Origin of the sequence: Pantoea sp. BJFS-204 (genome assembly GCF_049310725.1) — a bacterium.
GTDB classification, from domain to species: domain Bacteria; phylum Pseudomonadota; class Gammaproteobacteria; order Enterobacterales; family Enterobacteriaceae; genus Pantoea; species Pantoea agglomerans.
Window position 1 is genome coordinate 455673 of sequence record NZ_JBMOWE010000002.1, and the last position, 228025, is coordinate 683697.

The window sequence follows — 228025 nt, forward strand, 5'->3', positions numbered from 1 at the left end:
GAAAGCGGGTGTTATCCCGGGTTGAGCAGACGTTTGAAAATTTGTGTAAAAGGCTGGATTGATGCAGCGCAATTTACGCCCTTAGCGTTGCGCTTTGCCAGAGATATAGTTGGATATAAGTCGCGATTAATTGATCTGGATTAACGCAATAAGTTTCCAGATAGAGTCAGGTAGGTTTCTTGTTAATGAGATGTCAGTAATGAAATAAAGCGCGAAGGAATAATTTACCTTTGACACTTTTTCTTAACGTGATGAGCCGCAGACCGGTTATTTAACCGCGCACTCTTCTCTTTAGCTTCCTGCGTTATAGCTCTCATTTACAGGCATAAAAAAAGCCACCCGAAGGTGGCTTAGTCTCAGATGACGCTGACTTATTTAGCAGGCAATACGGCTTTAACTGCGTCACCGATATCCGCCAGGCTGCGGACGGTTTTCACGCCTGCCGCTTCCAGCGCAGCAAATTTCTCATCTGCTGTACCTTTACCACCGGCAATGATGGCGCCAGCATGGCCCATACGCTTGCCTTTCGGCGCGGTGACGCCAGCAATGTAGCCTACAACCGGCTTGGTCACGTGCTCTTTAATGAAGGCTGCAGCTTCTTCTTCTGCGCTACCGCCGATCTCACCGATCATCACGATAACTTCAGTCTGTGGATCATCCTGGAACATTTTCAGGATGTCGATGAAGTTAGAGCCTGGGATCGGGTCACCACCGATGCCAACGCAGGTTGACTGGCCGTAGCCGATATCCGTGGTCTGCTTAACCGCTTCATAGGTCAGGGTGCCTGAACGTGACACGATACCGACGCGGCCCGGCTGGTGAATGTGGCCCGGCATGATGCCGATTTTACATTCGCCTGGGGTGATAACGCCTGGGCAGTTTGGACCGATCATCCGCACGCCTGCTTCATCCAGCTTCACTTTCACGGTCAGCATATCCAGGGTCGGGATGCCTTCGGTGATGGTGATGATCAGTTTGATGCCCGCGTCGATCGCTTCCAGGATGCCATCTTTACAGAAAGGAGCCGGAACGTAGATCACAGTGGCGGTCGCGCCTGTTGCTTCTACCGCTTCGCGAACGGTGTTGAACACCGGCAGGCCGAGATGGGTCGTGCCACCTTTGCCTGGCGTCACGCCGCCAACCAGTTGGGTGCCGTATGCCAGCGCCTGCTCAGAATGGAAAGTCCCCTGGCCACCGGTGAAACCCTGGCAAATGACTTTGGTGTTTTTGTCGATCAGAATGGACATTATTTACCCTCCGCGGCAGCAACAACACGCTGTGCGGCGTCTGTCAGGCTGGTTGCTGCAATGATGTTCAGACCGCTGTCCGCCAGTTTCTGGGCGCCCAGCTCGGCGTTGTTACCTTCCAAACGTACCACAACTGGTACGTTCACACCCACTTCAGCGACTGCGCCGATGATGCCGTCGGCAATCAGGTCGCAGCGTACGATACCGCCGAAGATGTTAACGAATACGGCTTTAACCGCATCGTCAGACAGGATGATTTTGAAGGCTTCGGTCACGCGCTCTTTGGTTGCGCCGCCGCCGACATCAAGGAAGTTGGCCGGTTGACCGCCGTGGTGTTTAACGATGTCCATGGTGCCCATCGCCAGACCTGCGCCGTTAACCATACAACCGATGTTGCCTTCCAGCGCAACATAGTTCAGTTCCCACTGTGTCGCATGGGCTTCACGCGGATCTTCCTGGCTTGGATCGCGCATTTCGCGCAGCTCTGGCTGACGGAACAGGGCATTGCCATCGGCACCCAGTTTGCCATCCAGGCAGATCAGGTCGCCCTGTTTGGTGATCACCAGCGGGTTGATCTCAACCATCGCCAGATCGCGCTCCAGGAACAGTGTCGCCAGACCCATGAAGATCTTGGTGAACTGGCCAACCAGCTTGCCAGTCAGGCCAAGTTTGAACGCCAGCTCACGACCCTGATAAGGCTGCGGGCCGGTCAGTGGATCCAGCGCCATTTTGTGGATCAGGTGCGGGGTCTCTTCCGCCACTTTTTCAATTTCCACGCCGCCTTCAGTGGAGGCCATGAAAATTACGCGACGCGTTGCGCGATCGACCACAGCGCCCAGATAGAGCTCCTGATCGATATCGGTCGCCGCTTCAACCAGAATCTGGTTTACCGGCTGGCCGTTTGCGTCTGTCTGATAGGTAACCAGGCGTTTGCCCAGCCAGTTTTCAGCAAAAGCGCGAATCTCTTCTTTGCTGTTAACCACTTTCACACCGCCCGCTTTACCGCGGCCACCGGCATGAACCTGACATTTAACTACCCACGGGCCTGCGCCAATTTTAGAGGCTGCTTCTTCCGCTTCACGTGGTGTAGTACAGGCGTAACCCGTTGGTGCCGGCATGCCATACCGTGCAAACAGTTGTTTCGCCTGGTATTCGTGTAAGTTCATGATGTTCTATCCATTCAGGTCTGAAAAGAGTAATGAGGTTGGGCGCGCGGCAAGGCGCGCCCGGTGAAAATCAGACATCCAGCAGCAGGCGCGCCGGATCTTCCAGCATCTCTTTCACTGCAACCAGATAACCAACTGATTCACGGCCATCGATCAGACGGTGGTCGTAGGAGAGCGCCAGATACATCATCGGCAGCACCACAACCTGACCATTGACCGCCATCGGGCGATCTTTGATGGCGTGCATGCCCAGGATGGCGCTCTGCGGTGGGTTGATGATCGGGGTGGACATCAGTGAACCAAAGACGCCGCCGTTGGTGATGGTAAAGTTACCGCCGGTCAGATCCTCAACTGTCAGTTTGCCGTCACGGCCTTTCACTGCCAGCTCTTTGATTTTCTTCTCGATGTCCGCCATGCTCAGCGCATCCACGTCACGCAGGACTGGTGTAACCAGACCACGTGGCGTAGAGACCGCAATGCTGACGTCGAAGTAGTTGTGGTAAACCACATCTTCACCATCGATAGAAGCATTCACTTCCGGATAGCGTTTCAGCGCTTCAACAACCGCTTTGATGTAGAAGGACATAAAGCCCAGACGTACACCGTGACGCTTCTCGAAGGCCTCACCATACTGCTTACGCAGATCCATGATGGGCTTCATGTTGATTTCGTTGAAGGTGGTCAGCATCGCGGTGCTGTTCTTCGCTTCCAGCAGACGCTCGGCAACACGCTTACGCAGACGGGTCATCGGCACGCGTTTTTCGCTGCGGTTAGCCACTGGCTGCTGCGCGGCGGCCGCATCAGCAGCTGGCGCAGCGGCTTTGGCAGCCTGCGGTTTGTTGGCCAGATGTTTTTCAACATCTTCACGGGTCAGACGACCGCCAACACCGCTGCCTTTGATCTGTGAGGCATCAAGATTGTGCTCTGCAATCAGACGGCGGATAGCCGGGCTGAGCGCATCGTTGCTCTCTTCTTCCAGTGACGCAGTCTGACGCTGAGCCGGGGTAGACTCTTTGCTTTCAGACTTCGCGCTGCTCTCTTTACCGGCGCTGTTGCCCTCTTTCAGACGACCCAGGATCTGGCGGGAAGTGACGGTGGCGCCCTCTTCTTCCAGAACGGCTTCCAGGATACCGTCCGCAGAGGCTGGCACTTCCAGCACAACTTTGTCAGTTTCGATTTCGACCAGCACTTCATCGCGAGTGACTGCATCGCCTGGTTTTTTATGCCAGGTTGCCACAGAGGCATCGGCAACCGATTCAGGCAGGTCGGGAACGAGAATATCTACGCTACTCATTATCTTTCCTTTTAATTAATTAACGTTCAGCGCGTCATTAACCAGGTCTTGCTGCTGTTGTTGGTGTACGGACATGTAACCCACGGCCGGTGAGGCGGATGCCGGGCGGCCTGCATAACGTAAGGTGGCACCAAACGGCACAACTTCACGGAAATGATGCTGGCTGCAATACCAGGCGCCCTGATTCAGTGGCTCTTCCTGACACCAGACAAAATCCTGCACGTGAGCATACGCTTTTAATGCTTCCTGTACCGCGTGATGCGGGAACGGATAGAGCTGCTCGATGCGCACGATAGCCACATCGGTCTGCTCATTTTTACGACGCTGCTCCAGCAGGTCGTAATAGACTTTACCGGAGCACAGCACGACGCGTTTCACGCCCTGCGGATCCAGATCATCGACTTCGCCAATCGCAGGCTGGAAGCTGCCGTTAGCCAGTTCATCCAGCGTGGAGATCGCCAGCGGATGACGCAGCAGTGATTTCGGCGACATCACAATCAGCGGACGGCGCATACCGCGCAGCGCCTGACGACGCAGCATATGGTAAACCTGCGCAGGGGTAGACGGCACGCAGACCTGCATGTTCTGCTCAGCGCAGAGTTGCAGATAACGTTCCAGGCGCGCAGAGGAGTGCTCTGGCCCCTGACCTTCATAACCGTGCGGCAGCAGCATCACCAGGCCACACATCCGGCCCCATTTCTGCTCACCGGAGCTGATGAACTGGTCGATAACAACCTGTGCGCCGTTGGCGAAGTCACCAAACTGCGCTTCCCAGATGGTCAGGATGCGCGGCTCTGCGGTGGCATAACCATATTCAAAGGCCAGTACCGCCTCTTCTGACAGCACGGAGTCCCACACCTTGAACTGACCCTGTCCGCTGTGCACGTGGTGCAGAGGGGTATAGGTTGAGCCGTTCGCCTGGTTATGGACTACCGCGTGACGATGGAAGAAGGTTCCGCGACCGGTATCTTCACCCGACAGACGTACCGGAATGCCTTCATCAACCAGCGTGGCGTATGCCAGGTTTTCCGCGCCGCCCCAGTCAAAGGCTTTCTCGCCTTCAGCCATCAGACGACGGTCGTTGTAAATCTTGGCAACACGTGACTGCACTTCCACCTCTTCAGGCACCTGGCTGATACGCAGCGCCAGCTCCTTCAGACGTTTCATGTCGACCTGAGCCGGGTAAGGTTCATCCCACTCATGATTCAGGTAAGGTGACCAGGTAAAGGAGTGCAGGCTCATTGGACGCCATTCCGGCACCACACACTCACCCGCATCCAGCGCGTCACGGTAGAGATTGACCATTTCGGTCGCATCTTCCTGCGTGGCAATGGCCTCACCTTCCAGACGGTCGGCATAGATTTTACGCGGCGTTGGGTGTTTTTTGATTTTCTGGTACATCAGCGGCTGGGTCGCACTTGGCTCATCCGCCTCGTTGTGACCATGACGGCGATAGCAGACCAGATCGATAAACACATCACGCTTAAAGGTGTTGCGATAGTCGAGCGCCAGTCGGGTCACAAACGCGACCGCTTCCGGATCGTCAGCATTGACGTGGAAAATCGGTGCCAGCACCATTTTGCCGATATCGGTGCAGTAAGGGGTCGAACGCGCATCTTTCGGGTTGGAGGTGGTGAAGCCAACCTGGTTGTTGATGACGATGCGAACGGTACCGCCCACTTCATAACCGCGCGCCTGTGACATGTTCAGGGTTTCCTGAACCACGCCCTGGCCAATCACGGCCGCATCACCATGAATGGTGATCGGTAAAACTTTATTGCTGGCTGGCTCATCCAGACGATCCAGACGCGCACGCACTGAACCCATGACCACCGGGCTGACGATCTCCAGGTGCGACGGGTTAAACGCCAGCGCCAGGTGAACCAGGCCGCCTTCGGTTTCCACGTCAGACGAGAAGCCCATGTGGTACTTCACGTCACCGGTGCCCAGATGCTCTTTGTGCTTACCGGCGAACTCGTCGAACAGATCCTGTGGCTTTTTACCCAGCACGTTGATCAGCACGTTGAGACGGCCACGGTGTGCCATACCCAGTACGACTTCACGGGTTCCGCTCTTACCGGCATGACGGATCATTTCGCGCAGCATCGGAACCAGTGCATCGCCGCCTTCCAGCGAGAAGCGTTTGGCACCCGGGAATTTCGCTCCGAGATATTTTTCCAGCCCTTCGGCCGCGGTCAGCTCTTTCAGGAAACCTTTTTTCTCTTCATTGCTGAAGGCTGCACGGCCCGCGACTGACTCAAGGCGCTGCTGAATCCAGCGTTTCTCATCAGTGTTGTTGATGTGCATATATTCTGCACCGATCGAGCCGCAGTAAGTCTGAGTCAGCGCCTCGAACAGTTCGGCCAGCTTCATGGTCTCTTTGCCAATGGCAAAAGAGCCGACGTTAAAGCTTTCCTGAAAATCGGCCTCGGTCAGATCGTGAAAAGCGGGATCGAGATCGGCTACCCGGTCCTGTTTCCACAGACCAAGCGGGTCAAGATTGGCGTGCTGATGACCGCGGAAACGAAACGCGTTAATCAGCTGCAGCACTTTTACTTGCTTGGAGTTGGTTTCAGGATCGGAGACAGATGAGGTGTAACGAGATGCGTCTTTCGCCAGGCGACGGAAGTACTCACGTGTGGTGGAGTGAAACTGCTCAGGTTTCATTCCGGTGCCCGGTAACTGCTGGAACATCGAGCGCCACACTGCATCGACAGAGTCAGGATCGGTCAGGAAATCCTCATAGAGCTGCTCTATGTAAGACTGATTCGCGCCGGCCAGCCAGGAAGAGTCCAGCCAGGGCTTCATCGCGCTGTTCTGCATTGTGATCCCTTAAGCATTGCTATGCTTTTTTGAGGTTTCATTTGTTGCCGCTTTCGCGGTTTGCCGTAGTGAGTTCAGCGATACGAGCACTTTGCGCAGCGCGCGTGGCCCGTAAGGGAACCTTTGTAAACGTGGTAATCACCGCGCTTACAGAGGCTTCCGTAAAACACCGGGAACCTGAGGTTCCCGGCAGAAACTGCTTATGCGCCGCGCTGCAGCAGCATCGACTTGATATGGCCGATGGCGCGCGTCGGGTTCAGCCCTTTCGGACATACGCTCACACAGTTCATGATGCTATGGCAGCGGAATACGCTGAAAGCATCATTCAGATTGTCGAGACGCGCCTCGGTTTCGGTGTCGCGGCTGTCAATCAGGAAGCGGTACGCGGCCAGCAGGCCAGCAGGACCGATGAACTTCTCAGGATTCCACCAGAATGATGGGCATGAGGTTGAGCAGCAGGCACAGAGTATACATTCGTACAGGCCATCCAGGTGTTCACGCTCATCCGGCGACTGCAGATGTTCACGAGCTGGTGGATTTTCCCCATTATTCAACAGGAAAGGCTTAATTTTCTCATACTGTGCATAAAACTGGCTCATGTCTACAACCAGGTCACGCACCACCGGTAAACCTGGCAGCGGACGGATAACAATTTTCTGTTTGCCGTTGCCCAGCGCTGAGACTGGCGTAATGCAGGCCAGTCCGTTTTTACCGTTCATGTTCAGGCCATCGGAACCGCAGACGCCTTCACGACAGGAGCGACGAAACGCCAGGGTCGGATCTTTCTCTTTCAGGCGAATCAGCGCGTCCAGCAGCATCATGTCGCGACCATCTTCCGCTTCCAGGGTGTAATCCTGCATGCGCGGTTTGTCATCGACGTCCGGATTGTAGCGATAAATTGAAAACTCGAGTCTCATGATCGTCTCCGAAATTAGTAGGTACGCACTTTCGGCGGGAAGGCCGCGCGCAGTTTCGGCTGCATGTTCACCTCACGGCGCGTCATGCTTTCGGTTTCCGGGACATAAAGACTGTGGCACAGCCAGTTTTCATCATCACGATCCGGGAAGTCGAAGCGACTGTGCGCACCGCGGCTTTCGGTGCGATAGTTGGCCGCTACCGCCGTGGCAAAGGCCGTCTCCATCAGGTTATCCAGCTCCAGGCACTCAATACGCTGGGTGTTGAAATCCGGTGAGCGGTCATCCAGACGCGCTGACTTCAGGCGCTGGCGAATCTCTTTCAGCTCTTCCAGACCCTGTGCCATCGCTTCGCCTTCACGGAATACCGAGAAGTTATTCTGCATGCAGCGTTGCAGCGCTTTACGAATCTCAACCGGATCTTCACCCGTGGTGTTATTTTCCCAGCGGTTGAAACGCGCCATCGCCCCGGCGATCTCATCTTCTGTGGCATCACGCAGGTCGCCCTGCTCCTGAATACTCGCAAGCAGATGCAGACCCGCTGCACGGCCAAAGACCACCAGGTCGAGCAGTGAGTTACCGCCCAGACGGTTGGCACCATGCACCGATACGCAGGCGATTTCACCGACGGCGAACAGGCCAGGAATCACTACATCTTCGCCCTGCTCATTGACGCGCAGTGCCTGGCCGGTCACTTTGGTCGGAATACCGCCCATCATGTAGTGGCAGGTCGGAATGACCGGAATCGGCTCTTTAATCGGATCGGCGTGCGCAAAGGTGCGTGACAGCTCAAGGATGCCAGGCAGACGTGACTCAAGCACCTCTTTACCCAGATGATCCAGTTTCAGTTTGAGATGTGGACCCCACGGGCCATCACAGCCGCGACCTTCACGGATTTCAATCATCATCGAGCGCGCAACCACGTCGCGGCCCGCCAGATCTTTGGCGTTCGGCGCATAACGCTCCATGAAGCGTTCGCCATGTTTGTTCAGCAGATAGCCGCCTTCACCACGGCAGCCTTCGGTGACCAGCACGCCCGCACCGGCGATACCGGTTGGGTGGAACTGCCACATCTCCATATCCTGCACCGGTACGCCCGCACGCAGTGCCATACCTACGCCGTCACCGGTGTTGATGTGTGCATTGGTGGTGGACTGGTAGATACGGCCCGCGCCGCCGGTGGCCAGAATGGTCGCTTTCGCTTTGAAATAAACGGTTTCGCCGGTTTCGATGCAGATAGCGGTACAACCCACGACTGCGCCATCGGCGTTTTTCACCAGATCCAGTGCATACCACTCAGAGAAGATAGTGGTTTTGTTTTTCAGGTTCTGCTGATAAAGGGTGTGCAGCAACGCGTGACCGGTACGGTCAGCCGCAGCCGCCGTACGTGCCGCCTGCTCGCCACCGAAATTCTTTGACTGGCCACCAAACGGACGCTGATAGACACGACCATCTTCCAGACGCGAGAAAGGTAAACCCATGTGTTCCAGTTCCAGAATCGCTTCCGGGCCGGTTTTACACATATATTCAATCGCGTCCTGGTCACCGATATAGTCGGAACCTTTGACGGTGTCGTACATGTGCCATTCCCAGTTATCTTCATGGGTATTACCCAGCGCAACAGTAATACCGCCCTGCGCAGATACGGTGTGTGAACGGGTCGGGAAAACTTTAGATAACAGGGCACAGCTCTGGCCGCCCTGGGAGATTTGCAGTGCGGCTCGCATTCCTGCGCCACCTGCGCCGATTACCACGGCATCGAACTCTCTGATTGGCAAACTCATTTACACACCCCACACCACAACAAATCCATAAATCGCATACCACAACAGCGCCACGACAATCACAAACTGCAACAACAAGCGGGTTGGCAGTGATTTAACGTAGTCTGTTAACACCTGCCACATGCCAATCCAGCCGTGGATCAGAATTGAGAACAGCGTCAGCAGCGTGAACACTTTGGTGAATGCGGAAGCGAAGAAGCCACGCCACAGGTCATAAGTCAGCGTGTCTGTCATCACCACGAAACCGAGGATGTAGACGATGTAGAGCGTAATGAGAATTGCAGTTGCCCGCAGCAGCAGCCAGTCCTGAATGCCGTTGCGACCCAATGCGGATGCATTGCTTACCATACGAGGACTCCCGCCAGAATTGCCAGCACGACAGTGATCACAAAAGTCATATGAGCGGAACGCTTACCAACCTGCAGCGTTTCGGCCAGATAACCAAAATCCATCAACATATGACGAATCCCGCTCACCGCGTGATAGGCCAGCGCCGTTAAGATGCCCCACATAATGAACTTCGCGAAGAAGCCATCCATGATGGACGCAGCGTGCTGGAAACCTTCAGGAGAGGAGAGAGAGAGACCGAGCAGCCACAGCAGGATGCCAATGGCAACCAATGTGATTACGCCGGAGACGCGGTGAAGAATGGACGATATTGCAGTAACGGGAAACCGGATCGTCGAGAGATCCAAGTTGACAGGTCTTTGTTTTTTCACGGTTTTGCCCACACAGCTCTTTTTTATTTTGCTTCCTCCGGACCTGAGGCGGAGTCTAATCACAACGCGTGGCAGACTTTAACCGTCACCAAAAAAGCAACATCCAGTGTTAATTGACGCGGTAGTAAACGCTGGGTGGCTCCTGGTGTCAGGGTGTTCCGGAGACCTGCCTGGAGTATAGGAGGATCACATTCTGATTACAATTCCCCTACAAACTCTTTGGTATATTTTAGGTGGAACAGTGATCCTACTCACGATTTTCACAATTGATACAATTTTAATTATCTGATTTGACAATAGTTCAACAATTCAGTTACAAACTAAGCCTGTAAATTCCTATGATGCGCAAAAGTTATGGGGATACACTTTCCCCTAAGCGCAAGTTATGTAACATTGCGATAATGAGCATTAAAAAGCATCAGGTTATTGGTTACCAAGAAGTTATGTCCTGACCGGATCTTTAACAACCGCGATATGCAGCATGTCCATGGCTCACCGGTTCCCGCTGGGAACGCGCCGCTCACTCTGTACCCTGCACCCGTTTTATCCCCGCAGAGTGATACTGTGTAGTTTTGCCAACCGCAACATGAACGCGTTTCAGGTGTCTAAAGATCCTTACCCACATAAGGCGCTATGGAGACGAAAATGACAGATAAAAAAGTAACGCTAACCCTGCAAGATGGAACATCTATTGAACTGGACGTGCTGAAAGGTACGCTGGGCCAGGATGTCGTTGATGTCCGCACTCTGGGTTCAAGTGGCCTGTTCACCTTCGATCCCGGTTTTACGTCTACCGCGTCCTGCGAATCTGCAATCACCTTTATCGATGGGGATGAAGGTATCCTGCTGCACCGTGGTTTCCCTATTTCTGAGCTGGCGACCCACTCTAACTATCTGGAAGTCTGCTACATCCTGCTGAACGGCGAAGCACCAAACCAGAAACAGTTTGATGAGTTCCGTACCACGGTTACCCGCCACACCATGATTCATGAGCAGATTACCCGCCTGTTCCACGGCTTCCGTCGCGACTCTCATCCGATGGCGGTAATGTGCGGTGTCACTGGCGCACTGGCTGCGTTTTACCACGATTCGCTGGATGTAAACATTGAGCGCCACCGCGAAATCGCAGCATTCCGTCTGCTTTCTAAAATGCCGACCATGGCAGCGATGTGTTACAAATATTCTATCGGCCAGCCGTTTGTCTATCCGCGCAACGATCTCTCCTATGCGGGTAACTTCCTGCACATGATGTTTGCCACGCCGTGCGAAGAGTACAAAGTGAATCCGGTGCTGGAACGCGCCATGGACCGCATCCTGATCCTGCATGCTGACCATGAGCAGAACGCCTCAACCTCTACCGTTCGTACCGCCGGTTCAAGCGGCGCGAATCCGTTTGCCTGTATCGCCGCCGGGATCGCCTCCCTGTGGGGACCGGCGCACGGTGGTGCCAACGAAGCGACCCTGCGTATGCTGGAAGAGATCAGCACCGTTGAGCATATTCCGGAATTTGTTAAACGCGCCAAAGACAAAAATGACTCCTTCCGTCTGATGGGCTTTGGTCACCGCGTTTACAAAAACTACGATCCACGCGCGACCGTGATGCGCGATACCTGCCATGAAGTCCTGAATGAGCTGGGTATGAAGGATGACCTTCTGGAAGTGGCGATGGAGCTGGAACACATTGCGCTGAACGACCCGTACTTCATCGAGCGTAAACTCTATCCAAACGTGGACTTCTACTCCGGTATCATTCTGAAAGCGATGGGTATTCCATCCTCCATGTTTACGGTGATCTTCGCGATGGCCCGTACTGTTGGCTGGATTGCACACTGGAAAGAGATGCACGACGAAGGCATGAAGATTGCCCGTCCACGTCAGCTCTACACCGGTTATACCGAGCGCGAATTCAGCTCACAGCTGAAAAAGTAAGGTTCAGTTAATAGCGGAGAGGGATCTCCGCCTGATGTTGCTTTAAAGCCGGGGGCGGTTGGCTGTGATACCGCGCCTGCGTAGAGAACATGGTCAGATCGGAAAGACGCAAAAGCCGTCATCCATGACACGCTCGGCCCGCGCGATTACGCACCTCATCCCTGAGGTGCGCCCGTAGCCGGGCCAACGCGTTGCGTTGTTCAAAAACGCTCCCGGCGTTTTTGTCCATGCCGCGGGACGCTTTCCTCTTCTGACCGTGTTCTCTGCGCGTTAAGCTATTTTATTGCTGTAAGATTCACACGGGTTTGACTCTGTCAGCCGTAAGAGCATTTTACCCTTTTGACTTTACTGTCTATCTCTGACAACCCGGACACCAGTAAAAAGGCCGTGATGAGAGCGTGCCCTTCTCAATTACCGTGCCGCAGCGCCGGCATTTTTTGCCCTGCCGATGAAAAACCTCAAACTGAAACGCCGCTTCCTCATGATATTTCTTCATGGTTCCACGCATCCGATAGGCATGGCGCGGCACTGAAAGCAGCGCTTCGCTGAAAGCAGTCAGCTGATCGTTACTGAGATCCTGCGCCCGATGATTTGGCAGCAGCTGTGCCAGCCAGAGAATTTCGGCACGCAGGTAGTTTCCCAGCCCGGCCAGAAAAGCCTGATCCAGCAGCAGACCACTGAACTGCCGCCGCCGGAAGCGGGGTGACAGCAGTCGCTCTTTCACCTCTTCCACTGTCAGCGCGCTGTTCAGCACATCCGGCCCGATACGATTAAGAAACGGATGCGCCGCCAGCGTATCTGCGTTGAGCAGCTCAATATCTGAGGCGCTGTAGAGCAGAATCGCTTTGCCCGCCGTCGCCAGTCGCACCCGCAACTGACGGGTGGAATTCAGTTCGGTGTCAGGTTTTACAATGCGCCAGACACCATAAAGCTGGTTATGGCTGTAGAGCGTCAGGCCATTGCTGAAATGAGTCAGCAGCGCTTTGCCCCGCGTCTCAATCGCCTGAACCTGCTCACCAATCAATGCCGGTTCATAGGTTTTGAGCTGAGGAAACGCGAACCACGCTTCCGTTAACGGCTGACCCACAATGGCGTCTTCAAGTTTATCCGCCACGCGGCGAATTTCCGGTCCTTCAGGCATCGTTCATCCTCTTAATGGGTGGCGCCGCCAGCCTGTCTGATATCCTCGCCGGTCTCCAGCGTGACCTTTACCGCAATTTCCAGCGCCTGAATAATGGACGCCAGCGCCATGCTCGGTGCGCCCGGATGCTGCGCTGCCTGTTCTGGCAGATAAGGAATATGGATAAAACCTCCCCGCACCGGACTGTCATGCTGCTCAAGCCAGTGCAGCAGGCCGTACATTACGCGGTTGCAGGTAAAGGTGCCCGCCGTTTGCGACACTGAAGCAGGGATCCCCGCTTCCCGCACCGCCGCCACAATCGCTTTGATGGGCAGACGGGAAAAATAGGCTGCCGGGCCACCTGCTACGACGGGCTCATCCACCGGCTGATGACCGGCGTTGTCCGGGATACGGGCGTCATCGACATTAATACCAATACGTTCAACGGTAATGTCGCTACGGCCGCCCGCCTGCCCCACCGACAGAATCGCATCCGGTTTCACCTCTTCCAGCGCCTGATTCAGCACCCTAAGTACGTCGCTGAATACCACCGGCAACTGGCGGATCACTATCGTCGCCCCGCTAATCTGTTTGCCTTCCAGTGCGCGCACCGCTTCCCATGAAGGGTTAATCGTTTCACCGCCAAAAGGTTCAAAGGCGGTCATCAGGACAGTTTTCATGCAACCTCACAGGAACATCAGGAAATAGAGCAGGAAAATATTAACGATTAACAGTAGCACACCGGTCGGAATCTGAGCCTTGATCACCGCGTTACGATCGGGCAGTTCCAGCAGCGCAGCCGGGACGATATTGAAGTTGGCCGCCATCGGCGTCATCAGCGTACCGCAGTAGCCGGAGAACATACCAATTGCCGCCATCACTGCCGGATTTCCGCCGTGCTGCAACACCAGAATCGGGATGCCGACGCCTGCGGTGATAATCGGAAACGCCGCAAAAGCATTACCCATGATCATGGTTAACAGCGCCATCCCGACGGCATAGACGGTGACCGCGACAAAGCGATTATCTACCGCCAGCCAGGTTTCTGTCAGATGCGAAATCGCACTGCCCACGCCTGCGCTGGTAAACAGCAGCCCCAGGGTGGCGAGGATCTGCGGCAGGATAAAGGCCCAGCCAATCGAATCCAGCAGGCGACGGGTCTCCTGCATCGACTGCACCGGTTTCTCGTGGGTCAGTTTTAACGCCACCAGCCAGCCAATCACACAGCCGACCATCATTGAAAACAGCGTCACCAGCGTAGCGTGGTTACCGGGGCCGAACACCGCATCCTGCAAACCGGGAATATGGTTAAACGCCAGCACACCGACCACGGTCACGACCGGAATCGACAGTGCAGGCAGAAACAGTTTATTGCGCAGACGCAGCGCACTGGCCTGTTTCTCTTCATCGCTGCGCTGATGATAGCGACCCAGCCTGACACCGCCAAACCCGGCAATCAGCGCCATCACCACCACAATGACACCGATGCCAATGTGCAGCATACGGGTGCCCGCCGCATCTGAACCCATCCAGGCGCTCATCAGTTGCGTCGTCCAGTCACCGATCAGAAAAACCAGGCCATACAGCGCCCAGAACAGCCCGGTGGTAAAGCGACGCGGATTCGCGCTGTCACGCCAGGAAAGTAACGCCACCACCAGCAGGATAATGCCCGCCAGCCACATCAGATATTGTTGCTGGAACATTACTCATCTCCTTTGGCTTTCAGCGCCTGACGGTTCAGCTGCTGCAGCTCTCGCGCCAGTTGCCGATCCAGCCGCACCAGACGTGCCGAGTGGATCAGGAACGCGGCGACGGCAGTTGGAATGCCCCATAAGGCGATGTGCAGCGGTTCGGTCTGAATCCCGGCTGACTCCTGCATAAAGTTGTGCATAAAGATAATCGCGCCAAACGCCACGAAGATATCCTCACCAAAGAAGAGGCCGACATTATCGGTCGCCGCTGACATCGCGCGCAGCCGATGGCGCAACTCAGGTGAGATCTCGCCATAGCGGCTTTCAGTTGCTCCTTCCGCCATCGGTGCCAGCAACGGACGCACCATCTGCGGATGTCCGCCGAGACTGGTTAACCCCAGCGCGGCGGTGATTTCGCGCACAAACAGGTAGACGATCAGCAGCCGTCCGGCGGTTGCCGTTTTGATCTGTGCAATCCACGCCTGCGCCCGCTCTTTCAGTCCGTGACGCTCCAGCAGGCCAATGACCGCCAGCGGCAGCAGCAGGATCAGTGGCAGGTTGCGGGTGTTAAGAAAACCCGCCCCGAGCTTTTCCAGAATGTCCGCCAGCGGCATCATCGCGGCCAGACCGGTTACAAACCCGGCGACAATCACCACCAGCACCGGATTGAACCGTAACAGGAAGCCGACGACGATGGCGGCGATGCCCAGTAATGGCCAGAGATTTACTGCACTATCCATGGATTTCCCTCAGAGTTGAAAAACCCGGCATGCGCCGGGCTAAGTGTGGTTATTCAGTTGCTGGTCACACGAATCTGCTGATCGGCAAACGCATCACGCAACCGCTGTGCAAATTGCAGGGCGTGCGCGCCGTCGCCATGTAAGCAGACGGTCTGTGCATTCACCGCTACCCATTCTCCGGTGATACTTTTGACTTTGCCCTGCTGCACCATCGTCAGCGTCTGACTGATAGCCTGCTGTTCATCTTCAATCAGCGCGCCCGGCTCGCTGCGCGGCACCAGCGCACCGCTGCTGAGATAGCCACGGTCGGCGAACACCTCTTCCCGCGTGCGTAAGCCGTAGTGCGCCGCCGCACGAATCGATTCGCTGTTAGCCAGTCCCACCACAATCAGCTGGCTGTCGACCGCCCTGATGGCGCGGGCAATGGCGTCCGCCAGCACCGGATCGGCCGCAGCCTGGTTGTAGAGCATGCCGTGCGGTTTAACATGAAGCAGCCGCGCACCTTCGCTTTCCGCCAGACTTTTCAGCGCACCAATCTGGTAGATCATCTGGGCGTAGACCGTTTCCGGCGGCAGCTGCATGGCGCTGCGGCCAAAGTTCTCCCGATCGGGAAAAGCGGGATGTGCACCAATCGCGACGCCGGATGCCTGTGCCCAGCGCACCGACTGCAGCATGGTCTGCGCATCACCTGCGTGAAAGCCACAGGCGATGTTGGCGGAACTCACCAGTTGCAGCAGCGCCTGATCGCTGGCGCAGCCCTCGCCCAGGTCGGCGTTTAAATCAATTTTCATTGAGTCCCCACTTCATCTGGTCCAGTGCGCGTTGCTGATGCTGACGTGCCAGCATCGCTTCTGGCAGGGTGCAGTGAATAAAGTGAATCGGCTCACCCAGCCGGATTTGCGCCAGGTGATAGAGATCGGCTTCGATAACCGAGGCGATGCGCGGATAGCCGCCGGTGGTCTGGGCATCCGCCATCAGCACGATAGGCTGTCCGTTCGGCGGCACCTGAATCACACCCGGCATCACGCCGTGTGACAGCAGCTCGCGCGGACTTTCGCGCTCAAGCTTGCGTCCCTCAAGCCGGTATCCCATCCGGTTACTTTGCGGGCTGAGTTTCCATGCGGTACGCCAGAACGCCTGCTGCGCTTCGCGGCTGAACTCGTGATACTCCGGGCCAGGTAGTGCGCGGATGCGGTTGCCCCACAGCAGTTGCCGCACCCCGACTTTACAGTCAAACGTGCGGGTCGGTTTACCCAGCGGAAGCTGATCGCCATCCTGCAAGGCTCGCCCCTGAAATCCGCCAAATTTTGCTTTTAGATCGGTGCTGGCGGAGCCGAGCATCGCGGGGATATCAAAACCGCCCTGCACTGCCAGATAGCTGCGCATACCGCGCTGCGGCATCGCCAGTGACAGGAGCTGCCCCCGTTTCACCGGCGTGCGCCAGCCCGTCCAGACCGGCTGGCCGTCAAGCTCCGCATGGCAGCCTGCGCCGGTCAGCGCAAACCAGCCATCGCGGGTAAACTCCGCTTTGAACTGGCCGAGCACCATCTCCAGCACCGCGCTGTCGGGATCATTGCCCACCAGCACATTGGCGGTGAACATCGCGGGATGATCCAGCACACCACCAGGGCTGATGCCATACTGACGCCAGCCGTAACGGCCCGCATCCTGAATAGTCGCGGCCAGGCCGGCTCGCAGAATGTTTAACATACGCCCTCCTGTTGCGGCACAAAGCGAACCCTGTCACCGGGACGGAGCAGCGTGGGCGGTTGCTGCAGGGGATCAAACAGCGCGGTGCGCGTCTGGCCAATCAACTGCCAGCCGCCGGGCGAAGCCAGCGGATAGACGCCGGTCTGGCTGCCGCCGATGCCCACCGAGCCGGCGGGCACCGCAACCCTGGGCTCAGCACGCCGCGGAATGTGCAGGCGCGGATTCAGTCCGCCCAGATAGGGAAAACCGGGCTGAAAGCCGATAAAAAAGACCACATAGTCACTGCTGCTGTGCAGCTCAACCACCTGACGGGGCGTCAGCGCGGCGTGTTCCGCCACCACCGTCAGATCGGGGCCAGACTCGCCGCCATAGATCACCGGGATCTCCACCTGACGCGACTCCGGCAACTGCGCTTCACTCTCTTCCCACCAGCGCTGGAGCCGCTCTATCGCGTCCAGCGCGCTCTGCTGGGGATCACGCAGAATCAGGGTGATGTTGTTCATGCCGGGGATCACCTCCAGCACGCTGGCATAGTCGTGCAGGCGCTGATTCAGTCCCCAGATTCGTTGCTGGCTCTCCAGTGAGACCGGCGGTTCCAGCTCCAGCACGACAGCGCGTTCACCCAATAAATAACACCGTGCTCGTTGCAACAGCTACCTCCCGCTCAGTTGAGATCGCGCCTGGCCGACCTGACCGGATGCCCGGTGCAGCCCATTGCTTATCTACGTAAAGCAAACAGTTATGCGAAAGTGACAGGGATGTGTCAACAGATTTAGGTCCTGCGCAGGCGCGCAGGACAAGGGAGAGTGTCAGGCAGGATTAGGGATATCGATGAAGGTCACATCAAGATCGTGGTGTTGCGCCAGCCAGTCGCCCAGCGCTTTTACGCCGCCGCGCTCGGTGGCGTGATGGCCTGCGGCAAAGAAATGCAGCCCCTGCTCACGCGCGCTGTGAATGGTCTGTTCAGAGACTTCACCAGTGATAAAGGCATCGACGCCCGCCGCCGCCGCCTGGTCGATAAAGCCCTGCCCGCCCCCGCTGCACCAGGCAATGCGACGGATCAGCGCTGGCGCGTTGTCACCACAATGCAGGGGTTCACGTCCCAGCCTCTCACCGATTCGGCGGGCCAGCTGTTCGCCGGACTGGGGCTCAGCCAGCTCACCCCAGAACACCAGCGGCATCACTTCGCCGCGCACTTCGATATCCAGCAGTTTCGCCAGCTGGGCGTTGTTGCCTAATTCAGGATGCGCGTCGAGCGGCAGATGCCAGCCATAAAGATTGATATCGTTGGCCAGCAGGGTCCGCAGACGACGGCGCTTCATGCCCTTAATCGTGGCCGGTTCACTTTTCCAGAAATAGCCATGATGGACAATAATCGCATCGGCCTGACGCGCCACCGCCTCATCCAGCAGCGCCTGACAGGCAGTGACGCCGGTGATAATCGTTTTGATCTCGCTGCGTCCCTCAACCTGCAAACCGTTGGGGGCGTAATCGCTGAAACTGTGGCTATCGAGTTGCTGATTGATCAGCGTCTCTAATTCGTAATGGTTCATTCAGGCTCCTTCGAGGCCTCAGGCTGCGCTCTTGGCGCGCTCAAAGGCGTCTAATGTCTTTTTACGTGCCACCTTATGATCCACGATTGGTGCCGGATAATCGAGTTTCTTATGATGCTTCTCCGCCCAGACATGGGGCTGGTGAATATCACTGTCAGGGACCCCGGCCAGTTCAGGCAGATAGTGACGGATAAAATCCCCCTTCTCATCGAAGCGCTCGCCCTGCGTGGTCGGGTTAAAGATGCGGAAATAGGGCGCCGCGTCCGTGCCGGTCGAGGCCGCCCACTGCCAGCCGCCGTTGTTCGCGGCCAGGTCACCATCAATCAGTTGCTGCATGAAATAGCGTTCACCTTCACGCCAGTCGATCAGCAGATCTTTGACCAGGAAACTGGCGGTGATCATCCGTAAGCGGTTGTGCATCCAGCCCAGCGCCTTCATCTGACGCATTGCGGCATCGACAATCGGATAGCCGGTTTTACCCGCTTTCCAGGCGTCGAAATGTGCGTCGTTACGCTGCCATTCAACGTTTCGCGTCCAGTCGATAAACGGCTTGTGTCGGCACAGCGCCGGCCAGGCAACCAGCAGATGACGGTAGAATTCACGCCAGATCAGCTCGTTCAGCCAGGTGAACGCGCGGCTGTTGTCCAGCGCATCGGGATGTTCATGCAGCACGCGATGCAGGCACTGACGTGGCGACAGTACGCCGGTCGCCAGATAAACCGACAGACGGCTGGTGGCGTCCAGCGCCGGAAGGTCGCGCTTAGCGGGATAGTCGATAACCGGTTGCGTGGCGAAATGGCGCAACCGCTTCAGCGCCGCCGCTTCGCCTGGCGGAAACAGATCCTGATCAAAGTCTTCGGTTGGATAGTCAAAGGCGGGAATCGGGGAGGCTTTCAGCGGTGCGCCTTCGCGCGCTTTCGGCGCAGGCACGCATTCAGGCAGACCCTGCTGCAAGCGGCGGACAAAGGCTTTGCTGAACGGGGTAAACACCTTATACATCGAGCGATCGCCGCTCTGCACACTGCCGGGCGGCAGCAACAGGCTGTCATCAAAGCCCTGGCAAATCACGCCCGCGTCGTCGAGACGCTTTTCAGCCTCCGCATCGCGCTGGCGTTCATTAACTTCATACTGGTAATTGTAGAAGAGCTGATCGACCTGCTGCTTAGCGCAGAACTGCACCAGCGCATCAACACTGTCGCTGAAGGCGTGACACGCCTGATAGTGCAGTTCAATGCCCCGCTCTGCCAGCGCACGCTGCACCTGCAACAGACTGGCGTGGATAAACGCCGCCTGCTTCGGTGACATGTCATGCTGCTTCCACTGTGCTGGCGTGGCAAGGTAGAGCGCAATCACTTTTGCATCGCTGTCGCGGCAGGCGGCGTGCAGCGCCAGATTGTCGTTGACGCGTAAATCGTTACGCAGCCAGACCAGATGGGTGGTCATACTCCTCCTGTATTACTGTCCGTAGCGTAAGCACAAGGCTTCGGGATAGGGATCGAAATAGCGTTGCTGGGCCAGCCACGGGTGCGGGTACTCCGCCATGTAGTGTTTGAGAATGGTAATCGGCACCAGCAGCGGTTGTGTGCCCTGACGATAGCGGTCAATCAGCGTTGCCAGTTCCTGGCGCTGCGGTGAACTCAGGTGCGTGCGGAAGTAGCCCTGCACATGCATCAGCACATTGGTGTGATTGCGACGTGAGGCGGGACGTGACATCAGTTCCATCATGCGATTGCGGTACTCAAAGGCAAAGGCGTCCAGCGACTCCCACTGGCTCATGGAGGCGACAAAGGGTCCCAGCTCGCGGTATTTCTCCTGCGAATGCGCCAGCATCATCAGCTTGTAACGGCTGTGGAAGGCGATCAGTCCCTGCCGGGTCAGACCGCTTTCCCACATCTGATTAAATTCATGCAGCGCGCAGACACGACCGATAAAGTTCTCACGCAGGGCGGGATCGTGCAGACGACCATCTTCTTCCAGCGGCAGCCAGGGCATCTCGCGCTGCAGAAATTCAGTAAAAATACCGGTGCCTGCTTTGCGGTTATTGTTGTTATCGGGCTCATAGACCCGCACCCGCTCCATGCCACAACTGGGTGATTTGGCGCAGAGGATATAGCCACAGAGGTGATGCAGCGATTTTACCCGCTCAGCAGACCAGTCACGCATCTGCGTCGTAACCTCTTCTCCGCCATCTTTGCTGAAGCAGAGATGCAGCTCATCATCGCCCTGCTTCACCAGACGCAATGCCGGGCGCGGCGTTGGCAGACCAATCGCCATCTCAGGGCAGATGGGCTCAAAACGGACAAATGGGGTGAGATCGTCGGTCGCAAAAGTAAGACGCTTATGCCCACCATCAAATCTGACGCGGTCGCCGAGCAGGCATGCACTGATTCCAACGGGGATTTTTTTGCTCATACTTGTACAACCTCCGAAATCTTGTAGAGGTTTAAGTGTAGCGTAAAATGGTCAGGAATAAAGGGTTAAAACGGGATTCCGGATCGCTTATTCTCAGAAAAAACGCAAAAAAAAGCCCGGTCAGTTGACCAGGCCTGTTTTGCGGCAGGGGAAATCACCAGAACGCGCCACCACCCGCTTCAGCCTGCGCCAGCCAGACCGGCTTGGCGCTGGTCTTACACCAGACGCGGTGCAGATAGCTGTAGAAACGTGCCCGATCCTGTCGAAACAGCATAACAGGAAGCGCCAGTACGCCGAGAAGAACCACCAGCGTACGTCGCGCAATAATTTTATAACGTGGATAAGCCCGATACATGGTTTCTCCTCCCGGTAAGTGAAATAGTGTGAATGTGATCTGTGTTCAACTTTACGCCAGGTTGTGTAATTTTACTACTCATCTGACCACTTATTTGCTGCTATTTTTGCTGTTTAAGAATCAACCTGTAATTAAGTTACAAAAAGGTTACCGCCTGGTTGCGTTAGCGTTGAAAGGGCCGACAGGTTATGGTCGCGGACGCCAGCATAAAATGTTGATAAAGTAGCGCTTCGGTCCCCACTCAAGGCAGGTATTGCGTGACCACGGTTTTGATCGTTGAAGATGAAAAAGAGATCCGGCGCTTTGTCCGGCTGGCGCTGGAAAATGAAGCCCTTAAGGTGTTTGATGCCGATACACTGCAACGCGGACTGATTGAAGCGGCGACCCGCAAGCCGGACTTAGTGATCCTGGATCTGGGTCTGCCGGATGGAGATGGCACCGATTTCATTCGTGACCTGCGACAGTGGAGCGCCATACCGGTGATTGTGCTGTCAGCGCGCAGCGATGAGCAGGATAAGATCGCCGCACTGGATGCGGGGGCAGATGACTATCTGACTAAACCCTTTGGCATTGGCGAACTGCTGGCGCGCGTCCGGGTTGCGCTGCGTCGTCATAGTGGCCAGCAGCCGGATGCCAGGGTGACGTTCGCCGACGTCAGCGTCGATTTCGCCGCACGACGGGTACAGCGCGGCAGCAGCGAGATTCACCTTACCCCGATTGAATTTCGTCTGTTGAGTATTCTGCTTAACAATGCCGGCAAGGTGCTGACGCAGCGGCAGTTGCTGAGCCAGGTCTGGGGACCCAATGCGGTTGAGCACAGCCACTATCTGCGCATCTATATGGGACATCTGCGCCAGAAGCTGGAAGCCAATCCGACACAACCGGCTCATCTGCTGACGGAAACCGGGATCGGCTATCGCTTTATGCCATAAAAAAAGGCGCCAGAGGCGCCTTTCATGACTGCAAACAAACTCAAATCTGAGCAAATACTGACCGCAACGGATAAACCCCGAGGCGCAGGAAACAGGGTCAGAGGAGGAAAGCGTCCCGCGCCATGGATGGCGCGGGCCGAGCTGTCATGGATGACATCTTTTGCGTCTTTCCGATCTGATCCTGTTTCCTGTGCTGGCACGATCCAACAGCTAGCCGGGTTGGACTTTACCAGCAACCTTAATGGTACCGAGCGTATCTTTCATCTGCCCGACTAATCAGGCGTTTTTCAGCACTTCGCTGACAATCTCAACGGCTTCTTTCTCAATCTGCGCGCGGTGTTCAGCGCCCAGGAAGCTTTCACAGTAGATTTTGTAAGCGTCTTCGGTGCCTGAAGGACGAGCAGCAAACCAGCCATTCTCCGTCATCACTTTCAGACCGCCGATAGATGCACCATTGCCTGGCGCGGCAGTCAGACGAGCGGTGATAGGATCACCCGCCAGCGTATCAGCGCTGACCATCTCCGGTGACAGCTTCGACAGCGCGGCTTTCTGCGCTGAGGTGGCTGATGCCTGCAGACGGTTGTAGCTTGGTGCGCCAAAGCGTGCTGCCAGTTCGTCATAGTGCTGCTGCGGGTTTTTACCGGTCACTGCAGTAATTTCAGCGGCCAGCAGACACATGATGATGCCATCTTTGTCCGTAGACCACGGCGTACCGTCGAAACGCAGGAATGAAGCGCCTGCGCTCTCTTCGCCACCGAAACCGAGGCTGCCGTCATACAGACCATCAACAAACCATTTGAAACCCACCGGCACTTCCACCAGCTTGCGACCAATGTCGTTGACCACACGGTCAATCATGGCGCTGGAGACCAGGGTTTTACCCACGGCAACATCCTGACCCCACTGTGGGCGGTGCTGGAACAGATAGTTGATCGCCACCGCCAGATAGTGGTTTGGATTCATCAGACCCGCCGGGGTCACAATGCCGTGACGGTCATAATCGGGATCGTTGCCGAACGCCAGATCGAACTTGTCACGGTAAGCCAGCAGGCCTGCCATTGCGCTTTCAGACGAGCAGTCCATGCGGACCACGCCATCTTTATCCAGATGCATAAAGCGGAAGGTCTGATCGACCGCGTCATTTACCAGCGTCAGATCCAGCTTGTAGTGCTCAGCAATACGCTGCCAGTAAGCAATACCGGAACCACCCAGTGGATCCACACCCAGCTTCAGGCCCGCTTTCTGAATCGCCGGGAAGTCGATAATCTCTGCCAGACCTTCAACATAAGGCTGGATCAGATCTTTCTCGACCACATGACCGCTGGCCATCGCCTGCTCCAGCGGCAGACGTTTCACCTCTTTCAGGCCATCTTTGATCAGCTGATTGGCACGATCTTCAACCACTTTGGTGACGTTGGTATCAGCAGGTCCGCCGTTAGGTGGGTTGTACTTGATGCCGCCATCTTCTGGTGGGTTATGCGACGGCGTAATCACGATGCCGTCAGCCAGCGCGCCACCCGCTTTGTTGTGCTCAAGAATCGCATTCGAGATCGCAGGGGTCGGCGTATAGCCATTATCCTGCTGCACAATCACATCAACGCCGTTCGCCGCCAGCACTTCCAGAACAGACAGGATGGCGGGTTCTGACAGCGCATGGGTGTCTTTACCGACGTAGCAAGGCCCGGTGATACCATTCTTTTTACGCTCTTCGGCAATCGCCTGAGCGATCGCCAGAATGTGCATCTCGTTGAAGCTTTGACGCCCTGCACTGCCGCGATGGCCGGAAGTGCCAAATTTCACCGCATGTTCCGGGTTCGCCACATCGGGCTGCAGGACATAATATTGTGACGTTAATTGTGCAACGTTAATCAAATCGCTCTGCTGGGCGGGTTGCCCGGCACGTGGGTGATTGGCCATTGGCGCTGCTCCCTGACGCTTAAGTTTTAAATGGTGCCGCAAACTTTCTCGGTCAGTTCCGCAGGGAACTGCATCGAGAGCATGATGTGTTCGATCATGCTGCATTTACGACCAGTATTGGTGTTGGTGATCACCCAGTACGGCGTGCCGGGCACATGCTTCGGCTTAGTATGGGTGCCATTCTGCAACAGCGTATGCTCATCACCTGCAAAATAGACGCGGGTGCGGCCCTGCAGAGATGCAGTAGCTTCAGCAAAGGCTGCGGTATCAAGACGATAGAGCGTTGACAAGATAAGCATAAAGCGATTCACCGCCCGCTTCTGCTCCGCATATTCATCGGAAAGCAGCAGCTCGCGCACCGCGCGGACACGATCCTGCGGGCGCGAACCCACAGACGCAGGCTGGGACTCTTTCGCTGCATCTTTTGAGGCTGGCTGTGCAGGCGAAGCGGGTGCAGTCTGACCGGCCGTGAACTTCAGCATACGACGCAGAATGTCGGATGCGCTTTCACCAATGTGTTGCGTGTGGCTGGCAATATAACGGTAGAGCTCTTCGTCAACTTCGATCGTTTTCATCTTATTCCGTACGGTTCTTTCTCATGACAGAACCACCTGTTTCCTGAAAAGCTCTGAGTATAGTCAGGCAATTCAAAGGGTGTGTGGGTTCTAACATCAGGATTATAAAGTTAAAGTCAGGCGGGTTGTTAGCAATCAAACGGTTTACGGGCAAAAGTCAGAATATGTCCTAATGCCGCCGGAACCGGCGCGCCTGAAAAGGTGAAACCATGATAACCTAAGCTCAGGTCTCAAACTTAAGAACTTTGCTATGATTTTGAACGCCCGTCTGCAAACTGAACAATCCCCTGCTGATTCTCTGCCCATCCTGCTTATTCACGGTCTGTTTGGCAGTCTCGATAACCTTGGCGTGCTGGCGCGCGGGCTGAAAGATGCCGGTCCGTTGCTGCAGGTAGATGTCCGCAACCACGGACTTTCACCACGATCTGACGAGATGAACTACGCTGTAATGGCGCAGGATATGGTCGAAACACTGGATGCACATGGCATTGATCGCGTCGCGGTGATCGGACATTCGATGGGCGGTAAAATAGCCATGACCATGAGCGCGCTGGTGCCGGAACGCATTGAGCGCCTGGTGATGATCGATATCGCCCCGGTTGATTACCAGACGCGCCGTCATGACCAGATATTTGCCGGCATTCGTGCCGTCACCGATGCGGGCGTCTCATCCCGCAGCGAGGCGGCGAAGGTCATGCGAACGCTGATCGAGGAAGAAGGGGTGATCCAGTTCCTGCTGAAATCCTTCCAGGAGGGGGAGTGGCGCTTCAACGTTCCGGTGCTGTGGGATAACTACACCACGATCTCTGGCTGGCAGCCGGTTCCCGCCTGGAATCACCCGGCGCTGTTTATTCGCGGCGGCGACTCCAGCTACCTGGATAACAGCTATCGCGATGCGTTGCTGCAGCAGTTCCCGGCCGCTCAGGCGCATGTGATCGGTGGCGCAGGACACTGGGTTCATGCAGAGAAACCCGATGCCGTTTTGCGCAGTGTCCGTCGCTTTTTTGCGCTTTAAAAGCAAATAGATGGCGGTAAAGGTTTAGGATTGGCGTCCGGCGTAAGCGTGAAGTATGATGGCGCGCTAAAATTTTGCCGCGGGTCAGTTTTGCTGCGGCAATGGCCAATAATTTATAATCTGCGCGGTGAGTGTCTGGCGCCCGCCCCCATTCAGTTTTACTAAGCCATGGCAAAAGAACAGACTGACCGCACGACGCTCGATCTCTTTGCTGATGAGCGCCGCCCTGGTCGACCCAAAACCAGTCCGCTTTCGCGTGATGAACAGCTGCGCATTAACAAGCGCAATCAACTGAAACGTGACAAAGGACGCGGGCTTCGTCGTGTCGAACTGAAAATGAACAGTGACGCCGTCGATGCACTCAATACGCTGGCAGAACAGCGCAATCTCAGCCGTAGCGAACTGATTGAACAGATGCTACTGGCACAGCTCAAACTGGATTAATGCGGGCAAATCGCACGCAGAGGCAAATGTCGGGGCTTTAACCGTTCACCGGTTTTCTCTCGTCTGCTATTATTCGCTGAAATGTGCTGCGGCACACATCTCATCATCAGGATTTAAGAGGTTATTTTACTCATGGCACTCGTAGGCATCTTCTTCGGCAGCGATACCGGCAATACCGAAAACATTGCAAAAATGATCCAGAAACAGCTGGGTACAGATGTTGCAGAAGTCCATGACATCGCAAAAAGCACAAAAGAAGATCTGGAAGCGTTTGATATCCTGCTGCTGGGTATTCCGACCTGGTACTACGGCGAAGCGCAGTGCGACTGGGATGACTTTTTCCCGACGCTGGAAGAGATCGATTTTAACGGCAAGCTGGTTGCGCTGTTTGGCTGTGGCGACCAGGAAGATTACGCAGAGTATTTCTGTGATGCCATGGGCACGATTCGCGACATTATCGAACCGCACGGTGCCGTGATTGTCGGACACTGGCCAACTGAAGGCTATCACTTCGAAGCTTCGAAAGGCCTGGCCGATGATACCCACTTCCTGGGCCTGGCCATTGACGAAGATCGCCAGCCTGAGCTGACCAGCCAGCGTGTTGACCAGTGGGTTAAGCAGATTTTTGATGAACTGCAGCTGAAAGAGATCATCGAAGCCTGATCCTGCCCGACTCAATGTGAGCGCCAGCTCACATTGAGGCAATGAAAATGCCTATAGAAATAATAGCCACATTTTTTTAACTTTCTCCGTTTAATCTGTAGAATACCCGCATCGATCTTCCGCTTATTTTCTCAGGCGGCAAGACTAAGTGATGTGCTAACAGACCTCTGTCAGAATCTTCCCCGGCCCGGTGACGAATCCCCAATAGCCCATGATGATTCAGACACGCCCTCTGGTTTTCATTTCATCGCTTCAGTTCTATAATGAGACGCAAATGAGAATGAGCATAGATCGACATTCAAGGCGATAAGCCACAAAAGTGAATATTAGTAACAGGACAAAATCCGCATGACTGACAACAACACCGCATTAAAGAAGGCTGGCCTGAAAGTAACGCTGCCCAGACTGAAAATTCTGGAAGTGCTTCAGGAACCTGAGTGCCATCACGTCAGTGCGGAAGATTTGTATAAACGCCTGATCGACATTGGCGAAGAGATTGGCCTGGCGACCGTTTACCGTGTTCTGAACCAGTTTGATGATGCCGGTATTGTGACTCGTCACAACTTTGAAGGCGGCAAGTCTGTCTTCGAACTGACGCAGCAGCATCACCACGATCACCTGATCTGCCTGGATTGCGGCAAGGTTATCGAGTTCAGCGACGAATCGATTGAAACGCGTCAGCGTGAAATCGCGACCCGCCATGGCATCAAGCTGACCAACCACAGCCTCTATCTCTATGGACACTGTACGCTGGGCGATTGCCGTGAAGACGAAACGCTGCACGACCAGTAACGCTGGCGCGGCCTGAAATAAAAAAACCGGTGAATTCACCGGTTTTTTTTCGTCTGTTTTCTGCCCTCACCTCAGGCGACCAGCGTCTCCTGCAGATAGCGCCAGCGTGGAATAGAGCTGCTGCAATCCAGAATGGCCAGCGAAATGCGGCTCTGGTTATTGCCGTTCATCATCTGCATTTCGCGATACTGTACGACGATCTCTTTTTCATGATGAGAGAGAATGACATGTTCACAGGTGGCAATGCGCATCCCTTCCCGCTGCCCTTGTAACTGCTGGAAAAGATCCTCGACCTCGTTCAGATTGTACTCTTTGCCCTTTGGGGTCACCATGCGAAATTCAGGATGAAAATAGGACATCAGCAGCTGGAAACTGTCGTCAGATCCGGCTGGCTGATTAAAAATACGTTCAATGAGCTGATGTAAAACGACGACACTGTGTTTGGCTTCCTGGGCGAGAACTGTCATTTTTTTTCCTTCTGTAACCCGCTTTGCAACCTCTGAGAGCGGATAGCCTACCTGAAAGCTGACAATTCACATCCTGAAATTGATTAATTTTTTTAAACTCAGATTACTCCCACAAGGCGGTATTGAACCGGTTGTGGTTAGTGCAGAATAAACGTCGGAGATGGTAAAAATCGGGGCAATAAAAAAGGGCGATAAATCGCCCTTTTGTCATTTTATGAGGTCAGCCCCAAAAAATTTATTCGCCCGTTTTGGTCCAGGTATCACGAAGACCGACGGTGCGGTTAAACACCAGTTGCGTCGGTTTCGAGTAAACGCTGTCGGCGCAGAAATAACCTTCACGTTCAAACTGAAACGGTGTTGTTGGTTCCACATCGCGCAGGCTGGGTTCAACAAAGCCGTTTTTGATGGTCAGTGACTCAGGATTAATGACCGCCAGGAAATCCTCTGCAGCAGCCGGATTTGGCACACTGAACAGACGATCATACAGACGGAACTCAGCTGGCTGCGCGTGATCCGCAGAAACCCAGTGAATCACGCCTTTGACTTTGCGGCCATCGGCTGGATCTTTGCTCAGCGTATCAACATCGCTGGTGCAGTAGATGCAGGTAATGTTGCCCGCTTCATCTTTGGCGACCCGCTCAGCACGAATCACATAGGCGTTACGCAGGCGAACTTCTTTGCCCAGCACCAGACGCTTATATTGTTTGTTCGCCTCTTCACGGAAATCCGCGCGATCGATCCAGATCTCGCGGCTGAACGGCACTTCACGCGTGCCCATCTCCGGTTTACCCGGATGATTTGGCATGGTGACGATTTCGCTATGGCCTGCTGGCAGGTTTTCGATCACCACTTTAAGCGGATCTAAAACCGCCATGGCGCGGGGCGCATTCTCGTTAAGATCATCACGGATACAGGACTCCAGCGAAGCCATCTCCACGATGTTATCTTGCTTAGTCACGCCAATACGACGGCAGAACTCACGGATAGAAGCGGCGGTGTAACCACGACGACGCAGACCTGAAACGGTCAGCATGCGCGGATCGTCCCACCCTTCTACGTGCTTCTCGGTCACCAGCTGAGTGAGTTTACGTTTCGACATCACCGCATACTCCAGATTCAGGCGCGAGAATTCATACTGACGCGGATGAACCGGAATTGTGATGTTGTCCAGCACCCAGTCATAGAGACGGCGGTTGTCCTGAAACTCCAGCGTACAGAGCGAGTGCGTAATGCCTTCCAGCGCATCGGAGATGCAGTGGGTAAAGTCATACATCGGGTAGATGCACCACTTATTGCCGGTCTGGTGGTGTTCCGCGAACTTGATGCGGTAAAGCACCGGATCGCGCATCACGATGAAATTAGAGGCCATGTCGATTTTGGCGCGCAGACAGGCGGTGCCTTCGGCAAACTCACCGTTTCGCATCTTCTCAAACAGCGCCAGATTCTCTTCCACGCTGCGATCGCGATAAGGGCTGTTTTTACCCGGCTCTTTCAGGGTGCCGCGATATTCACGAATCGCATCCGGACTCAGTTCATCAACGTAGGCCAGTCCTTTGGAAATCAGCTCGATGGCATAGTTGTAGAGCTGATCGAAATAGTTTGATGAGTAACAGACCTCACCGCTCCACTCAAAACCCAGCCACTGAACGTCACGCTTGATGGATTCAACGAATTCCATATCCTCTTTAACCGGATTGGTATCGTCGAAACGCAGGTTGCATTGCCCCTGATAGTCCTGGGCGATGCCAAAATTCAGACAGATCGATTTCGCATGACCAATATGCAGATAGCCATTGGGCTCCGGCGGAAAACGGGTATGCACGCTGCTGTGCTTACCGCTCGCCAAATCTTCGTCAATGATCTGACGAATAAAGTTAGTTGGGCGGGCTTCAGCCTCACTCATCTCAAAAATCCTCAATACGAATAACGGGTGATTTGTACCACGAAGTAACGGAGTATGATCCACAAAGCGTCTGAGGGAAACAACCGTTTGTTAAGCCTTTAAAACAAAAAAGGCAGGAATCGCTTCCTGCCTGTGGGGTTCTGTTGCGGGGATTAGCCTTTCACTTCATACAGCGGGGTTTCCCCTGCTATTACCTGACCCTGTGCCAGTAAAGTCAGACCGGCGAAATCGTCGCTGTTGCTGACCACGACCGGACTCACCATTGAGCGGGCATTGGCGTTAAGGAATTCAAGGTCCATCTCCAGTACTCGCTGACCGGCGACCACGCTGGCCCCCTCTTCAACCAGACGGGTAAAGCCTTTACCTTCCAGCGCCACGGTATCCAGCCCCATGTGCACCACAATCTCCACGCCATTGTCGGTTTCCAGACAGAAGGCATGATTGGTGTTAAAGATTTTCACCAGCGTACCGGCAATCGGTGCCACTACCCATTTGTCGCTGGGCTTGATCGCCAGACCGTCACCCACCGCTTTGCTGGCAAAGGCTTCATCCGGCACATCATCCAGCGCCACGACTTCACCGCTGACCGGCGCCAGCAGCGTGGCGATGACCTGCTTCTCACTGTTCAGCACCGCCTGCGGTTTAACGTCCGGCTCGGCCGGCGCACTGCTGGTAGCCGCTGCAGCGACCGGACCTTTGGTCAGCACTTTTTTCATGGCCGAGGCGATGCTTTCTGCCTGGGTACCTACGATGATCTGCACGCTCTGTTTGTTAAGACGGATCACGCCGGACGCGCCAAGGCGCTTAGCAACCGCCTCATTCACCTGCGCCGAGTCATTCACGTTAAGACGCAGACGGGTGATACAGGCATCGATACTGGTTAAGTTAGCTGAACCACCAATCGCCCCAATGTAGCGGCGCGCCAGTGACTCTGTGGCACTTTCACCGCTATCCGTTTTATCAACGTTAACGTCATAACCATCAGTTTCATCACCATCAACCGCCAGCTCGCGGCCCGGCGTCATCAGGTTGAATTTTTTGATGGTAAAGCGGAACACCACATAATAGATAACGAAGAAGACCAGACCCTGCGGGATCAGCATGTACCAGTGTGTCGCCAGCGGATTACGGGTCGACAGCACCATATCCACCAGCCCGGCGCTGAAACCAAATCCGGCAATCCAGTGCATGCTGGCAGCGATGAAGACAGAAATACCAGTCAGGACGGCGTGGATCAGATAAAGCACGGGTGCCACGAACATGAAGGAGAACTCCAGCGGTTCTGTAATACCCGTAAAGAAGGCAGCAAACGCCGCGGCCAGCATGATACTACCCACTTTGACGCGGTTCTCAGGACGCGCACAGTGGTAGATAGCCAGCGCAGCACCCGGCAGACCAAACATCATGATCGGGAAGAAGCCCGCCTGATAACGACCGGTGATGCCGACGGTTGCCGATCCGTCAGCCAGTGACTGTGCACCGCCAAGGAATTTAGGAATGTCATTAATGCCCGCAACATCGAACCAGAACACCGAGTTCAGGGCGTGATGCAGACCGACCGGAATCAGCAGGCGGTTAAAGAAGGCGTAGATACCGGCACCGGCAGAGCCGAGCTTCTGGATATGTTCACCAAAGCCCACCAGACCGTTAAAGATAACCGGCCAGATATACATCAGGATAAAGGCGACCAGGATCATCAGGAACGAGACCAGTATCGGCACCAGTCGCCGTCCGCTGAAGAAGGAGAGTGCTTTCGGCAGCTCGACGTGGCTGAAGCGGTTATAGACTTCCGCCGACAGGATACCGACCAGAATACCGACAAACTGGTTATTAATTTTACCAAACGCCACAGGCACCTGGTCAACCGGCATCTTCTGTATCATTGCCACCGCGGCCGGTGAGCAGAGCGTGGTGACTACCAGGAATCCGACAAAGCCGGTAAGGGCTGCCGCACCATCTTTATCTTTCGACATGCCATACGCGACACCAATCGCAAACAGCACTGACATATTTTCAATGATGGCAGCACCAGATTTGATCAGTAACGCCGCCAGCGCATTACCTGCGCCCCAGCTGTCTGGATCGATCCAGTAGCCCACGCCCATTAATATCGCTGCTGCTGGCAGGGTTGCTACCGGCACCATCAGTGCGCGCCCCACCTTTTGTAAGTAACCTAACATATCCCCTTCCCCCTATGAGCCTGACTTGTCGCTTTGCGCTGCTTAATGTTGTTATGTCAGCTGCAAAGATCGTTAATACACTTCATATCACGCAGCGAAGTGTAATGATAAATTAATTCGCCTCGCAAATTAAAAGCCTGGTAAATGTGATTTTTATCACTAAAAAACATCGTTTCATACGGCAACATCTGGCTTTGACCGTAAACTTATTTTATGATCCGAAATATTGAATTATGCGCTGGCCATGGCGACAATGAATCATCTGTTCAGATTGGTGACTCACGCAACGGCTTAGCCATCCCCTTTCTATTTTCAATTGAGGTGAAACATGAGACTGATTCCTTTAGCGACACCAACCCAGGTGGGAAAATGGGCCGCCCGACATATTGTTAATCGTATCAATGCGTTTAACCCGACGGCGGATAAACCTTTTGTCCTGGGTCTGCCAACCGGCGGTACGCCACTGGAAGCGTACAAACACCTGATTGATATGCACAAAGCGGGCCAGGTCAGTTTTAAAAACGTCGTGACATTCAATATGGATGAATATGTTGGCCTGCCAAAAGAGCATCCTGAGAGCTATCACAGCTTCATGTATCGCAATTTCTTCGATCACGTTGATATTCAACCGGAAAATATCAACCTGCTGAATGGTAATGCCCCCGATATTGACGCAGAATGTCGTCAGTACGAAGAGAAAATTCGCGCGCTGGGTAAAATTCACCTGTTCATGGGCGGCGTTGGCAACGACGGTCATATCGCCTTTAACGAACCGGCTTCCTCTCTCGCTTCCCGTACCCGCATTAAAACCCTGACCCATGACACCCGCGTGGCGAACTCCCGCTTCTTTAACGGTGACGTTGATCAGGTGCCTAAATATGCGCTGACGGTCGGCGTCGGTACGCTGCTGGATGCAGAGGAAGTGATGATTCTGGTTACCGGCCATGTTAAAGCGCAGGCATTACAGGCGGCGGTTGAAGGCAACGTTAATCATATGTGGACCATCAGCTGCCTGCAGCTGCACGCGAAATCGGTGGTAGTGTGCGATGAGCCGGCCACCATGGAACTGAAAGTGAAAACCGTGAAATATTTCCGCGAAATGGAAGCGGAAAATATGAAAGGCGTGTAACAGAACATTGTCATGCCCTGCTGTTACGCTGAGTGACAGCAGGCCAGGACGGGAGAAGAGAGATGTACGCATTAGTTAACGGTCGAATCTACAGTGGCCATGAGGTTCTGGATAATCACGCGGTGGTAGTTGCCGATGGGCGTATAGCGCGCGTCTGTCCGCGTGAAGCACTCCCGGCGGATATTGAGCAGCGGGATATGGCAGGGGCAAATATTGCGCCAGGCTTTATCGATCTCCAGCTCAATGGCTGCGGTGGCGTGCAGTTCAATGACAGCCTTGAGGCGCTCAGCATTGAAACGCTGGAAACGATGCAGCGCGCCAATGAAAAGTCTGGCTGCACCAGCTTTTTACCGACGCTGATAACCAGCAGCGACGCCCTGATGAAACGGGCGATTGAAACCATGCGCGCTTACCTGCAGAAACATCAGAATCAGGCGCTGGGTCTGCATCTGGAAGGGCCCTGGCTGAGCAAAGCGAAAAAAGGCACCCACGATCCGGCGCTGATTCGCCTGCCGGATGCGGCAATGGTGCAGTACCTGTGCGACAACGCGGACGTCATCACCAAAGTCACGCTTGCCCCTGAAAATGCGGGTAGCGATGTGATTCGTCAATTGACTGATGCCGGGATTATTGTCTCAGCCGGTCACTCGAATGCGACCTATGAAGAAGCTAAAGCGGGCTTTTCTGCTGGTGTGAGTTTCGCGACGCACCTCTACAACGCCATGCCCACCTTTGCCGGACGTGAACCCGGGCTTATCGGTGCGCTGTTTGATTCGCCTGATGTATACTGCGGCATTATTGCGGACGGTTTACATGTACATTACGCTAACGTGCGCAATGCAAAACGCATCAAAGGCGACAAACTGGTGCTGGTCACGGATGCCACTGCACCGGCTGGCGCGGACATAAGCGAGTTTATTTTTGCAGGCAAAACAATCTATTATCGCGATGGGCTCTGTGTCGACGAAAACGGCACATTAAGTGGTTCTGCCCTGACGATGATTGAAGCGGTACAAAATAGCGTTGAGCATGCAGGGATCGCACTGGACGAAGCGTTGCGCATGGCAACACTCTACCCGGCACGGGCGATGGGCGTGGAAAGGCAGTCAGGCTCGATCGAAGCAGGAAAAATCGCGAACCTGACTGTGTTTACGCGCGACTTTAAAATCATAAAGACGTTTGTCAACGGAGACGACGTCCTGAGCGAGTAAGCACTGAATGACCACTGGCGGCCAGTCACAAATAGGAAATGTCGATCTTGTTAAGCAACTCAATAGCGCAGCGGTTTACCGGCTGATTGATCAACAGGGGCCGATATCGCGCATTCAGATTGCCGAACTTAGCCAGCTCGCGCCCGCCAGCGTCACCAAAATTACCCGTCAGTTGATTGAGCGCGGCCTGATCAAAGAGGTAGACCAGCAGGCGTCTACCGGTGGTCGCCGCGCCATCTCCATTATCACTGAAACCCGCCATTTCCATACCATCGGCGTCCGCCTCGGACGCAACGACGCCACCCTGACTCTGTTTGACCTCAGCGGTAAATCGCTGGCGCAGGAAGATTATGCGCTGCCGGAACGCACTCAGGAGACGCTGGAACATGCGCTGTTTAACGCCATCAGCAGCTTCATTGAGCAGCACCAGCGTAAAATTCGCGAGCTGATCGCGATTTCAGTGATCCTGCCTGGGCTGGTCGATCCGATTAACGGCGTGATCCGCTATATGCCACACATCTCTGTCAGCCGCTGGCCGCTGGTCGCCAGCCTGAAAAAACGTTTTAACGTTACCAGTTTTGTGGGTCATGATATTCGCAGCCTGGCGCTGGCTGAGCACTATTTCGGTGCAAGCCGCGACTGTGCTGACTCAATTCTGGTGCGTTTACACCGTGGCACGGGCGCCGGCATTATTGCCAACGGCCATATTTTTCTCGGCAGCAACGGCAACGTTGGCGAGATCGGCCATATTCAGGTCGATCCGCTTGGCGAGCGCTGTCACTGCGGCAACTTTGGCTGCCTTGAAACCATTGCCGCCAACGGCGCCATTGAAAATCGGGTACGCCATCTGCTGAATCAGGGCTATCCCAGCGTACTGACGCTGGAGGCGTGCCAGATATCCCACATCTGCAAAGCGGCCAATCAGGGTGATGCACTGGCCTGCGAAGTGGTTGAGCACGTTGGCCGTTATCTTGGCAAAGCTATTGCGATTGCGATCAACCTGTTTAATCCGCAAAAAGTGGTGCTGGCGGGTGAGATCACTGAAGCAGAAAAAGTGCTGCTGCCCGCGATTGAGGGCTGCATTAATACTCAGGCATTAGAGGCCTTCCGTAAAAATCTGCCGGTCGTGCGTTCCACCCTGGATCATCGTTCCGCTATTGGCGCCTTTGCGCTCGCTAAACGTGCCATGCTTAACGGCATTCTGCTGCAACATCTTCTGGAAGACTAAGCTAACCCGCTGCTGTGGCGGGCCATATCGGATCTGACTATGACCATTAAAAGCGTAATTTGTGATATCGATGGCGTGCTGATGCACGACAACACGGCCGTTCCCGGCGCACAGGAGTTTTTACAGCGCATTCTGGCCAAAGAGATGCCGCTGGTGGTGCTGACGAACTATCCCTCGCAAACCGAGCAGGATCTGGCTAACCGCTTTGCCTCGGCCGGTGTCGAGGTGCCCGACTCCGTTTTCTATACCTCCGCAATGGCAACCGCCGACTTCCTGCGCCGTCAGGAGGGCAAAAAGGCGTATGTGATTGGTGAGGGCGCACTGATTCATGAACTCTACAAAGCGGGCTTTACCATTACCGATGTGAATCCCGATTTTGTCATTGTCGGAGAGACGCGCTCGTTTAACTGGGACATGATGCATAAAGCGGCTTTCTTCGTGGCTAATGGCGCCCGCTTTATTGCCACCAACCCGGATACTCATGCGCGCGGTTTTATTCCTGCCTGTGGCGCACTCTGTGCGGGTATTGAGAAGATATCAGGCCGTCGCCCGTTTGTTGTCGGCAAGCCCAGCCCCTACATTATGCGCGCCGCGCTGAACAAAATGCAGGCCCACTCGGAAGAGACCGTGATTGTCGGTGACAATCTGCGAACCGATATTCTGGCCGGTTTTCAGGCGGGTCTGGAGACGGTGCTGGTGCTCTCCGGCGTCTCGACGCTGAGTGATATCGATGCCATGCCGTTCCGTCCGGACTGGATCTACCCTTCTGTGGCCGATATCGACCTGTTCTGATTCATTTCTCTTATGACGCATCCGGCTAATCTGTGATGCGTCCCCCCTTTTTGCGCTATATCTCCCACTTTTACTGTCTGCTTTCTGCTCTAAAAAGCTATTTTATTGCTGATCCATCAATGAATCGGCTTTAAAATTATCGTTTATTCAATTTTATTGCCATGCAAGCAATCTTTTTATCAGTAAATCACGATTCCTCTTGCATTGAATGCACCAAATAGCGCATTTTCTTATGTATCACGCAGCATCAGGCTGCCGGACAAACGCAAAAGATAACATCGCCGTAAGGTGAGCTCAGGAGTCAGTTATGTGTTCAATTTTTGGTGTGCTGGATCTGAAAACCGATCCTGTTGAGCTGCGCAAAAAAGCGCTGGAATGTTCACGCTTAATGCGTCATCGCGGCCCGGACTGGTCAGGCGTCTACGCCGATGACCATGCTATTCTGGCGCATGAACGTCTCTCAATTGTTGACGTTAACAATGGCGCACAGCCGCTATACAACGCCGATCACACCCACGTACTGGCAGTTAACGGCGAAATTTATAACCACCAGGCACTGCGCGCTGAACTCAGCGATCGCTACGCGTTTCAGACCGGTTCTGACTGTGAAGTGATTCTGGCGCTCTATCAGGAGAAAGGTGTCGATTTCCTCGATGAGCTGGAAGGCATGTTCGCCTTTATCCTCTATGACACCGTTAAAAAAACGTACCTGATTGGTCGCGACCACATCGGCATCATCCCGCTCTATATGGGTAACGATGAGCATGGCAACCTGTTTGTTGCTTCAGAAATGAAAGCGCTGGTGCCAGCCTGCCGTTCAATCAAAGAGTTCCCGCCGGGAAGCTACCTCTCCAGCACCGATGGCGAGATCCGCCGTTACTGGCAGCGCGACTGGATGGAATATAAAAACGTTGAGCACAACACCACCGACGCCGCTGGCCTGAAACATGCGCTGGAAGAGTCCGTGAAAAGCCACCTGATGTCAGATGTGCCTTACGGCGTGCTGCTGTCAGGCGGTCTGGACTCTTCCATCATTTCAGCCGTGACCAAGCGTTACGCGGCGAAGCGGGTTGAAGATCAGGATAAAAGTGATGCATGGTGGCCACAGCTGCACTCCTTCGCGGTAGGGCTGGAAGGTTCACCCGACTTAAAAGCGGCGAAATCGGTGGCGGAGCATCTGGGCACCGTACACCATGAAATTCATTTCACCGTGCAGGAAGGTCTGGATGCCATTCGCGATGTGATTTATCACATTGAAACCTATGACGTCACCACCATTCGTGCCTCTACGCCAATGTACTTAATGTCGCGTAAAATTAAAGCGATGGGCATTAAGATGGTGCTGTCGGGCGAAGGCGCAGATGAAGTCTTCGGCGGCTATCTCTATTTCCACAAGGCGCCAAACGCCAAAGAGTTCCACGAAGAAAACGTACGTAAACTGCAGGCGCTGCATATGTTCGACTGCGCCCGTGCCAACAAAGCGATGTCCGCCTGGGGCGTTGAAGCCCGCGTACCGTTCCTGGATAAAAAATTCCTGGATGTGGCGATGCGTATTAACCCGGCCGATAAAATGTGTGGCAGCAACGGTAAAATGGAGAAGCACATTCTGCGTGAATGTTTCTCCTCTTACCTGCCGGAGAGCGTGGCGTGGCGTCAGAAAGAGCAGTTCTCGGATGGCGTGGGTTACAGCTGGATCGACTCACTGAAAGAAGTGGCTGCGAAGCAAATCAGCGATCAGCAGCTGGCTACCGCTCACTTCCGCTTCCCGTTCAACACGCCGGGTTCGAAAGAAGCCTATCTCTATCGTGAGATCTTTGAAGAGCTGTTCCCGTTGGCGAGCGCGGCAGAGTGTGTGCCTGGAGGTCCATCGGTCGCCTGTTCTTCTGCCAAAGCGATTGAATGGGATGAAGCGTTTAAAAATATGGACGATCCCTCTGGTCGTGCCGTGGGTGTGCATCAGTCAGCCTATAAATAAGCCGGCTGAAAGCAGCCAGGATGGGCCCATTGAGGCCCATTTTTTTTACGATTAGCGTTGTATTCACTGAAAAATTGCCGAATAAACATCCAGGCTGGTTATAAGCCAGTCAAACAGCGATTATCTGGCAAAAAACGGTAAAAAAATTGTTGACGCTGTCTGGTCAACTCCGCATAATGCGCCCCGCAACGCCGATGAAGGTAACGCGAAAAAAAGATGGCTACGTAGCTCAGCTGGTTAGAGCACAGCACTCATAATGCTGGGGTCACAGGTTCGATTCCCGTCGTAGCCACCATCTTTTTTTGCGGGAGTGGCGAAATTGGTAGACGCACCAGATTTAGGTTCTGGCGCCGCAAGGTGTGCGAGTTCAAGTCTCGCCTCCCGCACCATTTCATTATTCGGCAGCGTGGATGGGATATCGCCAAGCGGTAAGGCACCGGTTTTTGATACCGGCATTCCCTGGTTCGAATCCAGGTATCCCAGCCAATTTCGATGATTCTCGAGGCTGAGAACGGACGAATGGGATATCGCCAAGCGGTAAGGCACCGGTTTTTGATACCGGCATTCCCTGGTTCGAATCCAGGTATCCCAGCCATCATTGAAATGCAGTACAATTTGGCTACGTAGCTCAGCTGGTTAGAGCACAGCACTCATAATGCTGGGGTCACAGGTTCGATTCCCGTCGTAGCCACCATATAATTGGGGTGTCGCCAAGCGGTAAGGCACTGGTTTCTGATACCAGCATTCCGGGGTTCGAATCCCTGCACCCCAGCCATACAAAAGACAATTTGAAAAACACCATTATTGGGGTGTCGCCAAGCGGTAAGGCACTGGTTTCTGATACCAGCATTCCGGGGTTCGAATCCCTGCACCCCAGCCAAATTGCACAACCTGGCCCGCTTTTGCGGGCTTTGTTGTTTTTGTCGTTCCCCTTCCTGATTGCAGGCCCGCCGTGCGGCGAGCCAACATGCGCAATCTGCTATAACCCCAGCGCGTAGCGCAATACCTGCCGCTTCAGTACCCCGGAATGTTCGGCGGCAATCAATCCGAGATTACGTGCAAACCGCAGCGGTGCCAGCTGATTGCTGAAGGCAAAATAGAACAGATCCATACCGCCCTGCATCAGCATATTGTCTTTACGACGTTGCCGGTGATAGCGCTGCAATACGCGCTCGGATGCCCAATCTTCCGCCGCACCGCGTGCGCTGACCAGCACATTAATCAACGCATCAATATCGCGATAGCCCAGATTCACGCCCTGCCCGGCCAGCGGATTAATGGTATGCGCGGCATCACCGACCAGCGCCAGCCCTGGCAGGACATACCGTGAAGCGTGACGCCGTACCAGCGGGAAGCCGCCCGCCGCGTGGGCTTTAAAACGTCCCAGCCGCGCCGGGAAGTGGCTGGCTATCTCTTTTTCCAGCTGGGCCATCGGCATCGCCTGTAGCTGGCGGACTCTTGCGGGCGCGTCATACCAGACCAGCGAGGCCCGGTTGCCATACAGCGGTAAAAAGGCGCGCGGTCCCTGAGGCGTAAAGTGCTGCCAGGTCGCATCGCCTGCCGGATGTTCGCAGGTCACGCTGATCAGTAAACAGGATTGCGCATAGCTCCAGCCATGAATACCGATCCCGGCCATCTGTCGCACCTGAGAGTTCGCGCCATCAGCCCCAACCACCAGGCGGGTGTGTAAGGCTACGTCGTCGTTGAGGTCGATGCGCCAGCCGCCATTTTCTGGCTGCAGGTTCTCCAGTGTGGCCGGGCAATAGCAGGTCACGCCCAGCGACTGCATCTCCTCCCATAGCGCCCGCTGAAGCACGCTGTTCTCGACCATAAAGCCCAGCTCGGGCAGCCCCAGCGAGGCCGCATCAAAACTCACCTGCGCCGTCTGCCACTCCCAGGTTTCCAGCCTGCGATATGGGGCGCTGCGCATCGCCTCTACCCGTGGCCAGACGTTGAGTTGCTTCAGCAACCCCACCGAGGATGACCCAATCGCCGAAATTCGCAGATCGGGATCGCTGTCGGCATCAAAAGGCGCGGGTTCGGCACGCTCAATCACCGCAACGCGAAAATGTTGCTGCGTCAGTCCACAGGCCAGCGCCGCACCGACCATGCCACCGCCAACAATCACTACATCAAACTGATTATCCTGCATTGCTTATGTCCCTCTCTTATTCCCGCCAGCCTGCGCAACACGGGTCTGAATAAAGCAAAGTGTACCGGAAAACCGGATTGCTGGCAGAAAAGCCCTGAGGCTGGTCACAACAGCATCAAAGCATTACAATACGCGCCCCGCACTTCACTGCACTGAATCAATGGTTAGCGCGATGACAAAAAAACTGCATATCAAAACCTGGGGATGTCAGATGAATGAGTATGATTCATCCAAGATGTCTGATCTGCTGAACAGTACGCACGGCTATACGCTGACCGAGGTTCCTGAAGAGGCGGATATTCTGCTGCTTAACACCTGTTCTATTCGCGAGAAAGCGCAGGAGAAAGTATTCCACCTGCTGGGACGCTGGAGAAAACTCAAAGAGCGCAACCCGGATGTGATTATCGGCGTGGGCGGCTGCGTGGCGTCGCAGGAAGGGGATCATATCCGCCAGCGTGCGCCCTGCGTGGATATCGTTTTTGGTCCGCAGACACTGCACCGCCTGCCAGAGATGATCAACACCGTGCGCGGCACCAAAAGCCCGGTGGTCGACATCAGCTTCCCGGAAATCGAGAAATTTGATCGCCTGCCGGAACCGCGCGCAGACGGCCCGACTGCCTTTGTCTCCATCATGGAAGGCTGCAACAAATATTGTACTTTCTGTGTGGTGCCTTACACCCGTGGCGAGGAAGTGAGCCGTCCCAGCGATGACATTCTGCTGGAGATCGCTCAGCTGGCGGCGCAGGGCGTGCGTGAAGTTAACCTGCTTGGCCAGAACGTTAACGCCTATCGTGGTGCCACCTTTGATGGTGAAATCTGTACCTTCGCTGAGCTTCTGCGCCTGGTCGCCGCCATCGACGGTATCGACCGCATTCGCTTCACCACCAGCCACCCGATTGAGTTCACCGATGACATCATCGAGGTCTACCGCGATACGCCGGAACTGGTGAGCTTCCTGCACCTGCCGGTTCAGAGTGGATCAGACCGTATTCTGACGCTGATGAAGCGTGCTCATACCGCGCTGGAGTATAAGGCGATTATCCGCAAGCTGCGCGCGGCGCGCCCGGATATTGAAATCAGCTCTGACTTCATCATTGGTTTCCCCGGTGAAACTCAGCAGGATTTCGAGCAGACCATGAAGCTTATCGCCGAGATCAATTTCGACGTCAGCTTCAGCTTTATCTACTCTGCCCGTCCCGGCACGCCCGCCGCTGACCTGCCGGATGATGTCAGCGAAGAGGAGAAAAAGCAACGTCTGTGGATCCTGCAGGACCGCATTAACCAGCAGGCGCAGGCGATCAGTCGCCGCATGGTAGGCACAGTGCAGCGTATTCTGGTGGAAGGCATCTCCCGCAAGAACGTGATGGAAGTCTCTGGCCGCACCGAAAATAACCGCGTGGTGAATTTCGAAGGCTCGCCTGAAATGATCGGCCGCTTTGTGGATGTTGAAATTGTCGATGTCTACACCAACTCGCTGCGCGGCAAACTGGTGCGTACTGAAGAAGAGATGGGGCTGCGCATGTCGGAAAGCCCGGCGTCCGTGATCGCCCGTACGCGTAAAGAAAATGAAATCGGCGTGAGTCTGTTCCAGCCGTGATGCCTGCTTTACTGTGCGGCAGCGCGCATCGCGTTGCCGCCAATTTCACTTTGCACCACTTGCTTTCTGAAAGTGTCGCCCAAATATCTCTCCATAAGCTTGCGCCCAGGCGTTACGGCATAAATAATTTCGTTATGGTGCATCCGGTTAAGCTTAACGGTGCGTCAGACACATCCCATAACTGGCCCTGAGTGACCCAAAGGATTCGTTTGAATATCGAAACTCGTGAAATCGCCCTTGAACCGGCTGATAACCGTCGTCTGATGAGCCTGTGTGGGCCTTTCGACGATAATGTAAAACAGCTTGAGCGTCGTCTGGGCATTGAGATCAATCGTCGCGACAACGTTTTTAAGCTGTCAGGACGTCCACTTTGCGTCAATGCGGCAGCAGATATTCTGAAAACCCTCTATGTCGATACCGCGCCTGTGCGTGGCGACATCCCGGATATCGAGCCTGATCAGATTCACCTGGCGATCAAAGAGAGCCGGGTACTGGAGCAAACCGCTGAGAGCGTGCCGGAGTATGGTAAAGCGGTCAATATCAAGACCAAACGCGGTGTGATCAAGCCGCGCACCCCAAACCAGGCCCAGTACATCGCTAATGTGCTCGACCACGATATCACCTTTGGTGTCGGTCCGGCTGGTACCGGTAAAACCTATCTGGCGGTAGCCGCGGCAGTGGATGCGCTGGAGCGTCAGGAGATTCGCCGCATCATGCTGACCCGCCCTGCCGTCGAAGCGGGTGAAAAGCTGGGCTTTCTGCCAGGCGATCTGAGCCAGAAAGTCGACCCTTATCTGCGTCCGCTCTACGATGCGCTGTTCGAAATGCTCGGCTTCGAGCGGGTGGAAAAGCTGATGGAGCGCAACGTCATTGAAGTCGCCCCGCTGGCCTACATGCGTGGTCGTACCCTGAACGATGCGTTTATCATTCTTGATGAGAGCCAGAACACCACCATCGAGCAGATGAAAATGTTCCTGACGCGTATCGGCTTTAACTCTAAAGCGGTGATTACCGGCGACGTTACCCAGATTGACCTGCCGCGTCACGTTAAGTCAGGCCTGCGTCATGCCATTGAGGTGCTGGCGGACGTTGAAGAGATCAGCTTCAACTTCTTCCACAGCGAAGATGTGGTGCGCCATCCGGTAGTTGCCCGCATTGTCACCGCCTATGAAGCCTGGGAAGCGGCCGATCAGACCCGTCGTGACCAGCAGGCCGAAGAGCGTAAACGTGAAGCACTGGCTGCACAGAGCGCCACGCAGGAGAGCAAATGAGCGAGGTGATTCTCGACCTGCAGGTCGCCTGTGACAGCACCGCTGACCTGCCTGCTGAAAGCCAGTTTCATCGCTGGCTGTCAGCAGCTGTCACCCCTTTTCAGCCGGAAAGCGAAGTTACGGTGCGTCTGGTTGATGAAGCGGAGAGTCATGAGCTTAATCTGACTTATCGCGGCAAAGACAAGCCGACCAACGTCCTCTCTTTCCCGTTTGAAGCACCGCCGGGCATTGAGCTGCCGCTGCTGGGCGATCTGATCATCTGCCGCCAGGTCGTTGAGCAGGAAGCCGCTGAACAGGGTAAAAGCGCTGAAGCCCACTGGGCACATATGGTGGTACACGGCACGCTGCATCTGCTGGGTTACGACCATATTGAAGACGACGAAGCGGACGAGATGGAAGGGCTGGAGACCGAGATAATGCTTGCTCTTGGGTATCCTGATCCGTACATTTCGGAGAAAGAAGACGCCTGAATCCTGAATTCAGTCAATCCTGCTGTCAGTACAGGCTACTGACAGCACCTATTCCTCACCAGAGAGATCTTTAAAAACCGCCATGAGCGACGACCATTCTCAAAACAGCGATGCACCCAGTAGTAAAAAGGGATTTTTCTCCCTGTTGATCAACCAACTCTTTCACGGTGAACCAAAAAGCCGTGATGAGCTACTGGAGCTGATCCGCGACTCGAATAACAAAGAGCTGATTGACCAGGACACCCGCGACATGCTCGAAGGGGTACTGGATATTGCGGAGCAGCGCGTGCGTGACATCATGATCCCGCGCTCGCAAATGATCACCCTGAAACGTAATCAGAGCCTCGAAGAGTGTCTGGATGTCATCATCGAATCCGCCCATTCTCGTTTCCCGGTGATCAGCGAAGATAAAGATCATGTGGAAGGGATTCTGATGGCGAAAGATCTGCTGCCGTTTATGAGCAGCGAATCTGAGCCTTTCAGCATTGAGAAAGTGCTGCGTCCTGCGGTGGTTGTGCCTGAAAGTAAGCGTGTCGACCGGATGCTGAAAGAGTTCCGCTCCCAGCGTTACCATATGGCGATCGTCATTGATGAGTTTGGCGGTGTCTCCGGTCTGGTGACCATTGAAGACATCCTGGAGCTGATCGTCGGTGAAATTGAAGATGAGTATGACGACGAAGAAGATCGTGATATCCGTCAGCTCAACCGTCACACCTTTACCGTGCGCGCACTGACCGCCATTGAAGATTTCAACGAGGTGTTTGGCACCCAGTTCAGCGACGATGAAGTCGACACCATCGGTGGTCTGGTGATGCAGGGCTTCGGTCATCTGCCCGCTCGCGGTGAAAGCATCGAGATTGAGGGTTACCAGTTCAAGGTGGCGATGGCTGACAGCCGCCGCATCATCCAGGTTCACGTGACTATTCCGGAAAATTCGCCACAACCTCAACTGGAAGACGAATAAGTCTATGGCTTTAGCCTCACTCTACCCGCGTCAGCGGGTTCGCCTGCTGCTGGCTTTAATAACGGGTGCACTTGGCACCCTCGCCTTTTCTCCCTACGATTTCTGGCCCGCCGCACTGCTCTCGCTGTGCGGCTTACAGCTGCTGACTCTTAACCGCTCCAGCCCGCAGGCCAGCGCCATTGGGTTTGTCTGGGGTTTAGGTCTGTTCGGCAGTGGCATCAACTGGGTTTATGTCAGTGTCGCCACCTTTGGCGGCATGCCTGGCCCGGTCAATGTCTTTATCGTGGCGCTGCTGGCGGCTTATCTGGCGATCTACCCGGCGCTGTTTGCCGGCGTACTGAATCGCATCTGGCCGCGAACGACGCTGTGGCGCCTGGCGCTGGCGGCACCGGCATTGTGGCAGATCACCGAGTTCCTGCGCGGCTGGGTGCTGACCGGCTTTCCGTGGCTGCAGTTTGGTTACAGCCAGATCGATGGCCCGTTAAAAGGCCTGGCCCCACTGGCGGGCGTAGAGACGCTGACCTTCCTGCTGATGGTGGTGGCTGGCCTGCTGGCTTATGCCCTGCAACAGCGCAACGTCAGAAGTCTGGTAGCAGCGCTGCTGCTGCTGGCATTGCCATGGCCGTTGCGCTACATCCAGTGGGTTCAGCCGATGCCCGAGCGGGCCGTCGAGGTGGCGCTGGTGCAGGGAAACATCCCGCAATCGATGAAGTGGGATCCGCAGCAGCTGCTCACTACCCTGCGCATTTACAACGGTCTGAGTCAGCCGCTGATGGGCAAAGCGCCGATTATTATCTGGCCTGAATCGGCAATTACCGATCTGGAGAGTAATCAGCAGCCGTTCCTGCGTTCGCTGGATGACGAACTGCGTGAGCGCGGCAGCTCGCTGATCACCGGCATTGTGGACTCCCGGCTGGAGCAGAACCGATATCACGATTACAACACCGTGATCGTGCTGGGCGGTAAAGCGCCGTACAACTACTTCAGCGGCAATCGTTACCAGAAGAATCACCTGGTGCCATTTGGCGAATTTGTGCCGCTGGCCGATCTGCTGCGTCCGCTGGCCCCGTTCTTCGATCTGCCGATGTCGGCCTTCAGTCGTGGCAACTACCTCCAGCCGCAACTTAGCGTGGCGGGCTATAACCTGACCAGCGCCATCTGTTATGAGATCGTGCTGGGAGAACAGGTGCGGGCCAACTTCCATCCTGACACCAACTTCCTGCTCACCGTTTCGAACGATGCCTGGTTTGGTCACTCTATCGGCCCATGGCAGCACTTCCAGATGGCGAGGATGCGTGCGCTGGAACTGGGACGTCCGCTATTGCGCAGCACCAATAACGGTGTGACGGCGGTGGTCAATGCCAGTGGTGATGTGGAAGCCATGCTGCCGCAGTTTACCCGCGATGTGCTGACCAGCAAGGTTACGCCAACGCAGGGAGAAACCCCATATGCGCGGGCTGGCATCTGGCCAGTGTGGTCACTGACGCTGCTGGCGGCGGTGATAGCACTCCTGCGCCGTCGTCGATAACCTCCCCTCCTGTGCTCACTGAAGGCGAAGCACGTGCTTCGCCTTTTTCATGGTGACTCTCCGGTTTTTTTCACTCCCCACGCCGCACACTCTGCTGTCTTTCTAACCCATTACCTCTTTCTGGCACGATGATTGCAAAATGTTTCACTGCTTTTCGCAAACAGGCTGATTGCAGGCGCTGATGCCGGGCGGGTTGCACCAAAACAATTGACGCTGCTGCACCATTAACGCGCAGGGTGAAAAAATTGCCTTTTTTTGGTGCGTATCACCTCGCAAAAAAGAAACTTTTTTGTTTCATTGCGTTAACAATCCGCTATGTTAATGACTCTTCTGCGCCCGTTTAAACCGCAGAATGAGCAGAAACGCAGCAGAAAACAGACACAACATCATAATCAGCGCAGGTTATATCCTGTGCCTTTTTCATACGAAGGAGTTGGAACATGCAACTACGCAAAGTGGCATTATCTCTTCTGCTGATCAGCGCAGCGGCGGGAGCGGCCCAGGCGGAAGATCTCAGCGGCACCCTGAAGAAGATCAATGACAATGGCGTCATTGTGGTCGGGCATCGCGAATCATCAGTTCCCTTTTCTTATTATGACAACCAGCAAAAAGTCGTCGGCTACTCACAGGCTTACTCAAACGCCATCGTTGAAGCGATTAAAGCAAAGCTGAACAAGCCTGATCTGCAGGTCAAAATGATCCCGATCACCTCACAAAACCGTATTCCGCTGCTGCAAAACGGCACCTACGATTATGAGTGTGGCTCGACCACCAATAACCTTGAGCGCCAGAAACAGGCCGCCTTCTCAGACACTATTTTTGTTATCGGCACCCGTCTGCTGGTGAAGAAAGATGGCCCGATCAAAGATTTCGCTGACCTGAAAGGCAAAACCGTAGTGGTGACCTCAGGTACCACCTCTGAAGTGCTGCTGCACAAACTCAACGACGAACAGAAACTGGATCTGCGCATCATCAGCGCAAAAGATCACGGTGACTCCTTCCGTACGCTGGAAACCGGTCGTGCCGTGGCCTTTATGATGGATGATGCCCTGCTGGCAGGCGAACGCGCCAAAGCCAAAAAGCCGGACAACTGGGAAATTCTGGGCACGCCACAGTCAAAAGAAGCCTATGGCTGCATGCTGCGTAAAGATGATCCGCAGTTCAAAGCCCTGGTGGATGAAACCATTGCCAAAGCCCAGACCTCTGGCCAGGCAGAAAAATGGTTCGACACCTGGTTCAAACAGCCGATTCCACCAAAGAACCTGAACATGAACTTTGAGCTCTCTGATGACATGAAAGCGCTGTTCAAAACACCAAATGATAAAGCACTGAATTAACAACAAAATACCCAATGGATTTCAGATTGCATTGAGGCAGCAGAAAAATGACTCCCGATGAGCCTGCTCCGGTAAGTGATTCGGGTGAGTGAATGTAGCCAACAAAAATGCAGCCTGAAAGACGACGGGTATAACAAGGGCGGCCTGGCTGCCCTCTCGATTGCTGAAACCGCGGCATGGACAGACAGACTGATACGGGTCGTTCCCCTGAGTCAGGAAATAAAACGCCGTTCATCAATCTTCAGGGTAGCTTAGCTACCCTTTTTTTCCGGAGCTCGTTATGGGTATCGATTGGAACTGGGGCATATTCCTCGAACAGGCCCCGTTCGGTAACACGACCTACCTCGGCTGGCTGTGGTCCGGTTTTCAGGTGACGATTGCCGTCTCCTGCTGCGCCTGGATTATCGCCTTCTGCGTGGGTTCATTTTTCGGCATTCTGCGCACCGTGCCTAATCGCCTGCTGTCGACCATTGGCACCTGCTATGTCGAACTGTTTCGTAACATCCCACTGATCGTCCAGTTCTTCTTCTGGTATCTGGTGGCGCCCGAGCTGGTGGGCGAAAAGCTTGGCATGTGGTTTAAGTCTGAGCTGGATCCCAACATTCAGTTCTTCCTCTCCTCGATGATCTGTCTTGGCCTGTTTACCGCCGCCCGCGTCTGCGAGCAGGTGCGCGCAGCGATTCAGTCACTGCCGAGTGGACAGAAGAATGCCGGTCTGGCGATGGGATTAACCCTGCCGCAGACCTATCGCTATGTGCTGCTGCCGAATGCGTATCGCGTGATTGTGCCGCCGATGACCTCGGAAATGCTGAACCTGGTGAAGAACTCCGCTATCGCCTCCACCATTGGTCTGGTCGATATGGCGGCGCAGGCGGGCAAACTGCTCGACTATTCTGCCCACGCCTATGAATCCTTTACCGCCATTACGCTGGCCTACGTTGCGATTAACCTGGTGATTATGTTGTTGATGAGTCTGGTCGAGCGCAAAGTCCGGCTGCCAGGCAATGCGGGAGGCAAGTAATGTACGAGTTTGACTGGAGTTCGATTACACCCAGCCTGCCCTATCTGCTTAATGGCTTAGTGATCACCTTTAAGATCACGATTACCGCCGTGGTCTTCGGCATCCTGTGGGGCACTCTGCTGGCGGTGATGCGCCTGTCGACGTTTAAGCCTATCAGCTGGTTCGCTAAAATTTACGTCAACCTGTTCCGCTCGGTGCCGCTGGTTATGGTGCTGCTGTGGTTCTATCTGGTCGTGCCGAGTTTTCTGCAGCAGGTGCTGGGGCTGTCGCCCAAAACGGATATCCGACTGATTTCAGCCATGGTCGCCTTTTCGCTGTTCGAAGCGGCGTACTACTCTGAAATTATTCGCGCCGGCATCATCAGTATCTCGCGTGGACAGGGCAGTGCGGCTCTGGCGCTGGGCATGACGCAGTGGCAGGCAATGCGACTGATCATCCTGCCACAGGCGTTTCGCGCCATGGTTCCGCTGTTACTGACGCAGGGTATCGTGCTGTTCCAGGATACCTCGCTGGTTTATGTCTTAAGCCTGGCGGACTTCTTCCGTACCGCGTCCACCATTGGTGAGCGTGATGGCACCCAGGTTGAAATGGTTCTGTTTGCAGGTCTGGTCTACTTCGTTATCAGCCTGAGCGCATCGCTGTTGGTCAGCTATCTAAAAAGAAAAAGGACGGTTTAAATGATTAGCCTGAAAAATGTTTCTAAGTGGTATGGTCACTTTCAGGTGCTGACCGACTGCTCAACCGACGTCAAAACCGGTGAAGTGGTGGTGGTGTGCGGCCCGTCCGGCTCCGGTAAATCAACGCTGATCAAAACGGTGAACGGCCTTGAGCCGATTCAGCAGGGCGTGATTGCGGTGAACGGCACCGAGGTGAATAACAAAAAGACTAATCTTGCGCAGCTTCGCAGCCAGGTCGGGATGGTGTTCCAGCACTTCGAGCTGTTTCCGCATCTGAGCATTATCAACAACCTGGTTCTGGCGCAGGTGAAAGTGCTGAAGCGCGACAAAGCGGCAGCCCGCGATAAAGGGCTGAAGCTGCTGAAGCGTGTGGGTCTTTCCGCCCATGCTGAGAAGTTTCCCGGCCAGCTCTCAGGTGGTCAGCAGCAGCGTGTGGCGATTGCGCGAGCGCTCTGCATGGACCCTATCGCGATGCTGTTTGATGAACCCACCTCCGCGCTGGATCCGGAAATGATCAACGAAGTGCTGGATGTGATGGTTGAACTGGCACAGGAAGGGATGACGATGATGGTGGTGACCCATGAGATGGGCTTCGCCCGTAAGGTTGCCAATCGCGTGATCTTTATGGATGAAGGGAAAATTATCGAAGACACCAACAAAGATGACTTCTTTAATAACCCACAGTCTGAGCGCGCTAAAGATTTCCTCGCTAAAATTCTGCACTAAACCTGACGAACAGGCGGGTCACCCAGGGTGGCCCGCTTCATTTAGCTACGCCGCACTATCAGGGTTCAAACGGCTGACGCTGGAACTGATCGTTGCCGCATTCCGGACAACGTGACAGCGTTTCAGGCGTGTAGATTGCCCGGGTGAACTGGCATTTCTCACAGACCAGATTGCCCAGCCCCACCACTTCCCCACTCTGATAAACCCCGTGATGATGCAGATCCTGGAAGACCTCTCGCCACTCCAGCTGACTTTTATCGGTGATATCCGCCAGCTCTTTCCAGACGCTCTCACGGATGATGCGCATAAACAGTGAGTCCGCCAGCGGTTCTTCCACATCGGTGTAGCTGCGTGCAAACTCGCCCAGATCACGGCGCACTGAGCTGAGCGCCTGGTCAATCTCCTGTTCCGTCATATCATCGCGCACCAGCAACTGGCTTCGTCGCCCGGCAATCAGCTCATCAAGGTTACGATCGCCCTGACGAAGACGTTCAGTCAATACGGCTAACGACTCGCGATATTCCTGAGCCACTTTATTCATTTTGTTCTCCTTTATGCAGACCCTCGCTGAACTAAGTTTAGTCGTAATGTTGCTTTTGCCGTGTCGTCTGTACAGTGAATTACAAAAGGGTGAAGGCTCTGACGCTTTCGGCAGAAATCGTGCCGGCAAAAGTGGGAAGTGTTGTTGATACGCGGCCTTATGGGTATGCTATGCGGATCTTAGAGCCAGAAAAATGTTTTTCATAAAGGACCACAGGCAGCCATGCAAGAGCAATACCGCCCGGAAGAAATTGAATCCCGTGTGCAGCAGCACTGGGATGAAAACGAAACGTTTAAAGTGACTGAGCAGGAAGGTAAAGAGAAATACTATTGCCTCTCCATGTTGCCCTATCCTTCTGGCCGCCTGCACATGGGCCACGTTCGTAACTACACCATCGGCGACGTAATCGCGCGTTATCAGCGTATGCTCGGCAAAAACGTACTACAGCCGATTGGCTGGGATGCTTTCGGCCTGCCTGCGGAAGGCGCTGCGGTGAAAAACAACACCGCTCCGGCCCCGTGGACTTACGACAACATCGCCTACATGAAAAACCAGCTCAAACTGCTGGGCTTTGGCTATGACTGGAGTCGTGAACTGGCAACCTGCCAGCCAGAGTACTATCGCTGGGAACAGTGGTTCTTTACCAAACTGTATGAAAAAGGCCTGGTCTATAAAAAGACCTCTGCCGTGAACTGGTGCCCGAACGATCAGACGGTGCTGGCGAACGAGCAGGTGATCGACGGCTGCTGCTGGCGCTGCGACACCAAAGTTGAGCGTAAAGAGATCCCGCAGTGGTTTATCAAAATCACCGATTATGCGGAGGAGCTGCTGAACGATCTGGATACGCTGGAAGAGTGGCCTGAGCAGGTCAAAACCATGCAGCGTAACTGGATTGGCCGCTCTGAAGGTGTCGAAATCACCTTCGATGTGGCTGACAGCGAAGAGAAGGTCACTGTCTACACCACCCGCCCGGATACCTTTATCGGCGCAACCTATGTTGCCGTTGCCGCAGGCCATCCGCTGGCGACCCAGGCGTCGGTCAATAATCCGGCGCTGGCTGACTTTATCGCTGAATGTCGCAATACCAAAGTGGCTGAAGCCGATATGGCGACCATGGAGAAGAAAGGCATGGCGACCGGCCTGTCTGTTGTTCATCCGCTGACCGGCGAGCTTATCCCGGTCTGGGTTGCCAACTTCGTACTGATGGAATATGGCACCGGCGCTGTGATGGCGGTTCCGGCGCACGATCAGCGCGACTGGGAGTTTGCCACTAAATATGATCTGCCGATTAAGCCGGTCATCCTGAATCTGGATGGTTCCATTCCTGATGTCAGCATTGCGGCGATGACTGACAAAGGTGCGCTGTTCAACTCAGGTGAGTTTAACGGCATGGATCACGCCACCGGTTTTAACGCCATCGCGGATTCGCTGGCGGCAAAAGGCGTGGGCGTGCGTAAAGTGAACTACCGCCTGCGCGACTGGGGTGTCTCCCGTCAGCGCTACTGGGGTGCCCCTATCCCGATGGTGACGCTGGAAGATGGCACCGTTATGCCTGCACCAGAAGACCAGCTGCCGGTGATCCTGCCGGAAGATGTGGTGATGGATGGCATTACCAGCCCAATCAAAGCGGATCCGGAGTGGGCTAAAACCACGGTAAACGGCCAGCCTGCCCTGCGTGAAACCGACACCTTTGACACCTTCATGGAGTCTTCCTGGTACTACGCGCGTTATACCTGCGCCAGCTACAAGGAAGGCATGCTGGATCCGGCAGCGGCAAACTACTGGCTGCCGGTCGATCAGTATGTGGGCGGTATTGAACACGCCATCATGCACCTGATGTATTTCCGCTTCTTCCACAAGCTGCTGCGTGACGCGGGCCTGGTGAACTCCAATGAGCCAGCCAAACGTCTGCTGTGCCAGGGCATGGTGCTGGCTGACGCCTTCTACTACCTTGGTGCCAACGGCGAGCGTAACTGGGTTTCACCGGTTGACGTTGAGGTTGAGCGGGATGAGAAAGGCCGCATTGTTAAAGCCACAGACACGCAGGGCCGCGAAGTGATCTACGCGGGCATGAGCAAAATGTCGAAGTCGAAAAACAACGGCATCGACCCACAGCTGATGGTTGAGCGTTACGGCGCGGATACCGTGCGTCTGTTTATGATGTTTGCTTCACCGGCGGATATGACGCTGGAGTGGCAGGAGTCGGGCGTTGAAGGGGCGAACCGCTTCCTGAAACGTGTCTGGAAGCTGGTCTTCGAGCACACACAGAAAGGTGCGACCGTGGCACTGGATGTGGAGAGCCTGAATGACGAGCAGAAATCGCTGCGTCGCGATCTGCACAAAACCATCGCCAAAGTGGCAGATGATATTGGCCGTCGTCAGACTTTCAACACCGCCATTGCGGCGATCATGGAGCTGATGAACAAACTGGCACGCGCCCCGCAGGAAAGCGAGCAGGATCGCGCCCTGATGCAGGAAGCGCTGCTGGCCATCGTCCGTCTGCTCTATCCGTTTACCCCGCACGCCTGCTATGTTCTGTGGCAGACGCTGGGTGGCGAAGGCACTATCGATGAAGCGAGCTGGCCGGTTGCGGATGAAGCCGCTATGGTTGAAGATTCGCTGCTGGTAGTGGTTCAGGTTAACGGTAAAGTGCGCGGTAAAATCACCGTGCCAGCCGATGCAACACAGGAACAGGTTCAGGCACGCGCTGCGCAGGAGCATCTGGTAGCGAAGTATCTGGACGGCGTGACTATCCGTAAAGTCATTTATGTACCGGGCAAACTGCTTAACCTGGTCGTAGGTTAAGTTCAGGAGGAACTGTGCGACATCCGATTATCAGGCTGTTTGTCATGCTGGCGGTGGTGATCACCGCTGGCTGTGGTTTTCATCCGCGCGGCACCACTCAGGTGCCCAGCGAACTGAAAACCCTGATTGTTTCAACCGGCGATCCTTATGGGCCGCTGGCGCGTACTGTGCGTCAGCAGCTGCGTATCAACGATGTCAAAATTGTTGAAGACAGCAAACAGAATCGCACCGATATTCCAACGCTGCGCCTGGGGCCTGAATCCTCGGGCCGTAACACGGCTTCGGTCTTTATCAGCGGCACCACTGCCGAGTATCAGCTGGTGATGACCCTCACCGCACAGGTGCTGCTGCCGGGCAAAGGTATCTATCCTATCAGCACCACGGTTTATCGCTCGTTCTTCGATAACCCTAACGCTGCGCTGGCAAAAGATGCCGAGCAGGATCTGATTACGCAGGAGATGCGTCAGCGTGCTGCTGAGCAGCTGGTACGTAAACTGCTGACGGTACACGCCGCGCAGATCAACAGCAAAGAGACCTTACCGGCGTCAGTGATTCCGGTGCCGGGTCAGGGTTCACAGGAAGCGCCCACTTCCTCTGCTACCAGCCTGCAATGATCAGGATTTATCCTGAGCAACTCAGCGCGCAGCTCCGTGAGGGGCTGCGCGCCTGTTATTTGTTAGCCGGTAACGAACCGCTGCTGCTGCAGGAAAGTTCAGATGCGATTCGCGTCGCCGCAACCGCGCAGGGATTCGAAGAACATTTTAGTTTTACGCTGGATGCACAGACTGACTGGGAGAGCCTGTTTGTCAGTTGCCAGTCACTGAGTCTGTTTGCTCAGCGTCAGACCATGACGCTGCAATTCCCCGATAATGGCCCCAACGCCGCGATGGCAGAACAGCTGGTTAAGCTGTCACAGTTGCTGCACGCCGATATTCTGCTGATCTGCCGGATGGCGAAGCTGACCAAAGCGCAGGAAAACAGCGCCTGGTTTAAAGCGTTGTCCACCTCTGCGGTATTAGTGCCCTGTCAGACGCCTGAACAGGCGCAACTGCCACGCTGGGTCGTTAATCGCGCTAAGGCGCTGAAATTATCGGTGGATGACGCGGCCGTGCAGCTGTTGTGTTACTGCTATGAAGGTAATCTGCTGGCGCTGGCGCAGGCGCTGGAGCGGCTTTCGCTGCAGTGGCCCGATGGCAAGCTGACCCTGCCCCGGGTTGAAGAGGCGGTCAGTGATGCCGCGCATTTTACTCCTTTCCACTGGGTGGATGCCCTGCTGGCGGGAAAAAGCCGCCGCGCCCTGCATATTCTGCATCAGCTGGAGAAAGAAGAGAGCGAAGTGGTGATACTGCTGCGTACGCTGCAGCGCGATCTGCTGACGCTGCTGCATCTGCAACGCCACCAGACAGCGCAGCCGCTGCGTACGCTGATGGATCAGCAGCGTATCTGGCAGAACCGCCGCGCGCTGTTTACCGACGCGCTGCAACGGCTGGATGCCACGCGTCTGCAACGCGCCATTCATCTGCTGAGTCAGATTGAGATCACCCTGAAGCAGGATTATGGACAGCCGGTGTGGCCGCAGTTACAGACCCTGACGCTGCTGCTCAGCAGTCGTGCTTTTCCGACGAGCTTTGCCCATGTCTGAGTTACACGCACTGTTTGGCGGCACCTTTGATCCGATTCATTTTGGCCATCTGCGCCCGGTCGAAGCGCTGGCGCAACAGACCGGCCTGCAGCGTGTGACGCTGCTGCCCAACAATGTGCCGCCGCATCGTCCGCAACCGGAAGCCAGCGCTGCCCAGCGGGTTGCTATGCTGCGCTGCGCTATCCGCGACCTGCCGCTGTTTGAGATCGATACCCGGGAGCTGGAACGCGACACGCCGTCCTGGACCGTGACCACCCTGGAAGCCTGGCGCACCGAGCGCGGTGCAGAGCAGCCGCTGGGATTTATTATTGGTCAGGATTCATTGCTGAGCTTATCAAAATGGCATCGCTGGCAGGATCTGCTGTCACTCTGCCATCTGCTGGTGTGCCAGCGCCCCGGCTATCCGACCCGGTTCGACTCGCCTGACATGCAGCGCTGGCTTGAGCAACACCTCGCTCAGGATATCCGGCAGCTGCATCAGCAGCCCGCAGGCCATATCTGGCTGGCGGACACTCCTCTCTATGACATTTCGGCCACTGAAATTCGCCGTCGTCGCCACCAGAATCAGCCCTGCGACGATCTGTTGCCCGCTGCGGTTATCGATTATATCGACCGCGAAGGCTTATATCGCGACTGATCCGGGCATGCTATACTACGCCGCTTAATTTTTTGGCTGCACTCTCCGGGCTTACAGCCGGCTCGTTACCACCAGATTCCAAGGGGAACCTTTTGCAAGGTAAAGCACTCCAAGAGTTCGTTATTGATAAGATTGATGATCTCAAAGGCCAGGACATTGTCACCATCGACGTTCAGGGCAAATCCAGCATCACCGATTTCATGATCATCTGCACCGGCACCTCCACGCGTCATGTGACTTCGATCGCAGAACACGTAGAGCAGGAGTCGCGTTTAGCAGGCCTGATGCCATTAGGCATTGAAGGTAAAAGCGCGGCAGACTGGGTCGTGGTCGATCTGGGTGATGTCATCGTGCATGTGATGCAGGAAGAGAGTCGCCAGCTGTATGAGCTGGAAAAACTCTGGGGCTAATCGGTGAAACTGCAACTTGTTGCCGTCGGCACGAAAATGCCTGACTGGGTGCAGACCGGTTTTATGGAATATCTGCGCCGCTTCCCGAAAGATATGCCGCTTGAGCTGACCGAAGTGACCGCAGGTAAACGCGGTAAAAATGCTGATATCAAACGCATTCTTGAAAAAGAGGGTGAAGCGATGTTAGCGGCGGTCGGCAAAGGCAATCGCATCGTCACGCTGGATATTCCTGGTCATCCGTGGGAAACCCCGCAGCTGGCACAGCAGATTGAACGCTGGAAGCTGGATGGTCGCGATGTCAGCCTGCTGATTGGCGGGCCTGAAGGCCTGGCCCCCGCCTGTAAAGCGGCGGCAGAGCAGAGCTGGTCACTGTCAGCATTGACGTTGCCCCATCCGCTGGTGCGCGTGCTGGTAGCCGAAAGTCTGTATCGGGCCTGGAGCATAACGACAAATCATCCTTATCATCGTGAATGACCGATCAGCCCACATCAGACATGACAAGTAGCGGATGAAATTACAAAGCAACGCCTTTCGCGATTACAGCGCCGAACAGAAACTCTTTGTCCGTCGGGCCTTTATCGCCTTCGTCGGTATCTTACTGCTCTCTTCAGTACTGGTGGTTAACCTTTACCACCTGCAGATCCTTCGCTTTGATGATTACAGCACCCGCTCCAACCAGAACCGTATCAAACTGGTGCCTGTGGCCCCCAGCCGCGGCATAATTTACGATCGTACCGGCACGCCGCTGGCGCTGAACCGCACCATCTATCAGGCAGAACTGGTTCCGGAAAAAGTTGATAATCTGCAACAGACCCTGGAAAACTTACGCCCGATTCTTGAGCTGACTGACGACGACCTCGAAAACTTCCAGAAAGAGCGTAAACGCTCGCGTCGGTTCACCTCTATCCCGGTTAAAACCGGTCTGAATGACGTGCAGGTCGCGCGCTTTGCGGTCAATCAGTACCGCTTCCCCGGCGTGGAAGTTAAAGGTTACCAGCGCCGCTACTACCCTTACGGTGCCACGCTGACGCATGTGGTCGGCTACGTCTCAAAAATCAACGATCGTGACGTTGCACGCCTCGACAAAGAGGGCATATGGCCTAACTACGCCGCGACGCACGACATCGGTAAGCTGGGCATTGAAGCCTATTACGAAAATTTGCTGCACGGCAAAACCGGCTTTGAAGAGGTTGAGGTCAACAACCGTGGCCGGGTCATTCGCCAGCTGCATGAGGAGTCCCCTCAGGCAGGCCGTGATATCTATCTGACTATCGATCTCAAACTGCAGCAATATGTCGAGACCCTGCTGGCGGGCAGTCGCGCGGCCGTCGTGGTCAGCGATCCGCGCACCGGCGAAATCCTCGCCATGGTCTCAACGCCCAGCTATGACGCCAACATGTTTGTCGACGGTATTTCCAGTAAGGATTACCGCGGCCTGCTGGAAGATGAAAACCGCCCGCTCTATAACCGTGCGATTCAGGCTGCATATCCACCGGCTTCGACGGTTAAACCTTATGTGGCGGTCTCTGCCCTGAGTGCTGGCGTGATTAACCGTAATACCAGCCTGTTTGATCCCGGCTGGTGGCAACTTCCTGGTTCAGAAAAACGCTTCCGCGACTGGAAAAAATGGGGCCACGGGCGTCTGAACGTCACCAAAGCGCTGGAAGAGTCTGCCGATACCTTCTTCTATCAGGTTGCCTATGACATGGGTATCGACCGGCTGTCGGAGTGGATGAATAAATTTGGTTACGGCAGCCGTACCGGCATCGATTTACCGCAGGAGAGCGCCGGTAACATGCCGACCCGTGACTGGAAACAGAGACGCTTTAAAAAGCCGTGGTATCAGGGCGATACCATTCCGGTGGGGATCGGACAGGGTTACTGGACCGCTACGCCGTTGCAGATGAACAAAGCGATGATGATTCTGATCAACGACGGCGTCGTCAAAGTGCCGCATATGCTGCGCGCCACCCGCGAAGGCCGTACCCTGGTACCTTATCGCCAGCCGCCTGAAGCCCCGATTGGTGATATCCATTCCGGCTACTGGGAAATTGCTAAAGATGGCATGTATGGCGTGGCGAACCGGCCCAACGGCACCGCGCACAAGAGCTTCGCCGATGCGCCCTATAAAATCGCCGCCAAGTCCGGTACGGCGCAGGTCTTTGGCCTGAAAGAGAACGAAACTTATAACGCCCATAAAATTGCTGAACGATTACGCGACCATAAATTAATGACCGCGTTTGCCCCTTATGACAAACCTCGGGTCGCCGTGACCATTATCCTGGAAAACGGTGGCGCCGGTCCGGCTGTCGGCACCGTCATGCGCCAGATTCTGGATCACATTATGTTGGGTGATAACAATACAGTCCTGCCGGACGCCGCTCCTGTGCCGCCCGGTTATGAAGGTGAATAAACATGTCGATGCAAGATAGTCCGCAGAAACGTTCGATCTGGATGCGCATCCACATCGATCCGCTGTTTATGCTGATCATTCTCGGCCTGCTGACCTACAGCGCTGTGGTGATCTGGAGCGCCAGTGGTCAGGACCCCGGCATGATGGAGCGTAAACTCGGTCAGATCGCGATGGGGCTGGTCATCATGATTGTGCTGGCGCAGGTACCGCCGCGCGTCTATGAAGGCTGGGCGCCCTATCTCTATATTGTCTGTGTCATTCTGCTGGTGGCGGTGGATGCCTTTGGGCAGATCAGTAAAGGCGCTCAACGCTGGCTCGATCTCGGCTTTGTGCGTTTTCAGCCCTCTGAGATTGCCAAGATAGCAGTGCCTTTGATGGTGGCGCGCTTTATCAATCGCGATGTCTGTCCGCCGACGCTGAAAAATACCGGCATTGCGCTGATTCTGATCTTCCTGCCCACCCTGCTGGTGGCGGCACAGCCCGATCTCGGCACCTCGATTCTGATTGCCGCCTCCGGCTTGTTTGTGCTGTTCCTCTCGGGTATGAGCTGGAAACTGATTGGCGTAGCCGTGTTGCTGGTCGCCGCCTTTATCCCGATTTTGTGGTTTTTCCTGATGCACGATTATCAGCGTGACCGCGTGATGATGCTGCTCGACCCGGAAACAGATCCGCTGGGAGCGGGTTATCACATTATCCAGTCGAAAATTGCTATTGGCTCAGGAGGTCTGCGCGGTAAAGGCTGGCTGCAGGGCACCCAGTCTCAGCTGGAGTTTTTACCGGAACGTCATACCGACTTTATCTTTGCGGTTCTGGCCGAAGAGTTAGGCCTGGTTGGCGTGCTGCTGCTGCTGGCCCTTTATCTGCTGCTGATCATGCGGGGATTGGTGGTGGCAGCCCGGGCGCAGACCACCTTTGGCCGGGTAATGGCGGGCGGTTTAATGCTGATTTTATTCGTTTATGTTTTCGTTAACATTGGCATGGTTAGTGGTATCTTACCGGTAGTTGGCGTGCCGCTGCCGCTGGTCAGTTATGGCGGCTCCGCGCTTATCGTGCTTATGGCGGGATTTGGCATTGTGATGTCGATCCACACTCACCGAAAAATGTTATCTAAAAGTGTCTAAGAGGCTGCAGATGCGTAAGGAATGGCTTGGCGTTGCACTGGCATCACTGGTTCTGGCGGCCTGTACCACGCCGGAACCCCAAAATACGGCGCCGCCGCAACCGGCTTACAATGGACCGGTGGTGGAGATTCCAGGCGTTGAGCCACGTTATGAGCCGATCAATCCGGGCACCAGCCAGGATTACAGCGTGAACGGCAAAAATTATCGCGTCATCAAAGATCCGTCGAACTACAGTGAAGTCGGCCTGGCCACCTGGTACGGTGAAGAGGCGCAGGGCAACCGCACCGCCACCGGCGAAGCCTACGATCCCGATGCACTGACCGCGGCCCACCCTACTCTGCCGCTGCCGAGCTATGTGCGCGTGACCAATATCGCGAATGGCCGTCAGATTGTGGTGCGCGTTAACGATCGCGGCCCTTACACGCCAGGACGCATTATCGACCTGTCGCGGGCTGCCGGTGACCGCCTGAATATCTCCAACAATTCGCGCGTGCGGGTTGATTACATCAAGGTCGCCCCAGACGGCTCGCTCTCTGGCCCCGGCACCATCGGGACCGTCGTGGCAAAACAGAGCTACTCTCTGCCTGCCCGTCCGGACCTGAGTGGTGGCGCGGTGATGAACGGCGGCAGCGCAGCCCCCTCAGAGCCGCCTGCGCAAAATGTTGAGGCCATCAGCAACAGTACGCTGCAAAGCGGTGACAACATGGGCGCGCCGGTGCAGAGCAGCGGCTTTCTTGGTGCACCCCAGCCATTAGCAACCGGCGTACTGGAAGGTAATGAACCGCCAGCCGCCGCACCCGCCAGTTCCGCACCGGCAGTCAGCAATGCTGCTCCCGCAGCAGCCAGCGCCGCGCCTGCAGCCAGCAGTGGTGGTGCCGATGGATATGTGGTGCAGGTCGGTGCGCTGAATGACCCGGCGCGTGCCCAGCAGATGATGAAAAGCCTGAGCCAGCGTTATGGCGTGCCCGGTAAGGTAGAAGACGCGGGCAACAATGTGTATCGCGTTCAGCTCGGCGGTTACGCCTCCCGCGCCGAAGCGGCAGCGCTGCAACAGCGTCTGAGCAGTGAAGGCCAGGCCGCCTCATTTATTACTAACACGCGTCGCTGAACCGTTTATCAGACAGCTGCACGTTACGTCTGCTAACAACCCAATCATCACGCCCGGTGCCAGTTAATCTGGCATTGGGTATGATGAGTGACATTTTCAACCTCAAACTCACGGATGTTGTAGTCCTACACATGAACACGCTGAAATCATCTCGTTTGCTGAAACGCCTGACAGTGGGATCACTGATCGCTTTCTCTCTCAGCCATGCTGCTATTGCTGATGACGTCAATCTCAAGACCATGATTCCGGGCGTGCCGGACATTGATGCCGAAGCGTATGTCCTTATCGACTACAACTCAGGCAAAGTGCTGGCAGAGAAAAATGCCGATGCACGCCGCGATCCTGCCAGTCTGACCAAGATGATGACCAGCTATGTCATTGGTCAGGCCGTTAAAGCGGGTAAAATTCATCAGGACGATATGGTCACCGTCGGCCCGGATGCCTGGGCGACCGGCAACCCGGTGTTCAAAGGCTCCTCGCTGATGTTCCTCAAGCCAGGCGACCGCGTGCCGGTCTCTCAGCTGACCCGTGGGATTGTGCTGCAGTCCGGTAACGACGCCTGTGTTGCAATGGCTGACTATGTCGCTGGCAGCCAGGATGCGTTCGTTAATCTGATGAACAACTACGTCAAAGCGATTGGTCTGCAGAATACCCACTTCCAGACTGTTCATGGTCTGGACGCGGAAGGTCAGTACAGCTCCGCGCGCGATATGGCGTTGATCGGTCAGGCGCTGATCCGTGACGTGCCGGAAGAGTATGCTGTCTATAAAGAGAAAGAGTTCACCTTCAACAATATCCGTCAGATGAACCGTAACGGTCTGCTGTGGGATACCAACCTGAATGTGGACGGCATCAAAACAGGTCACACTAACTCAGCCGGCTATAACCTGGTAGCGTCTGCGACTGAAGGCCAGATGCGCCTGATCTCCGCAGTCATGGGCGGTCATACCTACAAAGGCCGTGAAACTGAGAGTAAGAAACTGCTCACCTGGGGCTTCCGTTTCTTTGAAACCGTGGCGCCACTGAAAGCGGGCAAAGAGTTCGCCTCTGAGCCAGTCTGGTTCGGCGATAACGACCGTGTGCAGCTGGGCGTGGAAAAAGATGCTTACCTGACCATCCCACGTGGCCGCATGAAAGATCTGAAAGCCAGCTATGTGCTGACCAACACGGAACTGCATGCACCACTGAAGAAAAATCAGGTGGTCGGCAGCATCAACTTCCAGCTGGATGGCAAGACTATCGAACAGCGTCCGCTGGTGGTGCTGAACGAGATCTCTGAAGGAGGTTTCTTTGGCCGTATCGTTGATTACATCAAGCTGATGTTCCATCACTGGTTCGGTTAAGCGTGGCGGGTGATTGAAAAATCACCCCTTCGCCCCCATTACACGATATTATGTTGCTCCCGCTCAGGCGGGAGCCTGTTTTTTATGCACCGGAGTTAATATGAAAACCAAACTGAATGAGCTGCTCGAATTTCCTACCCCATTTACGTACAAAGTAATGGGTCTGGCACAACCGGAGCTGGTTGATCAAGTGGTTGAAGTGGTGCAACGCCATGCGCCAGGCGACTACAGCCCTGAAGTTAAGCCGAGCAGCAAAGGCAACTATCACTCCGTCAACATCACTATCACCGCTACCCACATCGAGCAGGTAGAACGCCTGTACGAAGAGCTTGGCAACATCGAAATTGTGCGGATGGTACTGTAATTTACGGGTCGGCAAGGCGCCTCTGCCTGACGGTTTGCCGACGTTATCCTCAGCGTTATTTCCTTTAGCGGGCTTTCGTTTTGTCAGTTGAAACTCTTCTTGTCCGCCAGTCAGGTCTGCGCGACTGGCAATCTGTCTCCGACGCCATGCATCACTATACCGACCAGCGCAACGACCAGAGTCGTGATGAAATCTGGCTGGTTGAACATCCTCCGGTCTTTACTCAGGGTCAGGCGGGCAAAGCAGAGCATCTGCTGATGCCAGGCGAGATCCCGGTGGTGCAGAGTGACCGTGGGGGTCAGGTCACCTATCACGGGCCAGGACAGCAGGTGATGTACGTCCTGATCGATGTAAAACGCCGTAAGCTCGGCGTACGCCAGCTGGTGACCATTCTGGAAGAGACGGTTATCGCCACCCTGGCAGAGTTTGGCGTCAGCGCCCGCGCCCGTGCTGATGCACCTGGCGTCTACGTCGGGGAAGAGAAGATCTGTTCACTGGGATTACGCATCCGTAAAGGCTGCTCGTTTCACGGTCTGGCGCTGAATGTTGCTATGGATTTGTCGCCCTTCCTGCGCATCAATCCCTGTGGTTACGCCGGCATGAGCATGACCCAGTTGAAAAATTTCCAGCCAGAGGTGACGACGGAGCAGGTACACTCTCCGCTGGTCAGCGCGTTTGCGCGGCTGTCAGGTTATGAAAATGTTGAATGGATTTCAGGGGATCTCCCTGTTAAACCTTAACGCAGAATGCGAATTTACAAATATGTAACTTATCCGCGCTGACTGTGGCTGCTTCGCAGGCGATGTGATGATATAATTTTTGCACTTTTTTCAAATAAAGTTGAAAGCAGCCTTCCCGGTTTGAGTGGGAACGCTTTCAAATCGCAATCCGACCGGAACCTGCTGATTTATGAGTAAACCAATTCAGATGGAACGCGGCGTCAAATATCGTGACGCAGACAAAATGGCGCTGATCCCGGTGAAAACCGTGGCTGTTGAACGGCAGGAGATGTTGCGTAAGCCGGAATGGATGAAAATCAAGCTGCCAGCTGACTCCAGTCGTATTCAGGGCATTAAGGCCGCGATGCGCAAAAACGGGCTGCACTCAGTCTGTGAAGAGGCATCCTGTCCTAACCTCGCCGAATGCTTCAACCACGGCACCGCCACCTTTATGATCCTTGGCGCAATCTGTACCCGTCGTTGTCCGTTCTGCGATGTGGCACATGGCCGCCCCAATGCCCCTGACGCTAACGAACCCGCTAAACTGGCGCAGACGATTGCCGATATGGGCCTGCGCTACGTGGTGATCACCTCGGTTGACCGCGATGATTTGCGTGATGGTGGCGCACAGCACTTTGCCGACTGCATCAGCGCGATTCGCGAAAAAAATCCGACGATCAAAATCGAAACGCTGGTGCCGGACTTCCGTGGCCGTATGGATCGCGCGCTGGAGATTCTTACCGCGACGCCACCGGATGTGTTTAACCACAATCTGGAAAACGTACCGCGAGTCTACCGCCAGGTGCGTCCGGGCGCGAACTACGAGTGGTCACTGAAGCTGCTTGAACGATTCAAAGAGGCGCATCCTCACATCCCGACAAAATCGGGTCTGATGGTGGGCCTGGGCGAAACCAATGCCGAAATCGTTGAAGTGATGCGCGATCTGCGTCGCCATGGTGTCACCATGCTGACGCTGGGCCAGTATCTGCAGCCGAGCCGCCACCACCTGCCGGTTCAGCGCTACGTCAGCCCGGCTGAGTTCGATGAGATGAAAGAAGAAGCGATGGCGATGGGCTTTACCCATGCCGCGTGCGGTCCGTTTGTCCGCTCTTCCTATCATGCGGATATGCAGGCCAAAGGCGAAGAAGTGAAATAAGCACGCTTTTGCGGTCGGACGCCCGAAAAACAAAAAACCAGACTGGAGACAGTCTGGTTTTTTTATCTGTGCCTGAAATAAAAAGTAACAGTTATTTGCAGCAAATAACCGATTAATCTTTATGAACGACGCGTTCTGCCGGCACGTCTTCAGCCGCAGTTCGGGTTGCGCTGGTATCTTCATCTTTCATGGCTTTTTTAAAGCCCTTGATTGCGGAGCCCAGATCGCCACCCAGTGAGCGCAACTTGTTGGTACCAAAAAGCAGTACGATAAGCGCACCGATAATCAGCAGCTTGGCAATACTGATACCTTCCATATTTAACCTTTCAACTTTGTCGAATCACGGTGACTGATATTTACGCGCAGTTTGCCTGCGGCGACAACTGGAATCTGTAACAGAGTAAGATCTCAGATGAAGCGACTCAGGAACGCCTGGGTGCGCGGATGCTGTGGATTCGCGATCACCTCTTCAGGCGTGCCCTGCTCCACCACCACCCCCCCATCCATAAAGACCACGCGATCGGCGGCTTCCCGCGCAAAGCTAATCTCATGAGTCACCACGATCATCGTTAATCCCTGGTCGGCAAGGGTACGCATGGTCGCCAGCACTTCGCCCACCAGTTCCGGATCGAGCGCGGAGGTCGGCTCATCAAACAGCATCAGCTGCGGCTTGATCGCCAGCGCCCGCGCAATCGCCACACGCTGTTGCTGTCCGCCCGAGAGGTGACGTGGCCAGGCGTCCGCTTTATCGCTTAACCCCACCGTCGCCAGCAGCGATCGGGCATGGGCCATAGCCTCCTGACGCGGGAATTTATGCACGCCGATGGGCGCTTCAGTGATGTTCTGCAGCACGGTCATATGGGGGTAGAGATTGAACTGCTGAAACACCATGCCAATTTTCTGGCGCTGACGGGCGATCTGGCGTGGCGACAACCGGTGCAGCACATGCCCTTTAAGTACATACCCGATCTGCTCATCGCCGACCCGAATCGATCCGGCGTTCATCTCTTCAAGATGATTGATGCAGCGCAGAAACGTGGATTTACCGGAACCAGATGGCCCGAGGATCACCACTACTTCACCGGGCCAGACATCCAGATCGATCCCTTTCAGAACCTGATTGTCGCCGTAATTCTTCTGCACGTTGCGGGCGCAGACCAGGGGTTCACGCTGACTCATTGCTCCTCCTGCTGGGGTTGCACGTTAGCCGCGATGGTGGCGCGTCTGGGGGCGCTGGCCACCCGACGAGTGCCACGCGCGTAGTAACGCTCGATGGCGGACTGGCCCAGATTGAGGATCGAGGTGATCAGCAGATACCAGATCACCGCCACCATCAGCATCGGGATGATCTCGAAGGTACGGTTGTAGATCGCCTGCACCGAATAGAGCAGATCGCCCATTGCGATCACGCTGACCAGCGACGTCGCCTTGATCATGCTGATCAACTGGTTGCCGGTAGGCGGAATAATCGATCGCATCGCCTGCGGAATGATGATGCGCCGCAGCGCCCGTGAACGACTCATGCCAAAGGCCTGGGTAGTCTCTACCTGACCGTTATCCACCGACAGCAGACCGGCGCGAATAATTTCCGCCATATAGGCCGCTTCATTCAGCGCCAGCCCGGCAATAGCGGCCGTCAGCGGGGTGATCAGATCGTTGGTATTCCAGCTAGCCAGCGTGATATCGGTCCACGGCAGCGTCAGCGACAGCGCCGGAAACAGCGTAGAAAGGTTGTACCAGAAGATCAGCTGTACCAGCAGCGGCGTGCCACGAAAGAACCAGATATAGAGTCCGGCAACGCCGCGCAGCAACCGGTTCTCAGAGAGCCGCCAGACGCCCAGCAGCAGACCGAGCAGCGTGCCGAGCACCATCGACACCACTGTCAGCCCCAGGGTGACCTGCAACCCTTTGAGCACGGATCCTTCGGTAAACCACTTAAGCACCACCTGCCATTCAAAGTTAGGGTTGGTCGCCACCAGCCACAACAGATTGGTGCCGATCACCAGCACTAAAATCCAGCTGATCCAGCGTCCGTAAGTGGGCGCGCTGCGAGCGAACGCCACGTCGCGCAGCTGTGCCTCGCCTCTGTCACCGCTGTGGAGATGGCGCGGCGGGCTCATTTGCTGGCCTCTTTCGCCAGATTCAGTCCGGGTGCTGTGGTCATGTTGCCCTCAAGCTGCCACTTTTTCATGATGGCCGCATACGTCCCGTTCTGATACAGCTCTTTGTAGGCATCCAGCACCACCTGACCCAGCGGCGAGCCTTTCGGCACCACCGTGCCCTGGAAAATGTCGCCAAAGCCGTTTTTCTGCCCTTTGCCCGCCAGCTCAAGTTGCCCCTTCGCCTGATTAACAAAGTAAGTCAGCGGCGCCTGTGATGAGAAGAACGCATCGGAGCGTTTAGAACGTACCGCCAGAATTGATGAAGGCTGATCGGTAAAGGCCTGCACTGTCACGGCCGGCTTCCCGTCGGCCACACACCGGGCTGACTGCTTACGGATAACCTGTTCCGCAGAGCCAGCGGCCATGACGGCAATGCGCTTGCCGCAGGTGTCGTCCAGCTGATTGATTCTGGCCGGATTGCCCTTCTGCACGCCGAACACCACGAACTCCTGCACAAAATCGATGAAATCCACTTTCTGCTGACGGTCCGGATAATCACCAATCGGCCCAATCGCCAGCTGATAACGACCCGCATTGATGCCGGTGAGTACGCCTGATAAACCACTCACCGTTGCATGCTCGATCTTCACACCCAGCAGTTGTGCCAGTGCAGTCGTTAATTCGGCCGACGCGCCCTCCATTGAGTGCGGGCCATTCACAATTTCATAGGGCGGAAATGAACCGTTATTCACTGAAATCATTTTGCCCGATTTTTTGATCTCATCCGGCAACCTGTCATGCAGCGCCTGGTCAACTTTTTGCACCGGAATAGCGTCGGCAGCCTGCGCCAGGGATGCAGTCAGCCCCAGCGCCACGATTAAGGCGGTTGCTCTCTTCGTCATAATGGATTCCTGGTTCAGCGGATCAGTTGAGTTCGGGACGGGCAAAGCGCCGGTTTTCCAGTACCGGTAGCACCCGGCGGGCATAGGCGACGCGCTCAGGATCGAGATCGGCAAACAGCAGCGCCGGTGATTCCGCCGCATTTGCCACCGCCACGCCCAGCGGATCGACCACCAGACTGTTGCCGATATTGCGCGGGCCGCACTCCCCCACCGCCACCATATAGCAGGTGTTCTCCAGCGCGCGGGCGCGGGTCAGCAGTTCCCAGTGCATCTCTTTCAGCGGACCTTTAACCCAGGCGGCAGGCAGCACCAGCACCTCTGCACCATCCAGCACCAGCCGACGCGCCAGCTCCGGGAAGCGCACGTCATAGCAGGTCATTAATCCGACTTTCATACCCGCGACCTCAATCAGCGGCGGAATGACGTGGCCGGGATTGACCCGCTGCGACTCCTGCATCGCAAAGGCATCGTACAGATGCAGCTTTTCATAGGCGGCGATGATCTCACCGTTGCGGATCGCTACCAGCACGTTAAGCGCTTTTTGCTCGCCGGTGGGAACGTGAATGCTCATCATGGTGGTCAGCGCAGTGTGCTTGCTGGCGGCCAGCAGCTGGCTCAGAAAAGGGCCATCCAGCGGCTGCGCCGCCTTCAGCACTAAATCGGGGTCGGCTATATCACGTGCCAGCACCCCTTCCGGCAGTACCAGCAGATCGGCGCCACCTTCTGCCGCCCGCTGCATTAAGTCCAGACAGATACTGGCGTTCTCCTGCCATTCGCGGCTCACCGCAAATTGTCCCAGTGCTACTTTCATCATTTCTCTTCTCCCGCAGCGGCCGGAAACATTGCTTCCGGCGTCAGTACCTGGTGAGTCAGCCCTTGCTCATAGAGCTCGCGACCAAAGTCCGCAATCATCTTTCTGTTAACGCTAAAACCATTCTGATTCCAGTCAGCGGGCAATTCCTGCGCAGTGCGTCGCAAATCGTCCAGCAGCCACGGCGTGGTGTCGGCATATTTCTCTCTTTTCTGCATCCATAGCCGGTAAGAGCGATCGATGACCTCACTTAACGCCGCAGGCAGCCACGGATGCGCCGCCGCCAGTGCCGGTTTCAGCGCCAGAATGTGGATGCCCGGCACATAGCCGACACGATTAAAGTAGTCCCGCTCCGCCTGATAAAAATCGGTCTGCAGCTGCCGTAATCCTGAACCCGGCAGGAAAAAGTCCTCCGGCATAAATGGCGTGAAGATGGCATCCAGCTCACCCGCCTGCAGCATCTCTATCAGCGGTCGCTCGTCGGGCGCGGGTTCAATGCGGCCCGGGCGGCCAAATCCCGCCAGCCGATCGACAATTGGATGATCGGCAGTAAGACGACCGGCATACCAGAACACATCATCGATTTCGACGCCTGCTTCACGCAGCACCGTGCGTGTCCAGGTATTGCCCGAATCCTGCCAGCCGGTGACGCCGATTCTCTTACCTTTCAGCTGCGCAGGCGTGGTGATGGGGCTGCTGCTGGTGGTGATAATGCAGCGCTGGCGGAAGCCGCGCATCAGGAAGTGCGGCAGGCCAAGCAGTGTTTCGTCTCCTCTGGCCCGGCCCTGAGCATAGCGGCTGAAGGAGACTTCGCCCGCGTCATAGTCGGGGCTGGTCGCCAGATCATTCACCAGCGTGCCGACGCGGTCGATCTGCAGTTCAAAACCTTCTGGTCTGATATCACCCAGCGCCAGCGGGGTGAAGTAGTCCCAGTCGCGTACCGCCAGTCTGATGAGTAGCCTTGCCATGATCTCTCCGTTTACGCTGCACCGTCGGGACGGGGCATAAAATAGTGCTTGAATTTGATACTAGATCCGGAATACTTACCTGAACAATCATTAATTTGTTACTGAACAAAGTATTTTCTTATGACAGAGAGCGTTGACCTCAACTGGTTTTGCAGCCAGATAAAATCGCCTTCAGTGAAAGGCATTGCCCAGGCAGCCTCCGCGCTGATTCGTGACGGACAGATCGCGACAGGTATGCAGATGCCTGCGGTGCGGGAGATAGCGGAGCAGCTGGGTGTCAGCCCGGCAACCGTTTCTGCTGCCTGGGCGCAACTCAGAAAGCAGAAAGTGCTGGCGGGCAAGGGGCGCAGTGGTGTCTGGGTCAGTAGTAATACGGTGATGCCGCGTCCGATTCGCTTTGAGAAGATCGGCAACTACGGTGATAACATCCGCGCCGATCTGACCCTCGCCGCGCCCGACCCCGCCCTGCTGCCTGACCTGCAGCGTGCGCTGCAGGCGGCCCTGCACTCACCGCAGCTCAACAGCTACACCCGTGAGGCGATTTCCGCGCCGCTGCTACAGGCGATCGCGCCGCGCTGGCCCTATGCTGCAGAGGCGTTTCTGGCGACAGATGGCGGTTTTGACGCGATGAATCTGCTGGTGCAAACCCTGGTCTCGCCGGGAGACCGCGTGATTATTGAAGATCCGACCGCGACCCGGCTGCTCGATATACTGGATAACGTCGGCGCAGAGATTCTGCCGCTGGCGTGTGATGATCAAGGCCCGCTGCCAGAGGTTCTTTCTCTTCTGCTGGAGCAGGCACCGGTAATGTTGATCTATCAGCCCCGCACCCACTCGGCCACCGGGAACAGCATCAGCCCGGCGCGACGTCAGGCAATGGCGCAGGTTCTGCAACAGAGCAACACACTAATCGTTGAGGATGATGGTATTGGCGATCTCTCCGCGGAGGCGAGCTGGAGCCTGGGTTCAATCTTTCCTGAACGCACGCTGCACGTCCGTTCGTTTTCCAAAGCCTATGGACCGGACCTGCGGCTGGCAGTGCTCTCTGCCACCTCGGAGATGGTCAGGCGCATTCAGTCATGGCGAAATTTTGGCGTCAGCTGGACCAGCCGCATTCTGCAGGATGCGGTGGCGTGGCTGCTGGAGGATGAGGAAACGCAACGGCAGATCGCCACCGCACGCGCGACCTACCGGCAACGGCGTGAAGCGTTGCTCACGGCGCTGGCACAGCGTGGACTTGATCTGCCGCTTCGCGACGGATTAAGCCTCTATATTCCGGTGACTTCAGAGCAGTTTGCCATGATCACGCTGGCTGCCCGCGGTATTGCGGTCGTGCCAGGCGAGCGCTGTCGGCTCGGCCCAACCCAATTTATTCGCGTCAGTATCGCCAGCCTCAGGGATGAACAGCGGGAGATGATTGCCGGGGCGCTGGTCATCGCCAGCGGACGGGAATTTAACTCGCTTGCAGATCTTTGATGAGATAACAGGGGGATTCAACATAGCCTTCACGGGCGTAGAACTGGTTCGCCTTGAGACGTGACTGATGGCAATGGACTTCCATGCGATCGCAGCCACGACGAGCCGCCAGCATTTCGGCATGCTGAATCAGCTGCTGGCCGACGCCTTTACTGCGCTCACCTTCTGCAATGCAGAAATAGCTGATGCGGGCGAAATCACCGGCCAGCGCCAGCTGAGGAATAAAATGTAAGGAGAGAAACCCCAGCACCTGACTGCCATGTTCAGCCACCAACAGCGCTTCACTGGGATCGCTGCATAACTGCGCCAGGCGCTGTTCAATAAAGCTTTCAGTGCCGCCGTAGCCTAACTCGCTCAGTAATGCACTCAAAGCAAAACTGTCTTTCAACTCTGCCTGACGTATGTTCATCCTGCCTCCTCACTCACCGGGTTCTGTCGCACAGTTATATAGCGTCGCAAGCCAAAAAGCTGCATATCGGGTTGTTATAAATATGTTACGGTTATTTAGTGTGAACCGCCGCGCAGTTTGTGCGGCAACGCGCCGAGAGTGAGAGTACGACAGGGGGGATGAAGCGCAGATTACAGCCATAAAAAAACCCGCCATAAGGCGGGTTTTTAGAATTCTGACTGTTAACTTACAGACTGATAACGTTAGCAGCAGATGGGCCTTTAGCGCCGTCGGTGATTTCAAACTCTACGCGCTGACCTTCAGCCAGAGTTTTGAAGCCGTTGCTCTGGATTGCAGAGAAATGTACGAATACATCTTTGCTGCCATCTTCAGGAGTAATGAAACCGAATCCTTTAGATTCATTAAACCACTTAACGTTACCTTTGATCTTAGACATCTATATTACCTTTACATGAAAAATGGACACTAAACTGTGTCGGGGTCTAGTACAGCAATTGCTGAGGGATTTGTCCAGCATGATTTGATGAAAAAGTGATAAATATCGACATTCTGTACATCCATCACACTTTCCTGCTTTTCGACTTGCGAAACATCGCTCAACGCGTATCAGGCGCAGAGCAGGTATCGGTCGCTAACCTGCTGGAAACGAAACCCTTTTTAATTTTAAGCGGTTACGTTACTGACGTTAAAAAGAAAAATCTGATTAAGATATATTCCTGTTCTTAATGACGTTTACGCCGGTAAAAGGTCAATTTTTTTCTATCATCCGGTCGGTAAGTCCCATGACCTTAAACCCGTTTTTCTGCTTTTTCAGGCCTGCGTCCTGCCAGTGGCTATTTATTGTACGATAAATCTTAAATTCACTGGCGCAGATCCCGCTCCCTCGCCAAAAAAAATGAGTCGGCTGTGCCATTATCATCAGTCATGGCAGGCTATTCGCGGATATTTTAGCCAACAACTAATAAACACTGATCTGGATCAATGAAATGCTTTTTAGTGGCCGAATGCGCATTTGGCAACAAACAATCAAAAGCATAAGAAACTACTTTTCTTATCGCAGTGCGAAATAATATTGCCGCGCAATAGATAAAGTCCGCTTAACCTGTCAGGCACAGGCATCCGTTAATGCTGATTAAAAGGAGGGTGAGACACAGGATGGTGATGAAGATACGTTGCGGTCAATGTGGAAGCGCCCGATTCGTTTTTACTGATTACCGCGAGGGCCAGCGAAACTTTCATGGTGCCTGCTGCGCATACTGTAAGAAACCTCTGGGCTCACAGGATCTGCTGCCCAATACGCCGATGGATCCCATTACAGACGCTCTGTTGGCCAGCCAGAAAACATTGCGGGCACCTGATTAGGTGCCCGCTGTTGCTGAAGCGTTAACAGATATCAGAAAATCAGTTTGAACACCCCTGTCAGGGTCAGTAAGCCAACGATAAAAATGATCGCAATAATCCACAGAATAATTTTCATTTCCTTTCCCCTCACCAATTAAACACTTTTCCTGTAAGCATTATAGACAGGAAAATGCGCCCTGCCGCTTCACTTAAGGCTCAACTGGTCATAAGTTCATCAACCCTGAGCTTTATTTAAATTCTGAGATAACGATCGCAACACCACTTTTTAACGGCTCTCTTTCTTCGTTTTACAGAACACTCCTGGCTAAAATTTAGGCGGCAAGGCAGGCCTCAAGAGTGATGAGATTGAAAATGAGTCGCGAGGAGATCTTATGAGCACGATTAATACCAGCATGGGCCGCTACAGCCTCAAGGCAAAAAACAGCGGTAACCACATCAAAGGGACTTTCGCCATCAACGATGAAGGCGGCACGCAGCTCTCTCTGCAGGAGTTTGACGAGCACTACCTTGATGATGTGGTGAATAACGTTATCTACCCCGTTACCGGTGGCAACCGTGACATTGCACACGCGCTGCGGGAACAGATGGTGAAAGCCGGTTTTTAACCGCCTCATTAACGTGGCAGATTCAGACTGAATCTTCTCTGTCAGGCCGCACCTTGCGGCCTTTTTTATGCTGTCTGTCCCGCACATCCCGGTTTAACCGGCAACAGGGGCAGCAAGCGCGACGGGATGTTCAAAGCTCAAAGAGGCAGCGGGAGAGACGCGAAAGCAGAGAGCCGCTGGCAGGCTTGCCAGCGGCCAGAGGTTAAATCGCCCAGGAGAGCAGCAGGCAACCCACCAGACCACAGACCGAAATAATGGTTTCCAGCGCCGACCAGGAGCGGATGGTTTCGCCAATCGTCAGGTTGAAATACTCTTTGAACAGCCAGAAGCCCGGGTCATTAACGTGCGAGAAGATCACGCTACCGGACCCTACGGCGATGACCATCAGTTCCGGGCTGGCGCCGCTGGTAACAATCAGCGGTGCCACAATTCCCCCGGCGGTAATGGCCGCTACCGTGGCAGAACCCAGAGCAATACGCAGCACCGCGGCAATCGACCAGGCCATAAAGATTGGCGACAGCTGAGTAGAATGCATCATGCTGGCAATGTATTTATCCACGCCGCTATCCACCAGCACCTGTTTGAAGGCACCACCACCGCCGATGATCAACAACATCATGGCGATGATTTTGATCGAATCGGTCAGGGTATCCATGACCTGTTCCATCGTGCGGCCGCGATTCAGTCCAAAGGTGAAGATTGCAATCAGCACCGCAATCAGTGTCGCCATCACCGGGTCGCCAAAGAACTCCGCATAGGGCAGCAGCACATGGCCTTTAGGCAGCAGCATCTCTGCCACCGCACGCAGCGCCATCAGCACCACAGGTACCAGTGCCGTCCAGACGCTGACGCCAAACCCAGGCATTTCCGCCTCGGTAAAGGTTTTCGGGTTATAGAGACCCTCAGGAATCGGTTTGTCGATGCCTTTCAGGAAGCGGGCATAGACCGGACCCGCCAGAATCACCGTAGGAATACCCAGCAGCGTACCAAACAGCAGCGTTTTACCCATGTCAGCGTTAAACAGCGTCGCGATTGCGGTCGGGCCAGGATGCGGCGGAAGAAAGCCGTGCGTCACTGACAGGGCAGCCGCCATCGGCACCCCGACATAGAGCAGCGGCACACGTGCCGACGCCGCAACGCTGAACACTAGTGGCAGCATCAGTACAAAGCCGACTTCATAGAACAGCGCAAATCCGACGATAAAACCGGTCAGCACCAGCGCCCACTGAATATGCTTAGTGCCGAATTTTTCAATCAGGGTGGTGGCAATACGCTGCGCACCGCCGCAGTCGGCCAGCAATTTACCGAGCATGGCACCAAAGCCCATGATCAGCGCCAGGCTGCCCAGTGTGCCACCCACGCCCGCTTTGATTGAGGTAATCACTTTATTAACCGGCATGCCCTGCATCACACCGACCGCCAGCGCCACCAGGATCAGCGCGATAAATCCATTAAGCTTAAAGCGAATCATCAGCAGCAGCAGTAACGCGACGCCAATCGCCACATAGAGTAATGGCATAGCTTTTCTCCACCTTGTGCACTGAACATCATTCAGTGTCGGTTTATTATCATGATCCCCTGAGGGCTACAAAACAGTGCGCTGTAAGATGTTTACACATCCCGACAAACGCTGTTACCGATAACATGTTAAGGGTAACATCAGCAGGAAAGCACCACCCCGCCGGGGGTGAATTTCTGTTTTGCGAAGGTGATCAACTTTTTGCCAATGCGTTATCAGAAAGTTTGCCAGTCCCGGCGCCTTGCTTTTCGTTACACTCAGATTTTAGCGAAATGTAAAAAGGATGCGCTGGTGAGTGAGAACCTGAGTGAGCTGTACAGTAATCAACGAACCCTCTTTGGCCGGGGCAGCCTGGATAAACTGGTGCCGCTGCTGGCCGCCCGGTCACAGCCTACTCTGCTGTTTTGTGGACAATCTTTTCTGCAAGGCCCCGCATATGCCCGGCTAAAAGCCGGACTCAACGATCATATTATTGGCTATGAAATTGTCAGTCATGAAGCCTCACCCGCCGAGATTGATGGCTGGGTTGCGCGCTGGCGCGGTCATGTCGATCGGGTCGTCGCGATTGGCGGCGGGAGCGTGCTGGATGCGGCGAAAGCATTTAGCGCGATGGTACAACACCCGTTGCCAACCGCCCGCTATCTGGAAAAAGTGGGTGACACCGCGGTTCAGCCCATCACGTTGCCGCTGATTGCTATCCCGACTACCGCCGGTACCGGCAGTGAAGTGACGCAAAATGCGGTGGTGACTGATCAGCGTGACATTCAGATAAAAGCGTCACTGCGCCACCCGGTCTTTGTACCGGAGGTGGCAATTCTCGATGCCGATCTGCTGAAAGGTGCGCCTGACCGGGTGCTGGCAACCTGCGGTATTGATGCGTTTACCCACCTGTTCGAAGCGTATCTCTCCGGCAAAGGCAACCTCTTTACCCGACAGCTGGCGCTGACCGGCCTGCGTCAGTTTGTTCATGCCTGGCCTGCACTTAATCGTGAGGATGCTGCTGGCGACGCGGCACGGGAAGCGATGATGATGGCGTCGTGGCTGGGCGGTGTCAGTCTCAGCAGTGCGGGTCTGGGGGTGATCCACGGTATTGCAGGGGAACTGGGCGCAATTAAGCCGTTCCATCACGGTGAAGTGTGCGGACGTCTGCTGTTTCCGTTCCTGGATCTGTTGTCCGACAGCGAACAGCCACTGCAGCGTAAGCTGATGGCGGAACTGCACCCGCAGCTCTTCAGCGAAACTACGGACTCACCGGCGCAGTTTCTGAAACAGTGGCTGCAGCAGCAGGCGATCACCCCATTCTGGCAGGATGGCCCTTCACTGAGCCGCGCCGAGGTGGAGTGGATTCTGGCGCGAGCCAACAGCAAAAATTCGCTGGTGAATTACAGCCGCGAACAGATGCAGATGATGATCGCGCAGGCCTGGCCAATCACGGCGTGATCAGGAGCCGCGTTGCCCGCATTCGCTGATCAGGCACAACCCGGGCCTGCCAGCCTCGCCCGGCTTTGCTGCTCCTCAGCGCTATCCTGTTGCACCCGCTCTCTGAGCCAGGCGGCTGGCTGAATCACGGCGCTAACCGCCCTAGCTTAATCGCAGCGCCAGACGGCTAAGCCTGCATGGCGCTAAAAGGCCCCTCACCTGCCAGCATCTGCTCAATCACCTGCAGCACGCCCTGCTCGTTGTTAGAAGGCGCGGCATAGCGTGCCGCCTGTTTCACCCGCTGTGGCGCGTTGTCCATGGCAAAACTGAAGCCAGACTGTCTGAGCATCTCCAGATCGTTCCCGCCATCACCAAAGGCCAGCACCTGGTCATGCGCGATCCCCCAGCGTTGTGCCAGCAGATCCAGACCGTGCGCTTTATGATTCCCCGGCACGATCAAATCCACCGAGCCGTGACCGCTTGAGGTCGCTGCCACACGCCCCTGATGCAGACGTTCAATATCCGCCATCAGTGGCTCGATATAGTCATCAGAGAGATTCAGCGCGAACTTAAACAGCCGGTCATGCTGCAACTCATCCAGATGATGAATCGGCTTCAGCCGGTGACAGTAATGGCGCATCTTCTTCAGCCAGTTCTCTTCCATGCCGTCGAAGTACCAGGCGCTCTCCCGGCCACACAGCAGGTAACGCAGACCCGGATAGTCGCCGTTTTGCAGGGTATCGATCACCGCGTCAACATCGCGGCGTTCAAAGGCACCGCAAAACAGTTCCTCATCACGATCGATAATCCATGCGCCGTTTTCGGCTACAAAGGCGATATCGCTGGCGATCTCCGGGAAGAATGATTTGAGCTGGTAATACTGATTGCCGCTGGCCACCACAAATTTGATGTCACGGGCGGTGAGTTGCTGATAGCAGTCGAGAAAGCGGGATCGATTGTACTGCTTGTTATCGTCCAGAAAGGTGCCATCCATATCTACCGCAACCATCTTAACCGTCGTCATCATGACTCCTTACACAGGGAATATTCAGCGTGGAGTGTCAGGATAGCCGCTGGCGCAGCAAAACGGAAAGAAAGAGGGATGGCCGCAGCCATCCCCTGGGGATCAGTTCAGGGCGCTGTTCAGCACCAGCGCGGTAATTACTCCGGTTGCGGCAGCAATCAGCACATAGTTGCCGTCGATGTTTGCCCAGTGATAACCGCGCGGCGGTTCACGCAGACCGCGTTCATGCCAGTCGGCTACGCGGTAATGGTCGCCGCGGTACGCCTGCGGGACAGGATGCCCGCGACGGAAGTCGTGCCCCTGCCAGGCGAAATGGTCGCGATCATTACGTGCCTCTCTGCCCCGACCGTTCTTGTCCTGATCCGGGCGATGATTGACGCTGTCATGACGGTTGTTGCCACGCTCCTGATTCTGGTCAGAACCGCGATTGTCAGCACGATGGTCACCGTTCTGATGCGGCACAGGCTTGCGGTGCGCGTCATCACGATCGTCTGCCCGTGAGGCCTGAGAAAAGAGTGTGCTGCATGTCAAAAGTGAAGCGATAAGCGTTAATGTTGTTTTTTTCATGATACTGCCTCCGAAAATAACGGCTGTTCAGGCACCGTTGATCGGCATCATGGCAATAATTGTGGCGGGAGACATCTGTAAAAGTCTTAAAATCCGGTAACTTACACACTATTACGCTTGCTTATCGCTTTCTTAACACAGGACATGCGATGACAACGTTGCTGACGCAATCCAGAGGTTAACCGGGCAACCTGCGCTGTCTGATAATCACGCTCTGGTTGACGGATGATGGCCGATGAAAAGTCAGGATGCTGAAACGCACCCTGACATTTTTGCGGTTATGGCGTGCTGAGGATCACTGGCGCATCCGGTAACCCGGTAAAGTGCGTCACGATGTGGTGGTAATCAGCCGTCGGGTCCAGATCGCGGAACACTTCCGGATAGAGATCTTTTGCCAGAATTTCCATGCCGATAATGTTGTAAGGGTGATTATAAAAATGGTGATAAACGCCATAGACCCGTTTCTGTTTCACCGGTTCGATCTGCTCCAGACCGGTGCGGCTCTGCAGGCGGTTAAAGGTGGCGGTCACGTCGGTCTGACTGGCACCGTAACCAAACGGCAGCACGTTACTGTTCGGGCGTTTGGAGCCGGTCATGATATAGACGTCCGGCTTCATGGCGATAATCTTCTCCAGCGACACAAATCCTGAGCTGCCGGGCAGCAGTGCAGAACCGATATTCTTGCCACCGACCGCTTCCACCAGCGCGCCCCAGCCGTTATGACCGTGGGTAAAGCAGCAGTTGTCGCTGTTACCGGCAATCGGTTCAATAAACACGGTTGGCTTGTGCGGCACCTGCGCAATCTTCTGCTGAAGCATCTGCCAGCGCTGCTGGTAAAAATCGGCGTAATCTTTCGCCTCGGCTTCGCGATTCAGAACGGTGCCCAGCACTTTCACGCTCTTCAGGGTGTTCTCTTTCGGATGGAGTTCATCATCGAGGAACAGCACCGGGATATGGAGATTTTTCAGGGTGGCGAGCACGCCTGACTACGTCAGGGCCGGTTTGGCGCGCAGTTGCGCAATCATCAGATCGGGCTGCTTCGCCAGCACGCTCTCCAGATTGACCTGCCCCTGATCGTTAAAGCCCATATCAACAACCGATGCCGCCTGCGGCCAGCGCTGCTTCAGCAGGTCCCAGGTCTGGGTATCCTGCTTTTTCGGCAGGTTGTTCCAGGCAACGACACGCTGAAACGGGTTCTGGCGATCCAGTAATGCCAGCGCCATCACGTCACGCCCATCCTGTAAAATCACATGCTGCGGCTCTTTTTGCAGCGTAATTTTCTGACCATCCATATCGGTCACCGTGACCGGATAGGTGGTAGCCGCACAGGCGGTTGACAGTAAAAGTGTGGTGGCAGCAATTATCCCGATTTTCATTTTTCTCCTGTCCTTTTAGGGAATAATAATTATTCGCGTTAACTCTACCATGCTGATAAGTACCAAATGTAACTATTGCTAACCAGATGCGTCTGAAAGGCGGCATTAACTACGCGACAGCGGGCTTAAATCAGGGGGCGATATCGCTGAATGCGTGGAGGTGCACGGAGAGAATGGCGAAGGGCGGGCATAATGGCAGGCGCATCCCAGGGGGATTGAGATGCGCCTGTTGCGCTAAGTGTTACTTCACCAGCGAATAGAAGATTGCGGAGATGGCAATCAGTCCGATCAGCACCACAAACAGGTTGCTGATGTGACCGCTGTACTTCCGCATCGCGGGGACCTTCTGGATAGCGTACATCGGCATCAGGAACAGAATCATCGCAATGACCGGCCCGCCAAGCGTCTCAATCATGCCGAGAATATTGGGATCCAGCGTTGCCACCAGCCAGGTCGTCAGCAGCATAAAGAGTCCGGTCAGGCGATTCAGTCTGGCGGGCGCGATGGTTTTGCCGCGACTGCGCAGCGCCTTATTAACCATACCGTTAAATCCTTCGCGCGCACCAAGATAGTGACCGAGAAACGATTTCGTGATCGCCACAATGGCAATCAGCGGTCCCAGCCAGGCGATCATCGGCACCTTAAAATGGTTCGCCAGATAGGAAAGAATGGTGATGTTCTGCGCCTTGGCGGCGTGTAAATCTTCAGGCGACAGGCTCAGCACGCAGCTGAAGACAAAGAACATCACCGTCACCACCATCATCAGGTGCGAGCAGGCCAGAATGCGCGAACACTTTTTCTCTGCGGCATCGCCATACTCTTCCCGCTTTGCCAGCGCGAATGAGGAGATAATCGGCGAGTGATTAAATGAGAAGACCATCACCGGAATCGCCAGCCACAGCGTCATCCACAGGCTGCTGCCCGCGGGCTGAACGTTCAGGGTCGAAAGCACAGCGCCGTGCCAGTGCGGGATCAGATAGCAGGCCATCAGCATCAGCACCGCCACAAAGGGATAAACCAGCACGCTCATCGCTTTGACAATCATCTTCTCGCCGAAACGCACAATGGTCATCAGTCCGACAATCAGCAGCAGCGACAGCAGCACACGCGGTGGCGGCACCAGGCCGAGCTGATTCACCATCAGGCTCTCAACCGTGTTGGTGATCGCTACGCTGTACATCAGCAGAATCGGGTAGATAGCGAAGAAATAGAGCAGCGTAATCAGCTTGCCCGCACCAACACCAAAATGCTCCTCGACCACCTCGGTGATATCCCCGGCCGGATTTTTACCGGAGAGAACGAATCGGGTCAGGGCGCGGTGCGCAAAAAAGGTCAGCGGAAACGCCAGTATCGCCATGATGATCAGCGGGATCAGCCCGCCGACGCCAGCATTGATAGGCAGGAACAGCACACCCGCCCCAATCGCCGTGCCGTATAAACCCAGCATCCACATGGTGTCGGTTTTACGCCATCCTGTATCGACGTCACTCTCAAGCGCGCCCAGCGTGCCAGTTTGCGTGGTTTTCATCAGATCTTCCGTTTTAAAAGCCGCCAGTAACCTGAGCCGTCAGGCAGGCAAATGTCCGCCCCACTCTGCGCCTCAGCTGCAACCGGATCAGTCAACGTGATGCTGACCCGCCCGTGCATAGGTAATCGATTGCGTGCGCCACTTTTTACACTACCTGACGATAAAAGTTCAAGCCGTGCAGATAAACACGCATGGATTGCTGAAAAAACCGTCAGGTTGTGCAAAGTGACTGCGCGGCGATCATGCCATCTTTGTGGCAGTTTTACCGCCCCTAAAAAGGTGATCCCTGTAACGGTTCAGCGCAACGGGCTACGCTTAAACAGATTCTGTCGCGATCACGCCGACAGGTGCACTGGAGAAGAGAATGAAAATTGCCTGCCTCGGATGGGGATCGTTAATCTGGAAAGCTGGCGCACTGCCGGTGGCCAGTCAGTGGCATCATGATGGTCCTGAGCTACCGATTGAGTTTGTGCGCATCGCTGACGGCGGCGAGCTGTCGACCGCGATCTGCCTTAACGCCAGCCCGGTGGCGGTGTACTGGGCCTGGCTGAATACCGCCTCACTTGAGAGCGCCTGCCGCGCATTGCGCCTGCGTGAGGCCATTCCGGACAGCCGTATCGATGGCATCGGGATGATGACGGTGACAGCGACCTCAGCGGGACCACTGGCAGAGTGGGCTAAGACCAAAGGCATAGAAGGTCTGATCTGGACCGGTCTGCCTGCCCGCATGGCGGGTGTTGAAGGCCAGATCCCGACGCTGGACGACGCGCGGCACTATCTGCAGCAGCTCACCGGTGAAACGCGTGAGCATGCCTGGCACTACATCGAACAGGTTCCGGCACAAATCGACACGGTTTATCGTCGTGCGTTTGCCGACCTCGCTCTCTGGCAACCCGACACCCGAGCCGTGACGGTCGCCACAACGCAGGTTCAGCCGCCCTGTCAGCCCGGCTGAAACTGACCAGCCTGCTGCACCGCTCTGCTTACTCCTTAAAGGATTACTACACTTCAGGCAGGTTTCGATTTCAGGTTTCCTGAGTCTTTCCCGTGCGTGGCCACGCCTTCTGGTCTGGCCGCCGTCCCCTAATCATCAGGAGATGAACAGATGAAAGCATTAACTTATCACGGCCCCCATAAAGTCAGCGTCGATAACGTTCCCGATCCCGGTCTGGAAGCCGCAGATGACATTATTCTGCGTGTGACCGCCACCGCTATTTGCGGTTCAGACCTGCACCTTTACCGCGGCAAAATCCCCGGTACCGGGCACGGAGATATCTTTGGTCATGAGTTTATGGGCGAAGTGGTTGAGACAGGCAGCGCAGTGACCGCCGTGGCCAAAGGCGATCGGGTGGTGATCCCGTTTGTTATCGCCTGTGGCGACTGTTTTTTCTGCCTGATGAGCCAGTATGCTGCCTGTGAAAATACCAACAGCGGACGGGGTGCCATCCTGAACCGGAAAAACATCACGCCGCCCGCAGCCCTGTTTGGTTTCAGCAAACTCTATGGCGGTGTGCCTGGTGGACAGGCGGAATATGTCCGGGTGCCGAAAGCCAATACCGGCCCGTTTAAAGTGCCGTCGGTGCTGTCAGATGAGAAAGTGCTGTTCCTGTCAGACATTCTGCCCACCGCGTGGCAGGCGGTGAAAAACGCCGAGGTGAAACCCGGCTCCAGCCTGGCGATTTTCGGTGCCGGACCGGTTGGCCTGCTCAGTGCCGCCTGCGCCCGACAGCAGGGTGCCGAACAGATCTACATGATCGACCACAACAATTACCGCTTAAACTTTGCCCGCGAGCGCTACGGTGTTATCCCGATTAACTTCGATGAGATCGATGACCCGGCCGGCTGGATTATCGAACACAGCACAGGCAATCGCGGTGTGGATGCGGTAATTGATGCAGTAGGATTCGAGGCAAAAGGCAGCATGACCGAAACCGTGCTCACCAATCTCAAACTGGAAGGCAGCAGCGGTAAAGCGTTGCGTCAGTGTATTGCCGCAGTAAGGCGTGGCGGTATCGTCAGCGTGCCGGGCGTCTATGCCGGATTCATTCACGGCTTCCTGTTTGGTGACGCCTTTGATAAAGGGCTGACCTTTAAGATGGGACAGACCCACGTACACGCTTATCTGCCCGACCTGCTGAAGCTGATCGAACAGGGTCATCTGACGCCGGAAGAGATTGTGACCCACCATCTGCCGCTGGAAGATGCTGCGCGTGGCTACGATATTTTCGCCAAACGCGAAGAGGAGTGCCGCAAGGTGATTCTGGTGCCTGGCATGGCAGCGACACAGGCCACAATATAATTTCACAATGGGTCTGAAACGCTTAACCCCTGGCTCCCCGGCTATTCTCCGCCGGGGATCTCATCTCAGAACGGCTTGCGTTGCAGGCTGCTTCGCCACTCCCGCCTCTCCAGCAGATGTTCATCCGGCGAATCCGCCGTATCAACCTGACTGCCCTGCTCCAGCCATCGCGCACTGCGTGAATGGGGATGACTTTCGCTGATCACCTGTTGTGAAAACGCGCCAAACGATAACAGCAAAAACAGTAATGCACTGGGCAGCCTCACTTTCATACGCACACCTCTTTGGTAACGGTGCCGCTATGCTGCCCGAAGGGTTTTCATTTTCTGTCAGTAACAGGCAAAGTTATGTGGTAAGCGGGAACAAGCTGCGACGGGTTTAACCGCGGTTCAGGATAGTCCGTCAGCCCGGCATCATAAGTTTCCCGGCTAACCGTCCGTTTTCTTTCAGGAGAATGCTATTGAACCTCAATCAGTTTGATCAGCCGGTCGGTGAGGCTCTGCCCGACTGGCAACCGGTCACCAGACCACCCTGTATGCCACTCACGGGTCAGCACTGCCTTCTCCTGCCGCTAAGCATCGATCATGCAGAACCGCTATTGCAGGCATTTATGCTGGCACCGGATGATCGCGACTGGACCTGGCTGAGCGCAGAGCGGCCCGCCTCTCTGCCGCAGATGCAGCACTGGATTGCGGATAAAGTGGCGGATGCGGCCCTGGTGTCCTTCACGGTCTGCTCGCCAAATCAGCAGCCCTGCGGCGTGGTCTGCTTCGCCAGCATTGAGCCGGGACACGGCACTGTTGAAATCGGTCACGTCACCTGGTCGCCGCTGATGCAGCGCAGTGTCATTGGCAGCGAGGCGATTTATCTGCTGCTGCAACAGGCTTTCTCGCTCGGCTATCGGCGAGTGGCGTGGCGCTGTGATTCAACCAATATCGCATCACGACGCGCAGCAGAACGGCTGGGGTTCCGCTTTGAGGGCCGTTTTCGTCAGGTGATGACGCGTAAACAGCGTAATCGCGATACCGACTGGCTATCAATTATTGACCGTGAATGGCCGGATGTTCAGCGCGCCCTGAGTGCCTGGCTAAGTGCGGATAATTTCGCTGCCGGGGGACAGCAAAAGCGCCCGCTCAGCGCCTGCTTCGCCGACGTTAACCCGGCTGATGCAAACGCGACAAGTCCTGAACGCGGAGCGGATGCTGGCGATTAATGCAGCCGACGCGCGGTCAGTGCCGCGGACCAGCGCTGTCGCTGACAGCGCGGGCAGACAGCCTGCTGCTCAGCCTCAATGATCTGCGTCTGGCCGCAATGGGTGCAGGCATAGAGCGCGCTGACCGGCACAGTGCTGTAATCCTGCCGGTGCTCTGGGGGCAGTACGCTTAACCCGGCGCGCATCTCATCGTCATCGTAGAAATAGAGGCTGAGCTGACCATCGACCTCCACCAGCGCCAGCCGGATCTGCCCCAGATGCTCTACACCACTCTGCCGTAACTCCATATAAAACTCATCTTCGGAAATATTCAGTCGATCCAGACTCTCCAGCACATACAATCCCTCTTTAATCAGGGTAATCACGTCGCCCTGAATAAGCCGTGAAAAGCGCGGGCTGTGCGCCGTCAGCCAGGTCGTGAAGCGGTAGAGCGCCAGCAGGACTACAAACACCATAATGACCGGAAGCACCGGCACATCATCGTAAAATGTCACATCACCGGACGCGGAACCCAGCGTCAGGATCACCACCAGTTCGAACAGCGACAGCTGGCGCACGCCGCGTCGTCCTGAGACTTTCAGAAAGGTGAACACCACCAGATAAGCGATCATGACCCGTACCACCACCTCAAACAAAAAGGTGGCCGGTTGATCGTTAAGTAAGAAACGGTGCCAGTCGAATGAGAACATAGTCTGTAAAACATCCTGTTTTAGGGGGCGCGCATCGTCGCATCACCCGTTGATGACCCGCTGATTCAGGCCAGTGATAAGTAAATCTTGTCGCCAGCCCGCCAAAAGGCAAGCGAAGCTGTAACGCGAAAGTGGGCGAGTCTGACCTCTCTGCATGTTGAGGAAAAGGTTAACAAAGCTGAAAATGGCGCTGACACTATTCACGCTACGCTTATCGGGCCGTTCGCAAAACCGCATGCTAAAACTTCCTGTTGCTGGCTGGATAATTTTTACCGCTGCGCTTTTTTCTTTTACTTCAATAAATTGCGAACCAAACCTTACTGCCTATACTTTCCAGTAAGGCTTCCGCAAATCCTTTCAACATCCAGAGAAGCCAGCCTTTTTCTGCCGATAGCGTCACTGGCCTATACCTGCTATCTCACTCGTCCACACCGCGACAGGCCCTGATGCCTGCAACTCAGTGTCTGTGGCTTATGGCATGGATCGCCCGTCCGTTCAGAGTGGTCAGATCGATCAGTCTGCAATGCATACCCTGACGCCCTGACCCGTTTCACGACGGCTCGTCAGCGGGAAGCGTGTTGCTTTTTTTCGGGAGATGCCATGACGCCCTTTTCCAGTTTCTGGCAGGCCGGCTACGAAGGTGCCGATCATATCAATCCTGCCGGCCTTGCGCTGTCGATGAACGATCTTAACCAGCATCAGGCGCGTGCAGCAGAAGATTATGCCGCGCTGGCCCCCTTTTCCATTCGCACAGTGCGCGAAAGCGTCGGCTGGCGGTTATGTGAGCACGATGGCCGCTATGACTTCTCGACGGTCGCGGCCCGGATGCAGGCCGCAGAGCAGCAGGGCATTCAGCTGAGCTGGACAATCTGCCACTACGGCTGGCCCGCTGGCGTCAGCCTGTTTGACCACGACTTTGTCAGCCGTTTCGCCGCCTTCTGTGGCGCACTGGCCCGCTTCCTGGCCCCCTGGTATCAGCAGGCGCCGGTCTACTCTCCGATGAATGAGATCTCCTTTGTCAGCTGGGGCATCTCGGTAGGGCTGTTCACCTGTGAGGCGATCCCTGAAGCGGATCGGGCGGATGCCGCCAAGCAGCAGCTGGTGCGCGCTACGCTGGCAGCCTGTGATGCCATCTGGCTGGCCGATCCGCGAGCCCGTCTGCTGCACTGTGATCCACTGATCCATATCGTGCCCGATCCCGCCGATCCGGCCAGCGACGTGCTGGCACGTGAGATGTGTGACACCCAGTATCAGGCATGGGACATGCTGAGCGGCAGGCGCAACCCGGAACTGGGCGGCGCCCCACGCTATCTCGATCTGATTGGCGTGAATTACTACCACGACAATCAGTGGGAGCAGGGATCAAACCGGCGGCTTTACTGGCATCTGGGCGACAGCCGACGCCTGCCGCTGCATCGGATGCTGCAGCAGGTCTGGCAGCGTTATCAGCGGCCACTGCTGCTGGCGGAAACCAGCCACGTCGGCAGCGGACGCGGAAGCTGGATCCTTGAGATCGCCGCGCAGGTTGCGCAGGCGCAACTGGCAGGCGTTGAGCTGCACGGCATCTGCCTCTATCCGATCCTCGATCGTCCCTTATGGGAGGAGACGACTTTCTGGACCCGCAGCGGTTTGTGGGATCTCGATCTGCTGGGGGCCGATCCCTATGCCCGCCAGCTACAGCAGCCTTATGCCGACGCATTACGTCAGGCGCAGCGCTTTTTGCAGCACATCCACTCCTCAAAACACCCCTGTCAGGAGCACACTATGAAACCACCTGTTCTCATCGTTTTCAGCCATTTACGCTGGGGATTTGTTTTTCAGCGTCCGCAGCAGCTACTGACACGACTGGCACAGCACTATCGCGTGCTGTTTGTCGAAGAGCCGGTCTGGCAGGCGGGGCCACAGGGCCTGCATCAGAGCTCGCCTGCCGCTAACATCACGGTGATCCAGCCGCATACCGACAGCGACGCGCCTGGTTTCCACGACAGCCAGATCGCCCCGCTGCTGCTGTTGCTGACGCCGCTGCTGGAGGAAGATGAACAGCCGCTGATCTGGTTCTATACGCCGATGGCGCTGCCGTTGCTGACCCCTTTTGATCCGTCACTGGTGATTTACGACTGCATGGATGAGCTTTCCGCTTTTCAGAATGCACCGCGCCAGCTGCAGCAGCGCGAATCCGCGCTGATGACCCGCGCCGATCTGGTCTTTACCGGCGGCACCAGCCTCTATGAAGCGAAGCGTGACAAACATCCTCAGGTTTACTGCTTTCCCAGCAGCGTCGATGCTATTCATTTTGAGCAGGCGCGCGATCGCAGCAATCGACATCCGATGCAGGATGCGATTCCGGCACAGCGTCTTGGCTATTACGGCGTGCTGGATGAGCGCATAGACCTGCCGCTGATTGCGGCGCTGGCGGATAGCCACCCCGAGTGGCAGATCATTATGGTCGGCCCGGTGGTAAAAATCGATCCCGCCAGCCTGCCGCAGCGCGACAATATTCACTGGCTCGGACAGCAGCCCTATCAGGCGCTGCCGCAGTTTCTGGCAGGCTGGGATGTCTGTCTGATGCCGTTTGCCATCAATGCCTCGACGCGCTACATCTCACCGACCAAGGTGCTGGAGTATATGGCGGCGCAGCTGCCGATTGTCAGTACCGCGATTATTGACGTAGCGCGGCATTACGCAGAGGAAGTGGCGGTGGCAGAGAGCCACGCGGAATTTATTGCCGCCTGTGAACAGGCAATGGCGATTGGTGCCGCAGAACGGCTGGCGCTGGCGGGACGGATGCAGGCAAAGGTCGATGCCACCTCATGGGATCGCACCGCTGAACAGATTCATGGACTGATCCAGCAGGCGCTGACGCAGCGTCAGCCCGCACTAAGGTCGGCCAGCCAGGGCAGCGCGCAGGCGAATATCACGCCGTTAACCCCATTGATGCTGGAGAGTGAAGCCGTGCCCTGCCTGATTATCGGAGCCGGGCCAACCGGGCTGAGCGCCGGTTATCACTATGGCGAAGGCGCAGTATTGCTGGAGAAAAATAGCACCCCTGGCGGCTGGTGCCGCTCGATTGACGATCAGGGTTTTACCTTCGACTATGCCGGTCACATTATGTTCTCGCAGGATCCCTACGTCTTGCAGCTGTATGAGATGTTGCTGGGCGACAACCTGCACTGGCAGGCGCGTGAAGCCTGGGTCTACAGCGACGGCGTTTATACCCGCTATCCCTTCCAGTCCGCGCTGCACGGCTTGCCGGTCGAGGTGGTAAAAGAGTGTGTGCTGGGCGCTATCGAGGCGCGTTATGGCGAAACGGCCGCCGCCGCTGTGCCACTGGATCGGGCGCGGGCACGGCGGGACTGCTGCGCAGATGGCGCGATCCCCGATGAGGGCAGCAGCACAGGCGTGGTGGAAGGCGAAGAGGATTTCCAGCACTTCATTATGCGCACCTGGGGCAAAGGCATCGCGCGTCACTTTGCCCTGCCCTACAACCAGAAACTGTGGAAGGTGCCGCTGACCGACATGGAAACTTCATGGCTGGGCGGACGCGTACCGCTGCCCGATCTGGCGCAGATCATTGATGGCGCGCTGCAACCGCTGGCGAAACCGGTTGGCCCCAACGCCCGTTTCGGCTATCCGCTGCGCGGTGGCTTCCAGGCGCTGATGTCCGGCTTTTTGCCGCACCTGAAATGTACGCTGGAAACGGACGCCACCCTGACCCGCCTCTACCCGCAGGCGCACGTCGCGCTGCTGGCGGATGGTCGCCACTACCGTTATGAGCAATTAATCAGCACCATGCCGCTGCCGGAGCTGATTAAACTGATGGGCGATGAGGTGCCGGAGAGTGTGCAACGGGCGGCGCAGCAGCTGCAGTTTGTCTCGGTGCGCTGCGTTAATCTGGGAATTGGCCGCGCTGACCTGACCGAAAAGCACTGGATTTACTATCCTGGCGATACGCTGTTTCACCGCATCTTTGTGCAGGGCAATGCGAGTCCGCACTGCAACCCGCCGGGCGGCTTCGGCTTAACCTGCGAAATCACCTATAACGCGGCCAATCCGCTGCCGCTGGCGGGGGATGCGCTGATTGAGCGCTGCCGTCAGGATTGCATCAGAGTTGGCATGATCACCGCGGACGATCCGCTGCTCTGCGCCTCAGAGGTCGATATGCCCTACGCCTACGTGGTCTATGACCATGCGCGCAGCGCTAACGTGGCGCTGATCCGCCAGTGGCTGCTGACCCAGGACATTCATCTGTCAGGCCGCTACAGCGAGTGGGAATATTACAACTCGGATCACGCCTTCCTTGCCGGTAAACGCGCCGCCGAAAATGTCCGGCTGCAGCATGTCAGCGAACGGACGCTCGGCTGACCCGGCGCAGTCGCTACGAAAGCCGCTGGCTGCACTTCGCGGCTTTCAGCGACTGCAACTGCGTCAGTCGCCGCTCCGCCTTCTGGCTGGCATTGTATTTCGCAATGCCATTGCCCAGCCCGAAATCCCCGACAAAGCCCAGCACGGTCAGTGCATCGAACTGGCCGGTCTGCTCAATATCACTCTGCACGCTGTGCGCTTTCACCAGCTCCTGATCCAGCGCGCTGCAATTCAGCATCGCCGTCTCTTCCGGGGTGACCGCGGATGCCTGCGGATACTGCTTGGTGGCGCAGCCGGTTAATACCAGCGTCAGCAGCACGATTAAGACGCTCTGTTTACTCATTTTTCATTGCCTGTTTTTTATCCAGTTAATACTGTTATCGGCAGCATCCCCCGGGATCATGAGTCTCTGACCTACCAATAATGGTCGAAACCGCTACGCTAATGTAGGATTCAGCGCGCTGCTGTCAGTTGCAGCGTGTTACCTATAGGAAGTCACGCAGCGAACGCACATTGCCCGTTCATCACTTCTGCCAGACCTTTCAAAGTGTTAGCCAGCATGATGCTGTCATCAGCAGCGTTTAAAAAGCAAAGCCTGACCGATAATCAGTGACGAGGCAGCCGCATAAGCAAAGCCAGACACAGAAAATTCGCGCGTCGGGTTTATCAGAGTTGTTCGAGATGAGGTTTTTCCATGCGTTTTAAAGGATTGAACATCGGGTTTTTCATTTTGATTCTGGCTATTGCCACCCTCGGTTTTTTCGAGGTGCTTTCGCCCTATTTCTCGCCGATTTTATGGGCGGCGATTCTGGCGGTGATTTTCCATCCGCTGAAAACGTATCTGCGGGTCCGAATGGGCGAACGCAATGGCCTGGCCGCGTTGATTACCCTGCTCTGTATCTGTCTGATTGTATTCACGCCGCTGGCCATTATCGCCTCATCGCTGGTGGTCGAAACCAATGCGGTCTATCACAAACTGCAGACCAACTCGGCGCAGTTCCCGGCGGTCTTCGCCGATCTGTTGCAGCATCTGCCGCGCTGGGCAAAACATTATCTGGCTGAAAATAACCTGGATAACGCCGAACAGATTCAGCAGAAGCTCTCCTCGTTTGCCCTCAAGGGCGGTCAGTATGTGGCAGGCAGCGCCTTTATCATCGGTAAAGGGACGTTCAGCTTCACCGTCGGCTTTGGCGTGATGCTTTATCTGCTGTTCTTCCTGCTGAAAGATGGCTCCTATCTGGTGCATCTGATCCTGGAAGCGCTGCCGCTCTCAACCTACGTAAAGCATCACCTGATGGTGAAGTTTGCGGCCGTGGCGCGCGCGACGGTGAAAGGCACGGTGGTGGTCGGTATTGTTCAGGGTATTCTTGGTGGGCTGGCATTCTGGTTTACCGGTATAGACGGCAGCCTGCTGTGGGGCGCGCTGATGGCCTTCCTCTCCCTTATTCCGGCAGTCGGTTCCGCCATTATCTGGGTGCCTGCGGCGATCTTCTTCTTCGCCACCGGTGCACTGTGGAAAGGGCTGTTCCTGGTGGGCTTCTTCGTAGTGATCGTCGGACTGGTGGATAACATCCTGCGTCCGCTGCTGGTCGGCAAAGACACCAAAATGCCTGACTATCTGATTCTGATCGCCACGCTGGGCGGCATGGAAATCTACGGCATCAACGGTTTTGTTATCGGTCCGGTGATTGCCGCTCTGTTTATCGCCTGCTGGAACCTGCTCTCCGGACGCGATAACCGCGAAAACATCGAAGCCATCGACGAAGAGTTTATCGAAGAAGGCAAGAAACAGTCCGATACCGCGGCAGAGGCTGCGGCTGAAGCGGCGGCGGCCTCCGCCGATGCGGCTGCAGAGACGGAAAGGAAAGTCTCTGCGTTAGCCGCCTCGGAGAAAGAAACAGCGGAAAAGAAAGCGTAATCTGAGTCAACCATAAAAAACCTACTTTTCAGTGGGTTACAGACAGCTTACTTGGTTGAATCAGTTTTACTCTGACAGCAATGAATAAGCTCACAACGCGCAGGGTTCTGGGTCAGAAGAGGAAAGCGTCCCGCGCCAGGACGGCGCGGGCCGAGCATGTCATGGACGACGGCCTTTGCGTCTTTCCGATCTGACCCAGTACCCTGAGCAGGCTCGATCCAGCAGCAATCCAAAGCCAGAATTTCCCAACCATAAAAAAACCCACCTTTCGGTGGGTTTTTTTTAACCTCAAAACAGCCGCGAATTAATTAGTCGCTTTGTTTTTCAGATCTTCAGCACCCTGCTTGGTTTTATCCCAGCCTTTCTCAGTGCCTTCTTTGGTTTTGTGCCAGCCTTTCTGCGTACCTTCGGTGATTTTACTGCCGGTGGTATCGCTTTTGCCTTCAGCGGCGTGCTCAGACTTCAGCTTCAGCTCTTTGCCTTCGTTCTGGGTCTGATGCAGTTTTTCCTTCGCGGTATCGGCGCCTTTATGCGCTTCCGCAACGGTGTTGTCTGTGGTGGTAGCAGCAAATACCGGCGAGGCCAGCAAAATAGCAGACAGTGCAATAATTGATTTCTTCATAATTCCCTCTGTATGAATCGTTGCCGTGTAGGTTTTAATCCTGGCATAGTGTTCCCAGGAAAGATTTAAGAATAAACCAGGAATGAAAAAGGGCCAGTTTTCACCAGAAAAAGCCGCCGGTTGTAGCTTTTTCGTCCATTACCAAAGTGCGAGTTGCGGATCATCATCCGGTTTCGGCTGGCTTCGGCTGACGCGAGCAGGCGGTGCAGGCTGCTGCATCTGATGAGTGATCCACTGCAGCAACACCGTCACTATATAGGCCTGCTGCTCAGCGCTCAGCGGCTGGTGCTGTCCGATATTGTGCCACTTACTCAGACAGCCACGACAGCAGGTTGCGGTGGCGTGCTGAGCGATAAACACCGGGTGGCCGCGCATCGGCGTCTGCTTGCCATCATTTTCAGGCTGCGCAGGCGCCAGCCGCTGTGCCACAAACTCAGCGGCGTGCTGGCGCAATACCGGCTCGCCTTTGCTGCTCGCATAATCATATTCCGCGCGTCCCAGACGAAAGCGCTGGCGGAACGGCGAGCGTGACAGCCGGGTAAAAAGATCGTCAGAAACCTTCATGCTGATTGCCAGTCACTCATATTTACGTCCCGCCAGATAGCGTACGCCCTGCGACCCGAACGCCTCACGATGGAGTTCATTGGGCTGCAGATGAAATGTCTCACCGGGATGATAGGTGGTATCGCCCTGTTCGGTACTGATGGTGATGTCACCACTCAGAATCAGTGCCAGTGCTTCAAAGGGATGTACATGATTATCAAGCTGGGCGGCGGCTGCACGCTCAATCAACAGAGGCTCGTCAAAACCCTGTTCGGCTAACAATTTTCTGAATTCGTGTTCTGTCATCGCAACTCCTCAGTGTGGATCTGACCCTTAGCAGTGTAGACGATCTTTATCGCCGCTTATGGCACTCAACAGGTTACGTAAAGTAGCGCAAGCAGGGTTGTTCACCGGTCAGGCCAGTGCTGTACTTGCCGTCTCGTTACAGCCATTTTGACATCGGGATAACGCAAAAGTATGTCTCAACAGGAGAAAACTGCCCTGCTTCTGATTAATCAGCGCTCACGCAAAGGACGCGCCGAGGCCAGCCGCGCACAGTCGCTGCTGGCTCAGGCCGGGTTCACCCTGCTGCAACCGGCCGGAGATGATACCCGCAGCTACAGCGAATTAATCGCGGCGTATGCCCATCGCGTTGATGCGGTGATCGTCGGCGGTGGCGACGGCACGCTTAATGCGGCCGCGCCGGGGCTGATGCAGACCGGCCTGCCGCTGGGCATTTTACCGCTGGGCACCGCCAATGATTTTGCCCGCACGCTGGGCATTCCTGCCAGCCTGGAGTCCGCGATAAAGATTATCGCTGACGGGCAGCTGCGCGCAGTGGACCTGGGTGAAGTGAATCAGCACCTGTTTCTGAACGTCTCCAGCATCGGCTTTTCGGTGGAACTGGCGCGCAACCTCACGGCGGAATCGAAAAAACGCTGGGGAGTGGGCGGTTATGCCCTGGCGGCTTTGCGGGTGCTGCGGCAGAGCCGTCCCTTCAGCGCTACGCTGGTGCATCAGGGCCATCGGACGCCGATCAAAACGGTTCAGGTGTCGGTGGGCAATGGACGCTTTTATGGGGGCGGCATGACAGTGGAACAGCGTGCCGCTCCGGACGATGGGTTACTGGATGTCTACAGTCTGGAGCTGCAGCATAGCTGGCAGCTCATTGCGCTGCTGCCCTTTCTGCGGCGCGGCACTCACGGTCGCTGGCGTAACGTGCGGGCATTCAGCGCCACGGAGCTGACGATTGAGACGCGCCGTCCCCATTACATCAATGCAGATGGTGAGATTATCGGTCAGACACCCGCGCATTTTCGCCTGATAGCCAGTGCACTGCGGGTTTATGCACCGGGCGACAGCGCAGCAAAATAGCCCGACGGTGGGCGTGGTAACCGATCGCGGTGAGAAACTAGTGCTGGGTGCTCTTTTTTTCAGCGTAGTCGATGTGTTCGGAAAGATTGGCGACCAGCTTTTTCGCCATGTCGAGGGTCAGACCCAGAAACAGGGTCTCCTGCGGGCCCTTTTCACGCGGGGCATCGGGATCGATATAACCGAATTTCACTACCAGTGCCTGATGGGTATTCAGGGGACCAATATGCCAGCCGGTAACCGGGTAGAAGGTAAATCGCGTAAATTCATTCATTTAATCCTGACTGTAAAAGCATAACGCTGATTGATAGTCAGGCCAGCTCTGATGATAAAGCATGAGTGGAATACTCAGTCTGAACGAAATCGACAGGATTACAAGGGAAGCGGCATAACAAGCGCAGCGTGACGCGATGAGGATCTGTAATGCATTCAGGGCCTGCTGCAGCAAGGGGATGAGGATATTTCAGGCGTGTGTAACCTGCGCGGCTCCGGCACGGGCGCTCTCCTGTCACGCCAGGGCGAACGCCCCTCAGGACTGTTTATCGGCTCGGGGAATAATCGAGATATGGCCGTTAACCTCCAGCACCGCATATTTAATCTGATCAAATCGCTCCAGCCCCTGCCCGGAGCGCGCCGCTTCCAGCACATCATCAGGACTGATGCCGGTCATCTTCATGCGGTCAGTCAGCAGATTACCATTCTCGACCAGGATCACCGGGCCACCATCGATCACCTGTTCCACCACCGGAAAGCGGCTTTTCAGTTTGCCCAGCACGATATCAATCGTGACCAGCGTGATAATGGTTAGCGCCGCGCCGGTCACCGAAAAATCGTCGCCCAGCAGCGCCTGCTGAGTTGCTTCACTGATGATCAACAGCAGAATCAGATCGAAAGAGGTCATCTGCAACAGAGTGCGTCTGCCGGCAATTTTAAACACGACCATCAGCACCAGGTAGATCGCTGCGGCACGTAATACCGTTTCCATAAAGCGCCTCTGTCAGGGATAAATCCATTGGGTAAAACGGGCCGGAGCATGGCCGTCACCGTGAATAGTGACGTGAATGCGGCCCGCATTGCGTGGCTGCAGGCCAAGCCAGATCGCGTGATCCGGTCCGGTGTTGCGGGCCGAAAAGGTCAGCCGCAGATCGCTGCCAATCGTCACCGCCTCCAGCGGTTGAGGCTGCAGCGTCTGGATTTGCAGGTTATCCAGGGCACCACCGCCAATCGTAACGGTAAAGCGATCGGTTACCGGTGCGTTGTAGCGAATGCGCATATCCATATTGCTCTCAACCCGGCCAAACCGTTCATACTCCACCTGGATGGTCCCGTCCGGCGAGCGGGCGCTGCCGTTACTCAGCACGCCTTTGGAAAAGAGTCCGCACGCACCCAGAATCACCAGCGCAATCAGGACGTATTCACCGATACGCTGAATCAGCCATTCACGGCGTACCCAGCGGAGGTTTTCCTGAATCGGTACCGCCTGGCCGCTGCTATCCTCTTTTTTCACCGTGACCTCACACACTGTTGGCTCAGGAACAAAAACTGCACGCTGCGTTAAGCATAGCCAGACAGTATCGGTTCACTATCTGGCGGGTCGTGACCTTTTCAGCGGGACAATCTGGCACCGCATCCTGCCGTTTACAGCCAGCCGGAGCGACGCAGTTTGGCCCACAGCCCGCCGCAGGCCAGCAGGGTCAGCCCCACCGCCAGCGGATAGCCATACAGCGACTTCAGCTCCGGCATATGCTCGAAGTTCATGCCATACATACTGAAGACCACGGTCGGGATCACCAGGATCGCACCCCAGCCTGCCAGCTTTTTCACCACTTCATTCTGCTGCACCGTCACCAGCGCCAGATTGACCTGCATGGCGCTGGTCAGCATTTCGCGCATATCTTCCGCGTCAGTGACGACATGGCGGGCGTGATCCTGCACGTCGCGGATATAGGCGCGCAGCGGGCGCGGAATCAGATCTTCATGCAGGTGGATCAGCTGATTACAGATCTCCTCTACGGGCAGCGCCGCATTGCGTAGTTTCAGCAGATGACGCCGCACGGTGTAGACCGACTGCACCGACTTGCGATCAAATTCACTGGTGAAGAGATCGTTCTCCATCTGCCCGACCCGTTCATTCAGCGAGGTAGAGAGCTCGGCATAGCGATCAACAATAAAATCGAGCAGGCAGTAGAGCGGATAAGCGGGACCAAACTTCAGCAGCGCCGGGTTTTCAGCCGCCCGCTGCCGCACCGGGGTGTAGCTTTCAGAGGCGCCGTGACGGATGCTGATCAGGAAGTTTTTTCCGACAAAAAGATGCGTTTCGCCCAGTTCGCAGCTGTCATCCTTAGCGCACACCGTTTTCACCACGATAAACAGCGATTCGCCATAATGTTCAATTTTAGGTCGCTGATGGGCATTGAGTGCATCCTCAACCGCCAGTTCATGAAGGCCGAACTCCTCTTTAATCTTTGCCATAAACTCAGCGTCTGGCTGCCACAACCCGAGCCAGATAAACGCCTCCGGCTCTTTAATCACTTCACTGATATCATCGACTTCGACCTCTTCGCCCGCGCATCCCGGACGATACACCCTGCTGCTTACGATCATCTTCTGCTTTCCCGTTGTGACAATACATGCAGCTTAGCCAATCCCGCGCCTGTAACCGGATAAAAACCGTAAGGATTTGCTGCGGCGCTGTTCGATCAGCGGCTTACCACTTCAGCCCCAATCCGGTGGAGAAAATGCCTTCGTTCAGGGTGTCGGGTATGCCGCTGACCAGATTACGGTGATAGCCAACGTGCAGCGTTGACCACGAAGTCAGGCTGTAGCGCAGGCCGACTTCGGCATCCAGCATAAATACGCCGTCATCATCCAGCGAATGGCCAACATCGCCATTGCTGTAAAGTGTGACCGACTTGCCCAGCAGATAGCGCTGATAGTTCCAGCGCAGCGAGCCGCCAAAGTGCCGCTCTTCCCGGTCATCGCTGTAGCCATACTCAAAGGCACCACCCAGTACCGAGAGTGAGAACGCGCTGAGTTCGGTATCCCACAACTGATAACCCGGACCGGTGCCGATCAGCGCCTGACGTGACAGATTCTCCACCCAGTCGCGCTTGTAGGTGGCGCGGGTCTGCCAGAAGAACTGCTCTCTGACCAGATAGTCAAAGGCGTAGCGCAGGCTGTAGTTATCGGTATTGATGTTCTCGTTTTCCTGCTCGCGATTGTAGGTCGCACCGATATCGTGACGCCATTTTCCCTGGTTCAGTTTGGTGTTGAGCGCGAAGCTGTAGTCGTCAGTTTTGGTCGAGGCTTTTTTGACCTTCACGCCCGCATCGATGTTGCCGGTCCAGGCGAGCTGATCGCTGCGGACTTTGGCTTTCATAAACTCATCAATGCGTCGCAGCGAAACCTGCTGCTCCTGCTCGTTGCGTTCCACCCAGACATAGCCGGGATCGGATGAGGAGAGCCGCACCTGATAATGTTCGCCGGTCTTTTTGTTTTCGACATTCACCGGATTCTCGCTGGCGAGCGTACTGACCGCACTCCAGTCCAGCGTGACGGTACCGGCGTAGTGTGTCTCTATCCCCAGCTTGCCGTCGCTGAGATAACGAATCGTGCCGGTCAGCCGATCGCCATTATTCAGCCAGACGGTATCGGCAGTGGCCTGCTGTGCCCATCCGGCGCAGCAACTGATGACCAGCAGCGGGATAAACGAGGTGGCGCAACGCATAGCTTTCCCTGTAAAGGCGTCGTCTTGCACGGGCGACGCGTCACCGCAAATTCTGACCTGACAATTAAGCCGATTCTGCGACGATATGCAATGCGCCGCCTGGCTCAGGAGAGATCGTGCAGTGCTTTGCCGAGCGGTGGAGTAATAGCGAAGTCCGTAAAACTCATCGCCAGCCCTTCACGTTCAGGCGAGCAGCCCATTACTCCGACAAACCGCCGCGCCTGACCGGGCCACGGGCAGAGCCGTAACAGCGGCCAGCTCACGCCGTCGGTAGAGTACTGAATTCTTAAGGCCGCGTTTTCCAGCGTGGCGCGCAGCCAGAACTGGCGCGCATCGCCGGGAAACACACCGGTAGACCAGTCGGAAAACTCGCGCGTCACCACGCTGCCAATTGCGGGCTGGTCATCGTTAAACTCAATGCCCGCCTTAACCCAGTGCGTTTCGTTATCCTGAATAAACAGCCCGGCCTGATCGTAGAGCTGACTGAAATCCGCCCTCACCTGCACCTGAACGGTAAAGTCGTTTTCCACCCAGAAGCCAAAAGCGTGGCCGCTGTGCCGTTCGAACCCGTACCAGGTACGCTGCCAGAAATCGCTGTTCAGCGCGGTTTCGAACCTCAGCGTATCGCCATCCAGACTGTGTACCGGCGGCTGATTAATCCAGACGCCACCTTCAGTGGTAATTGAACTGACTGCTGTCATAGGCACTCCTTTGGGTAAGTTAAACCGCCCGCGTGCTGGCCGATCTGCGGCGTGGCGATTGACCTGATTATCATAGCGTTGATTGTTGAACGTGCGGCAGACGATTGCGGCAAATCTGATGATGCCGATGTGGCAGGCAGTGAGGTCAGCAGACCCATGGCTGCAGATACTCCGACTCTGTTTGCGGTTTCGCTTATATACCCTTTATTCTCCTGCCGGAAATAAATAACTGCGACCAGGTCCAGTTCACTGAACTATTTCATTTTGTTAATCCCCTGGCGAAAACAGCATTTAACAACCAGGCTTGTTTTGTCTGAGGGCAACTGAACTCATTAAATATAAGGATTAAGCCACCATGGTAGATAAATCAGAAATTTTAGATCACGCGCAGGTTGTTGATGTGAATGGCGAACATGTCGGGATTGTCGACCACTTCGAAGGCGACGACAAAATTAAGCTGTCGAAAAGCGATCCTGAAGCGGGCGGCAAACACCACATTATTCCATTCAGCTGGGTGAAAGAGGTTGATGATAATAAAGTCATCCTTTCTAAAGCCAAAGCGGATGTTGAAAGTGAGTGGCAGTCTGCATAAAACATTAGCCGTGGCGCCCGCCACGGCTTATTTTATTTATTCCGCAATGTAATTTCTGCGTCCTGCCCTGCCCATCTTTAATTTATTACTGCTTTATATTTCACACCGCCTGAAACGTCTTCAGCAATATCTGTCAGATTTTTACTTTCCATGACGCGGTGCTCCCTGTTTTTATGCCCGGTGGCGGGTGGTCGTAAGCGGAGGGTTTGGAGCGGTCATCATGGCATTGCGGCGGGAGGGGAAAAAACCACCAGAATGGCGCAGCACTTTGCCGGATCTCTGTCGGTATCCGGCGGGCGTAAGAAACGGCGGGTGAAGTAAAACCTGAGATCCTCACCCGCTGCGGGTTATTCCTGTTTTGCTGCGCGATCCCGCAGCACTTCACCCAACACCGGAACCGCTGAAAAGGCATTTGGCCAGCCAGCATAGAACGCGGCCTGAGTGATAATCTCGCCCGCTTCTTCAGCCGTCAATCCGTTGTCCATCGCCCGGTTGAGATGGTAGCTAATTTGCGCACTTTGTCCCGAAGCAATCAGTGCGCTGACCGTCACCAGACTTCTGTCACGAGGCTGTAGCGCTGGCCGCTGCCACAGATTGAGAAACAGCGGATCGGCGGTGAATCTGACCAGACCGGGCGAGATCGGCCCCACATTTTTCTCCACCGTTGCAGAACGCTGCTGTTCGGCTGCCTGATTCAGTGGCAGCAGTGCCGGAGAGGCTTCGGCCAGTTGATCGGCTCCAATACCTCGCGCCTGAAACACATTTTTGGTCACCGCAATTGCGGACATCGCATTGGGCCAGCCGGAATAGAACGCCAGGTGAGTGATAATTTCGGAGACTTCGGCAGGCGTCACGCCACTATCGAGCGCCACACCGGCGTAATGTTGTAACTCAGCAGGCTGGTTGCGGGCGATGAGAATGGCAAGCGTGACGATACTGCGGTCACGGATCGAAAGTGCGTCGCGTTTCCAGAGATCGCCGGTTATCGCTTCACGTCCGAAACGAGCCAGTGCGGGAGAGACGGACTCAATGTCGGCAACCGAAAGGCTGGATGGATTAACGTTCAACATAGTTTCACCTCTTTTGGGTTCAGCAGCGGCCAGGTCGGCCAGCATCATGGAGATCGCGGCGGCGGCAATCACTTTTTTCATCCTCTGATCAGCTCCCTGGTAAAGGTCAGTTAACAAAAGAATTGAGAGCGCCGCGGTTTTTCAGCAGAGCTGGCACCACGGGGATCGCCTCTTTGCGGTCGGTCATCTCAGCTGTCAGCCGGATATAGTCGCGAAAATGGGGCGTTTCGCGGTGTTGCTGATAGGCGGCGTCACTGGCGTAGATTTCATAGAAGAACCAGCGATATCTGTTTTTTGCATCGGTCGCGGCATACATCGCCAGTACGCCCGGTTCCACCTTCAGTGACTCTGCCATTTCAGGCAGCACAATATCGCGGAATGCCTGCTGATCGGCCGGTTTCACGTCAACAATCACCAGGTTATTGATGGTTTCTTTATTCTGTACGAAGGGTTTATCACCCAGAAACTGCGGCTCCAGCACAGTGCTCTTTTTCTGGCCGATAAGATCAGGTGCGCGTGTAATAAAAGACCGGTATGGCTCAGAACTGAGATGTTGCTGGTATGCCTCTTCACTCGCATAAATTTCAATCATATAAGCCTGATGAGCATTTTCTTTATGTTTCAGTGAATACATCGCCAGCGTACCTGGTTGCTCTGCCAGCGAACGGGTAATATTATCTCTGGCAACTTCATCGTACTGTCCGTTTTTCCCGGCCTTAATTTCCATTTCATGCAGATTAATGACACGATTTGTGGGTTCTGTTAAAGCGGCTGCCGATGCCGGGCCGGCCATCAGCAGAGTCAGAGTCAGAGCGGTAATATTGTTCACGGTCTGCCTTAATTATCGGATGAGGTGATTTGCGATTCATTCGGTGCATTAACCGGCGCGATTTCTGTTTCATCTGGCTATTAAGCCGTCGTGAGTTCCGCATTAAGTTGAGCAATTAATCGCGACGCGTGTTGCTTTGCTGCAGCAATTTGCTGCGTGATAATAGTTTCATTACGACTGGCATAGCTTATCCCGCAGGTATAAACCGGTTTCTGCATCTCCAGATTGCAGAGTCGGGCGGTGGTTTCAAACTGAATCAGATAATCCTCCAGCTGATGACCAAAGACGCCATCTGCCGCGTATAACGCCTGCGGTGCGCCAGTGGTGAAGGAGAGGATCAGTTTTTTACCGCCGAGTCTGGCCGTTGATCCGTGCGCAAACCCATGAACAAATACGTCATCCAGCCATAACTTCATGAGGCCTGGCAGCGAATACCAGGAGAAGGGAAATTGCCAGACGATAATATCTGCCTTCAGCAGTGCATCCTGTTCGGCGCTGACATTGATATTGTTGTCCGGATAAAGTGCATCCAGACGACGGATTTCAGCATCAGGCAGCGCAGAAGCGACTTCATTAAGAATGGTAGCATTACCGACCGAATGGCTCAGGTCAGGATGACCGGAAATAATTAATATATTTTTCATTTTCAGTTTTTAATCATCTTTTTTTAACAGATGGCAAGGCGTTGGCGATGCCATCACGCGCTGGGTACTTTTTGCCGTCCGGCACCGTTTAATCAAATCCACTCGCTACTGCATCCGCCTTTCCTGCCGTTAGCGCTTCACGCGGCGTTTTTACTGCGCCGCCTGCCTGACACCTGTCGGATGACTGGTGATAACACACGGTGGCGGTTTGCGACTGATCATTGGGTGGCGCCCTCTTGCTGAGGCTTATACTCTGCAGCGAACAGGCTTTCCCAGTTGGTGAATGCACCTAACGGGATGCAGTCAAAACTCAGCAGACCGGATTTTGCCAGCGGAAAGTCAGCCAGCAGGCTTTGAGCCTGTTCCACCGAGTCGCATTCAAGGAAGATCGCGACACCGGGTCGATCCTGTCGGTAGTAAATATCGCGTAGCGCACCGGATTTAAACAGACTCCAGGCATGGAAAGCTTCGGCAGCCAGATGAGGATGATACTTTTCCAGCGTGGCATCGGGGGCGGGTTTATCCAGACACAAAATTCGCATATCAATCTCCTGAGATTCACGGCCAGGGGGAACTGATAAGGAGTATATGCTCGCGATTTAGTGAAGATTAGGCCACTATTGACTCAAAGATATTTAGCCTGCGGCTAATAATAAGCAGCCCGATTGTGTCAGGATTATCCCGTGAACAACGCCATCTATAATCAGATACGCATCTTCCAGAGCATTGCCCGCGAAGGAAATATTTCATCGGCTGCTCGCAAACTGGAGATTACTCCCCCCTCTGTCAGTAAGGCGCTGAAGCTGCTTGAAGCGCACATCGGTCATCCGCTATTTGTGCGAACCACGCGCCGGATTGAGCTGACCGATGCCGGACAGCAGCTGCTGGAACAAACCTCAGCAGCGGTAGCCTCGCTGGTAAAATCGCTGGAAAGCATCCGTGACCAGAATCAGGAACCGTCGGGACTGGTCAGAATCACCCTTTCGCGCTTTGCTTATCTGCTGGTGCTGAAACCTGCGATGGCCGCTTTCTGCCAGCAATATCCCGGTATTCAGCTGGAAATTTCGGTATACGATGGCACCGTGAACATCATTGATGAACGTTTTGATCTGGGGATCCGGTTTGGCGACATTCTGGAAGGTGGCGTGGTGGCGCGACCGCTGATGAAGCCGTTTCGCGAAGGTTTGTATGCCTCTTGTGCCTATCTGGCAGCGTTCGGCATTCCAGCGTCTCCGTCTGACCTGCATCAGCACCGGCTTATCGGTTACCGGTTTATCACCAATAATCGTATTCTGCCGCTGATTCTGGATCATCATGGCGAACAGCTGACCGTTGAGATGCCGGGTCAGTTGATGAGTAATGATATTGAGGTGATGGCTGATGGCATTCGCAACGGGCTGGGTATCGGGCGACTGTTTGAACCGGTTCATAATTTACAGCCGGATAAAGAGGCATTTATTCCGGTGATGGAGCGTTACTGGAAAACTTATCCGCCGGTTTATCTCTATTATCCTAAAAGCGCGGGTAAAACGAAAAGAGTAAAAACGTTAATCGACTTTCTGCTTAAGCACACTGCGGGTTAAGCACCTGTTACTAATAGCGGGCTTACTGGATGCGGCTAATGGCAGATATTTATGACGAGATCTCGCCTGTTTTCTTTCGTATATTCCGAACGGCGATTGCTTTCAGTTAATTGCATTTTTTTGAGATCGTTATCGTAAAACTCGCTGTTTATCAGATGATTAAAGTCACTGATTTACATCGATTTTCAGCTGGACTTTTCCTGCGATAGTTGATTATATGTACAGGTATTTAGCGCGATACAGAGGTGTTGGAGCACTCCTGTATCGCTAATCACAATCACTATTGAAAAGGAATAGAGATCATGACTGAGTCAGAGTGTAATGCAGTTGGTTTAAATTCAGAAGCCCCTTCCGTTTCCCAGCGCAAATTAACGGTGAGTTACGCCAGCCGGTATCCCAGTTACGCGCGTATTCCGTCGATTATCATGAAAGGCCAGTGGCTGGCTGCCGCCGGATTTACCACCGGCACCGAAGTAGAAGTAAAAGTCACGGCGGGCCGTATTGTGCTGACCGTGAAACCACCAGAGCCGGTCGATGAGCAGCTGGTTAACGCGTTAGCGCAGCTGAATAAGCTGCCTGCAAGAAAACAGAAGCAGGTTCTGGCTTTGTCGGGTGTGGTTGCGGGCCAGGTTTAATTTCTGCTGAAGGGATGCCGCTTCTGGCTGGGGAGCGGCAGACTTAAGTTGGGTGGTTTAACGAATGATGATGAGGTCTGCAGGTTAATAATCCATTATCAAAACATTTTTCCCAGAAAATATCCTGGATTTCATCCAGTATCAACACACCTTACAGTTAATATATATTTTCAGGTGAATATCAGCTTTTAGAAAAGTGTGTTTGAGGGATTAACCAGATTATTAACAGGGCGCACCTAAACTTATTAAAATAAATATTATGAAGAACCATCACCCTATAAAAAACAGAAGCCTATGATAAACTCCCAAACGTAATTACTGGGATTATAACTTTCAAACACCCCCCAGACCAAATAAATCTGCCTCACCGAAATTTCTAAAAACACCCTTCGATATGCAAGGCGTTTTGATCTTCTCGTCAATGAAACGGATTTAAACCCATTACGACTACCTATGGAAATGGAATATGCAAATGGCATAACTCGCGCCCCAAAACCTTATGATTCTGGCACCCTGCCATCCTGCATTTTTCTGAACCAAATCCACCATGTGCAAGTATGCAAAGATACTGTTTGGCCGCCTGAAGCTCGTTCTCTGAAGGTGGCCGCACTAATCCATTTAGCTTTAAGGCAAACTCTGGATACGGTGTCTGTTCCGGGGAACATTCGATGTACCATTCCTGACCGCATTCCATGCAGCGATACATGGATTGAGAGTAATCAAGCCGCGGTTCGAAATGTTCACTTTCCGGTGTTTCGAAATAGTAATTATGAATAAAGCCCCCTGAGAACTCAAAGCCCCGCTCCAGGGATTCAATTTCAGCCACACAAGCTGGCAACTGTCTGCAATTACACATAGGCCTACCTTTCATTTAACCGCATAACTGGGGTTACTATTTTAAGCCGGGAACGCTAATACGGGCAAGGTTATTAGCGTCGATCTGAATGATACAGAGTGAAAAGAGCTTAAGAGGCAGATACGAAAAAATTCACGCTAAGTGTTCGCACACATTAGGACGAAGCGGTGTGGTTTTGCAGGTCGATTTTAAGGGGCTCTGCAAATCTGAACAGGGGTGTTCAACATTAACACCGACATCAGCATGAATGATTAAGTTATGTTTTAGCCATAATTTAAAAGTGGTTCGAAGAAGCAGATGTCTGGCTTATAAATGATGTGTACAGGGTGGCTGGTCCGGCTTCTGCAATCATCCTAAGTGGAAACGATGCATATATAAATCCACACTTACATAATGGATTGAGTCCAGGTTATGATCTGATTACAATAACTACTCCGGATCACATTAAGCGTTTAATTAAACAGAAAAACCAGCGCGAGATGAAGCAGCGTGGATATAACGATTAACCCTCATCAATCTCTTCAGATAAGGTTAAAAATGAAAACAATTACAATCGCAGCGACCATTTTATTACTCACAGCCTGTGTACCCCATAATGACAGACAACACGCTGTGGGCATGGCTAACCCAGCCTCTGTGTATTGTGAAAAGATGGGCGGCAAGCTGGACATAGTGAAGGGCGCGGATGGTGAATCAGGTTACTGTACTCTGCCAGGCGGAGAGCGCATCGAGGAGTGGGCGCTGTACAGAAGGGATAACCAATAGACTCGTTGGTCGGAAGGGATATCAGGGCAGCTATCAAGGAGCCGTAAGAATGGGACGTGGCTTTATGAAAGGAGGATTACCAGCATACGGCCGCATTGATGTTCCTGATTTCACAAAGTGTGTAGTGCGATGAAAATACTGATATTTATTATAATCTTCTCCGCAACCTGGTTTCTCAAACCTGAAAGCATCATCAGATCCCTGGTAGAAGGCCACATTAGCGGTGATGGTGAAGGCGCTATGGATAGTTTCGAATTCACAGTGATTGCACTTAAGGCGGTGCTTTCTGCTCTGCTGGCCTTTATCGGTGTCTGGCTATATCGCAAAGCTAACCAACGATAACGAAGCGACATTCAAGAAGCTGTTCATCGACGGTATCCACAAGTACCTCAAGGGGCTGAACCCGCGGTGGCCTATGGTGCCGGTTAGAGGGGAGCAGATCAGAACGGGATTGCACACCAGATGAGTGTGACTTTCAATAGATGCTAATAGACATCCGAAAAAATTAACCTGGCTGAACGCCTTGATATTCAAGGTTCATCACTGCATGATTATGTGGGCGTAAATGACTCTGAACATAGTAAATATTAATAAAATTCTTAATTTACCTCACAAATAGAAAATGTATAATACTTAATCATTTGACTGAAAGGGATTGATTTTGAATGAAAGGAATCGACAAAAAACTTATCATCTTCACTACAAAAAAAAGATTCAATGACAGAAATGCTGATGACATGCAAAGTGGCGACATGGATGCTGATATACTGAAAAAACATTATCATCTCGGGCAAGTATCAACTTTCATCGACTGGACTACTTTTGGTCCCTCCTATCAGCATCCTGCTACTAATTCTATACAGCCAGTTAGTAGAGAAAAAGCCATTGCGTTGTTATATGATGAGCTACGCTCTCAGTCCTATGCCTTTTCTTTCCGAGGACCATACCAGGGCTTGATCATAAATCTTTTCAATCACATGCAACGTAGTAATGGAAATGATTTTCAGCATCCGTTTATGGATAATGCCTACAGAAATCTCATTTTGAGTGACAACTCTATCGATAGCACATTATCCATAATTAAAAACACTATCGAGCAATTTGATTTTAATAAGTCACAATTGACGAAAGAACATTTTTCAAATGTATTATCTAAAAGTCGTTTACCAAAATACACAAGATGGAAAGATTTTGTCAATGGCATGGGCATTACCGTCCATGACATAAACAGCACAGAAATTTCTATAGAAAGCCTGACCTTCCAGGGCAATAAATATACTGCGACTATCAAATACAGAGCACAAGACCATTTTGGCTTAGATAAAGAAGATATCTTAAAAGCTAAATTCAACTCAATTAGTTTCTTTAGAATATGGTTCGTTCTACAGAGGGCTAAGCATTTAGCTCAAAAGCCATTTTTCACAAATTTCGGAGCAACTATAACATTGACAGGAGAAACCAATGTTTAAATACAAAAGGATTGGAGCAGTTCTGATTTTGTTAATATCAGTATATTGCATATGGATTGCTGTAAGACCAGCAAAAATAGTCAGAGTTGATAATGGTGCAGTTTTTGTAGAACATTTACCGATGACTACAGAAGGAAAACTAAAATGGTGGTTAGAAAACAAAGATTCGCTTCAGAATAAATATCATATTATCAATACCCGAGATAACTTCACTGTTATCATCATGAACTTCGATGGTTATGAAAAGTTACCAACAGGAACCAGAGATGGTTCAATTGATGACTATACCTGCTTTGATGATACTAATGGCGGGCATAAGAAATGTGTATACAACAGCATAGCATTAGTTATAAGAGGGAGCCTTGATAGAAAAGCATTTATAAATATAGGCGATAAAACATATATACAGAGTTCTGATGGTAGGGTAACATTAAAATAAAAAAGATATTTTTTACTAAATCGCTTCAAAATTTAAATAGTCTGACCAGGTAAATCAGGCTATTTCAAAATCTTTTTGACTAAATTCTTTTTTAATAACCACATCATCTTCTTTAACAAAAACAGAATTTATTTTGCTTTTCTCTTCTTCAACCATTTTTGTTTGAATTATGCTTGTAATCTTATTAGTATCAACATCAGATGCTAAGACTGAAAAAACCACCAGTCAACACTATTGCATTCAACAATTTAGGTTAATTCAAAATATTCAACTATGCTCACGATTTTTAAGCAATCCTGAGAGGCGTAATACTCTCTAAACATAATATAAACAATATATTCAGCAGGATACATTCTATAGCTTTCAGTAATTTTATTTTTTTCTAAAAAATCTACCAAATCATCATGCACTTTGTTAACAAACTCTTTTGCCTCAGTAAATGATATTTGTTCATCTTTCATTTTATCTTTACTCATAACCCCCCCCATTCTTATTTATAATTCCTTTAACGCAGATTTATTTTTATCAATATAATTCACATAAAACCTAATGGAGATTTTTGGAAGAACTAATTGTCAGAGTGAATTATGTCTTCACTAATCGCCGTGTAAGCAAGTCCCAGCACATGGGAAAAGACACTCTTAACAGGGCCATAGCGAAGCTTTGCGGTATTGAGCCTGGCAGGAAGAAGCAACCGCCCAATGTTGAAGAAGCAACCGCCCAATGTTGAAGAAGCAACCGCCCAATGTTATGGGTGATATTGAATATTTTACTGTTCATGATCTGCTAAGAACGAGCCGGAGCTTACTATGCCACTACACCCGCTTCTCTTTACCAGCTATACGGTATTTGAGTCTCCAGCTTTTGGCTCCGTTTGGAAATATTTCAAGATACATACCACCACTATCGGCAAGTTTGTATGACTTTTCTTTTGGCTTAGCAGAGTCAATTTGTCGGGCTGTCAGCTTCATTTGGGGGCATCCAGTTGATTGAACCTGGCAATGCCCCCTATCCTGCCCTCAATCGAAACAAGAACGCAATAGGTGACCCTGGACCAAACTGGACCACAGAGAATTGTTATATTCTGATTTTAAAGGAAAAAGTAGACCAGAAAGGATGTTAACAGAAGAAAATATGGTACGCCCTACAGGATTCGAACCTGTGACCTACGGCTTAGAAGGCCGGTGCTCTATCCAACTGAGCTAAGGGCGCATGGAGATGGCACGGATTATACGTCGGGAAGCGGGTACGTCAACGTTTTTGCCGTTTCTCCGCAGCGAAGTGCTGCGGTAATGACCAATTGACGTCAGTGGCGCCTGCGCCATTCGCTGAGCGACACGAGTTTACCGTTGTCGGTAAATTCTCCTTCCAGCTCAATCCCTTGTGTTGTGAAACGCGCATTGTATTGCTCACGAAGTGCATGCAGCTCCTGGATGTCCGGTTCCAGCTGGCGCAGAAAGCCCAGCGCGAGCAGTAGCTGCTGGCGGCTAATAAGCGGTGGAAAACCGGCTCGACTGAGAATCGCATGCCAGCGCTGGCTGTTCTCCTCGCTGCCGTCAACAATGAACACCTGCCAGATCAGCAGTACCGCTGCGCCATTATGCAGGTGCGTTTCATTATCCTTGCTGAGATAGTCGGTAAATTCTTTCGCCGCCTCTTTCCCCATCATAGAGATCATTGATTCCACCTGTACCGGTGGCAGCTGCAGCCGTTTGCTGAGCCGCTGAGCGGCGTGGCGTGAGCCAGCGGTGAGCAGCTGAAATCCAGCGACAAACACCACCGCCAGAGTAGCAAGCATTATCCAAATCATTACATCGTCCCCGGATTGTCCTGCAGATATCATACGCATGCAGGCTGGCACTCGTCGCGACGAAAAAGCCGGAAAGCACATACGCGGCTGAAACTGTAACTGACAGCGCGCCGCGCTTCTGACAAAATAGCCCCCTTCCCCGATTCAACACAACACAGTGGATTTCCTCTCTGATGGCAGCAAAAATTATTGACGGTAAAACGATTGCGCAGCAGGTGCGCGTTGAGGTTGCGGAAAAAGTGAAGCAGCGTCTGGCCGCCGGAAAACGCGCGCCGGGTCTGGCAGTGGTTCTGGTGGGTGAAAACCCGGCATCACAGATCTACGTGGCCAGCAAACGCCGTGCCTGTGAAGAGGTCGGTTTCCACTCCCGCTCTTACGATCTGCCTGCCACGACCCGCGAAGCTGAGCTGCTGGAGCTGATTGATGCGCTCAATCAGGACGACGAAATCGATGGCATCCTGGTGCAGCTGCCACTGCCAGCCGGCATTGATAATGTCAAAGTGCTGGAGCGCATCACGCCTGATAAAGATGTCGATGGATTCCACCCTTATAACGTTGGTCGCCTCTGTCAGCGCGCGCCAACCCTGCGTCCCTGCACGCCACGCGGTATCGTGACGCTGCTGGAGCGCTACAACATTGACACCTACGGCCTGAATGCCGTGGTGGTTGGCGCATCCAACATTGTTGGTCGTCCGATGAGCATGGAACTGCTGCTGGCGGGCTGCACCACGACCGTCACCCATCGCTTTACCAAAGATCTGCGCCATCACGTTGAGCATGCCGATCTGCTGGTCGTTGCAGTGGGTAAGCCCGGGTTTATTCCGGGTGACTGGATCAAACCGGGCGCCATCGTCATCGACGTGGGCATTAACCGGCTGGAGAGCGGCAAAGTGGTGGGCGATGTTGATTTTGATAGTGCATCCGAGCGCGCCTCCTACATTACCCCGGTGCCGGGCGGTGTTGGTCCGATGACAGTAGCTACACTGATTCAAAACACGCTGCAGGCGTGCGAAGAGTTTCATGATAAAGAGGTGGTTTAAATGACAAGTTTTTCACTGGGTAAATTCCCGCACGTCGATCTGTGTGACCTGCTGAAACTGGAAGGCTGGGTTCAGAGCGGCGCACAGGCGAAAGTCGTGATTGCCGAGGGTGAAGTGAAGGTCAACGGTGCGGTAGAAACCCGCAAGCGCTGCAAAATCGTAGCCGGTCAGACCGTAGAATTCGCGGGTTTCCGCATTACTGTGGTCGAGTAATTTCCGGGCGTCCCTGCGGGGACGCTGTTACACCCGCTCATCCCCCTTTACGCATGTCTCCCCTTCCCGCTGTTCCAGTGCAATATGATTCACCGCCGTATGCTGCGCTATCAACGTCGCGAGCCGGGGTGAATGGCTGGTGATCCAGAGCTGACTGAACTCGCTGGCTTCGGCGATTAAGCGCGCCAGCGCAGGCAACAGATCTTCATGCAGGCTGTTTTCCGGCTCATTCAGTGCCATAAAGGCAGGCGGACGCGGGCTGAGCAGTGCGACAACCAGACAGAGAAACCGCAGCGTGCCATCAGAAAACTCGGCGCTCTCCAGCGGACGCAGAATGCCCTGGCGCGACATCAGCATCTGGAAACGGCCATTCTGCACATCGACATCAAACTGGCTGTCGGGAAACGCCTGTTCCATCACCTCAGACAGGAGTTCGGAATGACCACGCTCAACAATGGTCGCCCAGGCCGCCGCCAGATTGCTGCCATCATGGCTCAGCACCGGCGCACGCACGCCAATCTGCGGTGCCCGTATCGGTGAGCCAGGCCAGACCGCAAACTCATGGTAAAAGCGCCACTGCTGCAGACGTTCGCGCAACTGCGAAAGCTCCGGATAGCGATGCGGTTCGCCAAGCTGACCAAACAGCGACTCTTCGGGATGCAGCACCGCCGGATAGGCGACGCGCTCGCCCTCAACGTTGTGCAGAAAGGCAGTCTGATTTTCGCGCTGCATAATACAGGCGGAAGGACGGCGCTGCTGACCGCTCAGCCAGAGTCGCTCCTGCTTCACCAGCGGATCGAGATTAAACAGGCTGGTCACCAGCGGCTCGGGAAAGCCAATCTCCAGCTGGTAATCCATGTCATCCATCACCACGGCCAGCTCCAGGCGCTTTGGATCGTGTCGGCGATCGCCCCGGCGTAAGCCGCCCGCCCACATCGCTTTCTGAATACCGCCTTCTTCAGCCAGCGCCAGTGCCAGGCGACCGCTGGCCGCCTCATGCAGCAGCCGCACCGCTTTGTAGAGGTTGGATTTACCGCAGCCGTTAGGACCGCTCACCACATTCAGCTGCTGCAGCGACAGCGTCAGGTTACGTATCGAGCGGAAGCCGCGGATCTGAATCTGTTCAATCGCCATAATAAAAAAGGGCGATTGCTCGCCCTCTCCGGTTTATTTTCGACGCCAGCTGGAGCCCTGCGGCCCATCCTCGACGATGACACCCAGCGCGTTAAGCTTGTCGCGCGCGATGTCCGCTTCCGCCCAGGCTTTGGCGGCGCGCGCATCGGCACGGGCTTTAACCCAGTGCTCAATCTCGGCAACCTCTTCGTCATTGACCTGCGCGCCGCTTTGCAGGAACAACTCAGGGTCCTGCTGCAGAATGCCCAGCACGTTGGCCATCTCGCGCAGCTTCGACGCCAGCCCGTGCGCTGAAGCGCCATCTTCACTTTTCAGGCGGTTCACTTCACGCGCCATATCGAACAGCACCGAATAGGCTTCCGGGGTGTTGAAATCATCATCCATCGCGCTGCGGAACCGCGCTTCAAACGCTTCGCCGCCGTGGGCAGGCACGCTGCTGTCGGTGTGACGCAGTGCCGTATAGAGTCGCTCCAGCGCCGCACGCGCCTGATTCAGGTTATCTTCGCCGTAGTTAAGCTGGCTGCGATAGTGACCGGACATCAGGAAGTAACGCACCGTCTCCGCATCATAATGTTGCAGCACGTCACGCACGGTGAAGAAGTTACCGAGCGATTTGGACATCTTCTCGCGATCAACCATCACCATGCCGGAGTGCATCCAGTAGTTGACGTAAGGACCGTCATGGGCGCAGCTCGACTGAGCGATTTCGTTTTCATGGTGCGGGAACATCAGATCGGAGCCGCCGCCGTGGATATCGAAATGGGTGCCCAGCTGTTTGCAGTTCATTGCCGAGCACTCGATGTGCCAGCCGGGACGACCGTTGCCCCACGGCGATGACCAGGCTGGCTCATCCGCTTTGGACATTTTCCACAGCACGAAGTCCATCGGGTTGCGTTTCACGTCGGCGACTTCAACGCGCGCGCCCGCCTGCAACTGCTCCAGATCCTGACGCGACAGTGCGCCGTAATCGGTGTCGCTAAGCACATCGAACATCACATCGCCATTGTCCGCCACATAAGCGTGACCGCGAGCGATAAGTGTTTCCACCAGCTCGATAATCTCAGCGATGTGACGGGTAGCGCGCGGCTCCTCATCGGGCGGCAGAATCCCCAGCGCGGCGAAGTCATTGTGCATCTCGCCAATCATGCGGTTAGTCAGGGTTTCGATGCTCTCGCCGTTTTCGTTGGCGCGCCTGATGATTTTGTCATCAATGTCGGTGATGTTACGTACATAATTAAGCTGATAACCGAGGTAACGCAGGTAGCGCGCCACCACGTCAAACGCCACGAACGTCCGCCCATGACCAATGTGACAGAGGTCATACACCGTGATGCCGCAAACATACATCCCGATTTTACCGGCATGAATGGGTTTGAATTCCTCTTTCTGTCGACTCAGGGTGTTATAAATCTTAAGCATTGAACGGTTCCGTTTTCGCGTGTGGTTGGCACTTTTAAGTATCCAGACATTGTGCCGTATTTTTATCGCTCGCGCGACGCAAAGCAAGCCAACTGCGCCGCGCTGCTGACGCGTCATTGGAAATTATGATATAAGAACGGTCGACAAAAAGGGGGACGCCCATCGACAGAGCGACCTCAGCAACTGATGACAACCTTTACAGGACGACAAAAATGGTAACTTTCCAGACGAACCATGGCGATATCGTAATCAAAACTTTCGATGATAAAGCGCCGGCAACCGTACAGAACTTCCTGGATTACTGCCGTGAAGGTTTTTACGACAACACCATTTTTCACCGCGTAATCAACGGCTTTATGATTCAGGGCGGCGGCTTCGAGCCGGGCATGAAGCAGAAAGAAACTAAAGCCGAAATTCAGAACGAAGCCAGTAATGGCCTGAAAAACACCAAAGGTACGCTGGCAATGGCACGTACCTCTGCGCCGCACTCTGCGACCGCACAGTTTTTCATCAACGTAGCTGACAACGACTTCCTGAACTTCCGTGACGAAAGCGTTCAGGGCTGGGGCTACTGCGTATTCGCTGAAGTGGTTGAAGGTATGGATGTGGTCGAGAAGATCAAAGCGGTCTCTACCGGCCGCAGCGGCATGCACCAGGATGTGCCAAAAGACGACGTCGTTATCCAGAAAGTGACCGTCAGCGAGTAATGTCGCGCACGCTGTTTATCGCAGATCTCCATCTGTGTCAGGAAGAACCGGCGATTACCGCCGGTTTTCTGCATTTTTTACAGCGCGAAGCGCCCCACTGCGACGCGCTCTATATTCTCGGCGATCTGTTTGAAGCCTGGATTGGCGACGACGATCCCAATCCACTGCATCAGCAGGTTGCCCGCGCCCTGCGCGCCCTGCCGGTTCCGGTTTACTTTATCCATGGCAATCGCGACTTCCTGATTGGCCGACGCTTCGCGCAGGCCTGCGGCATGACGCTGCTGCCGGAAGAGCAGGTGCTGACGCTCTACGGCCATCGGTTGCTGATCATGCACGGCGATACGCTCTGTACCGACGATGCGGGTTACCTGCGTTTTCGGGCCAAAGTGCATAATCCCTGGATCCAGCGGCTGTTTCTCGCGTTGCCGTTGTGGATCCGTAAACGCATTGCTGCCCGGATGCGCGCCGACAGTAAACAGGCCAACCAGCATAAATCCCAGACCATCATGGATGTGAATCAGGAAGCAGTCGTCGCCACTATGCTGCGCCAGCAGGTGCCGCTGTTAATCCACGGTCACACTCATCGCCCGGCGATTCATACGCTGAGCCTGCAGGGTGAACCGGCGCAACGCGCGGTGCTGGGTGCCTGGCACTGCCGGGGTTCCATGATCCAGCTCGACGCCAGTGGCATTCAGCTTATCCATTTCGACTTTTAATCTGCGGTTAAATCCACGACCTTAAGCCCGACGCAACCGTTTTCCTTGCGTGCTTCTCATGCTATTCTCGGTGCCCTTCAAAACCTGTCCGCCCGGCCAGGTCTGTTTGTTCATTCACAGGAGTTGACCCCATGTCATCCAACGCCCCGGCCCGCATCGCCATTGTTATGGGTTCCAGAAGTGACTGGGCCACCATGCAGTTCGCCGCTGAAATCCTCTCCAGCCTGGACGTCCCTTTTGATGTTGAAGTGGTCTCTGCGCACCGCACCCCGGATAAACTGTTCAGCTTCGCCGAAACGGCAGCCGACAAGGGTCTTCAGGTGATTATTGCTGGCGCAGGTGGCGCGGCACATCTGCCGGGTATGCTGGCGGCAAAAACGCTGGTGCCGGTGCTGGGTGTGCCGGTGCAGAGCGCAGCACTGAGCGGCGTCGATAGCCTCTATTCAATTGTGCAGATGCCGCGCGGTATTCCGGTAGGTACGCTGGCGATTGGCAAGGCGGGCGCAGCCAATGCCGCGCTGCTGGCGGCGCAGATTCTGGCGCTGCATGACAGTGCGCTGGCGTTACGCCTGACCACCTGGCGTCAGAGCCAGACCGATGAGGTGCTGAACCATCCCGATCCGCGGGTGGATGCATGAAGCCGGTTTGCGTACTGGGCAACGGCCAGTTAGGTCGTATGCTGCGTCAGGCGGGTGAACCCCTGGGCATCGCGGTGTATCCGGTGGGCCTGGATGCCGATCCCACCGCGCTCCCTATCGCCGACAGCGTGATCACCGCCGAAATCGAACGCTGGCCGGAGACGGCGCTGACGCGTGAACTGGCCAGCCATCCAGCCTTTGTTAATCGCGATATCTTTCCGCGTCTGGCGGATCGTCTCACGCAGAAACAGCTGCTGGATCAGCTGGGACTGGCCACCGCGCCGTGGCAGTTGCTGGCGGATAAAAGCGAATGGCCAGCGGTGTTCGACTCGCTGGGCGAGTTAGCGATTGTGAAAAGCCGCACCGGCGGTTACGACGGCCGGGGTCAGTGGCGTCTGCGTGCCGATGAGACTCACACCCTGCCGGAGGCGTGCTACGGCGAATGCATCGTTGAGCAGGGCATCAACTTTTCCGGTGAAGTCTCACTGGTGGGGGCGCGCGGTCACGATGGCCAGGTGGTGTTCTATCCGCTGACGCATAACCTGCATCAGGATGGCATTCTGCGCACCAGCGTTGCGCTGCCGCAGGCGGATCAGGCACAGCAGCAGCAGGCCGAAGCGATGCTGAGTGCGATCATGCAGGAACTGAATTACGTCGGCGTAATGGCGATGGAGTGTTTCATTACGCCAGAGGGATTGCTGATCAATGAGCTGGCGCCGCGCGTCCATAACAGTGGGCACTGGACGCAGAACGGTGCGTCGATCAGCCAGTTTGAGCTGCATCTGCGCGCCATTCTTGGCCTGGCATTACCGCAGCCGGTGGTGTTTGCGCCGTCGGCGATGGTCAATCTGATTGGCACCGACGTGAATCTGAGCTGGCTGCAGCAGCCGCTGGTGCATCTGCACTGGTATGACAAAGAGGTGCGTCCGGGTCGTAAAGTGGGCCATCTGAATCTTACCGACAGCGATACAGAACGGCTCAGGGCTGCCCTTAATGCGCTGGTGCCGCAGCTACCGGAAGCGTACGCCAGCGGCATCGCCTGGGCGGTTGAAAAACTGTAATCCTCCGCACCTGAGTCTGGAAATGGCTTTACCAGGCAGCTCAGAAGCTTAATGCGATGGGAGCATACGCCTGGAGCAAAGCATCGCGCCGCCCGGCTAAAAACGCCGGGAGCGTTTTTGAACAACGCAAAGCGTTGGCCCGGCTACGGGCGCACCTCAGGGATGAGCAGCGTAATCGCCCGCGCTGAGCCTGCCATGGATGGCGTTTTTGCGGAGGGCGTATGCTCCCTGAGCCAGCACCTTACCGTCGAGCGCTACGGGTGCTAACTCACGCCGCATCAAACTTCCTGAACAACGCTTTCCCTTTGAGTAATCGGATCCCCAGCCAGCCACCGCACAGCGATAACAGCAGCGCGCCACACAACGGCAGCGCCAGCCACAGGGTCCAGTCAGGCTGCCACGGGAAGTCGAAAATCTTAGTCTGTAATCCCCACAATGCCGCTTCTGCCCCCATCGCCGCCGCCACGCCGGAGACCACGCCGAGCAGGGCAAACTCACACCACAGCGTCGTGCGCAGCAGGCGTTTACCGGCACCCAGCGTGCGATAGACCACCAGCTCCTGACGCCGCTGGCGCATACCGACCTGAATCTGCGCCAGCAGCAGCAACACGCCGCAGGCGGTTACCAGCACCACCATGATCTCCAGCGCCTGGCTGACCTGCGCCAGCACCTGGCCGATCTGCCGCATAATGCTGCCGATATCCAGCAGACTCAGCGCCGGAAAAGCACGGTTAAGCTGCGCCAGCAGAACAGGATTCGCCTCCATGCGGAAGCTGGTGAGCCAGGTCTGCGGCTGGCTGTCGAGCGCGCCCGGCGGGAAGATAAAGAAGAAGTTCGGCTTCAGGCTTTCCCAGTCCACTTTACGCAAACTGGTAATGCGCGCGCTGAAGGTCTGCGTATCGCCGTCGAACGTCAGGGTATCGCCGAGCTTCAGCCCCAGCCGATCGGCCAGCTCCACTTCCATCGACACTTCACCCGCTTTGGGTGGCCAGTTGCCTGCCACCAGCGGATTATGATCCGGGCGATCGGCCAGTTCCGTCAGGTTGAGCTCACGGTTCAGGGCATTATCCAGCTTCGGATCGGCCGGTTTGCCGTTGAGTTCACTGAGCCGCACCCGCGCAATCGGGTAAAAGGTCCCGGGCGTGATCTGATGCGACTGCAGGAAATCACGCACCTGCGGCACCTGATCTGCCGTCATGTTCAGCAGGAAGAAGTTCGGGCTATCCGCCGGTAACTGCTGCTGCCAGCGATCCAGCAGATCGCCACGCATTACCAGCAGCAGCGCCAGCAGCATGAACGACAGCGAAAAGGCCGCGAGCTGGCTCAGCGTCATGCCGGGCTGGCGCAGCAGCCGATTGATCGCCAGTCGTAACGCCAGATTGCGCACTACCAGCCGACGCAGCAGCAGCAGGGTTCCCCAGCCGAGTAGGGCCAGCAATCCGGCCAGCACCACCACACCCGCCAGCAGCGCCCAGAGCATTTTACTGCCGCCAACCAGCAGCGCTAACAGCGTCACCACGACAGCAATCATCACCGGAATATAGATCTTCAGCGGCCAGAGGTTCGCCACCGCATCGCGCCGCAACACCCGCAGCGGCTGTGTCGCCAGCAGCAGACGATAGGGACGCAGACCCACCAGCAGCGAAATCACAAACAACGATCCCACCGCCCAGATCCACGGCCAGACGCTCGCCGCCGGTAAGCTGGCAGGCAGCACGGGTTTCAGCATCGCCATCAGGATCGCTTCAACGCCCTGCCCCACCAGACCACCGGCAATCGCCGCCAGCAGCAGAACCGCCAGCCACTGACCGATGATCAGCCGCTGCAACGCGCCGTGCGTCGCACCCAGGGTTTTCAGCACCGCCACCAGATCGTAGCGGCTGCGGCAATAGTGGCTCATGGCAACCGCCACGGCCGCAATCGCCAGCATCAGCGTCAGCAAGGCCGAGAGCAGCAGGAACTGCTGCGCGCGCTGCATCGAACGGCCCAGTGCATCTTCCGAGTTCTCCACGCTAATCCAGCGCTGGTCCGCCTTCAGCTGCGGTTCAATCCAGCGGTCATAGCTGTCCAGCTGATCGGGATTACCGGAAAACTTATAGCGCCAGGTGATGCGGCTGCCTGGCTGAATCGCACCGGTTTTGGCGGCATCCGCCAGATTGATCAGCAGACGCGGCGCCATCTCAAACGGGTTAAAGCCGCCATCCGGCTCCTGGATCACCTCGCCGCTGATGCGCAGCTGGGTGTCACCCACTTCCAGCGTGTCGCCCACTTTCAGGTTCAGCAGCGCCATCAGCGCGGTACCCGCCTGCGCCCTCAGCCCTGGCGGCTGCGTCTGCAGCGTGCCAAACATCGGGTAGCGATCGTCCACCGCTTTTACTGAGGCAAGCTGCGGTAACTGATCGGCAAAGGTCATGGTCATAAAGGTCAGCTGACGGCTGACCGTCAGACCGCTTTCAGCTGCTTTTGCCAGCCAGGCTTCTGGCGCTGCATCACTGCTGCGCAGCGTACGGTCGCCGGCCATAAAATCACGGCTCTGCTGATTCAGCCCTTTTTCCATGCGATCGCTGATCGACCCCAGCGCCAGCACGCAGGCCACCGCCAGCGTCAGCGCAAGCCAGACAATCAGCAGCGAGGGCGAACGCCACTCGCGCCAGAACCAGCGCCAGATCATTGCTCCTCCCACAATTTACCGTCGCGCAGCCGCAGGCGACGATCGAAGCGCGCCGCCAGTTGCTCGTCATGCGTCACCAGAATCAGCGTGGTGGCGAAATCGCGGTTAAGGGAAAACAGCAGATCGGCAATGCGGTCACCGGTTTTACGATCGAGATTGCCGGTCGGCTCATCGGCAAACAGCAGACCAGGACGGCCACTGAAGGCGCGGGCCAGCGCCACCCGCTGCTGCTCGCCGCCTGAAAGCTGGGCGGGCAGATGATGCAGACGTTCACCCAGTCCGAGCAGCGTCAGAAGCTCTCTCGCCTGTTCACGGCTCTGGCGATCGCTGTCGCCGCGCAGCAGCGATGGCAGCTGCACATTCTCCTGGGCATTCAGGGTTGGCACCAGCATAAATGACTGGAATACAAAGCCGACCTGCCGGGCACGCAGGGCCGCACGCTGCTCTTCGTTCATCTGGTGCAGCGGCTGCCCCAGCAGATGGACTTCGCCACTGCTGCCATCGTCCAGCCCGGCCAGAATTCCGAGCAGGGTTGACTTGCCGGAACCGGACTCGCCAATCAGCGCAATGGTCTCAGCTGGTTTGACAACCAACTCAACTCCGGTAAGGATGGTTAACTGATGCTCTCCCTGACCGACGGACTTAGTAAGATGATGAACTTCAACAATGTTTTCCGCTGGCATTATCCCTTCCTGTTATTGATTCTTCTGCTGGTGTCGCGTCTTGCTGCTGCAGATACGCTGATGGTGCTGGGCGACAGCCTGAGTGCGGGCTATCGCATGTCTGCCACTGCGGCCTGGCCCAGCCTGCTTGATAAGCAGTGGCAGCAAAAACCTAAAGTGATCAACGCCAGTATCAGCGGTGATACGGCTGCACAGGGGCTGGCGCGCCTGCCCGCACTATTAAAACAGCATCAGCCGCAATGGGTGTTAATCGAATTGGGCGGTAACGATGGTTTGCGCGGTTTCCCGCCCGACGCTATCGCGCAGAATCTGAGTAAAGTTATCGACGATGTTAAAGCCGCCAATGCGAAGCCGCTGCTGATGCAGATTCGTCTGCCTGCCAACTATGGCCGCCGCTACACCGAAGCGTTCAGCGGCATCTATCCCGGATTAGCGCAGCAGCATAACATTCCTCTGGTGCCCTTTTTCATGGAACAGGTTTATCTGAAACCCGAGTGGATGCAGCAGGATGGCATTCATCCTAATCCTGATGCCCAGCCTTTTATCGCCCAGTTAATGGCAAAAGACCTGGCCCCCTTAGTTAAGCAGCCGTAGCGCGCCGGGATGCGCAAAAAGGGTAAAGAAATGCAAAAAACCATTCTGATTACAGGTTGTTCGAGCGGTATTGGCCTGGTTGCCGCTCACGATTTACTGGCGCGGGGCTACCGGGTGATCGCCGCCTGCCGTAAAGCAGAGGATGTCGCCCGCATGGAAACACTGGGCTTTACCGGGCTACAACTGGATCTCGACGATCCGCAAAGTGTGGATCGGGCCGCCGATACTGTGCTCGCGCTCTGCGATAACCGTCTGACGGCGCTGTTTAACAACGCCGGATTTGGACTCTATGGCCCGCTGCACACCCTCTCCCGCCAGCAGCTGGAACAGCAGTTTTCCAGCAACTTTTTCGGCGTCCATCAGCTGACACTGCGTCTGTTACCGGCATTGCAGGCCAGCGGCGATGGCCGCATTATTAATACCAGCTCGGTGCTGGGGCTGATCTCCACGCCAGGCCGGGGTGCCTATGCCGCCAGTAAATATGCGCTGGAAGCCTGGAGCGATGCATTGCGGCTTGAAGTGCGCAGCCGCGGCATCCGGGTCAGCCTGATTGAACCGGGTCCGATTCAGACCCGTTTTACCGACAATGTGACGCAGGGCGAACAGCATAACCCGGTGCGTAACCCCGGCATCGCGGCACGTTTTACTCTGCCACCAGAAGCCATTCTGCCTAAACTTCGTCATGCACTCGAGAGTAAACATCCGCGTTTACGCTATCCGGTGACACTGGTCGCACACATAATGAGCCTGCTGAAACGGTTACTGCCCGGCTGGATGCTGGATCGCATTTTGCGCAGCCATTAAGCAGCCATGCGCAATAGCGCTTGAAGCCGGGCCAGTTGGCCCCATATTCTTAGAACACTTTTTGCAAAGAGACTTATCCATGTCACCACAAGCTTCGATCATCGACATCAACGAATCTAACCTGCAGCAGACCCTTGAGCAGTCGATGCAGCTGCCGGTGCTGTTCTACTTCTGGTCTGAGCGCAGCCAGCACTGTCAGGAGCTGACGCCCGTGCTGGAGCGCCTGGCGCAGGAGTACGCGGGTCAGTTTATTCTTGCAAAACTGGATTGCGACAAAGAGCAAAGGGTGGCGTCGCAGTTTGGTCTGCGTTCAATCCCGACCGTCTATCTGTTCCAGGATGGTCAGCCGGTTGATGGCTTCCAGGGACCGCAGCCGGAAGAAGCGATCCGCGCCCTGCTGGAAAAAGTCCTGCCGCGCGAAGAAGAGCTGAAAGCGCAGCAGGCGATGGCGCTGATGCAGGAAGGTAAACCGCTGGAGGCGCTGCCGTTGTTAAAAGATGCGTGGCAGCTGAGCAATCAGTCCAGCGAGATCGGTTTCCTGCTGGCTGACGTACTGATTACCCTGAACCGCAGCGATGAAGCGGAAGCGGTGCTGAAAGTGGTGCCATTGCAGGATCAGGATACCCGCTATCAGAGCCTGATGGCGCAGATCGATCTGCTGAAACAGGCAGCGGATACGCCGGAGATTCAGCAGCTGCAATCACAGCTGGAGGCTGACCCGACTAACGCCGGGCTGGCTGCTAAACTCTCGTTACAGCTGCATCAGGTGGGTCGTAATGAAGAAGCGCTGGAACTGCTGTTCAGCTTCCTGAAATCCGATCTCAATGCCGCTGATGGCCAGGCGCGTAAAATGCTGCAGGAGATTCTGGCGGCGCTGGGTACCGGCGATGCACTTGCCGCGCGTTATCGTCGTCAGCTCTATTCCCTGCTCTACTAAGCGGCAGCACCCCGGGCCGAAGCGACTCGGCCCGTTAATCTGACAACGCGGAGGTTGTATGATAACTGTAATTCCTGCCCTGATTATTCTGGCGCTGGTGGCGGTCTGGGCCACCGTCAAGATCGTGCCACAAGGTTTTCAATGGACGGTTGAGCGCTTTGGCCGTTATACCCGCACCCTGCAGCCAGGATTAAGCCTGGTGGTGCCGTTCATGGATCGTGTCGGTCGTAAGATCAACATGATGGAACAGGTACTCGATATTCCCTCGCAGGAGATCATCTCCAAAGACAATGCCAACGTCACTATCGATGCAGTCTGCTTTATTCAGGTCGTTGACCCGGCGCGTGCCGCGTATGAAGTCAGCAATCTTGAGCAGGCGATTCTTAACCTCACCATGACCAATATGCGTACCGTGCTTGGCAGCATGGAGCTGGACGAAATGCTGTCACAGCGCGACAGCATCAACACCCGCCTGCTGCATATCGTGGATGAAGCGACCAATCCGTGGGGCGTCAAAATCACCCGCATCGAGATCCGCGATGTGCGTCCGCCGCAGGAGCTGATTGGCGCGATGAATGCGCAGATGAAAGCGGAGCGAACTAAACGCGCCGATATTCTGACAGCCGAAGGGGTGCGACAGGCGGCGATCCTGCGCGCTGAAGGGGATAAGCAGTCGCAAATCCTTAAAGCAGAAGGTGAACGGACCTCGGCGTTCCTGCAGGCAGAAGCGCGCGAACGTCAGGCGGAAGCGGAAGCTAACGCCACTAAGATGGTCTCGGAAGCGATCGCATCAGGTGATATTCAGGCCATTAACTACTTTGTGGCACAGAAATATACCGATGCGCTGCAAAAAATCGGTGAAGCTAATAACAGCAAAGTGGTGATGATGCCGCTGGAGGCGAGCAGTCTGCTGGGTTCGATTGCGGGCATCGGTGAACTGCTGAAGGAATCACGCACTGAGTCGAAACGCTGATGCTGGTCGATATTATCGCGCATCCGCACTGGTTCTGGCTGACGCTGGGTGGGTTACTGCTGGCGGCTGAGATGCTGGGCACCAGCGGTTACCTGCTCTGGAGCGGGCTGGCGGCGGTCATCGTCGGCCTCATTGAGTGGTTTGTGCCGGTAAGCTGGACGGCGCAGGGCTCTCTGTTTGCCGTGCTGACGCTGATCTGCGTCTTTTTATGGTATCGCTGGATGCGCCACCGTGAAGCGCGTCAGAAACCCAATGCCCTGAACCAGCGCGGCAGTCAGATGATCGGGTTGCAGCTGACGCTGGATACCGCGCTGCATAACCGCACCGGCCATGTGCGGATCGGGGACAGCAGCTGGCGGGTCGAGGCGGAGCAGGATCTGCCTGCGGGCACAGCAGTGGTCGTAACCGGCATTGAGGGGATTACGCTGCGTATTCAGCCACGCTGACCGCAGCATCCAGCCAGATTGTTGATAATCGGACATTCGGCGCCGTCATCGCCGGGACAGGCCTCTGCCAGCGCCAGCAGGCGAGCGCGCATGACGTGCAGCTCTTCAATATGCGCCGCAATTTCATCCGCTTTCTGCAGAGTACGGGCTTTTACATCGGCACTGTGGCGCGACGGATTGTTAAACAGCGCCACCAGCTCACGACACTCATCCAGCGTGAAGCCAACCTGTCGCGCCTGACGTAACAGGTTCAGCTCCTCAAGATGGTGTCCGTTGTAGCTGCGGTAGCCATTTTCACTGCGCAACGGCGGTGTCACCACTCCCTTCTCTTCGTAAAAACGTATCGCCTTGCTGGTCAGTCCGGTCTTTTTTGCCACATCGCTGATGTTCATTTTCGTCCCCTTGACCTTCCCCTTGATGGAAGGTTTATGCTTAAGCATGAATCGAAAATGACCAATCGGTCAAATGGGATTACAGAAGGAGTTGATTATGTCACACACTATTTCTCTGGCACTGGACGGCTTGTCCTGCGGCCACTGTGTCAAACGTGTCAAAGAGGCACTGGAACAACGTGATGATGTTGACCAGGCCAACGTGACCCAACAGGAAGCGCAGGTTTCCGGTCACGCAGATGCGGCCGCGCTGATCGCCACCGTGGAGCAGGCGGGTTATCACGCGACGCTGAAAACCGCGGACGCTTCCCCAAAGTCTGAACCGTTGACAGCATCAGAGCCGCCGCCGGAGGCGCTGACAACGGAGACTGCTTCCCGTCCGGCAGAAACAACCCTCCCCACCCATATGCTGCTGATTGAGGGCATGACCTGCGCCAGTTGCGTGAGCCGGGTGGAAAAAGCACTGCAGCAGGTCGCAGGCGTCAGCCAGGCGCGCGTCAATCTCGGCGAACGCAGTGCGCTGGTGCTGGGCGACGCTGATCCGCAGCAGCTGGTAGCGGCCGTCGATGCCGCGGGTTATGGCGCGCAGGTGGTGGATGACGAGCAGGAGCGACGTGAGAAGCAGCAGCTCAGCGCCCGCAGCGCGATGCGGCGTTTCAGCTGGCAGGCTGCTGTCGCCTTAGCATTTGGTGTGCCGCTGATGATCTGGGGCATGGTGGGCGACAACATGATGCTCACCGACCACAACCACGGCGTCTGGCTGACGCTGGGCATCGTGACTCTGCTGATCATGATCGTCACCGGCAGCCATTTTTATCGCAGTGCCTGGCGCAGTTTACGCAATGGCAGCGCCACCATGGATACGCTGGTGGCACTCGGCACAGGCGCCGCCTGGATTTACTCCTTTAGCGTGGTGTTGTGGCCCGACTTTTTCCCGCCGCAGGCGCGCCATCTCTATTTCGAAGCCAGCGTCATGATCCTGGGCCTGATCAATCTGGGGCATGCCCTGGAGCAGCGGGCGCGTCAGCGATCTTCTAAAGCGCTGGAAAGATTGCTGGATCTGACGCCAGCCCAGGCGCGGCAGGTCGATCAACAGGGCGACAGGCTGATTCCGGTCAGCGAAGTGCAGCCCGGCATGACGCTGCGGCTGGTCACCGGCGATCGGGTGCCGGTCGATGGCGAGATCGCTACCGGTGAAGCCTGGTTTGATGAAGCGATGCTGACCGGCGAAGCGGTGCCGCAAAGCAAGACACCGGGCGCAGCCATTTTTGCCGGTACCCTGGTGCAGGATGGCTCGGTAGAATTTATTGCCCGGGCGACGGGTAATCACACCACCCTGTCGCGCATTATCCGGCTGGTGCGTCAGGCACAGAGCAGTAAACCGGATGTGGGCCGTCTGGCGGATCGCATCTCCGCCGTTTTTGTCCCGGTGGTGGTATTGATCGCACTGCTCAGCGGCGCAGTGTGGTATCTGTTCGGACCGCAGCCACAAATTGCCTATATGCTGGTGATCGCGACAACCGTGCTGATTATCGCCTGTCCTTGTGCGCTGGGCCTGGCGACGCCGATGTCGATTATTGCTGGTGTTGGCCGCGCCGCCGAGCTGGGGGTGCTGGTGCGCGACGCCGATGCCTTGCAGCGCGCCAGCCAAATCGACACCCTGGTGTTTGATAAAACCGGCACACTTACTGCCGGCAAGCCGCAGGTGAGTGACGTGCAGGTCTGGGGTGATGCCACCCGTGAATCAGTGTTAGCGACCGCGGCAGCGCTGGAGTCCGCCTCGGGCCATCCGCTGGCAAAAGCGATTGTCGCCGAAGCGAAACTGACCCAGCCGCCTCTGTTAGCGCAATTTCGTACAATACGCGGCAAAGGGGTCAGCGGTAGTCTGGATGGCAGAACGCTGCTGCTGGGTAATGCCGCGCTGATGCAGGATAACGGCGTCGATTACCAGGCGGCGGAAGCAGAGATTGCGCGGCTGACGCAACAGGGTGCAACGCCGGTGTTACTGGCTGAGCAGGGCCAGCTAACCGGGCTTATCGCGCTGCGCGATCAGCTTCGACCGGAAAGCGGCGCAGCTCTGAAGCGACTGCATCAGCAGGGTTATCGCCTGATTATGCTGACCGGCGATCATGAAAATACCGCGCGCGCCATTGCTGCCGAGGTCGGTATTGATGAAGTGATTGCGGGCGTGATGCCGGAAGGTAAAGCAGCTGCAATTGAACACTTACAGCAGCAGGGCCGTCGCGTCGCGATGGTGGGTGATGGCATCAATGACGCGCCCGCACTGGCGCAGGCCGATGTGGGCATTGCCATGGGTGGCGGCAGCGATGTGGCGGTGGAAACCGCGGGCATTACGTTGATGCGTGCCGACCTGAACAGCGTGGCAGACGCATTAGCGCTCTCTTCCGCAACGCTGCGCAATATCCGGCAGAACCTGTTTGGGGCATTTATCTATAACAGCATCGGCATTCCGGTGGCAGCGGGTGTGCTCTATCCGCTGACCGGTACCCTGCTCAGCCCGATTGTGGCGGGTGCAGCGATGGCGCTCTCCTCCATTACCGTGGTCAGCAATGCTAACCGCCTGCTGCGTTACCGGCCACCGCGCGAGTAATCGCCGTTTCAGCGCTGTTTTTCGCGCGCTGAAGTCGCTAGCATGGGGTTTTGAATCGCAAAGGACCGGGAATGACAGGCAACATCTGGCGCTCACTGCGCGGCTTTATCAGCCAACTTTTTCCCGCCAGTTACCACTGGCCTGCGATGGATGTCCGGCTTGGCGATCGTCAGCTGCATCTGGTCGGCAGCATCCACATGGGGACGCGCGACATGCAGCCGTTGCCCGCCCGTCTGCTGCGTCAGTTGCAGCAGGCGGATGCACTGATTGTGGAAGCGGATATTACTCAGGGTGGTTCACCCTTTGATCACCACGGCGATCGTCCTGCGCTCTCCACCCGGCTGGATAGTCACGCGATGCAAACGCTCACCGCACTCTGTCAGGAGATGAGCCTCAATCTGAGCCTGTTTGATAATCTGCCCGCCTGGCAGGTGGCGCTGATGTTACAGGCGCAGCAGGCACAAAGGCTGGGATTACGACCTGACTACGGCATCGATTATCAGCTGTTGCAGGCCGCGAAAGGTCTGAACAAACCGGTGATTGAACTGGAAGGCGCAGAGGCGCAGATCGCCCTGCTGACTGCGCTGCCGGATGACGGCATGGCGTTGTTGCAGGATACGCTGCTGCACTGGCACACCAATGCGCGCCTGCTGCAGATGATGGTGAGCTGGTGGCTCGATACGCCGCCACGCCAGCCGGAAATCACCCTGCCCGCCACCTTCAGCCAGGCGCTGAATGATACGTTGATCGGTCAGCGAAATGCGCAGTGGTGTGACCGGCTTCAGGGGTTATCGGCGGGAAACTATGTGGTAGCGGTCGGTGCTCTGCATCTCTATGGCGAAGATAACCTGCCTGAGATGCTGAAGAAGCCCTGAAAAAAAGAGAGCCGATAATATTATCGGCCCGTCAAAGAGGAATTTGTTTATGATTTTGGTTATCGCTCAGCAATCGGATTGCTGGCGCGCGGCTAATTTTCACTCAAAGAACAAAGTTTCGCCACCTTTTTCCACGATTCTGCGTAATAAGATTATTCTTAGTAAGGAACCTGTATGACGCCCGCCGTAAAATTGCTGGAAAAACAAAAAGTCAGCTTCACCCTGCATCCCTATGAGCATGACAGCAGCGAAACCCATTTTGGTGACGAAGCGGTACGTAAACTCAATCTGGATGCGCGCCAGGTCTATAAGACGCTGCTGGTGGCGCTGAATGGCGAGGCGAAACAGCTGGCAGTGGCGATTACGCCGGTATCTACGCAACTGGATCTCAAGAAAGTGGCAAAAGCGCTGGGCGCGAAGAAAGCGGATATGGCCGACCCACAGCTGGCGCAGAGGGTCACGGGCTATCTGGTGGGCGGCATCAGTCCGCTGGGCCAGAAAAAACGGCTGCCTACGGTGATCGACCACTCAGCCAGCGCGTTTGACGCCATGTTTATCTCAGGCGGCAAGCGTGGGCTGGATATCGAACTGGCTCCCCGGGATCTTTCACGACTGCTGGACGCTCCGTTTGCGGATATCGCCCGCCACGACTAAACCCGTGGCTGTGCGCAGAGCTGATCGATCATCCAGCGACCCGCCGGACCGGGTGGCGTACGGCGTGACCAGACCACCTCAATGGCGATATGCTGCGGCCAGCCCGGCATCGACAACTCTTTCAGAACGCCATGACCAAACTGTTTCACCAGCCAGCGCGGCAGAATCGTCCAGCCAAATCCCTGCTCCGCCATCTCCAGCAGTAACAGATAGGTCGGTGCCGACCAGATGCGCCCCATTGGCGCGGGTTCAGATGCCTCAACCCAGGTATTTAACCGCAGGTGACGAACCCCTTCCAGCTCGCTTTCGCTCAGGGTCTTAAGCTGGGCCAGCGGATGATCGCGATGTAAAAAGACCGCCATCTGCGCTTCAACCTGCAGTCGCGCCACGGCAATATCCACCGGCAGATTGGGCTGTGCCCGCACCACGCCCAGATGTACCCGTCCGGCCTGCAACAGATCCAGCACATCACCATCCTCGGCAATCATGACCTCCAGTTCAATCTCCGGATAACGGGCATCAAATTGCCTGAGCAGATGCTCGTGATGATCGGTTTGCCAGAAGTCTGACATGGCAAAACTGAGCCGGGGTTCAACGCCCTGCGACAACCGTATTGCCAGCGCATCCAGCCGCTCGCTGGCCGCCAGGATCTGCTGAACCTGAGGAATAACGCGGCGTCCCTGCTCGGTGAGGACCGGCTGCCGACCTGCCCGTTCAAACAGCGCAAAGCCGAGATCGTCTTCAAGACTGGCTACCGCCGCGCTGATGGTCGACTGACTTTTACCCAGCGCGCGTGCAGCGGCAGAGAAAGAGCCGCTCGCCACAGTCTGCATAAAAGCCTCAAGGGATTCCGGGGAGTAACGCATCTGAACCATCGCTTTTTTCGATAGGTGTTCATTTTATCTTAGCATTCCGACGTGTGAAAATGCGCCGCATTATTGAAGGAGAACTCACAATGCGTACCCGCTCACTTAAAGAACGTATTCTTCATGCTGTCTGCTTTGAAACGCTGGCGATTCTGACCGTTTCGCCGCTGGCGGCATGGGCAATGAATAAACCGCTGTTTCAGATGGGATCGCTGGCGATTATGCTCTCTACGGTCGCGATGCTATGGAACATGATTTACAACAGCGGATTTGATCGCCTCTATGCGCCAGGCCAGAAACGTGGCCCGGGCGTGCGTGTATTACATGCGCTGGGATTTGAAGGCGGATTTATCCTGATTGGTCTGCCCATTGCCGCCTGGATGCTGGATATCTCTCTGGGTCAGGCTTTCCTGGTCGAAGTGGCTTTTTTCCTCTTCTTCCTGCCCTACACCATGTCCTACAACTGGGTGTGGGACAAACTGCGCGAGCGCTGGATCAGACGTCACGCCTGCCGGGCGTAAGAAAAACGGGAGGCGCAAGCGCCTCCCGGTCAGTTCAATGCGCGGCGGCTGTTTCATTCCCCCACGGCCAGATCCACGCCAGGATCATTTTTGGATAGTTACGCTTGCGCGCTTTTTCCGCAGCTTCATCCCGCGCCCGGATCTGCTCATCGGTCAGATGCACAATCTGCCCTTTCGGCTGATAGTCGCTGGCTTTGACCGGCGAGTGCGTCTTGATCCAGTCACGCAACACCTGCGCATCGACTGCCCCGCTGTTGAGATAACCCGCATGATTATCCAGACGCGGATAACCGTCGCCGCCAGCCGCATTGAAGCTGTTGGTTGCCATGCGATAATGCAGCGCATCCTGCAGCGGTTTACCGTTAATGCTGACGTCGCTGACATGTTTACCGTCTGCGGTCAGGCTGATACCGGCAAACTGGGCGTAGCCGCCTGAGTCAGGCTGAATATTAGCGACCACATCCAGATATTTTTTGATCTCCGCCCCGGTCAGGCTGACCGAGACCACCTGATTGCCAAACGGCTGGACCTGCAGCAGGTCACGCCAGCTCAGCTTGCCCGATTTCAGCGAGGTGCGAATACCGCCACCGCTCATCACCGCAAAATCGGCTTTGGTGTGCGCCATCTGGGCGCGCAGAATCAGCTGGCCGAGATTCGTCTGCTCAAAGCGAACCTGCTCTTTTTCACCGCTGAAGTTGCCGTCGGCGCTGCCGATATTCACGGTTAACTTCGCCTCAGCCCGTTTCTGGAATGGCATCAGCAGTTTCATCATGGCGGTGTTTTTCGGGATCTCTTCCTGCCAGGTGAGCCAGGTTTCGCTGCCATCCGCGTTCTTTATCTGATGTTTAAGGTTGACCGGCACCAGCTGATAAGCCTCCAGCGTCACCTGCCCGTTACGGAAGGTGAAGTCACCACGTCCGACATATTTGCCCCATTTATCCGCCTGCATAATCCAGATCCCGTTCTGCTGATCGGGTTTGCAGGGCTGGCCCGGCTGATAATTTTTGACGCTGACGTTCTCTTTTTCCATGCAGACCGCATCATGCGAATGACCACCCACAATCAGATCGATGGTGCCGGCAGGCAGGCTGCGCGCCAGGGTTACGTCATCAATGCCATTGCTGCCATGCTTACCGTCGTCATAGTGACCAAGGTGGGTCAGCGCGACAATCACGTCCGGCTTCTCTGTGGCGCGCAGTTCGGCAACCGCCTTCTCCGCCTCCGCAATCGGATCGCGGAATTCGGTATCTGTCAGACCCGCCGGATTGGCCAGTTTCGCCGTATCCGGGGTGATCAGCCCGACCACCGCAATTTTCAGCCCGAGACGATTGAATACCGCCCAGGGCTTAAACAGGCGCTGACCGGTACTTTTCTGATAAACGTTAGCGGCGAGCAGCGGGAATCGTGCCCACTTCTCCTGCTTGCGCAGGACCGCGATGGGCTTGTCGAACTCATGGTTGCCCAGCGCCATGGCATCATAGCCAATCAGGTTCATCGCGCGAAAATCGGGTTCAGCGTCCAGCTCATCGGACTCCGGTACGCCCGTGTTCACATCACCGGCAGAGAGAATCAATGCGCCGCCGCCTCTGGACTGCACATCGTAGCGCATCGTATCCATTAAGGTTTTCTGCGCCGCCAGACCATATTCACCCTGCTCAGTAAACCAGAAATGACCATGCTCATCGTTGGTGTGCAGCAGGCTGAAACGATAGGTGCGATCGGCCTGGGCGGCCTGTGAAAACAGCGGCATCAGGGCCACCAGTAGTGCCACGCCCGCCCCTGTCCATTTAGATAACAACACTGTGATTCTCCTTAATTTGCCGTCTGGCCCGATTTTCTGCCGGTTTGCCCCACTGTGTCGCACATTCCCCCGGCGAACTCAAGGCCAACGCACATTCGCCTGTCTCTGTATGCCGCTCTTTTTATCTCCGGACCGCTTTTGCTGAGCATGACAACAGCCGTAAGGCCGTGCCAGCGTCAGGCTGGTTTCTTCCGGATAAGCCAGAACGGGTAGCCAGACCTGATGTTAACCAGTTGTTTACCCCTGCAAAAGTGCCGCTGACGGGCTTTACCCTGTCTGTGCGCGCATTTAACCCTTATTTGTGTCATACCCACGGCATTTAGGGATGCTAATTTTTATTTACCCGGACCGCTTTAAACCGTCAAATCAGCCAATATTATGGATAATGAACAAAAACACCCTTTCGATTGTGCATTTGACTTTTTTTCCTGCTTTTTTAGGGTATTCCCGCAAATTGCTCAGCGAAAGAATAGATTTTGTTTTAAACTCATTTGTTACAAGCGGATACATTTGTATACAAGGAGACAGGCATGCATCACACCACACCGTTGATCACTACCATTGTCGGAGCACTGGTTCTGGCATTTCTCCTTGGGATGCTGGCAAACCGCCTGCGTATTTCGCCCCTGGTTGGCTACCTGATGGCAGGCGTGCTGGCTGGCCCTTTTACCCCCGGCTTTGTTGCCGATACCAATCTGGCCCCTGAACTGGCAGAACTCGGCGTGATTCTGCTGATGTTTGGTGTCGGCCTGCACTTCTCAATGAAAGATCTCATGTCGGTAAAGTCGATAGCCATTCCCGGTGCCATCGCACAGATCGCGGTCGCGACGTTACTGGGAATGGGCTTGTCGTGGACGCTGGGATGGTCGTGGATGACCGGCCTGGTGTTTGGTCTCTGCCTCTCTACCGCCAGTACCGTGGTGTTACTGCGCGCGCTTGAAGAGCGGCAACTGATCGATAGCCAGCGCGGGCAGATTGCGATTGGCTGGCTGATTGTTGAAGATCTGGTGATGGTGCTGACACTGGTGCTGCTGCCTGCGATTGCCGGCATGATGGAACAGGGCAACGCCAGCGCCGGACTGCTGGCCTGGGACCTGCTGTGGACCATCGGCAAAGTCGCCGCCTTTATGGTGCTGATGATGGTGGTGGGACGGCGTGCCGTCCCCTGGATCCTCGCCCGCAGCGCCGCCACCGGCTCGCGTGAGCTGTTTACTCTGGCGGTATTAGCGCTGGCGCTGGGCATCGCCTTTGGTGCTGTTGAATTCTTTGATGTTTCGTTTGCGCTGGGCGCTTTCTTTGCCGGTATGGTGCTGAACGAGTCGGAACTGAGCCACCGCGCCGCGCGCGATACGCTGCCGCTGCGTGATGCCTTTGCCGTGCTGTTCTTTGTCTCGGTCGGCATGCTGTTTGACCCGTCGATTCTGGTGACGCAGCCGCTGGCAGTGCTGGGCGCGCTGGTGATTATTGTGGTGGGTAAATCGGTCGCCGCCTGGCTGCTGGTATCACTGCTCGGCCATTCACGTCGTACAGCGTTGACCATTTCGGTCAGTCTGGCGCAGATTGGTGAATTCGCCTTTATTCTGGCCGGTCTGGGTATCTCGCTGGGCCTGCTGAATGATGAGGGCCGCAACCTGGTGCTGGCCGCCGCCATCCTGTCGATTATGCTTAATCCGATCCTGTTTACCCTGCTGGAGCGTTTCCTGGCGAAAACGGAGACGATGGAAGAGCAGACGCTGGAAGAGGCGATTGAAGAAGAGAAGCAGATCCCGGTGGATTTCTGCAATCACGCGGTGATTGTGGGTTACGGCCGGGTGGGCAGTCTGATTGGTCAGAAGCTGCTTGAAGCCAATGTTCCGCTGGTGGTAGTTGAAAACTCCCGCGCCCGTGTTGAAGCGCTGCGCGAGCGCGGTATTAAGGCGGTGCTGGGTAATGCAGCCCGCGCTGACACGATGGAACTGGCCCGACTCGACTGCGCCCGCTGGTTGTTACTGACTATTCCGAATGGCTATGAAGCGGGTGAAGTAGTCACAGCCGCGCGTGAAAAACATCAGAATATCGAGATTATCGCCCGCGCCCACTATGACGATGAAGTCGAGTACATCATGGAACGGGGTGCCACCCGTGTGGTGATGGGTGAACGTGAGATTGCCAGCAGTATGCTGCAAATACTGCAGGATGAGATGACCCAGGGCGAAGATTTACAGCCCTGCGATGTCGTGCGCTGATTCGTGTTAAGCAAAACCAGGCAGCCTACTGATCTATCAAAATCAGGGTGAATTTTACCGCAACGAATAAACTCAACACGCAGGGAACCCGGGCAGAAGAGGAAAGCGTCCCGCCGCCCGGACAAAAACGCCGGGAGCGTTTTTGAACAACGCGAAGCGTTGGCCCGGCTACGGGCGCACCTCAGGGATGAGGTGCGTACTAAAAACGTCGGGAGCGTTTTTGAACAACGCAATGCGTTGGCCCGGCTACGGGCGCACCTCAGGGATGAGGTGCGTAGTCGTGCGGGACGAGCGGCCCGGGATGGCTTAAGCGACTTTCCGATCTGACCGTGTTCCCTGAGCAGGCTCGATCTCATCGCTAACCGAGCCAGACATTGCCAGTCTTCTAAGGCCCTTCTCTTCAGAAGGGCTTTTTTATGCGCGGCAGCTGCCAGCTTTACCGATCCCAGTAGGACTCTTCCAGACTGTCTTCCCGCTCCGGCAGACCGCGGGTCAGACGCGGCGAATGCTGATTCAGCACCTGGTAGCTGACGCGGTTGGCATATTTACATACCTGCGCCAGCGATGAGTAGGTCAGGTAAGGACGCGCATGTTTGCTGGAGTTTGGCACATTCAGGCTGTGATAGTTGTTGGCGGTGATGTCATGCAGTAACGCCGCCAGCGCACCATCTCCGGCGCCGTTGGTGTTCATGATCTTTTCCGGTCCGCCCATATAAGGCGCGATGTGCGAGAAAATGCGCAGCGGCTGCTGGCAATCCTGCTGGCGCATCACCCGGCTGAACTCATACTGGTTGAATTCAGCAATCGCGCCAGGCAGCAGTGGATGGTTGGTTTTGCGTTTGAACTCTTCTTCGGTGTAACCCGCCATATAGAGCCCAATCGGGCCAGCAGTACACAGCACCAAATCGACCCAGTCCAGCGCCATATTGGCGGCGAGCAGCGGATCGCTTTCGCCGGTCAGCGCCAGCGCTTCCTCTTCATTCATCGCCACGATGCTGACATGCTCGCGCAGGAAATCGCGCCAGAACTGAGGGTTGTCGCCAATCACATGTTTGGTGCCCAGCGTCAGCACCACCGGCACGTTGTGGCGTTTGGCATACTCAATCGCCCGCAACGTTGCCTGTGGCATCGGTTCACCTTCGGCACAGCGCACCAGATAGGAGGTCAGTACCAGCGCAGAGGCTCCGGCGATCACCTCTTCCGGTACGTTATCCGGATGCAGCTGGTTCATCTGGCCGGGGCTGATAGCAAAGGTTCGCTCGCCATGTTCGCCAATCAGCGTAAAGCAGCGTCCAATGGCGCCATCCACGCCCTGCAGATAGTTAAGATCGACCCGGCTTGAGGTGTTACAGAGATAGCGATAGGCGTAGCCGCCAATCTGGATGTTATTGCACATGACGCCCAGCAGCACGGAGCGGTCATCGGCCAGCACCGAGAAATTATGCAGCGTGTTACCGATGGTGCCACCAGCAAACTGATGGGTGATCAGCGCTTCCTGCATCAGTTCGTTGTACAACGCTTCCGCGACGGCATTATCGATAACCAGCGAGTGCCCGGCACTCAGGCCATAACGTGCGAGAAAAGCGTCATCGACTTTGGCTTCGATATCCACCAGCGTCTGGTCGATACCCACCACCCAGCTGCCTGCATCAACATCGTGCTGGGCGGGCTGTAACAGGGGATCGCGTGCGCTGACAGGAAAGTAGTGTTTGGATTTGCGTTTGCCGGGAAATTTCATCGGGAGGTGCCGTCTGGAAAAACAGGCAGAGAATGATATCACACTCTCCGCCTGCGCTTTAACGGCGTGCGTCGACCAGTTGCACCATCATGTCGATATGCGCCTCATCGGCGTTCAGCGCAGGGATATACTCAAACTTCTCACCCCCGGCATGCATAAAGATTTCGCAGTTTTCACCACTGATCTCTTCCAGCGTCTCCAGGCAGTCTGACGAGAAGCCCGGGCTCATCACCTGAACATGTTTGATCCCTTTAGCGGGCAGGCTTTCCATGGTTTTATCGGTGTAGGGCATCAGCCACGGCTCACGACCAAAACGCGACTGAAAGGTCATCATGTACTGATCGTCACGCAGGCCCAGCGCTTTGACCAGGGCCGCCGTGGTATCCGCACAGCGCTGCGGGTAGTCATCGCCTTCGTTAGCAAAACGCTGCGGAATGCCGTGGAAGGATAATACCAGCAGATCGGGCTGACCGTGCCGCTCAAAGGATCGCTCCACCGTCGCTTTCAGCGCGGCGATATAGGCCGGATGTTCGGCGTAGTCGCGGATAAACTGCACATCAGGCAGCGAGCGGTAATCTTTGAATACCGCGGTCAGGCCATCCCACACTGCCGCCACGGTGGAGCAGGAGAATTGTGGATAGAGCGGCAGCACAATCAGGCGGGTCACGCCCTGCGCCATTAGCTTATCAACCGCGCTTTTCAGGCTGGGATTACCGTAGCTCATGCCCACCTCGACGGGCATATTGACCCGTGCCGCCAGCGCATCGCGCTGACGCATGCTGTAAACCAGCAGCGGTGAACCGCCTTCCATCCAGACCGATGAGTAGAGCTTAGAGACGCGCGGCGAGCGAAACGGCAGAATAACGGCATTGAGAACCGGCCACCAGAGCCAGCGCGGCGCATCGACCACGCGCGGATCGCTTAAAAACTGTTTCAGATAGCGTTTAACTGCAGGTGTGGTGGGCGCGTCTGGCGTACCTAAATTAACCAATAACACGCCGGCCTTATCTTGCCTCATTTGAGTTCCTTGATAACAACGGGGATGCGTGAAAACGGGGAAATTGTAGCGGAATTAGTGGGAGGTAAAAGCGATTACTGCAAAAGGGGCCAGTAATACCGGCCCCTGTGAACTTAGCCCAGGATCTTAGCCAGCTCGGCACTGACTTCGGTCACCTTACGGGTGCCGTCGATTTTGTGATAGGCAGTGTTGCCCGCTTCCGCTTCTTTGCTGTAGTAAGCAATCAGCGGCGCGGTCATCTGATGATATTCCACCAGGCGCTTACGCACGGTCTCTTCCTGATCGTCTTTACGCATGGTCAGCTCTTCGCCGGTCACATCATCTTTGCCTTCCACTTTCGGTGGATTAAAAGTGACGTGATAAACGCGGCCTGATGGCGTGTGAACGCGACGGCCCACGATACGCTCAACGATCAGTTCATCCGGTACGGCGAACTCCAGCACGTGATCAACGGTGATCCCGGCCTCTTTCATTGCATCTGCCTGAGGAATGGTGCGCGGGAAACCGTCCAGCAGGAAACCGTTTTTGCAGTCTTCCTGGGTGATACGCTCTTTGACCAGCGCAATCACCAGCTCATCGGTCACCAGTTTGCCAGCATCCATAATGGCTTTCGCCTGGTTGCCCAGCTCGCTGCCTGCTTTTACTGCTGCACGCAACATGTCGCCGGTGGAGATTTGCGGAATGCCATACTTCTCCATGATGAATTGGGCCTGAGTCCCCTTACCTGCGCCCGGAGCTCCGAGCAGAATAATACGCATTGCGTAAATCCCCTTGCGAATCGCATTGATCTATCTTAGAAGCGAAAGAACATACCATTATGACCCGCTCATCACAAGGAAGGGCGCGGATCGCGCAGGGCGACCTGAGCTGCTTTTTGGCCCTGCCCCCTACCCGCCTGGCCTGCCGGACGCTTTTTCAGATTTACCGCCTGAGCCGAGCAGGAATTGCAGTCGTCGGCTCAGATGATGGGTCATATTCACGCTTTTTTTGCCGCTGCCGCGCACGTTAGCATTCAGCAGCAGCCGCGCCTGCTGCGGCCATTTCACCACATCTTCCGCATCTGAAAGCGATGTGATCACGGAGGCCGGGACATTAAAGCTGGCAAACGGCAAACCGGGCTGATGGCAGGAGTTCAGCGGCAGCGGGTCTGACAGGGAGAGCGCATCGACGGTGGCGGCATTGTAAGGTCGCCAGTGCGGATCGTCGAAGCGGCGCAGTGCCTCATGCGTGGCGGTCAGGGTCAGCCCCTGTTCGAAAAGCCGCAGTTCGCTGCGCACCAGCGTACTGAAGTCATGGGTCCGCAACGCCACCAGCACCAGATCGCTGCAGATCTCAGCGTGGCGATCCAGTCGGGTGACAAACAGATGGGCTTCGTCGATCAGTTTCTGATGCAGCACGCTGGCAAAACTCTCGCTCGCCTCCGTCACACCCTGGTTCTGGCAATCCCGCAGCGGACGCACGCGGCCATTGGGCAATTCGACATGCGGTACCAGCATGATGCTGCCCGCGATCAGCGGAACTGCTGGCAGGATGTTGAGTTCGGTTACCGGAAAGTGCGAGGCGTAACGGTGCTGATTGCGCGCCTGCTCCTGCCGCAGAAAGAGCTGAGAAAGAAGGACCTGCGCCACATGCAGCGAGGGCGCGAAGAAGAGATCGAACTGCTCCAGCCGGTAAAAACGTGAGAGCGCCAGGCGTAACCGATGGCGCGCCTCTGCTGAAGTTTCAGAGGATAAAGAGCGGTGTGCCATGGTTGTCTCGCTTCGGGGAGTGTGCGGCGTGAACGCTGGTTAAGCGAGGCGGAATACCCTGAAAAATCACAGATATAAGGCTGAGTCAACCCGCCAGAATTTGCCCTACAGAGTAGGTCAATGCGGCTGGACTTTAAAATGATATAAATTGACAATCCCTGTTAGATTTTTGCACAGGGGAAGAGGATGAACGGACTGCCGCCACTGAGAGCGCTCCACTATTTTCACCAGGCAGCCTTACACAGCAGTTTTAGCGTGGCGGCTGAACATCTGCATGTTACGCACAGCGCCATCAGCCATCAGATTCGCCAGCTGGAGAGCTGGATGGGCAAACCACTTTTTGTCCGCAGCCATGGCCGCGTGAAACTGACCTCACACGGTGAACGTCTGCTGCTGAGCTGTCAGCAGGCGTTCAGTGAGTTGCGCAGCAGCTGCGAAAGCATTCGTACCGGGCTGCTTCAGCAGATTCGGGTCTCCTGCGCCCCCAGCTTTTTGTCGCAATGGCTGATCCCCCGTATCGCCAGCTTTTATCAACGCTATCCGGAGATTGAAGTTCACTTCCAGCCGCTGACGCAGATCTCGCAACTGCGCAGCGAACATGTGGATGTGCTGATCCTCAGTCACGGCGAGCCACCTGAATCTGACATAGACGCCACGCTGGTCAGCGAGGATGAGATTGGACCGCTCTGCGCACCTCACTTTGCTTCGCAACTGCGGGTCGGCGAGGATCTGGCCGCGATGCCCCTGCTGCATGCGGATACCCGGCTGCACGCCTGGTCAGAGTGGGCGGACAAAGCAGGGGTCAGCGGCCGCTTTAACGGCGGAAAGCATTTTGAGAGTCTGACACTGGGGATTCAGGCTGCACGAAGTGGTCTTGGCGTCCTGATGGCACCGCGTTTGCTGGTACGCAAAGAGCTGGAGGATGGCACGCTGCTTGCGCCGCTTGGCTTTGTACGCGTCGAGCGGGCCACATGGATGATGACAAAACAGAGCCGTCGGCACGATACGGAGATCAGCCTGTTTCGCGACTGGCTGCAGGATGCCGCAAAACCATAAAAAAAGCCGGTGAGGGTCACCGGCTTGATGCTGTGGCTTTATCAGCCGTCTGAGGCCGGTGAAAACCACCGGCCTGTTGCCGTTATGCGGTCAGCAACTGGTTCATGCGGCGGATAAACTGGTTAGGATCGTCCAGCGTGCCGCGCTCGGCCAGCAAGGCCTGATCCAGCAGCAGCTCAATCCACTCACCGAAGCGTGCTTCATCCTGCGTATCCGCAACACGTTTCACCAGCGGATGATCCGGGTTGATTTCGAACAGGTACTTCACTTCCGGCACTTCCTGTCCGGCCGCGGCAAACAGCTTCGCCATCTGCGTGGTCATCTCGTTGGCGTCGGTGGTGACAATCGCCGGAGTATCGGTCAGGCGATGCGTCAGACGCACCTCTTTCACACGTTCGCCCAGCAGAGTTTTCACCCGCTCAACAAAAGGCTCCAGCGCTTTTTCCGCCTCTTTCTGCTCTTCGGTCTCTTCATCCGCCAGCTTGCTCAGCGATTCATCCGCTTTGCTGACTGACTGGAAGGTTTTACCATCGAACTCAGTGAGATAGCTCATCATCCATTCGTCGATGCGATCGGAGAGCAGCAGCACCTCAATGCCTTTTTTGCGGAACAGTTCCAGATGCGGGCTGCTCTTCGCGGCGGCATAGCTGTCAGCGGTGATGTAGTAAATCTTCTCCTGACCTTCCACCATGCGGCTGACGTAATCTTCCAGCGAAATGGTCTGTGCCGAACCTTCGCTCTGAGTGGTGGCGAAACGCAGCAGCTTAGCGATCGTCTCCTGGTTAGCGTGATCTTCCGCCGGGCCCTCTTTCAGCACCAGACCAAACTCATTCCAGAAGGTCTGGTATTTCTCGTTGTCATCTTTCGCCAGTTTTTCCAGCATCTGCAGGGTACGCTTCGTCAGCGCGGCGCGCAGACTCTGGGTCACGCGGCTATCCTGCAGGATCTCACGGGAGACGTTCAGCGGCAGATCGTTGGAGTCAATCAGGCCACGCACAAAGCGCAGATAGTTCGGCATAAACTGCTCAGCGTCATCCATGATAAAGACGCGCTGTACGTAGAGTTTCAGGCCATGTTTCTGATCGCGGTTCCACATATCAAATGGCGCACGCGCCGGAATGTAGAGCAGGCTGGTATATTCCTGCTTACCTTCCACCCGATTGTGGCTCCAGGCGACCGGATCGCTGTAATCGTGGGCGATATGCTTGTAGAACTCGTTGTACTCTTCGTCGCTGATCTCAGATTTGTTGCGGGTCCACAGCGCCTGGGCTTTGTTAATCTTCTCCCAGTGTGTCCCTTCGCCTTCTTCATCTTTGCTTTCGATCTCAACCGGCAGCGCGATGTGATCGGAATATTTGCTGATGATGTTGCGCACGCGCCATGCATCCAGGAACTCATCCTCGCCTTCGCGCAGATGCAGGGTGATCTCGGTACCGCGATCGGCTTTCTCAATCTCAGCCAGGGTATATTCGCCCTCGCCTGCGGATTCCCAGAACACGCCTTCTTCGGCTGACGCGCCCGCGGCACGGGTACGCACAGTGACTTTATCCGCCACGATGAATGCAGAATAGAAACCGACACCGAACTGACCAATCAGCTGGCTATCTTTCGCCTGATCGGAGCCCAGCGATTCAAGGAAGGATTTGGTGCCTGACTTGGCGATAGTCCCGAGGTTCTCAATGACCTCATCGCGACGCATACCGATACCGTTGTCGCTGAGCGTAATGGTACGGTTGTCCTTATCAACAGAGAGACGAACGTGCAGCTCGCCATCACCTTCATACAGGCTGGAATCTGACAGGGCACGGAAGCGCAGTTTGTCTGCCGCATCCGAGGCGTTGGAGATCAGCTCACGCAGGAAAATTTCTTTGTTTGAATAGAGAGAATGGATCATCAGGTGCAGAAGTTGTTTTACTTCCGACTGAAAGCCACGGGTCTCTTGTCCTTTCATGGTCATTGCTACCTCAACAAAACAGGTTGAACAAACGTTGAGGTTGATGTGGGGGTGACAGGGAGATTTTCAAGCCGGTGTCTGTCACAACACCGGCAAGTGATTAAAATTTAAACTTCTGGCGGCCCGCCAGTGAATGGGACAGCGTGGTGCCATCAACCATCTCCAGCTCACCGCCCACCGGCACGCCGTGCGCGATACGGCTGGCGTCGACGCCATACTGACCACAGAGTTCCGCGATGTAGTTCGCGGTCGCCTCGCCTTCAACCGTCGGGTTGGTGGCGAGGATCACTTCCTGCAGGGTTTCACTCTCCAGTCGCTGCTCCAGACGATCCAGGCCAATATCAGCCGGACCGATGCCGTCGAGCGGCGAGAGATGTCCCATCAGCACAAAGTAGCGACCGCCAAACTGGCCGGTTTGCTCAATGGCGTGAATATCCGCCGGGCTTTCCACCACGCAGATTTGACCATTCTGCTGACGCCTTGGATTGGCGCAGATGGTGCAAATTTCCTGCTCGGTGAATGTCCGGCAATCGGCGCAGTGTCCGATCTCCGACATCGCCCGGGTCAGCGCCTGCGCCAGCCGCATGCCACCGCTGCGATCGCGCTGCAGCAGCTGAAACGCCATGCGCTGCGCCGACTTCGGCCCAACGCCGGGCAGACAGCGCAGCGACTCCATCAAAGATTCAAGCAGTGGACTGGTTTGCATCAGAACGGCATCTTAAAGCCTGGTGGCAGCTGCATGCCTGAAGAGACAGAAGCCATCTTCTCTTTCTGGGTTTCATCAATGCGACGTGCCGCATCGTTGAACGCGGCTGCAATCAGATCTTCCAGCATATCTTTGTCATCTTCCAGCAGGCTGGGATCGACTTCCACGCGACGGCAGTTGTGCGCGCCGTTAATGGTGACTTTTACCAGGCCAGCACCAGACTCACCGGTCACTTCAATCGCGGCAATCTCTTCCTGAACCTTGGCCATTTTGTCCTGCATCTGCTGGGCCTGTTTCATCAGGTTGCCCAATCCGCCTTTACCACCAAACATAGTTTTCTCTCTCAGCTGAGGCTACAACGCTATCGTTAAGATAGCAGCAGCGTGTTCAAACAGGTCGGATACTCTCCTCATCCAGATCGGCATCAAAAAAGCGCTGCAGCGTCTGGATGTGGGTATCACAGGTGATTGACTGACGCGCCTGCGCCAGTTTCTCTTCGTAAATGGCCTGACGCCATTCAAGTGGCGTCAACACCGATGAATTATCGTCTTCAACTACCGAGAGTTCAACTCTCTGCCCGGCATGCTCACTCAGCGCATCACTTAATACCTGCTGCGCCGACAGTGAATTAAGGTGACGCTGGCTGCTACGCAAATGCAGGCAGACCCCAGTTTCTGTGGTCTCTTTCCAGGCATTTAACGCCAGCTGCTGCACCAGTTTCGGCAGCGGCAGGATCGCAATCTCTGCGGCCCAGGGATCGCGCTGCTGCGCTTCTTCGGCCAGACGCGCCGCCAGCTCAGGGGTTTTCTCATGCTCCAGCGCAGAACGCAAGGCCTTTGGCGTCGCCACCGGCTCCGCCACTTCCACCGGCTGATTGACCGCTTTCCAGCGGTACGCTTCCTCTTTTACCGGGGCGGCAGGCTCGCGATCGCGGATACGCTGCTGACTGCGCTCGGTGACCGAGGCCAGCCGCTCCAGCGCGGAGTTGGCCGGCCGCGCACCTGGCGCTGCCGGCTCACGCTTTTTTGGCTTGTTCGCTCCCTGACGCAACAACTGAGTGCGCGCCTGCAGGAGCTGACTGGTGGAACTGGAAAGTGCGGTATCCGGTGTGGCATCTGGCGACGGCGAATGCTGCGGTGCAGCATCGGGCGCGGCCATCTGCGGCTGAGCGGCAACCTGCTGCTGCGTCTGCTCCGGCACCTGCTGTTGAGTCTGCTGCGCGACGGGCGACGCGGTGTGCGACGGCGGCGTAGCGGCAGGTGACGGTGAGGCTGGCTGTGCTGCCGGTTGCCGTGCTAACGACGATGGGCCGGATGCTGCCGGTGACGTCTGCGCAGGGGCGACAGGCGCCGTCTGCTGAGTTAATGCGGGACGCGCAATGGGTTCAGCCACGGCAGCTTTAGGATGAAACGCCAGTGCACGCAGCAGCGTCATCTCCACACCCATGCGACGATCGGGCGCAATCGGCAGATCCTTGCGGCCCATCAGCAGGGTCTGATAATAGAGTTGCAGATCGGCGGGCGGCACCACCCGCGCCAGTTCACGCAAGCGAAGGGCGTTACTCTCATCATCGTCATTAAGCGAGGTCGGCAGCAATTGCACCATCGCAATCTGGTGCAGCAGGCGCAGCATTTCTACCAGCAGCGCTTCCCATTCCACACCCCGTGACGCGGCCTGGCTCAACAGATTCATCACCTGCTGACCGTCACCGTCGACCAGCGCTTCCAGCAGCCCCAGCGGCTGTTCATCGTCCAGCGTGCCGAGCATGACGCTGACCGTACTGCTGGTCACCGCGCCCTGCCCCATGGCAATGGCCTGGTCGGTAAGGCTCAGCGCATCGCGCATACTGCCATCGGCAGCCCGCGCCAGCAGTTGCAGCGCCCGGGTTTCACTCTCAATCTGTTCCTGCTTCAGAACATGCTCAAGCTGCTGACGGATTTGATCGACATCCAGCGCTTTGAGGTGGAACTGCAGGCAGCGCGAGAGAATGGTCACCGGCAGTTTCTGCGGATCGGTGGTCGCCAGCAGGAATTTAACGTGTGAAGGGGGCTCTTCCAGCGTCTTTAACAGCGCATTGAAGCTGTGACGCGACAGCATATGCACTTCATCGATCAGATAGACTTTGAAGCGGCCACGCGCCGGGGCGTACTGCACGTTGTCGAGCAGATCGCGGGTATCTTCAACTTTGGTACGCGATGCGGCGTCAATCTCAATCAGATCGACAAAGCGGCCCTGCTCAATTTCACGGCAGTTATCACACTGACCACAGGGGGTGGCAGTGATACCGGTTTCGCAGTTAAGGCCTTTGGCCAGCAGACGCGCAATAGTGGTTTTCCCTACTCCGCGGGTGCCGGAGAAGAGATAAGCATGATGGATGCGTCCCAGAGACAATCCATTCGCCAGCGCCGTCAGAACATGTTCCTGACCGACAACATCAGCAAAAGCCTGGGGACGCCATTTTCGCGCAAGTACCTGATAGCTCATGTGGAGTTCGACGAAGTTGGATGGAAAGATGAGCGCAGACGCTCTGCAACCCCTGTATAAGATTGCAGTAGTCTATCAGCTACGCTTTTGGCTGGCACTCGTTATCTTGACGCCGAAGGCGTGACGGCCTCGCCGGATGGCAAGGCCGAAAGAGTGGCTTAGTGGCCGGGGAATTTAACCAGGCTGTAGCTCTCAACGCCCATGGCATTAAGACGCGTTTCTCCGGTCAGATCGAACAGGTTAATAATGAAGGCCGCGTCTTTAACTTCACCGCCTGCACGACGAATCAGTTTAACAGTCGCTTCAATCGTCCCGCCGGTCGCCAGCAGGTCGTCAACCACCAGCACCAGATCGCCTGGCTGGATGGCATCTTTGTGCAATTCCAGCTTATCGGTGCCGTACTCCAGCTCATAGGATTCGCTGTAGACTTCACGGGGCAGTTTGCCGGGCTTACGCACCGGAACAAAACCGACGCCGAGGCCTAACGCCACCGGTGCACCAAACAGGAAACCACGCGCTTCCGTCCCCACCACCTTAGTGATGCCTTTATTACGGTAACGCTCAACCAGCAGCGCAATCGACGCGGCATAGGCTTTGGGATCTTCCAGCAGGCTGGTGACATCGCGGAACAGGATGCCTGGCTTAGGATAATCGGGAATGCTTTTAATGCTGTTTTTAATGAATTCAAGCTGCTGCGCAGTGTCGGTCATAATGATACGCCTGGTAAAAAATTCTGTTTCGCGCAGCTTCAAAAGCGCTAATACCTGATAACAGGCTCAGCGGAAGTCAATTCACAAAGGGAAGCCACGCACGAAGACGCCCAAATCTAAGCAAATGACCGGCTAAATGCAACTTTATCGCGGCGGCGGCGGTGCGTCCGCTGCTTCTGCCACCACCGGAATACGCCACATAAACAGCAGCAGCGCCGCCAGCATGATCAGCAGCATGATGCGTACCCAGAGCTGATGCACCAGGAAGAGTGAGAGACTAAAGGTGGCGACTATCAGGCAGATAGCGCGTACTTTAGCCCCTGGCGGCATCGCGCGATGCTGCTGCCAGTGACGCAGATAGCGGCCAAATGGCGATTTCCACAGCAGCCAGTGATGAAAACGCGGCGATGAACGGGCAAAACACCAGGCCGCCAGCAGCATGAATGGCGTGGTAGGTAATAAAGGTAATACAATGCCCAGCGTCCCCAGCACAATCGCCAGCCAGCCGAGGGTTAATAACAGAATGCGTTGCATGAATGCCGCCCAACTCTTTCCTCATCAGCGTACGTTAGCACAATTGAGCGTCACGCGATGAGTGCGATCGCCATACAACAGCGCCTGCAACAGCTCCTTATCGCCCTGCGGCAGGAGCTTGCCTGCCATTCAGATGGAGTTTGCCGTCTGCCACGTTTTGATACTCAGCTGTTTCGCACCAAAGGCACGCGGCTGGCTGATTACCTGCTGGAAGTGGAACAGAATTTTGCCCGGCTGTGCGACAGCAGCCACGATCTGGCCCGCAGTGCCTGGCTGGCTGAACGCCTGGTCGATCAGATTGCCGCCCTGCAACGTGAGGCGAGTACGCAACAGCTGCGTACCCGACGCGAACAGCCCGTCAGGAACCCACGCGCCGCAAAATATCAGGAGTACCGTGAATTTGAACGGCGTTTGCTGGCAATGATCGATCAGCGTGAGCAGCGGCTGGCGCTGGCCGAAACGCTGGCGGTACAGCATCAGCTGAAACAGGATCTGGAAACGTTAGAGCAGCGACTGGCACGCTGTCGGCAGGCGATTCGCTCTGTCGAATGGGCCTCTTCGTTGCGCGGCAGCGAATAAAGCGCAGCGTGACAAAAGCGCTCCTATACTGGGTGTGATTCGGCGCGGAGAAGAACCATGGCTTTACTTGTGTGGCTGTTAAGCGGTTTACTGCTGGGGTTGCTGAAGCGCCTGCTGATGCCGGGACCACCGGGCGGCCTGGTTGCTACCCTGACGCTGTCGATGATCGGGGCTCTGATTGGCGGCTATATCGCCACCTATTTTGACCTGGGTACCCTGGCAACGCTGCATATTGGCGCACTGGGCATGGCGATTCTCGGTGCATTAGTGATGCTGCTGGTCGCGGCCCGACTACGTATTTAGGAGAAGAGATGTCACTGGAAAATGCCCCTGACGACGTCAAACTGGCAGTTGATCTGATTCAACTACTGGAAGAGCATCAACTGCCGGTAGAAACCGTGCTCTCAGCGCTGGCCATGGTGCAGCGCGATTTCGAAAACAAGCGTGATCGCCCATCGGCTTAGTGGTGGGCAGTCAGCGTCGGACTGAGGCGCAGCATATCGATAAAGGCATTGACCAGCGTCGGCGCGTCTCCGGCTAAATCAAAACTGTCCGGCGCAAACAGCCAGCTTTCCATCATACCGTTGACGTAACCGCGCAGGATAAGAGCGGCCTGACGCGTGCTGAGACTGCCCGGAAGTTGTCCGGCTTCGATACACTGGCGCAGCACATCTTCAATTTTGTCGTAGCATTCCAGCAGTAAGCTCTGCTGCATATTCTTCAGCGCCGACATTTCGCCCACAAATTCACATTTGTGGAAAATGATCTCCATCAAGGCGCGGCGCTGCGGATCCTTTGCTGTCGCGTCAAAGATATAGACCAGCATCGCTCGCAACACAGAGAGTGGATCGCCAGGGTATTTTGTCTGATACTCAAGTTCCACATCGTCCAGACCAGCATCACAACGAAGCCATATTTCATGTAATACATCGGCTTTATTTTTGAAGTGCCAGTAGATGGCCCCTCGCGTGACGCTGGCAGCGGTTGCAATATCCGCCAGAGAAGTGGCTGAAACGCCCTGCTGCGAAAACAGAACAATGGCGGCATCAAGAATTTGATGTCGCGTTTCAAGTGCTTGCGCTTTGGTTTTTCGTGCCATAAGGGGCTTTTTTTACAAACAGGTAAGTTTACATACATTTGCGAATGTATGTACCATAGCATGACCTGCGACTTGACACAGCAATGGGTTTTTCAGTTTGTGATCCATTGACCAATTGATATCGGACACTAGAGGTTTATTTATGAATAAAATCAGAGGATTATCGCCTCTGGCGGCCGTCCTGATGCTATCAGGCAGCTTTTTGTTAACAGGATGTGACAACAATAAATCCGAACAAGCCGCCCAGCAACCGCCAGCAGTGGGGGTTGTAACACTGAAAACTGAACCCCTGAAAATCTCGACTGAATTACCTGGCCGCACCTCGGCATATCGTGTCGCCGAAGTCCGTCCGCAGGTTTCCGGTATCATTCTGAAGCGTAACTTTGTTGAAGGCAGCGATGTCAAAGCGGGTCAGTCTCTTTATCAGATCGATCCTGCTACCTATCAGGCTGCCTATGACAGCGCCAAAGGTGATTTAACTCAGGCGCAGGCCAATGCACGCATCGCTCAGCTGACAGTCAAACGTTATAAGCCTTTACTCGGCACCAAATATATCAGTCAGCAGGATTACGACACCGCCGTTGCCACGGCCGCGCAAAACGATGCTGCGGTTCAGGTAGCAAAAGCCAATGTAGAAACGGCCCGCATTAACCTGGCTTATACCAAAGTCACCTCGCCTATCAGTGGCCGCATCGGCAAATCGTCAGTAACGGAAGGTGCGCTGGTACAAAACGCGCAAACCACCGCTCTGGCCACTGTGCAGCAACTTGACCCGATGTATGTCGACGTCACCCAGTCGAGCGAAGATTTCATGCGCTTACGTTCAGAACTGGAGTCGGGTCAGCTGAAGCAGAACGATGGCAAAGCCAACGTGACCCTGCTGATGCAGAACGGCAACAGCTATCCACAGACAGGTACGCTGGAGTTCTCTGACGTTACCGTTGATGAAACCACGGGTTCTATCACCCTGCGCGCCATTGTCCCGAACCCGAACCATGCGCTGTTACCGGGTATGTTTGTTCGCGCTCGTCTGGATGAAGGTACCAATCCTAATGCGTTGCTGGTTCCGCAACAGGCGGTAGCCCGTACCCCAACGGGTCAGGCAACGGTCATGGTGGTAGGTGCAGATAACAAAGTGGAAGCTCGTCAGGTCACCACCTCTCAGGCGATTGGCGACAAGTGGTTAGTCACCGACGGTGTTAAAGCGGGTGAACGTGTGATCAGCACGGGTCTGCAGCGAGCCAAGCCGGGCGCACAGGTTACCCCACAAGAAGTCTCAGACGATGCGAAAGCGGCACCCGATTCAAAGCCGCAGTCTGACAAGTCATCGTCATAACAGGAGCCGTTGATTCATGGCTAAGTTCTTTATCGATCGGCCCATCTTTGCGTGGGTGCTCGCCATCATCATTATGCTGGTCGGTGCGCTATCGATTCTCAAACTTCCGATTGAGCAATATCCCAATGTTGCACCGCCGGCGATTGAGATTCAGGCCACCTACCCTGGTGCAGATGCTAAAACGCTGCAGGACTCGGTGACCCAGGTCATCGAACAAAATATGAACGGCATTGATGGACTGATGTATATGTCCTCAAGCAGCGACTCATCCGGTACGCTGACCCTGACGATCTCCTTTGAGTCAGGAACAGATGCCGATATCGCGCAGGTTCAGGTGCAGAACAAACTGCAGCTGGCGACGCCGCTGTTACCGCAGGAAGTACAGCAACAGGGGATTCAGGTTAAGAAATCTTCCAGTAGCTTCCTGATGGTAGCGGGCTTCATCAGCGACGATGACAATATGACGCAGAATGATATTTCTGACTTTATTTCATCGTCCATCAAAGACCCGATCAGCCGTACCAAAGGCGTGGGTGATACCCAGGTATTTGGTGCGCAGTACGCGATGCGTATCTGGATGGATCCGCACAAGCTGAACAACTACAACCTGACGCCGGTTGATGTTATCAGCGCCCTGAATACGCAGAACACCCAGGTTGCTGCCGGTCAGTTGGGCGGTACGCCTCCGGTTCCGGGACAGCAGCTTAACGCCTCGATCATTGCGCAAACCCGTCTCACCTCTACCGATGAATTCGGCAAAATCCTGCTGAAAGTGAATGAAGATGGTTCTCAGGTTCGTCTGCGTGATGTGGCAAGGATTGAACTTGGCGCGGAAAACTACGAAATCGTTGCCCGTTATAACGGCAAGCCTGCGTCCGGTATCGGTATCAAGCTGGCCACCGGTGCGAATGCGCTGGATACCGCCAATGCGGTGAAAGAAGAACTGGCCAAATTGCAGCCGACGTTCCCGGCCGGTTTGAAAGTGGTCTATCCGTATGACACCACGCCTTTCGTTAAAATCTCGATTTTCGAAGTGGTGAAAACGCTGATCGAAGCGATCGTGCTGGTGTTCCTGGTCATGTATCTGTTTCTGCAGAACTTCCGCGCCACGCTCATTCCTACCATCGCGGTCCCTGTGGTATTGCTGGGTACGTTTGCCGTTATCAGCGCTTTTGGCTATTCGATAAACACCCTGACGATGTTCGGGATGGTGCTGGCCATCGGCTTGCTGGTGGATGACGCCATCGTGGTGGTCGAGAACGTTGAGCGCGTAATGGCGGAAGAGGGATTACCGCCAAAAGAAGCGACTAAGCGTTCTATGGAGCAGATCCAGGGCGCACTGGTCGGTATCGCGCTGGTGCTGGCTGCCGTATTTATTCCGATGGCGTTCTTTGGTGGTTCGACCGGTGTTATCTACCGTCAGTTCTCCATCACTATCGTTTCGGCAATGGCGCTGTCGGTGCTGGTCGCCTTTATTCTGACGCCGGCACTCTGTGCCACCATGCTGAAACCGATTAAAAAAGGCGAGCACGGTAAAACCACCGGTTTCTTCGGCTGGTTCAACCGCATGTTCGACAAAAGCACCAACCACTATGTGGATGGTGTGGGTCACATGGTTCGCAGTACGGGTCGCTATATGGTGATCTATCTGGTGATCGTGGTCGGTATGGCGTTTCTGTTTGTGCGACTGCCCTCTTCATTCTTACCGGAAGAGGATCAGGGTCTGCTGCTGGCTCAGGCGCAGCTGCCTGCTGGTGCAACCCAGGAGCGTACGCAGAAAGTGCTGGACCAGGTGACGGATTACTTCCTGACCCAGGAGAAAGACACGGTTAAATCGGTGTTTACCGTTAACGGCTTCGGCTTTGCCGGTCGTGGACAGAACACCGGTATCGCCTTCGTCAGTCTCAAGCCGTGGGATGAGCGTACCGGCAGCGACATGAAAGTACCGGCGATTGCTGGCCGTGCCATGCAGGCGCTGGGCGCGATCAAAGATGCAATGGTCATTCCTTTCAACCTGCCAGCCATTATTGAACTGGGTAACGCGACCGGCTTCGACTTTGAGCTGATCGACCAGAATAACCTTGGCCACGATAAGCTGACGGAAGCGCGTAATCAGCTGTTCGGCATGATTGCGCAGCATCCTGATACGCTGGTTGGCGTCCGTCCTAACGGGATGGAAGATACCCCGCAGTACAAGCTGACCATCGATCAGGAGAAAGCACAGGCGCTGGGCGTATCACTGAGTGATATCAACACCACGCTGGCGGCTTCCTGGGGCGGTTCCTACGTCAATGACTTCATTGACCGCGGTCGCGTGAAGAAAGTTTACGTCATGGGTAAAGCGGACGCCCGCATGCTGCCGGACGACATTGGTAAATGGTACGTGCGCAACAGCAGCGGAACCATGGTGCCCTTCTCTGCCTTCTCGTCAGCGAAATGGCAATATGGCTCACCGCGCCTTGAGCGTTACAACGGTCTGCCTGCGATGGAAATCCTGGGACAGGCTGCGCCAGGCAAAAGTTCGGGTGCGGCAATGGACCTGATGGAAGAGCTGGCGGCGAAACTGCCTGCCGGTATCGGCTATGACTGGACCGGTATGTCCTATCAGGAACGCTTGTCAGGTAACCAGGCCCCTGCGCTCTATGCCATCTCGCTGATTGTGGTCTTCCTGTGTCTCGCCGCACTGTACGAGAGCTGGTCGATTCCATTCTCGGTTATGCTGGTTGTCCCGCTCGGGGTCATTGGTGCACTGATCTTTACCACCCTGCGTGGCCTGAGTAATGACGTCTACTTCGTAGTGGGGTTACTGACAACCATCGGCCTCTCCACCAAGAACGCCATCCTTATCGTCGAATTTGCTAAAGATTTGATGGATAAAGAGGGTAAAGGGCTGATTGAAGCTGCGCTGGAAGCGTGCCGTATGCGTCTGCGTCCTATCCTGATGACGTCACTGGCGTTTATTCTCGGGGTACTGCCGCTGGCGATCAGTACTGGTGCCGGTTCCGGTTCGCAAAACGCCGTAGGTACCGGTGTTATCGGTGGTATGGTCACCGCGACCATACTGGCGATCTTCTTCGTTCCTGTGTTCTTTGTGGTGGTACGCCGCCGCTTTGGCAAGAAAAAAGAAGAATCAGCGAACAGTCATCCGGTTGAGCATAACCAGACTCACTAAGCTGTAAATCATCTGAGGCCGCGCAAGCGGCCTTTTTTTATGCCTGCGATTCAGCCCTTCTCATTTCCTGTTCCCTTGCTTTTCCTGTCTCACGGACAGTTGCAATCCTGGCCTGTGCATCGCATAATATTGTTATAGTATAACATTACATAGGTGTGCATTATGAAAGCGAATATTCATCCTCACTATCGCCACGTGGTCTTCCATGACACATCGGCTGATGTCTGGTTCAAAATCGGATCAACCATCAAAACCGATCGCACCGTGGAGTTCGAAGGCGAAACGCTGCCCTACGTCACCCTGGATGTGTCGTCTGCCTCACATGTGTTCTACACCGGTAAACAGAAAGATTTTGCCAAAGAGGGCAGCACCGCACGCTTTAACCAGCGTTTCGGGCGCTTTCTTGGAAAGAAATAGAGGAGAGGATCATGCAGGTATTAAGCTCGCTGCGTTCAGCAAAAAATCGCCATCGGGATTGTAAAGTGGTCCGCCGCAAAGGCCGTATTTACGTGATCTGTAAATCGAACCCGCGGTTTAAAGCAGTACAGGGAAGAAAGAAAAAACGCTAGTTTGTGTCGTGATGACTGGCCGGGCTTGCCCGGCCTTTTTTATGCTTAATGCATGCTCTTCAGCATCGCATTCACGTTGTGTTTAAAAGCCGCCTGATAGGTGGCTGCCGGGCCAGAGGCCGTGGATAACGCTTCCGGATAGAGCTCACCACCCGGCTCAGCCCCGGTGGCGCTGGCAATCTGTTTTACCAGACGCGGGTCGGTCTGGTTCTCAATGAAATAGCGATTGATGTGCTGCTGCTTCAGTTGGGTGATTAAATTACCCACGTTGCTGGCACTCGCTTCCGCCTCAGTAGAGAACCCTACCGGCGCCAGGAAAGTCACGCCATATCGCTGTCCAAAGTAACCAAACGCATCGTGACTGGTCAGCACTTTACGCTTATCGGCTGGCACAGCGTCAAAGGCGGTTTTTGCCCAGCGATCCAGCGCCTGCAGTTGCTGAATATAATTCTGTCCACGCTGACGGATGGCCGGAGCATCTTCAGGATCGGCTTTGACCAGCGCATTCATCACGTTGGTCGCGTAGATAACGCCGTTCTGCATGCTGTTCCAGGCGTGAGGATCGGTAACGGTTTTACCCTCCTCCTCCATGCTGCGGGTGGTGACACCGGTTGAAGCGACAACGGGCTGACCGCGATACCCTGAGGCGCTGACCAGCCGATCCATCCACCCTTCCAGTCCCAGTCCGCTGACAAACACCAGATCGGCCTTCGCCAGCGCCTGACTGTCCTGCGGTGTCGGTTCAAAAGTATGTGGATCGCCATTCGGCCCCACCAGGCTTTTAACCTTTACATGATCGCCGCCGACCTGCTTAACGATGTCTGCCAGCACGGTAAAGCTGGCCACGACATCCACCGTTTTGGCCATCGCCAGAGGCGTGGCAAACAGCGCAGCGAGTGCCACGCTAACCGGTAATTTTTTCATAGATACCCCTTAAGATTAATGGCGGCGTAAAATTCCGCCGCACGGCCCTGTAAGAATGGAGAAAAAAAACAGCATGGCGGCACTCAGCACTACAGCGGGACCCGCCGGCAATGAGAAGTGCCAGGAGAGCATCAGCCCGGCCAGCGCCGAAATCATTGCCATGAAAATGGCGATAACCAGCATCGCGGCGAGATGGCGACTCCAGAAGCGGGCGCTGGCGGCGGGCAACATCATTAAACCCACCGACATCAGGGTGCCCAGCACCTGAAAACCCGCCACCAGATTCAGCACCACCAGCATTAAAAACAGACCATGCACCAGCGGCGCGCTCCATTTTCCCTGCGCACGCAGGAAGTCGCCGTCAAACGCATCGATGACCAGCGGACGATAGATCACCGCCAGCAGAATCAGCGTAAAGGCAGCGATGCCGCCCACCAGCAACAGCGCTGCGTTGTCTACCGCCAGCAGCGAGCCAAACAGAACGTGCAGCAGATCCACACTTGAGCCGCGTAATGAAACCAGCGTGACGCCCAGCGCCAGTGAACCCAGATAGAACCCGGCAAAACTGGCATCCTCTTTCAGCGGCGTGTAGCGACTGACCGCGCCAGAGAGCAGCGCCACGGCTAAACCAGCGATCAGGCCGCCAACACCCATCGCGACCAGTGACAATCCGGAGATCAGATAGCCAATGGCGGCACCGGGCAGCACCGCGTGTGATAAGGCATCGCCAATCAGGCTCATACGTCGCAGGGAGAGGAATACCCCGAGCGGCGTGGCGCTGACGGCCAGCGCCAGACAGGCCACCAGCGCGCGTCGCATAAAACCAAACTCAATAAAGGGTTGAATCAGGGTCACGGCGCACGACTCCCCAGAGAGGAAGCAGGCAGGCAGGTGCAGTTAACCTCACGTTCATCCATCGACATCACGTTACTGAAGTAGCGCGCCACCAGCGGACGATCGTGCAGCACCACCAGCAGGGTTGTTCCGGCCTGCTGTTGCTGCTCAAGGATCGACATCAGTAGCGTCACCGTCTGGCTGTCAATGCCGTTAAATGGCTCATCCAGAAGCCAGAGCTGGCTGCGCTGCAGCATCAGCCGCGCAAACAATACCCGCTGCAGTTGTCCACCGGATAACGTCGCGGGCTGCGCATCCGCATAATCACTCATCTGAACCGCTTCCAGCGCCTGCCAGATCTCCCGACGCAGTATCCGGTTAATGCCGCCAAACCAGCCGCAGCGTGGCCAGCAGCCAATAGAGACCAGTTCAAATACCGTCAGGGGAAAGCGGGTCTCAAGTTCGGTGCGCTGCGGCAACCAGCCGATATCCCGGCGTGCAACCTGCAGCTCGCAGCGCCCGGCTATCGGTGGCAGTAAGCCAGCAATGGTTTTTAACAGGGTTGATTTGCCGCTACCGTTCGCGCCGACCAGCGCAGTCATCGAGCCTGCTGCGAGCTGGCCGGTAATAGCCGGGGTCACAACCTGTCCCTGGTAGCCCGCGCGAAGCGCGTTAAACAGGATCATGCGCTGATCCCCCATTTTATTGCCACAGCAAGCAGCGTGATAAATAGCAGTGCTACTCCCAGCCGCCCGCCCAGTGACATAAGTAGTCCACTCTGACGCATTACTTCACCATAATGTTATAACATAACAGTAAAGATACCTGATGTTGCTCTCTGTTGAATGTGGGATTGTGTATCAAAAGATAAATACCAGCTGCACACACTGGCAGACCCGCGCTGGCGATAAGGCCTGCGGCTGCGTCTGGCAAATCTCAGAAACTGAGAGTTTTGTGCTCAACTGACTTGCAAACCAGTTGCAGAAAACCAATGATAGGTTTATTAACGGTTATAAGTGGAACAGATATGCTGTCACGCATTGAATGTGATATTGCCGCGGGTGAATCGGACTGCGCAAAAATAGCAGAGATTGTTCAGCGGAATATTCTCAAAATAACCGATTTGCTGGTAGGGGATTTACGCTGGTACTCACAAAATGCCCGGTTAGTTCCAGGCAGTTTAAAAATCATTTCGGTTGAATACCAGGATCTGAATAGTTTTAAATTACTTTACGATTTTGACTGGAATTTATTTAGTCCCTGCCTGGATCTAAATGAAACCGTGACGCAGTCAGAACAGGTAAACTTTCACATTAAGCCCGGTGCACTTGAGTTTGATGTGATCGACAATGAGCAACCCTCCCCTGGCGATGAATTGTAATATTTAGTAATGGAGGTGAGCAGAACTAATGGTTTTACACTATCTTTAAGGTATCCCGTTTAATAACTGCCCGAATAATCGCTTCCTGGCCGCGTGATCTTCTCTCGCCGCCCTGCGGCAACTGTGCTAGCTATGGAGGGGAAAAAGATGGACGAATACTCACCGAAACGGCATGATATTGCCCAGCTTAAATACCTTTGTGAGAGTCTGTTTGACGACAGCATGGCAACATTAACCGACAGTCATCATGGCTGGGTTAATGATCCCACTTCTGAAAGCAATCTACAGCTTAACGATTTGATTGAGCATATCGCCTCTTTCACCATGAATTACAAAATTAAGCACGTTGAAGATGAAGCGCTGATTTCGCAAATCGATGAATATCTTGATGATACTTTTATGCTATTCAGCAATTATGGTGTCAATAGTCCGGATCTTCAGCGGTGGCAACGTTCAGCAAAACGCTTATTTAATCTGTTCACTGAAGAGTGCGCTTTTCTCCAGCAACCGAGCCATTCATTATAGTAAAGACATGAGAACGGTTTATTTATGAACAAAACCCTGACTAAAACCGATTATTTGATGCGACTGCGGCGCTGCCGCTCTCTTGATACCCTGGAAAGGGTGATTGAAAAAAATAAGTATGAATTACCGGAAGATGAATTAGCGGTATTTTACTCAGCAGCTGACCATCGCCTGGCGGAACTGACGATGAACAAGCTCTACGATAAAGTCCCGGGTTCAGTATGGAAATTTGTCCGTTAATCTGATCGCTTACGGCTCAGTTTTACCCCAATAAAGTACCGGATAATCCTGCCTGCCGGCAAAGGATCGGCCCAGGCGGGTTTTGCCTGTCTGCAGCTTAGGGGGAGAATATCGAAGGGAGAAAGTGGTGGGGGCCCTGCCAGCTACATCCCGGCACACGCGTCACCTGCTACGGCTGCTTCCTTCCGGATCTGACCGAGTTCACAAGCTAGCATTGCGGGAGAACCAACAGGGCCCCCATTGACAAGCCCTCTTTACGAGAGCGGGGGCATTATCTGGGAAGGAGGTGGCAATTGCAAGCGTAGTCGGGACAACCGTTGTTTTCTTGAACAACCACCGCTTTTACGCTTTCTCCGCCTTTTCCCCGTGCTAAAGTTAAAACCCTTTTTCCTGATGAAATAAGTACATGAATCAGCCAGACACTTTCCAGCAACGCATCTGGCAAATTGTTGCCGCTATTCCGGCTGGCCGCGTCACCACCTATGGCGATGTGGCGCTACTGGCCGGTTCTCCGCGCGCGGCGCGTCAGGTCGGTGGCGTGCTGAGCCGCTTACCCGAGGGCACTACCCTTCCCTGGCATCGCGTCGTAAACCGACACGGCACAATTTCTCTTCAGGGTGACCGTCTGTTGCGGCAGCGGGATGCACTGGAGGCGGAAGGCATAGAGGTGAGTGACGACGGACAGCTCGATCTCGAGGCTTATCGCTGGCGAGTTTAGACAGGGTAAAAAGGGCGACAATGTCGCCCCGAAATGAGTTTACAGACGAGTTGGAGCAGGAACCGCAGCAGACGGCGTCACCTGAGTCGGTGAGGTCGAAGGAACGGTGGTCGCTGCGCCCGGCTGGGTTGGCATCGCCATAGACGGTACCGGTACCAGCAGCAGCTCTGCTTTGGTGCCACCCTGGTTAATCACTGGCTTCACGCCTTCAGTGATAAAGGCCAGCTTACCGTCGATTGAGATGGCTGCGCTTAACAGAATGCGTGCATCAGGCTTGATGTCGGCTGGGTTAAACGGCAGCACGAACTGGAACGGTGCCTGTTTGCCTTCGGTACGCACCACGCGCTGCGACAGCACTTTTGAGGGTGCATCGGCGACGGACGCATCAGAGAGCGTCACGGTTAATACCGCATCCGGCGGCAGCGCAATGCGCTGGCGGATAAAGACTGAACCACTTACGTTGGGCTGCGCAATCGCCGCCGTCTGTCCTGCAACCGCAGAACCCAGAGTTGGCGTTGGCACGGGTTTACTCTTGTCGGCGCATCCTACAACAGCAACCGCCATAACTACTCCACTGAACACATGCCTGAGTTTCATTGATGTCGTCTCCATTTGATCAAAATGATTGTCGGCAGCGAATCCTGCTTACAGCGCTTCACTCGCCGTATGTCCTTAATGTTGGCACAAAAATGAAATTTTGCCTGGCACCGACAATGTAGAAAGTCTGATTGACGTCAACTGGTCCGATCTTTCACACTGAGCAGGTCACTATATTGAGGAACGCGCCATGAGTCAGGCACTGCAAAATCTGCTGAATTTATTAAATCTGGAAAAACTGGAAGAGGGTTTATATCGCGGCCAGAGCGAAGATATTGGCCTTCGTCAGGTGTTTGGCGGTCAGGTGGTGGGTCAGGCGCTGTATGCCGCAAAGCAAACTGTGGCGGAAGATCGCATTATTCACTCTTTTCACAGCTATTTTTTGCGGCCCGGCGATAGTCAGAAAGCGATTATTTACGATGTTGAAACGCTGCGTGATGGCAAAAGTTTCAGCGCACGTAGGGTCAGTGCCATTCAGAATGGGCAGCCGATTTTTTATATGACCGCCTCGTTCCAGTCACCGGAAAGCGGCTTTGAACATCAGAATCCGATGCCACAGGTGGAGGGGCCAGAGAATCTGTTAACTGAACAGGCGATGGCGCAGAAAATGGCGCATCTGCTGCCAGAAAAGCTACGTGAAAAATTCATTGCTGAGCGTCCGCTGGAGATCCGCCCGGTACAGATTCACAATCCTCTCCGGGGCCATGTGGATAAGCCGGAGCGCCAGGTCTGGATCCGTGCCACCGGCCCACTGCCCGACGATTTGCGTATCCATCAGTATCTGCTCGGCTATGCTTCCGATCTCAATTTCCTGCCGGTCGCGCTCCAGCCGCACGGCAAAGGCTTTTTAGAGCCGGACATGCAGGTCGCCACTATCGACCACTCAATGTGGTTCCACCGCCCGTTCGACTTCAGTGAATGGCTGCTCTATAGCGTAGTCAGTACTTCGGCGTCAGGCGCACGGGGTTTTGTCCGGGGCGAGTTCTACAATCAGCAGGGTGTGCTGGTGGCCTCAACGGTTCAGGAAGGGGTGATGCGTCAGCGCAGCGAATAAAAAAAGGGGCGATTCCTCGCCCCCGGTTGATCTTTTCACTGCCCATCCGTTACTGGTTATAAGCATTCTCGCCGTGGCTGTTTACATCCAGACCTTCACGCTCATGCTCTTCCGGAACGCGCAGACCGACAATCAAATCAGCCAGCTTGAAGCCGATGAAGGCGACAACGCCCGACCAGACGATAGTCAGGCCCACGCTGAAGAGCTGTACCCAAACCTGATGGCCCATGGTGACACCCTCTGCGTAGCCTACGCCGCCCAGTGAAGAGGAGGCAAACACGCCAGTCAGGATACAGCCGACAATGCCGCACACGCCATGCACGCCGAACACATCGCAGGGATCATCCACGCGCAGCCATTTTTTCAGGGTGGTCACGCCCCACAGTCCCGCCAGTCCGCCGACCAGGCCGATGATTAATGCACCGCCGACGCCGACGTAACCACAGGCAGGCGTAATCGCTACTAATCCGGCAATAAAGCCTGAACAGGCACCCAGCAGCGAAGGCTTACCACGTACCGCCCACTCGCCAAAGGTCCATGACAACACGGCGCCCGCTGTTGCGACAACGGTGTTGAGGAAGGCCAGCGCCGCGATTTCGTTTGCTGCAGAAGCAGAACCGGCGTTGAAACCGAACCAGCCGACATACAGAATGGCGGTGCCGGTGAATACCATTGGCAGGTTGTGTGGTTTGAAGGCCTCTTTACCAAAGCCGGCACGTTTGCCCACCAGATAAGCGCCCACCAGACCGGCGACAGCGGCGTTAATATGCACCACGGTGCCGCCAGCAAAGTCCAGCGCGCCATCCTGTGCCAGGAAACCGCCAGCCCACACCATGTGCGCGATAGGCAGGTAAGCCAGGGTCAGCCAGACGCCGACAAAAATCAGTACGGCAGAGAAACGGATGCGTTCTGCGATAGCACCGACAATCAGGCCCACCGTGATACAGGCAAACGAGGCCTGGAACGCGACATGAATATATTGATAGAAGCTGCCCATGACGGCGGTCAGCTGAATGTTTTTCAGCATCACCCAGTTAAAGCTGCCAAAGAAGGCGTTGCCTTCACTGAACGCCAGTGAATAGCCGTAAACCATCCATAATACGCAGACCAGTGAGAAGGTGACGGCAACCTGGGTCAGCATCGACAGCACGTTTTTACCGCGAATCAAACCACCATAAAACAGCGCGATACCTGGAATTGACATAAACAGCACCAGCGCGGTGCAAATCATCATAAATGCGTTATCAGCCTTGTCCGCAACGGCAGGCGCAGCCATTGCGAGTGAGGGTAACAGTGCCAGGCTGGTGAGGCCCAACTTAGCGAAAATTTTATTCATTTTTATTCCATCCCATCACAGTACTGAGTCTTTATTACAGAGCGGCTTCGTCGGTCTCGCCGGTACGAATACGGATGACGCGCTGCAGTTCAGCTACGAAAATTTTACCGTCGCCAATTTTGCCGGTGTAAGCCGCTTTACTGATGACATCCACCACTTCGTCTAACTGATCGTCGGCAATAGCGATATCAATTTTGACCTTAGGCAGGAAGTTCACGCTGTACTCTGCGCCACGATAAAGCTCTGCATGGCCCTTCTGACGGCCAAAACCTTTCACTTCGGAGACGGTCAGTCCCTGAATGCCGATAGAGGATAAAGCTTCACGTACATCCTCCAGCTTGAATGGCTTAATTACGACGGTAACCAGCTTCATTGGATCCCCTCCAGCGAGTAAATAGGTAACGTTTACGGACACGCAGGGATATAAGCAAAGCCTGTGCCAGAGTGTGAAAATGACGGTAATACGTTGTTCAGGCGAGACGCGACAAGGGATGCTTTAAAGAGGATGGGAAACAGAGAGGCCGTACAGGGGAAATTGCAGCGGAGGGCTGCACTCCTTTGGTGCTTCAGGCGTCAAAGGAGTGCATTTATACAGATTAATCTGATAAAGGTGCGCAAAAAAGGTGCAACTCAGCCTTCAGTTGTTACAGCGACGCCCGATACCAGATCTTCACCTGCCTGCTGCAGCTGATACATCTGCCAGTAACGTCCCTGCATCGCCAGCAGTTGCTGATGCGTACCCTGCTCAACCACACGACCACGATGCAGCACCAGAATCTTGTCTGCTTCAATAATCGTTGAGAGGCGGTGAGCAATCACCACCAGCGTGCTGTGCTGGCGCAGCGTCTCAAGCGTCTGCTGAATGGCCTGCTCGGTGCCGGAATCAATATTGGCCGTCGCTTCGTCGAGGATCAGTATCTGCGGCAAATCAACCAGCACCCGGGCCAGTGCCAGCAGCTGTTTCTGCCCGACCGACAGATTATTGCCCTGCTCGCCCAGCCGGGTATGTATTCCCTCCGGCAACGCATGCGCCAGCGGAGCCAGCTGCACCTGTTCCAGCACCGTCCAGACGGCCTCTTCGCTGATGTCGCGTCCCAGCCGCACATTCGCCAGCAGCGTATCGGCCAGCACCACCGGATCCTGCTGCACCATCGCGATACCGCGCCGCAGCACGGCATGGCTCAGGTTGCTGATGGGTCGATCATCAATGCGGATCTCGCCACGCGTTACCGGGTAGTAACCCATTAACAGGTTCGCCAGCGTGCTTTTACCGCTGCCGGTATGTCCCACCAGCGCCACAAACTCGCGTGGGGCAACCTCAAGATTGATATCACTGAGCACATCGCGGTTTTCACGGTAGGCAAAGCTCAGATTGTTCAGGGTGATACGACCTGAAGCCAGCGGTTGCTGATCGGCACCATACTGCTGCTGTGCAGCATCCATCAGTTCGAAAATACGCTCACCTGAAACTACCGCCTGCTGCAGCATTGATTGCTGAGTGGTCAGCTCAATCAGCGGCTCATTCAGACGCCCCAGATAGGTAATAAAGGCATAGAGTACCCCCACTTCAAACACGCCAGGCATCGAGAAACTAAACAGGATCAGCAGCCCACACAACACCATCGCTGAAAACAGGCTCAACAGCGGACGCAGCAGAAAACCATCCAGACGCAGCGTTTCCATTCGCGCCAGATAGTGAGAACGGCTCGCTTCGCCCATTCGCTCACCAAATCGCGCCTGCTGACGAAACTGCTGGATCACGCTCATACCGCTGATCACTTCGTTAAAGCCATTATTGATGTCTGCCAGATAGCTGCGAACCCGACGGGCAATGGGCGTGCTGTAACGCTGATAGATGAACATCACCACCAGTACCAGCGGAAAGATCATCATCGCCACCAGCGCCATACGCCAGTCAAGGCTGAACATCGCCACCATCATGGCGCCGACCAGTGCGGCACTGCGCAGCACGGTTGAAACCACCGTGACGTAGAGATCGCGGATGACTTCGGTGTCGTTAGTCACGCGTGAAATAATCTGCCCGACCGGCTGGGTATCAAAGGCACTCAGCGGCTGACAGAGTGCGGCATTCATCACGTCACTGCGTAACCGCTGTACCACGCCGATAGCGGCTCGGTTAAACAACAGCGCCTGCCAGTAGTGCAGCCCGGCGGCCAGCAGCTGAAGCAGGATAAAACTGACCACCAGTCCTGCGACCACTCCCCAGGGCATCTGATGTTTCGCCACCAGGTTGTCGATAAAATAGCTGACCAGAACCGGTCCGGTCACTTCCGCCGCGGCAGCGATCCACAGCATCCCTACCGCCAGCGACAGGGATTTGCGCCACGGCTTACCGTAGCTCAGCAGACGCTTCAGGGTAGGCCACAAGCGTGCAGACTTAGCCATGCGGCACTCCTTTCTCATTTTCATCATCATCCAGCGCCGCTTCCAGTTGCTGGTAACGGTACATGTCCCGATACCAGCCAGCACTGCCGGTCAGGGCGTCGTGGTCGCCCCGCTGCGCCACTCTGCCCTGCTGCAGGACCAGGATTTCACTGGCTTCCGTCAGTGCCGATAAGCGGTGCGCGCTGATAATCAGCGTGCGTCCCTGCCCCCAGATGCGCAGGTTATGCAGGATTTCGTGTTCGGTACGGCCATCCACCGCGGAAAGCGCGTCGTCCAGAATCAGGATTTCCGCATTCAGCAGCAGCGCCCGGGCAATCGAAAGACGCTGCTTCTGCCCACCCGACAGCATCACACCGCGCTCCCCGACTTCCGTTTCATAGCCCTGCGGCAGACGCAGGATATCGTCATGAACGCAGGCCAGCGTGGCGGCATGCTCAATCTCCTGCTGGGTTGCGCCCGGTTTTCCCAGCGCAATATTGTTCGCCACGCTGTCTGAGAACAGGAACGGTGTCTGGCTGACCACGGCCAGACGGCTGCGCCAGCTGTCCAGCCGCAATTGCGGCAGCGGGATCTGATGATAACGGATGTCGCCCTGCTGAATATCAAAGTGGCGCTGAATCAGGCTAAGCAGCGTACTTTTGCCACTGCCGGTTGGTCCGCACAGCCCCAGCATCTCGCCGGGTTTCAGCTGGAAGCTGACATCGCTTAAGACCGGACCCACGCTGGCCGGATAGTTAAAGGCACGAATCGCGACCTGCAGCGTGCCCGGTTCAGATGGCAGTGACTTATCGCCATCTTCCACCGCTGGTGCTTCCGCCAGCAGCGCGCCGATACGGCTCCAGGCGGCGCTGCCGCGTTCAACAATATTAAACATCCACGCCAGCGCCAGCATCGGCCAGATCATCAGGCCGAGATACATCACAAAGCTGGTGAGCTGCCCCAGCGTCATCTCTCCATGCCAGACCAGCCAGCTGCCGCCACCAATCGCCAGCAGGTTTGAGAAGCCGATAGCGATATAGATAGTGGGGTCGAAACGGGCATCGACCCGCGCCACGCGCAGGTTTTTTTCACCGGTATCGCGGGCGATATCGGAAAATTGCTGCGACTGATGCTGTTCAAGGCCAAAGGATTTAATCATCCGGATGCTGGTCAGGCTCTCCTGCGTCTGATCGTTGAGACTGGAGAAGGCGGCCTGTGCCAGCTTAAAGCGATGGTGCAGTTGATTACCGTAGCGATGGATCACGATGGCCATAATGGGCATCGGCACCAGCGCAAGCAGCGTCAGCTGCCAGCTGATCTGCGTGCTCATTACCAGCAGCACCACGCAGCCCATGACCAGCGAGTCGACCAGCGTCAGAACCCCTTCCCCGGCCGCAAACACCACCCGATCCACGTCGTTGGTGGCGCGCGCAATCAGGTCGCCGGTGCGGTGACGCAGATAAAATGCCGGTTGCTGACGACTCAGCTGGCGATAGAAATCTTCGCGCAGCTCAACCGCCAGCTGGTAGGAGGCACCAAACAGCAGCACGCGCCAGACATAGCGCAGCAGATAGACCACCACCGCCGTTGCCAGCATGATCCCAATCCACATCATGATGCGGCTGGTGCTCATGTTGTCACGCGTCACGCCATCGACAATCACCCCGACCACATGCGGTGGCAGCAGCTGCAGAATAGCAATAACAATCAGCAGGAGGACCGCGCCCAGATAGCGCCGCCACTCCCGCAGAAAATACCAACTTAATTGACTGAATAATCGCACAACGCTGCTCTCAATCTCAGGCCCTCAGGGGGCAACAGGTAAAGCCGTGGTGTATTTAATCTCTTCCATGGCGAAGCTGGATGTCACATCAATCAGGCCAGGCACCCCATTCACTAATCGCTTGTAGAAAGCATCATAGCTTTTCATGTCGGCCACCTGAATGCGCAGCAGGTAATCATACTCGCCTGCCATACGGTAAAAGGCCATTACCTCCGGCATGCTGCTCACCACCGAGACAAATGCCTGATACCAGTCGCGGCTGTGCTGCTGCGTTTTAACAAACATAAACGCCGTCAGTGACAGTCCGATTTTATCTCCATCCAGCAACGCCACCCGTGCGCGAATAATGCCATCATCTTCAAGCTTTTTCAGGCGCTTCCAGCAGGGTGTGGTGGTGAGGTTGACGGCATCCGCCAGCGCCTGCAGCGACAGCGTGCAGTCATGCTGCAGCAGTGAGAGCAATTTAAGGTCAGTTTTATCTAACATTCGCGGCTCCGGGAGAATCATTTTCTCCATTACCGCCATTTTAGCGGTAATTGTGCAATCTCTTTTTCCTGCACGTGCCATAAAATAGCCGCATCACTTTTTTACCGGACGCCTGAGATGCACACCTGCTGGATTCGCCACGCTATCAACGAAATTAACGCTGATTTTCAACGATCGGCTGAGACCCATTTGATCCGTTTCGATCTGGCGGACTTTCCCGGTATCTGGTTCTATCTGAAAGATGAAAGTACCCATCCCAGTGGCAGTCTTAAACACCGGCTGGCACGATCCCTGTTCCTCTACGGCCTCTCCAACGGCTGGATTAAACAGGATACGCCGATTATCGAAGCCTCGTCAGGCAGCACTGCCGTTTCTGAGGCGTACTTCGCAAGGCTGCTGGGTCTGCCCTTTATTGCGGTGATGCCGGCGAGCACGGCGAAGCGTAAAATTGAGCAGATCACCTTTTATGGCGGACAGTGCCATTTTGTTGAAGATCCCTGCCAGCTCTATGCTGAATCTGAACGGCTGGCGCGGGAGCTCAATGGCCATTTTATGGATCAGTTTACCTATGCTGAACGTGCCACCGACTGGCGCGGCAATAACAATATTGCAGAGAGCATTTTCCGTCAGATGGAGCATGAACCTTATCCGATTCCCCATACGATAATCATGAGTGCGGGCACCGGCGGCACCTCAGCCACGCTGGGCCGCTATATCCGTTATCAGGGACTGGAAACCAAACTGCTGGTGGTTGATCCGCAGCATTCGGTGTTTTTTGATTACTGGCAGCAGCGTGATGCTACCCTGACCAGCGCGCGCGGCAGCATGATCGAAGGAATTGGCCGTCCGCGAGTGGAGCCGTCGTTTATGCCTGACGTGATCGACGAAATGATCAAAGTGCCGGATGGTGCAACGCTGGCCGCCATGCTGAAACTGGAAAAGATTCTGGGACGCAAGCCTGGCGCCTCTACCGGCACTAATTTCTGGGGCATGATGCAGGTGGCAAAACGCCTACGGGCAGCGAATCAGCAGGGAGCGCTGGTGACACTGCTGTGCGACAGCGGCGAACGTTATCCCGATAGCTACTATCAGCCTGAGTGGGTGGCAAAACATATTGGCGATATCACGCCATGGCAGCGCGAGCTGGAATAAAAAACCGGACATCCTGTCCGGTTCACGGCAATCCTCAGCATTCGGGGGAATACGCGAGGTCGGGTGTTGCCAGCCAGTGATTTAAATAGTGAGACACCGCCTGTGTCTCGCAATGCCCTAATACCGGCAGATGCGGTAGCGCGGCTTTCAGCTGCGCCATCGCATTGCCCATGATAAAACCCTGTCCGGCCTGCGCCAGCATCTCGCGATCGTTCATCGCATCACCAAACGCCATACACTCCGCCATGGTCAGCGACAGATGGTCACATAACAGTGCCAGCGCGCTGCCTTTATTGCAGCTGGCGGGTAACACCTCCAGACAATCCACGGCAGAGAAGCAGATGTTAGCCTGCTCGCCCAGTGCGGCATCCAGCTCTGTTTTTAGCTGACAGAGGCGCTGATGCTGATCGATAAAGCAGATTTTTGTCACCTGATGCGCGGGCAACCTTTTAAGATCGCACAGCTGATAGCCAAATCCGCTGATCTGATGGGCCACCAGCAGTTCAGGCTGTGGGTGATCGGTAAACCACCCCTGATCGTTGAAAACATGCATGGTGGCGGGCGTATTCCAGCGGCGGTGGATCACCTCTTCGGCGACCGAAGAGGGCAGATCACGCGCAAAGATCAGATTGCCCTGCCTGTCGTGTACACGGGTACCATTACCGGTAATCAGCCACGCGGGCAGTGTCATTTTTTCCCGTAAGATCTGCATCTCCAGCAGATGGCGGCCCGTCGCCAGCGCCAGATTAACGCCACGCAGATGCAACGCCTGCAGGCTATCCAGCGTCTGCTGACCCAGCTGATGATCCGGCAGCAATAATGTGCCATCCATATCGAACGCGGCTAAACGCACCATGATTTACCTCCTGCTGAAAGATGAACTCCACTATTGCCTGTTAATTGCGGAACTAATAGTGAATACTTTTAAAAAACTGTTCCGGGTTTAACATGCGCCAGCTTAACCGTCTTAATCAGTTCCAGCGTCTGTGGCAGCAGAGTCAGGGCGCCCCACAGCAAACCTGCGTGGCGGAGATGGCCCGCCACTGTATCTGCAGCGAGCGTCATCTGCGCACGTTGCTGTCACAGTGGCAGCATGCAGGCTGGCTCAGCTGGCGCGGCGAGCCTGGCCGTGGCAAACAGGGACAGATAGTGTTTCTGCGCTCACCTGAACAATTACGGCAGCAGTTGCTGCAACAACAGCTCGACGCCGGAGACGCCGCTGAGGCCTTGCAGCTGCTGGATCTACCGCCGGAAAGGCTGATCAATATGCTGCGGCCATTAATGGGTGGACAGTGGCAGAACGATACGCCGGTTCTGCGCATCCCCTACTATCGTCCGATGGAGAGCACAGAGCCGCGCCAGATTACCGGTCGGGCCGAGCAGCACCTGGCTCGCCAGATCTATTCCGGTCTGACTCGCTTTGAGCAGGATGAGCCGGTCGGCGATCTGGCGCATCACTGGCAACATGACGAGGCGTCATCTGGCTGGTTATTCTGGTTACGGCCTCAGCTGATGTGGCACAACGACGAGCCTCTGCAGGCCGCACAACTGGTGGCGCAATTCCGCCAACTGTTGCGGGATACGCGCGTCAGTGTGTTGCTGGCCGATGTGGTCAGCGTGGATGCGCCCCATCCGCTTGCGGTGCGTTTCGTACTGCGACGGCCTGATTTCTGGCTGCCCTATCGGCTCGCCCACTTGTTGTGCCTGCTGCCCCATCCCATCGATCCCGCCACGGGCAGCGGGCCGTGGAAACTCAGGCACTTCAGCGCCGAGCTGGTCAGGATTGAAAGTCACGCGCGCTGGCATCTGCAGCGCCCTCTGCTGCAGGCGGTGGAGTACTGGATTACTCCTCAGCTATTTGATCCCGCTCTCGGCAGCAGCTGTCGTCATCCGGTGCAGATTGCGATAGGGGATGCCACAGAGCTCAGGACGCTGCAACCGGTCAGCAGCAGTATCAGCCTCGGCTTCTGTTATCTGGTCTGCCGGCCGCGAGCCGGATTTACCGCTGATCAGGCGCGCACGCTTTTCCAGCTGATCCAGCAAAGCGGCATTGTCAGCCGGTTGCCTCTGGATGAGGGACTCATCACTCCCAGTAAAGAGCTGTTACCTGGCTGGAGTGTGCCGCTGATTGATGCTGTCACGGTTCCCTTACCGGCAACCCTGACGCTGCATTATCAGTTGCCGGTTGAGCTGCACCAGATGTCACAGGCGCTGGTTGCACTGTTAAAACAGCACGGCTGCACCCTGAAGGTAGTTTTTCATCCGGTAAAAAACTGGCACGGCATCGACCCGCTTGATGAGGCAGATATCGTGATGGGCGACAGACTGATTGGTGATGCGCCGGTCTTTACGCTGGCCAGTTGGTTGCAGACTGACCCGCTATGGCGGCCGCTGTGGCCCACACTGCAGGGCGAAGAGATTCAGGCGCAACTGCTGGCTATCCAGCAAATTGCTGACGACGAAACCCGTGCCCGCTCGCTGCATCAGCTTTATCATCAGCTGATGACGGGCGGCATCCTGCTGCCACTGTTCAATTATCGCTATCAAATCTACGCGCCGCCGGGCGTTGAAGGGATTGAACTGAATACGCTGGGCTGGTTCGATTTCAGCCGCGCATGGATCCCGCCGCCCATTGATCTGCCATGCAGCTGTTCAGCGGCGGACTGAGGCATTACCATAAGCGCAAAATTAATTATCAGGAAAACACCATGAAACGCGCTGTTGTAGTTTTCAGCGGTGGACAAGACTCCACTACCTGCCTGATTCAGGCATTACAGCAATATGATGATGTTCATTGCGTCACTTTCGACTATGGACAACGCCATCGGGAAGAGATCGATGTGGCCCGCGACCTGGCGATTAAACTGGGCGCGCGCGCGCATAAAGTGCTGGATGTCACCATGCTGAACGAACTCGCCGTCAGCAGCCTGACGCGGGATAACATTCCGGTGCCGGCTTATAATCCCGAGGCCAGTGGATTACCCAGTACGTTTGTGCCGGGACGCAATATTCTCTTTCTGACGCTGGCCTCGGTTTACGCTTATCAGGTCGAAGCGGAAGCGGTGATCACTGGCGTCTGTGAGACCGATTTCTCCGGCTATCCCGATTGTCGCGATGAGTTTGTCAAAGCGCTGAACCATGCGGTGTCGCTTGGCATGGCGCGCGATGTTCGTTTTGAGACGCCGCTGATGTGGCTCAATAAAGCGGAAACCTGGGCGCTGGCGGATTACTGGCAGCAGCTTGCGCTGGTACGCGAGCAGACGCTGACCTGCTATAACGGCGTGAAAGGTGACGGATGTGGTGAGTGTGCAGCCTGTCATTTACGAGCCAATGGCCTGCAGGGTTATCTCAACGATCGTGCTGGCGTAATGGCGGCAATGAAAGCAAAAAGCGGTCTTAACTAAGACTGTCTGAGGTGGCGGCAGAGAATCCGGGTTGCCGCCTTTTTATCGACTCATGCCATCAGACGCATCAGTCGCTCGCGCAACTCCCCTTCCAGCGCAACCGCCTTCTGAGTCCGCAAATCAATACAGACAAAAGTGAGTGCGGCATCCGCCACCACGGTCTCCTGCCCTGCCAGCAAAATACGCTGCGCAATAATGCCGCTTTTGCCATTCAACTGCGTGATCTCACTTTCGATAGTCAGTACGTCGCACAGCACGGCCGGGCGACGGTAGTTGATGTTGATGTTTACCACCACAAAAGCCAGTTTCTGTTCCTGCAACCAGTGGAATGCCTCCACCTCTTCCAGCCACTCCCAGCGCGCCTCCTCAAGAAACTCAAGATAGCGCGCATTATTGACGTGCTGATAGACATCCAGATGATAGCCGCGCACTTTTATGGTGGTCTGCATGGTCATGCTCTCCTGCTGCTGTGAATTAACTGGTTGGACCTGTTCACTTTAGCAGAGTCGCCTGTCTATCGTGGGTTAAGCATCACAGATGTGTACTGCTTCACAATTTCAGCCGGGCCGCATTTCGCTCTATCAACGCATTGCCGATGCCCGGCACTTCACTGAGTTGCTGAATTGCGCTAAACGGTCCGTACTGTTCGCGATAGCTCACAATTGCCTGCGCCTTTTTCAGCCCCACCCCATTCATAACGGCAGAGAGCTGTTCGGCTGTTGCTTCATTGATGCTGACCTGCTCCTGCTGTGGCTGCGCGGCGGCTTCCGGCTTCGACGCAGGATGTGAGCTCTGCGTGACGGCTGCGCTGACAGGTTCAGGTGCCGCAGAGACGCTGCTGTGACAGAGTGCGCCGCCCAGCGCGAGTGAAAGATAAAAGGCAACGAGTTTAGGTTTAGCCATGCTGTGTTTCTCCTTGTGTGTAAACAGCAGCGACAGAGTGGCACTACTGCACACAAGGCTCAAAAGCGGGATTTCAGAAATGGAAAAGGCCGCGAATGCGGCCTTTGATTGTTACAGTCGTTGCGCAGTTTCTGCGAGGCTTACTGCATTTGTGCGGCAGCGCCGTACTTAATTTTGGCCTCTTTACGCAGGTTTTGCAGTAACGCTTCAAACGCCAGCTGCGCATTATTCTGCGTGACGCCTTTGACCATTTCGTCAATCTGCGCCTGCGGCATGCTGCCGGTTTTAACTTTATCAACCGCCACCAGTACCACATTGCCCTGCATATCTTCGCTGACACCCCAGGAAGGTTTATTTTCCGCAGGCTGAGGCAGGTTAAAGGCAGTCTGTGCCACCGGATCCTGCGCATTGCGATCAACGGTCTTGCTGGCGCTCAGCGTCAGACCTGCGGCAGTCAGCGCATCCTGCTTACCGGCTTTGAGATCGGCCAGCAGCTTATCAGCCTGAGCTTTCGCCTGCTGCGTCGCTTTATCATGCTTAAGCGTGTCAGTGATCTGCGCCTTAACCTGCTCAAGCGGTTTTACCGCTTCCGGTTTATGCTCACTGATACGCAGCACAAAGGCACGGTCGCCATCGACAGTGATGATATCGGAGTTGTTGCCCGGCGCGCCGTTTTGCCCGACCAGACCGCCATTAAAGATCGCCTGCTTCACCGCATCAAAGTTAAGCTCATCTGGCAGCGTATCCTGACTGAACCAGCCAGTCTCTTTCGCTTTCAGACCAGAAGCCTGCTCTGCACCCGCCAGTGACTCATTGTCATTGCTGGCCGCTTCGCTGACTTTCTGTTGCACTTTGTAGAAGGCATCAACGCCCTTCTCCTGCTTCACTTTCGCTGCAATGGCGCTGCGCACTTCATCCAGTGGCTTAACCTGCTCTGGCTGAATATCGTCAAGACGAACCACCAGGAAGCCCACTGAAGATTTGATCACGCCTGACATCTGGCCTTTCTCAGTCAGACCGGCATTTTTCAGCTCATTCGGCGTCGTAGAGGGTTCCAGCCAGCCCATATCGCCGCCCTTACGCGCAGAGATCGGGTCAATGGATTTGGCTTTTGCCACGTCGGCGAAGCTGGCACCCGCTTTCAGCTGCGCCAGGACCGCATTGGCATCGGCTTCAGTTTTGGTCTGAATGACGCTGTAGCGCGTACGCTGTGGCTGCGAATAGTCCGCTTTATGCTGGTCGTACCAGGCCTGAATATCGGCCTCGCTGGCATCCTGCTGCATGCTGGCTGCATCCATCAGGAGGTAGCTGACACGGAACTGCTCTGGTGCCATAAAGCTGGTTTTATGCTGCTGATAATACTGACTGATTTCGTCGTCAGTAACGGCCTGCTTCGCCGCCAGTGCATTGACGTCCAGCGTCGCCTGACGAATCTCACGCTGCTGTGAAACCAGGTCCACCAGTTTGCTGGCTTCGCCTTTCAGCGTGAAGTCGGTGTTAGCCACGGCATTGATCAGCTGTTGATTAGAGAGCTGCTTACGCAGCGCTTCGGCATACTGGTCGGCGCTGAAGCCCATATTGCTGATCAGACTCAGATATTTGGCATTGTCGAATTTACCGTTGGTCTGAAAAGCCTGCTGATTGAAGATAGCCTGCTTCACCTGATCGTCGCTGATGCTGAGGTGGAGATCTTTGATGTAGCTATCAAGCAGCGCCTGATCTATTAACTGCGACAGCGCCTGCTGGCGAATCTGCTGCATGTAGCCATCGTTGCTGGCCAGCTGAGAGAACTGATCGCCCAGCATCTGCTGCTGACGACTGCGCTCGCTGTTGAACGCCTGCTCCAGCTGTCCCCGGCTAATCTCCTGGCCGTTAACTTTGGCCGCATAGTCGTTATTGCCGCCAATCAGATAGTTGCCAACGCCCGTCAGCACAAAGGAGAGGATAATCAGCCCCAAAATAATCTTGAGCACGACATGGTTCGACGCCGCGCGTAAATTGTCCATCATGGTATGGCAACACTCCGCTGTAGTGTGAATGTAAAGCTCGGTCGCAATTCGCCATTGGCTGGCGACTCACGCAACTGCTGGCTTAGCTGGCAGTCTCAATCCGGTCCAGGTCCATCTTACGGCCCGATTCTCACCGGTTAAAACAAAAAAGGCACATCTGATTGATGTGCCCGTATGTTACATGAGAACGGGTTAATCGTCCTCTAATCCACTGAAGAAAATGCGTCAATGAATCTATTCGTTGTTATTAATTGACAGCGTCTTTCAATGCTTTACCAGCACGGAAGCCTGGTACTTTACCGGCCGGGATGGTGATCTCTTTACCGGTTTGCGGGTTGCGGCCAGTACGTGCAGCGCGGTCACGCACAGAGAATGTGCCGAAACCTACCAGAGCCACTTCATCACCGTCTTTCAGCGCATCTGAAACTGAGCCCATAAATGCATCTAAAACACGTCCCGCTGCAGCTTTAGAAATATCAGCATCGGCAGCAATTTTGTCGATCAATTGTGACTTATTCACTCTCTTCATCCCCTCTTTTATTATTTCACATCGTACCCTGCATCCGGCAGGGTGCGAACGCGCAGCAAGTTATATCAAGCCTGTGGAGCCGAAACAACGGAATTTCTCTGAGAACGTCGCGTCGGCAGCCACCTAAATTAACGGCACAAAAAAAAGCTGGCAAGCGCCAATTGCCTTGCCAGCTCCGCTTTTTAACGGTTTTTGCCGTTAATCACTATTTTGCTGTTACGACCTGCATACCGTATGGCGCATTTTCCAGTGCCAGATTCAGCACCTCTTCAATGCGTTTCACCGGATGAATCTCCAGATCGGCAATCACGTTCTGTGGAATCTCTTCCAGGTCGCGCTTGTTGTCGTCAGGGATCAGCACGGTTTTAATGCCACCACGGTGCGCTGCCAGCAGTTTCTCTTTCAGCCCGCCAATCGGCAGCACCTGACCACGCAGGGTGATCTCACCGGTCATCGCCACATCCGCCCGCACCGGGTTACCGGTCAGACAGGAGACCAGCGCAGTACACATGGCGATACCGGCACTTGGACCATCTTTCGGCGTAGCGCCTTCAGGTACGTGAACGTGAATATCACGTTTTTCGTAGAAGTCACCATTGATGCCCAGCTTCTCGGCACGGGCACGCACCACGGTCAGCGCAGCCTGAATCGACTCCTGCATCACTTCACCCAGAGAACCGGTGTAAGTCAGCTTGCCTTTACCTGGTACGCAGGCGGTTTCGATGGTCAGCAGATCGCCACCCACTTCCGTCCATGCCAGACCCGTTACCTGACCCACACGGTTTTCGCTGTCCGCACGACCGTAGTCGAAGCGCTGAACGCCCAGGAAATCCTTGAGGTTTTCGCCATTGATGGTGATGTGCTTTTTCGTCTTGTCCATCAGCAGCGATTTAACCGCTTTACGGCACAGTTTCGACAGCTCACGCTCAAGGCTACGCACACCGGCTTCACGGGTGTAGTAACGGATAATGCCCACAATCGCGCTGTCTTCAACCGTAATTTCATTGGCTTTCAGGGCGTTGCGCTCAATCTGCTTGGTCAGCAGATGCTGCTTAGCGATGTTCAGTTTTTCATCTTCGGTGTAACCCGACAGACGAATCACTTCCATACGGTCCAGCAGCGGTGCCGGGATGTTCATTGAGTTCGATGTAGCAACGAACATCACATCAGAGAGGTCATAGTCGACTTCCAGATAGTGGTCGTTGAACGCAATGTTCTGCTCAGGATCAAGCACTTCCAGCAGCGCTGAAGCCGGATCGCCGCGCATGTCAGAGGACATTTTGTCGATTTCATCCAGCAGGAACAGTGGGTTTTTAACCCCGACTTTCGCCATTTTCTGGATTAATTTACCCGGCATAGAGCCGATGTAAGTACGACGGTGACCGCGGATTTCAGCTTCATCACGCACGCCACCCAGCGCCATACGCACATATTTGCGTCCGGTCGCTTTGGCGATCGACTGACCGAGAGAGGTTTTACCTACCCCTGGCGGTCCGACCAGGCACAAAATCGGCCCTTTGATTTTGCTGACGCGACTCTGAACCGCAAGATACTCAAGAATACGATCCTTCACGCGCTCCAGCCCGTAATGGTCGGTATCCAGCGTCTCCTGCGCTTTACGCAGATCTTTCTTCACTTTGCTGCGCGCGTTCCACGGAACCTGCACCATCCAGTCGATATAGCCGCGAACCACGGTTGCTTCAGCGGACATCGGGGACATCATCTTCAGCTTCTGCAGCTCAGCTTCCGCTTTCTCGCGCGCTTCTTCCGGCATTTTTGCCGCGTCGATTTTGCGTTTTAACGCTTCGTACTCGTCGGGCGCGTCGTCCATCTCGCCCAGCTCTTTCTGAATCGCCTTCATCTGCTCATTCAGATAGTACTCGCGCTGGCTCTTCTCCATCTGCTTCTTAACACGGTTGCGAATGCGCTTCTCAACCTGCAGCAGATCGATTTCAGATTCCATCATCGCCATCAGATATTCCAGACGTTCGTTGACGTCGGACATCTCCAGCACAGACTGTTTGTCTGCCAGCTTCAGTGGCATATGTGCTGCGACGGTGTCGGCAAGGCGGGCCGCATCGTCAATGTTGTTCAGCGAGGTTAAAACCTCGGGTGGGATCTTTTTGTTGAGTTTGATGTAGCCTTCAAACTGATTGATCGCCGTGCGCACCAGCACTTCCTGCTCGCGCTCTTCGATCTCTGGCGAAACCAGATATTCAGCTTGTGCCACAAAATGGTCACCGTTATCGGCCAGCGTCGTAATGTGGGCGCGCTGTAAACCTTCGACCAGGACTTTGACGGTGCCATCCGGCAGTTTCAGCATTTGTAATACTGATGCAACGGTCCCTACTGAGAAGAGATCGTTAATGCCAGGTTCATCCGTTGAAGCCTCTTTCTGTGCGACCAGCATGATTTTTTTATCATGATCCATTGCGGCTTCAAGGCACCGAATTGATTTTTCCCGGCCAACAAACAACGGAATTACCATGTGCGGATAAACCACCACGTCGCGCAGCGGCAACACGGGGATTTCAATGCGTTCAGAACGCTCAGGATTCATAGAGCTCTCTCTTTGTTTAATGTCCGCCAGGTGATGGGAACCGCATCAGGCAGGTATGCAGTTAAACCCACAGGTATCTGAGTATATGGGGATGATTGTCCGACATTCAACGTCACAGAGGCGAGAAAAGCAAAAGGGGAAACATTTTCCCCTTTTTTATTACTACAGGATGGACGATCTGTTTAATTATTCGCCAGATGCCTGGGCTTCATGCTTACCGTAGATCAACATGGGCTCAGACTGACCTTCAATAACTGATTCATCAATCACTACTTTTTCCACGTCGTCCATGGAAGGCAGGTCATACATCGTTTCCAGTAACGCGCCTTCTACAATTGAACGCAGACCACGTGCACCGGTTTTACGTGACATCGCTTTCTTAGCAATGGCGGTTAACGCCTCGTCACGGAACTCCAGCTCAACGCCTTCCAGGTTAAACAGCGCCTGGTACTGTTTGGTCAGGGCGTTCTTAGGCTCACGCAGAATCTGAATCAGCGCTTCTTCGCTCAGCTCGCTCAGGGTCGCAACAACAGGCAGACGACCGATGAACTCAGGGATCAGACCAAATTTGATCAAATCTTCTGGTTCACACTGCGCAAGCAGTTCGCCTTCGCTGGCTTTCTGCGATTTCCCTTTCACGGTCGCGCCGAAGCCGATACCGGATCCGGTTTCAACACGCTGGGCGATCACTTTGTCCAGGCCGGCAAATGCGCCGCCGCAGATAAACAGAATTTTAGAGGTATCAACCTGCAAAAATTCCTGCTGCGGATGCTTACGTCCACCCTGCGGGGGAACGGCAGCCACGGTGCCTTCAATCAGTTTAAGCAGTGCCTGCTGTACGCCTTCGCCTGACACGTCACGAGTAATCGACGGGTTATCAGACTTACGTGAGATTTTGTCGATTTCATCGATGTAAACGATGCCGCGCTGTGCTTTCTGTACGTCGTAGTCGCATTTCTGCAGCAGTTTCTGGATGATGTTTTCAACATCTTCACCCACGTAACCGGCTTCAGTCAGCGTGGTGGCATCAGCCATGGTGAACGGCACATCCAGCAAGCGTGCCAGCGTTTCTGCCAGCAGCGTTTTACCACTACCGGTCGGGCCAATCAGCAGAATGTTGCTTTTGCCCAGCTCGATACCATTGCTGGTATCGCCGTTGCGCAGACGCTTGTAGTGGTTGTAAACCGCAACCGCCAGCACTTTCTTCGCTCTTTCCTGACCGATGACATAATCATCGAGGTGATGGCGAATTTCATGTGGGGTTGGCAACGCACTACGTTCACGATGCGGGGCAACTTCTTTAATCTCTTCGCGAATGATGTCGTTGCACAGGTCAACACACTCATCGCAGATATACACTGACGGCCCGGCAATCAGCTTTCGCACTTCATGCTGGCTTTTGCCGCAAAAAGAGCAGTACAGCAACTTTCCTGAACCGTCTTTGCGCTTATCTGTCATCAGTTAACCTCTTCTTGTTCTCAGGCCATACCCGCGTACGGCTCAGGCCGTGCAGAGACGGCCGAAATTCATTCAACCCATAATAGTACCGTTGTCCTGTTAACTATAGACCAGGGACAACGGTAAGTCGGGTCTTATTGGCGATGCGTCAGAATTGAATCGACTAATCCATACTCTACCGCTTCATTTGCAGAGAGGAAACGGTCACGCTCGGTGTCACGCTCAATTTCTTCCAGCGTTTTACCGGTGTGCTCAGCCATCAGCTCATTCATACGCTGCTTAACTTTAAGGATTTCGCGCGCGTGGATCTCGATGTCTGACGCCTGACCCTGATAACCGCCCAGCGGCTGGTGGATCATCACACGTGAGTTTGGCAGACAGAAACGTTTGCCTTTGGTCCCCGCCGTCAGCAGGAAAGCGCCCATAGAACAGGCCTGACCCATACAGATAGTGCTGACATCCGGTTTGATAAATTTCATGGTGTCGTAGATCGACATACCGGCCGTGATGACACCGCCTGGCGAGTTAATGTAGAGATAGATATCTTTTTCCGGGTTTTCAGCTTCCAGAAACAGCATCTGCGCCACAATCAGATTAGCCATGTGGTCTTCGACCTGGCCAGTCAGAAAAATGACGCGCTCTTTAAGCAGACGGGAGTAGATGTCGTAAGAACGCTCACCACGCGAAGTTTGTTCAACCACCATTGGCACCAGCGCATTGTGCGGTGCTGTATATTCACGATCGCCACTGTATGACATTACCGTCTCCTGGATAAATTTCATTGGCAACATTCTGTACCGATTCTACGTAAGACGCGCGGGAAACTCCACGCCGCGCCTTTTTCCGACACCTTCAGGACGGTTAATCAGCCAGCCTCACTCTTATTTCTGCATACTCCCTGTATCTGGGGATGCTGCACGCATGTTTCAAGCATAACAATCTTTTCCCTGTTCGCTAACCCGGAAAAAGCGATGCGTGAATAATTCGCCTGTTTATTAAACAAATAGCGGCGAAGAGTGGCTATCCGGACGCAAAACACAAAAAAGCCCGCGACTTTTCAGTCACGGGCTTAGCACAGACGGTTAAATGCGTGATCAGGCCTGAGCGGTCTGATTCATCAGATCCTGGAAGTTGGTCTCTTTCTCGGTCACTTTAGCTTTCGCCAGGACCGCTTCAACCGCTTGCTCTTCCAGCGCAACGTTGCGCATATTGTTCATCAGCTCGTTATTCTTGCTGTAGAACTCGATCACTTCCTGCGGATCTTCATACGCAGAAGCCATCTCTTCGATCATGGTGCTTACGCGCGCTTCGTCAGCTTTCAGCTCGTGGGTACGAATCACTTCGCCCAGCAGCAGACCGACAACAACACGGCGTTTAGCCTGCTCTTCGAACAGTTCGCGTGGCAGTTCCAGCGCCTGCTGTTCGTTGCCACCGAAACGCTGTGCAGCCTGACGACGCAGAACGTCGATTTCGCTGTCAACCAGCGCAGCTGGCACGTCGATTTCGTTCGCTTCAACCAGACCGTCGATTGCCTGAGTTTTGATGCGATTACGGATAGCGCCTTTCAGCTCGCGATCCATGTTCTTACGCACTTCAGTACGCAGACCGGCAACTGAACCATCTTCAACGCCGAAACGTTTGATGAACTCTTCAGTCAGCTCTGGCAGTTCGCGCGTTTCAACTTTCTTCAGCACGATCTCGAACTTCGCATCTTTCCCTTTCAGGTTTTCTGCGTGGTAGTCGTCCGGGAATTTCACGTCGATAGTGAAAGTTTCGCCCGCTTTGTGACCCACAACGCCTTCTTCAAAGCCTGGGATCATGCGGCCCTGGCCCATGGCCAGAACGAAATCAGAGGCTTTGCCGCCTTCGAACTCTTCACCGTCCACAGAACCGTTGAAATCGATAGTGGCACGATCTTCCGGACCTGCTGCAGCGTCGCTTTCGATCCAGTTGGCCTGCTGCTTGCGCAGAGTGTCCAGCATGGTATCAACGTCAGCATCAGTTACTTCAACGACAGGTTTTTCGACTTCGATGTTTTCCAGGCCTTTCAGCTCAACTTCCGGATAGACTTCGAATTCAACCGCGTAGGTGAAATCCTGACCTTCTTTGTATTCGCCTGGCACGTAGTTCGGTGCGCCAGCCGGATTAATTTTTTCTTTGATGATGGCGTCAACAAAGTTGCGCGTCATCAGCTCGCCCAGCACGTCCTGACGGACAGAAGCGCCGTAACGCTGTGCCACGATGTTCATCGGCACTTTGCCTTTACGGAAACCATCGATGCGAACTTTCCTGGCAACGTCAACCAGTTCTTTTTTTACAGCGCTTTCGATGCTGTCAGCAGCGACAGTTATCGTAATGCGACGGCCCAGGCCCTGAGTGGTTTCTACAGAAACTTGCATCTTGTTACCTCAAAAAATCACGTGCTCGGTCAACTTCAGACACCACACATAGTGAAATGCGCCGTATCCAACAACCGGGACGGCTTCCGTGAAGAGAACCTGATCCCTGTTACCAGAAGCGTCCCGAAGACATTCCGGAAAAATAGACGCAGCATTATAGCGGCATCGCTGGAATGAGTCGAGGATGCTAACTCACCACTTTTCAGCAGGTTTGCTGCTTTTTTGAGCCAGGGATCGCGTTTTTCGCTAAATAACAGAAAAAACGGCCCGCAGGCCGTTTCAGAGAAGGGAGATCAGGCGAGTGTTCCGGCACCACGACAGTTAGGCGAAGCCAGTACGGTATCCTGCAATCCTTCCCACTCTTTCAGGGTATAAGTATGCAGGGCTAAGGCATGTACGCTGCCCGCTAACTCAGCGGCCAGTTCGCCATAAATCAGGCGATGACGCGCCAGAAAGCGCTGGCCTGCAAAGCAGTCGCTCACGATGACCACTTTGAAGTGACTTTCCGATCCGGCAGGAACGTTGTGCCGGTAACTTTCGTCGTGCACTTCCAGATGAGCTGGCTGAAACGCCACACGCAGCTTTTCTTCTATTTGTTCGCGGATCATGGCTATTACTCCTCAATGGCGAGCGCAGTGCCCCATCTCATTCAATCTTAGTCGCTTTTAGTGCGCTTACCCGTCAGCCGACGCTAAATATTGCATTTTATGTCAGGCCGCTTCCGGCACGCATAATAACGCAGCTGAAACGAACAGCAAACCGGCCTGTCAGAGAAGGGGCTTAAAACGGTTTCAGACACAATTTCCCCGGCAACAGGGCTTTTTTCACTGCCGGGCAATGCTATGATGACCGCAGTTTTTGCAAACCAACCCCCTGACACCAACGAGAAAAAGTATGTTGAAAAAACTGTTATTCCCACTGTTGGCTGCGTTCATTTTAGCCGGCTGTGCAACCAGCAATAATACCCTGACTATCCAGCCTAAAATTCAGTTACCGCAGCAGGACCCAGGCCTGATGGGCGTGACTGTCAGCATCAACGGTGCCGACCAGCGTAAAGATCAGGCGCTGGCAAAAGTAAACCGTGATGGTCAGTTAGTGACCTTAACGTCATCGCGTGACCTGCGCTTCCTGCTGCAGGAAGTGCTGGAGAAGCAGATGACAGCACGCGGCTATATGATTGGTCCTAATGGCGCGGTCGATCTGCAGATTGTGGTGAACAACCTCTATGCCGACGTCACTCAGGGCAATGTGCGCTACAGCATCACCACCAAAGCGGACATCTCTATTATCGCAACAGCGAAAAACGGCAACAAACAGGTTAAAAACTACCGCCAGACTTACAGCGTAGAAGGCGCGTTCAACGCCAATAACCAGAAGATTACCAACGCGGTGAACGCCACTATGAGCGATGTGATCGCGGATATGGCTCAGGACACCAGCGTCAACGACTTCATCAAGCAGAACGCCCGTTAATTCAGTCTCTCCTCTGCCCTGCCTTGCGCAGGGCTTTTTGTTATCTGCAGGATCCGCATGAACCACTATCTTCGCCTCTTCAGCCAGAAAAACGCCGCCGTATTGCTGCTTCTTGGTTTTGCTTCCGGACTGCCGCTGGCCCTGACATCGGGCACGTTGCAGGCGTGGATGACGGTGGAAAATGTCGACCTGAAAACCATCGGCTTCTTTTCGCTGGTCGGCCAGGCCTATGTCTTTAAGTTTCTCTGGTCACCGATGATGGACCGCTATACGCCGCCGTTTCTGGGCCGGCGTCGCGGCTGGTTACTGGTCAGTCAGCTGGCGCTGGTTGGCGGGATAATCGCGATGGGATTTCTGCAACCGGGACGCGATCTTACCCTGATGGCCGCGTTGGCCGTGCTGATTGCCTTCTGCTCCGCCTCACAGGACATCGTTTTTGACGCATGGAAAACGGACATCCTGCCGCCTGAAGAGCGTGGCAGCGGTGCGGCGATTACCGTGCTGGGGTATCGACTGGCAATGCTGATTTCCGGCGGGCTGGCGTTGTGGCTGGCTGACCGCTACCTCGGCTGGCAGGCAACCTACTGGCTGATGGCGCTGATGATGGTGCCCGGCATTATCGCCACGCTGGTGGCGAGCGAGCCAGATACCCGTATCTCCACACCCCATTCACTGCGTCAGGCGGTGGTCGATCCACTAAAAGATTTCTTTCAGCGCAACAACGCCTGGCTGCTGATTACCCTGATTATTCTTTACAAGCTGGGCGATGCGTTTGCCGCCTCGCTGACCACCACTTTTTTGATTCGCGGCGTGGGCTTCAACGCCGGTGACGTCGGTCTGGTCAACAAGACGCTGGGTCTGCTGGCGACCATTATCGGCGCGCTCTATGGCGGCGTACTGATGCAGCGTCTGAGCCTGTTCCGGGCGCTAATGATTTTCGGTCTGCTGCAGGCTGTCTCGAACTTTGGTTACTGGCTGCTGGCGGTGACCGATAAACAGTTGTGGAGCATGGCCAGCGCGGTCTTTGTTGAAAATCTCTGTGGCGGCATGGGCACCGCGGCCTTTGTGGCGCTGTTAATGACGCTGTGCAATAAGTCGTTCTCCGCTACCCAGTTCGCACTGTTGTCGGCGCTCTCAGCGGTGGGTCGGGTCTATGTTGGCCCGGCGGCGGGGTGGCTGGTGGAACTCTGGGGCTGGCCGACCTTTTATGCTTTCACGGTGATGGCGGGTCTGCCGGGCCTGGTGCTGCTGGCTTTTTGCCGACAAACATTGAATCAGGTCGAGCAAAGTGGCAATTTTCTGACACGTAGCTACTATCCTCATGGCTATCGCTGGACTAATCGTCTGTTTGCAGCCGGATGCGGCGTGCTGGCACTCTGGCTGGTGGCTCTGGCACTGAATGCGTTGGGCGTGACGGCGCTGACACCGCTGCTTACCCGCCTGTTTGAGCTGGGTATGACACTCTCCCTGCTGGCGGTGCTTTCGGGAGTGTTGCTGGACTATCGGGCGCTGAAGAGAACCCCTGCGTTGCCTGCATCAGATGCTTAAGTGAAATCGATAGGTTTACGGGCTGCGGCTTATTTTATGACACGCCGATAAGTCGCCGCCATTTATCATCGCGTGTTATTTTTTAAAAATAACAATATGACCTGAGGAGGCGTAGCGGAAATACTAAAAACCGGTGAGCAATTACTTTAGTTAAATTTCATCGCGCAAATGATGCAGACTTGTTAAATATTTGGGAGTTAAAAGTAAGGGTTATTCCTTTCCCTGATTTTTTTACGGTTACTTCCATTGGTTTTTGTTATATTGATGCCAACTGCTTGTCTGCGTTAATTATTTGTCACCTGGCGCAACATCTGTGACACCCTTAGCAAAAGGTGTCAACACGTATCTGACACATCCTTAAGCTGGTTTACACTGCATAAACCTTCCCGTAAAATGCGCGCACACTTAAACGACAATAGAGCCCTTTGTCATTGAGGTCGTTAAATGAGACTCAGTAAATACAATAAAAGTTTGGGGATTTTGTCATTAATTGCAGGCACTTTATTAATGAGTGGCTGCGATAGTGCATTGTTAAATCCCAAAGGACAGATTGCACTGGAGCAACGTTCGCTGATACTGACTGCCTTTGGCCTGATGTTGATCGTCGTCATCCCCGCAGTCCTGATGGCCGTGGTGTTTGCCTGGAAATATCGGGCGTCCAACACGAATGCGAAGTACAGCCCTAACTGGTCACACTCTAACAAAGTGGAAGCCGTGGTCTGGACCATTCCGATCCTGATCATTCTCTTCCTCAGCGTGCTGACCTGGAAATCAACCCACGCACTGGAGCCCAGCAAACCGCTGCAATCTGATGTGAAACCGGTTGAGATCGATGTGGTTGCACTGGACTGGAAATGGTTGTTCATTTACCCGGAACAGGGTATTGCGACCGTGAACCAGATTGCCTTCCCGGCAAATACTCCGGTGAACTTCAAAATCACGTCTAACTCCGTCATGAACTCTTTCTTCATCCCAACGCTCGGCAGCCAGATTTATGCGATGGCTGGTATGCAGACCAAGCTGCATCTGATTGCAAATGAGCCGGGAATTTTCGACGGTATCTCTGCGAACTTCAGTGGTCGTGGTTTCTCTGGCATGAAGTTTAAAGCCATTGCAACCAAAGACGATGCGGAATTCCAGCAGTGGGTGGCTAAAGTTAAAGCAGCCCCTAACACGCTGAACACCATGGATGATTTCGAGAAAGTGGCTGTGCCAAGCGAAAATCACCCGGTGGAATATTTCTCTTCAGCTGATCCGAAACTGTTCATGCAAGTCATCGACAAGTTCAAGATGAGCCACGGGAAAATGGACATGCCAAAACATGAAGGTATGGACATGAGTCACGCCGCTTCCGCGGGAGCCGAGGAATAATACGATGTTCGGAAAATTAACACTTGATGCAGTGCCGTACCATGAGCCGATTATCATGGTTACGGTTGCCGCTATCCTGATAGGTGGTGCAGCGCTGGTTGCTGCGCTCACCTATTTTGGTAAGTGGAAATATCTGTGGTCTGAATGGCTGACGTCAGTCGACCACAAACGCCTGGGTATCATGTACATCATCATGGCGTTCGTCATGCTGATTCGTGGTTTCGCTGATGCCATTATGATGCGTACCCAGCAGGTTATGGCTTCGGCCGGTGAAGCGGGCATTCTGCCACCGCACCACTACGACCAGATCTTTACCGCGCATGGCGTGATTATGATCTTCTTCGTGGCGATGCCGTTCGTGGTTGGCCTGATGAACATCGCGGTTCCGTTGCAGATTGGTGCACGTGACGTTGCGTTCCCGTTCCTGAACAACCTGAGCTTCTGGTTTACTGCGGTCGGTGTGATCCTGGTTAACCTGTCTCTGGGTGTGGGCGAGTTCGCACAGACCGGCTGGCTGGCTTATCCGCCGCTTTCCGGCGCGGAGTACAGTCCCGGGGTCGGGGTCGATTACTGGATCTGGAGCCTTCAGCTTTCAGGTATTGGTACGACCTTAACCGGTATTAACTTCTTCGTGACCATCCTGAAGATGCGTGCACCGGGCATGAGCCTGTTCAAAATGCCGGTATTTACCTGGACCGCGCTGTGCACCAACGTCCTGATCATCGCTGCGTTCCCGGTTCTGACCGTGACCCTGGCGCTGTTGACCCTTGATCGTTATCTCGGCTTCCATTTCTTCACCAATGAAATGGGCGGGAACATGATGATGTACGTCAACCTGATCTGGGTCTGGGGCCATCCGGAAGTGTATATCCTGGTACTGCCGGTGTTTGGTGTGTTCGCAGAAATTACCGCGACCTTCTCCAAAAAACGTCTGTTTGGTTATACCTCACTGGTGTGGGCGACCATCGCCATTACCGTGCTGTCGTTTATCGTCTGGTTGCACCACTTCTTCACCATGGGTGCAGGTGCCAACGTTAACGCCTTCTTCGGTATCATGACGATGATCATCGCGATTCCGACCGGGGTTAAAATCTTTAACTGGCTGTTCACCATGTATCAGGGCCGCATTCAGATGCACTCTGCCATGCTGTGGACCGTTGGCTTCCTGGTAACCTTCTCTGTAGGGGGTATGACCGGCGTACTGCTGGCCGTTCCGGGTGCTGACTTTATTCTGCACAACAGCCTGTTCCTGATTGCACACTTCCATAACGTTATCATCGGTGGTGTGGTGTTCGGTTGTATGGCGGGCGTGACCTACTGGTTCCCGAAAGCATTTGGCTTCACCCTGAACGAAACCTGGGGCAAGCGCGCATTCTGGTTCTGGATCATTGGCTTCTTCGTTGCCTTTATGCCGCTGTACGCACTGGGCTTCATGGGTATGACACGTCGTCTGAGCCAGGATATCGATCCACAGTTCCACACCTTACTGGTGGTAGCTGCGGGCGGTGCCGGTCTGATTGCGCTGGGTATTCTGTGTCAGCTGACCATGTTCTACGTCTCGGTACGTGACCGCGATCAGAACCGTGATGTGACGGGTGACCCATGGGGCGGTCGTACGCTGGAGTGGGCAACCTCTTCACCACCACCGTTCTATAACTTTGCTGTCATCCCGCATGTGCATGAGCGTGACGCTTTCTGGGAAATGAAAGAGAAAGGCGAAGCGTACAAACAGCCGGAATCTTATGAAGAGATTCATATGCCGAAAAACAGCGGTGCCGCAATTATCATCTGCGCATTTGCAACGGTAATGGGTTTCGCGCTGATCTGGCATATCTGGTGGCTGGCGGGTGTTTCATTCCTCGGCATGATCGTTTCCTGGATCGTGAAGAGCTTCGACGAAGACGTGGATTACTACGTTCCGGTTGCCGAAGTTCAGAAGATTGAGAACCAGCACTTTGACGAAATCAGCAAAGCAGGTCTGAAATAATGTCAACTGAAACTCTGATTAAACATCACCACGACGCCCATGCGGAGCATGGGCATCACGATGCAGGAGCCAATAAAGTCTTTGGCTTCTGGATCTACCTGATGAGTGACTGCATTATCTTCGCAACCCTGTTTGCGACCTATGCTGTCATGGTCAACAACACTGCCGGTGGCCCGGCAGGTAAAGATATCTTTGAGCTGCCGTTTGTTCTGGTAGAAACCGCCCTGCTGCTGTTGAGTTCGATCACTTACGGCATGGCTGTTATCTCCATGAACAAGGAGCAAAAAGGTGCCGTTATCGGCTGGCTGGCGCTGACCTTCCTGTTCGGTCTGGGCTTCATCGGGATGGAAATCTATGAATTCCATCACCTGATTGCTGAAGGCTTTGGTCCGGATCGCAGTGGCTTCCTGTCTGGCTTCTTTACGCTGGTCGGTACCCACGGTCTGCACGTGACCTCAGGTCTGATCTGGATGCTGGTTCTGATGTTCCAGATTTCCAAACGTGGCCTGAACGCGACTAACCGCACCCGTATCATGTGTCTGAGCCTGTTCTGGCACTTCCTGGACGTGGTCTGGATTTGCGTCTTCACCGTTGTTTACCTGATGGGAGCCATGTAATGAGTCATTCTGTTAACGAACATGGCGCTTCACACGGTAGCGTGAAGTCCTACATGATCGGCTTCATCCTCTCTATCATCCTGACGGCGATCCCGTTCTGGATGGTAATGGATGGCAGTGCATCTCACGGTACTATCCTTGGTGTTGTTCTGGTATGTGCAGTGATTCAGGTGCTGGTTCACCTGGTCTACTTCCTGCACTTAGACAGCAAATCTGAGGGTGGCTGGAACATGGTAGCCATTGTCTTCTCGGCCATCATCATCCTGATTGTCGTAGTAGGCTCACTGTGGATCATGTGGAACCTCAACTACAACATGATGCCTCACTAAAGAGTCACGCGTAATGTTTAAGCAATACCTGCAAGTTACAAAACCAGGAATTATTTTCGGGAATTTAATTTCTGTGATCGGCGGATTTCTGTTGGCTTCCAAAGGCAACACGGATTACGCCCTGTTTCTCATCACCCTGGTGGGCGTGTCACTGGTGGTTGCATCGGGTTGTGTGTTTAACAACGTGATCGACCGCGACATTGACATCAAGATGGAGAGAACCAGGAATCGGGTGCTGGTAAAAGGCCTCATCTCCGCGAAAGTAAGCCTGGTTTATGCCACTGTGCTGGGTATTGCTGGCTTTGCGTTGCTCTACTTCGGTGCTAATCCGCTGGCCATGTGGCTGGCGGTGATGGGCTTCGTGGTGTACGTGGGCATCTACAGTCTCTACATGAAGCGTAATTCCGTTTACGGTACGCTGATTGGCAGTCTGTCGGGTGCTGCGCCGCCGGTTATCGGCTACTGCGCGGTCTCTAACCAGTTTGATGCTGGCGCACTCATCCTGCTGGCGATCTTTAGCCTGTGGCAGATGCCGCATTCGTACGCGATTGCCATCTTCCGCTTTAAAGATTACCAGGCAGCGAACATCCCGGTTCTGCCGGTGGTGAAAGGCATTTCCGTGGCTAAAAATCATATTACGCTCTATATCCTGGCGTTTATGATTGCCACGCTGATGCTGACGCTGGGAGGCTACGCGGGCTACAAATATCTGGTGGTGGCTGCTGCGGTCAGCGTCTGGTGGCTGGGCATGGCGTTATCGGGTTATAAAACCGCTGATGACCGTGTCTGGGCGCGTAAACTGTTTGTCTTCTCTATCGTGACCATCACCGCACTGAGCGTGATGATGTCGGTGGATTCGATGGCTCCGGCCTCGAAGGACCTGCTGACTTACGTCTGGTAACCGGCACCGATACAGCATGAAAAGGGCGCGATTTTCGCGCCCTTTCTTTTTGTTACCACTGCTTAAAAACTATTGTTTTACCCGCCCTGCCCCGCCCCCTAGAATAAATGCAGCACATTAACAGAGGTTGGAATGAACGATAATAAAATGACTCCGGTGGAGCTGCGCGCCACATGGGGCCTCGGTACGGTCTTTTCCCTGCGCATGCTGGGAATGTTTATGGTCCTGCCGGTACTGACCACTTATGGCATGGCATTACAGGGCGCGAGTGAAACCTTAATTGGCCTGGCAATCGGCATTTATGGCCTTGCCCAGGCGATATTTCAGATTCCTTTTGGTCTGCTCTCCGATCGCATCGGGCGTAAGCCGCTGATCGTTGGCGGACTGTTGCTGTTTGTCCTGGGCAGTATTATTGCTGCCTGCACCGACTCCATCTGGGGCATTATTCTGGGCCGTGCACTTCAGGGCTCAGGCGCGATTGCCGCTGCCGTGATGGCGCTGTTATCCGATTTAACCCGTGAGCAGAACCGCACCAAAGCGATGGCGTTTATCGGCATCAGTTTTGGCGTTACCTTCGCGATCGCCATGGTGGTCGGCCCGATTGTTACTCACGCACTGGGCCTGCATGCGCTGTTCTGGATGATTGCGATTCTGGCGTCGCTGGGTATCGTGATCACTCTGCTGGTGGTGCCATCGGCCTCCCATCATGTTCTGAACCGTGAATCAGGCATGGTTAAAGGCAGCTTCCGCAAAGTGCTGGCTAACCCACGTCTGGTGAAGCTCAATATCGGTATTTTCTGCCTGCACGTCCTGCTGATGTCGAGCTTTGTCGCGTTGCCGGGGCAGTTTGAACAGGCAGGCTTCCCGGCTCCCGAACACTGGAAAGTCTATCTCTCCACCATGCTGATCGCTTTTGCTGGCGTAGTCCCCTTCATCATTTATGCCGAAGTGAAGCGCCGCATGAAGCGTGTCTTTGTCGGCTGCGTCGGGATGATTGTCATTGCCGAGATCGTATTGTGGGGCGCGGAAGGACATTTCTGGACGCTGGTGGTGGGTGTTCAGCTCTTCTTCTTCGCCTTCAACCTGATGGAAGCGATTCTGCCTTCGCTGATCAGTAAAGAGTCGCCCGCAGGCTACAAAGGCACGGCGATGGGGATCTACTCCACCAGCCAGTTCCTGGGCGTGGCCGTTGGCGGCAGCATGGGTGGCTGGGTATTTGGTCATTTCGATGCGCAGACCGTATTCCTGGTTGGCGCGATGGTGGCCGCAGCCTGGCTGTTTGTCAGCATGACAATGCAGGAACCGCCTTATGTCAGCAGCCTGCGCATCGTGCTGAGTGATGCCGCACTGGCCGTGCCGAATCTGGAGCAGCGCCTGAAAGCGCAGCCGGGCGTTAACTCTGTGTTTATCGTGCCCGAAGAGAAAAGCGCCTATATCAAAATTGATAGCAAGGTTACCAGCCGCCCTGAGCTGGAAGCTCTGCTGGGTAGTTGTTAGTTTAAAATGGGTTGTGCTGGTTAAATCTGGCCGGTTAGCCGTGGGATCTTGCGTGTAGAGGAAACCGGCTTGCTCGCTCAGATAACCGTTAGCCCATTTCGCTGTGAGATCGAGCTGGCTCAGGGAACACGGTCAGATCGGAAAGTCGCAAAAGCCGCCATCCATGGCATGCTCGGCCCGCGCCGTCCTGGCGCGGGACGCTTTCCTCCTCTGACCGTGTTCCCTGCGCCCCTGAGCTTTTGAGTTGCTGCTAAGTTCCCCCAGGATTTGAATCTGTTAACAGACTCAAATCCAACTCAATCCTGGTTTCAGACAGCTTATAAACTCAAAGCAAGGGGGCCAGCATAGGCTCAACCGCGCCAAACCCGGCACAAGCCTTCTTACAGACGACTCATAAATCCAAGGTGATGGGGGCCTGTGCCTGTAGCAAAGCATCGCGGACCAGAGACAAAAACGCCGGGAGCGTTTTTGAACAACGCAACGCGTTGGCCCGGCTACGGGCGCACCTCAGGGATGAGGTGCGTAATCGCCCGCGCTGAGCCGCCATGGATGGCGCTTTTGCGTCTTTGCGAAAGGCACAGGCTCCCTGAGCAAGCGCGCGATCGCACAGACGCCCTACAGCTCCCAACTCTCTCCAGAATTTCGACTTGTTTAAAGCGACAGAAGCCCACCCAAACTCAACAACAAAAAACCCGGCCTTAGCCGGGTTTTTATCACTGCATTCATGCTGAAATTCAGCCGGCCCCCGCTTAATCGCGGAAGTTTTTAAACTGGAAGGGCTGCCCCAGATTGCTGCCGCGCACGATTGCCATCGCACCCTGCAAATCATCACGCGCTTTGCCGGTTACACGCAATGCTTCACCCTGAATCTGGGTCTGCACTTTCAGCTTGCTGTCTTTGATCAGCTTCACCAGCTTCTTCGCCACGTCGCTTTCAATGCCTTTTTTCAGTTTGGCATCGACCGCCCAGCTTTTGCCGCTGTGCTCAATCTCTTCCGGCACCTCTAAAGCACCGCCTTCAATACCGCGCTTCAGTAACTTCTCACGCAAAATATCCACCAGCTGCTTAACCTGAAAATCGGACTCGCTGGTGATTTTGATGGTTTCATTCTTTTCGTTGAGCTCAAACTCGGCGCTCACGTTGCGGAAATCGAAGCGGGTAGACACTTCACGGTTGGCATTTTCCACCGCATTGCGAATTTCCTGCAGATCGACTTCTGAAACGATATCGAAAGATGGCATCTCTTCTTCTCCTGACGCTAAAGTGACATGCATAATACGCGTCTTAAGGTGCTAAATAAAATCAGGCTGCACACAACGCTATAATGAAAGTGTGACAGTAAATAATAGATGGATAGCCCGCCAGCGGGAGGCAGCATGAAAATTACCGTGTTAGGTTGCGGCGCTCTGGGTCAGATCTGGATGACAACCCTTGCCCGCCAGGGACATGAGGTGCAGGGATGGTTGCGGGTGCCGCAGCCCTACTGTTCAGCCAATGTGATTGATCCACAGGGTAACATTTCGAACCGCACGTTTATCGCCAACGATCCGCTGTTTCTGGCAGAAAGCCAGCTGCTGCTGGTCACGCTCAAAGCCCCGCAGGTCTCGCCCGCGGTGAAAAACCTGGAAAGCGTGCTGCCAGAAAACTGCCCGGTGCTCCTGCTGCACAACGGCATGGGGACGCTGGAAGAGCTGAAAGGACTGACTCAGCCGCTGCTGCGCGGCGTCACCACCCATGCGGCGATGCGCGATGGCACCGTTATTAAACACATCGCCAGTGGCATCACCCACATCGGCCCCGGTAACCGCAAAAGCGCCGCTTACAGCGATCTCGCCGATATCCTGCATCATGCCCTGCCTGACGTCGCCTGGCATGACAACATCCGGGCGGCCTGCTGGCGCAAGCTGGCAGTGAACTGCATCATCAATCCGCTAAGCGTGGAGTATGAGTGCCAGAACGGTGCCCTGCGCGCTTATACGGAGCAGATCGCGCAACTGTGCGAAGAGATCAGTTGGGTTATGGAGCGCGAAGGTCAGAACGTTGCCAGCGAAAGCCTGCAGGACATCATATTCGACGTGATTGAAAGCACCGCGGCCAACACCTCTTCGATGCTGCAGGACATACGCGCCCAGCGTCTCACCGAAATCGACTATATCAGCGGTTTTCTGCTGCGCCGCGCCCGGACGCACGGCCTGGTGCTGACGGAGAATACCCGTCTGTATGACATTGTAAAACGCAAGGAGTCCCATTATGACCGCGAACGCATCAGTGCTGGTTTGCCTGGCACATGGCAGTGAAGAAACCGAAGCTGTCACCACTATCGACCTGCTGGTACGGGCCGGGCTGAACGTTGTCACCGCCAGCGTCGAAAGCGACGGCAACCGGGAGATCGTCTGCTCACGCGGTGTTCGTCTGCTGGCTGACGTGACGCTGGTTGAAGTCGCCGACAATGATTTCGCCGCCATCGTCCTGCCCGGCGGCCTGAAAGGCGCCGAAACCTTCCGTGACAGTCCGCTGTTAGTCGAAACGGTACGCCAGTTTCACCTCAATGAAAGGATCGTCGCCGCTATCTGCGCAGCAGCAGGCACGGTACTCATCCCCCACGATCTCTTCCCGGTCGGTAACATGACCGGCTTTCCCGGCTTAAAAGAGACCATTCCGTCAGACAAGTGGATGGAGCGGCGTGTGGTCTGGGATCCCCGCGTCAATCTGCTGACCAGCCAGGGGCCTGGCACGGCAATGGATTTTGCGCTGAAACTGATCGATCTGCTGGTGGGAAAAGAGATGGCGCGCGAGGTGGCCGCACAGCTGGTGCTGGCTCCCGGCATTTATGACTATCAGGCGTGAACACGCTGAGTTGATCAATCTGTTTAAGGCAATGCAGCCAGTCAGACCTGAACAGGCGCTGACTGGCTCTGAGGCGTCACTACGGGCGGTAGACTTTCACGTTTTTAAAGCCCTGCTCATGCAGATAGAGTGCCTGCAGACGGCTCATCACACCACGATCGCAGTAGAGCAACCAGGTCCGGTTCTGATCGAGATCGCCAAACTGCGTACTGAGTTTGTAGAACGGCAGCGATTTCACTTCCGTAGCTTTCAGTGCCAGAGGCTTCTCTTCCTGCTCATCAATAGAGCGGATATCCAGCACCACGTCGTTCTCACTCAGCATGGCGACGGTCTCAACTTCAACCACCTCCTCTTCTGTCTGCTCAGCGATGGTACGGATATCGACGTTGGTCGCCTCTTCAATGACCCGATCCAGAATCGTGAAGTCGAAATTCTGCTCTTCAGCCTCGATCTTCTCTTTCACCGCTTTCACGGTCGGGCTTTTTGAGATGACACCGCAATATTCCGGCATGGTGCTGGCGAAATCTTCGGTGCCAATCTCACGGGCAATCCTGATGATGTGCTCTTTGTCATGAGAGATCAGCGGACGCAGAATCAGCGTATCAGAGGCGTTATCAATCAGGCGCAGATTGGTCAGCGTCTGGCTCGACACCTGACCCACCGCTTCACCGGTAACCAGCGCCTGCACGCCGTAGCGCTCAGCAATCGTCGAGGCGGCACGCACCATCATGCGCTTCAGCACCACGCCCATCTGGCCGTCATCCACTTTTTCGAGGATCTCACCCACTACCGGCTCAAAATTGATCGCCACGAACCGCACGCGGTGTGAACGACCAAAACGATTCCACAGATAGTGCGCAACCTGACGGACGCCAATCTCATGGGCGGCACCGCCAAGATTAAAGAAGCAGTAATGTACGCGACTGCCGCGACGCAGCAGCATATAGCTGGAGACGCCGGAGTCAAAGCCACCGGAAATCAGCGACAGCACATCTTCCTGCGTGCCGATCGGGAAACCGCCCAGACCTTCATAGCGCGCAGTCACCAGCGTCAGACGATTCTCTTCAACTTCAAGATTCACCGTCACGTCCGGGTTTTTAAGCTGCACGCGGGCGCTTTCAATATGCTGATTCAGACCGCCGCCAACATAGCGCTCCACATCCTGTGAACTGAAGCTATGCTTACCACGACGCTTAACACGCACGCAGAAGCTCTTCCCTTCAAGGCTGTCGCGATACTGCACTAAAGTCTGTTCAAAGATGTGATGAATATCGGTGTACTCACGATCTTCAACCGCTAAAACGTGATGAATCCCCGGAATGCGCGTCAGCTCATCGGGAATAATGTCCCGCAGCACCGGATTTTTCGAACGCACTTCAATGTGATCCCAGTGACGCACAACGGCGATTTCGTCGCTAACGGTTTTCAGGACGTTGCGGATATTGCTGGCAAGAATCTTGATAAAGCGCAAACGCACCGACGGACTCTTGATGGTGATTTCAGGAAATAACTTGATGATAAACTTCATGGCGGCGACACAGCTTCGTTGGGCAAATAAGTGCTAAAACAGGCAGCACTTAGCTGGTAAAATCACAAAATTGCGGGCTGCAAGGCGCAACCGCATCCGAGGCGCGGGAGTATATCACCTTTGTCAGGTGACTGCTTCTTCATCAGCCGCCGCATTGATTATTTTGCTAATCATAGGGTCTCAGCTACCATGACCGATTGCGAGATAATGTCCCAACCGTGAGTCGACACGAAATATGCCGAAAAAAGCCGAACAGCCAGCCAGCTTTGAAACGTCATTGCAGCAGCTGGAGCAGATTGTCAGCCGTCTGGAAAGTGGTGAACTGCCGCTGGAAGAAGCCCTGAACGAATTTGAGCGCGGCGTGCAGCTGGCGCGGACTGGCCAGCAGACGCTGCAGCAGGCTGAACAGCGGGTCCGTATTCTGCTGAACGATGATAAAGATGCCGACCTCACTGCTTTCACGCCGGAAAACAGCTAATGGATTTCGCCCGATTACTCGACGCGTATCAGCAGCAGGTTAATGCCGCGCTGACGCGTTTTATAGAGCCACTTCCTTTTCAGAGTTCTCCTCTGGTGAATGCCATGCAGTATGGGGCATTATTAGGCGGTAAACGCCTGCGTCCATTTCTGGTCTACGCTACCGGCGAAATGCTCCACGCCGACCCGGCGAGTCTGGATGCCCCCGCCGCCGCGGTTGAATGCATTCATGCGTACTCTCTGATTCATGACGATCTCCCCGCAATGGACGATGATGCACTGCGTCGCGGGCAGCCAACCTGTCACATTAAATATGGCGAAGATACCGCGATTCTGGCGGGCGACGCCCTGCAGACGCTGGCCTTTTCAATTCTGGCCGACCAGGCGATGCCCGGTGTCAGCGCTGAATATCGTCTGATGATGCTCTCTGAACTGGCGAAAGCCAGCGGCGTGGCCGGCATGTGTGGCGGACAGGCGCTTGACTTAGCGGCGGAAGGTAAATCTGTGGATCTGGACCAGCTGGAGCAGATCCATCGTCATAAAACCGGCGCGCTGATCCGTTCAGCGGTACGGTTAGGCGCCTTAACGGCGGGCGATGCTGGCCGGGAAGCCCTGCCGCTGCTCGACCGCTATGCAGAGGCCATTGGTCTCGCGTTTCAGGTGCAGGACGACATTCTGGATGTGATCGGTGACACAGCGGTGATCGGAAAACGCCAGGGTGCCGATCAGCATCTGGGAAAAAGCACCTATCCTTCACTGTTAGGCCTTGAAAATGCCCAAGCTAAAGCGCGGGATTTGTATCAGGAAGCACTTGATACGTTAGAAATGCTCGCTGCGCACTCTTATAACACTACAGCACTGCAGGCGCTGGCGAGCTTCATAATTGAACGCGACAAATAACTTCCATAATGAGTCTCTGATGAGTTTTGATATTGCTAAATACCCGACACTGGCGCTGGCAAACACGGTTCAGGAGCTGCGCGCCCTGCCGAAAGAGAAGTTGCCTGCGCTCTGTGATGAACTGCGTCAGTATCTGTTAGACAGTGTAAGCCGCTCCAGCGGCCATTTTGCGTCGGGTCTGGGCGTGGTCGAACTGACGGTTGCGCTGCATTATGTCTATAACACCCCCTTCGACCATCTGGTATGGGATGTGGGTCATCAGGCTTATCCCCATAAAATTCTGACCGGTCGCCGCGATCGCATCGGTACGATTCGTCAGAAAAATGGCGTACACCCGTTTCCATGGCGCGGCGAAAGTGAATATGACGTATTGAGCGTCGGACACTCGTCAACCTCCATCAGTGCCGGTCTCGGCATGGCCGCGGCGGCAGAACGTGAAGGTCAGGGTCGTCGCACCGCCTGTATTATTGGCGATGGCGCCATCACCGCTGGCATGGCGTTTGAAGCGATGAACCATGCCGGTGATATCAAGCCGGACATGCTGGTGATCCTCAACGACAACGAGATGTCGATCTCCGAAAACGTCGGCGCGCTGAATAACCGTCTGGCGCAGATCCTGTCGGGTAAAACCTATGCGCGACTGCGCGAAGGCAGCAAGCGTGTGCTGACCAGCCTGCCACCGATCAAAGAGCTGGTAAGGCGCACCGAAGAGCATCTCAAAGGCATGGTCGTGCCGGGCACGCTGTTCGAAGAGCTGGGCTTTAATTATATCGGCCCGGTAGATGGGCACGATGTGCTGACGCTGGTCAATACGCTGAGCAACATGCGCAGCCTGAAAGGGCCGCAGTTCCTGCATATCATGACGAAGAAAGGAAAAGGCTACGCCCCGGCAGAGGAAGATCCGATTGCCTGGCACGCCGTGCCTAAATTTGATCCTGCGATTGGCGAACTGCCAAAAAGCGCAGAAGGCCTGCCGAGCTACTCTAAAATCTTCGGTAACTGGCTGTGTGAAATGGCCGCCGACGATCCGAAACTGATGGCGATTACGCCAGCAATGCGCGAAGGCTCCGGCATGGTGGCCTTCTCACGCGAATTTCCGAAACAATATTTCGATGTGGCGATTGCCGAGCAGCACGCCGTGACCTTCGCTGCCGGTATGGCGATTGGCGGCTATAAACCGATTGTTGCTATCTACTCCACCTTCCTGCAGCGCGCCTACGATCAGCTGATCCATGACGTCGCCATCCAGAAACTGCCGGTCCTGTTTGCTATCGATCGCGGTGGTATTGTTGGCGCGGATGGTCAGACTCACCAGGGCGCGTTTGATCTCGCCTATCTGCGCTGCGTGCCGGATATGGTGATCATGACCCCCAGCGATGAAAATGAGTGTCGGCAGATGCTCTACACCGGCTATCACTATCAGGATGGTCCAAGTGCAGTGCGCTATCCGCGCGGCACCGGTGTCGGCACGCCACTGGCACCGCTGCAGAGCCTGCCGCTGGGTAAAGCCGTGGTGAAACGTCAGGGTGAAAAGCTGGCGATTCTGAACTTCGGCACCCTGTTGCCGGAAGCGGCCGCCACGGCGGAAGCGCTGAATGCGACTCTGGTCGATATGCGCTTTGTGAAGCCGCTGGATGAGGCGCTGATCGCCGAGCTCGCCGCCACGCACGACTCGCTGATTACGCTGGAAGAAGGCGCCATCAAAGGCGGTGCCGGCAGTGGCGTCAATGAGTTTGTCATGGCGAAACGTCTGGCTGTTCCGGTGCTGAACATCGGTCTGCCTGATGAGTTCATCCCGCAGGGGACGCAGGATGAAGTGCGTCATGACTATCTGCTGGACGCGGAGGGCATTCAGCAGCAGATCGCCCACTGGCTGGCGCAGTAACCTCCCCTCTCTGCGCTCCCCCCTCGGGGAGCGCAACATCCTGCTATGCTAAGACCTTTGCACTTTCGCAGGAGCCTCCACCATGAAAACGATTCAACTGGGTACCACCGATCTACAGGTGTCGCGTCTCTGTCTTGGCTGCATGACTTATGGCGAACCCACGCGCGGCAACCATGCCTGGACGCTGCCGGAAGCGAGCAGCCGTCCGCTGATCCAGCAGGCGCTGAACGCGGGGATCAACTTTTTCGATACCGCCAACAGCTATTCAGATGGCAGCAGCGAAGAGATCCTGGGCCGGGCGCTGAAAGACTTTGCCCGCCGTGAAGAGATCGTGGTCGCCACCAAAGTCTATTTCCCGCTGACCAATCTGTCACAGGGATTGTCGCGCAAGAATATTCTGCAATCCATTGATGACAGCCTGCAGCGTCTCGGCATGGAGTATGTCGACCTGCTGCAGATTCACCGCTGGGATTATGAGACGCCGCTGGAAGAGACACTGGAAGCGCTGCATGAAGTCGTGCAGTCTGGCAAAGCACGTTATATCGGTGCCTCGTCGATGCACGCCAGTCAGTTTGCTCAGGCGTTGCAGATGCAGTCGGAACAGGGCTGGCATCGCTTTGTCAGCATGCAGGATCAGTACAACCTGATTCAGCGCGAAGAGGAGCGTGAAATGCATCCGCTCTGCCTGCAAGAGCAGATTGCCGTGCTGCCGTGGAGTCCGCTGGCACGCGGTAAGCTGACCCGCCCGTGGGGGGAAAATACCGCGCGTTCCGCCTCTGACAAAGTGATGGCGTCGCTCTATGACAATACCGAAGAGAATGATGCTGTGATTGCAGAGCGGCTGGCGCAGGTGGCGGAAGATAAAGGTGTAACGCGGGCGCAGGTGGCTCTGGCCTGGCTGCTGAGCAAGCCTGCCGTCACGGCACCGATTATTGGTGCGTCGCGTGCTGAGCAGTTTGAGGATCTGGTGAAGGCGGTGGATGTCACGCTGAGTGACGAGGAAGTTGCACTGCTGGAAGAGGTCTATCAGCCGCATCAGCCGGTAGGATTCGAATAAAATCAGAGAAGGAGACGCCCTGCCCGGGCGTCACCTTCTGTCGCGGTGTGAAGAGCCCTGGCAGTTAACCTGCCAGCCAGACCCCAAAGCCATACAGCATGGCAGCGGAAATCACGCCAGCAATAATGTCATCCACCATAATGCCCATGCCGCCATGCACATTGCGGTCAAACCAGCGAATCGGCCACGGCTTCCACATATCAAGAATACGGAACAGCACAAAGCCACCCAGTACCCATTGCCAGCTGTTGACCGGAATCGCCATCAGCGTGATCCACATGCCGATAAACTCATCCCAGACAATACTGCCGTGATCGTGTACGCCCATATCTTTAGCGGTGCGATGGCAGAGATAGACGCCAACGCAGATACCGACCAGCACCACCAGCGAATAGAGATCCTGCGGCAGATAGGTCATCAGCCACCAGAACGGAATGGCCGCCAGCGATCCCATGGTGCCAGGCACGACCGGGCTTAATCCGCTGCCGAAACCGGTCGCCAGCAGATGCCAGGGATTGCTCATCCGCAGGCGACTCTTCGCCACGTCGTTATTTAGCATCAAAGTGATCAAACCCTTTATGACGGAATGTGGCGGGCTTGCCATTATCCAGCAGCGTTAAGCCTTCCGACTCCGGCGCCATCTGTCCGATGCAGGTATAGGGCACGCCCAGGTGACCCAGCGCCACATCGAGCGCGCCGCGATTGACCTCGGGCACCGTAAAGCAGAGTTCGTAATCTTCTCCGCCACTCAGCGCCCAGCGCAGGACCTGCTCAGGGTCGAAATGGTCGCGCAGCGCAGCCGAAAGGGGCAACGCATCCAGATTAAGCCGTGCGCCACAGCCGCTGGCTTTCAGCACGTGGCCGAGATCGGAAATCAGGCCGTCGGAAAGATCCACCGCTGAGGAGGCCAGCGAACGCAGCGCCTGGCCCTGCAGAATGCGCGGCATAGGACGCAGATGACGTTTAATCAGCGCTTCATGCACCGCCGGATCGCTGATACGGCAGTGATGCTGCAGCAGCGCCAGGCCCGCGGCGCTGTCACCCAGCGTTCCGGTCACGTAAATCCAGTCACCCGGCTTCGCGCCTGAACGTTTCAGGGCGCGGCCCTGCGGCACCAGACCGTGAATCGCCAGCGTCAGGCTCAGCGGGCCACGGGTGGTGTCGCCGCCGACCAGCTGCATGTCGTAATATTCCAGCAGTTCAAACAGGCTTTCGCTGAAGGCAGAGAGCCAGCTCTCATCGACCTGCGGCAGCGTTAAGGCCAGCGTCAGCCACGCAGGGTCGGCGCCCATGGCAGCAAGGTCGCTGAGATTCACAGCCAGGGCTTTGTAACCCAGATCGGCAGGATGGATATCCCGTAAGAAGTGCACACCCGCGACCAGGGTATCGGTGCTGATCGCCAGCGTCTGTTTTTCCGGCACGCTAAGTAACGCACAATCGTCACCGATGCCGAGTTCGACATCACGGCGGCTGCGTGTTCTGCGGTTGAAGTAGCGTGCGATGAGTTCAAATTCACCACAAGACATAATTGCGTTCCGCTTAACCCTTCATGAAAAAAGGCCGGCAAGCCGGCCTTTTTGTTTATTTGCGATTGGGTCGAATTTGTGGACCGGCTTTATCAAGCACGCCGTTAACAAATTTATGACTGTCTTCGGCACCGAAGACTTTCGCCAGCTCAATCCCTTCGTTGATGGCCACTTTATAAGGCACATCATTACGTTTGCTCAGCTCATACAGCGAGATGCGCAGGATAGCTTTTTCTACCTGGCCCAGCTCTTCGAGCTGACGCGACAGATAGGGCTTCATCAGTCCATCCAGATACGCACTGTTGGTCGCCACACCGGACAGCAGTTCGCGGAAGTAGGTAATGTCGACGTCTTTGACGTCCTGTTCCGCCAGAAACTGGTATTCCACATCGGCAATGTCGTTATTCGACAACTGCCAGGAGTAAAGCGCCTGAACAGCGCACTCACGGGCGCGACGACGAGCAGCAGGTTTCACAAAATTCCCCTTACAAAAATCAGGCTTTAATGGCTTTCAATACGTTGATCATTTCGAGCGCAGTCAGAGCCGCTTCAGCACCTTTGTTACCCGCTTTGGTGCCGGCACGCTCAATGGCCTGCTCGATGCTTTCAGTGGTCAGCACGCCAAACGCGACAGGAATCTCGCTGTTCATGGCAACGCTGGCGATACCGGAGCTGGCTTCACCCGCCACATATTCGAAGTGCGCAGTGCCACCACGAATAACCGTACCGAGTGCGATAATCGCATCATATTTGCCGGTGTTGGCCAGCGCGCGTGCTGCCAGAGGCAGTTCGTATGCACCAGGCACCCAGACTACGGTGATATTGTCATCTTTGACCTGGCCGATACGTTTCAGGGCGTCAACTGCGCCATCCAGCAGGCTGTCATTAATGAAGTTGTTAAAACGCGCGATAACGATGGCAACATTGGCCTCAGGCGTTGCAACAGCAGCTTCGATAACTTTCATACTTATCCTTTCAGGGGTTTGGTTGGCCCCGCGCAGGGGGGCGGATTCTATCATACTCTTGGGCGGCGTGCTCTCGCTTTTCCGACCGTGTTATTGTGGTGTCAGGGTCAGGCGTAAATCGTCACCGACCTGGCGGACATCACTGAAACGGAAGGCAGGTGCGTCAGCCAGCTGGCTCAGTCCCGGCAGCTGACACAGCCCGCGTCCTTCATGACCTAACAGCTTAGGCGCCAGATAAACAATCAGTTCATCGACCAGTCCGGCCTGCAACAGGGCACCGGCCAGCGTTGCGCCCGCTTCAACCCAGACGCTGTTAATCTGTCGCTGTCCCAGCAGCATCATCATCGCCACCAGATCCAGCTGCTGTTCGCGCAGCGGAACAGCGATTTGCGTCACATCAGCGGGCCAGCTCTGCTCATCGGGCTGATGACGCATCAGCCAGGTTTCGCCCGGCTGCGAAATGAGCCGATGCTGCGGCGTCACGCGATTCTGGCTGTCGATAATCACCCGCACCGGCTGACGCAGTTGCTGTTCATTGAGCAGTGCCTGGCTCTCCGCATTGAGTTCAGACCAGCGTACCGTCAGGGAAGGATCGTCCGCCAGCACCGTGGCGCTGCTGCTGAGAATGGCGGCGCTCTGCGCACGCAGGCGCTGCACATCACGACGGGCAGCCGGCGAGGTTATCCACTGACTTTCGCCGCTGGCCATTGCCGTTCTGCCATCCAGTGAGGCACCCAGCTTGAGCTGGATCCAGGGGAAGCCAGTGCGCATGCGTTTGAGGAAACCGCGATTCAGCGCCTCCGCTTCCGGCATCATCAGACCGTGGCTGACCTCGATGCCCGCCTGATGCAGACGGTGCAGTCCGCGCCCCGCCACCTGCGGATTCGGATCCTGCATGGCGGCCACGACACGGGTAACGCCAGCGGCGATCAGCGCATCACAGCAGGGTGGCGTACGGCCATGATGGCTGCAGGGTTCCAGCGTGACATAGGCGGTTGCGCCACGCGCTTTCTCGCACGCCATGCGCAGGGCGTGGACTTCAGCATGCGGTTCACCGGCGCGCTGATGCCAGCCCTCACCGACCACCTCGCCATCGCGCACAATCACGCAGCCCACATTGGGGTTCGGCATCGTCGTAAAGCGGCCGCGTCGCGCCAGTTCCAGCGCACGCGCCATGTAAAGTTCATCCATGGTTTAATCCTGTAACCGGGCGATCTCTTCGCCAAAATCACGAATGTCTTCAAAGCTGCGGTAAACCGAGGCAAAACGGATGTAGGCGACTTTATCGAGCTTCTTCAGCTCATCCATCACCAGATTGCCGATCAGCTTACTGGGGATCTCACGTTCACCGGTGGCACGCAGCTGGGTTTTAATATGGTTTACGGCGCTTTCAACCGCATCGGCGCTGACCGGACGCTTCTCAAGCGCTTTCATCATCCCGCTGGCCATTTTGTCTTCATTAAAGGGTTCGCGCACGTCATTGCTTTTCACCACGCGTGGCATCACCAGTTCCGCCACCTCGAAGGTGGTAAAACGCTCATGACACATCAGACACTGGCGGCGGCGGCGCACCGAAGAGCCTTCACTAACCAGACGAGAATCAATCACTTTGGTGTCCACAGCGGAGCAGAATGGGCAATGCATGACGTTTCCTGACGCGAGAGAGATGGGCCAGACAGTGTAACGCGAACTGCGAATCAACAAAATCTCTTCCGTGCCTTTCCTGTGCCACCACGCACAGCATAAATGATGTTAAATATCAGCGACGGCAAAAGGGTCTACGCTTATAGAGCCGAAAGACGGCGTATATCCACTAACACACTGGAGGTTGTATGGGTCTGTTTAATTTTGTGAAAGAAGCCGGTGAAAAATTATGGGATGCCGTGAATGGCGGCGATGACCAGAATAAAAAGCTGCAGGATCACATCAACAAGCTCGGGTTACCCGACAGCGACAAAGTGGATGTGAAGGTCAATGGCGATACCGTGACCGTGACGGGCGATGGCCTTTCCCAGGAGCTGAAAGAGAAGATTCTGATCGCAGCCGGTAACGTTGCAGGCATCACCAAAGTGGAAGATAAGGTGACCGTGACAGACAGCGCGGCCGAGTCAGAACTTTACACCGTGAAAAAAGGCGACACGCTGAGCGCAATTTCCAAACAGGTTTATGGAAATGCCAACGAATACAACAAGATTTTCGAAGCGAATAAACCAATGCTCTCTCATCCTGATAAGATCTATCCTGGCCAGGTTTTACGTATTCCAAAATAACGGACAAGGATAACTTATGAGCAGGATGGTTTGGGTTCCGGTGGCGCTCTCTCTGGTGATGCTGAGCGGTTGCAGCAGTAGCGCCAGCAACCCGCAGGTCAGAGAGTTGCATCAGGAAGTGAGTCAGCTTAATCAGCAGATGCAGCACCTGACCACGCAGGCCAGCGCGCTGGAGATTCAGGGGCAGTTAAACAGCCATTCGCAGCAAGGCGCGTGGCTGATCCCGCAGGCGAACACGCCGGTGGCACTGCAAACCCAGCTCGGCACGCTGCGACTGGCGCTCTCGCCTGTCACCGCTGAAGCCAGCGGCTCGCGGGCAACCCTGACGGTACTCTCAATGGACGATCGCCCTTTGCCCGCCCTGCACGCTACGGTGAACTGGGGCGAACTCGATCCGGCAACCGGTAAACCACTGAGTAACGGCAGTCTGAGTCAGACAATAGCGGTCCCTGCCTCGCTGTTGCCCCAGCATTCGGTGAGCATACCGCTGCAACTCAGCGGCCTCACGCCGGATCAATCAGGTTATGTCCGCGTGCATAACGTCACCGGCGACGCACCTGCGCAGACCTCCCCTGCTGCACCCTGATCACAGGTGCAAAATAAAAACGGGCAGCCACATGGCTGCCCGTTTTTATTTCTCTGCGGCGATTAAGGCAGGATAGAAGGCTGATCGGCGCCCTCTTTCTCGACTTTCTGCACCAGCATATGTTCACGCTTCATGCCCAGCTTCAGCGCCAGCGCCGAAGAGACATAAATTGATGAAATCGTACCAATCGTCACACCAATCAGCATGGTCAGTGAGAAGCCTTTCAGCAGCGCACCACCAAACACGAAGAGGATGAGGATCATCGCCAGCGTGGTCAGCGAGGTAATCAGCGTACGGCTTAACGTCTGGGTCAGTGACACGTTAGTAATATCGTAAGAGCTGCCGCGACGGATCTTGCGGAAGTTTTCACGAATACGGTCCGACACCACGATTTTATCGTTAAGCGAGTAGCCAATCACCGACATCAGTGAGGCAACAATCGTCAGGTCGATTTCAATGCGGAACAGCGCCAGCAGGCCGCAGGTGATGATCACGTCATGCGCCAGCGCCAGCACGGTACCCAGCGCCAGACGCCACTCAAAGCGAAAACCGATGTAGATCAGAATCGCAATCAGCGCGGACAACAGCGCCATCGCACCCGCCTGCGCCAGGTCGCTGCCCACACTCGGACCCACGAACTCAATGCGCTTAACGGTAGCATTCTGCTGGGTGGTCTGGTTAATCACCGACACCACTTTATTGCCTAACTCGGTGCCCGCCGGGCCGGTAACCGGTGCCATACGCACCATGACGTCACGGCTGCTGCCAAAGTTCTGCACCAGCGGCTCGTCAAAGCCCGCTTTCACCAGATCACCACGCAGGACTTCAAGATCGGCCGGTTTTTCCAGCGCGATCTCAATCACCGTACCACCGGTGAAATCGAGGCCCCAGTTAAAACCACGCACACCCACGATAGCAATCGCGGCGAGAATCAGCAGTCCCGAAATGATGAAGGCCAGCTTATCCCAGCGCATAAAGTCGACGACTTTACGCCCGTGGTTCAACTGCTCAATGTTATATTCCTGTGCCACAACGCACTCCTCAGATAGACAGCTTGTTGATGCGTTTGCCACCGTAAACCAGGTTAACAATGGCACGGGTACCGACAATCGCGGTGAACATTGAGGTTGCGATACCAATTGCGGTGGTAATAGCAAAGCCTTTGATCGAACCGGTGCCGACTGCATAAAGAATGATAACTTTGATCAGGGTGGTCACGTTCGCATCGACAATACTGGAGAAGGCGCCTTTATAGCCCTCATGAATTGCCTGCTGAACCGAGCGCCCGTTACGCAGCTCTTCTTTAATACGTTCGTTAATCAGCACGTTGGCATCCACCGCCACCGCTAGCGTTAACACGATACCGGCAATACCCGGCATGGTCAGGGTCGCACCCGGCAACAGCGACATAATGCCGACAATCAGCACCAGGTTAACCAGCAGCGCGCTGGTCGCTATCAGACCAAACTTCTTATAGAACACCACCATAAACAGGATCGACGCAAGCAGACCCCACAGGCAGGCTTCCAGACCCTGAGTAATATTCTGCTGACCCATCGTCGGCCCGATAGTACGCTCTTCCACAATCTGGATGGGCGCAATCAACGCACCGGCACGCAGCAGCAGCGAGAGCTGACGCGCTTCGTTCGGGTTATTGATACCGGTGATACGGAAGCTGTTCCCCAGACGAGACTGGATATTAGCGACGTTAATCACCTCTTCCTGTTTCACCAGAATTGAACGGCCATTGGCATCTTTCTTACCGCTGTCTTTGTACTCCACAAACAGGGTCGCCATCGGCTTGCCGATGTTGTCCTTGGTGAAGTTCGACATGATGTTACCACCTGCGCCATCCAGTGAAATGTTCACCTGTGGCTGGTTGTACTCATCCATGCTGGAAGTCGAGTCGGTGATATGGTCACCGGTCAGGATCACCCGCTTGTAGAGCACCACCGGCTGGCCATCACGCATGTCTTTAACTTCAGAGTCACCCGGCACACGACCACTGGCAGCTGCGGTTGGATCGACGCTGGTGTTCACCAGACGGAACTCCAGCGTCGCCGTCGCACCCAGAATCTCTTTGGCGCGTGCCGTATCCTGAATACCCGGCAGCTCAACTACGATGCGATCGGAACCCTGACGCTGTACCAGCGGTTCGGCCACGCCCAGCTGGTTCACACGGTTACGCAGAATAGTAATGTTCTGCTGAACCGCATATTCACGCGCTTCGCTGAGACGGGCATCGCTCATGGTGGCACGCAGAGCATCGCTGCCGCTGCTGTTGATCACCAGATCCTGATGACGCGAGGTCAGCCAGGAGATCGCCGCATCGCGGCTGGCTGCGTCACGGAAACGAATTTCCACGCCGTAGTTCGCGATTTTGTTGACGGTGGTGTAAGGGATACTTTTGGTGCGCAGGTCGCTACGCAGCGAGTCAGCATTCTGCTCCTGCAGTTTGCCGAGCGCGGTGTCCATGTCCACTTCCATCAGGAAGTGCACACCACCACGCAGATCGAGACCGAGTTTCATCGGTTCTGCTGACAGCATCGACAGCCAGCGAGGCGTGGCTGGCGCGAGGTTCAGCGCAACAACGTAGTTTTCACCCAACGCTTTCATGATCGCTTCACGGGCGCGTAACTGAACATCCGTATTATTGAAGCGCGCGGTAATCGCACCATTTTCCAGCGCAACAGATTTGCTCTGGATATTGTCTTGTTTTAATGCGGACTGAATTTGATCCAACGTCTGCTCACTGGCGGCGCTTCCGCGCGCACCAGTGATTTGAACGGCCGGATCCTCACCATACAGGTTGGGAAGCGCATAGAGCAGGCCGACGAGAATCACGACGACCAGCATCACGTACTTCCACAAAGGATAACGATTTAACACGGCAGTTCCCTTAGGGAAGAAAGAATTACAGCGCCTTGATAGTGCCTTTAGGCAGCACGGCGGCGACGAAATCACGTTTAATGACGACTTCATTGGTGTCATTCAGCGCGATAGCTACGTAGCCCGTGTCAGAGACTTTTGTTACGCGGCCTACAAGGCCGCCGCTGGTCAGCACTTCATCACCCTTAGAGATAGAATCCATCAGCTTCTTGTGCTCTTTCGCACGTTTCTGCTGCGGACGCAGGATCATGAAATAGAAAATCAGACCAAACACCACCAGCATGATCACCAGAGAATACGGACTTCCCTGAGACGGTGCGCCTGCTGCGGCCACGGCGTCAGAAATGAAAAAGCTCATTAAATTTCCCTCATTGATGAATTATCAGACGTTAAAGGCGGAACTTCTTTGCCCGTCCGTTGGTAGAACTCGTTTACAAAGCGCTCTAATTTACCCTCTTCGATGGCCTGGCGTAAACCTGCCATCAGGCGCTGGTAATAGCGCAAATTGTGGATAGTGTTCAGACGCGCGCCCAGTATTTCGTTACAACGGTCGAGATGATACAAGTAGGCGCGGCTATAATTGCGACAGGTGTAACAATCACACTCCGCATCCAGTGGCGCAGTGTCATCTTTGTATCTGGCGTTGCGGATTTTCACCACACCCTCGGTCACAAACAGATGACCATTTCGGGCATTACGGGTCGGCATCACGCAGTCAAACATATCGACGCCGCGACGGACGCCCTCAACCAGATCTTCTGGCTTGCCGACACCCATCAGATAACGCGGTTTATCCTGCGGAAGCTGCGGACAGACGTGCTCAAGAATACGGTGCATGTCCTGCTTAGGCTCACCCACCGCCAGGCCGCCCACAGCGTACCCATCAAAGCCAATCTCTACCAGACCTTTCACCGAGACATCTCGTAAATCTTCGTAAACCGAGCCCTGAATAATGCCAAATAGCGCATTTTTATTGCCCAGGCTGTCAAAACGGTCACGACTGCGTTGCGCCCAGCGCAGCGACATCTCCATCGAGCGTTTGGCGTAGTCCCAGTCCGCCGGATAGGGCGTACATTCATCGAAAATCATCACGATGTCGGAACCGAGGTCATACTGAATCTCCATCGATTTTTCCGGATCGAGGAAGATCGGGTCGCCGTTGATCGGGTTACGGAAATGCACGCCCGCTTCGGTGATTTTACGGATGTCGCCCAGGCTGAAGACCTGGAAGCCGCCGGAGTCGGTCAGGATCGGCCCTTTCCACTGCATAAAGTCATGCAGATCGCCATGCAGTTTCATGATCTCCTGGCCCGGACGCAGCCAGAGGTGGAAGGTATTGCCCAGAATGATCTGCGCGCCGGTCTCCTGCACTTCTTCCGGCGTCATGCCTTTAACGGTGCCATAGGTGCCAACAGGCATAAACGCAGGGGTTTCCACCACACCGCGATCAAAAATCAGACGGCCACGGCGTGCGCGCCCATCTGTGGTATCAAGTTCAAATTTCACAAAGCCTCCATCGGAGAAACAGTCCGATGCAGATAACCTTCAGTCGCTCTCAGTCGATTCCGGCTATCGGTTAATAAATCAGTCGCCCACTTTTTCCAGCGGCGCCTGCGGATTTTTGCTGATAAACATCGCGTCGCCATAACTGAAGAAACGATATTGCTCAGCCACGGCTGCGCGGTACGCGGCCATGGTGTGCTGATAACCGGCAAACGCCGAGACCAGCATAATCAGAGTCGATTCGGGCAGATGGAAGTTGGTGATCAGCGCATCGATCACCTGATACTCATAGCCCGGATAGATGAAAATCTGGGTATCGTCGAAGAACGGCGCAATCAGGGCATCCTGACTCGCTTTGGCGGCGCTCTCCAGCGAACGGACAGAGGTGGTGCCGACAGCGACCACCTTATTGCCGCGTGCTTTACAGGCCAGCACCGCATCAACAACCTCCTGCGGCACTTCGGCATATTCAGCATGCATGTGATGCTCTTCGATGGTGTCGACGCGCACTGGCTGGAAGGTTCCCGCACCGACATGCAGCGTCACAAACGCCATCTCAATGCCCTTCTCTTTCAGCGCCTGCAGCAGCGGTTCATCAAAATGCAGACCGGCGGTCGGTGCCGCAACGGCACCCGGACGGGCGCTGTAAACTGTCTGATAGAGCTCGCGATCCGCCTCTTCATCCGGACGGTCGATATAAGGCGGCAGAGGCATATGGCCAACGCTGTTGAGGATGTCGAGCACCGCGCGCTCATCATCAAACACAATCTCAAACAGCGCATCGTGACGCGCCACCATCGTCGCTTTGACGCTCTCGTCTTCGCCCAGCAGCAGTTCTGCTCCCGGCTTCGGCGCTTTCGAGGCGCGCACATGGGCCAGCACACGCTTGTCGTCAAGCATCCGCTCCACCAGCATCTCGATTTTGCCGCCACTGGCTTTGCGGCCAAAGACGCGCGCCGGAATCACACGGGTGTTGTTGAACACCAGCAGATCGCCCGGATTCAGCTTATCCAGCACGTCGGTGAACACACCGTGCGACAGCGTCCCGCTGGGACCATCGAGCGACAGCAGACGACAGCCGCTGCGCTGCGCCGGGGGATAGTGAGCAATCAGGGATTCGGGCAGTTCAAAAGCAAAATCGGCGACACGCATGAAAGAGTTCTTTCTCAGGCAAAAACAGGCGGCACAGTTTAGCGGAAAATCGACCAATTCTGAACAACTGGCTGCGCAAAGGCAGTTCAGCCTATAATGCGGCATGAACTTTCTTGCTCATCTCCATCTGGCTAAGCTGGCCGACAGCTCCTTACTCGGCAATTTAATGGCCGATTTTGTGCGTGGCAACCCGCACCAGTACTGGTCTGCGCCCGTCGCGGACGGCATTCTGATGCACCGTCGTCTCGATGTGATGACCGATGCGCTGCCGGAAGTGCGCAGCGCCCGTCAGCTGTTCCGTGCCGAAACCTATCGCGTGGCACCCATTACGCTGGACGTCATCTGGGACCATTTTCTGGCCCGGCACTGGCAGCACTTCACGCCCGGCCAGACGCTGGTGCACTTTTCTGCCGCCGCCGAGCGCGAGATCATGCCGCAACTGGCAGACACCCCCATCGAGTTTCAGGAACTCAACGCGGTGATGTGGCGCGAGCGCTGGTTTGAGCATTATGCCCAGCCCGCGCGGCTGGAGCGGGTGCTGCACGGCATGGCAAGCCGCCGTCCACGCCTGGCAGCCCTGCGCGACTCCTACCACGATTTCACGCAACACTATGATCAGCTGGAAGCGCTGTTTTTTGTTTTTTATCCGCGTTTAATGGCGCTGGCGACCAGCAGAACCCTGTAAAACCCGATCCTCTGCTGCCGGGCTGGCGGACGCCAGCTTTCGCCCGCCGGGAAAGCGCCTCACCCGACCCCGCACCATCTTGCCATTGCTGCCTATCTGCGGCTTAATGAAGCCTTTCTTAACAATAGTTAAGTAACTATCACAGCCAGACCGCCTGTTCAGGCGTGCCTTCCGTTCGTTTTGACCAAAAGACATAAGAGGAAAAGATGTCATCCGCTTCGCATTCTGAAATTGACGCGCGTTACCGTTACGCCTGCGACATCGCCCGTGCGGCGGCCAGCCGGGCTTATTCGTGGTATCAGCAGCGTCAGACACTGGTGGTGGAACACAAAAGGGATTTGCAGGACGTGGTCAGCGAGGCTGATCGTAACGTTGAGGCATTGATTAAGACATTAATCGCTGAGCGCTTTCCTGACGATGCTGTCTATGGCGAAGAGAGCGGTGGTGAGGTTCAGGGCGCGCCCTTTATCTGGGTGGTCGATCCCATCGACGGCACCGCCTGCTTCGTCAACGGCCTGCCTAACTGGTGCGTCTCGCTGGCGGTGGTCTGTGACGGCGAACCGGTGATCGGCGTGGTCTGCGATCCCAATCATCAGGAGCTGTTTCACGCACGAGCAGGTCAGGGTGCGTGGGTTAATGAGAGCCGTCTCCAGGTTCATGGCGCGACGCATCTCAACGAGGGTTTGCTCGGCATCAGCAACTCCAGTCGCACCCCTGCCGAAAGCGTCTCGCGCCTGATTAGCGGCTTAACTGAACAGGGTGGCATGTTTATTCGCATCGGTTCTGGCGCGCTGACCAGCGCCTGGGCGGCCGCCGGGCGACTGATTGGCTACTATGAAGCGCATATGCATCCCTGGGATAGTCTGCCGGGCATCGTCCTGATGCGCGAAGCGGGCGGCGTCACTAATGATTATCTGCGCAACGAGGGGCTAAAAAACGGCAACCCGGTGTTGCTGGCCAATGCGACTCTTTATCCAAAAATCAAAGCGCTGACCGGTAATCGCGCGCTGGAGGAGTAAATGACGCTGCCAGGCCTGTACCGCTGCGCGCTAATCCTCTGTTCTCTCTGGCTGTTAAGTCCGGTGTCACAGGCGGCGGATTACCAGCTGGAGAAGGTGGTCGAACTGAGCCGTCACGGTGTCCGTCCGCCCACCCCCGGCAATCGTAAAGAGATTGAAGCCGCCAGCCAGCAACCCTGGACGCAGTGGACCACCGCCGATGGTGAGCTGACCGGTCATGGCTACAGCGCGGTGGTCAATAAAGGACGCTGGCAAGGCGAGCACTATCGCCAGCTCGGCCTGCTGGGCGCGGGCTGTCCTGATGCGGCACAGGTCTACGTGCGCGCCAGTCCGCTGCAGCGCACCCGTGCCACGGCCACAGCGCTGACTGACGGGGCCTTTCCCGGCTGCGGCGTGCCGGTGCATCACGTAGCGGGCGAAGTCGATCCCCTGTTTCAGAGTGAAAAGCTGACGATCACCCAGAGCGATCCTGCTCAGGAGCTGGCGGCTAAGCAGCAGAAAGCGGGCGATCTGGCGCGGCTGCAACAGCAGTTGCAACCCGCCATTCAGCAGCTGAAAGCCGCCGTCTGCCCGCCCGCGACTGACTGCCCCCTCTTTGATGCGCCCTGGTCGTTCCGGCAAACCCGTAACGGCAACACATACGTTTACGGGCTGAGTGTGATGGCAAGCATGGTGGAGACGCTGCGACTGGGCTACAGCGAAAACCTGCCGTTGGACCAGCTCGCCTGGGGACACATCACCTCGGCCGCGCAGATCACCACGCTGCTGCCGCTGCTGACCGCAAACTACGATCTCAGCAACGACGTGCTCTATCAGGCACAGCGCCGTGGCTCAATATTGCTCAACGCCCTGCTGGAGGCGATTGCTTCCGATAGCGCGCCGGGCCGCTGGCTGATTCTGGTGGCACATGACACCAATATTGCGATGGTGCGCACCCTGATGGGCTTTAGCTGGCAGTTGCCAGGCTATTCACGCGGCAACATTCCACCGGGCAGTAGTCTGGTGCTGGAGCGCTGGCGCGACACCCACAGCGGCGAACGTTTTTTGCGGCTCTATTTCCAGGCGCAGAGTCTGGATGGGATTCGTCAGCTGCAACCGATTGATGATAAACATCCGTTATTACGTCAGGAGTGGCATCAGCATGACTGCAGAATCACCGATGTCGGCCTGCTCTGCCCTTATCAATCCACGCTGACTCAGCTACGAAAAAAGCTGGATAACAGCGCTGTGCTGCCGGTTTCGGTTATATTGCCCTGAGTCTGTGGCTAATCAAATTCAGGCCGCAGCATCAACGCGGCCTGAATAATGTTAACCGCTGTTAATTAACGCCATTCCGACCTTTTCTTATTTAAATCGCCTGACTATCGGCGCCACTCGTTTTGTTTTACGATAGACCCGTCAATCATCCCTTTATTAACTATTTTCCTGTAATTCTTGAGTATTTCGGCGACTGGTTTCGCCGTTTTTTATTTCTCTCTTTCTGTCTTCTCCCCCTGTGCCCATGTACCCACACGCGCTCTCGCCTGAAGCTACATACCCGGCCTGGAAAATAGTAAGGTTGAATTTAATTGCCTCCTTAAAATCAACCTGTTAATCCCTTACCTGCTGATTACGGGAGTCAGGAACACTTCGGCGCAGAATACTGAATTCCGCGGCACTGTCCTGATATATCGATCGATTCCCCAGATACCACATAATAAATTCATTATTGTTTTTTACTCCTATTTTCCTCATCACCCTTCTTTTGTAATAACTAACGGACTTCTCAGTCAGCCCTAACCATTCGGCTATCTGCTTCAGGGTCATGCCGGTCATAAAGAACCAGGTGACAGCGACTTCATTCTCAGTAAATGACATGCAGCGTTGGGTATTATCCATAAACGTCACAGTTCCTCCATTGCTTAAAACGGATTAAATAATGTTGTAAAAGCTGTAAACAGCGTTATTCTGCCAGTCTGGAACCAGCGTATATAAGGTGAAAACTAATTCAGGTTTTTAGTGAAAACGGCCTCTTTTCCGACGTCATCGACCAGCGTGTATTCAACGGTCATTTTTTTATTTTTTATTACTTCAGGCAAACTAAAACCTTTATTGTCATAAGGAGCAATCATTCTGTCCATGCCCAGTTTTAGTGACTGCTCTCCAGCCAATGACGTAACTTTTAATGAAACAGGCGTCACAAAATAGGGCGTAGGATTACTCAGCTCGAGTGAATGACCGTTGTCGGCAATGCGGACGTTTATAGCGCCGCCAATACTGTTAATGTCCATACTGCTATTGAAAGGCCGATAGGTAATTCTCAGCTGGGTGTTTAATCCGACTTCTATTTTATTGGCCGTTTTCTCCTGCTGAGAAGATTTGACACCCGGAATTTCATAGAGATTCATCCAGAATACGGACTCACGATCACGGGGTAAATCAAGTATTTTTTCCGTCGGCAGTATCTTAAGGTTCAGAATTTTACCCGGTGTCATCCTGGCGACTGCTGGAATAATAGCAAAAGGGTAATTTTTTTCTTTATTAATATCGCCGGCGCTTCCATCATCAACCCAGCTCTGAAGTAACACCGGCGCCTGACTGTCGTTGTTGACGATGAGCAGGCGCCTGCCGCTGTCCTTGCTGCTGAACAGCACCCTGTCCTGCAACGGCATAATCGTGGCATGGAGTTCCGCCGCATTAAACAGAAAAATAAAACTCACCCAATATAAAAAATATCTCATCACCAGTACCTCACAATAATATGCGCCGTCGCATCTATTTTCCCAGGCGTGACAGGTTTTGCGGGGTCAACGATGCCATAGAATGCGAAATACTGAGACGTGATATCTACCTGAGTGGGGGTATTTTGAGAACGCGAGATTTCCCCATCCAGAAGAGAAAACCAGCCTTTTGTATAATCATTAGTGTATGCGTTGGTTATAAATCCGACCGTCTTACCGGCAACAGACACACCTATGCCGACGTTTGACGCATATCCATCCTGTCCATAATTATCCGATAACGCATAACGTGACCACAAAACGTTGTTCCCGGACATAGGATGATCAGTGCTGAATGCGACCGAAATTTTATCAGGTCCAACACCTGCATTCCGGTTGATAAAGCCATTAACGAGCGCCCCACCGCACCGATAGGTTACAGTAAAGTCCTTACCTATTGTTTCAAAATCAGACTTCAACGCAGTGACAGTGACTGGCGGTAAAATGACAGGATTTGTATAGCTGTAGACGCGACATCCCCAGGGCGTTTGCACGAACGTGTTTGCCGTAGAGTATTGCATCCCAAAGCCAATCCAGTTCCAGTTACTGAACCCGTCCCAGTTCGTGTTACTGTCAGCACCTGGGATAGTGATATTTTTTTTGTCGTTCCAGCCCGGCCCGACAAAAACCGTATAGCCGTTGGGCTGGGGACAGGTATATGCAATACCGCTGGCGGAATCATCCGCAGGGCCATTACATCCCCAATGCGCAACCGGATCGCCTCCTCTCATTGTGGATGGTAAGCGGTAAATTTCTGCCGTCACACCGCTGAAGTCACGGGCATAAAAGTTGAGCTTGTTACCCTCCCGGTGCCCTTCAATTGGTGAATGCTGCCAGTACCTTGAGAACACCTTACCGTCACTGTCACGAATCAGTTTGATGCCGATAAAAGGAAAATAGGTCTGATAGACGCCCTCTCCCGCGCTGATATTGCCCCCCACGTTACTGTCGCCGTTAGTGGCAAAATACTCATAGGTCTGTCCCTGATCGGCAAGATCACAGGTGTATAACAGCTGGTTCTCCCCTTCAGGCAAGGATTGAGCCTGCCCTACCGTGGCCGTAGTGGAGCCAATCAGTCCAGTTGGCATAAACTCCGCGGGCTGAAGTTTTATTGAACCAAAAATCAGAGGCACACCGCCTTTACTGTCATCGCCCTGTCTGGCTTTATAGACAGGCTGGCATGTGGCGAAGGCTGACGATGTAAAAAACGCCACGATCGGCAGGGAAAAAATGACTGCATACTTTTTCATGCATAAGGCCTTATTGACAGACTGCGGTAATATAATTCAGCGCTTTCGTGGACTGAGTATCTACAGGCGTATAACGGATGGTGCACTGTTCATCGGGCGCGCTGCCCCACCGGGCGGTCAGTGTCTGACGGTTTTCCAGCCGCAGATAGGTATTACCGGCCTGGCTTACCGTTGCAACGTTATTTCCACCGGAATCGAAAATATCTGACCCCAGGGGGACATAGCTGCCATTCGCCCGCCTGAGCTGCATCATGACCGGTATGCCCTGGCGCGTTTTGAAGACCACCCGGTTGACGGAACCCGCGTATGGCGTCACAACGTGCTGGCTGTCAATAATATCGACATCCGCGGATGCCCCTTCCGGCGCATCAAGGTTGATGTTGTTACGTCTGTAAGGCATCAGCGAAGGAACGATTGCATAACCTGAACTGTCGATTTTAATGTTCTGGCCATTGAGTACCGTGGCGCCCTCTGCCCCTTTTGCTTCCACAATGGCAAACGTGTTACTCACGGTATGCCCCAGTGTGATCCCGCCACTGTGCAACGCGATGGCACCGCTCATCGAACCGGATGCCTGCCAGTTTCCCGGAGATTTTGAGACCGTTCCACTCACGTTGGCTTTGGGCAGAATGGTCGCCAGATTCAGACCCGAACTGTTTCCTGAGCGGTCGCGACTGTAATTCACACCCCACTGGGTCGTGTTGTCTTTACCTGCGCTGCCGGACAGCGAGGTCTGGTAGCTGTGTTCACTATTACTATTGATGTATGACGCAGACAGGGTTGTATTACGGGTATCACGCCCGATAGGCACAGAAAAATTCAGCGCAAACTGGGTGTCTTTGTAATATTCCTTGTGCCGTTTTTCGTCAGGTACTCCCCATCTCTGCGCGTCAGAAATCCGGGTGCGGTACTGTCTGGAAATACTGAAATCCATGTGAATGCCGTAAGGCAATGCCGTGTTGTATCCCACCTGATAAGAGGTGTCTTTGTTTCGTCCGTCATAGTAATTTTGCGATGAGCCGGAAACGTAAATGCTGCCCAGTGAACCTAGCGGTTGGCTGACATTGAGCTGAAGACGGTTTTTTTGCATGTACGTTCCCCCCTCCACCGACGACAGCGGGGTGTCCGAGTTGTTCAGGGCAACGATATCCTGAAGATCCCGGTAGCCACGGGTGGAATACCGGTAGCCGGCAAAACTGATGGTGGTGCCAACCGGACCCAGCGTTTTACTGTACTCGGTATTCACCATCCACCCCTGCGTGGCGCTGCCATTTCTGAGTCGCGCATTGGACCAGGTTGCAGAAGAACCGAATGCACCGAGTGACGAAGAATAGATGGCCCCACCGCTGGCCGCCTGATAACCACTGCCGATACGTAACCCGCTGTTTGCCGTTACCGCATTAGAAACGCCATACTTGACGGAAAGCTCGGTAAACTGGTTGTCACGGCTGTAATCATTGATCTCGCCGGCTGAAAAGCTATAGTCCAGGCGTCCGGGGCGGACGGAACCCGGTAGTGTAGAGTAAGGTACTGAATACTCAGTGAGGCTTCCGTCACTTTCCGTCACCCTGACATTGAGGTCTCCACCGTAGAAAGCCGGTGCCAGGTCATCAATTCTGAAGTTACCCGGTGGAACAGTCGTCTCATAGATTTTGTATTTTTTTTGAAAGACTTCGACTTTCGCATTGGTTCTCGCTGTACCTCTCACCGTCGGCGCATACTGAACCATGGAAGGGGGTAACACGCGGTTATCGGTCCTGAGACTTACACCGGTAAAACCGAGCCCGCTGAATGCATCAGAGCCCGAACTGAGCTGGCCTAGCAGCAGCTCACTTCGCAGTGACGGCAAGCCCCGACTGGCGTACAGGCGTGAGGAGTGCCATCTGGACCCAAAACGGTTACGGTTGAAATTCCCCTGCTGCCGGAACTGCCACTTTCCTGCGTTAAAGCCGCTGCTAAGTCCAACATACGTCGAACTCACTCCGCCTGTATGGGTGCTATGTGACTCATACTGGTTGACCGTGTAATTCGAAAATAAGGCGGTACTGCCTGCCTCAAACTCACTTGAGGGAATATAATCATCCGGACGGTATATCAGCAGAGACTGAGGCACAGTAATGTTTACCCGCAGAGAAGAAAGGTCGGGCGAAGTCTTTACCTCCGGCAGAACAGCTTCAAGCGCGTATTGTCTGTCATTAACCAGGGCTTCTGGCTTATTTTTAAGAGGTAAACTGTTGATAAACTCACCTGTAAATAACGGCGTCAGCGACTTACCTTTCCGTTCAAAAGTCAGCGACTTTTTTGAAAATAATTTATTGTTTATGTAAACAGAAACGTCATATTCACCGGGGTTATAAAATGTGTCTTCTCCTGACAATGCGGAAATATCGCTCAGGCCGCCCGCACTGAGCATGGCGGGGCTGAATTCATATTCTTCCGCATAAATAGAAAACGAGCAGAGAGAAATAAGCAGGTAATAAATTCTGATTTTCATTTTCGTAACAACATCACATCATTTATCTTTAATCAGGAAATTTACTGGCGTGCCATAATCATTGATCATCACCGCATTAAGCGGACCACTAAGACGATCGCCCTTGAGGACTGCGGAATAATCGTCACCCGGCAATAGCGTCAATTTTTCTGCCAGGATCCGCTTTCCATTGCTGATATCTCTGATGGATAGAATATTCGGCGATTTGTTGCTGATCACTAAAGCTCCTCCCTGCAATCGGTATGAAATTTTATTTTCATCTTTCGAAGAAAAAGCATTGACTGCAGCCGGTCTGTAAATAACTTTCAGCCGACTCCGGATGATGATATTCAGCCGGTCATCGTCATTTTCATTTTTCCTGACGCCCGGAATCTGAGTAAAGTCCAGATAAAAGAGCGACTCTCTATTCTGAGGCAACTCACTGGATAACAGTTTAACTTTTACCGTCTGCCCCCCTTTCTCTTTAATTTTAAAAACAGGCGGCACGGCAACAAAATCTGGTTTGTCTTTATTATCCGATTCAACCTGAACAATAAACGGATTGTCACTGGTGTTATCAAACATAATGGTCTTCTCAAGCGTACCCGCCATCACAATACGCGAAGCATTCATGACTACCGCAGCCTGAGTTACGCCACTGATTAAAAAAAAGAAAACTGAAATTATTTTCAGATAAGTCACAAGTTTCATAATTTATTCCAGCCCCGCGAAAACGCGGGGCGCAGTTTTTAAAGATAACTGATAGCGTACTGAACGGTCGCTTCAACCTTACCGGCTGTTGCAGCCCCACCGGTAGCAATATACCGAGCGGTATACTGTGCTTCTCCGCTGGTTTCATTCGGATTGAGCGAGAATGCCTTAGCAGTTGCTTCGCCTGATTTTAAATCAATGACATTATTGTCAGGGTCCAGTAACTGAATCGCGACGTTACTTGCCGGAGAGTCAGTTGCAATATTTTTCAGGTTACCGGAAGCATCAACATTGGATGATGCAAAATGAATTTTAATGTCCTGAGCCGCTGTTTTAGGATCCGTACATCCTGTCAGCTTCATGCTGAAATTTGTGGGTGTAGACGTATTCCCCGTCGCGGAAAGATCGCTGACCTTTGCCGTCTGCAGCAAGATAACAGGTGCAGCTGAAGTTGAATCGTTGACGCTGACGTTACACGTCTGGGCAGAAACTTCACCTTTGAAGCGGATACTGTTTTCCTGTGCTGCATATACACTGCTGGCCGATAATGCGGTCAGGGCAACGAACCCGGTCAATAAAGTTTTTTTAAACATTCCAGTACTCCTTGAAATTTTTTTCTGTTAATAGACATGCTGACTGATGCCTGAGTAAATAAACCAGGAGAGAGAAAATCCAACATGGTTAATACTGTCAGGGCACTTAAATTCATAGACACAATTAAGCCAGCGAAAGCATCTTACGAGCGAAGTGAGATAAACACACCTTTGAATTTCTCTAATCTTGTTTAAATTTATATGAATTTTATATTCAATATTATCTTCATAAAAAACAATGAGTTACTTGCAGTACCCACATAAAAAATCATGCAAAACATAAAAATAAATTTGCAATAAAAAGATGTGATATACTTATTTAAACTGATCTGATTAGCTTCAGGCTTACAATTTTTCTATTTCACAAAACTTTCACCTGCGCATTAGCCGTATGTTTTATGCGGGGTCTTTATTTCTTTCACTGGTGGAGAATGCTTTGAGCAGAAAAATCACTCTTAACAGTTTTCTGATATTTGAACCGGATAAAAAAAGAATAACCGGCAGGGGCAACCCGGCGGTTATCAGCGCATCCGCATCACTGTGTCTGGAACTTCTCATTGATAATGTAGGGCAACTTGTCACACATCAACAGTTCTATGACTATGTATGGCGTCGGTTTGGTACGGAACCGGCCTCAACGACTCTTTATCAGAATATCTCGGCGCTGAGACGCGCGCTGAATAAAGCCGGTCTTCAGGAAGATATCATCCGGACCATGCCGCGGAAGGGGTTTCTCCTTTCTCCACAGACAACCGTTGAGAGAGAAAGTCTTTTTTCCTTTACATCTGTCAGCACTGAGTCGGAAAGTGCCCACTCTCTCTCCGCCGGCGGCAATGAAATGCCAGAGCACAGCCTCCCTGATGAAAGAATGAGGAATACTCAGAATGAGCAAAAATCAGATTCTGAAAACAAGATTTCTTCATATTCACCCCTGACACAACATCCGTTTTTTTCAGCTTTTTTTAAGTCAAAAAAAATGATGATCGCAACCTTTATGCTTTTTTTGGCACTTTTTTTTTCGTCTTTTTTATATTTCAGATCCGGACCGAATCATAATGACACTGTGTTTATTTACAGCACTAACTACAAAGGCTGCATAATCTTCAATAATGCGGATGGGTGGCTGATAAAGGATGAGGTGAAGGAACAGGTTGATGAGATGAAATTAAATTGCAGTATAGCACCTTATATCTACCTTACCGCATTCAAACATGCAGACAGTCTTTCTTATTTTAACTGCGAGCATCCGTTGAATGGACATGTCAGAGCAAATTGCCGTTCGTATTACTTTGTGAAGAAACTGAATAATGATTAAAGTTATCCTCCTGATTATCTTGTGCATTGTCATCTATTCTTTCGCGCCATTCAGCAGGAACGGTGAAAACACCATTTCTTGTACAGCTGATGTGTCCTATCAATGGAAGCAGGACCGGATGGACTTACTTATTACGCAAACCCTTCTTGACGGAAAAGGCGTTCTTTCAATGTCTGGGATCTTATATGATAAAAATGAAACAAAATCTTATCTGAGTAAAACGATTTCATTTTCATACTTACAGAACCAATTTTTTTACTACTTCAGGTCTGAGCTGATCATGAACTCCCCTCAGATGACGATGAGCCTTTCCGATCAGAAGAAATGGTTACCCGACTTTTTTACAGATAACAATATGCCGCTGGTACTCAAGATCAGGCCTTATGGTAAAGATGCCTGGATTTTTTATGCCGAAAACACACCGCTTTTCATCTGTGAGAGAAGCAATTAACGGCCAGGCTGACGGGTAACTACACGCGGACTCTGCATTCGACTGAAGCGGATCATAAAAACGTACCTCAGGGTGAGTGAACCGAATGTGCCTGGGTCACCACCCGGTTCCGGCCTTCATGCTTGGCCCTGTACAGAAGGTGGTCTGCCACAACCAGCGCTTTTTCTCTGTCATCGCCATCGTGAGCGAGCTCACAAACGCCTGCTGAAATCGTAATGTGCTTCACTGCGGGAAACTGCGCGTTTGCAATGTTTTCACGTATACGGTTTACAACCAATCCGGCTTCGGTCAGCGTTGTGTCTGGAAAAAAAATGACAAACTCTTCACCGCCAAACCGGCAGATGATGTCCTGAGTACGGCATCCTTTTTTTAATAGATCTGATACGGCCACCAGTACCTCGTCCCCTGTATCGTGTCCGAACTGATCATTAACCTGTTTAAAGTGGTCGATATCAAACAGAGCCAGGCTGTGTGAACCCTGTCCCCCGACAAAAGGTGCCGTGAGTTGATCGAAGCCCCGCCGGTTATGTAATTTCGTCAGATGATCCGTCAGAGCATCATCGCGCAGTATAGAAAATGTTTTATCGATGGCTGCTGAATAAGCCTGAAATGCTTTTTTTAGCCTGTCAGCTTCTTTGTACCACGTTTTAATTCCGTCCATTTTTCCTGATAATCGCCCGATCGCGCCTGAGCTGGTCAGGCGGGCCAGATTTTCGAGTGGCTGTGAAATTCTGGCGGAGATGTAAAGACTCACAATGACCAACAGAAGCGCCAGCACCAGCCCGTAGAGGATCACATCACTTACGATGCGGTTGAGAATTGCGCTCGTCACGTCAGATGAAACGCAGACGAATACATGCCAGTTCGTTTTCACAACGTCCGAATAACCCAGCAGGCAACTCTGTTGATTAAACAGGGTTTTCACTGCGCCATATTTTTTCTGTTTCAGTTGCGCCGACAGATCCGCACTCAGGTTGATGCTTTTTCCGGTCAGAGCCTCATCCGCGGAGTAAACCACTTCACCGGTATCGGAAACAATGCTGACAGTCGTCTTATCAGCATAGAAGTGCTGGTTCAGAAGACGGCTCAGCATACTGCTCCTGGTCAGATAGATTGAGCCTGCCAGATACCCCAGATATTCGCCTGACGGCGAATAGACCGGGTTCGACAAAAAGACGAGATAGTTTCCCGTATAGGGGGTGAGTGGGTCAGAAACAAAAGGGCCTTTTTTTACGGCCTCCAGCTGCCCGGACGCCACACTCAGCGACGTACCGGATGGAATGAAATTTAAGGGAGAAGCGGCCACGACCCGCCCCTCGGGCGACAGGGCCAGCACGGAACTGAACATGTCTGACTGCAGACGTAGCCTGTCGGTTTCATGCTGCAGAACCTGCAAATCCCTGTAGCTGGTTATCTGTGCGGCGCTGAAAGCCAGTTCCTTCTGGGCCGTCCGGAACATGTTATCGGCAGTGTTGGCCAGTTTACGTGCATATGCAGTGCTGGATTCAAGGAGACGTTGTTCTGCCTGGTTCCTCAGCACAAAGCCGGTCACTGTGGAAAGCAGAATTGCTGTAAGGAGTATGCAGCACACAGAGTGCAGGCACAGCAGACTCTTTAGTGAGGGCTTGTTGAACATGGTTTGTCCCTGAATGACTTGTTATTTGTGTTGCCGAATTAATGCTGGCACGGACAGTTAACAAGATAGGGGCGGTCAGGCAATTAGTAAATCAGCATTATTGTTGATACGAATAGAGCCTGAGACGCATTTGCAGGCGTCAATCCAGCGAAATAAAGCGCGGATTGACTGTCATAAGCGCCACATCGATATCGATCACTACAGATGGACGGCCGGTTACGCCCGTCTGCGCGCCTGAACGATAGTCCCGCTAACGCCCGATGACCATTACTTTCACTCCCCTGCGCCAGTGGCCAGGCTCGCGGCCAGAATTCCCCTCCGGGCGCTGACGAACGCCTTCAGACAAAACCCGATCAGGGAGGCCAAAAAAACAGCCCCAGCCGCAGCATTATCTGCAGCCGGGCTTCAACAGTCTCACTCCAGCCAGCATGGAAAACATCCTTAGCAGACTTTACGAACCAGCTTATAGCCCAGCAGCAGCACCACTATCCACACCATACCGACATAGAGGGAAATGCGGGTATCGGGGAAATAACCAATCAGACCGATAATAAAGCAGAGGAAGGCTACGCCGACGCCAGCAGTCCAGCTGCCGCCTGGCAGCGCAAACTGCAGCTTACTGGCCGCCTCTTTGCCAATTTTGCGACGGAACGCGATCTGCGACAGCAGAATCATGATCCAGACCCACACTGTTGCAAAGGTCGCCAGCGAGGCGATCACCAGGAAGACTTTTTCCGGCATCAGGTAGTTGAGATAAACCGCAATCAGCATGGCGAACATCATCACCACCACTGTCACCCACGGAATCCCGCGCGAAGAGACCTTCATAAAGACCTTCGGCGCATGTCCCTGCTGCGCCATCCCGTGCAGCATGCGGCCCACGCCAAACACATCGCTGTTAATCGCCGAGAGTGACGCGGTCAGTACCACAAAATTGAGGATAGAGGCGGCCGCCGCAATGCCCAGATGCTGGAAGGTCAGCACAAACGGGCTGCCCGAGGTGCCCACCTGATTCCACGGGTAGATCGACATAATCACAAACAGCGTGCCGACGTAGAACACCAGAATGCGCCACGGCACCGAGTTGATGGCGCGCGGAATCGACTTCTCCGGATCTTTCGCTTCACCGGCGGTGATACCGATGATTTCGATACCGCCATAGGCAAACATCACCATCTGCAGCGACAGCAGCATACCGACTACGCCGTGCGCAAAGAAGCCGCCGTTAGTCCAGAGATTGTGGATGCCGGTCGGCTGGCCGCCGTTGCCGAGCCCCCAGATGATCATGCCGAAACCGGCCAGAATCATCACGATAATGGTGGCGACTTTGAAGAAGGAGAACCAGAACTCCACTTCGCCGAACACCTTCACGCTCATCAGATTGACGGCACCGATGATCAGCACCACGCTCAGCACCCAAATCCAGTGTGGCACCTCAGGGAACCAGACGCCCATATAGATGCCGAACGCCGTGACATCCGCAATCGCCACAATCAGGATTTCAAAACAGTACGTCCAGCCGGTGATGTAGCCTGCCATCGGCCCAAGATAGTCCTGCGCGTAACGTGAGAAGGAGCTGGCCTGAGGATTGTTAACGGACATCTCACCCAGTGCGCGCATGATGATGTAAGCCACTGCCCCGCCGATGATATAGGCGAGCAGCACGCTCGGTCCGGCCATTTTTATCGCGTCAGCGGAACCGTAGAACAGCCCGGTGCCAATCGCCGATCCCAGCGCCATAAAGCGGATGTGGCGCGTGCTCAGTCCGCGTTTGAGCTTGTTGGTTTCTTGCATAACAACCTGTACCTGTGAAATGAAAAAACCACGGGCAGGCCCGTGGTTAAAGAAAAATCAGTGCTCTCTGCTACGAGTGAACGGTCACCTGTTCCGGCCCTTTCACCCGATCAACAACAGCGGCAATCAGCAGCATCACCAACGACGGCGGCAACCAGGCGAGACCCTGATCGGCCAGCGGCAAATTCTGACTGAAAGCGGGCAGCAAATCTTTAAACCCGGTGGTTTTAATCGCATCAACAATACCGAACAGCAAGCTGATTAACATGGCTGGCGCGATAATCCGGCTGCTCTTATTCCACCAGTTGAGAGTGAAACTCAGCACCACCAGCACGATACAGGGCGGATAAATCGCCGTCAGTACCGGGATGGAGATCTGAATCAGGTGGCTCAGGCCGAGATTCGACACCACCATGGAGAACAGACCCAGAATAAACACCAGCGTTTTATACGATAACGGCAGGTATTGCGCAAAAAATTCCGCACAGGCACAGGTCAAGCCAACGGCGGTCACCATACAGGCGACGAAGATCAGCGCGGCAAGGAAGAAGCTGCCCATGTTGCCAAAGGTGTGCTGAACATACGCGTGCAGAATCGCTGCGCCATTAGCGTTTTGATCCACCAGCGCACCGCTGCCCGCGCCCAGCTTAAACAGGCAGAGGTAGACCAGCGTCAGGCCCAGACCGGCGATTAACCCTGCCAGCACGGTATAACGGGTCAGCAGCGCGGCATTATCGACGCCACGCGAACGGGCGGCGTTGACAATTACGATACCAAATACCAGCGCGCCCAGCGTATCCATGGTCAGATAGCCATTGACGAAACCGCTGGAGAAGGCCGCACGCTGATAATCAGCGGTAGCCGGAACCGTGCCGCCAGCAGGCCACACCAGGGCAGCAACGCCCAGCACGGTCAGCGCAATAATTTTTAATGGCGCAAGGAAGTGCCCTACCGTGTCGAGTAGCTTGCCGGGATAGAGCGATACGCCAATCACCAGCGTGAAGTAAATCAGGCTATAGATAAACAGCGGCAGCGCGCCATCACCGGTCAGCGGGGCAATACCCATCTCAAACGAGACCGTTGCCGTACGCGGTGTGGCAAACAGCGGCCCGACAGCCAGATAGCAAACGGTGGCCAGCACGATGCCAGCGACCTTGCCAATCGGGGTGCTGAGCGCATCCACGCCGCCGCCGACGCGAGCCAACGCGATCACGGTCATCACGGGCAGACCGACTGCGGTAATCAGAAAACCAATCGCGGCAGTCCAGACGTGTTCGCCAGACTGAATACCGACCATGGGCGGGAAAATGATGTTGCCCGCGCCAACAAACAGGGCGAATGTCATAAAGCCCAGCGCGAGAATGTCCTTCGAAGTTAAACGATGTGTCATACGGCCTGTCACTGATGTTGCGGTGGAAGTTGGGTTAGTGTTGTCCCCTCGCTGCGTGTAAACCACGACCAGGCTGACAATGTCAGCGCATTATGCTCGTCGCAGGGTAAAGCGCAGGTGATTTAAGCTGCTTTTATTCTGTTCACAGAGGGATGGATCGACAACGGCGCTAAGTAAAACGTTTATAGCGGTGAAAGGCAATACGGGATCGGAAAACCAGAAGGTTATGCCGCCATTTTTTCAAAAGGCAGTGGATAGCGTTAATTTTTGCAGCAGGCACACAAGATGATGTGCCTAAATAATAGACAGAGCGCGAGAAATCCCCGCATAAACGGGCCTGAAGATACACAAAAGGCGCGTTTTACGCGCCTGTCTGCACAACGTTACAGCACTACCAGACCTGATTCGCGATATCGACCACTAAGCGAATCTTCTGCCACTGCTGCGCCTCGGTCAGGCTGTTGCCCTCTTCGGTTGAGGCAAAACCACACTGCGGACTGAGGCAGATCTGATCCAGACTGACATACTGCGCCGCCTCTTCCAGCCGGGTTTTCACCTGCGCCGGATCTTCCAGTTCACCCACTTTCGTGGTGATGAGGCCCAGCACCACCTGCTGATGACCTGGCTTAATGTAACGCAGTGGTTCAAAACCGCCGGAACGGGCGTTGTCATACTCCAGGAAGAAGGCATCCACGTTGACGCTGCCGAACAGGATTTCTGCGACCGGCCCATAGCCGCCTTCAGAGATCCAGGTTGAGCGGAAGTTGCCGCGACAGACATGCAGACCCACGGTCAGATCGGCAGGTTTACCTTCCAGCGCTTTATTCAACACCTGAGCATAAGTCTGTGCCAGCTGGTCAGGATCGTCGCCACGCGCCCGGATATCGCGCTTCTGATCCTCAGAACAGAGGTAAGCCCAGACGGTATCATCCAGTTGCAGATAGCGGCAGCCCGCGTCATAAAACGCCTGAATAGCTGCTTTGTAGGTCTGCGCCAGATCGTCGAAGTAGTCTGCCAGATCGGGATAGACTTCCGCGTCGATCACCTTGCGGCCACCACGGAAGTGCAGCACGCTGGGGCTGGGAATGGTCATCTTCGGCACCGCATCACCGGCAATACTCTGCAGGAAGCGGAAATGCGCCAGCATCGGATGATCCGCCGGGAAACCGAGTTTGCTCACCACTTTCACGCCATGCGCTTTGGTCTGCACGCCATTAAACTGAATGCCCTGCTCCGCTTCATAGCGCTCTACGCCATTCAGGCCATAGAAGAAGTCGAAGTGCCACCAGCCGCGACGAAACTCGCCATCAGTGACCACTTTCAGGCCATTTTCCCGCTGTTTCGCCACCACATCGCGAATCGCCTCATCTTCAACCTGGCGCAGGGCCGCCGCATCAATCTCTCCGGCTGCAAACTGTTCGCGCGCCTGCTTAATGGCGGTGGGACGCAGAAAGCTGCCAACGGTATCGGCACGGAACGGGGCGGTTTCTCTTTGCATGATCACTCCTGTCTCCCCTGCCGGTAATGACGGCAGGAAATAGTTGCATCCTGATATAAATAGCCATCTGGATGGCTACATGTCTGAACACAGAGTGGCATGGGCGGCTTTCTTCTGCAACTGAAGAAAATTCAGTGATGATGAAAAAAATTCACGTTCGGGGGATTAGCGCAGCGCGGCGCGCGCCTGCGTCATCTGACTGTCAGAGAGCGGCAGATAGCCCGCTTCGCTGACCCGCCGCTGTCCCTGCGCCGAAAGTACCTGCTCCAGAAACGCGGCCACCAGCGGCGGCAAAGGTTTGCCGGGCGCTTTATTCACATAGAGATAGAGCGGGCGCGCCCAGGGATAACGGCCACTGCGGATGGCCTCGGCATCCGGGGTAATCGCCTGCCCCTGATCATTCATCACCGCCAGCATTTTTACGCCGCTGAGATGAAAGCCAAAACTGGCGTAGCCGATGCTGCGAGAATTACCGGCCACCGCCTGCACCACTGCGGCCGAGCCGGGAAACTCCGCCACGTCGCTGCGAAAATCACCTTTGCACAGCGCCTGCTGCTTGAAGAAACCCCATGTGCCGGAGGCGGAGTTACGTCCATAGCGCTGAATCGGCCGTTTGCTCCACTGCGCGCCGGTTAAGCCGAGATCGCCCCAGCGCAGCGGCACGCTGTGTGCGCCACACAGACGGGTAATCGAGAAGATGGCATCGAGCTGACGCGGTTCAATCTGCTGTAGCGGATTGCGCTGATTCACCACTACCACCAGCGCATCCATAGCCACCGGAACCGCCAGCGGCGGATAGCCGTAGCGCGCCTCAAAGGCCTGGCGTTCATCTGCCTGCATCGGGCGGCTCATCGGACCGAGTTGTGCTGCACCCGCCGCCAGCGCGGTCGGCGCAGTAGAAGAGCCGGAGGCCTGAACCTGGACATTGACGCCCGGCGCCTGGCGACTGAAATCTTCGCCCCACAGCGTCATCAGATAGCCCAGCGTATCGGATCCGACGCTGCTGAGATTGCCGGAGAGCGCGCCGGGCTGGGCCAGTGCCAGGCCCGGCAGCAGAGTAACGATCAACAAAAGAAGGATGCGCATCAGGGAGATCCGGCAGCAATTAATGAACGGCATTCTCCTGCATCACGCTGCTGACAATCAACCTCGCTGGCAGCGTAAAGGTAAAACAGGTCTCCTTGTGCGGCACGCTGGTGATATCGAGCCGCGCGTTATGGTGGCTCAGAGCATGTTTCACTATCGCCAGTCCCAGCCCGCTGCCGCCGGTCGCACGCGAACGGGCTTTATCGACCCGGTAGAAACGCTCGGTAAGACGCGGAATATGTTCTGAGGCGATGCCCGGCCCGTTATCGCACACCCGGAAAATGGCCCCCTGTTTGCCGCGCAGCCAGCTGATATCAATTCGCGTGCCATCCGGTGTGTGGTTTACCGCGTTGTAAACCAGATTGGAGATGGCGCTGCGCAGCTGTTCATCGTTGCCGAACACTTTCAGATGGGGATCGGTATGGAAATGGATGTCGTGACGGCCACCACTCAGCGTTGCCGCCTCATGCTGCAGCAGTTTCAGCATCACCGGCACATCGACCTTCTCTTTCAGATCGATTGCGGGCGCGGCTTCAATGCGCGATAGCGTCAGCAGCTGTTTGACCAGGCTGTCCATGCGGCGCGTCTGCTCCGACATGGTGTGCAGCGCTTTGCTGCGCGAAGGCTCGCTCATCACCGAGTCGTTCATCATCTCCAGATAGCCCTGCAGCACCGTGAGCGGTGTGCGCAATTCATGGCTGACGTTGGCAAAGAAGTTGCGGCGCGCCCCTTCCAGCTGATGCATCTGCGTGACATCACGCGCCACCAGCAGCCACTGCCCTTCGCTGTAGGGCATGACGCGGAACTCCATGTGAAGTTTGTTGTTCAGCACCAGCGTCAGCGGCTTGTCGAAATCGCGCTGGCGAAGATAGCGCGAGAACTCCGGATAACGGAGCAGATTGAGGATGTTCTGGCCATTATCTTCCGGCCAGCGCAGACCCAGGTGCTGCTGCGCCAGGCCGTTACACCAGAAAATGGTGCCCTCTTCGGTGGTCAGGATCACCGCATCCGGCAGCGACTCGGCACCGCTGCGGAAACGCTTAATCAGATTGCCCAGTTCACGCCGCCGCCGCCGGTTGCGGAGCTGCATCTGGTAAAGACCATAAAACAGCGGTTCCCAGCTGGCACGCCCGGCCGGTGGCGTCATGGTGCGGTCCAGCCACAGCCAGTGCGACAGCCGCATCAGATTGTGAAAATGCCACAACAGCACCGTCAGCACGCTCAGCAGCAGCCACCAGGGCAGACCGCCGAACAGCAGGCCCAGCAGCACTGCGGGCAGACAGACCAGCAGCAGTTCTGTCAGTAATCTCTTCCAGGAGAGGCGTTCCAGCACGGTAAAGGCTCCGTTTAGTAGCGGGCAGAGAAACGATACCCTGTTCCGCGAACGGTTTGTACCATGCGATCGTGGCCGGACACTTCCAGCGCTTTACGTAAACGGCGGATGTGAACATCGACAGTACGATCTTCCACATACACATTGGTGCCCCAGACGTGGTTCAGCAGCTGTTCGCGGCTGTAAACGCGTTCCGGGTGGGTCATAAAGAAGTGCAGCAGCTTATATTCTGTCGGACCCATCTCCAGCGGCGTGGTTTCGGACATCACGCGATGTGAGGAGGGATCCAGACTCAGCCCCTGCATCTCAATCACCTCTTCCACGGCCATCGGCGAAATACGGCGCATCACCGCTTTGATCCTCGCCATCAGCTCTTTAGGTGAAAAGGGTTTGGTAATGTAATCATCGGCACCCACTTCCAGGCCGCGCACCCGATCCTCCTCTTCGCCGCGCGCGGTGAGCATCATCACCGGGAT

At 54.9% G+C, this 228025-nt stretch carries 222 protein-coding genes, 8 tRNA genes, 1 other RNA gene, 4 pseudogenes and 1 other annotated feature (1 of these 236 running past the window's edge); of the genes and pseudogenes, 111 read left to right on the plus strand and 124 right to left on the minus strand.

Annotated features, from left to right (window positions below; genetic code table 11):
• Positions 1–371: 371 nt before the first annotated feature.
• From sucD to sdhC, 8 genes are all read right to left on the minus strand, one after another.
• Positions 372–1247: a succinate--CoA ligase subunit alpha gene (gene sucD, locus ACO6VX_RS08855; RefSeq protein WP_010260744.1), complete on the minus strand. Its 876-nt coding sequence runs from the start codon at positions 1245–1247 to the stop codon at positions 372–374.
• Positions 1247–2413, minus strand: a complete 1167-nt coding sequence (gene sucC, locus ACO6VX_RS08860; RefSeq protein WP_003853151.1) for an ADP-forming succinate--CoA ligase subunit beta — start codon at positions 2411–2413, stop codon at positions 1247–1249. The genes sucD and sucC overlap by 1 nt, the downstream gene beginning before the upstream one ends.
• 70 nt (positions 2414–2483) lie before the next feature.
• The gene (gene odhB, locus ACO6VX_RS08865; RefSeq protein ID WP_010260740.1) at positions 2484–3707 is read right to left on the minus strand and encodes a 2-oxoglutarate dehydrogenase complex dihydrolipoyllysine-residue succinyltransferase; all 1224 of its coding nucleotides are present in this window, start codon (positions 3705–3707) and stop codon (positions 2484–2486) included.
• A 15-nt stretch (positions 3708–3722) separates the two neighbouring features.
• Positions 3723–6530, minus strand: a complete 2808-nt coding sequence (gene sucA / locus ACO6VX_RS08870) for a 2-oxoglutarate dehydrogenase E1 component (protein ID WP_010260738.1) — start codon at positions 6528–6530, stop codon at positions 3723–3725.
• Positions 6531–6730: 200 nt separating this feature from the next.
• The gene (locus ACO6VX_RS08875) at positions 6731–7447 is read right to left on the minus strand and encodes a succinate dehydrogenase iron-sulfur subunit (RefSeq protein ID WP_010260736.1); all 717 of its coding nucleotides are present in this window, start codon (positions 7445–7447) and stop codon (positions 6731–6733) included.
• A 14-nt stretch (positions 7448–7461) separates the two neighbouring features.
• Positions 7462–9228, minus strand: coding sequence for a succinate dehydrogenase flavoprotein subunit (gene sdhA / locus ACO6VX_RS08880; RefSeq protein WP_022626042.1), 1767 nt, complete (start codon positions 9226–9228; stop codon positions 7462–7464).
• Positions 9229–9576, minus strand: coding sequence for a succinate dehydrogenase membrane anchor subunit (sdhD, locus tag ACO6VX_RS08885; protein ID WP_009091417.1), 348 nt, complete (start codon positions 9574–9576; stop codon positions 9229–9231). It lies immediately after the preceding gene.
• Positions 9570–9959 (minus strand): succinate dehydrogenase cytochrome b556 subunit, encoded by a 390-nt coding sequence (gene sdhC, locus ACO6VX_RS08890; RefSeq protein ID WP_029519433.1) that lies wholly within the window; start codon positions 9957–9959, stop codon positions 9570–9572. Before sdhC ends, sdhD begins: the two co-directional genes overlap by 7 nt.
• A 633-nt stretch (positions 9960–10592) precedes the next feature.
• Here sdhC and ACO6VX_RS08895 point away from each other — a divergent pair.
• The gene (locus ACO6VX_RS08895) at positions 10593–11876 is read left to right on the plus strand and encodes a citrate synthase (RefSeq protein WP_010260725.1); all 1284 of its coding nucleotides are present in this window, start codon (positions 10593–10595) and stop codon (positions 11874–11876) included.
• Between the two features lie 352 nt (positions 11877–12228).
• Here ACO6VX_RS08895 and nei read toward each other — a convergent pair whose 3' ends face one another.
• From nei to ACO6VX_RS08950, 11 genes are all read right to left on the minus strand, one after another.
• The gene (gene nei, locus ACO6VX_RS08900; protein ID WP_033766694.1) at positions 12229–13017 is read right to left on the minus strand and encodes an endonuclease VIII; all 789 of its coding nucleotides are present in this window, start codon (positions 13015–13017) and stop codon (positions 12229–12231) included.
• A gap of 11 nt (positions 13018–13028) precedes the next feature.
• Positions 13029–13676, minus strand: a complete 648-nt coding sequence (gene pcp / locus ACO6VX_RS08905; RefSeq protein WP_010671296.1) for a pyroglutamyl-peptidase I — start codon at positions 13674–13676, stop codon at positions 13029–13031.
• 6 nt (positions 13677–13682) lie between these two features.
• The gene (locus ACO6VX_RS08910) at positions 13683–14699 is read right to left on the minus strand and encodes a DUF979 domain-containing protein (protein WP_045140671.1); all 1017 of its coding nucleotides are present in this window, start codon (positions 14697–14699) and stop codon (positions 13683–13685) included.
• Complete coding sequence (locus ACO6VX_RS08915) at positions 14699–15427, minus strand: DUF969 domain-containing protein (protein ID WP_422432130.1); 729 nt, start codon at positions 15425–15427, stop codon at positions 14699–14701. Before ACO6VX_RS08915 ends, ACO6VX_RS08910 begins: the two co-directional genes overlap by 1 nt.
• 53 nt (positions 15428–15480) lie before the next feature.
• The gene (pxpA, locus tag ACO6VX_RS08920; protein ID WP_010260713.1) at positions 15481–16218 is read right to left on the minus strand and encodes a 5-oxoprolinase subunit PxpA; all 738 of its coding nucleotides are present in this window, start codon (positions 16216–16218) and stop codon (positions 15481–15483) included.
• Positions 16208–17137 carry a 5-oxoprolinase subunit PxpC gene (pxpC, locus tag ACO6VX_RS08925; RefSeq protein ID WP_187515251.1) on the minus strand — a complete coding sequence of 310 codons (930 nt, stop codon included), beginning with the start codon at positions 17135–17137 and terminating at the stop codon, positions 16208–16210. Before pxpC ends, pxpA begins: the two co-directional genes overlap by 11 nt.
• Entirely contained in the window at positions 17131–17787 is a 657-nt protein-coding gene (pxpB, locus tag ACO6VX_RS08930; protein ID WP_122459049.1) for a 5-oxoprolinase subunit PxpB, read from the minus strand. The genes pxpC and pxpB overlap by 7 nt, the downstream gene beginning before the upstream one ends.
• Before the next feature lie 159 nt (positions 17788–17946).
• The gene (locus tag ACO6VX_RS08935; RefSeq protein WP_122889096.1) at positions 17947–18690 is read right to left on the minus strand and encodes a type 2 GTP cyclohydrolase I; all 744 of its coding nucleotides are present in this window, start codon (positions 18688–18690) and stop codon (positions 17947–17949) included.
• Between the two features lie 18 nt (positions 18691–18708).
• Positions 18709–20133, minus strand: coding sequence for a deoxyribodipyrimidine photo-lyase (gene phrB, locus ACO6VX_RS08940; RefSeq protein WP_263056117.1), 1425 nt, complete (start codon positions 20131–20133; stop codon positions 18709–18711).
• Between the two features lie 12 nt (positions 20134–20145).
• Positions 20146–21102 carry a YbgA family protein gene (locus ACO6VX_RS08945; RefSeq protein WP_010260698.1) on the minus strand — a complete coding sequence of 319 codons (957 nt, stop codon included), beginning with the start codon at positions 21100–21102 and terminating at the stop codon, positions 20146–20148.
• A gap of 154 nt (positions 21103–21256) precedes the next feature.
• Complete coding sequence (locus ACO6VX_RS08950) at positions 21257–21457, minus strand: DUF2517 family protein (RefSeq protein ID WP_010671290.1); 201 nt, start codon at positions 21455–21457, stop codon at positions 21257–21259.
• Between the two features lie 257 nt (positions 21458–21714).
• On the opposite strand from ACO6VX_RS08950, the gene kdpE reads away from it, so the two are divergent.
• Positions 21715–22389 carry a two-component system response regulator KdpE gene (gene kdpE / locus ACO6VX_RS08955; protein ID WP_010260694.1) on the plus strand — a complete coding sequence of 225 codons (675 nt, stop codon included), beginning with the start codon at positions 21715–21717 and terminating at the stop codon, positions 22387–22389.
• A gap of 276 nt (positions 22390–22665) precedes the next feature.
• On the opposite strand, the gene pgm is transcribed toward kdpE, so the two are convergent.
• Together pgm and seqA are read right to left on the minus strand one after the other, a co-directional pair.
• Positions 22666–24306, minus strand: a complete 1641-nt coding sequence (gene pgm, locus ACO6VX_RS08960; protein ID WP_010260692.1) for a phosphoglucomutase (alpha-D-glucose-1,6-bisphosphate-dependent) — start codon at positions 24304–24306, stop codon at positions 22666–22668.
• A 26-nt stretch (positions 24307–24332) separates the two neighbouring features.
• A complete protein-coding gene (gene seqA, locus ACO6VX_RS08965) occupies positions 24333–24881 on the minus strand; it encodes a replication initiation negative regulator SeqA (protein ID WP_010260690.1) in 549 nt (182 codons plus the stop codon).
• A gap of 250 nt (positions 24882–25131) precedes the next feature.
• On the opposite strand from seqA, the gene ybfF reads away from it, so the two are divergent.
• The 4 genes from ybfF to fur all read left to right on the plus strand — a co-directional run bounded on the left by ybfF (position 25132) and on the right by fur (position 27795).
• Positions 25132–25896: an esterase gene (ybfF, locus tag ACO6VX_RS08970; protein WP_033766681.1), complete on the plus strand. Its 765-nt coding sequence runs from the start codon at positions 25132–25134 to the stop codon at positions 25894–25896.
• A 168-nt stretch (positions 25897–26064) separates the two neighbouring features.
• Entirely contained in the window at positions 26065–26340 is a 276-nt protein-coding gene (ybfE, locus tag ACO6VX_RS08975; RefSeq protein ID WP_010260688.1) for a LexA regulated protein, read from the plus strand.
• Positions 26341–26472: 132 nt separating this feature from the next.
• Positions 26473–27003 (plus strand): flavodoxin FldA, encoded by a 531-nt coding sequence (gene fldA / locus ACO6VX_RS08980; RefSeq protein ID WP_010260687.1) that lies wholly within the window; start codon positions 26473–26475, stop codon positions 27001–27003.
• A gap of 348 nt (positions 27004–27351) precedes the next feature.
• Positions 27352–27795, plus strand: a complete 444-nt coding sequence (gene fur, locus ACO6VX_RS08985; protein WP_009091454.1) for a ferric iron uptake transcriptional regulator — start codon at positions 27352–27354, stop codon at positions 27793–27795.
• A gap of 71 nt (positions 27796–27866) precedes the next feature.
• On the opposite strand, the gene ACO6VX_RS08990 is transcribed toward fur, so the two are convergent.
• The 3 genes from ACO6VX_RS08990 to nagE form a co-directional block, all read right to left on the minus strand.
• On the minus strand, positions 27867–28262 hold the full coding sequence (locus tag ACO6VX_RS08990) for a hypothetical protein (protein ID WP_010260686.1): 396 nt from the start codon (positions 28260–28262) through the stop codon (positions 27867–27869).
• A 235-nt stretch (positions 28263–28497) separates the two neighbouring features.
• Complete coding sequence (gene glnS / locus ACO6VX_RS08995) at positions 28498–30165, minus strand: glutamine--tRNA ligase (protein WP_010260682.1); 1668 nt, start codon at positions 30163–30165, stop codon at positions 28498–28500.
• A 152-nt stretch (positions 30166–30317) separates the two neighbouring features.
• Complete coding sequence (gene nagE, locus ACO6VX_RS09000; RefSeq protein WP_031293061.1) at positions 30318–32345, minus strand: N-acetylglucosamine-specific PTS transporter subunit IIBC; 2028 nt, start codon at positions 32343–32345, stop codon at positions 30318–30320.
• A 328-nt stretch (positions 32346–32673) separates the two neighbouring features.
• Here nagE and nagB point away from each other — a divergent pair, with 328 nt between their 5' ends.
• From nagB to ACO6VX_RS09060, 12 genes are all read left to right on the plus strand, one after another.
• Positions 32674–33474 (plus strand): glucosamine-6-phosphate deaminase, encoded by an 801-nt coding sequence (gene nagB / locus ACO6VX_RS09005; protein WP_010260676.1) that lies wholly within the window; start codon positions 32674–32676, stop codon positions 33472–33474.
• A 62-nt stretch (positions 33475–33536) separates the two neighbouring features.
• Positions 33537–34685, plus strand: a complete 1149-nt coding sequence (gene nagA, locus ACO6VX_RS09010; RefSeq protein WP_010671285.1) for an N-acetylglucosamine-6-phosphate deacetylase — start codon at positions 33537–33539, stop codon at positions 34683–34685.
• A gap of 7 nt (positions 34686–34692) precedes the next feature.
• The gene (gene nagC / locus ACO6VX_RS09015) at positions 34693–35913 is read left to right on the plus strand and encodes a DNA-binding transcriptional regulator NagC (protein WP_010260667.1); all 1221 of its coding nucleotides are present in this window, start codon (positions 34693–34695) and stop codon (positions 35911–35913) included.
• 39 nt (positions 35914–35952) lie between these two features.
• On the plus strand, positions 35953–36705 hold the full coding sequence (locus ACO6VX_RS09020; protein ID WP_010260664.1) for an HAD-IIA family hydrolase: 753 nt from the start codon (positions 35953–35955) through the stop codon (positions 36703–36705).
• Positions 36706–37012: 307 nt separating this feature from the next.
• Positions 37013–38680: an asparagine synthase B gene (asnB, locus tag ACO6VX_RS09025; protein WP_010671283.1), complete on the plus strand. Its 1668-nt coding sequence runs from the start codon at positions 37013–37015 to the stop codon at positions 38678–38680.
• 218 nt (positions 38681–38898) lie between these two features.
• Positions 38899–38975 (plus strand) — tRNA-Met (locus tag ACO6VX_RS09030).
• Between the two features lie 9 nt (positions 38976–38984).
• A tRNA-Leu gene (locus tag ACO6VX_RS09035) sits at positions 38985–39069 on the plus strand.
• 22 nt (positions 39070–39091) lie between these two features.
• A tRNA-Gln gene (locus ACO6VX_RS09040) sits at positions 39092–39166 on the plus strand.
• 34 nt (positions 39167–39200) lie between these two features.
• A tRNA-Gln gene (locus tag ACO6VX_RS09045) sits at positions 39201–39275 on the plus strand.
• Between the two features lie 22 nt (positions 39276–39297).
• Positions 39298–39374, plus strand: a tRNA-Met gene (locus ACO6VX_RS09050).
• A 6-nt stretch (positions 39375–39380) separates the two neighbouring features.
• Positions 39381–39455: transfer RNA gene (locus tag ACO6VX_RS09055), tRNA-Gln, on the plus strand.
• Positions 39456–39485: 30 nt separating this feature from the next.
• Positions 39486–39560: transfer RNA gene (locus tag ACO6VX_RS09060), tRNA-Gln, on the plus strand.
• Positions 39561–39659: 99 nt separating this feature from the next.
• On the opposite strand, the gene ubiF is transcribed toward ACO6VX_RS09060, so the two are convergent.
• Complete coding sequence (ubiF, locus tag ACO6VX_RS09065) at positions 39660–40832, minus strand: 3-demethoxyubiquinol 3-hydroxylase (RefSeq protein ID WP_050680187.1); 1173 nt, start codon at positions 40830–40832, stop codon at positions 39660–39662.
• Between the two features lie 172 nt (positions 40833–41004).
• Here ubiF and miaB point away from each other — a divergent pair, with 172 nt between their 5' ends.
• The 9 genes from miaB to ACO6VX_RS09110 all read left to right on the plus strand — a co-directional run bounded on the left by miaB (position 41005) and on the right by ACO6VX_RS09110 (position 50423).
• Entirely contained in the window at positions 41005–42429 is a 1425-nt protein-coding gene (miaB, locus tag ACO6VX_RS09070; RefSeq protein WP_158131922.1) for a tRNA (N6-isopentenyl adenosine(37)-C2)-methylthiotransferase MiaB, read from the plus strand.
• A 209-nt stretch (positions 42430–42638) separates the two neighbouring features.
• On the plus strand, positions 42639–43700 hold the full coding sequence (locus ACO6VX_RS09075) for a PhoH family protein (RefSeq protein WP_010258952.1): 1062 nt from the start codon (positions 42639–42641) through the stop codon (positions 43698–43700).
• The gene (gene ybeY, locus ACO6VX_RS09080; protein ID WP_033771130.1) at positions 43697–44170 is read left to right on the plus strand and encodes an rRNA maturation RNase YbeY; all 474 of its coding nucleotides are present in this window, start codon (positions 43697–43699) and stop codon (positions 44168–44170) included. The genes ACO6VX_RS09075 and ybeY overlap by 4 nt, the downstream gene beginning before the upstream one ends.
• An 82-nt stretch (positions 44171–44252) precedes the next feature.
• Complete coding sequence (corC, locus tag ACO6VX_RS09085; RefSeq protein ID WP_008925004.1) at positions 44253–45134, plus strand: CNNM family magnesium/cobalt transport protein CorC; 882 nt, start codon at positions 44253–44255, stop codon at positions 45132–45134.
• Positions 45135–45138: 4 nt separating this feature from the next.
• Positions 45139–46662, plus strand: coding sequence for an apolipoprotein N-acyltransferase (gene lnt, locus ACO6VX_RS09090; protein ID WP_010258955.1), 1524 nt, complete (start codon positions 45139–45141; stop codon positions 46660–46662).
• A gap of 440 nt (positions 46663–47102) precedes the next feature.
• Complete coding sequence (locus tag ACO6VX_RS09095; RefSeq protein WP_010258958.1) at positions 47103–47999, plus strand: amino acid ABC transporter substrate-binding protein; 897 nt, start codon at positions 47103–47105, stop codon at positions 47997–47999.
• Positions 48000–48279: 280 nt separating this feature from the next.
• Positions 48280–49020 (plus strand): amino acid ABC transporter permease, encoded by a 741-nt coding sequence (locus ACO6VX_RS09100; RefSeq protein ID WP_010258960.1) that lies wholly within the window; start codon positions 48280–48282, stop codon positions 49018–49020.
• Complete coding sequence (gene gltK / locus ACO6VX_RS09105) at positions 49020–49697, plus strand: glutamate/aspartate ABC transporter permease GltK (RefSeq protein WP_010258961.1); 678 nt, start codon at positions 49020–49022, stop codon at positions 49695–49697. Before ACO6VX_RS09100 ends, gltK begins: the two co-directional genes overlap by 1 nt.
• Complete coding sequence (locus tag ACO6VX_RS09110; RefSeq protein ID WP_010258962.1) at positions 49698–50423, plus strand: amino acid ABC transporter ATP-binding protein; 726 nt, start codon at positions 49698–49700, stop codon at positions 50421–50423.
• A gap of 58 nt (positions 50424–50481) precedes the next feature.
• On the opposite strand, the gene ACO6VX_RS09115 is transcribed toward ACO6VX_RS09110, so the two are convergent.
• A complete protein-coding gene (locus tag ACO6VX_RS09115; protein WP_010258963.1) occupies positions 50482–50964 on the minus strand; it encodes a zinc ribbon-containing protein in 483 nt (160 codons plus the stop codon).
• Between the two features lie 222 nt (positions 50965–51186).
• Between ACO6VX_RS09115 and leuS the strand changes: the two genes are divergently transcribed.
• The 13 genes from leuS (at position 51187) to lipA (ending at position 64682) form a co-directional block, all read left to right on the plus strand.
• Positions 51187–53769 carry a leucine--tRNA ligase gene (gene leuS, locus ACO6VX_RS09120; protein ID WP_010258964.1) on the plus strand — a complete coding sequence of 861 codons (2583 nt, stop codon included), beginning with the start codon at positions 51187–51189 and terminating at the stop codon, positions 53767–53769.
• A gap of 14 nt (positions 53770–53783) precedes the next feature.
• Positions 53784–54383: an LPS assembly lipoprotein LptE gene (gene lptE, locus ACO6VX_RS09125; protein WP_010258965.1), complete on the plus strand. Its 600-nt coding sequence runs from the start codon at positions 53784–53786 to the stop codon at positions 54381–54383.
• Positions 54380–55411 (plus strand): DNA polymerase III subunit delta, encoded by a 1032-nt coding sequence (gene holA / locus ACO6VX_RS09130; protein ID WP_033785459.1) that lies wholly within the window; start codon positions 54380–54382, stop codon positions 55409–55411. Before lptE ends, holA begins: the two co-directional genes overlap by 4 nt.
• Positions 55404–56048: a nicotinate-nucleotide adenylyltransferase gene (gene nadD, locus ACO6VX_RS09135; protein ID WP_022626055.1), complete on the plus strand. Its 645-nt coding sequence runs from the start codon at positions 55404–55406 to the stop codon at positions 56046–56048. Before holA ends, nadD begins: the two co-directional genes overlap by 8 nt.
• A gap of 92 nt (positions 56049–56140) precedes the next feature.
• Positions 56141–56458, plus strand: a complete 318-nt coding sequence (gene rsfS / locus ACO6VX_RS09140) for a ribosome silencing factor (RefSeq protein ID WP_010258968.1) — start codon at positions 56141–56143, stop codon at positions 56456–56458.
• 3 nt (positions 56459–56461) lie between these two features.
• The gene (gene rlmH / locus ACO6VX_RS09145; protein WP_010258969.1) at positions 56462–56932 is read left to right on the plus strand and encodes a 23S rRNA (pseudouridine(1915)-N(3))-methyltransferase RlmH; all 471 of its coding nucleotides are present in this window, start codon (positions 56462–56464) and stop codon (positions 56930–56932) included.
• Between the two features lie 34 nt (positions 56933–56966).
• Positions 56967–58871, plus strand: coding sequence for a peptidoglycan DD-transpeptidase MrdA (gene mrdA / locus ACO6VX_RS09150; protein WP_010258971.1), 1905 nt, complete (start codon positions 56967–56969; stop codon positions 58869–58871).
• A gap of 8 nt (positions 58872–58879) precedes the next feature.
• A complete protein-coding gene (mrdB, locus tag ACO6VX_RS09155; protein ID WP_010258973.1) occupies positions 58880–59992 on the plus strand; it encodes a peptidoglycan glycosyltransferase MrdB in 1113 nt (370 codons plus the stop codon).
• A 10-nt stretch (positions 59993–60002) separates the two neighbouring features.
• Positions 60003–61100, plus strand: a complete 1098-nt coding sequence (rlpA, locus tag ACO6VX_RS09160) for an endolytic peptidoglycan transglycosylase RlpA (RefSeq protein ID WP_010671273.1) — start codon at positions 60003–60005, stop codon at positions 61098–61100.
• A 131-nt stretch (positions 61101–61231) separates the two neighbouring features.
• Positions 61232–62443 (plus strand): D-alanyl-D-alanine carboxypeptidase DacA, encoded by a 1212-nt coding sequence (dacA, locus tag ACO6VX_RS09165; RefSeq protein ID WP_010258977.1) that lies wholly within the window; start codon positions 61232–61234, stop codon positions 62441–62443.
• Between the two features lie 100 nt (positions 62444–62543).
• Positions 62544–62807, plus strand: a complete 264-nt coding sequence (gene ybeD, locus ACO6VX_RS09170; protein ID WP_003854030.1) for a DUF493 family protein YbeD — start codon at positions 62544–62546, stop codon at positions 62805–62807.
• A gap of 80 nt (positions 62808–62887) precedes the next feature.
• On the plus strand, positions 62888–63547 hold the full coding sequence (gene lipB / locus ACO6VX_RS09175; RefSeq protein WP_029519432.1) for a lipoyl(octanoyl) transferase LipB: 660 nt from the start codon (positions 62888–62890) through the stop codon (positions 63545–63547).
• 169 nt (positions 63548–63716) lie between these two features.
• Positions 63717–64682 (plus strand): lipoyl synthase, encoded by a 966-nt coding sequence (gene lipA / locus ACO6VX_RS09180; RefSeq protein WP_010258979.1) that lies wholly within the window; start codon positions 63717–63719, stop codon positions 64680–64682.
• Positions 64683–64794: 112 nt separating this feature from the next.
• Here the strand turns inward: lipA and tatE are convergent, their stop codons facing one another.
• The 6 genes from tatE to ACO6VX_RS09210 form a co-directional block, all read right to left on the minus strand.
• Positions 64795–64998, minus strand: coding sequence for a twin-arginine translocase subunit TatE (tatE, locus tag ACO6VX_RS09185; protein WP_010671272.1), 204 nt, complete (start codon positions 64996–64998; stop codon positions 64795–64797).
• A 92-nt stretch (positions 64999–65090) separates the two neighbouring features.
• Entirely contained in the window at positions 65091–65861 is a 771-nt protein-coding gene (locus ACO6VX_RS09190; RefSeq protein WP_010258981.1) for an amino acid ABC transporter ATP-binding protein, read from the minus strand.
• On the minus strand, positions 65858–66802 hold the full coding sequence (locus tag ACO6VX_RS09195; RefSeq protein ID WP_122459065.1) for an amino acid ABC transporter permease: 945 nt from the start codon (positions 66800–66802) through the stop codon (positions 65858–65860). Before ACO6VX_RS09195 ends, ACO6VX_RS09190 begins: the two co-directional genes overlap by 4 nt.
• Positions 66799–67686 carry an ABC transporter substrate-binding protein gene (locus ACO6VX_RS09200; RefSeq protein ID WP_010671270.1) on the minus strand — a complete coding sequence of 296 codons (888 nt, stop codon included), beginning with the start codon at positions 67684–67686 and terminating at the stop codon, positions 66799–66801. The genes ACO6VX_RS09195 and ACO6VX_RS09200 overlap by 4 nt, the downstream gene beginning before the upstream one ends.
• 22 nt (positions 67687–67708) lie before the next feature.
• Positions 67709–68497 (minus strand): deaminated glutathione amidase, encoded by a 789-nt coding sequence (locus ACO6VX_RS09205; RefSeq protein ID WP_187496069.1) that lies wholly within the window; start codon positions 68495–68497, stop codon positions 67709–67711.
• On the minus strand, positions 68497–69465 hold the full coding sequence (locus tag ACO6VX_RS09210) for an ABC transporter substrate-binding protein (protein ID WP_187496064.1): 969 nt from the start codon (positions 69463–69465) through the stop codon (positions 68497–68499). Before ACO6VX_RS09210 ends, ACO6VX_RS09205 begins: the two co-directional genes overlap by 1 nt.
• 120 nt (positions 69466–69585) lie before the next feature.
• Here ACO6VX_RS09210 and ACO6VX_RS09215 point away from each other — a divergent pair, with 120 nt between their 5' ends.
• Positions 69586–70941, plus strand: coding sequence for a PLP-dependent aminotransferase family protein (locus tag ACO6VX_RS09215; RefSeq protein ID WP_050680181.1), 1356 nt, complete (start codon positions 69586–69588; stop codon positions 70939–70941).
• On the opposite strand, the gene ACO6VX_RS09220 is transcribed toward ACO6VX_RS09215, so the two are convergent.
• Positions 70919–71350 (minus strand): GNAT family N-acetyltransferase, encoded by a 432-nt coding sequence (locus ACO6VX_RS09220; RefSeq protein ID WP_010258992.1) that lies wholly within the window; start codon positions 71348–71350, stop codon positions 70919–70921. The genes ACO6VX_RS09215 and ACO6VX_RS09220 overlap by 23 nt on opposite strands.
• A gap of 226 nt (positions 71351–71576) precedes the next feature.
• A complete protein-coding gene (gene cspE, locus ACO6VX_RS09225; protein ID WP_006118399.1) occupies positions 71577–71786 on the minus strand; it encodes a transcription antiterminator/RNA stability regulator CspE in 210 nt (69 codons plus the stop codon).
• Positions 71787–73083: 1297 nt separating this feature from the next.
• Here cspE and ACO6VX_RS09230 point away from each other — a divergent pair.
• Positions 73084–73317, plus strand: coding sequence for a hypothetical protein (locus tag ACO6VX_RS09230; RefSeq protein WP_422458087.1), 234 nt, complete (start codon positions 73084–73086; stop codon positions 73315–73317).
• Between the two features lie 202 nt (positions 73318–73519).
• Here the strand turns inward: ACO6VX_RS09230 and gntT are convergent, their stop codons facing one another.
• Positions 73520–74836, minus strand: coding sequence for a gluconate transporter (gntT, locus tag ACO6VX_RS09235; RefSeq protein ID WP_010258995.1), 1317 nt, complete (start codon positions 74834–74836; stop codon positions 73520–73522).
• 291 nt (positions 74837–75127) lie between these two features.
• On the opposite strand from gntT, the gene ACO6VX_RS09240 reads away from it, so the two are divergent.
• On the plus strand, positions 75128–76276 hold the full coding sequence (locus ACO6VX_RS09240) for an iron-containing alcohol dehydrogenase (RefSeq protein WP_064689969.1): 1149 nt from the start codon (positions 75128–75130) through the stop codon (positions 76274–76276).
• Between the two features lie 166 nt (positions 76277–76442).
• On the opposite strand, the gene ACO6VX_RS09245 is transcribed toward ACO6VX_RS09240, so the two are convergent.
• The 4 genes and pseudogenes from ACO6VX_RS09245 to ACO6VX_RS09260 form a co-directional block, all read right to left on the minus strand.
• A complete protein-coding gene (locus ACO6VX_RS09245; RefSeq protein ID WP_422458088.1) occupies positions 76443–77279 on the minus strand; it encodes a Cof-type HAD-IIB family hydrolase in 837 nt (278 codons plus the stop codon).
• Positions 77280–77381: 102 nt separating this feature from the next.
• Positions 77382–77846 (minus strand): RcnB family protein, encoded by a 465-nt coding sequence (locus ACO6VX_RS09250; RefSeq protein WP_422458089.1) that lies wholly within the window; start codon positions 77844–77846, stop codon positions 77382–77384.
• Between the two features lie 278 nt (positions 77847–78124).
• Positions 78125–79222: pseudogene (locus ACO6VX_RS09255) on the minus strand (ABC transporter substrate-binding protein).
• A 241-nt stretch (positions 79223–79463) separates the two neighbouring features.
• A complete protein-coding gene (locus ACO6VX_RS09260; protein ID WP_010671264.1) occupies positions 79464–80750 on the minus strand; it encodes an HAAAP family serine/threonine permease in 1287 nt (428 codons plus the stop codon).
• 364 nt (positions 80751–81114) lie between these two features.
• On the opposite strand from ACO6VX_RS09260, the gene ACO6VX_RS09265 reads away from it, so the two are divergent.
• Together ACO6VX_RS09265 and ACO6VX_RS09270 are read left to right on the plus strand one after the other, a co-directional pair.
• The gene (locus ACO6VX_RS09265) at positions 81115–81705 is read left to right on the plus strand and encodes a hypothetical protein (protein WP_010671263.1); all 591 of its coding nucleotides are present in this window, start codon (positions 81115–81117) and stop codon (positions 81703–81705) included.
• A 150-nt stretch (positions 81706–81855) separates the two neighbouring features.
• Positions 81856–83049, plus strand: a complete 1194-nt coding sequence (locus tag ACO6VX_RS09270; RefSeq protein ID WP_045140685.1) for a zinc-dependent alcohol dehydrogenase — start codon at positions 81856–81858, stop codon at positions 83047–83049.
• Positions 83050–83114: 65 nt separating this feature from the next.
• Here ACO6VX_RS09270 and ACO6VX_RS09275 read toward each other — a convergent pair whose 3' ends face one another.
• The gene (locus ACO6VX_RS09275; protein WP_061901678.1) at positions 83115–83321 is read right to left on the minus strand and encodes a hypothetical protein; all 207 of its coding nucleotides are present in this window, start codon (positions 83319–83321) and stop codon (positions 83115–83117) included.
• A 188-nt stretch (positions 83322–83509) separates the two neighbouring features.
• Between ACO6VX_RS09275 and ACO6VX_RS09280 the strand changes: the two genes are divergently transcribed.
• A complete protein-coding gene (locus tag ACO6VX_RS09280) occupies positions 83510–84262 on the plus strand; it encodes a GNAT family N-acetyltransferase (RefSeq protein WP_010671262.1) in 753 nt (250 codons plus the stop codon).
• Here the strand turns inward: ACO6VX_RS09280 and ACO6VX_RS09285 are convergent.
• Positions 84259–84951 (minus strand): DUF421 domain-containing protein, encoded by a 693-nt coding sequence (locus ACO6VX_RS09285; RefSeq protein WP_061704250.1) that lies wholly within the window; start codon positions 84949–84951, stop codon positions 84259–84261. The genes ACO6VX_RS09280 and ACO6VX_RS09285 overlap by 4 nt on opposite strands.
• Positions 84952–85551: 600 nt before the next feature.
• Here ACO6VX_RS09285 and ACO6VX_RS09290 point away from each other — a divergent pair.
• On the plus strand, positions 85552–89313 hold the full coding sequence (locus ACO6VX_RS09290; RefSeq protein ID WP_422458090.1) for an NAD(P)-binding protein: 3762 nt from the start codon (positions 85552–85554) through the stop codon (positions 89311–89313).
• Positions 89314–89326: 13 nt separating this feature from the next.
• Here the strand turns inward: ACO6VX_RS09290 and ACO6VX_RS09295 are convergent, their stop codons facing one another.
• On the minus strand, positions 89327–89656 hold the full coding sequence (locus ACO6VX_RS09295; protein ID WP_045140688.1) for a hypothetical protein: 330 nt from the start codon (positions 89654–89656) through the stop codon (positions 89327–89329).
• Positions 89657–90007: 351 nt separating this feature from the next.
• Here ACO6VX_RS09295 and ACO6VX_RS09300 point away from each other — a divergent pair, with 351 nt between their 5' ends.
• Positions 90008–91231 (plus strand): AI-2E family transporter, encoded by a 1224-nt coding sequence (locus ACO6VX_RS09300; RefSeq protein ID WP_033756854.1) that lies wholly within the window; start codon positions 90008–90010, stop codon positions 91229–91231.
• 304 nt (positions 91232–91535) lie between these two features.
• On the opposite strand, the gene ACO6VX_RS09305 is transcribed toward ACO6VX_RS09300, so the two are convergent.
• The 3 genes from ACO6VX_RS09305 to ACO6VX_RS09315 form a co-directional block, all read right to left on the minus strand.
• Positions 91536–91853 (minus strand): hypothetical protein, encoded by a 318-nt coding sequence (locus ACO6VX_RS09305; RefSeq protein WP_010259015.1) that lies wholly within the window; start codon positions 91851–91853, stop codon positions 91536–91538.
• 138 nt (positions 91854–91991) lie between these two features.
• On the minus strand, positions 91992–92417 hold the full coding sequence (locus ACO6VX_RS09310; protein ID WP_033756851.1) for a DUF4186 domain-containing protein: 426 nt from the start codon (positions 92415–92417) through the stop codon (positions 91992–91994).
• 12 nt (positions 92418–92429) lie between these two features.
• Positions 92430–92702: a cupin domain-containing protein gene (locus ACO6VX_RS09315; RefSeq protein ID WP_010259018.1), complete on the minus strand. Its 273-nt coding sequence runs from the start codon at positions 92700–92702 to the stop codon at positions 92430–92432.
• A gap of 171 nt (positions 92703–92873) precedes the next feature.
• On the opposite strand from ACO6VX_RS09315, the gene ACO6VX_RS09320 reads away from it, so the two are divergent.
• Positions 92874–93770 carry a lipid kinase gene (locus ACO6VX_RS09320; RefSeq protein ID WP_010259020.1) on the plus strand — a complete coding sequence of 299 codons (897 nt, stop codon included), beginning with the start codon at positions 92874–92876 and terminating at the stop codon, positions 93768–93770.
• Positions 93771–93807: 37 nt separating this feature from the next.
• Here ACO6VX_RS09320 and ACO6VX_RS09325 read toward each other — a convergent pair whose 3' ends face one another.
• The 6 genes from ACO6VX_RS09325 to ACO6VX_RS09350 all read right to left on the minus strand — a co-directional run bounded on the left by ACO6VX_RS09325 (position 93808) and on the right by ACO6VX_RS09350 (position 98195).
• Positions 93808–94041, minus strand: a complete 234-nt coding sequence (locus ACO6VX_RS09325) for a hypothetical protein (protein ID WP_061901683.1) — start codon at positions 94039–94041, stop codon at positions 93808–93810.
• Positions 94042–94296: 255 nt separating this feature from the next.
• Positions 94297–94752 (minus strand): DUF421 domain-containing protein, encoded by a 456-nt coding sequence (locus ACO6VX_RS09330; protein WP_158149495.1) that lies wholly within the window; start codon positions 94750–94752, stop codon positions 94297–94299.
• A gap of 12 nt (positions 94753–94764) precedes the next feature.
• Positions 94765–95274: a hypothetical protein gene (locus tag ACO6VX_RS09335; protein WP_223565618.1), complete on the minus strand. Its 510-nt coding sequence runs from the start codon at positions 95272–95274 to the stop codon at positions 94765–94767.
• A gap of 131 nt (positions 95275–95405) precedes the next feature.
• Positions 95406–96371 (minus strand): magnesium and cobalt transport protein CorA, encoded by a 966-nt coding sequence (locus ACO6VX_RS09340; RefSeq protein WP_010259025.1) that lies wholly within the window; start codon positions 96369–96371, stop codon positions 95406–95408.
• A gap of 103 nt (positions 96372–96474) precedes the next feature.
• A complete protein-coding gene (locus tag ACO6VX_RS09345) occupies positions 96475–97494 on the minus strand; it encodes a DUF481 domain-containing protein (RefSeq protein WP_010259026.1) in 1020 nt (339 codons plus the stop codon).
• A gap of 104 nt (positions 97495–97598) precedes the next feature.
• Positions 97599–98195, minus strand: a complete 597-nt coding sequence (locus ACO6VX_RS09350) for a DUF1349 domain-containing protein (protein WP_050498552.1) — start codon at positions 98193–98195, stop codon at positions 97599–97601.
• 355 nt (positions 98196–98550) lie between these two features.
• Here ACO6VX_RS09350 and ACO6VX_RS09355 point away from each other — a divergent pair, with 355 nt between their 5' ends.
• The gene (locus tag ACO6VX_RS09355; RefSeq protein ID WP_346526177.1) at positions 98551–98787 is read left to right on the plus strand and encodes a DUF2171 domain-containing protein; all 237 of its coding nucleotides are present in this window, start codon (positions 98551–98553) and stop codon (positions 98785–98787) included.
• Between the two features lie 347 nt (positions 98788–99134).
• Here the strand turns inward: ACO6VX_RS09355 and ACO6VX_RS09360 are convergent, their stop codons facing one another.
• The 4 genes from ACO6VX_RS09360 to ACO6VX_RS09375 all read right to left on the minus strand — a co-directional run bounded on the left by ACO6VX_RS09360 (position 99135) and on the right by ACO6VX_RS09375 (position 101872).
• Entirely contained in the window at positions 99135–99938 is an 804-nt protein-coding gene (locus tag ACO6VX_RS09360) for a carboxymuconolactone decarboxylase family protein (protein ID WP_422458091.1), read from the minus strand.
• Between the two features lie 25 nt (positions 99939–99963).
• A complete protein-coding gene (locus ACO6VX_RS09365; protein ID WP_033756842.1) occupies positions 99964–100686 on the minus strand; it encodes a putative quinol monooxygenase in 723 nt (240 codons plus the stop codon).
• 80 nt (positions 100687–100766) lie between these two features.
• The gene (locus ACO6VX_RS09370; RefSeq protein WP_010259033.1) at positions 100767–101330 is read right to left on the minus strand and encodes an NAD(P)H-dependent oxidoreductase; all 564 of its coding nucleotides are present in this window, start codon (positions 101328–101330) and stop codon (positions 100767–100769) included.
• A 218-nt stretch (positions 101331–101548) separates the two neighbouring features.
• Complete coding sequence (locus ACO6VX_RS09375) at positions 101549–101872, minus strand: hypothetical protein (RefSeq protein WP_060679616.1); 324 nt, start codon at positions 101870–101872, stop codon at positions 101549–101551.
• A 141-nt stretch (positions 101873–102013) separates the two neighbouring features.
• Between ACO6VX_RS09375 and ACO6VX_RS09380 the strand changes: the two genes are divergently transcribed.
• From ACO6VX_RS09380 to ACO6VX_RS09410, 7 genes and pseudogenes are all read left to right on the plus strand, one after another.
• Positions 102014–102913, plus strand: coding sequence for a LysR family transcriptional regulator (locus ACO6VX_RS09380; protein WP_422458092.1), 900 nt, complete (start codon positions 102014–102016; stop codon positions 102911–102913).
• A 302-nt stretch (positions 102914–103215) separates the two neighbouring features.
• The gene (locus tag ACO6VX_RS09385) at positions 103216–103548 is read left to right on the plus strand and encodes a SymE family type I addiction module toxin (protein ID WP_010671248.1); all 333 of its coding nucleotides are present in this window, start codon (positions 103216–103218) and stop codon (positions 103546–103548) included.
• Positions 103549–104941: 1393 nt separating this feature from the next.
• A complete protein-coding gene (locus tag ACO6VX_RS09390; RefSeq protein WP_089414547.1) occupies positions 104942–105169 on the plus strand; it encodes a DUF333 domain-containing protein in 228 nt (75 codons plus the stop codon).
• Between the two features lie 129 nt (positions 105170–105298).
• Entirely contained in the window at positions 105299–105511 is a 213-nt protein-coding gene (locus ACO6VX_RS09395; RefSeq protein WP_064689934.1) for a hypothetical protein, read from the plus strand.
• A pseudogene (locus ACO6VX_RS09400) lies at positions 105486–105635 on the plus strand (LexA family protein); the annotation flags it as partial. The gene ACO6VX_RS09395 and the pseudogene ACO6VX_RS09400, both read left to right, overlap by 26 nt.
• A 199-nt stretch (positions 105636–105834) precedes the next feature.
• Positions 105835–106638, plus strand: a complete 804-nt coding sequence (locus ACO6VX_RS09405; RefSeq protein WP_022626080.1) for a DUF3289 family protein — start codon at positions 105835–105837, stop codon at positions 106636–106638.
• The gene (locus ACO6VX_RS09410) at positions 106631–107077 is read left to right on the plus strand and encodes a DUF943 family protein (protein WP_045140695.1); all 447 of its coding nucleotides are present in this window, start codon (positions 106631–106633) and stop codon (positions 107075–107077) included. Before ACO6VX_RS09405 ends, ACO6VX_RS09410 begins: the two co-directional genes overlap by 8 nt.
• 54 nt (positions 107078–107131) lie before the next feature.
• Here ACO6VX_RS09410 and ACO6VX_RS09415 read toward each other — a convergent pair whose 3' ends face one another.
• Both ACO6VX_RS09415 and ACO6VX_RS09420 read right to left on the minus strand, forming a co-directional pair.
• On the minus strand, positions 107132–107299 hold the full coding sequence (locus tag ACO6VX_RS09415) for a hypothetical protein (protein ID WP_187494314.1): 168 nt from the start codon (positions 107297–107299) through the stop codon (positions 107132–107134).
• 26 nt (positions 107300–107325) lie between these two features.
• A complete protein-coding gene (locus ACO6VX_RS09420; RefSeq protein ID WP_422458093.1) occupies positions 107326–107553 on the minus strand; it encodes a hypothetical protein in 228 nt (75 codons plus the stop codon).
• Between the two features lie 110 nt (positions 107554–107663).
• On the opposite strand from ACO6VX_RS09420, the pseudogene ACO6VX_RS09425 reads away from it, so the two are divergent.
• Positions 107664–107884 (plus strand): annotated as a pseudogene (locus ACO6VX_RS09425) (hypothetical protein); the annotation flags it as partial.
• 11 nt (positions 107885–107895) lie between these two features.
• Here ACO6VX_RS09425 and ACO6VX_RS09430 read toward each other — a convergent pair.
• From ACO6VX_RS09430 to ACO6VX_RS09440, 3 genes and pseudogenes are all read right to left on the minus strand, one after another.
• Positions 107896–108048 (minus strand): annotated as a pseudogene (locus ACO6VX_RS09430) (Arm DNA-binding domain-containing protein); the annotation flags it as partial.
• 164 nt (positions 108049–108212) lie between these two features.
• Positions 108213–108289: transfer RNA gene (locus tag ACO6VX_RS09435), tRNA-Arg, on the minus strand.
• Between the two features lie 94 nt (positions 108290–108383).
• Entirely contained in the window at positions 108384–108887 is a 504-nt protein-coding gene (locus ACO6VX_RS09440; RefSeq protein ID WP_115765147.1) for a DUF1198 family protein, read from the minus strand.
• A gap of 173 nt (positions 108888–109060) precedes the next feature.
• Here ACO6VX_RS09440 and folD point away from each other — a divergent pair, with 173 nt between their 5' ends.
• Together folD and ybcJ are read left to right on the plus strand one after the other, a co-directional pair.
• Positions 109061–109927, plus strand: a complete 867-nt coding sequence (folD, locus tag ACO6VX_RS09445; RefSeq protein WP_010671240.1) for a bifunctional methylenetetrahydrofolate dehydrogenase/methenyltetrahydrofolate cyclohydrolase FolD — start codon at positions 109061–109063, stop codon at positions 109925–109927.
• Positions 109928–110140 (plus strand): ribosome-associated protein YbcJ, encoded by a 213-nt coding sequence (ybcJ, locus tag ACO6VX_RS09450; RefSeq protein ID WP_003849455.1) that lies wholly within the window; start codon positions 109928–109930, stop codon positions 110138–110140. It abuts the gene before it with no gap.
• Positions 110141–110167: 27 nt separating this feature from the next.
• Here the strand turns inward: ybcJ and ACO6VX_RS09455 are convergent, their stop codons facing one another.
• The gene (locus tag ACO6VX_RS09455) at positions 110168–111274 is read right to left on the minus strand and encodes an AAA family ATPase (protein ID WP_010671239.1); all 1107 of its coding nucleotides are present in this window, start codon (positions 111272–111274) and stop codon (positions 110168–110170) included.
• A gap of 33 nt (positions 111275–111307) precedes the next feature.
• Positions 111308–112693, minus strand: a complete 1386-nt coding sequence (cysS, locus tag ACO6VX_RS09460) for a cysteine--tRNA ligase (RefSeq protein WP_010259051.1) — start codon at positions 112691–112693, stop codon at positions 111308–111310.
• 212 nt (positions 112694–112905) lie between these two features.
• On the opposite strand from cysS, the gene ppiB reads away from it, so the two are divergent.
• The 4 genes from ppiB (at position 112906) to purK (ending at position 115815) form a co-directional block, all read left to right on the plus strand.
• Complete coding sequence (ppiB, locus tag ACO6VX_RS09465; RefSeq protein WP_010259052.1) at positions 112906–113400, plus strand: peptidylprolyl isomerase B; 495 nt, start codon at positions 112906–112908, stop codon at positions 113398–113400.
• Positions 113400–114116: a UDP-2,3-diacylglucosamine diphosphatase gene (gene lpxH, locus ACO6VX_RS09470; protein ID WP_061901692.1), complete on the plus strand. Its 717-nt coding sequence runs from the start codon at positions 113400–113402 to the stop codon at positions 114114–114116. The genes ppiB and lpxH overlap by 1 nt, the downstream gene beginning before the upstream one ends.
• Positions 114117–114247: 131 nt before the next feature.
• The gene (gene purE, locus ACO6VX_RS09475) at positions 114248–114754 is read left to right on the plus strand and encodes a 5-(carboxyamino)imidazole ribonucleotide mutase (RefSeq protein WP_010259054.1); all 507 of its coding nucleotides are present in this window, start codon (positions 114248–114250) and stop codon (positions 114752–114754) included.
• Positions 114751–115815: a 5-(carboxyamino)imidazole ribonucleotide synthase gene (gene purK, locus ACO6VX_RS09480; protein ID WP_158131935.1), complete on the plus strand. Its 1065-nt coding sequence runs from the start codon at positions 114751–114753 to the stop codon at positions 115813–115815. Before purE ends, purK begins: the two co-directional genes overlap by 4 nt.
• A 268-nt stretch (positions 115816–116083) precedes the next feature.
• Here purK and ybbP read toward each other — a convergent pair whose 3' ends face one another.
• Complete coding sequence (gene ybbP / locus ACO6VX_RS09485) at positions 116084–118486, minus strand: putative ABC transporter permease subunit YbbP (RefSeq protein ID WP_422432031.1); 2403 nt, start codon at positions 118484–118486, stop codon at positions 116084–116086.
• Positions 118483–119169: a putative ABC transporter ATP-binding protein YbbA gene (gene ybbA, locus ACO6VX_RS09490; RefSeq protein WP_422432033.1), complete on the minus strand. Its 687-nt coding sequence runs from the start codon at positions 119167–119169 to the stop codon at positions 118483–118485. The genes ybbP and ybbA overlap by 4 nt, the downstream gene beginning before the upstream one ends.
• On the opposite strand from ybbA, the gene tesA reads away from it, so the two are divergent.
• The 5 genes from tesA (at position 119137) to ACO6VX_RS09515 (ending at position 122923) form a co-directional block, all read left to right on the plus strand.
• Positions 119137–119763 (plus strand): multifunctional acyl-CoA thioesterase I/protease I/lysophospholipase L1, encoded by a 627-nt coding sequence (gene tesA / locus ACO6VX_RS09495; protein WP_010671236.1) that lies wholly within the window; start codon positions 119137–119139, stop codon positions 119761–119763. The two genes, ybbA and tesA, sit on opposite strands and share 33 nt — an antisense overlap.
• Before the next feature lie 30 nt (positions 119764–119793).
• Positions 119794–120567 carry an SDR family oxidoreductase gene (locus tag ACO6VX_RS09500; protein WP_010259063.1) on the plus strand — a complete coding sequence of 258 codons (774 nt, stop codon included), beginning with the start codon at positions 119794–119796 and terminating at the stop codon, positions 120565–120567.
• A 79-nt stretch (positions 120568–120646) separates the two neighbouring features.
• Positions 120647–121504, plus strand: coding sequence for a thioredoxin family protein (locus ACO6VX_RS09505; protein ID WP_022626096.1), 858 nt, complete (start codon positions 120647–120649; stop codon positions 121502–121504).
• Positions 121505–121562: 58 nt separating this feature from the next.
• Positions 121563–122477: an SPFH domain-containing protein gene (locus ACO6VX_RS09510; protein WP_010259065.1), complete on the plus strand. Its 915-nt coding sequence runs from the start codon at positions 121563–121565 to the stop codon at positions 122475–122477.
• Entirely contained in the window at positions 122477–122923 is a 447-nt protein-coding gene (locus ACO6VX_RS09515; protein WP_010671234.1) for an NfeD family protein, read from the plus strand. Before ACO6VX_RS09510 ends, ACO6VX_RS09515 begins: the two co-directional genes overlap by 1 nt.
• Here ACO6VX_RS09515 and cueR read toward each other — a convergent pair.
• Entirely contained in the window at positions 122911–123315 is a 405-nt protein-coding gene (cueR, locus tag ACO6VX_RS09520; protein WP_010259067.1) for a Cu(I)-responsive transcriptional regulator, read from the minus strand. The two genes, ACO6VX_RS09515 and cueR, sit on opposite strands and share 13 nt — an antisense overlap.
• A gap of 97 nt (positions 123316–123412) precedes the next feature.
• Here cueR and copA point away from each other — a divergent pair, with 97 nt between their 5' ends.
• From copA to ybaK, 3 genes are all read left to right on the plus strand, one after another.
• Positions 123413–125926 (plus strand): copper-exporting P-type ATPase CopA, encoded by a 2514-nt coding sequence (gene copA / locus ACO6VX_RS09525; protein ID WP_422432040.1) that lies wholly within the window; start codon positions 123413–123415, stop codon positions 125924–125926.
• Between the two features lie 71 nt (positions 125927–125997).
• Positions 125998–126801: a TraB/GumN family protein gene (locus ACO6VX_RS09530; protein ID WP_422432042.1), complete on the plus strand. Its 804-nt coding sequence runs from the start codon at positions 125998–126000 to the stop codon at positions 126799–126801.
• Positions 126802–126975: 174 nt separating this feature from the next.
• The gene (gene ybaK / locus ACO6VX_RS09535) at positions 126976–127455 is read left to right on the plus strand and encodes a Cys-tRNA(Pro)/Cys-tRNA(Cys) deacylase YbaK (RefSeq protein WP_010259070.1); all 480 of its coding nucleotides are present in this window, start codon (positions 126976–126978) and stop codon (positions 127453–127455) included.
• Here the strand turns inward: ybaK and ACO6VX_RS09540 are convergent.
• Entirely contained in the window at positions 127452–128321 is an 870-nt protein-coding gene (locus ACO6VX_RS09540; protein WP_010671230.1) for a LysR family transcriptional regulator, read from the minus strand. The genes ybaK and ACO6VX_RS09540 overlap by 4 nt on opposite strands.
• Before the next feature lie 89 nt (positions 128322–128410).
• Between ACO6VX_RS09540 and ACO6VX_RS09545 the strand changes: the two genes are divergently transcribed.
• Positions 128411–128842: a multidrug/biocide efflux PACE transporter gene (locus ACO6VX_RS09545; RefSeq protein WP_010259072.1), complete on the plus strand. Its 432-nt coding sequence runs from the start codon at positions 128411–128413 to the stop codon at positions 128840–128842.
• Positions 128843–128876: 34 nt separating this feature from the next.
• On the opposite strand, the gene ushA is transcribed toward ACO6VX_RS09545, so the two are convergent.
• A complete protein-coding gene (gene ushA, locus ACO6VX_RS09550) occupies positions 128877–130643 on the minus strand; it encodes a bifunctional UDP-sugar hydrolase/5'-nucleotidase UshA (protein ID WP_159227160.1) in 1767 nt (588 codons plus the stop codon).
• Positions 130644–131173: 530 nt separating this feature from the next.
• Here ushA and ybaL point away from each other — a divergent pair.
• Positions 131174–132868, plus strand: coding sequence for a YbaL family putative K(+) efflux transporter (ybaL, locus tag ACO6VX_RS09555; protein WP_172608325.1), 1695 nt, complete (start codon positions 131174–131176; stop codon positions 132866–132868).
• A gap of 436 nt (positions 132869–133304) precedes the next feature.
• Here ybaL and ACO6VX_RS09560 read toward each other — a convergent pair whose 3' ends face one another.
• From ACO6VX_RS09560 to ACO6VX_RS09575, 4 genes are all read right to left on the minus strand, one after another.
• The gene (locus tag ACO6VX_RS09560) at positions 133305–134606 is read right to left on the minus strand and encodes an inosine/guanosine kinase (protein ID WP_010255936.1); all 1302 of its coding nucleotides are present in this window, start codon (positions 134604–134606) and stop codon (positions 133305–133307) included.
• Between the two features lie 58 nt (positions 134607–134664).
• Positions 134665–135624 carry a ferrochelatase gene (gene hemH / locus ACO6VX_RS09565; RefSeq protein ID WP_313925510.1) on the minus strand — a complete coding sequence of 320 codons (960 nt, stop codon included), beginning with the start codon at positions 135622–135624 and terminating at the stop codon, positions 134665–134667.
• A 113-nt stretch (positions 135625–135737) separates the two neighbouring features.
• The gene (gene adk / locus ACO6VX_RS09570) at positions 135738–136382 is read right to left on the minus strand and encodes an adenylate kinase (protein ID WP_010671225.1); all 645 of its coding nucleotides are present in this window, start codon (positions 136380–136382) and stop codon (positions 135738–135740) included.
• A gap of 129 nt (positions 136383–136511) precedes the next feature.
• On the minus strand, positions 136512–137372 hold the full coding sequence (locus tag ACO6VX_RS09575) for a DUF6024 family protein (protein ID WP_010255933.1): 861 nt from the start codon (positions 137370–137372) through the stop codon (positions 136512–136514).
• A gap of 186 nt (positions 137373–137558) precedes the next feature.
• On the opposite strand from ACO6VX_RS09575, the gene ACO6VX_RS09580 reads away from it, so the two are divergent.
• On the plus strand, positions 137559–138428 hold the full coding sequence (locus tag ACO6VX_RS09580) for a LysR substrate-binding domain-containing protein (protein ID WP_022626103.1): 870 nt from the start codon (positions 137559–137561) through the stop codon (positions 138426–138428).
• Between the two features lie 82 nt (positions 138429–138510).
• Here the strand turns inward: ACO6VX_RS09580 and htpG are convergent, their stop codons facing one another.
• The 6 genes from htpG to ACO6VX_RS09610 all read right to left on the minus strand — a co-directional run bounded on the left by htpG (position 138511) and on the right by ACO6VX_RS09610 (position 144816).
• The gene (gene htpG / locus ACO6VX_RS09585) at positions 138511–140385 is read right to left on the minus strand and encodes a molecular chaperone HtpG (RefSeq protein ID WP_029519428.1); all 1875 of its coding nucleotides are present in this window, start codon (positions 140383–140385) and stop codon (positions 138511–138513) included.
• 97 nt (positions 140386–140482) lie between these two features.
• Positions 140483–141088 carry a recombination mediator RecR gene (recR, locus tag ACO6VX_RS09590; RefSeq protein WP_003850420.1) on the minus strand — a complete coding sequence of 202 codons (606 nt, stop codon included), beginning with the start codon at positions 141086–141088 and terminating at the stop codon, positions 140483–140485.
• The gene (locus ACO6VX_RS09595) at positions 141088–141420 is read right to left on the minus strand and encodes a YbaB/EbfC family nucleoid-associated protein (RefSeq protein WP_003850423.1); all 333 of its coding nucleotides are present in this window, start codon (positions 141418–141420) and stop codon (positions 141088–141090) included. Before ACO6VX_RS09595 ends, recR begins: the two co-directional genes overlap by 1 nt.
• 55 nt (positions 141421–141475) lie before the next feature.
• A complete protein-coding gene (dnaX, locus tag ACO6VX_RS09600; protein ID WP_422432049.1) occupies positions 141476–143572 on the minus strand; it encodes a DNA polymerase III subunit gamma/tau in 2097 nt (698 codons plus the stop codon).
• Positions 142073–142134 (minus strand) — a sequence feature (DnaX frameshifting element). It overlaps the preceding gene by 62 nt.
• Before the next feature lie 158 nt (positions 143573–143730).
• Positions 143731–144282, minus strand: coding sequence for an adenine phosphoribosyltransferase (gene apt, locus ACO6VX_RS09605; protein WP_010671221.1), 552 nt, complete (start codon positions 144280–144282; stop codon positions 143731–143733).
• Positions 144283–144426: 144 nt separating this feature from the next.
• A complete protein-coding gene (locus tag ACO6VX_RS09610) occupies positions 144427–144816 on the minus strand; it encodes a DUF454 family protein (protein WP_010255914.1) in 390 nt (129 codons plus the stop codon).
• A gap of 57 nt (positions 144817–144873) precedes the next feature.
• Between ACO6VX_RS09610 and priC the strand changes: the two genes are divergently transcribed.
• The 3 genes from priC to rsmS are packed head-to-tail and all read left to right on the plus strand — an operon-like array spanning position 144874 to position 145859.
• On the plus strand, positions 144874–145395 hold the full coding sequence (gene priC / locus ACO6VX_RS09615; RefSeq protein ID WP_010255912.1) for a primosomal replication protein PriC: 522 nt from the start codon (positions 144874–144876) through the stop codon (positions 145393–145395).
• Between the two features lie 57 nt (positions 145396–145452).
• Entirely contained in the window at positions 145453–145698 is a 246-nt protein-coding gene (locus ACO6VX_RS09620; RefSeq protein ID WP_010255909.1) for a membrane protein, read from the plus strand.
• A gap of 8 nt (positions 145699–145706) precedes the next feature.
• Positions 145707–145859, plus strand: a complete 153-nt coding sequence (rsmS, locus tag ACO6VX_RS09625; RefSeq protein WP_010255907.1) for a pleiotropic regulatory protein RsmS — start codon at positions 145707–145709, stop codon at positions 145857–145859.
• Here rsmS and acrR read toward each other — a convergent pair.
• Positions 145856–146494, minus strand: coding sequence for a multidrug efflux transporter transcriptional repressor AcrR (acrR, locus tag ACO6VX_RS09630; protein ID WP_010255906.1), 639 nt, complete (start codon positions 146492–146494; stop codon positions 145856–145858). The two genes, rsmS and acrR, sit on opposite strands and share 4 nt — an antisense overlap.
• A 142-nt stretch (positions 146495–146636) precedes the next feature.
• Here acrR and ACO6VX_RS09635 point away from each other — a divergent pair, with 142 nt between their 5' ends.
• From ACO6VX_RS09635 to ykgO, 4 genes are all read left to right on the plus strand, one after another.
• Positions 146637–147830 carry an efflux RND transporter periplasmic adaptor subunit gene (locus ACO6VX_RS09635; RefSeq protein WP_010255904.1) on the plus strand — a complete coding sequence of 398 codons (1194 nt, stop codon included), beginning with the start codon at positions 146637–146639 and terminating at the stop codon, positions 147828–147830.
• 16 nt (positions 147831–147846) lie between these two features.
• On the plus strand, positions 147847–151002 hold the full coding sequence (locus ACO6VX_RS09640) for a multidrug efflux RND transporter permease subunit AcrB (RefSeq protein WP_010255902.1): 3156 nt from the start codon (positions 147847–147849) through the stop codon (positions 151000–151002).
• Between the two features lie 162 nt (positions 151003–151164).
• Entirely contained in the window at positions 151165–151419 is a 255-nt protein-coding gene (locus ACO6VX_RS09645) for a type B 50S ribosomal protein L31 (protein ID WP_010671219.1), read from the plus strand.
• Positions 151420–151430: 11 nt separating this feature from the next.
• Positions 151431–151571, plus strand: coding sequence for a type B 50S ribosomal protein L36 (gene ykgO / locus ACO6VX_RS09650; RefSeq protein ID WP_010255896.1), 141 nt, complete (start codon positions 151431–151433; stop codon positions 151569–151571).
• Positions 151572–151616: 45 nt separating this feature from the next.
• Here the strand turns inward: ykgO and ACO6VX_RS09655 are convergent, their stop codons facing one another.
• The 3 genes from ACO6VX_RS09655 to ACO6VX_RS09665 are packed head-to-tail and all read right to left on the minus strand — an operon-like array spanning position 151617 to position 154015.
• Positions 151617–152495, minus strand: coding sequence for a metal ABC transporter substrate-binding protein (locus ACO6VX_RS09655; protein WP_191917223.1), 879 nt, complete (start codon positions 152493–152495; stop codon positions 151617–151619).
• A 15-nt stretch (positions 152496–152510) separates the two neighbouring features.
• Entirely contained in the window at positions 152511–153350 is an 840-nt protein-coding gene (locus ACO6VX_RS09660; RefSeq protein WP_010255890.1) for a metal ABC transporter permease, read from the minus strand.
• Positions 153347–154015: a metal ABC transporter ATP-binding protein gene (locus ACO6VX_RS09665; RefSeq protein WP_033766689.1), complete on the minus strand. Its 669-nt coding sequence runs from the start codon at positions 154013–154015 to the stop codon at positions 153347–153349. The genes ACO6VX_RS09660 and ACO6VX_RS09665 overlap by 4 nt, the downstream gene beginning before the upstream one ends.
• A 341-nt stretch (positions 154016–154356) precedes the next feature.
• On the opposite strand from ACO6VX_RS09665, the gene ACO6VX_RS09670 reads away from it, so the two are divergent.
• The 3 genes from ACO6VX_RS09670 to ACO6VX_RS09680 all read left to right on the plus strand — a co-directional run bounded on the left by ACO6VX_RS09670 (position 154357) and on the right by ACO6VX_RS09680 (position 155475).
• Positions 154357–154710: a hypothetical protein gene (locus ACO6VX_RS09670; RefSeq protein WP_010255885.1), complete on the plus strand. Its 354-nt coding sequence runs from the start codon at positions 154357–154359 to the stop codon at positions 154708–154710.
• Positions 154711–154857: 147 nt separating this feature from the next.
• A complete protein-coding gene (gene tomB / locus ACO6VX_RS09675) occupies positions 154858–155235 on the plus strand; it encodes an Hha toxicity modulator TomB (protein ID WP_003850455.1) in 378 nt (125 codons plus the stop codon).
• Between the two features lie 24 nt (positions 155236–155259).
• Entirely contained in the window at positions 155260–155475 is a 216-nt protein-coding gene (locus ACO6VX_RS09680; protein ID WP_003850458.1) for an HHA domain-containing protein, read from the plus strand.
• 134 nt (positions 155476–155609) lie between these two features.
• Here ACO6VX_RS09680 and ffs read toward each other — a convergent pair.
• Positions 155610–155706, minus strand: an RNA gene (ffs, locus tag ACO6VX_RS09685) — signal recognition particle sRNA small type.
• A gap of 175 nt (positions 155707–155881) precedes the next feature.
• Here ffs and ACO6VX_RS09690 point away from each other — a divergent pair.
• Entirely contained in the window at positions 155882–156193 is a 312-nt protein-coding gene (locus tag ACO6VX_RS09690; RefSeq protein WP_010255882.1) for an MGMT family protein, read from the plus strand.
• 39 nt (positions 156194–156232) lie between these two features.
• Here the strand turns inward: ACO6VX_RS09690 and ACO6VX_RS09695 are convergent, their stop codons facing one another.
• Positions 156233–156790 (minus strand): YbaY family lipoprotein, encoded by a 558-nt coding sequence (locus tag ACO6VX_RS09695; RefSeq protein ID WP_010255881.1) that lies wholly within the window; start codon positions 156788–156790, stop codon positions 156233–156235.
• A gap of 190 nt (positions 156791–156980) precedes the next feature.
• Here ACO6VX_RS09695 and tesB point away from each other — a divergent pair, with 190 nt between their 5' ends.
• On the plus strand, positions 156981–157844 hold the full coding sequence (gene tesB / locus ACO6VX_RS09700) for an acyl-CoA thioesterase II (protein WP_124889747.1): 864 nt from the start codon (positions 156981–156983) through the stop codon (positions 157842–157844).
• A gap of 49 nt (positions 157845–157893) precedes the next feature.
• Here tesB and amtB read toward each other — a convergent pair whose 3' ends face one another.
• The 5 genes from amtB to ACO6VX_RS09725 all read right to left on the minus strand — a co-directional run bounded on the left by amtB (position 157894) and on the right by ACO6VX_RS09725 (position 163834).
• Positions 157894–159180: an ammonium transporter AmtB gene (amtB, locus tag ACO6VX_RS09705; RefSeq protein WP_010255877.1), complete on the minus strand. Its 1287-nt coding sequence runs from the start codon at positions 159178–159180 to the stop codon at positions 157894–157896.
• 34 nt (positions 159181–159214) lie between these two features.
• Positions 159215–159553 carry a P-II family nitrogen regulator gene (glnK, locus tag ACO6VX_RS09710; RefSeq protein WP_003850469.1) on the minus strand — a complete coding sequence of 113 codons (339 nt, stop codon included), beginning with the start codon at positions 159551–159553 and terminating at the stop codon, positions 159215–159217.
• 257 nt (positions 159554–159810) lie between these two features.
• Positions 159811–161586 (minus strand): SmdB family multidrug efflux ABC transporter permease/ATP-binding protein, encoded by a 1776-nt coding sequence (locus ACO6VX_RS09715; RefSeq protein WP_010255871.1) that lies wholly within the window; start codon positions 161584–161586, stop codon positions 159811–159813.
• Positions 161579–163348, minus strand: coding sequence for a SmdA family multidrug ABC transporter permease/ATP-binding protein (locus tag ACO6VX_RS09720; RefSeq protein WP_010255867.1), 1770 nt, complete (start codon positions 163346–163348; stop codon positions 161579–161581). The genes ACO6VX_RS09715 and ACO6VX_RS09720 overlap by 8 nt, the downstream gene beginning before the upstream one ends.
• Positions 163349–163372: 24 nt before the next feature.
• Entirely contained in the window at positions 163373–163834 is a 462-nt protein-coding gene (locus tag ACO6VX_RS09725) for an Lrp/AsnC family transcriptional regulator (RefSeq protein ID WP_010671213.1), read from the minus strand.
• A gap of 117 nt (positions 163835–163951) precedes the next feature.
• On the opposite strand from ACO6VX_RS09725, the gene ACO6VX_RS09730 reads away from it, so the two are divergent.
• Complete coding sequence (locus ACO6VX_RS09730) at positions 163952–164986, plus strand: PLP-dependent cysteine synthase family protein (RefSeq protein WP_010255863.1); 1035 nt, start codon at positions 163952–163954, stop codon at positions 164984–164986.
• Between the two features lie 34 nt (positions 164987–165020).
• Here ACO6VX_RS09730 and cof read toward each other — a convergent pair whose 3' ends face one another.
• Positions 165021–165842 carry an HMP-PP phosphatase gene (gene cof, locus ACO6VX_RS09735; RefSeq protein ID WP_422432061.1) on the minus strand — a complete coding sequence of 274 codons (822 nt, stop codon included), beginning with the start codon at positions 165840–165842 and terminating at the stop codon, positions 165021–165023.
• A gap of 92 nt (positions 165843–165934) precedes the next feature.
• Between cof and ACO6VX_RS09740 the strand changes: the two genes are divergently transcribed.
• Together ACO6VX_RS09740 and queC are read left to right on the plus strand one after the other, a co-directional pair.
• Complete coding sequence (locus tag ACO6VX_RS09740) at positions 165935–167653, plus strand: SgrR family transcriptional regulator (RefSeq protein WP_422432063.1); 1719 nt, start codon at positions 165935–165937, stop codon at positions 167651–167653.
• Between the two features lie 41 nt (positions 167654–167694).
• Complete coding sequence (gene queC / locus ACO6VX_RS09745) at positions 167695–168390, plus strand: 7-cyano-7-deazaguanine synthase QueC (protein WP_052272157.1); 696 nt, start codon at positions 167695–167697, stop codon at positions 168388–168390.
• 50 nt (positions 168391–168440) lie between these two features.
• Here queC and ACO6VX_RS09750 read toward each other — a convergent pair whose 3' ends face one another.
• The 9 genes from ACO6VX_RS09750 to bolA all read right to left on the minus strand — a co-directional run bounded on the left by ACO6VX_RS09750 (position 168441) and on the right by bolA (position 178856).
• A complete protein-coding gene (locus ACO6VX_RS09750; protein ID WP_422458094.1) occupies positions 168441–168839 on the minus strand; it encodes a YbgC/FadM family acyl-CoA thioesterase in 399 nt (132 codons plus the stop codon).
• Between the two features lie 100 nt (positions 168840–168939).
• Positions 168940–169293, minus strand: coding sequence for a ComEA family DNA-binding protein (locus ACO6VX_RS09755; RefSeq protein ID WP_010255849.1), 354 nt, complete (start codon positions 169291–169293; stop codon positions 168940–168942).
• Between the two features lie 140 nt (positions 169294–169433).
• Complete coding sequence (ppiD, locus tag ACO6VX_RS09760) at positions 169434–171302, minus strand: peptidylprolyl isomerase (protein ID WP_422432067.1); 1869 nt, start codon at positions 171300–171302, stop codon at positions 169434–169436.
• 247 nt (positions 171303–171549) lie between these two features.
• Complete coding sequence (gene hupB / locus ACO6VX_RS09765; protein ID WP_009091701.1) at positions 171550–171822, minus strand: nucleoid-associated protein HU-beta; 273 nt, start codon at positions 171820–171822, stop codon at positions 171550–171552.
• A gap of 214 nt (positions 171823–172036) precedes the next feature.
• Positions 172037–174391 (minus strand): endopeptidase La, encoded by a 2355-nt coding sequence (gene lon, locus ACO6VX_RS09770; RefSeq protein ID WP_010255415.1) that lies wholly within the window; start codon positions 174389–174391, stop codon positions 172037–172039.
• Positions 174392–174577: 186 nt separating this feature from the next.
• Positions 174578–175849, minus strand: a complete 1272-nt coding sequence (gene clpX / locus ACO6VX_RS09775; protein ID WP_010671205.1) for an ATP-dependent protease ATP-binding subunit ClpX — start codon at positions 175847–175849, stop codon at positions 174578–174580.
• Between the two features lie 134 nt (positions 175850–175983).
• Entirely contained in the window at positions 175984–176607 is a 624-nt protein-coding gene (gene clpP / locus ACO6VX_RS09780; protein WP_010255410.1) for an ATP-dependent Clp endopeptidase proteolytic subunit ClpP, read from the minus strand.
• Positions 176608–176943: 336 nt separating this feature from the next.
• The gene (gene tig / locus ACO6VX_RS09785; protein WP_010255408.1) at positions 176944–178248 is read right to left on the minus strand and encodes a trigger factor; all 1305 of its coding nucleotides are present in this window, start codon (positions 178246–178248) and stop codon (positions 176944–176946) included.
• 293 nt (positions 178249–178541) lie between these two features.
• The gene (gene bolA / locus ACO6VX_RS09790; protein WP_008924895.1) at positions 178542–178856 is read right to left on the minus strand and encodes a transcriptional regulator BolA; all 315 of its coding nucleotides are present in this window, start codon (positions 178854–178856) and stop codon (positions 178542–178544) included.
• Between the two features lie 286 nt (positions 178857–179142).
• Here bolA and ACO6VX_RS09795 point away from each other — a divergent pair, with 286 nt between their 5' ends.
• The 8 genes from ACO6VX_RS09795 (at position 179143) to ACO6VX_RS09830 (ending at position 187971) form a co-directional block, all read left to right on the plus strand.
• Complete coding sequence (locus ACO6VX_RS09795) at positions 179143–179721, plus strand: lipoprotein (RefSeq protein WP_010255406.1); 579 nt, start codon at positions 179143–179145, stop codon at positions 179719–179721.
• Between the two features lie 57 nt (positions 179722–179778).
• The gene (ampG, locus tag ACO6VX_RS09800; protein ID WP_010255404.1) at positions 179779–181269 is read left to right on the plus strand and encodes a muropeptide MFS transporter AmpG; all 1491 of its coding nucleotides are present in this window, start codon (positions 179779–179781) and stop codon (positions 181267–181269) included.
• 444 nt (positions 181270–181713) lie between these two features.
• Positions 181714–182640, plus strand: a complete 927-nt coding sequence (gene cyoA, locus ACO6VX_RS09805) for a cytochrome o ubiquinol oxidase subunit II (RefSeq protein WP_010255402.1) — start codon at positions 181714–181716, stop codon at positions 182638–182640.
• 4 nt (positions 182641–182644) lie between these two features.
• Entirely contained in the window at positions 182645–184627 is a 1983-nt protein-coding gene (gene cyoB, locus ACO6VX_RS09810; RefSeq protein ID WP_010255400.1) for a cytochrome o ubiquinol oxidase subunit I, read from the plus strand.
• The gene (locus tag ACO6VX_RS09815; protein WP_009091720.1) at positions 184627–185244 is read left to right on the plus strand and encodes a cytochrome o ubiquinol oxidase subunit III; all 618 of its coding nucleotides are present in this window, start codon (positions 184627–184629) and stop codon (positions 185242–185244) included. The genes cyoB and ACO6VX_RS09815 overlap by 1 nt, the downstream gene beginning before the upstream one ends.
• Positions 185244–185573 (plus strand): cytochrome o ubiquinol oxidase subunit IV, encoded by a 330-nt coding sequence (locus ACO6VX_RS09820; protein ID WP_008924889.1) that lies wholly within the window; start codon positions 185244–185246, stop codon positions 185571–185573. Before ACO6VX_RS09815 ends, ACO6VX_RS09820 begins: the two co-directional genes overlap by 1 nt.
• 13 nt (positions 185574–185586) lie before the next feature.
• A complete protein-coding gene (gene cyoE, locus ACO6VX_RS09825; protein WP_010255394.1) occupies positions 185587–186474 on the plus strand; it encodes a heme o synthase in 888 nt (295 codons plus the stop codon).
• 132 nt (positions 186475–186606) lie between these two features.
• Positions 186607–187971, plus strand: coding sequence for an MFS transporter (locus ACO6VX_RS09830; RefSeq protein WP_010255391.1), 1365 nt, complete (start codon positions 186607–186609; stop codon positions 187969–187971).
• Positions 187972–188720: 749 nt separating this feature from the next.
• Here ACO6VX_RS09830 and ACO6VX_RS09835 read toward each other — a convergent pair.
• Complete coding sequence (locus ACO6VX_RS09835) at positions 188721–189212, minus strand: YajQ family cyclic di-GMP-binding protein (protein WP_003852530.1); 492 nt, start codon at positions 189210–189212, stop codon at positions 188721–188723.
• Positions 189213–189347: 135 nt separating this feature from the next.
• Here ACO6VX_RS09835 and panE point away from each other — a divergent pair, with 135 nt between their 5' ends.
• Complete coding sequence (gene panE / locus ACO6VX_RS09840) at positions 189348–190268, plus strand: 2-dehydropantoate 2-reductase (protein WP_422458095.1); 921 nt, start codon at positions 189348–189350, stop codon at positions 190266–190268.
• Positions 190222–190818, plus strand: a complete 597-nt coding sequence (gene yajL, locus ACO6VX_RS09845; RefSeq protein WP_010671202.1) for a protein deglycase YajL — start codon at positions 190222–190224, stop codon at positions 190816–190818. Before panE ends, yajL begins: the two co-directional genes overlap by 47 nt.
• 79 nt (positions 190819–190897) lie before the next feature.
• On the opposite strand, the gene thiI is transcribed toward yajL, so the two are convergent.
• The gene (gene thiI, locus ACO6VX_RS09850; RefSeq protein ID WP_033766637.1) at positions 190898–192346 is read right to left on the minus strand and encodes a tRNA uracil 4-sulfurtransferase ThiI; all 1449 of its coding nucleotides are present in this window, start codon (positions 192344–192346) and stop codon (positions 190898–190900) included.
• 235 nt (positions 192347–192581) lie between these two features.
• Between thiI and xseB the strand changes: the two genes are divergently transcribed.
• The 4 genes from xseB (at position 192582) to ACO6VX_RS09870 (ending at position 196665) form a co-directional block, all read left to right on the plus strand.
• Positions 192582–192824, plus strand: coding sequence for an exodeoxyribonuclease VII small subunit (gene xseB / locus ACO6VX_RS09855; RefSeq protein ID WP_010255382.1), 243 nt, complete (start codon positions 192582–192584; stop codon positions 192822–192824).
• Positions 192824–193723, plus strand: coding sequence for a (2E,6E)-farnesyl diphosphate synthase (gene ispA / locus ACO6VX_RS09860; protein WP_010671200.1), 900 nt, complete (start codon positions 192824–192826; stop codon positions 193721–193723). The genes xseB and ispA overlap by 1 nt, the downstream gene beginning before the upstream one ends.
• Positions 193724–193742: 19 nt before the next feature.
• Complete coding sequence (gene dxs / locus ACO6VX_RS09865) at positions 193743–195608, plus strand: 1-deoxy-D-xylulose-5-phosphate synthase (RefSeq protein ID WP_010255380.1); 1866 nt, start codon at positions 193743–193745, stop codon at positions 195606–195608.
• An 82-nt stretch (positions 195609–195690) separates the two neighbouring features.
• Positions 195691–196665, plus strand: coding sequence for an aldo/keto reductase (locus ACO6VX_RS09870; protein WP_010255378.1), 975 nt, complete (start codon positions 195691–195693; stop codon positions 196663–196665).
• A 64-nt stretch (positions 196666–196729) separates the two neighbouring features.
• Here the strand turns inward: ACO6VX_RS09870 and pgpA are convergent, their stop codons facing one another.
• The 6 genes from pgpA to nrdR form a co-directional block, all read right to left on the minus strand.
• Positions 196730–197224 carry a phosphatidylglycerophosphatase A gene (gene pgpA / locus ACO6VX_RS09875; RefSeq protein ID WP_031293112.1) on the minus strand — a complete coding sequence of 165 codons (495 nt, stop codon included), beginning with the start codon at positions 197222–197224 and terminating at the stop codon, positions 196730–196732.
• Positions 197214–198191: a thiamine-phosphate kinase gene (thiL, locus tag ACO6VX_RS09880; protein WP_010255374.1), complete on the minus strand. Its 978-nt coding sequence runs from the start codon at positions 198189–198191 to the stop codon at positions 197214–197216. The genes pgpA and thiL overlap by 11 nt, the downstream gene beginning before the upstream one ends.
• A gap of 55 nt (positions 198192–198246) precedes the next feature.
• Positions 198247–198666 carry a transcription antitermination factor NusB gene (gene nusB / locus ACO6VX_RS09885; RefSeq protein WP_010255372.1) on the minus strand — a complete coding sequence of 140 codons (420 nt, stop codon included), beginning with the start codon at positions 198664–198666 and terminating at the stop codon, positions 198247–198249.
• A gap of 19 nt (positions 198667–198685) precedes the next feature.
• A complete protein-coding gene (gene ribE, locus ACO6VX_RS09890; RefSeq protein ID WP_010255369.1) occupies positions 198686–199156 on the minus strand; it encodes a 6,7-dimethyl-8-ribityllumazine synthase in 471 nt (156 codons plus the stop codon).
• Positions 199157–199246: 90 nt separating this feature from the next.
• The gene (ribD, locus tag ACO6VX_RS09895) at positions 199247–200347 is read right to left on the minus strand and encodes a bifunctional diaminohydroxyphosphoribosylaminopyrimidine deaminase/5-amino-6-(5-phosphoribosylamino)uracil reductase RibD (RefSeq protein WP_163850632.1); all 1101 of its coding nucleotides are present in this window, start codon (positions 200345–200347) and stop codon (positions 199247–199249) included.
• A 3-nt stretch (positions 200348–200350) separates the two neighbouring features.
• Complete coding sequence (gene nrdR, locus ACO6VX_RS09900; RefSeq protein WP_009091750.1) at positions 200351–200800, minus strand: transcriptional regulator NrdR; 450 nt, start codon at positions 200798–200800, stop codon at positions 200351–200353.
• Positions 200801–200988: 188 nt separating this feature from the next.
• Here nrdR and lysM point away from each other — a divergent pair, with 188 nt between their 5' ends.
• Entirely contained in the window at positions 200989–201426 is a 438-nt protein-coding gene (gene lysM, locus ACO6VX_RS09905; RefSeq protein WP_010671197.1) for a peptidoglycan-binding protein LysM, read from the plus strand.
• Between the two features lie 16 nt (positions 201427–201442).
• Complete coding sequence (locus tag ACO6VX_RS09910; RefSeq protein ID WP_163850634.1) at positions 201443–202012, plus strand: DUF3251 domain-containing protein; 570 nt, start codon at positions 201443–201445, stop codon at positions 202010–202012.
• Between the two features lie 62 nt (positions 202013–202074).
• On the opposite strand, the gene secF is transcribed toward ACO6VX_RS09910, so the two are convergent.
• From secF to queA, 5 genes are all read right to left on the minus strand, one after another.
• Positions 202075–203043: a protein translocase subunit SecF gene (secF, locus tag ACO6VX_RS09915; protein ID WP_010255357.1), complete on the minus strand. Its 969-nt coding sequence runs from the start codon at positions 203041–203043 to the stop codon at positions 202075–202077.
• Between the two features lie 10 nt (positions 203044–203053).
• A complete protein-coding gene (secD, locus tag ACO6VX_RS09920) occupies positions 203054–204901 on the minus strand; it encodes a protein translocase subunit SecD (protein WP_010671195.1) in 1848 nt (615 codons plus the stop codon).
• 25 nt (positions 204902–204926) lie between these two features.
• Positions 204927–205259, minus strand: a complete 333-nt coding sequence (gene yajC, locus ACO6VX_RS09925) for a preprotein translocase subunit YajC (RefSeq protein WP_010255353.1) — start codon at positions 205257–205259, stop codon at positions 204927–204929.
• On the minus strand, positions 205259–206407 hold the full coding sequence (gene tgt / locus ACO6VX_RS09930) for a tRNA guanosine(34) transglycosylase Tgt (protein WP_010255351.1): 1149 nt from the start codon (positions 206405–206407) through the stop codon (positions 205259–205261). The genes yajC and tgt overlap by 1 nt, the downstream gene beginning before the upstream one ends.
• A 78-nt stretch (positions 206408–206485) precedes the next feature.
• On the minus strand, positions 206486–207556 hold the full coding sequence (queA, locus tag ACO6VX_RS09935; RefSeq protein WP_422458096.1) for a tRNA preQ1(34) S-adenosylmethionine ribosyltransferase-isomerase QueA: 1071 nt from the start codon (positions 207554–207556) through the stop codon (positions 206486–206488).
• Between the two features lie 103 nt (positions 207557–207659).
• Here queA and ACO6VX_RS09940 point away from each other — a divergent pair, with 103 nt between their 5' ends.
• The 3 genes from ACO6VX_RS09940 (at position 207660) to ACO6VX_RS09950 (ending at position 210517) form a co-directional block, all read left to right on the plus strand.
• On the plus strand, positions 207660–208241 hold the full coding sequence (locus ACO6VX_RS09940; protein ID WP_045140718.1) for an ACP phosphodiesterase: 582 nt from the start codon (positions 207660–207662) through the stop codon (positions 208239–208241).
• A 206-nt stretch (positions 208242–208447) separates the two neighbouring features.
• Complete coding sequence (locus ACO6VX_RS09945; RefSeq protein ID WP_022626128.1) at positions 208448–209260, plus strand: inositol monophosphatase family protein; 813 nt, start codon at positions 208448–208450, stop codon at positions 209258–209260.
• Complete coding sequence (locus ACO6VX_RS09950) at positions 209261–210517, plus strand: histidine-type phosphatase (protein ID WP_060679580.1); 1257 nt, start codon at positions 209261–209263, stop codon at positions 210515–210517.
• Between the two features lie 333 nt (positions 210518–210850).
• Here the strand turns inward: ACO6VX_RS09950 and ACO6VX_RS09955 are convergent, their stop codons facing one another.
• The 6 genes from ACO6VX_RS09955 to ACO6VX_RS09980 all read right to left on the minus strand — a co-directional run bounded on the left by ACO6VX_RS09955 (position 210851) and on the right by ACO6VX_RS09980 (position 217046).
• Positions 210851–211138, minus strand: a complete 288-nt coding sequence (locus ACO6VX_RS09955; protein WP_010255342.1) for a helix-turn-helix transcriptional regulator — start codon at positions 211136–211138, stop codon at positions 210851–210853.
• A gap of 104 nt (positions 211139–211242) precedes the next feature.
• Complete coding sequence (locus ACO6VX_RS09960; protein ID WP_422458097.1) at positions 211243–211980, minus strand: molecular chaperone; 738 nt, start codon at positions 211978–211980, stop codon at positions 211243–211245.
• On the minus strand, positions 211980–213269 hold the full coding sequence (locus ACO6VX_RS09965; protein ID WP_022626130.1) for a fimbrial protein: 1290 nt from the start codon (positions 213267–213269) through the stop codon (positions 211980–211982). Before ACO6VX_RS09965 ends, ACO6VX_RS09960 begins: the two co-directional genes overlap by 1 nt.
• A 10-nt stretch (positions 213270–213279) precedes the next feature.
• On the minus strand, positions 213280–215763 hold the full coding sequence (locus tag ACO6VX_RS09970; RefSeq protein ID WP_346556331.1) for a fimbria/pilus outer membrane usher protein: 2484 nt from the start codon (positions 215761–215763) through the stop codon (positions 213280–213282).
• An 18-nt stretch (positions 215764–215781) separates the two neighbouring features.
• Entirely contained in the window at positions 215782–216453 is a 672-nt protein-coding gene (locus tag ACO6VX_RS09975; RefSeq protein WP_045140720.1) for a fimbrial biogenesis chaperone, read from the minus strand.
• 38 nt (positions 216454–216491) lie between these two features.
• Positions 216492–217046 carry a fimbrial protein gene (locus ACO6VX_RS09980; protein WP_033766625.1) on the minus strand — a complete coding sequence of 185 codons (555 nt, stop codon included), beginning with the start codon at positions 217044–217046 and terminating at the stop codon, positions 216492–216494.
• A gap of 391 nt (positions 217047–217437) precedes the next feature.
• Here ACO6VX_RS09980 and ACO6VX_RS09985 point away from each other — a divergent pair, with 391 nt between their 5' ends.
• Together ACO6VX_RS09985 and ACO6VX_RS09990 are read left to right on the plus strand one after the other, a co-directional pair.
• On the plus strand, positions 217438–218361 hold the full coding sequence (locus ACO6VX_RS09985) for a winged helix-turn-helix domain-containing protein (RefSeq protein ID WP_010255333.1): 924 nt from the start codon (positions 217438–217440) through the stop codon (positions 218359–218361).
• Complete coding sequence (locus ACO6VX_RS09990; protein WP_010255330.1) at positions 218354–218812, plus strand: hypothetical protein; 459 nt, start codon at positions 218354–218356, stop codon at positions 218810–218812. Before ACO6VX_RS09985 ends, ACO6VX_RS09990 begins: the two co-directional genes overlap by 8 nt.
• A gap of 67 nt (positions 218813–218879) precedes the next feature.
• Here the strand turns inward: ACO6VX_RS09990 and ACO6VX_RS09995 are convergent, their stop codons facing one another.
• From ACO6VX_RS09995 to phoB, 7 genes are all read right to left on the minus strand, one after another.
• The gene (locus tag ACO6VX_RS09995) at positions 218880–220448 is read right to left on the minus strand and encodes a sensor domain-containing diguanylate cyclase (protein ID WP_022626133.1); all 1569 of its coding nucleotides are present in this window, start codon (positions 220446–220448) and stop codon (positions 218880–218882) included.
• Positions 220449–220889: 441 nt separating this feature from the next.
• Entirely contained in the window at positions 220890–222242 is a 1353-nt protein-coding gene (gene proY, locus ACO6VX_RS10000; RefSeq protein ID WP_010671188.1) for a proline-specific permease ProY, read from the minus strand.
• A 70-nt stretch (positions 222243–222312) separates the two neighbouring features.
• Positions 222313–223632 (minus strand): branched-chain amino acid transporter carrier protein BrnQ, encoded by a 1320-nt coding sequence (gene brnQ, locus ACO6VX_RS10005; protein ID WP_010255323.1) that lies wholly within the window; start codon positions 223630–223632, stop codon positions 222313–222315.
• A 391-nt stretch (positions 223633–224023) separates the two neighbouring features.
• Positions 224024–225130 (minus strand): cobalamin-independent methionine synthase II family protein, encoded by a 1107-nt coding sequence (locus tag ACO6VX_RS10010; RefSeq protein ID WP_052272142.1) that lies wholly within the window; start codon positions 225128–225130, stop codon positions 224024–224026.
• A gap of 165 nt (positions 225131–225295) precedes the next feature.
• The gene (locus ACO6VX_RS10015; RefSeq protein ID WP_061901708.1) at positions 225296–226216 is read right to left on the minus strand and encodes a PstS family phosphate ABC transporter substrate-binding protein; all 921 of its coding nucleotides are present in this window, start codon (positions 226214–226216) and stop codon (positions 225296–225298) included.
• A 19-nt stretch (positions 226217–226235) separates the two neighbouring features.
• Positions 226236–227549, minus strand: coding sequence for a phosphate regulon sensor histidine kinase PhoR (gene phoR / locus ACO6VX_RS10020; protein WP_010255313.1), 1314 nt, complete (start codon positions 227547–227549; stop codon positions 226236–226238).
• Positions 227550–227563: 14 nt separating this feature from the next.
• A protein-coding gene (phoB, locus tag ACO6VX_RS10025) for a phosphate response regulator transcription factor PhoB (protein ID WP_003852491.1) crosses the window boundary here: on the minus strand, positions 227564–228025 show its 3' portion. 228 nt of this gene lie beyond the right edge of the window; the window shows 462 of its 690 coding nt (coding positions 229–690); its start codon lies beyond the right edge, outside the window — the gene reads right to left on this strand; its stop codon occupies positions 227564–227566.

Excerpts from the sequence above, each read along its gene's own strand:
- lon (WP_010255415.1), bottom strand. The coding sequence starts at position 174,391 with ATGAATCCTGAGCGTTCTGAACGCATTGAAATCCCCGTGTTGCCGCTG.
- ykgO (WP_010255896.1), top strand. The coding sequence starts at position 151,431 with ATGCAGGTATTAAGCTCGCTGCGTTCAGCAAAAAATCGCCATCGGGAT.
- ACO6VX_RS09580 (WP_022626103.1), top strand. The coding sequence starts at position 137,559 with ATGAACGGACTGCCGCCACTGAGAGCGCTCCACTATTTTCACCAGGCA.
- ACO6VX_RS09195 (WP_122459065.1), bottom strand. The coding sequence starts at position 66,802 with ATGAGCCCGCCGCGCCATCTCCACAGCGGTGACAGAGGCGAGGCACAG.
- ACO6VX_RS09100 (WP_010258960.1), top strand. The coding sequence starts at position 48,280 with ATGGGTATCGATTGGAACTGGGGCATATTCCTCGAACAGGCCCCGTTC.
- ACO6VX_RS09680 (WP_003850458.1), top strand. The coding sequence starts at position 155,260 with ATGAACAAAACCCTGACTAAAACCGATTATTTGATGCGACTGCGGCGC.
- fur (WP_009091454.1), top strand. The coding sequence starts at position 27,352 with ATGACTGACAACAACACCGCATTAAAGAAGGCTGGCCTGAAAGTAACG.
- hemH (WP_313925510.1), bottom strand. The coding sequence starts at position 135,624 with ATGAGGCAAGATAAGGCCGGCGTGTTATTGGTTAATTTAGGTACGCCA.
- bolA (WP_008924895.1), bottom strand. The coding sequence starts at position 178,856 with ATGATCCGCGAACAAATAGAAGAAAAGCTGCGTGTGGCGTTTCAGCCA.
- pgpA (WP_031293112.1), bottom strand. The coding sequence starts at position 197,224 with ATGCTAAATAACGACGTGGCGAAGAGTCGCCTGCGGATGAGCAATCCC.
- ACO6VX_RS09410 (WP_045140695.1), top strand. The coding sequence starts at position 106,631 with ATGTTTAAATACAAAAGGATTGGAGCAGTTCTGATTTTGTTAATATCA.
- ACO6VX_RS09220 (WP_010258992.1), bottom strand. The coding sequence starts at position 71,350 with ATGAACATACGTCAGGCAGAGTTGAAAGACAGTTTTGCTTTGAGTGCA.
- ACO6VX_RS09740 (WP_422432063.1), top strand. The coding sequence starts at position 165,935 with ATGCGCCAGCTTAACCGTCTTAATCAGTTCCAGCGTCTGTGGCAGCAG.
- ACO6VX_RS09500 (WP_010259063.1), top strand. The coding sequence starts at position 119,794 with ATGCAAAAAACCATTCTGATTACAGGTTGTTCGAGCGGTATTGGCCTG.
- ACO6VX_RS09360 (WP_422458091.1), bottom strand. The coding sequence starts at position 99,938 with ATGAAAAAAGTGATTGCCGCCGCCGCGATCTCCATGATGCTGGCCGAC.
- mrdB (WP_010258973.1), top strand. The coding sequence starts at position 58,880 with ATGCAAGATAGTCCGCAGAAACGTTCGATCTGGATGCGCATCCACATC.
- ACO6VX_RS09320 (WP_010259020.1), top strand. The coding sequence starts at position 92,874 with ATGTCTCAACAGGAGAAAACTGCCCTGCTTCTGATTAATCAGCGCTCA.
- ACO6VX_RS09595 (WP_003850423.1), bottom strand. The coding sequence starts at position 141,420 with ATGTTTGGTGGTAAAGGCGGATTGGGCAACCTGATGAAACAGGCCCAG.
- sucD (WP_010260744.1), bottom strand. The coding sequence starts at position 1,247 with ATGTCCATTCTGATCGACAAAAACACCAAAGTCATTTGCCAGGGTTTC.
- ACO6VX_RS09020 (WP_010260664.1), top strand. The coding sequence starts at position 35,953 with ATGACCATTAAAAGCGTAATTTGTGATATCGATGGCGTGCTGATGCAC.
- ACO6VX_RS09295 (WP_045140688.1), bottom strand. The coding sequence starts at position 89,656 with ATGAGTAAACAGAGCGTCTTAATCGTGCTGCTGACGCTGGTATTAACC.
- purE (WP_010259054.1), top strand. The coding sequence starts at position 114,248 with ATGTCATCCAACGCCCCGGCCCGCATCGCCATTGTTATGGGTTCCAGA.
- ACO6VX_RS09695 (WP_010255881.1), bottom strand. The coding sequence starts at position 156,790 with ATGAAACTCAGGCATGTGTTCAGTGGAGTAGTTATGGCGGTTGCTGTT.
- tatE (WP_010671272.1), bottom strand. The coding sequence starts at position 64,998 with ATGGAAGGTATCAGTATTGCCAAGCTGCTGATTATCGGTGCGCTTATC.
- yajC (WP_010255353.1), bottom strand. The coding sequence starts at position 205,259 with ATGAGCTTTTTCATTTCTGACGCCGTGGCCGCAGCAGGCGCACCGTCT.
- mrdA (WP_010258971.1), top strand. The coding sequence starts at position 56,967 with ATGAAATTACAAAGCAACGCCTTTCGCGATTACAGCGCCGAACAGAAA.
- nrdR (WP_009091750.1), bottom strand. The coding sequence starts at position 200,800 with ATGCATTGCCCATTCTGCTCCGCTGTGGACACCAAAGTGATTGATTCT.
- ribD (WP_163850632.1), bottom strand. The coding sequence starts at position 200,347 with ATGGATGAACTTTACATGGCGCGTGCGCTGGAACTGGCGCGACGCGGC.
- sdhD (WP_009091417.1), bottom strand. The coding sequence starts at position 9,576 with ATGGTAAGCAATGCATCCGCATTGGGTCGCAACGGCATTCAGGACTGG.
- ACO6VX_RS09245 (WP_422458088.1), bottom strand. The coding sequence starts at position 77,279 with ATGACGACGGTTAAGATGGTTGCGGTAGATATGGATGGCACCTTTCTG.
- ACO6VX_RS09200 (WP_010671270.1), bottom strand. The coding sequence starts at position 67,686 with ATGACGAAGAGAGCAACCGCCTTAATCGTGGCGCTGGGGCTGACTGCA.
- clpP (WP_010255410.1), bottom strand. The coding sequence starts at position 176,607 with ATGTCATACAGTGGCGATCGTGAATATACAGCACCGCACAATGCGCTG.
- ACO6VX_RS09330 (WP_158149495.1), bottom strand. The coding sequence starts at position 94,752 with ATGGAAACGGTATTACGTGCCGCAGCGATCTACCTGGTGCTGATGGTC.
- thiL (WP_010255374.1), bottom strand. The coding sequence starts at position 198,191 with ATGTCTTGTGGTGAATTTGAACTCATCGCACGCTACTTCAACCGCAGA.
- ppiB (WP_010259052.1), top strand. The coding sequence starts at position 112,906 with ATGGTAACTTTCCAGACGAACCATGGCGATATCGTAATCAAAACTTTC.
- leuS (WP_010258964.1), top strand. The coding sequence starts at position 51,187 with ATGCAAGAGCAATACCGCCCGGAAGAAATTGAATCCCGTGTGCAGCAG.
- ACO6VX_RS09950 (WP_060679580.1), top strand. The coding sequence starts at position 209,261 with ATGACGCTGCCAGGCCTGTACCGCTGCGCGCTAATCCTCTGTTCTCTC.
- ampG (WP_010255404.1), top strand. The coding sequence starts at position 179,779 with ATGAACCACTATCTTCGCCTCTTCAGCCAGAAAAACGCCGCCGTATTG.
- ACO6VX_RS10015 (WP_061901708.1), bottom strand. The coding sequence starts at position 226,216 with ATGCGCATCCTTCTTTTGTTGATCGTTACTCTGCTGCCGGGCCTGGCA.
- fldA (WP_010260687.1), top strand. The coding sequence starts at position 26,473 with ATGGCACTCGTAGGCATCTTCTTCGGCAGCGATACCGGCAATACCGAA.
- cyoB (WP_010255400.1), top strand. The coding sequence starts at position 182,645 with ATGTTCGGAAAATTAACACTTGATGCAGTGCCGTACCATGAGCCGATT.
- ACO6VX_RS09995 (WP_022626133.1), bottom strand. The coding sequence starts at position 220,448 with ATGTTCAACAAGCCCTCACTAAAGAGTCTGCTGTGCCTGCACTCTGTG.
- ACO6VX_RS09340 (WP_010259025.1), bottom strand. The coding sequence starts at position 96,371 with ATGATCGTAAGCAGCAGGGTGTATCGTCCGGGATGCGCGGGCGAAGAG.
- ACO6VX_RS09375 (WP_060679616.1), bottom strand. The coding sequence starts at position 101,872 with ATGCGAATTTTGTGTCTGGATAAACCCGCCCCCGATGCCACGCTGGAA.
- lpxH (WP_061901692.1), top strand. The coding sequence starts at position 113,400 with ATGTCGCGCACGCTGTTTATCGCAGATCTCCATCTGTGTCAGGAAGAA.
- ACO6VX_RS09960 (WP_422458097.1), bottom strand. The coding sequence starts at position 211,980 with ATGAGATATTTTTTATATTGGGTGAGTTTTATTTTTCTGTTTAATGCG.
- ACO6VX_RS09250 (WP_422458089.1), bottom strand. The coding sequence starts at position 77,846 with ATGAAAAAAACAACATTAACGCTTATCGCTTCACTTTTGACATGCAGC.
- ACO6VX_RS09275 (WP_061901678.1), bottom strand. The coding sequence starts at position 83,321 with ATGAAAGTGAGGCTGCCCAGTGCATTACTGTTTTTGCTGTTATCGTTT.
- ACO6VX_RS09270 (WP_045140685.1), top strand. The coding sequence starts at position 81,856 with ATGAAAGCATTAACTTATCACGGCCCCCATAAAGTCAGCGTCGATAAC.
- ACO6VX_RS08945 (WP_010260698.1), bottom strand. The coding sequence starts at position 21,102 with ATGAGCAAAAAAATCCCCGTTGGAATCAGTGCATGCCTGCTCGGCGAC.
- sucC (WP_003853151.1), bottom strand. The coding sequence starts at position 2,413 with ATGAACTTACACGAATACCAGGCGAAACAACTGTTTGCACGGTATGGC.
- ACO6VX_RS09940 (WP_045140718.1), top strand. The coding sequence starts at position 207,660 with ATGAACTTTCTTGCTCATCTCCATCTGGCTAAGCTGGCCGACAGCTCC.
- ACO6VX_RS09975 (WP_045140720.1), bottom strand. The coding sequence starts at position 216,453 with ATGAAACTTGTGACTTATCTGAAAATAATTTCAGTTTTCTTTTTTTTA.
- ppiD (WP_422432067.1), bottom strand. The coding sequence starts at position 171,302 with ATGATGGACAATTTACGCGCGGCGTCGAACCATGTCGTGCTCAAGATT.
- queC (WP_052272157.1), top strand. The coding sequence starts at position 167,695 with ATGAAACGCGCTGTTGTAGTTTTCAGCGGTGGACAAGACTCCACTACC.
- ACO6VX_RS09515 (WP_010671234.1), top strand. The coding sequence starts at position 122,477 with ATGCTGGTCGATATTATCGCGCATCCGCACTGGTTCTGGCTGACGCTG.
- ACO6VX_RS09215 (WP_050680181.1), top strand. The coding sequence starts at position 69,586 with ATGACAGAGAGCGTTGACCTCAACTGGTTTTGCAGCCAGATAAAATCG.
- ACO6VX_RS09325 (WP_061901683.1), bottom strand. The coding sequence starts at position 94,041 with ATGAATGAATTTACGCGATTTACCTTCTACCCGGTTACCGGCTGGCAT.
- rlpA (WP_010671273.1), top strand. The coding sequence starts at position 60,003 with ATGCGTAAGGAATGGCTTGGCGTTGCACTGGCATCACTGGTTCTGGCG.
- ACO6VX_RS09390 (WP_089414547.1), top strand. The coding sequence starts at position 104,942 with ATGAAAACAATTACAATCGCAGCGACCATTTTATTACTCACAGCCTGT.
- ACO6VX_RS09620 (WP_010255909.1), top strand. The coding sequence starts at position 145,453 with ATGGCTTTACTTGTGTGGCTGTTAAGCGGTTTACTGCTGGGGTTGCTG.
- ACO6VX_RS09610 (WP_010255914.1), bottom strand. The coding sequence starts at position 144,816 with ATGCAACGCATTCTGTTATTAACCCTCGGCTGGCTGGCGATTGTGCTG.
- apt (WP_010671221.1), bottom strand. The coding sequence starts at position 144,282 with ATGACCGACACTGCGCAGCAGCTTGAATTCATTAAAAACAGCATTAAA.
- ACO6VX_RS09715 (WP_010255871.1), bottom strand. The coding sequence starts at position 161,586 with ATGGCTAAGTCTGCACGCTTGTGGCCTACCCTGAAGCGTCTGCTGAGC.
- odhB (WP_010260740.1), bottom strand. The coding sequence starts at position 3,707 with ATGAGTAGCGTAGATATTCTCGTTCCCGACCTGCCTGAATCGGTTGCC.
- ACO6VX_RS09095 (WP_010258958.1), top strand. The coding sequence starts at position 47,103 with ATGCAACTACGCAAAGTGGCATTATCTCTTCTGCTGATCAGCGCAGCG.
- ybbA (WP_422432033.1), bottom strand. The coding sequence starts at position 119,169 with ATGCCAGCGGAAAACATTGTTGAAGTTCATCATCTTACTAAGTCCGTC.
- ACO6VX_RS09260 (WP_010671264.1), bottom strand. The coding sequence starts at position 80,750 with ATGAAAACCACGCAAACTGGCACGCTGGGCGCGCTTGAGAGTGACGTC.
- ybfE (WP_010260688.1), top strand. The coding sequence starts at position 26,065 with ATGGCAAAAGAACAGACTGACCGCACGACGCTCGATCTCTTTGCTGAT.
- miaB (WP_158131922.1), top strand. The coding sequence starts at position 41,005 with ATGACAAAAAAACTGCATATCAAAACCTGGGGATGTCAGATGAATGAG.
- ACO6VX_RS08875 (WP_010260736.1), bottom strand. The coding sequence starts at position 7,447 with ATGAGACTCGAGTTTTCAATTTATCGCTACAATCCGGACGTCGATGAC.
- ACO6VX_RS09510 (WP_010259065.1), top strand. The coding sequence starts at position 121,563 with ATGATAACTGTAATTCCTGCCCTGATTATTCTGGCGCTGGTGGCGGTC.
- sucA (WP_010260738.1), bottom strand. The coding sequence starts at position 6,530 with ATGCAGAACAGCGCGATGAAGCCCTGGCTGGACTCTTCCTGGCTGGCC.
- gntT (WP_010258995.1), bottom strand. The coding sequence starts at position 74,836 with ATGCCATTACTCTATGTGGCGATTGGCGTCGCGTTACTGCTGCTGCTG.
- ACO6VX_RS09830 (WP_010255391.1), top strand. The coding sequence starts at position 186,607 with ATGAACGATAATAAAATGACTCCGGTGGAGCTGCGCGCCACATGGGGC.
- ACO6VX_RS09385 (WP_010671248.1), top strand. The coding sequence starts at position 103,216 with ATGACTGAGTCAGAGTGTAATGCAGTTGGTTTAAATTCAGAAGCCCCT.
- ACO6VX_RS09110 (WP_010258962.1), top strand. The coding sequence starts at position 49,698 with ATGATTAGCCTGAAAAATGTTTCTAAGTGGTATGGTCACTTTCAGGTG.
- tomB (WP_003850455.1), top strand. The coding sequence starts at position 154,858 with ATGGACGAATACTCACCGAAACGGCATGATATTGCCCAGCTTAAATAC.
- ACO6VX_RS09285 (WP_061704250.1), bottom strand. The coding sequence starts at position 84,951 with ATGTTCTCATTCGACTGGCACCGTTTCTTACTTAACGATCAACCGGCC.
- ACO6VX_RS09635 (WP_010255904.1), top strand. The coding sequence starts at position 146,637 with ATGAATAAAATCAGAGGATTATCGCCTCTGGCGGCCGTCCTGATGCTA.
- ACO6VX_RS09835 (WP_003852530.1), bottom strand. The coding sequence starts at position 189,212 with ATGCCATCTTTCGATATCGTTTCAGAAGTCGATCTGCAGGAAATTCGC.
- cysS (WP_010259051.1), bottom strand. The coding sequence starts at position 112,693 with ATGCTTAAGATTTATAACACCCTGAGTCGACAGAAAGAGGAATTCAAA.
- ACO6VX_RS09395 (WP_064689934.1), top strand. The coding sequence starts at position 105,299 with ATGAAAATACTGATATTTATTATAATCTTCTCCGCAACCTGGTTTCTC.
- ACO6VX_RS09530 (WP_422432042.1), top strand. The coding sequence starts at position 125,998 with ATGACAGGCAACATCTGGCGCTCACTGCGCGGCTTTATCAGCCAACTT.
- amtB (WP_010255877.1), bottom strand. The coding sequence starts at position 159,180 with ATGAATAAAATTTTCGCTAAGTTGGGCCTCACCAGCCTGGCACTGTTA.
- ACO6VX_RS09115 (WP_010258963.1), bottom strand. The coding sequence starts at position 50,964 with ATGAATAAAGTGGCTCAGGAATATCGCGAGTCGTTAGCCGTATTGACT.
- pxpA (WP_010260713.1), bottom strand. The coding sequence starts at position 16,218 with ATGAAAATTGATTTAAACGCCGACCTGGGCGAGGGCTGCGCCAGCGAT.
- tig (WP_010255408.1), bottom strand. The coding sequence starts at position 178,248 with ATGCAAGTTTCTGTAGAAACCACTCAGGGCCTGGGCCGTCGCATTACG.
- seqA (WP_010260690.1), bottom strand. The coding sequence starts at position 24,881 with ATGAAAACGATCGAAGTTGACGAAGAGCTCTACCGTTATATTGCCAGC.
- yajL (WP_010671202.1), top strand. The coding sequence starts at position 190,222 with ATGACCGCGAACGCATCAGTGCTGGTTTGCCTGGCACATGGCAGTGAA.
- rsmS (WP_010255907.1), top strand. The coding sequence starts at position 145,707 with ATGTCACTGGAAAATGCCCCTGACGACGTCAAACTGGCAGTTGATCTG.
- queA (WP_422458096.1), bottom strand. The coding sequence starts at position 207,556 with ATGCGTGTCGCCGATTTTGCTTTTGAACTGCCCGAATCCCTGATTGCT.
- panE (WP_422458095.1), top strand. The coding sequence starts at position 189,348 with ATGAAAATTACCGTGTTAGGTTGCGGCGCTCTGGGTCAGATCTGGATG.
- ACO6VX_RS09990 (WP_010255330.1), top strand. The coding sequence starts at position 218,354 with ATGATTAAAGTTATCCTCCTGATTATCTTGTGCATTGTCATCTATTCT.
- ACO6VX_RS09815 (WP_009091720.1), top strand. The coding sequence starts at position 184,627 with ATGTCAACTGAAACTCTGATTAAACATCACCACGACGCCCATGCGGAG.
- ACO6VX_RS08910 (WP_045140671.1), bottom strand. The coding sequence starts at position 14,699 with ATGTTCCAGCAACAATATCTGATGTGGCTGGCGGGCATTATCCTGCTG.
- nadD (WP_022626055.1), top strand. The coding sequence starts at position 55,404 with ATGTCTGAGTTACACGCACTGTTTGGCGGCACCTTTGATCCGATTCAT.
- ybcJ (WP_003849455.1), top strand. The coding sequence starts at position 109,928 with ATGACAAGTTTTTCACTGGGTAAATTCCCGCACGTCGATCTGTGTGAC.
- ACO6VX_RS09665 (WP_033766689.1), bottom strand. The coding sequence starts at position 154,015 with ATGATCCTGTTTAACGCGCTTCGCGCGGGCTACCAGGGACAGGTTGTG.
- ACO6VX_RS09305 (WP_010259015.1), bottom strand. The coding sequence starts at position 91,853 with ATGAAGAAATCAATTATTGCACTGTCTGCTATTTTGCTGGCCTCGCCG.
- ACO6VX_RS09420 (WP_422458093.1), bottom strand. The coding sequence starts at position 107,553 with ATGAGTAAAGATAAAATGAAAGATGAACAAATATCATTTACTGAGGCA.
- ACO6VX_RS09310 (WP_033756851.1), bottom strand. The coding sequence starts at position 92,417 with ATGAAGGTTTCTGACGATCTTTTTACCCGGCTGTCACGCTCGCCGTTC.
- lnt (WP_010258955.1), top strand. The coding sequence starts at position 45,139 with ATGGCTTTAGCCTCACTCTACCCGCGTCAGCGGGTTCGCCTGCTGCTG.
- glnS (WP_010260682.1), bottom strand. The coding sequence starts at position 30,165 with ATGAGTGAGGCTGAAGCCCGCCCAACTAACTTTATTCGTCAGATCATT.
- pcp (WP_010671296.1), bottom strand. The coding sequence starts at position 13,676 with ATGAAAACTGTCCTGATGACCGCCTTTGAACCTTTTGGCGGTGAAACG.
- ACO6VX_RS09870 (WP_010255378.1), top strand. The coding sequence starts at position 195,691 with ATGAAAACGATTCAACTGGGTACCACCGATCTACAGGTGTCGCGTCTC.
- ybfF (WP_033766681.1), top strand. The coding sequence starts at position 25,132 with ATGATTTTGAACGCCCGTCTGCAAACTGAACAATCCCCTGCTGATTCT.
- corC (WP_008925004.1), top strand. The coding sequence starts at position 44,253 with ATGAGCGACGACCATTCTCAAAACAGCGATGCACCCAGTAGTAAAAAG.
- pgm (WP_010260692.1), bottom strand. The coding sequence starts at position 24,306 with ATGGCCAATCACCCACGTGCCGGGCAACCCGCCCAGCAGAGCGATTTG.
- ACO6VX_RS09545 (WP_010259072.1), top strand. The coding sequence starts at position 128,411 with ATGCGTACCCGCTCACTTAAAGAACGTATTCTTCATGCTGTCTGCTTT.
- ribE (WP_010255369.1), bottom strand. The coding sequence starts at position 199,156 with ATGAAAGTTATCGAAGCTGCTGTTGCAACGCCTGAGGCCAATGTTGCC.
- purK (WP_158131935.1), top strand. The coding sequence starts at position 114,751 with ATGAAGCCGGTTTGCGTACTGGGCAACGGCCAGTTAGGTCGTATGCTG.
- brnQ (WP_010255323.1), bottom strand. The coding sequence starts at position 223,632 with ATGACACATCGTTTAACTTCGAAGGACATTCTCGCGCTGGGCTTTATG.
- ACO6VX_RS08915 (WP_422432130.1), bottom strand. The coding sequence starts at position 15,427 with ATGGATAGTGCAGTAAATCTCTGGCCATTACTGGGCATCGCCGCCATC.
- ACO6VX_RS09505 (WP_022626096.1), top strand. The coding sequence starts at position 120,647 with ATGTCACCACAAGCTTCGATCATCGACATCAACGAATCTAACCTGCAG.
- dacA (WP_010258977.1), top strand. The coding sequence starts at position 61,232 with ATGAACACGCTGAAATCATCTCGTTTGCTGAAACGCCTGACAGTGGGA.
- ACO6VX_RS09655 (WP_191917223.1), bottom strand. The coding sequence starts at position 152,495 with ATGAAAAAATTACCGGTTAGCGTGGCACTCGCTGCGCTGTTTGCCACG.
- dxs (WP_010255380.1), top strand. The coding sequence starts at position 193,743 with ATGAGTTTTGATATTGCTAAATACCCGACACTGGCGCTGGCAAACACG.
- ACO6VX_RS10010 (WP_052272142.1), bottom strand. The coding sequence starts at position 225,130 with ATGCAAAGAGAAACCGCCCCGTTCCGTGCCGATACCGTTGGCAGCTTT.
- ybeD (WP_003854030.1), top strand. The coding sequence starts at position 62,544 with ATGAAAACCAAACTGAATGAGCTGCTCGAATTTCCTACCCCATTTACG.
- cueR (WP_010259067.1), bottom strand. The coding sequence starts at position 123,315 with ATGAACATCAGCGATGTGGCAAAAAAGACCGGACTGACCAGCAAGGCG.
- ACO6VX_RS09645 (WP_010671219.1), top strand. The coding sequence starts at position 151,165 with ATGAAAGCGAATATTCATCCTCACTATCGCCACGTGGTCTTCCATGAC.
- ACO6VX_RS09290 (WP_422458090.1), top strand. The coding sequence starts at position 85,552 with ATGACGCCCTTTTCCAGTTTCTGGCAGGCCGGCTACGAAGGTGCCGAT.
- priC (WP_010255912.1), top strand. The coding sequence starts at position 144,874 with ATGAGTGCGATCGCCATACAACAGCGCCTGCAACAGCTCCTTATCGCC.
- ACO6VX_RS09575 (WP_010255933.1), bottom strand. The coding sequence starts at position 137,372 with ATGGCACACCGCTCTTTATCCTCTGAAACTTCAGCAGAGGCGCGCCAT.
- lipA (WP_010258979.1), top strand. The coding sequence starts at position 63,717 with ATGAGTAAACCAATTCAGATGGAACGCGGCGTCAAATATCGTGACGCA.
- nagB (WP_010260676.1), top strand. The coding sequence starts at position 32,674 with ATGAGACTGATTCCTTTAGCGACACCAACCCAGGTGGGAAAATGGGCC.
- nagE (WP_031293061.1), bottom strand. The coding sequence starts at position 32,345 with ATGTTAGGTTACTTACAAAAGGTGGGGCGCGCACTGATGGTGCCGGTA.
- ACO6VX_RS09440 (WP_115765147.1), bottom strand. The coding sequence starts at position 108,887 with ATGATTTGGATAATGCTTGCTACTCTGGCGGTGGTGTTTGTCGCTGGA.
- ACO6VX_RS09315 (WP_010259018.1), bottom strand. The coding sequence starts at position 92,702 with ATGACAGAACACGAATTCAGAAAATTGTTAGCCGAACAGGGTTTTGAC.
- ACO6VX_RS09190 (WP_010258981.1), bottom strand. The coding sequence starts at position 65,861 with ATGAGTCAGCGTGAACCCCTGGTCTGCGCCCGCAACGTGCAGAAGAAT.
- gltK (WP_010258961.1), top strand. The coding sequence starts at position 49,020 with ATGTACGAGTTTGACTGGAGTTCGATTACACCCAGCCTGCCCTATCTG.
- ACO6VX_RS09795 (WP_010255406.1), top strand. The coding sequence starts at position 179,143 with ATGTTGAAAAAACTGTTATTCCCACTGTTGGCTGCGTTCATTTTAGCC.
- recR (WP_003850420.1), bottom strand. The coding sequence starts at position 141,088 with ATGCAAACCAGTCCACTGCTTGAATCTTTGATGGAGTCGCTGCGCTGT.
- proY (WP_010671188.1), bottom strand. The coding sequence starts at position 222,242 with ATGCAAGAAACCAACAAGCTCAAACGCGGACTGAGCACGCGCCACATC.
- ACO6VX_RS09230 (WP_422458087.1), top strand. The coding sequence starts at position 73,084 with ATGAGCACGATTAATACCAGCATGGGCCGCTACAGCCTCAAGGCAAAA.
- ybbP (WP_422432031.1), bottom strand. The coding sequence starts at position 118,486 with ATGATCTGGCGCTGGTTCTGGCGCGAGTGGCGTTCGCCCTCGCTGCTG.
- acrR (WP_010255906.1), bottom strand. The coding sequence starts at position 146,494 with ATGGCACGAAAAACCAAAGCGCAAGCACTTGAAACGCGACATCAAATT.
- ACO6VX_RS09910 (WP_163850634.1), top strand. The coding sequence starts at position 201,443 with ATGAGCAGGATGGTTTGGGTTCCGGTGGCGCTCTCTCTGGTGATGCTG.
- xseB (WP_010255382.1), top strand. The coding sequence starts at position 192,582 with ATGCCGAAAAAAGCCGAACAGCCAGCCAGCTTTGAAACGTCATTGCAG.
- ACO6VX_RS09560 (WP_010255936.1), bottom strand. The coding sequence starts at position 134,606 with ATGAAATTTCCCGGCAAACGCAAATCCAAACACTACTTTCCTGTCAGC.
- ACO6VX_RS09980 (WP_033766625.1), bottom strand. The coding sequence starts at position 217,046 with ATGTTTAAAAAAACTTTATTGACCGGGTTCGTTGCCCTGACCGCATTA.
- ACO6VX_RS09345 (WP_010259026.1), bottom strand. The coding sequence starts at position 97,494 with ATGCGTTGCGCCACCTCGTTTATCCCGCTGCTGGTCATCAGTTGCTGC.
- ACO6VX_RS09730 (WP_010255863.1), top strand. The coding sequence starts at position 163,952 with ATGCACACCTGCTGGATTCGCCACGCTATCAACGAAATTAACGCTGAT.
- ACO6VX_RS09205 (WP_187496069.1), bottom strand. The coding sequence starts at position 68,497 with ATGAAAGTAGCACTGGGACAATTTGCGGTGAGCCGCGAATGGCAGGAG.
- ACO6VX_RS09970 (WP_346556331.1), bottom strand. The coding sequence starts at position 215,763 with ATGAAAATCAGAATTTATTACCTGCTTATTTCTCTCTGCTCGTTTTCT.
- ybeY (WP_033771130.1), top strand. The coding sequence starts at position 43,697 with ATGAGCGAGGTGATTCTCGACCTGCAGGTCGCCTGTGACAGCACCGCT.
- ACO6VX_RS09265 (WP_010671263.1), top strand. The coding sequence starts at position 81,115 with ATGAAAATTGCCTGCCTCGGATGGGGATCGTTAATCTGGAAAGCTGGC.
- sdhA (WP_022626042.1), bottom strand. The coding sequence starts at position 9,228 with ATGAGTTTGCCAATCAGAGAGTTCGATGCCGTGGTAATCGGCGCAGGT.
- ACO6VX_RS09370 (WP_010259033.1), bottom strand. The coding sequence starts at position 101,330 with ATGAAAAATATATTAATTATTTCCGGTCATCCTGACCTGAGCCATTCG.
- holA (WP_033785459.1), top strand. The coding sequence starts at position 54,380 with ATGATCAGGATTTATCCTGAGCAACTCAGCGCGCAGCTCCGTGAGGGG.
- ACO6VX_RS08935 (WP_122889096.1), bottom strand. The coding sequence starts at position 18,690 with ATGAACCATTACGAATTAGAGACGCTGATCAATCAGCAACTCGATAGC.
- ybaK (WP_010259070.1), top strand. The coding sequence starts at position 126,976 with ATGACGCCCGCCGTAAAATTGCTGGAAAAACAAAAAGTCAGCTTCACC.
- cspE (WP_006118399.1), bottom strand. The coding sequence starts at position 71,786 with ATGTCTAAGATCAAAGGTAACGTTAAGTGGTTTAATGAATCTAAAGGA.
- ACO6VX_RS09955 (WP_010255342.1), bottom strand. The coding sequence starts at position 211,138 with ATGGATAATACCCAACGCTGCATGTCATTTACTGAGAATGAAGTCGCT.
- ACO6VX_RS09350 (WP_050498552.1), bottom strand. The coding sequence starts at position 98,195 with ATGACAGCAGTCAGTTCAATTACCACTGAAGGTGGCGTCTGGATTAAT.
- ACO6VX_RS09670 (WP_010255885.1), top strand. The coding sequence starts at position 154,357 with ATGCTGTCACGCATTGAATGTGATATTGCCGCGGGTGAATCGGACTGC.
- tesB (WP_124889747.1), top strand. The coding sequence starts at position 156,981 with ATGAGTCAGGCACTGCAAAATCTGCTGAATTTATTAAATCTGGAAAAA.
- thiI (WP_033766637.1), bottom strand. The coding sequence starts at position 192,346 with ATGAAGTTTATCATCAAGTTATTTCCTGAAATCACCATCAAGAGTCCG.
- ACO6VX_RS09210 (WP_187496064.1), bottom strand. The coding sequence starts at position 69,465 with ATGGCAAGGCTACTCATCAGACTGGCGGTACGCGACTGGGACTACTTC.
- ybaL (WP_172608325.1), top strand. The coding sequence starts at position 131,174 with ATGCATCACACCACACCGTTGATCACTACCATTGTCGGAGCACTGGTT.
- ACO6VX_RS09690 (WP_010255882.1), top strand. The coding sequence starts at position 155,882 with ATGAATCAGCCAGACACTTTCCAGCAACGCATCTGGCAAATTGTTGCC.
- nagC (WP_010260667.1), top strand. The coding sequence starts at position 34,693 with ATGACCACTGGCGGCCAGTCACAAATAGGAAATGTCGATCTTGTTAAG.
- phrB (WP_263056117.1), bottom strand. The coding sequence starts at position 20,133 with ATGACCACCCATCTGGTCTGGCTGCGTAACGATTTACGCGTCAACGAC.
- ACO6VX_RS08950 (WP_010671290.1), bottom strand. The coding sequence starts at position 21,457 with ATGTATCGGGCTTATCCACGTTATAAAATTATTGCGCGACGTACGCTG.
- nei (WP_033766694.1), bottom strand. The coding sequence starts at position 13,017 with ATGCCTGAAGGACCGGAAATTCGCCGCGTGGCGGATAAACTTGAAGAC.
- dnaX (WP_422432049.1), bottom strand. The coding sequence starts at position 143,572 with ATGAGCTATCAGGTACTTGCGCGAAAATGGCGTCCCCAGGCTTTTGCT.
- tesA (WP_010671236.1), top strand. The coding sequence starts at position 119,137 with ATGATGAACTTCAACAATGTTTTCCGCTGGCATTATCCCTTCCTGTTA.
- ACO6VX_RS09985 (WP_010255333.1), top strand. The coding sequence starts at position 217,438 with ATGTTTTATGCGGGGTCTTTATTTCTTTCACTGGTGGAGAATGCTTTG.
- ACO6VX_RS09455 (WP_010671239.1), bottom strand. The coding sequence starts at position 111,274 with ATGGCGATTGAACAGATTCAGATCCGCGGCTTCCGCTCGATACGTAAC.
- cyoA (WP_010255402.1), top strand. The coding sequence starts at position 181,714 with ATGAGACTCAGTAAATACAATAAAAGTTTGGGGATTTTGTCATTAATT.
- folD (WP_010671240.1), top strand. The coding sequence starts at position 109,061 with ATGGCAGCAAAAATTATTGACGGTAAAACGATTGCGCAGCAGGTGCGC.
- nagA (WP_010671285.1), top strand. The coding sequence starts at position 33,537 with ATGTACGCATTAGTTAACGGTCGAATCTACAGTGGCCATGAGGTTCTG.
- ACO6VX_RS09945 (WP_022626128.1), top strand. The coding sequence starts at position 208,448 with ATGTCATCCGCTTCGCATTCTGAAATTGACGCGCGTTACCGTTACGCC.
- ACO6VX_RS09725 (WP_010671213.1), bottom strand. The coding sequence starts at position 163,834 with ATGTTAGATAAAACTGACCTTAAATTGCTCTCACTGCTGCAGCATGAC.
- ACO6VX_RS09540 (WP_010671230.1), bottom strand. The coding sequence starts at position 128,321 with ATGCGTTACTCCCCGGAATCCCTTGAGGCTTTTATGCAGACTGTGGCG.
- ACO6VX_RS09820 (WP_008924889.1), top strand. The coding sequence starts at position 185,244 with ATGAGTCATTCTGTTAACGAACATGGCGCTTCACACGGTAGCGTGAAG.
- clpX (WP_010671205.1), bottom strand. The coding sequence starts at position 175,849 with ATGACAGATAAGCGCAAAGACGGTTCAGGAAAGTTGCTGTACTGCTCT.
- ubiF (WP_050680187.1), bottom strand. The coding sequence starts at position 40,832 with ATGCAGGATAATCAGTTTGATGTAGTGATTGTTGGCGGTGGCATGGTC.
- ACO6VX_RS09355 (WP_346526177.1), top strand. The coding sequence starts at position 98,551 with ATGGTAGATAAATCAGAAATTTTAGATCACGCGCAGGTTGTTGATGTG.
- ispA (WP_010671200.1), top strand. The coding sequence starts at position 192,824 with ATGGATTTCGCCCGATTACTCGACGCGTATCAGCAGCAGGTTAATGCC.
- ACO6VX_RS09755 (WP_010255849.1), bottom strand. The coding sequence starts at position 169,293 with ATGGCTAAACCTAAACTCGTTGCCTTTTATCTTTCACTCGCGCTGGGC.
- ACO6VX_RS09300 (WP_033756854.1), top strand. The coding sequence starts at position 90,008 with ATGCGTTTTAAAGGATTGAACATCGGGTTTTTCATTTTGATTCTGGCT.
- ACO6VX_RS08895 (WP_010260725.1), top strand. The coding sequence starts at position 10,593 with ATGACAGATAAAAAAGTAACGCTAACCCTGCAAGATGGAACATCTATT.
- glnK (WP_003850469.1), bottom strand. The coding sequence starts at position 159,553 with ATGAAGCTGGTTACCGTCGTAATTAAGCCATTCAAGCTGGAGGATGTA.
- cyoE (WP_010255394.1), top strand. The coding sequence starts at position 185,587 with ATGTTTAAGCAATACCTGCAAGTTACAAAACCAGGAATTATTTTCGGG.
- adk (WP_010671225.1), bottom strand. The coding sequence starts at position 136,382 with ATGCGTATTATTCTGCTCGGAGCTCCGGGCGCAGGTAAGGGGACTCAG.
- ACO6VX_RS08990 (WP_010260686.1), bottom strand. The coding sequence starts at position 28,262 with ATGACAGTTCTCGCCCAGGAAGCCAAACACAGTGTCGTCGTTTTACAT.
- copA (WP_422432040.1), top strand. The coding sequence starts at position 123,413 with ATGTCACACACTATTTCTCTGGCACTGGACGGCTTGTCCTGCGGCCAC.
- pxpC (WP_187515251.1), bottom strand. The coding sequence starts at position 17,137 with ATGTTAAACATTCTGCGAGCCGGCCTGGCCGCGACTATTCAGGATGCG.
- lysM (WP_010671197.1), top strand. The coding sequence starts at position 200,989 with ATGGGTCTGTTTAATTTTGTGAAAGAAGCCGGTGAAAAATTATGGGAT.
- ACO6VX_RS09405 (WP_022626080.1), top strand. The coding sequence starts at position 105,835 with ATGAAAGGAATCGACAAAAAACTTATCATCTTCACTACAAAAAAAAGA.
- ACO6VX_RS09965 (WP_022626130.1), bottom strand. The coding sequence starts at position 213,269 with ATGAAAAAGTATGCAGTCATTTTTTCCCTGCCGATCGTGGCGTTTTTT.
- ACO6VX_RS09640 (WP_010255902.1), top strand. The coding sequence starts at position 147,847 with ATGGCTAAGTTCTTTATCGATCGGCCCATCTTTGCGTGGGTGCTCGCC.
- htpG (WP_029519428.1), bottom strand. The coding sequence starts at position 140,385 with ATGACCATGAAAGGACAAGAGACCCGTGGCTTTCAGTCGGAAGTAAAA.
- ACO6VX_RS09750 (WP_422458094.1), bottom strand. The coding sequence starts at position 168,839 with ATGCAGACCACCATAAAAGTGCGCGGCTATCATCTGGATGTCTATCAG.
- cof (WP_422432061.1), bottom strand. The coding sequence starts at position 165,842 with ATGGTGCGTTTAGCCGCGTTCGATATGGATGGCACATTATTGCTGCCG.
- asnB (WP_010671283.1), top strand. The coding sequence starts at position 37,013 with ATGTGTTCAATTTTTGGTGTGCTGGATCTGAAAACCGATCCTGTTGAG.